The sequence below is a fragment of the Helicobacter fennelliae genome, from assembly GCF_900451005.1.
GTDB classification, from domain to species: Bacteria; Campylobacterota; Campylobacteria; order Campylobacterales; family Helicobacteraceae; genus Helicobacter_B; species Helicobacter_B fennelliae.
On the sequence record NZ_UGIB01000001.1, the window covers coordinates 1667339 to 1898024 of the forward strand.

Genomic DNA, 230686 nt, shown 5'->3' on the forward strand with positions numbered 1-230686 from the left:
TATGAAATCACGCCAAATCGACTTCAAAAAATCACAACCTTTTATACATCTGTGGGAATCAGCGGTGCGAGGCAGACTATCTTTTTTGTCTCTGTCAATAAAAACGACAAACACTCTCTTGGAGGCGGGATTGATGATGAAAAAATCGAAGTGCTCTATCTCAAAAAAGACAAAGCATTAGAATTTATAAATGATGAAACCTACCACAAAACACCAGCTTTAGGTTTTGCGATTAATTATTTTTTTTATCAATCTAATCAGAATCTAACAAATAGCACACTTACAACAGCACAAAAGGCAAATAAATGAAAAAATTTATAGTTGCAAGCTTGTGTATCGCCATGCATGCGCTAATGTATGCGGAGGCATTAAATAGTCCGATAAAAATCACTATCGACAAAATCGATACAAAATCTCAAACAATCCAATTTCTAGCCCCAGATCTCAAAGTCGGCGAAACAGGAATCATCAATCACCACTTTGGCGATAATTATCAAGGGATTATAGGTATCGCTCAAATCACACATATTGATTCTGCATATGCGAGTGCAAAAATCATTAATAATAAATTGCTTTCACAGCCCTACCTTCCAAATCCAACTATTGCAGTCTCAAAAGGCGATGAGATTGTGTTTCGGCTTCTTAATAATCAAGCCTTTATCATCGCACCAAATTTAGAGACATACGAAAAAGTGCGACTCGAAAACAAAGAGATTAATTTTTTAAATTCTGATCTGATGGTGGCATATCTTTTTGACAAAGGTGGGTTTGATCCTAAACCTTCATTTTTTAATGAAGTATGCCAAATGTATAGTGTCGGGCTTTTGTATGTCATCACCCAAAACACACTTCAGATTCTAGACTGCCAAAGCCTCATCGTCCTAGAATCTAAAGAGTTTGATACATCTGCAGTTACAGACACTATCGCGCCATTTTTTTCTAGAATCCAATACTCTTCAAGTGGCAGTTTAGACGCAAGCCTAAAATCCAAAAAATCCAAGCATTACTTTCAATATTATCAAGCCCTTGTCAAAGAAGGTATGGAATTTAAAACCATAAAAATAAAATCAAAATAATGAGGACAATATGCTAGAATCTACACATTTTAAAGCCCTGCAAAATATCGTGGGGCAGGAGAATTGCTACAATGACAAGGCGCATTTGATAGCCTACTGCTATGACGCCACAAGAGAGCGCTACGAGCCAGATGCGGTGGTGTATCCTAGAGATGAGCGCGATGTGAGCGAGATTTTAAAATATTGCAATACGCATAAAATCGCAGTGATCCCGCGCGGTGCGGGCAGTGGCTTTACCGGTGGCGCATTGCCACATAAAGGCGGGATAATCCTAGCGCTTGAGAAATATTTTAATAAAATTCTAGAAATTGATGAAAAAAATCTCATTGCGCGCGTGCAGCCCGGCGTAGTCAATAAGCACTTCCAAAATGCTGTCGAGCAAAAGGGGCTCTTTTACCCGCCAGATCCCGCAAGCCAAGAGTATAGCACGCTTGGGGGCAATGTGAGCGAAAACGCCGGCGGAATGCGCGCGGCAAAATATGGAATTACCAAAGACTATGTAATGGCGCTGCGCGCGGTGCTGCCAAATGGCGAGATAATCCGCGCAGGCAAAAAAACAATAAAAGATGTCGCAGGCTATAATATCGTAGGCACGCTGATAGCAAGCGAGGGGACGCTGGCGGTGATTACCGAGCTTACCCTAAAGCTCATCGCCAAGCCAAAGTATAAAAAGTCTGCCATGGGCGTGTTTGGTAGCATTGATGATGCGATGAATGCAGTCTATAAAAGCATGGCAAGCGGGATTACACCCGTGGCGATGGAGTTTTTGGATAATCTCAGCATTCGCGCAGTCGAGGAGCGCTTCCACAAAGGGCTACCCACAGAATCTGGCGCGATCCTCATCACCCAAGTAGATGGCGATCTTCCCCAAGTGATCGAGTATCAGCTAAGCGCGCTTGAGGCAAAATTTAAAGAAAACGGCTGCCAAGAGTTTAAAATCGCCCAAAGTGCACAGGAGGAGGAAGATCTGTGGTTTGCTAGACGCAATGCAAGCCAAAGTATCACAATCTATGGCAAAAAAAAGCTCAACGAAGACATCACCGTCCCGCGCGCGCGCCTGCCTGAGCTACTAGCTGGTATTGCCAAAGTGAGCGAGAAATACAGCTTTAAGATCCCCTGCTTTGGGCACACAGGCGATGGCAATGTACATACAAATGTGATGGTGGAGGACTTGAAGGATTTGGAGAAGGGGCATGAGGCGATAACTGAGATTTTTAAGCTCGCAGTCGATCTGGAGGGCACGCTTAGCGGCGAGCATGGCATAGGGCTCTCAAAAGCGCCATTTATGCACTTAGCCTTTAGTGAGGCAGAGATGAATCTCTTTAGGGCGCTGAAAAGGGCGTTTGATCCTAATAATATCCTAAACCCTGCCAAAATGGGGCTATAAAGTAATGCTTGGCTTTTTTGCGCACTTTTAGGCAATTCAGCTTTGCGCGATAAATCACCACGCATCGATTCTGCTTCATTGCGGCGCACGAGCAAGTACGCCTCATTCGCAGAATCTCTTTGTGGCAATTTCTCATCGCAAATCTTAGAATTGCTGTTGTCGCTTATTTTTCAGCCCTTATTCAAAGTAAAGAAGTTTTTTTGGGAAAACGCAACGCGCGGGTTTGTGAATAGGATTCTAAAATCTAAACCCGTTAAGATTCAAAATCTGCCCTGTCATTGCGAGCGAGTGAAACGAGCGTGGCAGTCTATTTGTAGAATCTTAGACAACACAGATTCTAAAATCCCCGCAGTTTAAGCCCCGTGCAATGCAAAAAATTATAAAATCCCCAAATCTCATTGGCGCGCATTATGATAAGCCAATGTATTTTATCCCACAATACAAGGAGAGTAAATGACAAAACAGCAAGTGCAAGAGATTCTTAAAAATCTTGCTTTTAGGATTCTCAAAAAAAGTATGAGTAACAAAGAACTAAACGCCGATCGGGCGCGCTATGAGCAGCTTAATACCGATACGCGCTTTAGCACAGGCAAGCAGCACGATTATATCTGCCGCTTTGATAAATACGCCCAAAATGGCGGGATAATCGATAATCAATACTTTATCCAAGACATTTGGGGTGCTAGAAAAGTCTATGAGCACGCGCCAAGTGTGCATTATGATGTGGGCTCTTCAGTGCAGGGCTTCATCGCGCACCTGCTTTCCCAAAAGCAAAAAATTGTGCTAATTGACATACGAAAAATGGATAATAACTTTGATACACAATTTTTAAGAGAGCCTAGAAATGTGCTAATGGGGGGGGGGCTAAGGCAAACTACCGCTTCCTTTCAAATCAAATCTCAAACAGAATCTAAATCAAAATCTAAATCAGAATCCAAACTTGATTCTGTGATTTTAGATTCTCATTCAAATTTCCATTCAAATTCTTGTGGCGGGATTGATTATATCTGCGCAGATGCGACAAATTTAGAAGGCATAGCAGATAATAGTGTCGAGTCGCTCTCTGCGCTCTGCTCGGTGGAGCATTTTGGCTTAGGGCGCTATGGCGATCCTATCGCGCCAAATGCGTGGGAGCAGGCACTACGTTCTTTTTCGCGTGTGCTAAAGCCCGGTGGCAGGCTGTATTTTAGCGTGCCTATTGGGCAGATAAGCAAAGTGTGCTTTAACGCGCACCGCGTGTTTCACCCGAGCCTGATTATAGAGACACTAGATTCTCTGCAGTTGCTTGAGTTTGGCTATATTGAGGGCTTTGATGTGATTAGAACGATGTGGCGCGAAAATGTGGATTGCGCGCTTATCACCGATGAGCGCGCGCTAGAGCGTATGCCAGAGATGCAAAATTGGGGCACAACGGGGCTTTTTGAGTTTATCAAGCCAGAATCTAAATAAGCTAAAAACTACAAATGACAGAATCTAGTTTCCAGAGAATCTAAATTCTAGCTTTTAAGCGATTTTACGGGAGATTTGTTTTTCGCTTCGTCGATAGGCGATTAGCCTTATCTCCTTGCTCAAAACTTCACAATCTATCAAACCCTTGCAAACCCTTGCAAACCCTTGCAAACCCTTGCAAACCCTTGCAAACCCTTGCAAACCCTTGCAAACTCATCTTAAAATCTAGAATTTTTTTATGCTTGTTTGTGTTTGCATAGATTCTAAAATCTAAAAACTCAAAAAATGGATTGCCACGCAAAAATAAACCTTGCTCGCAATTGAGGGGGCGGGTTTATCATTGCGAGGCTTCCGCTAGGAAGTCGTGGCAATCCATTTTACTAGATTGCTTCGTCCTGTCATCCTCGCAATGACACATTACCTCGTCATGTCTTAAGGCTTTACAAAAGCCAAAGAATCCAGAAAAAATCTAATACAAAATCTAAAATAGATTCTAGTTTGGATTTGGATTCTTTGCTTTCTATGAAAACTTAAGTAATGACGAGGTATTTTAGAAGCTAGATTTTAATTTGACGTGTAATGCGCAATAAATGCAAGAAATATTAAGAAACATAAATAAAAACAAATGGTGGCCACGATTGGACTTGAACCAACGACCACTACCATGTCAAGGTAGTGCTCTACCAACTGAGCTACGCGACCGCAAAATCTAAAATAAGCTTGAATTATAATTGTTTAATACTTAGTTTAAGCTTTTATAGTAGAAAATAAGCGCGGATTCTAGATCCTATGGAAATTAGAATCTAGCCTCAAAGCCTACTTTGCACTTATTTTGTAATGTTTCTTGGTTGTATTATTGCTCCACTGCGCCAAATCGCCTTTGACGCAAATAAAAATCGCTAATAATCTCTTGTAATTCCTTCGTATCAAAATCTGGCCAAAGCGTCTTGCTAAAATAAAACTCAGCATAGCTTGCCTGCCAAAGCAAAAAATTTGAGAGTCTCTGCTCGCCACCTGTGCGGACAAGCAAATCGACATTTGGCATATCGTGCGTATCAAGATTTTGCGCGATTAAAGATTCTATTTGTTTTGGGGTTTTTGTCTGCAAATCCGCCAAATCTACATTGCTCTTTATCACACGCAAAAATGCACGCGAAATCTCATCTTTAGAGCCATAGTTAAGTGCCAAAGTCTGCGTCATTTTGGTATAAGAGGAAGTGCTTGATTCCAAATCCAAAATCAAATGCTTTAATGGCTGATAAAAAAAGTCAATATCCCCTATCGCGCGGAATCTAATGTTGTTTTTGTGGTAGGTTTGAGATTCTTCTTTGAGGTATTTTTCCAAAAGCTTCATCAGCGCATCAATCTCTTTTTTGGGACGATTCCAATTCTCTGTCGAAAAAGCATAAAGTGTCAAAAATTGTATGCCATATTGCAAGCACCATTGCGTGATATTGCGGACATTTTTTGCTCCGACTTTATGCCCGCTTTGTCGCGATTTTTTTCTATTTTGCGCCCACCTGCCATTGCCGTCCATAATGATTGCTAGATGGTGAAGCAAGTTTTTAGATTCTATATTTGTGAATGCTTGTGTGGATTCTTGTTGCTGCATTATAATCCTTAGTTTTGCCTTATTTTACGCATTATACAAAAAGTTTTAAGAAAGTCTAATGTAAAATAAAGCCAAATCTTAAAGATTATGCGATGTGTAAGGCGCAAAAAGCACAAAAGGAGTGGCAATGGATTTTTCAGTCATTATATTAGCTGCAGGTGCAGGCACGCGAATGCGCTCTACGCAACCAAAGGTTTTGCACAAAATCTGCGGAAAATCTATGATTGATTTGATTTTAGATTCTGCTCTCAAAGCTAGTGATGATGTGCATGTCATTTTGTATCACCAAAAAGACATAATCCAACACCATATCACTGAAATTTTTGGCACTCGCCAAATCACCATACACACGCAAGATCACCAAAAATACCCCGGCACAGGTGGCGCGCTTTTGGATTCTAGTGGGACGATGATTGAGACAAAGCATCAAAGAGTTGTAATCCTCAATGGTGATATGCCCCTTATACAATCCCAAACTATACAAGCTATTGCTAATATAGACGCAAAGGCGGTTTTAAGTATCATACAAATGCCAAATCCTCAAGGCTATGGTCGCGTGATTTTTGCAGATTCTAATCAAGAATCTATCGCTAAAGTCATCGAGCAAAAAGACTGCTCTACCAAAGAGCTTCAAATCAATATAGTCAATGCCGGAATCTACGCATTTGATGTGGGAATTCTTGCCAAAAATCTTCCATTGCTTCAAAACAATAACGCCCAAAAAGAATTTTATCTTACAGATATTATTGGGCTTTGTGTTGAGAGTGGCATTCGTATCGCTCCATTTTATGGAGATAAAGATGAGTTTATAGGTGTAAATTCTAAAAATGAGCTTGCCCTTGCCCAAGACATCAAACTCAAACTTTTGCGCGACAAAGCTATGGCAAGCGGTGTGATTATGCATATTCCACAAAGTATTTATATCGAGGAAGATGTTGAGTTTGAAGGAGAGTGTGAGATCGAAAATGGAGTGAGAATCTGTGGCAAAAGCAAGATTGTAGATTCTGTGATTAAAGCTCATAGCGTGATTAAAGAGAGCGTAATCATATCAAGCGATATAGGTCCTATGGCGCATATCCGCCCAAAAAGCCATATCCAAAACACACATATTGGTAATTTTGTCGAGACAAAAGCTGCTACTCTTTCTGGCGTGAAAGCCGGGCATTTGAGCTATCTTGGGGATTGTGAGATCCAAAATGGAAGCAATGTCGGGGCTGGCGTTATCACTTGCAATTATGATGGCAAACAAAAACACAAAACATTCATTGGTGAAAATGTATTTATAGGAAGCGATACGCAGCTTGTAGCACCTGTGATAGTCCAATCAAATAGCATAATTGCCGCAGGCTCGACGATCACTTCAGATGTGCCAAGCGGAAGTTTGGCGATTTCTAGGACAAAGCAGCAGAATAAGGCTGGATTTTTTTCTAGGTTTTTTGCCAAAAACACTAAAAATCCTCAATAATTTTTTATTTTTAAGGTAACAAAGAATGCTTTTGCAATATAATGATTGTAAATGAGGTTTTAAATAGCGAGGAAATTGTGGTGTTACAGACATTTCGTGCAAAAATGATTTTTACTTTGAGTTTGTTTCTTGTGGTTGGCGTGTGTGGTTTGGTCGTGCTTTTGAAATATAATTTCACAAATCTTGCGATGACAGAAGCCAAGCAAACATCAGATATGTTGAGTCAATCAATTTTTTATACAATCCGAGAAGGTATGAATACAGGCTCAAGAGAAGCGATTGAAGAAAGTATCACCTCATCAAAAAGCATACCCGGTATAGAAGATATTGTCGTGTATCAATCTGAAAGTGTAAAAGAGCTTTTTGGACTTCAAGATTCTATTGTCCCGACAGAAATAGCACAAGAAGTATTCCAAACCAAACAAGCCAAAATACAAAATCTCGAACAAGATGGTAGCCATTTTGTGATATTGCATAAGCCACTCATCGCTCAAGAAAGCTGTCTGAATTGCCACGCAAACGCGCAAAAAGATGAAGTTTTGGGCGTGATGAAGCTTCACATTTCACTTGATGATTTGCACCATTCTATCGCTCAAAGTATGTATTGGGTTATTAGTTGCACGATTGTGGCGTACTTTTTGGCGATTTTGGGGTTATGGATATTTTTTGAAAAAGAGCTTATTCGTCCATTAGCAGTGCTTAAAAATATGGCAAAAGATCTCACAAGCACGAAAGAAGCGGATTTGACAAAGCGCATTTTTATCAAAACCAAAGATGAAGTCGGAAGCACTTCGCTATTTTTTAATCAATTTGTCGAAAATATCCAAAACACCATAAAAATCACCAAAAATGTATCTCTTGAGAGCGTGGATAGCATTTCTGGATTGCAGCAGATTTCACTCAAACTCTCTCAAAATTCAAACATTCAAGCCGAGCATATAGATTCTATTGATGTGCTTGCTAAAAATATATTTTCACAAACAGGATCAGTCAAAGACGAAATCCAAACTACCCTGCAAGATATAGAACACACTCAAAATGTCTTAGATGGATTTGTGCATAAGCTCCAAAATGTAGTCGATCAGATCCAAAGCACAAGCCAAAATCAAGAAGAAATTATGGAGCGATCGCATATACTTGCAGAAAATGTCCAGCAGACAAAACAAGTGCTTTCAGTGATTTCCAAAATCGCCGAACAAACCAATCTTTTAGCCCTTAATGCAGCCATTGAAGCAATGCGGGCGGGCGAGCATGGAAGAGGATTTGCAGTTGTGGCTGATAATGTCCGCGAGCTTGCGACATCAACACAAAAAGCCATCAATGAAATAGCCACAGCAATGAATATCATGGTGCAAAGCGTGGCTGAAGTCAATCAAGACATTAACCGATCAAGCGAAGAAACCAAACAAATCTCCATTCAAACAAGTGAAATGATAGAAGAAGCTAACAAGACAAAATCATTTTTGGCAAACACAAAAGAATCTTCACACAGAATCTATGAAAAAAATAATGAGGTCGTCCAAAACACAGCACAGCTTGAAACAAAAATGGAACAAATTACAGCGATTTCTATCCAAACCAAAGAATTTGGCACAAAAGTAGAATCTATCGTTAAAAGCGTCTTGCAAAAGACAAAAAGTCTTGATGAAGCGATTTCTAACTTTAAAACTTAAGCGATAAAGTGATGATGAGCGATATTCCTTCAATCATACCCGGAGCAGTATTTATTGCAGATTCTCACTTTATACCCACACACAAGAGTAACTCATTACAAGCAAACTTTGATGATTCTCATCATTTCACCCAAACAAAAATATGGCAAGGCGATTTGCTCTCTTTGCTTGCTTATCTTGAGCTAAACCCTCCACCTCAAGTATTTTTAATGGGCGATATAGCGCATTTATTTATAGGACATATACAAAGTAGCATCAAAAAACACCGACTTTTTATAGAATCTATCAATGCGCTTTCTTTAAAAACTCAAGTGTTTTATTTTGAAGGCAATCATGATTTTGGCATTGATATGTGCGTATTTCCACGAGTCAAAATATATCCGCGCAGTTTGCAGCCAGCGCACTTTATGTTTGAATCCTCTAACTTCCTCATCGCACATGGAGACTGCTTTATCAGCAAATCATACGAATGCTATATACATCTTATGAGTGCGTCTTTTGTGCTAAGTTGCTTTAAGATTCTTGATATACTCACTTGCGGATACCTCTATACATACATAGAGCGCAAAATCAATGCTCGCAGAATCAAAAATATGCCCCTTTGTGGCGAAAAATTAGAAAAGTTTGCCAAAGAAAGATTTGCCAAATATCAGCAATATGCCACAAATAAAGGTATCTCTTGCTTAAGTGGAGTGATTGAAGGGCATTTTCATATTGGAGAAATTTACAAAAACTACATATCTCTGCCATCATTTTATTGTTCAAAAAGAGTTTTTATTATAGAATCCAGCAAAAAAAATGGAGAAAGAAATGGCTGATACTCCCAATCAACAATTAAATATCTATAACGAAATCGCCTTGATTGACTTTAGAATCTTTGAAAAACGAGACAATGAAAGTTATGAGGGCGTGTATGGGGTAAATGTTGTTAAAGTGCGCGGTATTATGGATTGGTCAGATGAGCTATCAGAAGTGCCAGCAAGTCCGGATTATGTGCTTGGTTTGCTTGATTTAAGAGGCACGATTATACCTGTTGTTGATCTACCAAAATGGCTCAATATCGAGCCTGATGACAAACAGCACAGACGTAAAATCATCATATCAGAATTCAATAATGTCGAAATTGGTTTTGTTATCCATGAAGTGAAGAGAATTAGACATATTAATTGGAAAAATATTGAAGCTGCGAGATTTAGCTCCTCAAACATCATAGAAAGGGGAAAAATCACAGGAACAACGCGTATCGAAGACGGAAGGACATTGCTTATTTTGGATTTGGAGAGCATAATTGATGAGCTTGATTTCTATAAGCAAAAAGCAGATTCTATCGTCAATATTGTCGAAGGACAGCAAAAATTCAGTGGATTAGCCCTTGTGCTTGAAGATAGTAATGTCGCACGAAAAAGAATAATCAAAAATCTACACGCTATGGGATTTGAAGTTATCGAGGCGATAAATGGTGAGGAAGGAAAGCAAAAACTTGAAGAGTTGTATGACATATATGGCAAAGATCTTCAATCACACCTAAAAATCATCGTCTCTGATATAGAAATGCCAAAAATGGACGGATTCCACTTTGCAAGTGAAGTCAAAAAAGATCCCAGATTTGCCAAAATTCCTCTATTATTTAACTCTTCTATATGTGATGAAAATAGTATAGAAAAAAGCAAAAAAGTTGGAAGCGATGGCTATATTGTCAAATTTGATCCTGATCTTTTCTACAAAGAAATCAAAAAACTTTTAAGTTAGGCTTATTTTTTTTATTTTTTTGGTAGAATAACCCAAAAAAATAACTATCACGAGGTATGAGTATGGATGATATGCAAGAAATAATGGAAGATTTTTTAATCGAAGCATTTGAAATGGTAGAACAGCTCGATCAGGATTTGGTTGAACTAGAAAGCAACCCCGAAGACCTCGATCTTCTCAATCGTATCTTTAGAGTAGCTCACACAATCAAAGGTTCAAGCTCATTTTTGAATTTTGATATTTTGACAAGCCTCACTCATAATATGGAAGATGTCCTCAACAAAGCACGAAAAGGCGAACTCAAAATAACGCCAGACATTATGGATGTTGTGTTGGTTTCCGTAGATTTGATGAAAGCCTTGCTAAAAGTCATTCAAGAATCTGGAACAGACGCAAATAGCGGTATTGACATAACTGATGTGGTGAAAAAACTTCAAGCCATTTCTCAAGGCACAAATCAAGATACAAATAGTAGCTCTCAAGAATCACCCGCACCTCAAGCTTCAGAATCTAAAGCAGAATCCAAAGCGACAACTCAACCCAAACAAGAAGAATCACCCGCACCTGCTTCTTCAGACGATAATCCTTTGGCAGATGAGCCAGACAAAGACTACGCACACATGAGTGCCGAGCAAGTCGAAGCAGAGATAGATAGACTACTCAAAAAGCGACAAGAAGCTGATAAACAAAAACGAGCCGAAAAGAAAGCAAGCGAACAAGTAGCAGACACTCAAGCTCCAAAACCAGAACATCCAGCAAATAACGAAGCTCCAGCCCATGCTTCACCTAGACCAGCAGCCACAAAAGATGAGAGCAAAAATATAGCAACTGCTGTTGAGCAAACCGTGCGCGTTGATGTGCGAAGGCTTGATCATTTGATGAATCTTATCGGTGAGCTTGTGCTTGGCAAAAACCGACTTATCAGAATCTATAGCGAAGTCGAGGAACGTTATGATGGCGAGAAATTTTTAGAAGAGCTCAATCAAGTTGTCTCCTCTGTCTCAAGCGTTACAACAGATTTACAACTTGCTGTGATGAAAACTAGAATGCAGCCTGTTGGCAAAGTGTTTAATAAATTTCCACGAATGGTTCGGGATCTCTCAAGAGATTTAAAGAAAAATATAGATCTTGTAATTACAGGTGAAGAAACCGAGCTTGACAAATCTATCGTCGAAGAAATTGGCGATCCGCTTATCCACATTATCCGCAATTCATGCGATCACGGAATAGAAACTCCAGAAGAAAGACAAACTTTAGGCAAACCAGAAGTCGGCAGAGTCGATCTAAAAGCTTACAATGAAGGCAATCACATCGTGATAGAAATTACAGATGATGGGCATGGCTTAGATCCTGACTTCTTGAAGCAAAAAGCGATCGAAAAGGGGCTTATTTCAGAAAAAGAAGCAGATAATATGTCTGATAAAGAGGCTTTGGGGATTATCTTTAAACCCGGATTCTCTACATCAAAAACCATTACCAATGTATCAGGGCGTGGTGTCGGAATGGATGTCGTCAAAACAAATGTCGAAAAACTCAATGGAATCATCGAGATAGATTCTGAAAAGGGCGTTGGCACGACCTTTAAGCTTAAAATTCCATTGACACTAGCCATTATGCAAACACTCCTAGTTGGCACGCAAGAGGAATATTATGCGATTCCGCTTTCATCTGTTGTCGAGACGGTGCGTATAGGGCAAGATGAAATCTACACTGTCGATGGCAAATCAGTTTTGCGCCTTCGAGATGAAGTGCTATCTTTGGTGAGATTGGCAGATATTTTTGGTGTTAGTTCTGTGCTTGAGGCTACAAGCGAGGTTTATGTTGTAATCATCGCTCTAGCGGAGCAAAAGCTTGGAATTATTGTGGATTATCTTATCGGGCAAGAAGAAGCGGTTATCAAATCGCTTGGGTATTATCTCAAAAATACACGCGGAATCGCTGGAGCGACCGTTCGAGGAGATGGCAAAATCACGCTTATTGTCGATGTCGCAGCGATGATTGATATGGCAAAAGAGATAAAAGTCAGTATCAATAAAATGATGGAAGAAGCCCAAAATACAAAAGTCAAAAGTTCGCCAGCTGATTATGTGGTTTTGGCAATCGATGATAGCAATACCGATAGAGCGATCATGAAAAAATGCCTCAAAACACTTGGCGTTACAATCCTTGAAGCAAGCAATGGATTGGAAGGATTAGAAATTGTCAAAAACAGCGATAAACCTATTGATGCGGTTTTGGTTGATATTGAAATGCCTAAAATGGACGGCTATACCTTTGCTTCTGAAGTGCGAAAATACAATAAATTTAAAAGCCTTCCATTAATCGCAGTAACAAGTAGAACAAGCAAAACAGATAGAATGCGTGGCGTAGAATCTGGTATGACTGAATATATCACAAAGCCCTACACTCCTGAATATCTCATCAATGTCGTAAAAAGAAATATAAACCTTGTAACTGGAGAATAATATGAGTGATGATAAAATGAAAAATATCTTTGAGCAACAAAGACAGCAGCTTACTAGTACAAGCAGTGGGCAAGATGACGCAGATGAAGTGCTTCAAGTTATTGGTTTTGTGGTTGGCAATGAGGAATTCTCGGTGCCAATCCTCAATGTTATTGAGATTGTCAAGCCCATAGAATACACAAGGGTTCCCGGAACTCCTCCGTATGTGCTTGGGGTTTTTAATCTCCGCGGAAATGTATATCCGCTTATCAATCTTAGGCTTAATTTTGGAATGCAGGCAATCAAACAAGATAAAGATACGCGATACCTTGTTATCCGCCAAAATGATGATATTGCTGGATTTGTAATCGATAAGCTCACAGCAGCTATCACACTACCTCAATCTGTGATCGATCCTGTGCCAGAGACATTAGCTAGCAATCAAGCAGGCTTAATAAGTGGCGTCGGCAAACGAGAAGATCATCTTATCACAATCCTAAAAATAGATGCTTTACTTAAAAGAGATTTTTAGATTCTAGATTCTAGTTTAAATGGAATCTAAATCCTCTCTTTTTTGCTATGCAACTCTAGGGCTTTGCCCGAACGCTTTGCTTGAGAAGACATATTTCAGGGAGTTTGAAATTTTTAGCCTGCGATGAACGCTATTGTTACATTTTTTGTGTTTTTGCTTGCCTAAAAATTTTACACAACCCTGACTAAATCTGCCTAAAAATGGAGGATTTCTTTACGCCCCTTTGTGTTTGGCATGGCGTTTTTGTCGTCATTACTTAAGTTTTCATAGAAAGCGAAGAATCCAGAAAATAAAGTCTGCAAAAGCAAAACCCAGATTCTTCGCTAACGCTTAAGACATGTATGGAAACACAATGGCTCATTAAGAAATCCTAGATTTTAAGATGAGTTTGCGGGCTGTGCAGTTTTGAGCGAGGAAATAGAACTTGTAGTTCATTGACGAAGCGAAAAACAAATCTCGTAGCTCAAATCGCTTAAAGCTAGGATTTAGATTCTATGCAAACACAATCAAAAGCTTAATGCCATACTCAAAAACCACTCTCTCTCCTTTGAGACGACAAATTTTTGTCGCAAAAGCGTCTCACTCCAACCATCATTTGGACGCACAGCCACAAGAGTGCCACTTGCATTGACAGCCAGCCCATCAAACCTATACCACCGCTCAGATGCAATCTCATAAAAAGTATCTTTGAACCCAAAATTAATCCTCAAAAATTTTGTGATATAGGCTTGAACTCCATACCGCAAAAATCCGCCACTTCCCGCCGCAAAAAACGCATCATTGAGATTCTGCGCTTTTCCTTTGCCGGCGACTAGATTCTGCCATGAGCCTTGAGAAAACCGAGAAAACTCAACTCCTCCGCCCACAAAAACCCCAATCTTCAAAACCCCCAATCGCCTAAGAAACCAACCATCGCCAAAATTCAAATATTCTCTCAACCAATAATCAATAGGTACATTGACAAATCCATCAACCCCAATTCCAAAAGTCATCCATTTGCCACTATTTGGGGCGATTGTTTGAGGATCTGGCGTCTCTTGAAAACTGAAAGCCTCCTCTGTAACCGTAGTGCCGGGCTTGATAATTAAGATTCCATTCACGCCATCAACCCCGCAATTCACACTTCCTGTTTTTTCATTATTGCATCTTGCTTTCGCTCCTGCTAAATTATTAGAGCTTGTATCTCTTGCGCTTGATGTGAGATTGCCAAGCCCGCCACCAATGACACTTATCTCCCCAAACAGCCTCACCCCGCTAATCCCTAGCTTATCGATAAAATACTCCCCGCCAATTTCAGCATTAAAACCATTGCCTAGATTCCCTTGATATTCTCCGCGCGTGCTATCGCCGATACAAAGCAGTGAGCCATCAGCTTGCACGGGGCAAGTTGCGACTTCTTTACTCATACTTTGCTGATTTGAAGTGGCAGTTGCACCACCGCCAACTATCCCCATTTGCACATATGGACGCAGCTCTCCACCAATACAAAACCCCACAACACAACACGATACAACAACAAATCTCATACGCTTCTCTTATTTAATTCTACGATACAATCAAGATTCCACTTGATTTCTTCCTCACCGAAAAATTCCTCAATCCGCTTCCTCATCTCAGCAGAATCCACCAAGCTATTGACAATATTTCGAAACTCACTTGCATTTGTATGCCCCTTAGCATACGCATGGAGATTTTTACGAAACATCACAACTCCCCTTGTGCCATAAAATTCTACCATTTTATCAAAATGCTCGAGCACAAGCTCTTTTTTGATGATTGGTGGCAATTCATCAGTATTGTTTTTGATCTGCCAAAAAATCCACGGACTTGATAATGCTGCCCTACCTATCATCACCCCATCAGCCCCTGTGCGCGCTAATACACACTGCGCTTTTTTGGCAGAATCTATCTCGCCATTTGCAATCAATGGCTTCTGCAAGATATGTTTCATCTGCGCTATGGAATCATAATCAATCCGCTCTTTTTTGTATCCATCGCTTCGCGTCCTTCCATGCACGACGACAAAATCAATGGGCGCGTCATTGAGCGCATTTGCTATCTCAAGCGGAATCTTACGATCAAAGCCTAACCGCACTTTTACGCTTGTATATGGCTTATTTGTCGTATTTTTGATGATATGGAGCATTTTTACCAAATGTGGCAAATCTTTCAAAAGCCCGCTTCCATTGCCGTGATTTGCGACTTTTGGAGCCGGACAACCACAATTAAAATCTACAATATCAATGCCATTTTGGGTATTGAGAATCTCAATGGCTTTTTTAAGAATCTCTGGCTTTGATCCTGCCACTTGCACAGAATATGGATTCTCGTTTTGTGATTTTTCTATCATCTTTAGGGTTTTGGCACTTTGATAGGCAAGTGCGTGCGAGCTTATCATTTCACTCACGGTTATATCCACGCCAAATTTTTTCACCACACTTCGAAATGGCAAATCCGTATATCCAGCTAATGGCGCAAGAAACAAAACATTTTTAAAATCTTTTTTTAAATCCAAAGTCATAGAATCCAAAATCCTTTTGTTACTGTTGCTATTAATTTCCTAATGTATATAATGACTAAAACTTGTATAAAAAATCTCTCTCAATTCTGCAAGGCTTAGATCTATCTCATCGATACAGAGCCTATCACCGCCAATTTCCCCCAAAATCGCAAAAGGAATGCCTGCATCTTTTGCCATTGTTTTGAGGCTTTCGCAATTATCTTTGGCGACTTCTGCGACAATGCAGCTTTGAGATTGCGCAAAAATATATTCTTTAGATTCTGGGGTTTTAGATTCTAGATTTTTTTGGGTTTGAGATGGAGTTAATGGAGCTATGGCTACACGGAGATTTTTTGCGCGGATTCCTATATTGCCAAAAAGTGCCATTTTTGCAAGCGTGATAGCCAATCCACCATTGCCAACTTCTTTTGATGAGATAATGATATTTTTTTCAATGGCTTCTAAAGTGAGATTCCAAAGTCTAAGCTCAGCTTCTAAATCAATCGCAGGCACATTGCCTCCATTTATTCCATATAGCACTTTTTGTAGCACACTCCCATCAAGCCCATCATCAATCCGTCCTAGCAAAACAACACAATTTCCCGCCACTTTGAATGCAGAATCTATAATCTTTGTCGCATCATTATTAATCCCCACAGCTGCTATGGTTGGCGTCGGATAAATATCTATGCCTTCTGTTTGGTTATATAATGAGACATTACCACTCACCACAGGCATATCAAGTGCTTTTGAAGCTAGCTTTATACCCTCGCATACTTCTTTAAACTGCCACATCACTTCTGGATTCTCCGGACTGCCAAAATTTAGACAATCGCTAATTGCCAAAGGGCGCGCGCCTCGTGTGATACACTTCCTCCCAGCTGTCGCTACGGCGATTTTTGCGCCTTCTTGCGGATTGAGATAACAATAACGAATAGGCGAATAAATACTCATCGCAAGGGCTACACCATTTTCTTTTACTCGTATCGCACTTGCATCGCCCTGCCCGCTTTCAATGATTGTATTTGTCTGCACAGAGCTATCATATTGAGAATAAATCCATTCTTTATCGCAAATATCAATACTTCCTAGCAGTTTTTTAAACATTTCTTGCTGGCTTAATGGGCTTTGTGTGTAATGCTGCTTAGATACAGAATCTAAATACGCAGGCTTTTTGGTTGGGCGATTTAAAACAGGCGCGTTTGCAACAATCGGCTTAATAGGTATAAACCCTACTCGCTCCTCTTCCCAATATAGCTCCATTGCTCCACTATCGCTCACCTCGCCTATCACAGCGCAATTCAGCTCCCATTTATCAAAAATCTTTTTAATCTCCTCATAGGATTCTCTCTTTGCGCAGATAAGCATTCGCTCTTGTGATTCGCTAAGCATTAATTCATACGCATTCATTCCGCTTTCGCGCATAGGCACTTTATCAAGATAGAGCTTCATTCCACTTCCGCTTCTATCTGCCATTTCAAAGCTAGAGCTCGTAAGCCCAGCCGCGCCCATATCTTGAATGCCTACGATAAGATTCTGATGGAATAACTCCAAGCATGCTTCAAGCAAAAGCTTCTCGGTAAAAGGATCGCCCACTTGCACGGTCGGACGCAATGCTTTAGAATCTTGAGTAAAGCTATCAGAGCTCATCACTGCCCCACCTAAGCCATCTCTTCCGGTTTTACTTCCTACATAAATCACAAGATTGCCAACGCCATCAGCCCTGCCATAGAATATCTCATCACTTTTGGCTATGCCTAGACAAAACGCATTGACTAAAATATTGCCGTTATAGCATTGCTCAAAACTACTCTCACCCCCGATAGTTGGCACACCCATACAATTTCCATAACTCCCTATCCCCTCTACAACGCCACGAAGTAAGTATTTGTGTTTTTTGCCTATGGCATCATCGCGCCAAATCTCACCAAATCGAATAGAATCCAAACTCGCCACAGGGCGCGCACCCATAGTAAAAATATCTCGCATAATCCCACCAACTCCCGTAGCCGCTCCTGCGTGAGGCTCAATAAAGCTTGGGTGATTGTGAGATTCTACCTTAAATACTGCGGCATAACCGCCACTTATATCGATGACACCTGCGTTTTCGCCCGGACCTTGTATGACCCAAGGCGCACTCACAGGAAAGCCTTTGAGGTAGATTCTGCTTGATTTATAGCTACAATGCTCACTCCACATAGCTGAAAAAACCCCCAACTCAACCAAATTAGGCTCTCTGCCTAGAATCTTAAATATCTCATCATAATCTTGTGATGAGAGTTTGTGCTTTTTGAGGGCTTCATTCATATCTGTGATGACAAATGACATAACGATCCTTAGAATCTAAAATGACTATAAAAACGAAATTGTATCAAATTCATTTTTGCATTTCCTTAATCAAGTTTATAATTTTTAAGTTTATAGTTATGTTTTATAAATTACAATATACCGCTTTAGCTTACTTTAGCTCATAAGAGGAGAATGCATGAAATATATCAAGTTCTTTAAGGAACTCAACAATAAAGATGTCCCACTGGTGGGAGGAAAAAACGCTAGCATTGGAGAAATGTTTCAAGAGCTTGTTCCAGTAGGGATCAAAGTCCCAAATGGTTTTGCTATCACAAGTGAAGCATATTGGTATTTGCTAGATTCTGGTGGCATACGTCAAAAAATCCAAGACTTGCTTGAAGGAGTCGATGTAACAGAAATCGATGTGCTTAAAACTCGATCCAAAAAAATCCGTGAGCTTATTTTTGGCACGCCTTTTCCTGAGGATTTACGCAATGAAATCTTTCAAGCGTATAAGATTTTGAGTGAAGAGTATGGTATGAAAGAAGCTGATGTCGCGGTGCGTAGCTCTGCGACTGCCGAGGATTTGCCTGATGCAAGCTTTGCCGGACAGCAAGATACTTACCTTAGCGTCAAAGGACAAACAGAGCTTATCCACTATATCAAATCCTGTCTTGCTTCGCTTTTTACTGATAGAGCAGTGAGTTACCGCGCTTCAAGAGGGTTTGATCATTTCAAAGTCGCGCTGTCTGTGGGCGTGCAAAAAATGGTGCGTGCTGACAAAGGTAGTGCTGGAGTTATGTTTAGTATTGATACAGAAACAGGCTTTAAAGACGCGGTATTTATCACATCAAGCTGGGGGCTTGGAGAAAATGTCGTAGGTGGAATGGTAAATCCTGATGAGTTTTATGTATTTAAACCCACACTCAAAGAAGGCAAACGCCCCATTATCAAGCGACAACTCGGGCATAAACACCAAAAAATGGTCTATGCGCCAAAAGGAAGCGATCACCCAACCAAAAACATCAAAACCACACAAAAAGAAATGAAAACTTTCTCTATCACCGATGCAGACATTCTTACCCTTGCACGTTATGCGATCAAAATCGAGGAGCATTACACTAAAGAAGCAGGCGAATATCGCCCAATGGATATGGAATGGTCAAAAGATGGCGAAAGTGGAGAGATATTTATCGTGCAAGCGCGCCCTGAGACAGTCCAAAGCCAAAAAAACAAAAAAAATAGCTCGCAACGACTTGAAAAATTTAGCTTCACAGACAAAAACGCCGAAAGAGAGATTTTGCTTACCGGACGCGCAATAGGTGGCAAAATAGGATATGGCAAAGTAAGAATCATTAATGACATAGAGCATATGAATACCTTTAAAGAAGGTGAGATTCTCGTAACTGACAATACCGATCCTGATTGGGAGCCGGTGATGAAAAAAGCATCAGCAGTCATCACAAATCGCGGTGGGCGCACCTGCCATGCCGCGATTGTCGCGCGTGAGATTGGCGTGCCAGCTATCGTCGGGGCTATCGGCGCGACTGATAGGCTCTATACGGGCATGGAAGTTACCGTCTCTTGTGCTGAAGGCGAAGAAGGCTACATTTATGCGGGCATTCACCCATTTGAAGTTGAAGCAATCGAGCTTGATAATCTTGGCAAACCAAAAACCAAAATCTATATGAATATAGGCAACCCAGAAAAAGCGTTTGGATTCTCACAATTACCAAATGATGGCGTTGGGCTTGCGCGTATGGAGCATATTATCCTCAATCAAATCAAAGCCCACCCATTAGCCTTGCTTGATCTCCAAAACGGCAAAAAAGACATCAAAGATCGCTCTGAAATCGAAAAGCTCATCTCCGGATACGAAAGCCCAAAAGACTTTTTTATCAAAAAAATCGCCGAAGGTATGGGTATGATCTCAGCTGCTTTCTATCCAAAGCCGGTCATCGTGCGGACAAGCGATTTTAAATCAAACGAATATCGCGGTATGATCGGTGGCGTGAGCTATGAGCCATTAGAGGAAAACCCTATGCTTGGCTATCGTGGGGCAAGTAGGTATTATTCTGACTTGTATCGAGTGGCGTTTGAATGGGAATGTGAGGCATTAGCAATGGTGCGTGAAGAAATGGGGCTTACAAATATGAAAGTCATGGTGCCGTTTTTACGCACACCTGAAGAGGGCAAAAAAGTGCTAGAGATTATGCGTCGCAATGGATTGGAATCTGGCAAAAATGGGCTTGAGATTTATGTGATGTGTGAATTACCAGTGAATGTTATTTTGGCTGATGATTTCTTAAATATGTTTGATGGATTCTCGATTGGCTCAAACGATCTAACCCAGCTCACACTCGGAGTCGATAGAGATGGACAGCTTGTCAGCCATATATTTGATGAGCGAAATCCTGCAATGCTTGAGATGTTTAAGCACGCGATACAAGCATGTAAAAAGCACAACAAATACTGCGGAATCTGCGGGCAAGCACCAAGCGATTACCCAGAGATAGCAGAGTTTTTGGTCAAAGAAGGCATCACTTCTATTTCGCTCAATCCAGATTCTGTGGTTTCGACTTGGACGCGTATTGTCGCATTAGAAAAAACACTCAAACAATAACCGCAGCAAAGGATACACATTATGAAAAAAATTGCTTTATATGCTCTTGTGTTTGTGCTAGGGATAAGTGGCTGTGGTGGCGTCAAATATGTCGATAATGCAGATTCTAGAGAGTATTCTTCAATGGGTATTGATTATCATGATATTGAAAGTGCTGCGCAAAAAAATGTCCAATCTCTCCTTGAGAGTGGCTATGTCAGAAATTTAGCAACATTGAGCCAGCCAAAAGTGCTTGCTATCTCTGATGTAGTCAATGACACAATGCAGCATTTCTCCACAGAAGAGCTTACACGAAAAATCACGCGAGATATGCGCAATAGTGGTAAATTCATACTCACTATGGCATTTGCTGGAAGTGGCAATAGCGAGGATAAAATGATCGATAAAGTGCGTGAAGCACGAAATAATGATGAAGTCAATCAATATGGCGTGCCAGAAAAAGGCAATCTCATCGCGCCCGAGCTCTCGCTTTCAGGAAAAATTATCCAACGCAACACAAAAGTAAAATCTAAACAGCGCGTTGATTATTTTTTCTTGCTTACACTTACAGATCTCAAAACCGGCTTAGTTGTTTGGGATAATGAAGTCAATATCATCAAACTTGGTAGCAACAAAGCTGTCTCGTGGTGATTTTAGTTTAGATTTCGCAATGTTAATTTATGTTAATTTAAGGAGCAAATATGCCATTACTTGATAGTTTTAAAGTCGATCATACGATTATGCCAGCGCCTGCTGTGCGCCTTGCCAAAACAATGGAAACTCCAAAAGGAGACAAAATAAGCGTGTTTGATTTAAGATTCTGCGTTCCAAATCAAGAGATTTTGAGTGAAAAAGGTATCCATACGCTTGAGCATTTATTTGCCGGCTTTATGAGAGATTATCTCAACACTCATAATATCGAGATTATCGATATTTCACCAATGGGGTGCAGAACGGGGTTTTATATGAGTGTGATTGGCATACCAAGTGATGACAAAGTCAAAGAAGCATGGGAAGAGAGTATGAAAGATATTTGCAAAGTTAGCACCATACCCGAAGCAAACAAATTCCAGTGTGGCACTTTTGCTATGCACTCTCTTGATGAAGCAAAGCAAATCGCTTGCAATGTGCTTGATAGGGGTATTTCTATTATGGATACACAAAAAATACTTCTCAAAAATATTCCAAGCGCATAATTTGGGGCACACATTGAAATATCATATCGGCGTATTGCTTGTTTTGTTGTTTGGTGGCTGTGCAAATCACCCACCAAAGTGGTTTCTCAACCCTCAAACCTCAAATAATTTTTTCTATGGAAATGGCTCTAGCACAGATGTCGCACAAGCCAAAAATAATGCTATTAATGATTTAGCGCAAAATATCCAAACGCAAATTATGTCTGATACGCATCTTAACAATACCCAGCGCAACAATATTGACTCTTCAGAATTACATCAAAATATCTATCTTAATGTCGCTTCGCTTGAATTGCAGAATCTAAAAACAACCAAGCAAAGTTATGTGGGCGATACATTTTATATCCAAGTCCAAATCTCCAAACAAGATGTGCTCACCCCGCTCACCAATCGCTACAACCAGAATCTACAAAGCCTTCAAGCTATTGATCGCAGTTGTAAATCGCTCAACTTGCGAGATTTTGCTACACTTCAAACAAAGCTTTCTGATATGCGACAAATCACACAAATTATTAATCTCATCTCTCCGTCAAACACCATTAATAATAGCACATTGCAAACCTTTGAGAATCTCCTTGTATCAAATATGCCTGCACCAAAAATCAAAATCTCTTACAATAACATACCGCAAACAGAGCAAGACACACTCTCAAGTGAGATCGCTAAATTTTTTCGCATTACAGATGAAGCAGACATCGGCATAATGGAAAATACACTCTCCATACAAGAAAAAAACAATGCATTTGAAGCCACGCTTTTGACTGCGATTAGAGATTGTCATAATAATCTTTTATACCAAACCTCTATCAAAGAGACTCAACAAAGCAGAGAAAACGCGATAAAGCGGATCTCGATTGTCCTTTACAAAAAGTTATCTGAATATCAAAATAGTCAGACAAATACACCTATCCCAAAATTCTAAAAGGAGCATTTATGCTATTTTACTTACAACAATGTATAAAGCGATGTATTCCAAATACATTAAAGAATATAGTGCGACATAATAGATTCTATACAGAGTATATTTTGCCATGGCGTTTAAATTATCAACAAAAAAAAGTTGCAAAACTTGATGATGAAACATTTTTAACAATGAGACATAAGCATATATTTGGTTATATTCCTAATTTTAAGAATCCACAAACATTTAATGAAAAAATAGTGCATAGAATGCTTTATGATAGAAATCCAATATATAGTGCATTAGCTGATAAACTCAAAGCTAGAATCTATATTGCTACTTGTTTGCAAGAGCTTCAAAATACTGCAAATATATCTCATACATCAAACATATCTGCTACTATGTCTAATGCTACTATATCTATTAATACTATGGGGGGGGGGGCAGAGCAAAAGTAATGCTTTAGATTCTAAGCATTCAAATCTTTCAGATTCTGTTTCTTATTCAAATCATTTAGAATCTTTACATAAAGTAGATTCTGCAACTTTTAATTCTAATTCCTTAGATTCTTTAAATTCAAATTATTCAAATCTTTCTAATCATTTAAAATCTAAAAATTTAGATTTTAGTTTAGATTCTGCTACTCACAAGTTGGATTCTGTTAGTTTAGATTCTAAGCATTCTCAATCTCTTGATTCTGTTTCTTATTCTAATCATTTAGATTCTAAAAATTTAGATTCTGTTTCAAATCTTTCAGATTCTAATTCCTTAGATTCTATTAATTTGCATTCCATAGATTCTGCAACTCTTTCTTTACTCTTTATGCCTATTGATGATATACAAGACAAACTCTTTGAGACAAATACTTGTGAGTTTTTGCCAAAGATTTATGGAATCTATAAGAATGTAGAAGAGATTGATTTTACACATCTTCCACAAAGCTTTGTTTTAAAAACAAATCATGATTGTGGAGGAGTAGTCTTAGTGCAAGATAAAGATGAGTTTTTAAATAATAAAAAAGTATTTCAAGAATCTATGGATAAATTAAAAAAACATTTAAATACAAATTATTATACAAAGACTAGAGAGTGGCATTATGATAATATAGAGCCTAGAGTATTTGTGGAGGAGATGCTTTGTGAAGTGAAAGGTGGAAAAATAATCATTCCGAATGATTATAAGTTTCACTGCTTTGGCGATAAGATATTTTCAGAAACCATTATAGACAGAGGCATTGATACGCGTTGCACTTTTTTTGATGAAAATTGGAATCCTATCAAAGTAAAAATCACTTATGATTTTGCACAAAAACCCATAGAAAAGCCAAAAGTGTTGCCATTAATGCTTGAAATAAGCAGAAAATTTTCTAAAGATTTGGGGTATTTGCGTTGTGATTTTTATTTGCAAAACAATGAAATTTTACACATAGGGGAACTTACTTTTACTCCTGGTGGTGGCACTCTACCAATATCTCCGAGAGAATATGATAAAAAACTCGGTGATTTATGGAAGATTAAAGCCTAGATTTTAGGATTTGGATTCTTTAGCAAGCCTAAGGCATGACGAGGTATTTTAGATTCTAGATTCTGAAACCGCCTTATCTTATGGATTACCACGCAAGGTTAAATATTGCTTGCAATGACAAACCTGCCTCGTGCCTCGTCATTGCGAGGACGATAGGACGAAGCAATCTAGTAAAAAATGGATTGCCACAGCCCTAAAGGGCTTCGCAATGACAACAAAATGATAGATTCTATGCAAACTAAAATCTAGATTCTAGAATCTAAATCGTCATTGCAAGGACGGCAAGACGAAGCAAAAGAGAATCTAAACTCATCGTATGGATTGCCATGCAATCTCACGATTGCTCGCAATGACAATTTTTGCGTCATTCTGAGCTTTCACAGAAAGCGAAGAATCCAAAAAAGAAATAACAGAATCTAAAAGATTCTAATTTGGATTTGGATTCTTTCTGGGTTCTTCGGTCGTTTCACTCGCTTAAAAATGACGAGGTGTTTTTAGATTCTAGAATCTTACAATTTAGATTCTAAAAATCTAACTTCAGCCTAAAATCTAGCCCTGTGGCTCAAGCATTATCATCACAACTTCTGGCGGATTAAACACCCGAGGCAAAAATACATTCAAGCTCAATCCTCTTGAGACAACAAGCGTTTGATTGTCTTTGAGCGTATAAAGCCCGCCGACATACTGCGGAAAAATGCCCTGATTTGGCGCATAAAGTCCATTAAGGATAAATGGTATCCTCACTTGCCCGCCGTGTGTATGCCCGCTTACGATGAGATCAAAATCAAGCTGATTAAAAAGCTTAATGCATTCTGGACGATGAGAGAGTAGGATTTGTAATGTTTGCGGGTATGCGCTTTGTTTGGACGATATGGGCGATGTTGGTGATATTTGCGAGTCTAATATTTCTTGACGTGCGGTCAAATCAAGTGCTTCAAAAGTTTGCAACACTTGATTGCTCCATTGCCCTTGCCAATCTCCCCATTCTTGAGAGGTTTTTTGGATTCTGTGTCCATTATCATCATATTTCACCACATATGGATCATCAATCCCCGCGATTATTAGGGCATTGTCTTTGATAGATGTATGCACTGCTGCATGAGCGCGATCAAGCACGATTGTATGATGTGCTTGTATCATCTGCTTTATAGGTATGATAGCACCGCTCCAAAATTCGTGATTACCGCTGACATAATACTTTGGAATCTTATCGAATGGAGGCTGGTTTAGCCTTGCAAAAAACTCTATAGCCCCTTGTATATCTTCTTTGTCATCGACCATATCGCCTGCCATAAGGATCATATCTGGATTTTGGGTTGCAAGTGTGGCAAAGATTTGCTCTTGATAAAACCTCCCAGAATGCAAATCACTCAAAAGCGCGATTTTGATGTTTGAGTGTATTTTGGGTGATGTGAGCGTATAAAACCTCACTTGAAGTGGGGCATACAGCGCACAAATAATAATCCCCAAACAAACGCAAGCAAAAAAACCAACTTTTATAATACCTCTCAATTATAACCCCTTATTAGATTCTCACTTAATGCCCTTGCTAATCCTCATAAATCCCCTTGCAAATTCTATTATTAATCCCATTTAATCATTTTGCTAACTCTCATAATGAGACAACCTGAATGTTTTTATTATTAGCATTTAGAGCAAAAAATGGAGTAGATTCTCGCAAAATATCGCTTAAAAATTGATTTTGAAACTTTATCCAATACGCATAATCACACACGATGATAAGTCGTTTTTTGATTCTGCTTATAGCGACATTAAGGGCGTATGCGGCATTTAGATTCTGCGAATTAGTGAGGTGATGATGAAGTGCGACGGGTGAGAAAATCACACTATCAAATTCTTGCCCTTGCGAGCCATGAATAGTCCATAAAAATTTATATGGAATCCCACATTCATTCAGAAGCTTTTTTTGCTTGACAAAAGGCGTGATAATCGCTATATCCTCATTTTTGAGCTGCTGGTAGATTTTGGCGACCATTTGGGCTTCTTTGAGATTTGTTTTGTCAACTGGAGGGGTGCGCCCACAATCCACAAACAAAAGTTGTGTCTGGCTTTGATTACCGCATAAGCCATTGTGGTAGATGTGCTTATCTAAGATTTTGGCAAGATTATTGCCATAGCGATGTGTTTTGATGAGATTTGAGATTTTGGTGTGTTTGTGGATTGCTGGTGAGAATTGCGTCTTTGACAAAATTGCAGAATCTTTGGTGATTGGCTCTTCAAAAAGCTCTTCCAAAAAAAGCGATGAGAGGTTAAAGAGATTAGCATACGCTTTGTCGCCATGGATTTCTTTTTGGGGCATTTCACAAATCGGCATAAGCTGTTTGTGATCGCCCAAAAGCGTTAGTGGAATCCCTTGCGTGCAAAGAGTGGCTGTTTTGATAAGTGGCGTGAAAGCGCATTCATCTAAAAAAATATGCTTAAATTTTACATCAAGCGTTTTGAATCGGCGGATAAAGCCATCGATTGTCATGCCTATGACTAAAGCTTCATTGAGCCTACTTTTAAGATTTTGCGCGCCAAAGAGGCTTTGCTTTTGCTTTTTTTGGGTGATTTGCGGATCGCACACTTCGATATAGGATTCAAGGAAGGCATTTGTAGGCATTCCTAAGCGCAAAAGCTTTTCACGATTGAGCCCTAACTCATCAAATTTTCTAATCAACGCCCTTAGAATCTGCTCAAGGGCATTATTTGTCGGAGCAAGCACACATACAGGCTGATTGTGATTGATATAATATAACAAGCTCTCAAACAACACAACTTGTGTTTTGCCACTTCCTGGAGGTCCCCAAATATAAGTAAGCGGGTGGTTTAGAATATTTAAAATCGCTTCTTTTTGCTCATCTGAAATAGATTCTCGCAATGTATGTGATTTTTTGGCAGCAAGGCTTGGAAGCTGGAAAGAATGAGAATCCAGAAAAAAATTTTCAAGATTTTTGATGAGGAATTTTAGATCTGTAAAGATTTTGATTTGAGATTGGTTTTTTTGAAAATCTTTGTAGAGATTTGAGCTTGCAAAGCCTATGCGAAAGGTTTGAGATTTTTCATCATAATCAATCAGCTCAAGCCCATTTGCCTCGCTTATCTCAAGAAAAGTACCCTTAAAACATAGCACAAGAGAATCTGCATTGACAAATGTCGCTTTCACGCTTAAAAGCATCTCATAGTTCGCCTCGTTTGTCTTATCGTAAATAAACGCTACGGAGTTGATTTTGAGCTCTTCTAAGCCTAAATGATGAGAATCTAAATACTCATAATAGATTCTGCTTGCATTCAAAAGTACGCTTTTGAATGCTTGGGTTTGGCTCTCAGTCATTCAACCTCTAGCACTTGGTTGATTGAGTAGAGATTTGGAGCTTTATCACAAAGCCACAACGCGCAAGTAATTGCACCTTTGGCAAATACCTTTCGGCTTGTAGCATTATGAGTGAATTCTAAAAATTCGCCATCCATATAGAATCCTATCGTATGTCGCCCCGAGACATCGCCACCTCTTAAGCTCACTACGCCGATTTCATTGGGTTTGCGCTCATTTTTTCTCTCTGTTACCATAACTTCATTAAGAGCAAATCCCCTTGCCTTCGCGCAACTCTCTGCCAAAGTCAGCACAGTGCCACTTGGTGCGTCTTTTTTGAAGCGGTGGTGGATTTCGCTGATTTCTATATCTGCGTTTGGAAGGGCTTTGGCGATATTTGCGATGATTGTATTTAAAAGCGCGATACCTATTGACATATTTGTCGCGTATAAAAGAGGGGCTTTTTTAGAGACTTCTTGCATTAAGGATTTTTGAGAATCATCAAGCCCTGTCGTGCCTATCACGCAAGGCTTTGGCGTATGAAGCAAGGATTTAAGGAGCAACTGCGTCGCCGCAGGCGAGCTAAAATCAATAATCACATCACAACATCGGATAAATTCATCGATATTATTTGTTACAAAACTTCCTTCTGGAAGCGAAAAATCAAGCTCTTTTCTGACAAAAATAGCCCCGATTTCAAGTTTGTTTGGTACGGAAAGAATCTCATCAATAATCAACCGACCAATCCGCCCGCTCGCCCCAAAGATTCCGATTTTTAGCATAAACTATCCTTTATTTTTGTGCTTTTTTAATGTCTTTACTATCTTTTTTTTGGCACTTGTATTATTAGCTTTGGCGCGTTTAGTGTTTGAGAGAATCCAAATACGCAATGGCTTGAAGTGCGGCAGTCGCACCATCTCCAGCAGCACAGACAACTTGTTTGGGTGCATTGATTCTAATGTCTCCGGCAGCAAACAAGCCTTTGATATTTGTCCTCATCGACAAATCCACAACAACAGAGCCGGACTTATCACATTCACACAGCATAGAGCCATTTTCTTGCTGCAAAACCTGCGTATTGACATCATACCCGACAAATACAAAAACTCCGGGCACAGCAAGTTCTTTGATTTCATTAGTTTGGGTGTTTTGCAAAATAATGCCTGTAACGCCACTTGCATCGCCTTTGATTTCTTTTGGGCTAAATGGCGTGAGAAACTCGATTTTGTCGTTATTTTTGGCATGCTCAACTGTTATAGGCGCAGCTCTAAAGCTATCTCTTCTATGCACAAGATAGACTTTTTGACACATTTTAGTCAGATAGATCGCCTCCTCAAGCGCAGTATCTCCACCTCCGATGACGACAACTTCTTTGTTTTTGTAAAAAAACCCATCGCAAGTCGCGCAAGTGCTAACACCTCTTCCCCAAAATTCATTCTCACCCGCAATCCCAATCCTCTTTGGACGCCCGCCTGTCGCAAGTATCACGGCTTTAGATTCTGTGGTTTTGCCATCGGCATGGTGGATTACAAAATGATTGTCTTTTTTTGTGATTTGGCTTACTTCAATCATCTCATGGCGCAACCCAAAACGAAAGCATTGCTCCTGCCAAGGCTCCATAAAATCAAGCCCGCTTTTGATTTCTTTGACACCCGGATAATTTTCAATCTCACTACTTCCAGTAATTTGACCGCCGGGCATACCTTTTTCAAAAAGCACAACATCTTTGATACCACCTCTTGTCGCATACAACCCAGCCGATAGCCCAGCAGGACCTCCACCAATAATTGCTATATTTATCATGATAAACCTCCAAATTGTTTGTGTGAGAGAAATAAACTTCTTGCAAATGCCTCACAAGATGATTTGCAAGAAACAAGAAATTAAAGAAGAGCGTTGATTTTGTCCGCTAAGACATTTTTGCCTGTCGCACCAATGACTTGATCGACAACTTGTCCGTCTTTCATAAACAATATCGTAGGAATGCTGCGGATTCCATATTGCGCTGATAAGTCTTGTTGCTCATCGGTATTAACCTTGCAGATTGCTGCTTTGCCTTCAAACTCTGAAGCAAGCTCATCAATGACAGGTGCTAGCATTTTGCAAGGACCACACCAAGGCGCCCAAAAATCAACCACCGCTACACCTTTTTGTGTTGTTTGCTCAAAATTATCTTTTGTAAGTTCGATATATTTACCCATTTTGTCTCCTTTTATTAGATATTTAGGCTTACGATTATAGCAAAGATTGTAAATGTTTTTCTAACTTGTATTGCAATATTTTATCTCAAGCTCTAATTAGACTTCAGTTCATAGATTGTCTCTTTAATTCTTTAGCACAAACCAAAAACCAACCCCAAGAAAAACTCAAAATAGAGATTCTATAAAATAAAAGCATTACTAGAATCTAGATTCTCTTTTGCTTCGTCCTATTGTCCTCGCAATGACAAACCCACCCCCTCAATTGCGAGCAAAATTGAAAATTTTGCGTGGCAATCTACTTTTTGAGTTTTAGATTCTAGATTCTATGAAAACACAAAAAAGTGTAAAGAAATTCTAGATTTTTGGTAAATTTTGTGGTTTTTGGAGCTTGGCGAATGAGTCGCACTTTTCGTGCGTCGCAATGAGTCAAGCGAACAAATCCACAAAATTTACCAAAAATCTAGAATTTGGGTCTCATGGAAATTAGAATCTAAATCCCAAACAATGCCTTTTCTTCCTGTGTAATCTCTTGCTGTCCGCTCAAATAAAAATACTTCCGCAAAACTAAAAGACTCAGCGCATCTTCGACTTGCTTATCCATAAATTGTGCGCAAAACTGATGGGCATTGTGGATAATCTCTTTTGCTTTGTTTGGATTTGCGATATAAAACGCAAGCTTTTCTTTGAGATTAGAATAATCATCAGCAATGCAAATAAAGTGATAATCAGGCACAAGCTTTGACTCCATAAACCAGCTTTCATATTTTGGCATAGGCATCACACACGCAGAATTCGAGCTCAAAATCCATTTGAGATTGCTCGCGACATCATTGCCCTCCAAGCTCAACAAAAACTTATATTTCAAATGCTCCTTGATTGAAATTTTTGGCTTAAGCCATTGCTTATGGACCGAAGGATTGCCCGTATGCCCCAAATCACAAAGGCTATCATTGAAGTATTTTTGCAAAAAATCAACGCGATGATTTTGATATGCCGCCCCACGAAAAAATAGCACATCTTGCTTATCATCAAAATCTATATTATCTTTGAGAAAGCAAAAATGCCGATACTTTTCAAGCTTAAAAAGTATGGAGTTTTGGTTTGATTGTGCGTAGGCAGAATCTAGTTTGGAATCTAGTTTAGATTCTATTTGAGAATCTATTTTTAATTCTTTGCTAGATTCTGCTTTGGGGTTTATGTGAGATTTTACTTGAGAATCTATCGGGCGCGTTTTTGTGATGCTTGGCGCATCAAGATAATAATTCACATCGCCAAATTCATAGCACCATAAAAATTCATCATTAAAATATCGCGTCCATTCATACGAATCATAATAATACACGCTTGAGACGCCTTTTTGAAAGGGTTTGTTGTTTTTGAGCTTATCACAATGCGGCGTGAATGTGCCAAGTCGCTGTATTTTTTGCTCTGGATACCCTGCGTTATAGAGAGGCTCAAGCCTAAATGGCGTGTGGATTTGATGATAAAAATTTATACGCCACTTCAATGCCTCCAAATCAAGAGAATCTAATATTTTTTGGATTCTAGATTCTAGTGATTTTTGCGTAATCGCTCGAGGCACAATCGCTTGCATAATCCCCTTTGCGTTATACATCGCTCTTGAAAAAGACATCTTTTCTCCTTATTTCTTTATTACTATTTTGTTTAGGCTCTGTGATTGAGGCGGATATAATGATACAAAGCCACAATGACAAGCAATGCCAATGGCACAATAATGCCAATCTCTGGATACACAATCCCCGTTACTGAAAACTGCGCTGAAGCAAAAAATATCCCCCACACAATAAGTGCAAACACAATACACGCAAATCCCATAATGTAAAGATTCCCATAGCGCGCTAGAGAGGGCATATAATACGCCAAAATCATCGCCACAAATGGCACAAATAAAGGCACGACAATCAGCACATAAAGCAAAGCGCGGATTTTGTCGGTGTCGGCTTTTTGACTTCGCAGAATCTGTAAGGATTCTATCGCATCGACGATAGAAATCAATGGCTTTGATTGGTAGATTGAGTCAAGCACTTTTGGGCGGAATCCCTCAAGAATCGCCTCTTGTTCTTTGCTTTTGAGCTTTAGCCCTGCTTTGCCTAGATTCCACTCTTTTGGCAAGTCTTGAGAGATCACATTTTGGAGCACCCACGCATTATGGCTAAAATAAGCAAGTTTTGATTGCGTGAAATTAAGGAGCTTTTTTTCTATCACACCATTATTTTGCGAATGCTGAACCTGAAAGATTCTGACATCTTGAGCCTTGCCAACGATAGGATTAATCACGCCAAAATACACATAATGATCGTTAAACTTCACAAACAAATCCTTGCTTAATGTCGCAGTGTCTTTTTTGAATAATTTTTCGACATTTTCTTGCGCATACGCAAATGGCGTGGCATTAAGCCCGATATACACAAATGTAAAAAATAAGCTAATCCAAAGAATCGGGCGCAGAATGGATTTTTTGGAGAATCCAATCGACAAAAGCGCGGTGTATTGGTTGGATTTAACCAAAAAAAGATAGCATACAACCATCGCAAGAAGCAAAGAAATCGGAAGCATAAAATTGAGCGCATACATAAAATCATATGCCAAAAATAAAATAATAAGGTTTGCAGAATCTACGAAATCATCGAGGTATTGCAGGCTATCAATACTGACAAAAAAGAACTCAAGCGCGATAAGTATCACAAAAAAATAGCGCAAATAATACCGACCAACAAAGAAAAATAATGCCATTATGTATCCTTATTTGCGCCATTTGCGTGAGTATTTGTGGGGTTTGGCTGGTTTGGCTGTGTTTGCGTAGTTTTAGGGCTTTGCGCTGTTTGCGTGGCTTGTAGTGTTTGTGGATTTTGCAGAATCTGCCTTGCTTGTTGTGCTTGCTGTTTTAGCTTTGCTGATAAAGTTGGAGATAGTTGTGATTTGTGTGAGATTGGAGATGGTGGATTTTTTGTGTGAGATTGTGTCGCTAGATTCTGTGGTTTGGGGGCTTTGATTGTGAAGTTATTTTGGGTTTTTTGAAAATCACCACTTTTGAGATAAAACAGCACCGCTTCAACGCTTGTGTGTATAAGCTCACCTAGCCTCTCTTGCTCATCTTTGGTAAAATCCCCAAGCACATAGGAAATCACATCTTTGCCCTTCCCTACGCCAAATCGCACCCTCATATAATCACTTCTTCCCAAAGCCAAATCTATGGATTTTAGCCCATTATGCCCTCCACTGCTTCCACCAATCTTTAGCCGAATCGCGCCAAAGCCAATGTCGATTTCATCGTGGATTACGATAATGTTCTTGATTTTATAAAAATTCACAACAAGAGCCACAGCCTCGCCTGAATTATTCATAAAGGTTTGGGGTTTGAGCAAAAAGATTTTTTTGTATTGTGCGATTTGGGCTTTGAACTTAGGAGAATCCACAAACTCAAGCTGCAACACTCGCGCCAACTCATCAACAATGACAAACCCGATATTATGCCGATTATTGCGGTATTTTGCACCCGGATTACCAAGCCCTACAATCAAGCAATCATTAAGCAAGCAATCATTAAGACAACTATCAAAACAATCATCAAGCACAAGATGGCAAGAGAAAGAGGTAGGATTCTGAAGGCATTCTGATGACAAATCACTTTTTTGTGCCACAAAAGCCTCCATTATTTAGATTTGCTTTTTAGATTTATGGAGTTGCAAGCTATTTTGCTTTAATCACACCAACAACTGCCACAGAATCATTATCGATTATTTTTACACCTTCTGTTTGTGGAAGATCGCGCACCAAAATAGAATGCCCCACATCAAGCGCGCTGACATCAAGCTCATAGGCATTTGGAAGATTCTCTGGCTTCGCTTTGACCCTAATGCGTTTTTTGGATACAAGCAAAACACCTTTATTTTTGAGCCCAAGCGCGACACCTTTTGTTTTGACTGGAATCTTATATTTTGCTTCGACTCCTTTTTGTGCGACCATCAAATCCACATGCAAAATCGTCCCAAATACCGGATCTTTTTGGTATTCTTGGATCACGACATCAAAACTTTTGCCATCGACTTTCACCGGAAACACAAGCGTTGTCTTTGACTTAAGCGTGCGGATAAAATCATTAATCTTAAACGCACAATGCACATTATCTAAGCCTTTGCCATAGATATTTGCAATTAGATAACCATCATTCCTTAAAGCCTTTGCATTTGACTTTGAAATACTCTCTCTAATTTTTCCTTCTAACATAAAAATCCTTCTTTTAAGAAATAAAAATGAGGATTCTACTTTATCTTTGCTTCAAAACCGCTGAAATCTACAACTGCAAAATTTTTTGATCTTTTTGGACTTGTCTGGTTTATAGCGCGCTAGATTCTAGGCTTATCCTCGCAAGCTTAGATTATATTAAGCTCAAAGCTCGCATTAGCTCAAACTTGCTAACAGCTCTTGAAATGATGACTTAAAAGCACTCAATCCATTTTGCAAAAGCATATCATAGATAGAATCTAAACTTTTTCCACCTAAATTTATGTGTGCGATCTCATCTAGCGCGCGCTTTTTGTCAAGCCATTGTATGACTCTTTGGCTAGGATTCTGCCAAAATGCCTCAATGGTTGCTAATGGGGCTGTATTTATCGTGTGTGGAGCGATGAGATTTGTGATATAGAAATCCTTTGGAATATGTGGGCTTTTTGCACCTATGGAAGCAAATAGTGTTCTTATGTTTGGGTTATTAAATGCCTCAATCTCGCTATAACACACCATTGCATTTAAAATCCCAAGTCGAGGATACGCGCACACATTAGGATTCTCTAGTGTTGCGTTTGTTGCGTCTGTTGTATTGATCGCATTTGTCATATCTAATGTATCAAATCTTGAAACAAATACGCTAATCACGGCTCGCGCGGAAGTTTTTGCGCTGTCATTTAAGATTCTGGCGCATTCTTTGGCTTGTGCTGGCGAAAAAACCAATGTCGCATTGATGTGAATCCCGCTTGCATATAGCTCTTTCATCACCTCAAATCCCGCTTGTGTAGCTGGAACTTTAATCATCACATTTTCAAATCCTATCTCCTCATACAGCCTTCTGCCCTCCGCTATACTTGCTTTGACATCATCGCACAAACGCGGATCAATCTCTATGCTGATATATCCAGAATCTTGATTGGCGATATAAAATGCATTAAGCTTACTTGCTACAAGCTGTATATCTTTGATCGCCAAAGTCTCATAAATTTGCTTTGAGTTGTATTGCTTTGCTTTGAGTGCTTGGATCTCATCTTGATACGATGCAGAATGCAAAATCGCTTGCGCGAAAATGCTTGGATTGCTTGTTGCACCATTAAACTTCTGCTCGCTAATAAGCCTATCAAAATCCTTCTGCAAAAACCCACGTTCGATAAAATCACACCACAAACTAAAATCTTTGATAATCTTACCTTTCACTAGCCTCTCCTCTTTTTTGATATTCCTTACAAATTCATCAAAATTTTAACAAATTAAGCCCTTTAAAATACATTTTTTTTTATAATCGCACTTCAATTTTGTTTTATACTTTAATGATTTTAAATTTGTTTTTTAGATATAAAGCATTCTAAACCCAAAATGCACGAAAAAAATAATTTCAAAAAAGTAAAAAAAATATGACAAATAAAGGAAAATAAATGAGAAAAATGAAATTTCTAATTTTATTTTTAAGTTTTTGTATCGCTCACGCGCAAACCCCAAACACAACACAAAACATAGCGCAAGAGAATGCGCACGCAAAAAACTTTCTCTCAAATACCCCAAATCAAACGCAACCCTCATCGATTAGCTCATCAATTAGCCCTACACATAGCACAATGATTGACTCAAGTCAGCTTGATAGATATTCCTACTACACCTATCGCTACAACACACGATCTGATAAGCCAAATGATATACACCTTATCGCGCTTGGCGGGATCGCTGATAATAATGCGCTAAATGGATTTTATAGCGGATTTTTGTTTGATTATGATCATTTAATCGATCAATACCCGCTTGGCTTTACATTTGCCTATACATTTCAATCACATAATCAATCAAACCGCCAATCAAATCAATCCAATTCACAATCTCGCACAAACACAACAACAAACCTCCATAACGCCCAGCTTGCGCTCTATACTGATATTTTTATCGGCGCAAACCAAATCCAAGCAGAAATCTCTCAAGGTTTTAATTTTTCTGAAAATAGCGCGCTTGTTACAACTCTTACAAATGCGTATCTTAAATATGGCTATGTTTTTGCGCTCAATAGCCATGGAAGCTTTATCCAGCCTCTAGGCAGAGTGAATGTATATTTTTTATACAATATCAGCAAAGGTGGCTTTAATATTCCAGATCTAGCACTCAATACAAATCTTGATATAGGCTTTCAATACAAGCAGTTCATCTCACAGCAATTTTATTTTTATGTTACGCCATTGCTGCGACAAGATATTGCGGTTTTAGATTCTGATGTGCTTATGCGCCCGATTATCGATAAAAATGGCAGTATTGACTTCACACTTCCAGATAATAAATATCGCACTTATGGGGTATTGCAAGCGGGATTTTTGTGTAGTCTCTCGACACATACAACCCTATCACTTCATTTTAATGGCAAGCTCGCTTATCATATGATGCACTTAGGCGGGAATCTTACTTTAGATATATTGTTTTAGATTGTTTGAGGAGGCAAATTATGGAAAGTTTTGATTATTATGAAATCTTAGAAATAGAGCGCACAAGCAATAAAGATGAAGTCAAAAAAGCTTACAGAAAAATGGCTCTTAGATACCACCCCGACAGAAATCCTGATGACAAAGAAGCCGAAGAGATGTTTAAGCGCATCAATGAAGCCTATGAAGTGCTAAGCGATGATGACAAACGATTAGTATATGATCGCTATGGCAAGGAAGGACTACACAATCAAGGCTTTAGCTTTGGTGGGGCGGATTTTTCTGATATTTTTGGTGATATTTTTGGCTCTGCATTTGGCTTTGGAAGTAGCGCGCGTAGCAAAAAATCAAGCCAAAAATACGAGGCTGATTTTATGATTAGACTTGATTTGACTTTCAAAGAAGCTGTATTTGGCTGCACCAAAACAATCAAATCACAATACAAACAATACTGCAAAGACTGCAATGGCACAGGATCTGAAGATGGCAAAGTAAGCACCTGCAAAGAGTGCGATGGCAAAGGGCAAGTATTTTTACGACAAGGCTTTGTCGCATTTGGACAGACCTGCCCCAAATGCAATGGCACAGGCGAGACAATCACCAAAAAATGCAAAAAATGCAAAGGCGAAGGGTTTGTCATGGCAAGCGAAAGCTTTGAAGTGCCAATCCCGCAAGGTATCGATAATGAAATGCGCGTGCGCGTAAGCGGAAGGGGCAATGAATTCAAAAACGGCGTACGTGGCGATCTCTATCTTTTGGTGCGAGTGCAAGAAGATGAGCATTTCATACGACATAATAATGATTTATACATCGAGATTCCGGTATTTTTCACGCAGATTATCCTCGGTGCCAAAATCCAAATCCCCTCACTCAATGGCAAAACGCTTGAGCTCAATCTACCGGCAAATTCTAAAGACAAAGAGCAATTTGTATTTGCCAATGAGGGTGTCAAAGATGTGAATTATAATCGCAAAGGTCGCCTCATCGCACAAATACAAATCACCTATCCACAATCAATCAATGCCGAACAAAAAGAACTTCTCCAAAAGCTCCACCAAAGCTTTGGAATCCAAAGCGAACCTCATCAAAACATATTTAAAGACACATTTGAAAAAATCAAAAAGTGGTTTAGCGAGTAAAACAAAATAATCTATGAGAATTTACTTCGTCATTGCAAGACTTTGCAAAAAGTCGTGGCAATCTAGAATCTAGCTTATTATCATTGATGAAAACAAAGCTCAAAATAATCCAAAACAACTCGTCATTGCGAGCAAAATTGAAAATTTTGCGTGGCAATCCAAAAAATCCAAACCAGAATTCACCCCGTCATTCTAGCCCTAAGGAAGAATCCAGCCTTTACATTTGCAGAATCTACTTTTTTTCTGGATTCTTCAGCCATGCTATGCACGCCTTCAGAATGACGAATGATAGATTATGTGTTATGGATTGCTTCACTTCGTTCGCAATGACGCGTAATGTTGTCATTGCAACTTATTACTTCGTCATTACTTAAGCGACAGCCAAAAGCAAATCGTCATTCTAAGGCTTGCCAAAGAATCCAGAAAGCGAATTGTCATTGCGAGCAAAATTGAAAATTTTGCGTGGCAATCCAAAAAATCCAAACAAATAAATAAGAAATAACAATAAAGAAACCACAGAATCCAAAAATATCATTCTGAGTGAATAAAACAAACGAAGAATCCAAAAAAAAAAAAAAAAAAAATCAATGAAGTGCAAAATACATCGCTTGGATTACTCGATCTTGCTGGCTTTGGGTCAAAAACGCACTCAATGGAAGTGAAAAAATTTCTTGACTCACTTGATAAGATATAGGAAAATCTTGTTTCTTATAACCCAAAAACTGCATTGAAGGCTGCAAATGAAGGGGTTTTGGGTAGTGGATTGCAACGGGGATATGTGCTTTGGCAAGATAAGAGAGAATCTGCTCTCTTTGCCTGCTTCTTAGGCAAAACTGCGCGAAAGTATGCGTGCGATTTGGCAATGTTTTTGGCAGGATTAGATCGCGCCCTTTTTGCGCTTCTAAGCACTCAAACGCATCAATATAACGTTGTGCTAGATTCTGGCGCGCACAAAGTTCATCATCAAAATGCTTTAATTTCACACGCAATATAGCACATTGCAGAGAATCTAATCGCGCATTAAGCCCGATATAGCGGTGATTGTATTTGCCATCTTGTCCGTGATTGCGTAGCATTTTTAGCTTTGTAAATAGTCCTTCATCATCACAAAAAATCGCCCCTCCATCTCCGCACGCGCCTAGTGGCTTGCTCGGAAAAAAGCTTGTAATGCCAATATCGCCAAAAGTGCAAGCGCGTCTGCCCTCATACATCGCGCCAAAACTTTGCGCGCTATCTTCTATCACAAATAGCCCATGAGCCTTGGCGATCGCATTTACACGCGCGACATCATATATCTGCCCAAACAAACTCACAGGAATAATGGCTTTGGTTTTGTTTGTGATTTTAGATTCTAGCTGTGTGGGATCAAGCATATAAGAATCCTCGCAAATATCCACAAAAACAGGCTTTGCTCCGATAAATGCGATCATTTCAGCAGCAGCAATAAATGAAAAACAAGATGTAATCACCTCATCTCCGGGCTTAATGTCAAGCGCAAGCAACGCAAGCAATAATGCTGTGCTACCATTTGAGCAAGTAAGTGCAAATGGCGCGCGCGTATAAGCGACAAGATCTTGCTCAAATCGTACACACTCCTGCCCTAGCACAAAATCGCCAGAATCTAAAACCCCCAAAACTGCCCTATTAATTTCTGTTTTATACGCGTTGTATTGTGATTTTACATCAACAAAATCCATAACCAACCTTTTATCTATCTGTTTTATTTATTTTTGCTTATTTTGCCTAGCTTTTGACCTTGCTTGTGTAGATTTCGTATGGAATTTTGGTGCGGAATTTTTCGACCATAAAGACAGGATTATAGCTTTTCTTAGCCCTTTTTAAGCCCTCAATTCCCAAATCCTCCTCGCGATTGACATACACAAAATGGCTAAATTCATTGACAAGAAGTTGCTGATTAATGATTTGATATGCTCCGGGAATCTCATTTGTGGCTTTTTCGATATGGATCACCACCATTTCGTTATTGATTTGCTCACCAAAGCTAAATGCAATGATTTTGCCATCAATATGCACAAATCCGCCCGATAGATTGAGTTTGTCATATACTTTCAAGGCATTTTTTATCCCGATATGCTCAGAGATAAGCCCTTGCGTTGGGTTAGGGGTATTCTCAAACCACTGCGTTGCGACTTCAATAATATCTTTTGCATTCTGTTGTGTGATTTTTTCATACTGCCATTGCGGGTAGTTTAGCAAAAACTGATTGAGATGATTTTTTTTCTTGTGAAATTTCCTGCCACTTAGATTGATAAGCTCTTGCACCAAATACACATAATCAAAATGCTCAACTGCTGGTGTGATCTCAATCTCTCCAAATACGCTCTTTAGCCCTGCGATATTGCACTGTTGCACTGATTCAAAACAAAGCGGAATCTGCAAGCTCTGAGCATACAGCGCGATTTCTTTGAGGGCTTGGATTTTATCGCCTTTGCCTATCGGATAGAAAAAATAAGGCTCTTTGTGTGGGTAGGTTGTTTTGATGATTAATGTATCATGACACAGCGCATAAGTAATTTCTCGCGCATCTTTCCAGATAAAAAGATTTCCAAACACAATATCTGAAATCAAAAAATTCTCATCACGCAAAAATCCATCAATAGTTGTTTTAGATTCTAGTGTAAGTGGCAAAAACTCCATTTGTATTCCTTATTGTTCTTTATTGTCTTGTGCGAATTAAAGAGTAAAAGATGTGTATCTTATACGTCTGTTTTGGGGTAGCTTCCGAGCCATTTAAGCTGATTGGCGCGTTTGGCAAAAATCTGTGCGATCGCCTCATCTTTGATATGCCCATCAAAATCAATATAAAATCCATAGCTAAAATCCGACTTTGAGCGGATCGGACGAGAATCTATTTTTGTAAGGTTGATATTTGCGTCCTTAAAATCCTGCAATAACCCCAAAAGTGTGCCTGCTTCATTGAAACCATTTGGTGTAGCAAAAATCGAAGTCCTATCATTACCACTTGGCGCGTTTGTAAAATCACTCACCACGATGAAGCGCGTTTTGTTGTGATTGGAGTTTTGTATATTATCAAACATCACAGGAATGTGATAGAGCTTTGCAGCGATTTTGGAGCAAATAGCAGCACTTTCTTTGTCTTTGGCAGCAAGTTGTGCGGCTTTGGCGGTAGATTCTGTGGGAATTTGCTCGATAGAGAGGAGATTATGCGCCATCAAAAATGTATCGCACTGCCCAAATGCGATGTCTTTTGAGTAGATGCGCTTGATTTGGTGCAAATGCTCGCAATGCGAGACGAAGCTATGGTGGATTGGCAAAATAATTTCTGAGACGATTTTGAAGTGCGATTGCACGAGATTATCGATACATTCGCCAACCATACCATTGGTGTTATTCTCAATTGGCACAACTCCATACTTTGCCCTTTTAGATTCTAGGGTATTAAAAATCGCACTAATAGTATTGATCCCCAAATATTCGCTCATCGCGCCAAATCGCTCCTCTGCTGCTTGGTGTGTATAGCTTCCGATAGGTCCAAGATAAGCGACTTTTTCTGGAAGCTCAAGATTCCTAGAGATAGCAAAAATCTCTTGATATATGGCTTCTATGGCTTGAGTGTTGAGATGCTTTGAAGGGAGTTGGCTTAAGCGATTTATGATTTGCTTTTCTCGCTCTGGTCGATAGATACTTCCATTTGTCTTAAGCTTTGTTGCGCCGATTGCTACGACAATATCAAGCCTTGCATTCAAAAGCTCTAAAATCTGCTCATCGATATGATCGATTTTTGCACGCAAAGAATCTAATTCATCTATTTTTGGCATATTATTCCTTAGTTTTTGTGTTTTTTGTGTTTTCATCTCTATTTTGTGTAGCTTGATGAGAGTGTAAAATCTTTAGCTCCTCCGCGACAGAATCCTCAAAACTCTCTCTAGGCTTTAATAAACATTCACACTCGCACTCACCATCTACAAATACCCCAACTTCTGCTGGACGCATTCGCGCGTTATAATGGCTTGACATACTATAACCATACGCCCCAGCATTGCCAAATGAGAGAATATCTCCGCTTCTAAGTGGCGGAAGGACTATATCCTTGCCAAACACATCAGCACTCTCACACACAGGTCCTACAATATCTGCTTTTGTGGCTGATTGTGTAGGCTCATCTTGTGTGGATTTATTTTGTTGGGTTTGATTCTGTGCTTGATGCGCTTGTATTGTATGATATGCCCCATACAAAGCTGGACGCAAAAGATCATTCATTCCCGCATCAACGATTACAAATCGCTTGCTTGGGGTTGATTTTTCATATAGCACACTTGAGAGCAAATACCCTGCCTCACCGACAATCCTTCGTCCGGGCTCACAAATAATCGTCAAATCTAGCCCGTTTAAAGCTTTTAAAATACTTTGCGCGTAATCATAAAGTGCGATCACTTGCTCATTTTCATAGCAAATCCCAACGCCACCACCGACATCAAAAAACCTCAAATCCACACCCAAAGCGACAAGAGATCGTGCAAGCTCGGCTATTTTTTGGGTGCTTTGAGAGATTGGAGAGAGATCTGTAAGCTGCGATCCGATATGAAAATGAATGCCTATGGGCTCTAGGGTGCTTGATTTATACGCATACAGATACATTTGCTTTGCGAGATCCATATCGACACCAAATTTATTTTCGCTTAGTCCTGTTGAAATGTATGGGTGGGTTTTGGCATCAATGTTTGGATTTACGCGGATAGAAATACGCGCTACTTTTTGCAGTGAAGAAGCGATTTGCTCTATCATCATAAGCTCAGCTTGAGATTCTACATTGATAAATAAAATATCAAGCTCTAAGGCTTCTTTGATCTCGCTTGACTTCTTGCCGACACCAGAGAATATGATTTTGTATTTTGGGATTCCTGCAAGTAGTGCGCGCTTGACTTCATAAATCGATACGCAATCTGCTCCACTGCCACATTGCGCAAGTAGAGATAAAATACTCAAATTTGAATTTGCTTTCAACGCATAGCAAATTAAGGATTTTCGCCCAGCAAACGCCTGCTTAAAATCCAAAAAATTAGCCTTGATTTTCTCCATATCATACACATAAAGAGGCGTTCCATATTTTTGAGCCAACCCTAAAAAATCCATAAAACTTGCACCTCAAACAAAAATATTCATAAAAAAATAAGCTATAATTCTAGCCAAAAACTCCTTTAAAATATCAGTAAAAGTTGGAAAAATGTTTGATTTAATATTTTATTTGGCATTGTTTTTGGTTGTTATTATTGCGTGTGTGGTTATTGTTGCGAAATTTTCAAAACCCCCAAAGCCACAAATAAAAACACAAGATAATACAATTATAAGTTTTGAAACACTTATGGTCCCACTTGATTCTCCTGATAGCACTTATCAGGATTTGCAAAAAGCTGTTGGAGATTTATTTAGATTTTATGATATGCTTCATTTAAATATCGCACAAAAGCAACATTTTTTGTTTGCGCTCAGTAGGCATAAAAATGTCAAATCAGATCTTGTGCTTTCTACTCTTAATCAGCTTCAAGAGCTTAATCCCAGCCTCAAAAAGCAGCTTGAAGGAAGTGTGAAGCGAGGATTAGATAGACGATAATCCTTTAGAATCTAATCCTAAAATCTTATTTGATACCTAAACAAAGCTTAAAGAGGAATGTATGTTAGATTGGAATTTTATCATTGAGCATATCTTTTTCTTTAAAGATGCCATAATCCTTACATTCAAAATTTCTTTTTTTGGCATTGTGCTTGCCCTTATCATTGGCTTTGTGTGCGCTTTGCTGATTTCGTTTAAAAAGATTTTTTTCCTTAGCAAGATTATAGAATTCTATGTCGAATTTGCACGAAATACACCACTTTTGATTCAGCTATTTTTCTTGTATTTTGCATTACCCAAAATCGGAATCAAAATTAGCCCCGAGTCTTGCGCGATTATCGGGCTTGCTTTTTTAGGTGGTGGATATATGTGCGAGTCTTTTCGCTTAGGGCTTCAAAGCGTAGGCAAAGCCCAGATAGAATCCGCCCTTAGTATTGGGCTAAATCCCATTGGGCTGATTGTTTATGTTGTGATCCCTCAAGCCTTAAGTGTCGCGCTTCCATCTATCGGTGCAAATGTGATATTTTTGGTCAAAGAAACTTCTGTGGTTGGAATCCTAGCACTTGCTGATGTGCTGTATGTAAGCAAAGACATCATCAATGTATATGGCAAAACATACGAAGCACTTTTTATGCTTTTGCTTGCTTATCTTGTGATCTTGCTGCCATTATCGATTCTCTTTAGTGTTTTAGAAAAAAATATGCGTAAAAAACTCTAACAACCCAAAAGGAGCAAGTATGGAATCTATTTTTACTACGATAAACCTTATCCGCTTTGCTGATGGGCTTTTTGTTACATTTTATATCGCGATTATCTCGATTATGCTTTCTATACTTTTTGGCTCAATTGTTGGGCTGTGTATGCTTTCAAAGTTTTTTCCCATTCGCGCGCTGTGTAGATTCTACCTTGAATTTGTCCGTATAGTGCCTATCCTTGCGCTACTTTATGTATTTTATTTTGGACTGCCACAAGCTCTAGGGCTTGATATTAATAATCACCTTGTAGCAATTATTGTTTTTGTAATTTGGGGTAGTGCAGAGATCGGCGATTTGGTGCGATCAAGTCTAAATTCTATTGATAAGCACCAAAGAGAATCTGCTCTAAGTTTGGGGCTAAGCTGGCTTCAAACCCAACTTTTTATTATTTTTCCGCAAGCCAATAAGCGACTTTTACCCGCGTTTATCAATCTTTTTACTCGAATGATTAAAACTACAGCACTTGTTACATTTATCGGGGTTGTTGATGTGCTGCAAGTCGGCAGGCAGATTATCGAGGCAAATCGCGCGATTGATAATGCGCCATTTATCATTTATGGCTTGCTGTTGTTATTGTATTTTGCGATTTGTTATCCGCTTTCAAGATTTTCTAAAAAGCTTGAAAATAAATGGAATTAATGCAAGGAGGATTCTATGCTTAAGATTCAAAACCTACTCAAATCCTATAATCAGCACATCGTGCTTCAAGATATTAATCTCACGATACAAAAAGCAGAAGTTGTTACATTGCTTGGACCAAGTGGCTGTGGCAAAAGCACGCTTTTGCGATGTATCAATGGACTAGAGCCGACACAAGGTGGCGCAATCTACCTAGAATCTAAGCGCATTAATGAGCCAAAAACAAATTGGAGTCAAGTGCGCCAAGACATTGGTATGGTGTTTCAAAACTATGAGCTTTTCCCTCATTTGAGTGTCGAGGAAAATATCCTCTTAGGACCGCTCAAAGTCCAAAAACGACCCAAACAAGAAGTCAAAGATCAAGCCTATGCACTCCTAAAGCGCATAGGATTAGAATCTAAAGCCCTTGCTTATCCAAAAGTTTTAAGCGGTGGGCAAAAGCAACGCGTGGCTATCGTGCGGGCATTGTGTATGAATCCAAAAATTATGCTTTTTGATGAGATCACCGCTTCACTTGATCCTGAAATGGTGCATGAAGTGCTTGAGGTTGTCCTAGAGCTTGCTGATGATGGGGTTACGATGATGATTGTAACACATGAAATGGGCTTTGCAAAAGCTGTGAGCGATCGGATTGTGTTTTTAGATTCTGGGGTGATTATCGAAGAAGATACGCCACAAAATTTTTTCACAAACCCCAAAACAAAGCGAGCGCAAAACTTTCTGCAAACCTTTGACTTCAAACGCAAAAAAAGTCATTAATGCGAGACTCTAGGCAAATAAACAAATAAAGTTAATAGCATAAGTCCTGCGCTACTATTATAGTTGCTTTTGTGGTAGCTTATTTGGCAGTATAGCATAAGTCCTGCGCTACTATTATAGTTGCTTTTGTGGTAGCTTATTTGGCAGTGCGGAAGCCTACTAAAAGGCGCATTATCTAGAATCTATTTATGCTTTTTTGCTTTGCCTGCGATAATGAAGCGTAAGGCATTAAGCTTGATAAATCCTTGCGCGTCTTTTTGATCATATACGCTATCTTCTTCAAATGTGCTATATGCCGCATCAAAGAGTGAGTTTTTAGATTCTCGTCCAAGCACCATGATATTACCCTTATAAAGCTCCAAGCGCACAACGCCCTCAACCCTCTCTTGCGTCTTATTAATGAGTGCCTGCAACGCCTCGCGTTCGGGGCTAAACCAATACCCATTATAAATCAAGCTCGCGTATTTTGGCATAATCTCATCTTTGAGATGTGCCTCCTCTCTATCAAGCGTGATAGATTCTATCGCGCGATGTGCCTTGAGGTAGATACTGCCACCGGGCGTCTCATAGCAGCCACGCGATTTCATACCCACATAGCGATTTTCGACTAGATCAAGTCGTCCTATGCCATGCTTTGCGCCCAAATCATTAAGCTTTGACCAAAACACCTCAGGTGCTAGCTCTTCACCATTAATGCTTACCCCATCGCCGTTTTTGAACCCAATAGTAATAATTTCACTCTCATTTGGCGCGTCTTTTGGCGATACACTCCACCTCCACATACTCTCTTCAGGGGCGACATTTGGATCTTCGAGAATCTGCCCCTCATAGCTGATATGCAATAAATTTGCGTCCATAGAATATGGCGATTTGTTGGGTTTTTTGTCGATTTGGATTCCGGCATTTTGCGCGTAAGACAAAAGCTTTTCGCGACTATTGAGATCCCATTCTCTCCAAGGCGCGATGACTTTGATATTTGGATCAAGTCCATACGCTCCAATCTCAAAGCGCACTTGATCATTTCCTTTACCTGTCGCACCATGGGCTATCGCATCAGCATTTGTAGCATGCGCTATCTCGACTAAATGCTTTGCAATCAATGGGCGCGCAATGCTTGTGCCTAGCAAATATTCGCCCTCATAAATTGCATTTGCCCGAAACATAGGAAACACAAAATCACGCACAAATTCCCTTCGCAAATCTTTGATAAAAATATTTTCACTTTTTATGCCAAGCTTTTGGGCTTTGAGCCTCGCTGGCTCTAGCTCCTCGCCCTGCCCTATATCTGCTGTAAAGGTAATTACTTCGCAATTATACTTATCACCAAGCCATTTGAGTATCACGCTTGTATCAAGCCCGCCTGAATACGCCAACACAACTTTTTTGATTTTACTCATTGAATGCTCCTTAAAAATTTACTTTAATTATATTAGAATTAGCTAAAAAATGAGGTGTGAATTTGAATACAATCGAATGGTTTGGAATAGGAGTTGCACTTTTGTGCGTGATACTTCTCATCAAAAAATATAAAAAACGTGATTGTGGCTGTGGCTGTGGCTGTGGAAATGACTATCAAGGTAAAAAATGCAAAAAAATCAAATAGTAAAGATTTTGCTTCTTGTGCTTGTTTGTGGTTTTGGCGCGTGCAAGGATTCTGCTTCTAGCACAAAGACATTCAGTATCGCTTGTAGCGATGATGACAAACCACTAAGCTATCAAGAAAATGGCGAACTTAAGGGCTTTGGCATAGAGCTTGCCAAGCTTCTTAATGACACAAATAATAATCTGCAAACTGTTATAAACACTATCAATACACATCAAGAAAGCCTACTTCAAGGACTAGAATCTAAAAAATTTGATGTAATCATCACTCAAATCCCGCCCACAAAGCAACTTCAAGATCAATTCATCATCAGCGCGCATCCTTATTTGTTTTTGACTTTGCAGATCCTTGTGCCAGAATCTAGCCCAATTCACACACTTCAAGACCTCAACCAAAAATCAATCGCAACCCTCATAGCAACCCCACAATCTAAAGCCCTGCAAGAATGGAACGCAAAAGAGGGCAATATCATTGATATTCATTACTATCGCGACAATGCGACTCTTTTTGAGGCATTGCAAAATGGCGCGATTGATGGTGTGGTAGGCGATGCGGCGATGATTAGCGATTATATACAGAATCTAGCGTTGCGGAGTGTTGGTGAGAGTATTGCCAAAGAGCCATTGTATCTCATCTACAAAGACAAAGATGTGGCGTTGGTGGTTGATAAGGCATTAGAGGAGATTATAGATTCTGGGGCATTGCGCGATCTTTCACTTAGGGTTTTTGGCGTGGATAAAACCCAATAACAGCTACAATAAGACATAATTAAGACATGATAATGCAATCAAACCCATCAAATCATCAAATAAATCCCCAAGTAAATTACGCAAAAGAGATTTATCTAGCTGGCGGGTGCTTTTGGGGTGTAGAGGCGTATTTTTCACATTTGCAAGGAGTCAAATACACAAGCGTAGGCTATGCAAACACTAAGATTCCAAACCCAAGCTATGAGCTTGTCTGCACAGGAGCGACAAATGCGACTGAATGCGTGCGTGTTGTGTATGATGAGACTTGCATTGTATTAGAGCAGATTTTAGAGGAATTTTTTGGGATTATAGATCCGACTTTATACCATAGACAAGGCAATGACATCGGCTCACAATACCGCAGTGGCGTGTATTTCACAGACTTAAATGATGAGGCAATCATCACATCTTATCTCGCGCAAATCGCGCCAAACTACCGCGCCCCAATCCTCACAGAAATAGCACAGCTCACAAACTACTACCTCGCAGAATCCTACCACCAGCAATACCTCCAAAAAAATCCAAATGGGTATTGTCATATTGATTTATCAAGATTGAAAAGCTAAACTAAGATTCTTAGATTTAATTCAAAATAAAGAGGTGATCTTTGAGCGAGGAGACAAGGAGAGCGATTTTGCAAGCAGGATTAGAACATTTTGCGCTTATTGGGTTTGACGCTACTTCAACTCGCGCAATCGCCAAAAGTGCAAACGCTAATCTTTCGGCTATTTCCTATCATTTTGGTGGCAAAGAAGGCTTATATAAAGCGGTTTTGCAATCATGCTTCCAATCTCTTTTGACAATCTTAGATTCTGCGCCAACAGAGCCAAAAGCACGGCTTACATACTGCGCGACTCATCTTGCCAAACTCCACCAAGAAAAGCCTTTGATCCTCAAAATCGCTCTGCAAAATATGATCGAGCACAAAGATTTTATGCAAGAGGAATTGCACGCTAATCAACAAATTTTGATGAAGTTTTTTGCGCAAATCTTTGAGGCAGGCAAGCAAAGCGGACAATTTCGCCAAAATCTTGACACAAAAAGCGCAACTATCGCTTTTGCAGGTATAATCCATTTTTATTTCATCACGAATAAGCCAGATTCATTTGCATTAGAGCCGATGCACTATATCAAATACGCACTTGAGGTGTTTTTTCATGGTATTGAGGATAGATAGAACTAGATTCTAGATTCTAATTTCCATGTGATCTAAATCCTCTCTTTTTTGCTATGCAACTCTAGGACTTTGCCCGAACGCTTTGCTTGAGAAGACATATTTCAGGGAGTTTGAAATTTTTAGCCTGCGATGAACTCTATTGTTACATTTTTTGTGTTTTTGCTTGTCTAAAAATTTCTACACAACCCTGACTAAATCTGCCTAAAAATAGAGGATTTTTTTGCGCTCATTTTATTTCCATAGAATCCTAGAATCTAAAAGTAGATTCTATGGATTGCCACGACTTCCTAGCGGAAGCCTCGCAATGACGATTCTTTCTGGATTCTTCGTTCGTCTCACTCGCTCAAGTAATGACAAGTTTTAATTCTATGCAAACACAAGCAAGCATTAAAAAATTCTCTATTTTTAGCTTATTTTTGTAGTTTTGCAAGTTTAGCGAGTTAGTCGCTACTTTTCATGCGTCGCCAAAATAATACAAGATAAGCCCTAAACGAAGCAATCTGCAAAAAGAAGCAAAAAGAGAGGATTTGGATCACATGTAAATATGTAAATTAGATTCTAGAATCTAAATCTCTTATTTTCCGAGCTGGATTCCCAGCATAAATCCCAGAATCTACAATGTCTTTTGTTACTACGCTTCCTGCGCCAATAACAACATGATCGCAAATTCGCACCGGCAAAATTGTCGCATTGCTTCCAATGCTGACATAATCGCCAACATGCGCCCCCCTCCATTGATTAGGATCGCTATTTGGCGCGCCATGCTCAAATAAGTCATTGATAAACACCACCCCATGCCCGATGAAGCAATGGCTACCAATGCGCGTAAGAGCGCAGATAAAACTATGGCTTTGGATTCTGCAAAAATCCCCGATAGATACATTATTTTGGATTTCGACAAAAGGACCCACAAAGACTTGATTACCAAAAGTGCATTCATACAAATTCACAGGCTCAATCGCGCAAAAATTCTCTCCATGGCTTATATCGCGGATTTGCGAGACTTTGAGATTCAAGCTTACTCCTTGAGCTGCTCGATTTCTTGCTGCAATTCAAAGATTTTCTGGCGCATGATATTGAGTTTTTGCATCATAGATTCTGCGTTTTTTGCGTAATTCTGCGGAAGTGGCAAAGCCAAAAGACTTTGGATATTAATCGAGCTATCATGAGAATCTTGATAGATTTGCTTCAAGGCTTCTTCCCCCTGCTTTGAAAACAAATAACAATACAATCCAATGGCTGATTGTCTGTCTTTTGTGCGCAAGACGATAATGCCCGCATTGACGACACATATTTGATTTATCTCGCCAAGAATAGCCAGCTTTGGCACAACCCCTCGAAGCGAGAGCAAAATATCATAAGGCTTGATTTGGTATTTTTTGATTTTTGCGATATTGCCATAGTGCTTTGTGGATTGGACATCTTGTGTGAATCCACAAGGCGCAAAATCTGCAATCCCTATATCCACAAAATCAATCCGATCATCGCCACTCACGCGCTGTCCTCGAAAGATCTCAATCCCGATAGATTCTATGGTTTGTGATTGTGAGGTCGGGGTGATGAGCTTATTGACATAAGTATGCGCGCGCAAATCTTGCGTAGTGATAGTATCTATTGGTGTTAGCGTTGAGTATTCAGTCTGAAGCTTTTGATGATAGATCTGCAAAATCTCATTTACATTAATTATGCGATTGTATTTGCCATCTTTGCAGTAGAAATGCGGATTATTGACATTGATATGCAGAATCGTATCATTATCATAAGAAATCACAAGCAAAGAAAAATCATGGCTTTGGTGTGGAAAGATATTTTTGGGTAATTCAATAATCGCCTCAATCATTCGCTCTTCGCATAATCGCTCGCGCATTTTACCTTCAAGTGAAGATTTTAGCAGGGTTTGATTCCTCACAATAAAAACGCCCTTTGTCTTAAGATGTGCCAAAGAATGCGTAAGAAAGGCTAGCTCTGGGTAGGTTTTGACTAAGATTCCAACCTTGCTAAATCGCTCATCATCTTTTAGAAATTCCACGCCCATATACGCGTTTAATGGCGGATTACACAAAATCTTATCAAACAAGCGGTATGTGTTTTTGTCTTTAAACACAGGGTATGCGAGAATATCGCTCACATAAAGGTGTGTGCTTTGGATTTGGCTAAGCTTTGCAATCAGCTTTGCGATATGAGAAAGCTTAGAATCTAGCTCTTCGCCATAAAGTGCGATATTTGGTGTGATACTTGCTAAGCTTAAAAACACGCTTCCTATGCCATAGCATGGATTATAAATCTCATCATTGTCTTTGATGTCTAAAATCCCGACTAAAAGCTGATTGATCTCGCAAGGTGTGGAGTAAAAATATAATTTATTTGTGGTCTTTTTTTGGGTGATGATATGCAAAAACTGCTCGATTTTATCATTTGTAATCAACTCAGATTCAAGCATTTTGAGGATTTTTTGGGCGTTGATTTTGGAATTTGGGGCGATGTAGAGCTCTGGCTCAATGATTGTTTTTAGCTCATCACAAAGATTTGTATAGATTCTGTGTTTATCCAAAAGCAAAAGTTTAGACACACTCTCTGGCTTAAATACCTTCAACGCACACAACTCTATAATAATGCCAATGGTATCAAGCATATCATTATGATAAGGCTTGAGATATTCAAAGCATTTTAATAATTTATCCATTCACACTCCTTACTAGATTCCAAATCCAAACTCTATAATAATTTTTATTGATTTATGATGTTGTTTATCTCAAATTTATGCCGAAATTTTAGCAAAAATTACACAAAAGTGATAATCTTGCGATAAACAAATTTTATATAGATTCTGATAGATTCTATAAAGAGGTGAGCTATGGTAGAGATTTTTCCAGCTATTGATTTAAAAGATGGCAAGGCTGTGCGACTACTAAAAGGCGAAATGCAGAGCGCAAAAATTTATGGGGATTGCGTTGAATTTGCACAATACTTCGAATCAATCGGGGCAAAATGGATACATATTGTGGATTTAGACGGGGCATTCAAAGGATCAGCACAGAATCTAGAATCTATCAAAAAAATACGACAAGCAACAAATCTCAAAATACAGCTTGGAGGCGGAATCCGAAATGAAGACACGATAAAAATGTATCTGCATTTAGGCATTAATCGTATTATATTAGGCTCTATGGCATTGGAGAATCCAGAATTTGCAAAACAAATGGCGGAGAAATACCCCATTGCTATTGGCATTGACGCAAAAGATGGCAAAGTCGCCACACAAGGCTGGATAGAAGTCGGGCAAACTGATGCATTTGCTTTGGCGAAAGACTTTAGAGATTCTGGCATTCAGGCTATCATCTGCACTGATATTGTAAGAGATGGTGCGCTAAGTGGAATCAATGTGGATTTTACTTTAAAAATGGCAGAAGCAAGCCAATGTTTTGTGATTGCAAGTGGCGGATTTGCAAGCATTGATGAGATCAAAAATCTATCAAAAGCATTCACCCAAAAAGGAATACAAGGCGGGCTTATCATCGGTAAAGCATTCTATGAGGGCAAAATAAAACTTGAGGAAGTTTTTGAAATACTCAAATAACAATCAAAATATATATTATGTAATATTAAATTTTTATGCTAAAATTCTATTTTTAAGTTGCGATTTTATATTTGAATGCATATTTAAATTGACAAATTCATAAAGGAGATAGCTTGAAAATATTAGTTGTTGATGATAGCTCAACTATGCGCAGAATTATTAAAAACACTTTGCAACGACTAGGATACGAAGATATTTTAGAAGCTGAGCATGGCGTTCAAGCTTGGGAGATTTTAGATAGCACACAAAATGTTCAAGTTCTTATCACAGACTGGAATATGCCAGAAATGAATGGGCTGGAGCTTGTCAAAAAAGTCCGATCAGATGAGCGATACAAAGACATTCCTATTATTATGGTTACGACAGAAGGCGGAAAAGCAGAAGTCATCACCGCGCTTAAAGCCGGGGTCAATAACTATATCGTGAAGCCATTTACTCCTCAAGTCTTAAAAGAAAAGCTTGAAGTTGTTTTGGGCGTGAATGATTGATACGCACTTGCATTATTTAAAGATAATATAAAGAATAAATTTGGAAGATTATTTTGAAACCCTCATCATTCCAAATGCCCTATCTGACATATTTATAGATTTTATCATCGAGCAGACAAACCAAGCTATCGAAGAGATTTCTTCATCAAAACTATCGCAACACAATCAAGATTTTAGCTTTTATAATCTCTCATCTTTTCCGCAAAACTCCACTGCGATTATCCTCCGCCTAGAGCAGAATCCAAGCCCACTTATCAATACGCTAAAAGACTTTAGCGACACTCTTTCAATGAGGACTTCTCAACATATCGGATTTGCCTACTACACACAAACCAAACACAATATCGATTGGATTGAAGCATATCGCAAAAGCGTTACACCGATACAATGTGAAAACTTCTATATCCACCCATCATGGTATCCGCCCCAAAAAAACGCTATCAATATCACAATCGACCCTGCCCTTGCGTTTGGCTCTGGACATCATGCAAGCACTTTTATGTGTATTGAATTATTGCAAAATCTCAATCTCTCCGACAAAACCGCGCTAGATGTCGGCTGCGGAAGCGGAATCTTAAGTATTGTCATGGCAAAAAAGGGGGCAAACATTGATGCGTGCGATGTCGATGCACTTGCCATAGCAGAATCTCGCAAAAACTTCGCACTCAATGCAATCACAGCATATAACATTTGGGAAGGCTCGATAGAGTGCGCAACCCAACACTATGATGTGATTTGTGCAAATATTCTTGCTGATATAATTATCATTCTTCATAATGATTTTAAAAACGCCTTAAAAAAACAAGGGATTTTGATTCTCTCTGGCATCATAGAAAGCAAGATAAACCAAGTTATCGATGTTTTCAAAGATTTTGAAGTGCAAGAAAAACGACTCAAAGATGAATGGGCTAGCTTAAAGTTAGTTTTAAAGGAAGAAGATTAATCCAAATATACTATAATCGAGATTTTAGTTATATTTAAAACAAATAAGAAAATGAGGAAAAAATGACACCAAATGAAAATCCCAATGACAAAAAACCACCCATAAAACAGAATCCAATTTTACTTTTTATTGTATTTGCGATTGTTGCTATGCTTATTATCAAATTTACAAGCTCAGATTCTAGTGGAATGTTTAGTGGAGGCTTTAGCGGTGGCTCGACAAAAAACATTGAATATTATGAGCTCAAACAACTTATAGCAAGCAAACAAGTCAGTAGCGTAAGTATCGGACAAACAATAATCAAAGCAAATGGTATCGATATGAATGGTCGCGCAGTAACCTATATCGCAAGAAAAGTCGCTGATACATCGCTTGTTCCACTTTTGGAAGAAAATAAAATCACCTATGGTGGCTTTAGTGAATCAAACTTTTTTACAGATATGCTCGGTTGGCTCTTGCCTATTTTTGTGTTTTTGGGACTTTGGATGTTTTTGGCAAATCGTATGCAAAAAAATATGGGCGGCGGAATCTTTGGTATGGGAAGTAGCAAAAAACTTGTCAATGCCGAAAAACCAAAAGTGAAATTTGATGATATGGCTGGAAATGAAGAGGCAAAAGAAGAAGTTGTCGAAATCGTTGATTTTCTCAAATACCCCGATCGATACGCTGCTGTTGGCGCAAAAATACCAAAAGGTGTTTTGCTTGTAGGACCTCCGGGCACAGGAAAAACCCTGCTTGCCAAAGCTGTGGCAGGTGAAGCGAATGTGCCATTTTTTTCGATGAGTGGAAGTAGCTTTATTGAAATGTTTGTCGGACTTGGCGCAAGCAGAGTGAGGGATTTATTTGAAATGGCTAAAAAAGAAGCACCAAGCATTATTTTTATCGATGAAATTGATGCGATTGGTAAATCTCGCGCAGCAGGCGGAATGATTAGCGGTAATGATGAGCGAGAGCAAACCCTTAATCAACTTCTAGCAGAAATGGACGGATTTGGAAGCGAAAACGCGCCTGTGATCGTCTTAGCCGCCACAAATCGCCCTGAAGTGCTTGATCCTGCGCTTTTGCGTCCGGGTCGATTTGATCGGCAGGTTTTGGTGGATAAGCCAGATTTTAATGGGCGAGTTGAGATTCTCAAAGTCCATATCAAATCTGTCAAACTCGCTCGAGATGTGGATTTGGAAGAAATCGCAAAACTCACAGCTGGGCTTGCAGGAGCGGATTTGGCAAATATCATCAATGAAGCTGCTTTACTTGCAGGAAGAAGCAATCAAAAGCAAGTCTCACAAGCCAACCTCAAAGAAGCCGTAGAGCGAGGCATAGCTGGACTTGAGAAAAAAACCCGCAGAATCTCTCCAAAAGAGAAAAAATAGTCGCCTATCATGAAAGCGGACATGCTCTTATTGCTGAAATGACAAAAGGTGCATCAAAAGTCAATAAAGTCTCAATCATTCCTAGAGGAATGGCAGCTTTAGGATATACGCTCAATACCCCCGAAGAAAACAAATATCTTATGCAACGACACGAGCTTTTGGCAGAAGTTGATGTGCTTTTGGGCGGAAGGGCTGCAGAAGATGTGTTTTTGGGAGAGATTTCCACAGGTGCGAGCAATGACTTAGAGCGAGCGACAGATATTCTCAAAGCAATGATTAGCTATTATGGAATGACTGATGAAAATGGCTTAATGGTGCTAGAGAAGCAACGCAACGCGTTTTTAGGCGGTGGATTTGGTAATGCAAGAGAATTTAGCGAAAAAACTGCCGAAAATGTGGATAACTTTGTCAGACAAACGCTCAATTATCGCTTCAAAGCAGTAAAACAGATTCTGCAAGAATATGATGGAGCTATCCAAAAAATGGTCAAAGAGCTCTTTGAAAAAGAAGTGATCGACGGAGAAAAAGTCCGAGAGATTATACTTGCATTTGAAGAGGAGCATAATATACCCTCGCGCCTCATCAAAGAAGAAGAAACTGAGGAAGTATAGAAGCATAAACGCTAAAACTTATAAACCAACTAAAACCAATGGAGGAGGCATAATGAATGGAATACAAATCGTAGCCAAAGAATCTCTAAATGGCATTATTGCATTTTTTATCTGGATTCTATTTTGCTTTTTTGTTGATTTTTCATTTGGCTTGTTTTTGGGAGTTGTAGGGATTTTGTTGTGGTGCTGGGCGTTTAGAAATCCTGAGCGCATCGCCATGCAAAAAGATAACATCATCTTAGCACCCATTGATGGCGAAGTGATTGGCATAGAAAAAACCGAAAAATCTTGCCTTATCACAATCAAAGTCCGTTTTTTTGACGCGGGCTTTATCCGACTACCACTAGAATCTAAAACCATAAAAATCACACAAAAATCAGGGCTTTTGCTGTATTTTTCAGATTTATGGAAAAAGCTCAATCAGCAAATAAAAATCAAAGGCGCGCATTTTGAAATGCTTATCTTGCCAAAAGTTTTTGCGCCCTCTTCTATCAATGGCTCTAATGCTTTGCATGTCGCGATAGGACAAAGAGTGGGCTTTATGAAAGTTGGCGAACTTCAGCTTCACATCACAAAACCACAAGTTGATATATGTATCAATGTCGGAGATAAAATAATAAGCGGTCAAAGCATTATAGGATACCTCAAATGAATATCAATCCTCTTTATATTTTGCCAAATTTTTTTACAGCTGGAAGTATTTTTTTTGGAATCGTCAGCATTATGCTTGCCTCAAATGCGTCTTTTGAGTGGGCGGCTTGGTTGATTGTTGTATCTATGATTTTTGATGGGCTTGATGGGCGCGTGGCTCGGCTGACAAATACTTCAAGTAAATTTGGCATAGAATTTGACTCATTAGCAGATATTGTTGCGTTTGGCGTCGCACCAGCTATGCTTGTGTATTATTACATTCCAACCATTGGCGCAAATTATGGATTTGATGGCGCGTATGGATTGTATCGCATATTTACTTGCGCGCTTTTTGTGATTTTTGGTGCGATCCGACTTGCTCGCTTCAATATCACAACCATAAACGCAGAACCAAATACTTTCATAGGCTTGCCAATCCCAACAGCCGCAGTGATTATTGTGCTTTGGATTCTCGTTGATCTCCGCTACAATCTTTTTGTAAGCTCATTTAGCTATCTTTTGCTTGTTTTGACTTTTATCGTCAGCATACTTATGGTAAGCAATATCCGCTATCCAAGCTTCAAAAAAATCAAGTGGAATCTAAAAATTTTCACCACGCTTCTTATCGCCCTAGCATTAATCATTAGTTCAAAATTGTATGTTGAAATTTTTTGTGCGATTTTAAGCTCATATATACTCTATGGCATAGGAAGGTGGGTTATTATGATGTGTAAGGTCATAGTCAAAAAAAGAGCATAAAAGCCTTAATACCCCCACTTAAAATAGTCATAAGCCTAAATCCAAAGGAAAGCCATGCAAGAATATATAAAAATTTTTGATACAACATTACGAGACGGAGAGCAAAGCCCGGGTGCTTCGATGAATATCGAAGAAAAAATAAAAATTGCTTTACAATTAGAAAAACTCGGGGTTGATGTGATTGAGGCTGGATTTGCAGCCTCTAGCCCGGGAGATTTTGAAGCGATCAATCAAATAGCCCAAAGCCTCTCAAGTGCCTCAGTTTGCTCTCTTGCAAGGGCACTGGAATCAGACATTGATGTCGCAGCCAAAGCGATCGCGCCAGCACACCACAAAACCATTCATACCTTTATCGCCACAAGCCCCATTCATATGGAGTTCAAGCTCAAGCTCAAACCCGAAGAAGTCATCAAAAAAGCAGTCAATGCTGTCAAATACGCCAAATCTCTATGTCAAGATGTAGAATTTAGCTGTGAAGATGCTTTGCGGAGCGATATTGGATTTTTGAAAGAGATCTTGCCTGCTGTGATTGAAGCGGGGGCAAATACGCTCAATCTTCCCGATACCGTGGGCTATCGATTGCCACATGAAATCGGGACATTTATCAAAGAAATCCATAACTTTATAGGCGATAGAGCTATTTTATCCATACACTGCCATAATGACTTAGGGCTTGCTGTGGCAAACTCCATAGCAGCAATTCAAAATGGCGTCAGACAAGTTGAATGCACCATCAATGGACTTGGCGAGCGCGCAGGAAATACCGCATTAGAAGAAGTAGTCATGATCCTTAAAACCCGCAAAGATTTGTTTTTGACAAGCACAAATTCAGCCCTAGATACTCACATCAACACAAAAGAAATCTATCCGACAAGCAAACTTGTCGCTGATATTACTGGTATCCGCCCACAGCCAAATAAAGCAATCGTTGGCAAAAACGCATTTGCTCATGAAAGCGGAATCCACCAAGATGGAATGCTTAAACACCCGCAAACTTACGAGATTATGCGACCTTGCGATATAGGCATACCAGAATCTAATGGCTTGATTCTAGGCAAACATTCAGGCAAAGCCGCTTTCAAAGACAAAATCAAATCGCTAGGTTTTGAGGGCATAAGTGATGCTGAGCTTCTTGCTGCATTTGAGCGATTTAAAGTGCTTTGTGATAGCAAAAAAGAAATTTTTGATGATGATATACGAGCGATTTTAAGCGAAGAGACGCTTCATATTCCACAAATTTTCTCACTAGGAATCATTCAAGTGAGTGCCTGCTCTAGCGGTAAATATTGCGCGGCTATTAGCATTTATAAAGATGAAAATGAGGTGAGCGATTCCGCACTTGGCAATGGAGCGGTAGATTCTGTGCTTAAAAGCATCGATAGAATCAGCCAAATCCAAGGACATCTCCAAGACTACAAAGTAGAATCCATAACAAGCGGCAAAGATGCGCTTGCAAAAGTCGTCGTTAAAGTCGTGTTTGAAAATAAAAGTAGAGCCATTATCGGACATGGCATTGATATAGACACGATGAGCGCGACAGCTAAGGCTTATATCTCAGCACTCAATAGCTATCTCTCAATGAAAGATCTTATCTCAAATAACGCATAAGGAAAATGAATATTCATGGCAAAAGCTAAATTTTTTATCGAAGGAATGACTTGTTCGGCTTGCTCATCTGGAATCGAGCGATCACTTTTGCGTAAAGATTCTATTACAGAGGCAAAAATCAACCTCATCTCAAAAGTCGCCTCTATCAAATACGACAAAACCAAAATCAGTCTCAATGAAATTTTTGCACTCATCAAAAAACTCGGCTACACGCCAACTCTCCACGAAAATGATGATGTGAGAAACACACCCATTGCTACATTGCTAAAAACTCGGCAATTTGGCGCGCTTGATAAGCGGTTGTTTCCACCAAAAATACGGCTTTCTATAAGTTTGATTCTCACTTGCTTTGTGCTGTATCTCTCAATGCTACCGATGATGTTTTCACAGATTCTCATCGCGCCATTTGATATGCCTTCTATCAATCTCTTCTCTCAACTCTGCGCCTCGCTTATTGTTATGCATATGGGGCGAAATTTTTATATCAAAGGTTTTAAAGGGCTATTTTCCAAAACCCCAACAATGGATACGCTTATTGCCATAAGCACAAGTGCTGCGCTTATTTATAGTTTGTATTCGATGTGGGGGTATTTTATCGCGGGTATTCCAACGCATCATTTTTATTTTGAAAGCATTTGTGTGATCCTCTGCTTTGTCCTGCTTGGCAAAACAATCGAACACAAAGCCAAAAATAATGCTAATGAAGCAATCAAAGCCCTTTTAGCTCGCAACGAAAAGCAAGCCCTCATTATAGATTCTGATAATAATCAAAAATCTATCCCAATAGATCAAATCCAAGTTGATGATTGTATAAAGATTCTGCCACACAGCTATATTCCCGTAGATGGAGTGCTTATTAGTGGTGAGGGTGGGGTTGATGAATCCATGCTAAGTGGCGAAGTTTTGCCTGTGTTTAAAAAGCCAAATGACAAAGTCTTTGCTGGAAGTCTCAATACAAGCCAATCGTTTATCATCAAAGCCACCACAACAAGCGCGCATAGCACACTTAGCGCGATTATCGCACTTATCCAAGAAGCCACAAATTCCAAAACCCAAATCTCGCGTCTTGCTGATAGAGTCTCAGCAATTTTTGTCCCAAGCGTGATTGGTATCGCGCTTATAGCAGGAATTATATGGGGCATTTTTAAGGATTTTACATTTGGATTTGAGATTTTTATCAGTGTGCTTGTGATCTCTTGCCCTTGCGCTTTGGGACTTGCTACACCTATGGCGATTATGCTTGGCAATACTTTAGCCAACAAGCAAGGTATTTTTCTCAAAAAATCAAGCATTTTAGAAATCACGCGAAATGTAACAAGCATCGTATTTGACAAAACAGGCACACTCACAAAAGCAGAGCTTCATATCCAAAAAATCCAAAGTTTGAGTAATGTAAGCGAAAATGAGATTCTCTCGTTATGCGCGGGAATTGAGCAAGGAAGCGAGCATCTCATCGCTAAGGCGATTTTAAAACAAGCCAAAGATTCTCATATAGAGCCAAAAGTTTGCCAAAACTTCAAATCTCTCGTAGGCTATGGAATCCAAGCAACTTATAATGGTGAAGACTATGTAGTCGGAAGCAAAGAGCTTTTTTCGCAGAATCTAGAAGTTTTGCAAAATAATCAAGCTTTATTGCACATTTATGTAGCCAAAAAGCGCGGTGATTTGTATGAGATTCTAGGCGTTATATTTTTAGAAGATAGCATTAAAGATTCTGCATTTTCATTGATTCCAAAGCTAAAAAACAACCTCATCACACCATATATTTTAAGTGGAGACAATCAATTCAATACCGCTCGTATCGCGCAAGCATTAGGCATTGAACAATTTAGGGCAAATGCTAAGCCTAAAGATAAATTCCACTTTATCCAAGATCTCAAAGCCAAAGGCAATGTCGTGATGATGGTAGGCGATGGCATAAATGATGTGGGCGCATTAGAGGCTTCAGATGCGTCATTAAGCTTTTCTAATGCAAGCGATGTGAGCGAAAAAACAGCAGATATTGTGATTTTTAATCACGACCTCAATCGCATTGATTATATCTTGCGACTCTCAAAAGCAGTCGTTAAAAACATAAAAGAGAATCTATTTTGGGCTTTTTGTTATAATATCATCTGCATTCCATTAGCATGTGGAGCATTATATGGATTTGGGATTTTGCTTAACCCAATGGTCGCTGCTTTTGCGATGAGCTTAAGTAGCGTAAGTGTCGTGCTTAATGCGCAAAGATTGCGGAAATTTAAATAAATTCACATCAAAGGATAAAAATGAAAGAAACACTCAAAGTCAATGGAATGAATTGCGCGCATTGCGAAAACAAAATCAAAACTTTTGTCAATGAACTCAAAGGCGTGAAAAACACTGAAGTGTCTTTAAGCACAAAAGAAGTCAGCGTAGAGTTTGAAAGCCCTGCGACATTAGAGCAAATCAAAGAAGCGATTTTAGATTCTGGATTTGAAGTTTGCTAAGTGAGGTTTGAGCTTGAAAAGTTTTTATAAACGATTTTATCCATACATCAAAGATTATTATCTTTTTTTCTTTTTTGTCGTGCTTGCAAGCGGGCTTACTGCCGGCTGCACAGCGTATTCTGCATATCTTGTGAAGCCTGTTTTAGATGATATTTTTGTCAATAAAAACGACTTTATGCTTAAACTCCTGCCATTGCTTTTGGTCGGCGCATACTTTGGCAAAAGCTTAGGCACATACGCGCAAAACTATTTTGTCAATTATATTGGACTAGATATTGTTCGTCGCATTCGAGAAGATGTATTGTGTCACATGCTAAGCCTGGATTTAGAGTTTTTCAACAAAATGCGTAAAGGCGAGCTTATCGCAAGGATTACTAATGATATAGGCTTGGTGCGTGCGGCAGTGTCAAATTATTTTGCAGAATTTATACGAGAAGCTTTAACTGTGATCGCCCTGCTTTGTGTTGTTATCGTGCATAATCCAAGACTCGCGCTTTTTTCTCTTATTGTCGTGCCACTTGGCGTTGTGCCGATTGTAATGATTATCAAATACCTCAAAAAAATCTCTCATAAAACGCAAGCAAAAAATTCAGATATTACTGCCAAACTCTCTGAAATTTTTAATAACGCAGAAGTCATCAAAGCCAATAATGGCGAGAATCTTGAAATGCAGCATTACCAAAAAGAAAATATGTATTTCTTTAAGCTCGGTATGAAAGCCACTTTAGTTGGCGGGCTCAATGGTCCATTAATGGAGACTTTGGGAGCGATAGGACTAGGGCTTGTGATTTTTGTCGGTGGATCTGAAGTGATTAATGGTAATATGACAGCCGGCGATTTTGGCGCATTTACTACGGCTTTATTTATGCTTTATACGCCTATAAAGCGACTTATTGGCATTCTTACAAGCTTTCAAGACGCGCTTGTGGGAGGTGAGCGTATAGGTGAGATTTTGGATATGCGCCCAAAAATCATCGATGGCACACTCACGCTCTCCCAGCCAATCCAATCCATCACAATCAATGATATTCATCTGCATTATGATGATGTCGCAGCACTCAATGGTGTGAGCCTTCAAGTCCAAAAAGATGAAGTCATCGCGCTTGTAGGCAAAAGTGGTAGCGGAAAAAGCTCTCTTGTAAATATGATTCTACGGCTTTATGACGCAAGTAGCGGAGAAATCTTAATCAACAATACAAATATAAAAGACTTGCAGCAACACAATTTGCGAGATAATATCACTATCGTTACGCAAAGAATTTTTATTTTTCATGATAGTATCGCTGCAAATGTAGCCTATGGAAGTCAAATCGATGAGCAAAGAGTGATAGATAGCCTCAAAAAAGCTCAAATGTGGGATTTTGTAGAGAATCTAAAAGGCGGAATCCATTGCGTGCTTGATGAGTTTGGCACAAATTTAAGTGGCGGGCAAAGACAAAGAATTGCTATTGCAAGAGCGATTTACAAAAATAGTGATGTGCTGATTTTTGATGAAGCGACTTCAGCCCTTGATATTAAAACCGAAGAGGCGATTAGAATGACGATAGAATCTATCAAAAAAGACAAAATCATTATCCTTATCGCACACCGCCCAAGCACAATCTCTCTTGCTAAGCGCGTGTATTGCCTTGAAGAAGGAAAAATCACTCAAACAATCACGCCACAGGAGTTTTTCAAACAACATGAGCTTTAAAATCACTCTTGAGACATTTTTGATTTCAGATACGCACTTTGGACATAAAGCCGTCCTCAAAAAAGAGCCGATACGAAAAGTCGTCACCAAGCAATGTGGATTTAAAGTCTTTGATGATATGAGTGTATATAATTGGAATCAAGTTGTGGGCGATTCGGATTTGGTGCTTCATTTGGGGGATTTGTATTTTGATGATGGATACAAATACCTACCCAAGCTCAATGGATTTAAGCGACTTGTGGTGGGTAATAATGACATTGGCAAATTTAAATATGTCAAAAAAATGCATGATTGGAAAGTCTGCAACAAAATCTCGCTCAAAATCCAGCAAAAAGAAAGATTCCACGCAAAGCTTATCAAAAAATTTGGATCAGAGCTTAAAAATCCTTATATCAATGCTATCATTGCGGATTTTGGCAGTGAGCGCATAATGTTTAGCCATTTTCCTGTGATGAATCGCAAAAAAAACGATCGCTTCGAGCATGCGCGAGATATTTTAGATGAGATATACAAAATCCTAGATTGCAGTCTCAACATTCACGGACACACACATTCCAAAAAAACTTACAATAGATTCTGCATTAATGTAAGCTGCGAGGAGATAGATTTTACTCCAATTCGCTTAAGAGAGATTATCAAAATCCAATAATGTGATATAATCTTTTTTCATAGAATCTTTGAATCTAAAATATCTTGATGTTTTATAGAATCTAGATTTTGTATTGATTTGATTTTACGCTGAAATGAAAGCAAAAAGCGCGAAATTCACCCAAAAGCTAGAATAATTCTATACATAAATGAGATAACAAAAAAGGAGAAACCATGGAAGGTCAGCTTATGGCACTTGCTATCGAATCATACAAAATCACCCTTCTTATATCGCTTCCGATTTTGGCGACAGGGCTTGTGATCGGGCTTTTGATTAGTATTTTTCAAGCCACCACCCAAATCAATGAAATGACACTCTCATTTGTGCCTAAGATTCTAGGCGTTATTGCTGTGGTTATCTTTACAATGCCTTGGATGCTTAATATGCTTATCGATTACACGACAAATCTTATCGCACTCATTCCAAAATTCATCGACTAACTCCTCAATGCTCTCTAAAACGATTGATTTTGCTACATATTCCTCACTCAAAATCGGAGGAAAAAACGAAGTGATGATCCTTCAAACACACGATTTTAGCGCGCAGAATCTAGATTTGACATTAGATTCTATACATTCATTTAGCATTATCGGACATGCTTATAATCTCCTTGTCTCACCAAAAGCTAGCAATCTTGTAATGCTAGATAAAACATTTGATTATATATATGATTGTGAGGACTGCATTGAGATTGGTGCGATGACTCCAAGTGGCAAAATATATCGATTTTTTAAAGAAAATGATTTGTTTGGATTAGAGTTTTTAAAAGCCCTTCCCGGAAGTGCTGGCGGGCTTACCAAAATGAATACCGGTATGAAGCAATATGAAATCAAAGACATTATGCTAAGTGCGTGTGTCAATGGAAAATGGAGAGATGATATAAAGCTTAGCTATCGCAATAGCAATATACAAGGAATCATTAGCGCGATACGCGTGCGCAAAATCAAAGGCTTCCGCCACCATCTCATCGCAGAATTTAATGCTATGCGTCGCACCCACCCAAAGCTTCCGAGCTGTGGAAGTTGCTTCAAAAACCCGCCAAATCATTATGCTGGAAAATTGCTTGAAGAAGCTGGATTAAGAGGGTTTGTGTATGGTAATGTCGCTTTAAGCCAAGAGCATGCAAACTTCTTAGTCAATCTTGGTGATGGAAGCTTTGATGAAGCAGTGGAGCTTATCGCTTTGGCTCAGCAAAAAGTTTTCACGCTTTTTGGGATTTGGTTAGAGCCTGAAGTAAAGATTATCAAAGAAAAAATATGATAAAATCACGCACTTAAAATCAAAAATTTTGGAGTTACACAGATGAATACGCTTTTTGTTGTTATTGAAATTATTTTGGCAATTATGATTGTAGGGGTTGTGCTTTTGCAAAAATCCTCAAATATGGGGCTTGGCGTATATAGCGGAAGTAATGAGTCGTTATTTGGGGCGAAAGGTCCTGCTGGATTTTTGGCAAAAGCCACAATGATCTTAGGATTTTTATTTCTGGTAAATACAATATTTTTGGGCTATCAGTTTAATTCACAGCAGCAAAAAAGCGTATTTGATAACCAAACACTAAATGAATCAAACATGCTCAATCAATCTCTAAACCCGCAAACACCGCTTAATACAACACTCAAGCCAATGCAAAACCAAAACACACTTCAAAATACACAAAACACCACCCAGCAAAATACAGCTCCAATAGCAAAGGACAAAAAATGACACAAGAAATCCTACACAATACACGCACACACATGGATAAAAGTATAGAATCTTTGAAGCGAGATTTTAGCACTTTGCGAAGTGGCAAAGTCTCTGTAAATATTCTTGATAATATCCGCATTAGCTATTATGACTCGCCTACCCCGCTTAATCAAGTCGGCTCTGTGATCGCGCAAGATGCTACGACAATAGTCATCACTCCTTGGGAAAAATCTCTACTTAAAGACATAGAAAGAGCGATTGCTGAAGCAAACATCGGGGTAAATCCAAATTCAGACAGCGAATGCGTCAAACTATTTTTTCCGCCTATGACACAAGACCAGCGCAAAGAAATCGCCAAAGAAACAAAAGCCATGGGCGAAAAAGCCAAAGTTGCTATCCGCAATATCAGACAAGATTCTAATAACCACATCAAAAAGCTTGAAAAAGACAGAGAAATCACTGAAGATATAAGCAAAAAAGCTCAAGATGATATCCAAAAACTCACTGATGAATTTGTCAAAAAAATCGATGAAATGGTCAAAAACAAAGAAGATGAAGTGATGAAAGTATGACAAAGACACTTGATATTCAAAAAATCTATGAAGATTCTAGGGCGTTATTGCAAGGGCATTTTTTGCTTAGTAGTGGCAATCATTCAGACAGATACCTCCAATCCGCGCGCGTGCTTGAGAATCCAAAAAATGCAGAGATTCTCGCCAAAGCACTAGCTGAGCAAATTAAGGCTGCTAAGATTGAGGTTGAGTGTGTTTGCTCCCCTGCATTAGGCGGAATCTTAGCTGGATATGAGCTTGCGCGCGCGCTTGGTGTGCGATTTATATTTACTGAAAGAGTTGATAGCGAAATGCAATTACGAAGGGGATTTGAAGTCCAAAGCAATGAAAAAATCCTTGTATGCGAAGATATTATCACCACCGGCGGTTCAGCACTAGAATCTGCGCGATGTGTAGAGTTTTTGGGTGGCGTTGTGGTCGCGTATGCGGGGCTTGCAAATCGTGGGTATTGCAAAAGAGTTGGCTCAAATACCCACAAAAAGCCTGAATGTCGCTTGCCTGATGATATTCCATTATTTGCGCTGGAGGATTTTATATTTGCAATGTATCAGCCCAATGAATGCCCGATGTGTAAGCAAAACAACTCAAAAGCTATCAAGCCCGGCTCAAGAGGCAATTCATAATTATTCACATAAATCTCACAAAGTAATATGAAGCACACAAAAAACACGCGCTGGAGGAAAATCAAACAAGCCAAATCCTCATCTCTTCATTCTGCATCTCCTCGATCCGCTAGTCAAGATTCTAGGCAGACATTACAACGCATTTGCGCTCAAATCCATCTCACCCAAAGGCTTAAGGCATTTTTGACTGATTTGTTTATGATCTATACGCCTATACTCTACATCACCACTTATGTGATTTTAGATGGAGCGCAAAGCTTCAGAGACAATCAAGTTGCTATTTTTTTATGCTTTCTTGTATATGGAATCTTGTATGCGACTTTTATCGCACTTTTTACGCAAACGCCAGGACTCAAATATGTCAATCTCGCGCTCATTCAGACAAATGGCAAAAAAGTTGGATTTATCAGGGCATTTGTGAGGTTTGTTATATGGGCGATTGGCGCATGCTTTTTGGTAGGACTCATAAGCCCACTTTTTATGCCAAAGCATAGATTTTTGCATGATGTGCTAACAGGCACGACTTTGCAACACTGCTAGATTCTAGGGTTTAGTAGGGTTTAGTTGGCATAGAATCTAATCTTTAAGTATTACGCACGATGAGTGTTTCTGGCAATCCAAATGCCATAGCAATCTCTTGCTCTTTTGCCCTATGCTCGCCACTATCGCGCTCATGATCAAATCCTAGCAAATGCAAAAGCCCATGGATAAACAACAGCACGATTTCAGAATCCAAACTATGCCCTAGATTCTGGCTTACTTCCTGTGCTTTTTGCGTGTTTATGATAATGCTTCCTAGCGGAATCTCATTTGTGCCGAAAGATTCTAGCGGAAAGCTTAGCACATCAGTTGGATAATCCTTCCCCAAAAATTCAGCATTAATTTGCTGTATTTGAGTATCCTCGACAAACACAAGCTCAATGTCTTTTGGTGTTAGTTTTTTGGCGATTTTTTCTAACAAAGTAGAATCTATATCGCAATTTGTGTGATTTGTGATGTCTAGCATAATGTCTACTTTTAAGATTTTTTAAGAGAGTGTAGTATATAATTTTAAACTTAAAAAGGACAATCAAAATCAATTCAAGCAAAATCACAAAGGAATATAAATGACTCAGCACATCGCCACAAAATCAAAAATCATATACAAATCTATCAAGAATATCTGCCTAATAGGCGCGTTGCTTATCTGTGGTGCTTCATTGCAGAATCTATCAGCCCAAAGCACCCAAACCACAAAAGATACAAAACTCAAAACATCAGACCAAACAAGCCTCAAAGACGCACTTCAAAATTATTTTAATGCCCTTGTGCCAAAAGATGCAGATCCAAAAAACACGATTCAGTGCAAAGGAAACGATCTGTTTTTTACATGCAAAGCAGACAGTATACAATTCAAAGAAGTCTGGCTAAGGCATTTTGAACTCAATGTCAAAGCACTTAAAAATCACATACGAGCCAAAACTAAAGCAAAGATCAATTACAAACAAGAGTTTATAGATATGCTACCTACACAATGGCAAAACCTCCTACCGGAATCTATCCACTATGAGCAACAATACAAACAACACAAAGCAACAATTGCTACACAAGAAGAGCTTCAAATACAATCGCCTGATGACTCCAAACTTAAAATCGAATATGAGTTTGAGGCAAATAATATTGAGATTAAGGACAAAACACTAATCCAAAATATTAGCAATGTCCTTGCTCTACTTGTCGCAAATAAATATTTTGAAGAAGCCTTTCTTGAAGAAGCCCCTTATGACACAGATAACAAATATGATGAATATCATGAAGACTGCGATAGCAAGGATTGCGATGAGCTAGCATTACAATATTCCATAATTTCGCAATTTAGCCAACAGCTCTCTCAGACAAAATTCAAACTCAAAAAACTCCGCATCACACTAGAATCTAAAACCTTGCGTGATGTCTTGCTTCAGACATATTTAGAAGAGTGGCAACCATACAAAGAAAAAAACAAAAACAAATATGGCTTTAGTAGCGAGATTTTGGAAGGTATTTCATTTGTAAAGGCATTTCTCTCCCCAAAACTCACCAACAACAAACAAGCCCTAGAATCTGTGCTTGATGATGTGGCGCAATTTTTACTCACAGACAAAAACGACAAAATAGGCTTTGAGCTCAAAGCCACCAAAAACTCCAAAAGTATAACACTAGAAGAATTTAATCTCTTAGATGATGACAAACTTTTCTTGCTGCTTGATACTTATGAACTCAAAACGATCAAATAAAATAATGTAAGAATTCTAGTATGCAAACACCAAACACAAAAAACACAGCACTTATCACACTTGATAAGTGCAAAAAAAATCACCGCTACACAATCGCTTCTATCGCGATACCAAATGAATCATTGCGCGAGCGATTTATATCTATGGGAATCACAAAAGGCGCGGATTTTACACTCCTTTATACATCGCTTAAAAACCTCACCTACTCTATCCAAATTAATTGCTCACAAATCGCACTGCGCAAAAACGAAGCCAAACTCATCAATGTGGTAGAAAAACTATGCCCAAACACAATCAAAAGCAGCCACAAATAAAGCAACCACGAGTAAAACAACAGCTTAAAGCAAATCAAATCAAAGCGTTATTTTTGCAACACTATCATAATGCCAAAACTGAGCTCATTTATCACAATATATACGAGCTTCTTGTATGTGTGATACTTTCAGCCCAATGCACCGATAAAAGAGTCAATATCGTAACCCCTGCGCTTTTTGCAAAATACAAAAGCCCAAAAGAACTTGCCAAAGCCGATATAAACGATGTAAAAGAACTCATAAAAAGTGTGTCGTTTTTTAATAACAAAGCGCACAATCTTATTAAAATGGCACAGCAAGTGGTGAATGATTTTGGCGGTGAGATCCCCACAAATCGAGATGAGCTAAAAACTCTAGCAGGTGTTGGGCAAAAAACTGCTAATGTCGTGCTAATTGAATATTTTGAAGCAAATTTTATGGCGGTTGATACACATGTTTTCCGCGTCTCACATAGACTTGGGCTAAGTGTAGCAAAAAGCGCGCTTGAGACAGAAAAAGATCTAAGCGCACTTTTTAAAGACAATCTTTCAGTGCTTCATCAAGGATTTGTTTTGTTTGGACGCTATGTTTGCAAAGCTATCAAGCCTCAATGTCAAGAATGTTTTGTGAAAGATTTTTGCATAACTCGCTCAAATTTTAAACCAGCATAAAGAAAATAGGTTTATAATTAGATATTTACTTTATTTTAAGTCAAGGTTAATAACAATGGACATCATCAAAGAGAGTTTTTTTAAAGTGATTAAAGACTCCATAGGGCTAAATCCGCAAGATTCTATTATCCCGGTGAAGAGAGGATATTTGGTTTCTATTGAAATGATTGGTGAAAAAATCGTGTATTTAGTGTTTAATAAAAGTTTTCTAAGAATTATGTGTAAATATTTCTTATCTGATGAAAACCCCACAGAACCAGCACTTGAAGATATGGCAAAAGAGCTCTCAAACCTCACGGTCGGACATGCAAAAGTCATCGCCCAGCAAAAAAACAAAACTTTCAATATCTCTACGCCTAATTTTTTGGGTATCAAAAACATCACTGATTATGATGAGGGAATCCACTTTAGGCTACAAAGCAAAGGGCATTGTAGTATTTTTATGAGAAACTATAAGGCATAAATATGGCTGACAACGAAAATCCTATCCTTGATAAGCAAAAAGCTCACACAGCACATGAAATTGAGCTAGCGACATATCTTGAAGATATGATGAAAAATTATGGTGGATTGCTTGATATGGGCGTTATTTTTACAGCAGAGCTTGGCTCTACAAAGATTCCGCTTATTGAGATACTCAAATTTGAAAAAGGCTCGATTATTGATTTGCAAAAGCCCGCGGGCGAAAGCATTGATGTGTTTGTCAATGACAGAATTATAGGCAAAGGCGAGGTTATGGTTTATGAGCGATCACTTGCGATTCGGCTTAATGAAATTTTAGATTCTAATGCTATTGTGTATTGCATCGCTCGGACAAATTCATATGACTAGAGTGCGGTATGTTTATATTTAAGCCTTTTTGTATAGTCGCGATTTTTGTTTGTAACGTTTTTGGCACTGCTATAAAAGACATAAAGATTAATTACTTCTCTAGCCAAAGGCTTGATCTGCTTTTGATGCTAGATTCTGAGTTTAAGGGCGAAATCGGCACTGCAAGTATCCAAAACAAAAAACTCACCATGATTTCAAATCTTACGATTTCAAAAATATGGAATACCAAATTTCAAGAATCCTCACCCATTCTTGCGATTCAAATTATCCCTAAAAATAACAATATCTATCTTGAAATCACTCCCAAAAAGCATTATTATCTCAAGCCTAGTATTTCCAAAGATAAAAACACGATTCGTTTGAGTTTTTTTGCAGCAGATGAGCAGCTTAACACCCTCCTTAAATCATCAACAACCCTCAAACCAACGCCAATTCAAGATGTTTTTTCACCAGAAGAGCAAGCCCGCCAAAATAAATCCACTCCTAGCATTTCAACCCCCACATCTTCCACTTCCACAGCCTCCACAACTTCTACCTCCATAGATTCTGCAGCCTTAGATTCTGCCACAGAATCCACTTCAGATTCTCTTTTTTCAAACCAAAGCCTCCAAACACTTTTAGACAAAAACTTCATATATTACGTTGCAATTGGCATTGGCGTGATTATTGTTTTGCTTTTTGTACGCTATTGGCTCAAAAAATCCACCCACCTCAATGGCACGATAAAAATAGCTTCCCAAAGTCAAGTTGATTCCAAAAACAAAATCGTGATTTTTGAAACGCGTGATTTTTTTTATATGGTTTTGATTGGCGAAAAAAACAATATGCTGATTGACAAAATCCCTAGAGAAAAAGCTTTCAATGCTAAAGGTAAGAAAGATTCTCAAAGCTCCCAAACAATCGGCGATGAGAATACCTTTAATGATGACTTTTGGAACTCGCTTACTAAAAATTCCACAAAAAAATAGAATCTAGCCCATGAGCGCATATCTAAAGAGAGATACATACTCAAACAAACGTTTTTTGCTCTCTCTTCTTCTTTCGCTTATTTTGCATAGTATCGTGTTTTTTGGGCTGTATTTTTTGTATGACTACATCAAGCACAAAACCCCAAAACTCCACAAAATCAATGCAGAGAATCTGCTTGTCCTCAAAAGAGGACGAAGTCTTGATCCATCTGCTAACACACCCGGAGCCAAAAAACCCTCTCTTGCCAAGCCAAACACTTCTCAAACCATACCAACCCCACCTCTAGCGACACAATCTCAACCAAAAGAGAATCCACCAACAAAGCCCACTCCACAAAGCAGTGGTAAAACCCCTTTGCCAAGCCAATCTCTTCCAAATACATCGCAAAACACACAAATCGATCATAAAAATCTTAAATTTTTTACACCAAACAATCAGCAATACGCCCAAGCTCAAAATATCCAAAAAGACAAAGGTATGGATCCTCAAACAATCCGCGATATAGATGAACTATATGGCGATGAATGGGGCGATTTGGGTGATGCGCAAAAAGACTTTGTTGCATCAAATCTAAGAGAAATCGCTAGAATCACACAAAGCTACTTAGAATACCCACAAACAGCAGGCTACCTAAGGCAATCTGGCGAGAATGCTATTGAATTTTATCTGCTACCAAATGGCGATATTGAGGATTTGAAGCTTATCAAAAATTCTGGATTTGTCCTGCTTGACAAAAATTCACTCAAAACTATTGAAATCGCTTTTAAGGATTATCCACGACCACATCAAAAAACTTTGATAAGATTTCATATCACATACAGACTCATTTATCGCTAAGGAGCTCCAATGCAAATCACACTCACAAATCCGCTTGATATGCATATCCATTTTCGAGATCATGCAATGCTTGAAGTTGTAGCACCATACACGACAAAAAGCTTTGTAGCTGGCGTGGTTATGCCAAATCTCAATCCGCCAATCACTTCAGTAGCTTTGGCAAAATCCTATATGCGTCGCATTCAAAGCATAGATGATTGCTTTTTTCCGATTTGTCCTTTGTATTTTCATGAAGATCTTAGCTTTGCAGAGCTTCAGCAATGCGTAGATTCTGGATTGAGAATCCTCAAGCTCTACCCAAAAGGCGCGACAACAGGAAGTGAAAAAGGTGTAAGCCAAATCCTCTCCAAAAAAACCCTAGAAATCTGCTCTATCGCGCAAGATTTAGGAATGATCCTCTCCATACATGGCGAGAGCAATGGCTTTATGCTTGATCGCGAGTATGAATTTGGAGAGATATTTGCCTCTTTAGCGCATGCTTTTCCACATCTCAAAATCATCATCGAGCATATGAGCGATCATCGCTCAATCCCGCTTTTGAGAGAATTTAAAAATATCTACGCCACGCTCACACTTCATCACATCACGCTTGATCTTGATAGTGTCGTAGGGGGCAAGCTTGAGCCTCATCATTTCTGCAAGCCAACCCTAAAAACCCCAACAGACAAACAAAAACTCCTTGAGCTAGCACTAAGTGCTGATCCAAAAGTAAGCTTTGGGTCGGATTCTGCGCCACACACACTAGAATCTAAACGCAATGGAGCTGCAGGAATCTTTAGCGCGCCTTGCTTGCTTGAGCAGCTTACAGAACTCTTTGAGACGCATAATGCACTTTCAAATCTCCAAGCCTTTGTAAGCGATAATGCCATGCGTAATTACTGCCTTTCACAATGGCTTCCACCGCTTCGACAAAAGCAAATCACCCTCACCAAATCTCCCCAAACAATCCCAGAATCTATCGATAGTAAAGATAGTAAAGAAGACGTAATTATTCCATTTCATGCAGGCAAAACTATCAAATGGAGCATAAAGCAAATTTGCGAAGTGTAAATTACAAGCTAAAAAATTGTAGATTTAGGCTACAAAAAGCAAAATTAGATTCTGCTATAATTTTTGCGAATATTTTTGAGAAACAAAAGGAGTATATAATGAATGAAATTTTAACACGATTTCCAAAAACGCGAAAACCCCTACCTAGCGCATATCAAGCGATCTATGAGGAGCATTACAAAAGCAATAGAAATGGCGAAGGTGCTGCAAGCGGACTTGCTCAAAAGCTAGAATCTTGGCTGCACAAAAAAGTCGCCGACGACACATTAGGGCTAAGTGGGCATAAAACGCTAGAAATCGGTGCAGGCACGCTAAACCAGATTCCCTACGAGCGCGATTTGAACCATTATGATATCATCGAGCCATTTTCCGCGCTCTATGCAAACTCCCCACACCTCAAATCAGTGCATACTATTTATAACGATATAGCTGAAATAGCTTGTAATGGGGGGGGGGATACAATAGATAATGCGCTAGATGATGCGCTATTATATGATAGAATCATCTCCTGTGCGGCATTAGAGCATATCACTGATTTGCCAAAGGTCGTTGCACACGCCTGTTTGCTATTAAAAGATGATGGAATCTTCTCTGTTTCTATCCCAAGTCAAGGGCGACTTCTTTGGACGCTAGCTTATAAACTCACAACCGGCATTGAATTTAGACTGAAATACAAACTCAATTATGATGTCATTATGAATTACGAGCATGTCAATACACAGCAAGAAATTATCGAGGTGTGCGAGCACTTTTTTGGCTCGGTAAAAAAGTCGCTCTTTGGGCTAAGTAATGAGCTTTCAATCTACACGCACCTTTCATGCAGAGCCCCAGATCGCGCCAAAGCGAGAGAATACCTAGCACAAATCGCAAAATAATACACAAAAGGGGCAAATCCAAAAATCAAAAAACTAAAATCACAAATGACAAAATCCATACAAAATATAAAAAGTGGATTTATTTTTGCTTCATTTGTGAAAACTTGGAGCCTTATTTTGCGTATAGATTCTACCTTTTCACAGCCATCGATTCATCAGCCATTGGGGAATGACAAGCAGAGTCAAACCCCAAAGCAAACGCCCAAAGACACGACAAAACTAACCCCCACGCATAACGCACAACGCATCAAAGACAAGGAGGAAAAGGAGGACTCTACCCAAACCCAAAAAACACAAAATGACAACGATAAGCCAAAAAACCGCCAAACCTATGGGTTGATGATTTTGGAGATGATGAGTGATACGGAGTATGCGACATTTCAGAGGGCGACTGCTGGAATGAGTGAGGGCGAGAAAATCATGGCAGCACAATCGCTATATTCGCTCACAGAATTTTATCAAGGACAGCATGACAAAAAGCCCAAAAATCCATACACAAAAACCAACAAAGCCTTTGGCAGACATCAAAACTTCATCGAGCAATACAAAGCCATATATAATGGCGCGAAAGAAGTCAATCTTTTGAGCTAGGTTGTATTGACTTTTAATGTTTTTTGGCTTATAATTATCGCTTTTTAAGGGTCAGGGTAGCTCAGCTGGTTTAGAGCGCTGGTCTCATAAGCCGGAGGTCGGGAGTTCAAGTCTCCCCCTTGACACCATAATTTTATATTGTTTTTACACTTTGCTTCTGAAAGACCTCTTGGGAATCTAGATTCCAAAACTTCAAACATAAAAGAGAATACACAAAACCAAAAAATATATCTTAGATACAAAAAAAATGCTTTCGGGTATTATATTAATTTCTTTTGCAGCTATAAAAGCAAAACCTACATTTACACATATTTATGCCACACACTCTTTGCCTTTTATACATTAAAGCAAAGAATGGAAAGTAAAATTTGTTTTAAATTTAAATATTTAGCGGATAAATTGCAATGCTATACTTACCACAGATAGCACAAGTGCGCTAATAGAGATGTATATACTAACTTATTTGAGCCTTTTGTTTTTTGAAGCTCTGCTATATCTTGAGTATTTTTTTGAATCTGTTCTTCCTGCTTGGAATCTACCTCTCTTTTTCTCTCCAAAGCTTCCTGAATACTATCAAGTCTTTGCTCTTGTCTTTCATCTATATTGCTTTTATCATCAAGCACTGAAAAAATCTTGTTAAGTTTCTCTGTATTTTCTTCAATAAGAAATCTGTTTTCTTCTATATCTTTTTCTTGATTTTTTTGCCTTTCCTCATAGATTGTCTCTTTTTGAATGTAATCTTGCGCTTGTTGTATAAGTATCTGTGTAACTTCTTTTGCATGTTCGCTTAGTCTTATTATGTGTCCATCTTTATCTTCAAAGCCTTTGGTAAGTATTCCTGCCATAGTTGTTGCCATAAGTCTTGCGTATTCTATTTGGCCGCAGATAAACACAACAAGCCTTTGGATAAGCTTGTTTGTTTCTGCTACTGCTTCGTTTGTAGCTACAAGCCCCTTGCCCATAAGGATTGCTCTTTCTTTTTCTATGTTTATCCCTAAAATACCACCTGGAACTCTTTGTTTTAACCAATTAACCCAAGTATCTTTTTGTGAGATATTATTTGCTTCTTGCGCAAAACTTTGGGCTTTTTCTATCCTTCTTGTCTGCTGCTCTATCATGCTAAAAATCTCAACTATATGCGATTTTACCGCCTTTTGAAGCGCTTGCGGATCTCCTGCTACCATAGACATTTCCTTAGTCATTCTTTCTATCTGCTCGTCTAGGCTGCAATTGCCAGTTGATATGCTTTTTGCTGAGACTATATGATCTAGGTTTGTTTTTGTGTTTTCCATTGATTACTCCTTATTTTTTATTTGGTAACAATGCTCTAAGGCTTTGCGTAGCCATCTAAATCATTAAGAGAATCTTCTGCTTTTTGATTGCTAAGGTTGATTCTTTCTTGCGTTTTTTGAATCACTCGCATACTATCTTCTATTGCAAAACTTAAGAATCTAAAACCATCAAGCACACTAAAATAGCTTCGTGCCACTTGGTATTCCACTACAACGCCACTTTGTGCCACCATTTGCACTTGCATATTTGCTATTTTGCCCTGATTGCGTAGCTTATCCATATAATAAAGCGCTATCGTGCTAAGCACAGCTCCACCAGCTGCACTTATACAAAGCGACAAAGCTTCTGCTATGCTTTCTCCTGTAAAAGGTATAGGCAAACTTAGCACAGCATTTAATCCCGGGATTGCAAGCAACCAAGTCTTTATGGTTTCACTTGCTAGCATACTCACAGATGCAATCATGCCTGTTACAAAAATTTGAGCTGCAGCATAAACCCTATCTTCTTTTGGAGTGTCTTTATCACACAAAGCTTTAACCGCACTCCATAATGAAGTAAAACCAGCACGGATAATTTGCACAAGTTTTTTTAGTGTGGTAAAAATAGTGTTGATGATAAAGACAACCAAATTTGAGAAAAAGGCTTGTAGCCCGGCCTCTATGGAGCCCGAAAAAATATCTTTCCACTTAGCCTTTATATCCTCCCATACTGCTACAAGCCTATCTTTGAATCGAGTAAAAATTTCCTTTAGGCTTTCATTGCCAAATTCTTTGTAGGTAATTTTTAGCTCCTGCATCATCGCTGTAATAAAATCTTTAAGCACTACCCCAAAAGCAGAATAAACTGCCATTTTTACTGAATCTTTTGCACCTGTAAGCAAAACTTCTTTATAAGGCTTTGTGCTTATATAATAAGCCTTATCTATTTCCTTGTCTATCCTTTTCTTTTCTTTTTCATAGGTTTTTACGAAATCATCATCTAAGATTTCCATTTGCTTATCAAGCTTTTTTTGCTCATTTAGCTCACTTTCTGTGAGATAACCTCTTTTAGCTAAATTTCTCTCTAGCTCCTTTTGTCTGTTGTCTCTATACCCTAAAAATTCAATAGCACTTTTATCTTGTTTCATAGAATTTAGTCTTCTATCTGTCATTTTTAAATTTGATTCTGTATTAACAAGCTTTGCACCATCAGCTTCAGCTAGAACCCTGCCTCTATCATCATGTACAGTTTTAGCAGCAACTATATGATCTAAAGCTGTTTCTTCATTTGGACTAATCTTTTTTCCTGTCATATAATCTGTAAGCTCGCCTTTTTTCTTAAGCTCACTTTGTTGCTTATTTACTTTTTTATAAGATGTTTCCCCGTGATATAACCTTGAATCATATTTTTCTCTATTTTCATAAGCATTTCTTTCTTTATCGCTTGCGTATATACCAGCTCTTGCATTATGTGTGGTATTGACATTTCCCCCATCCTGAGAGCCAAGCACCACAGCAGCAAAACCAAAATGCCCAGTTACAGCATCCATTGCGCTTTTGGTGCATTGTTCAAATAGTCCTTGTGTCTGCTCTTGTGGAATCTTATCTTTTAGATTCTGCAAATCTTGCAATGCGATTTCTAACCCCTCGTTGATTTCTATCCTCAAAACCTGCTCTTTTGAGAGAATCTCTAGCTCATTTTCTAAACTCTCAAAATCTTCATTCAAATAAAAATTTTCTTGTTCTTTTTGCATATTTTCTCCTTTTTAAATCCCACATTCTAGAAAAAAAAAAAAAAAAATCAATAAAACAAGAAAAATATCAAAACAACGACAGAATCCACAATGAGCCCTGTATCACAAGCGCATTTATCAAATCCAAGAAAAATGCCCCAACCAAAGGCACGATAATAAAAGCCGTATGGCTCAATCCATAATGCGAAGTTACTGCCTGCATATTAACCATAGCCGTAGGAGTCGCCCCTAAGCCAAACCCACAATGCCCAGCAGCCAAAACCGCCGCATCATAATCCTTCCCACAGAATCTAAAAGTGATACATATCGCATACACCACCATAACTACCACTTGCGCGCCCAAAATCATAACAATAGGCAATGCCAATGCCACAAGCTCCCATAGATTAAGCGTCATCATCGCAAACGCAAGGAATAGCGAGAGTGAGACATTACCTAACACAGACATTTCCCTATCAAACACCTGATGAATCCGAAGGGCTGATAGCACATTACGCAAAAGCACCCCCACAAAAAGACAATACACAAAAGTAGGCAGATTAAACGTCGGTAACATTAACTTCGCCCAATCACTCAAAAGATTACCAAACAGCAGACATAGCGCAATCAACGCCAAAGATTCTACAAAGCTTATAGGCGTGATAAGTCGCTCTTTTGCTGGCATTTCAAACATCTCGCCCGTAGTGCTATCTTGCTTTATACCCGGGGTTTTGAGCTTATAATGCTTAATGAGAAATCGCGCCACAGGTCCGCCGATAATCCCGCCCATAATCAATCCAAAAGTCGCGCACGCCATAGCCACTTCCAATGTAGCATTAAGATGATATTTGTTTCTAAATGCCTCCGCCCATGCTGCACCTGTGCCATGCCCGCCACTCATCGTGATAGAGCCTCCAAGCATACCGATGAGTGGATTAACGCCCATAGCCGATGCTACGCTTACCCCGATGATATTTTGCAATGCAAGCAAACCCACCACCGCGACCAAAAACACACAAAACATTTTGCCACCCTTACGCAACGAGGCAAAATCCGCACTTAACCCAATCGATGAAAAAAACGCAAGCATAAGCGGATCGCGCAATGATGAGTCAAATTTAAATTCTATATGCCCAAACTGATAAATACACAAAATCAGCACTGCGACAACAATCCCGCCAATCACTGGCTCAGGAATGTTATAATCGCGCAAAAATCGACTCTTTGAGATGATGTATCGCCCGACTATAAGCACTCCGACCATACACATAAATGTGATATAAAAATCAAGATTAACCACACTAAGTATGGCATTTTGCTTGTAGATATAGCCAAATAATGGCGCGCTACCTTGCATCTGGGCTTTGATATACAAAAACTCCCCATTCTCTGCTAGCGCCTCAATGCGATCGCCTTGTGCTAATGTGATGACACCTTGCTTGAGATTATAAGATGTGCTAGAATCTAGCTTGCAGCGCTCATCTAGCGCACTATACAAAATCGCTTCAGAAGTGAGCTTGTAGCCATTGCGCCAAGCGGGTATTTTTTGCATTTGGGTTGTAGATTCTTTGCATTCTTGAGTTTGATTTGCGCGTATTGTATGGCTCTCTAAGGACTGCGCAAAAGTCTGTGTCAAAGGCTTTGTATCAGCATAAACGCTACTCACACTCCATATCATCACACCAAATGCAAACAAAATAGAGCGAGGAATGCTTTTTGAGATTTGCGCGAGGATTTTGTATCGTGAGATTTTACGCTGTGATGTTGTGTGTGCTTTTTTCAATCAATTTCCTTTAAATGTCTTATTACAGATTTTGGCTTTTGTAATGAGATTGTATCAAAAATTACTGCTAAAGTCTTAAGATGGGTTTTGTTGCAAGATTTTCTTATCAATCCGCTTTGTCATTCTTTTGTCATTCTAAGGCTTGCCATAGAATCTAGAAAATAGATTCTATAATTTAGCTATATTTTAGATTCTTGTTTGCAAAATCTTTGGATAAATACATTCATAGAATCTAGCGCAGAATCCAAATAAAGCCAAAAATAAACAACCCAAAACAAAACTCCAAAATCGCTGTAATCCTTACACAAATGAAGCGATCACAATTGCGATTGCAAATCCGCCATCATGACTAATACTTAATGCAAGATTATTGATATGGAATTTTTCAAGCTTATGCTGTGTGAGTGTGATAAGTGGGGCTTTTTTGGGAGTGTATGAGATGATGATGTCTAGAAAGCTTAGATCTTTTCCTATACCGACACCTAAGGCTTTTGAGCACGCTTCTTTCGCAGCCCAAAATCCAGCCATACTCGCGACATTGAGATTTTTAGATTCTAGAATCTTGATTTCTTGTGCGCTTAAAAAATGCTCCAAAAAATCCATTCCATATTGTCTAAATATCCGATCAATTCGCTCGATACTTGTGATGTCTATCCCAACCAAGTTTAGCCTTGTTGGATTATGACATTTGAGTAAATCACTTGCGTTACATTACCATCGACTAAAAATTCATTGATTCTGTCGCGTATTTCATCAACTGCTTTGTTTCGTCCTTTGGGAGTTTTCATATCCTCTGGAGTTTTGGTGGAAAACACATCAATAATGACATTTCTGATAATATCGAGTTTTTTCTCAATTTCTGGCTGAAGCTTCTCGCTATCAAGTGCTAGGCTGATTGAAATCTGCATATAATAATCTCGCCCTTGACTTGCTAGATTGATGATAAATGGCTCGGCAAGAGGATAAATAGGACCGACATTCATCAAAGAAACCGCATCACTGCTAAGAGGAGCTTTTTTGTTCGTCGCACTTTGTGTGCCATGATCTTTTGGGCTTTCTTCCTCACTTCCTCCGCCTAAAAGCATAATCACAACTACACCGATAATGATTAATGCAACCACAACGCCAATAATGATAAATAATAAACTTTTATTGCCTTTTTTAGATTCTTGCTGCTCGTCTTTTTCTTCTTCAGCCATGTTGTTCTCCTTGTGTAAAATAACTTAAACTACTCTTTCCAAATTTTCTGGTTTTTGTCTGCAAAAACATTCCAATCTGTGTCGAAAAATGATAAGAGCTATAATGCTCTATGATAATCTCTCGCACAAATGGAGTATCTATTGTGCGTATAAGGTTAGCACAATTTTCATAAATATCGGCATAATTTTGGCGGATTGAAAATGGCGGGTCAAGATACAGCAGGCTTGGATTTTGGAGTGTGCGTAAGAATTTTGGAAGCTCTATGAAGCTATTGCCGACAAAAATTTCTGCATACATTTCTGTCATTTCTGTATGACTATATTTTGACAATAGCTCTAGATTCTGCTTCAAAAGCTCTATGGCTCTTTTGTCTTTTTCAAAAAACACTGCCCTTTTTGCCCCGCGACTAATTGCTTCTATGCCGACACTTCCGCTTCCGCTAAACCCTTCGATAAAATAGCAGTCTATAACCGCACTTCCAAGCGTATTAAAAAGTGATTCTTTGAGTATGGATTTTGTGGGGCGCGTTTGGGATTTGGTGAGATATGCAGAATGACACAATGAAGAGTGTGCTAAAGAGTGCGATGAAGCAGACACAAAGCTTGAGGCAGAATCTAAATTAGATTCCAAGTTAGAATCCAGATTTGATTTTGTGTTGGATTTTAGGCTAGATTCCAAACTAGATTCTGTGTGAGATTCTATGTTTTCAAGGGGCGCAAAAAGCTTGAGTCCCCTAAACTTTCCGCCGATAACACGCAGATGTTTTGGCATATTTATCACAGGAATGTGGCGCGATTTTTGTGATTTTCTTGATGAATGCGATTGAGATTTTTGCAAAATCTGTGATGAGCGCGATTGATTTGATTTTTGCGATTTTTGGTGTTTTTTTGTAATTTTTTTCAAAGCAGAGTGCTTTTTGTGATTAGAGCGTGTATTGTGCAGGGTTGTTTTAGGGGTTGTTTTGTGTGTATTATGCGTCATTTTGTATGTTGTTTTTGAGCTTGAGGATTTCATAGAGTTTTTGGTTAAATTCATTGAACGTGCATTCTACAAGCGCGCTTATTTGCTGATATACAAAAATATCTTGCTTGGAGAGTCCTTGTAGCTTTGAATCTGATGTGAGAAAAAATGTCTCATAAAAATCGTAAATATCTTTGAGTAGGCTAAGTTGCGTAAATGGCTTTTTGATATGCGCATTTTGCCCATTTCCAACTAGGCAGAGTGGCTTTAGATCAGATGCATTATAATCCGAAATCACAAAATCACAATCACTCAATGATGAGAGGTATTCTTTGAGATATATCTCTAGACTTTTTTGGAGTAGCTCAGACTCGCACACGATAGCAATTTTCATTTTTTCTCGATTTTTTATTTTGGTTTTGTGAGATTTAAACACATTTTTGATAAAGATTTGATAAAAGCCAATTTTAAGTGCCCAAAAGATATAATGCTCTCGCTCCTTTTTAGACCTATGCAAAGTTATTTTTGGATAATGCTTCAGGGTGGGAACACAGCAGAGCCTCTGATTGTAGCTTGTGCCGTAGGTATCTGGAAAGGGGTTTTAAAGTTTGGATTATTTTAAGCTTTTTGCACAGAATCTATATCAATCATCGTCTTAAACCCTAGTGATTCCAAGTCTAATTAGTTTATCTCATCATTTTGAAATCAAAATCTATTTATTGTTTTTATTGTCCGCAAAAATCAAACATTACAATTTGAGATTCTATGTCATCTCTCATTCTAGCGATAGCTTTGCAATCCAGAGAATCAAACCAGAATCTATTTTAGATTCCAGAATCTAAAATCCAAGCTTGACCATAACAACCAAACCACTTTCATAAAGTTTATTTTTTAAGCGCAATTGCTTCTTTGACAAGATCATCGCCTGTGCTAAATGCTTTTGCATTCATCGAGTAGCCTCTTTGAAAGAGGATAAGATTTGTCAGCGCATTACCGACATCAACATTACTTGTCTCTAAATACTTATGCTTGATTTGCCCAAATTTGAGATTCCCCTCTTCATTCCAGCCTAGAATCGGATTTCCACTTAGAATCCTATCTTGCCCATTGAGATTGCTTGTCTGCATCGAATACACATTATCACCATTTTTTTTGAGTCCTTGATCATTGACAAATGCAACAACCCCTATCCGCCCCATAGGCTCGCTTACGCCATTGCTAAATGCAAGAAATATAATGCCATTTTCATCAATTCGTATATCTTGCAAATCCCCTTCAGCCTTGCCATCTTGGCTCATCTCTAAAAGCTTAGAATCCTCATAAGGAAGATTTCTTGAGGCATATTTATCACTCTTTGCTATTGAATAAGAGATTTTTCCTTCTTTGAAGTCGATTTCAATAGGCTGTGCGATTGGATTCCCATTTTCATCAAATTCAAGCGTGTGATCTACAAGTGATTTGCTCACCATAAACGCGCCGCTATAATCATATATTCCACTTTGCACGATCCATTTTTGATTGATTGGCGGAGTAGCTCTTGGATCACCAGAATCTACAAGATAATATTCACTCTTAAGTAAAAACTTTTTGCCATCTTCATCATAAATATCCACTGCGCTTGAATATGTAGCGATTTTGAGATCTTTGGATTGGATTTGCTCTTGTGGGGCGAGTGGCACTTCTGAAGTATTGATCCCCATTCGACTTGAGAGAGAGCCACCTATGGTTACTTTTAACTCATCTGATGTTTGATTGCTGATGCCTAATGCAAGATTCCCGCGCGCGCCAAAAGTCGGATTTACAGACAAGCCACTTTGTTGGAATAACCCCATCAAATCCCCCATAGTGCGAAATTCATTGGCACTTGCGCCACCATTGCCATAGCTAAAGCGATAGGTTTGCTCTTGCTCGCCTTTTTTGATCGTGATGATAATATCTCGAAATGCTCGTGGATCAAACGCATTGCCATCATCATCTGAAAAAGAAGCGACATCTTGCGCAGACATACGAGCAGAATCTATCTGCCCATTTGGAGCGAGAAATTCTTGAGCCATTTTGAAGTTTGATTTTGCATTGAGATTGAGCGCGAGATTGACATTTGTAGTCAAAACAGGGTGAAACTTCAACTCTTGTGGAATCTGCAATGGCTGCATAGATCCGCTTGGCAAAAGCGATAAATCAGATTCTTCATTTGCAGAATTAAATATGCCATTTTTGATTTTATTGAGATTGACACCATAGACATAATATCCACCCGAAGTTACCAAATACCCGTCTGCATCTCGATTGAAACCGCCATTGCGTGTGAAAAAAGTTTGCTGATTTTCAGTATAGCCATCTTCATTGATTGTGAAATTCCCATCTTGCTTTGGTCCTACAATAAACCAACCTTTTCCCATATAAGCGACATCAAAGTTACCATCACTTGGGTGATAATTTCCATTTTTTGTCGAAATCGCATTGCTTGCCGCAGTCGCACCATAGGAGCGATCGTTGTTTGTGATTGAGTTTGAATTTATATGATCAAGCTGGGCTGAAAAAAGATTTTTAAATTCTGGAATGTTCTCTTTGAAGCCATTTGTATTGACATTGGCGATGTTGTTTGCCACAGAATCTAACCCAAATTGATGAGTTTTGATACCGCTATAAGAATTTAAAATCGTATCATTCATTGTTTGACCTTAATTATCATTGATTGCATTTGATTGCATTCATTTGTGCCTTAATTTACATGATGCGGGGCAGAATCTTTGGATTCTTTCTCATAAAATTCCAAAGCCGCTGAAAGAGGCAAAATCAACTCTCCCATACGAATCATTGGCTTGCCTTTATCAAAAAGCACACTTTGGATCTCACCTCTTCCTACGCGAGTTGTGAGATATTGATTTGTCGCTGGGTCAAGATTATATTCTGCCATGACAGAATACGATCCACTTGGCATTTGCTCTCCACGCTCATCTTTTCCGTCCCACGAAAAATCCAAATATCCTGATTGATTTGCCTTATCTTTGAGCGAGAGTGTCCTAATGAGCTGCTTATCAGAATCAAAAATCTGCACCACAGCATTGCCCTTGCTTACATCAATAGGTCTGTCAAAATACAGCGCAAAAGTCGCTCTGCCCTCGCCTGCATAATTAATCCCGCTCACATCAGTTTCAGCGATTTTGCCTACCATAGAGATACTTTGAAAAGCCGAAGATTGCGACATTTGCTCTGTGGCTTGTGTGCTAAAATCAATCCCTTCTGTGAGCTTATCCATAGTCTCTTTGAGATTGGTTTGAAAGTTTTTGAATTCCTCATTGCTTTCTTGCATCACCTTCATAGAATCTACCATTTCTTTCATCGCTTTTTTGTTTTCTTCTTGCATTTCAACTTGCGTGAGCTGAGCTGTTTGCGTGATGATTTTGTCTGTTTCCATTGGTGCGGTTGGATCTTGGTTTTTTAACTGCTCCAAAAAAAGCTTCATAAACGCATCTTTATCCATTCCATTGGCTATTTTTGGTGCGGCTTCTTTTTGTTTTTTGGCTTCTGCTGCCTTATCCGCTCCGGTAACTTTCGCTAAATCAAGTGCCATTTTTTATCCTTTTATCCTTTTATCCTTTTATCCTTTTATGCGTATTATGCGTATTATGCGTATTATGCGTATTGTGGAATTGTAATTTCCATTGCACTATATGTTGGCGCATTGTGTGCCTCTTCGTATTCATTGAGTGGGTTTTGGCTTGATTCTTGGTGTTGCCCTCTGCCTTTTCCGCCACTATTTCCGCCATTTCCACCCGCATTTGATGAAAAGCTTAGATTCACTCCCTCAAATCCCGCATTAATAAGCCCTTGTCTAAGATCGACTTGATTATTAGCAAACAAATTGAGAGCTTGCGGATTTGAGATGACATTAATATGGATATTTTTGCCTTGTTGAGTAATTGTAAGCTCGATATTGCCTATTTCTTTTGGTGAAAGCTCAAGAGAAATGCGACTCATTGGCGGTTTGAATTTTTTGACTTCTTGCTCAAATTGACTCACAAATGAATGTATCGTCTCTTTTGGATTGAGAGAAGCTCTTGAGTCGTTTTTTGCCATTGTCGCATTTGTGGTATGTGAGGCAGTGGCTTGGGGCTTTTCTTGAGATTTAGATTCTGCTTTTGCTTCGATTTCTTTTGGCATTTTGGCTTTCTCTAAGATAAATTCATTTTCAAGATTCTGCGCTAATTCTGATTGTGAGGATTGCGCTGCTTGCTCTTTGGGTGCTTGGGGCGTTTGAGAAGCAGGCGATGCAGAATCTATGCTTGACTCTTTTGGAGTTTGGCTATTTTGCTGTGTTGCTTTAAGCGGAATCTTTTGTGATTTTTTATCTTTTTGCCTTTTGTTTGGATCTTTATCTTGCTGTTGGGGCATTGCTTTTGTGGCATAAAGTGCTTGAGTGAGCGATTCTGAAGCAAGAGTTGCGCCAAGTGGCTTTGCTTGCTGTGAAGCGATTTTTAGGGTGGGCTGCGAGGCAGAATCTAGATTCTGGGCAGATTCTAGATCTTTTTGGATTTGCTCAAGATCAAGCGATTTGCCGGCTAAAAGATCTTTTTGGATTTGCTCAAATACCCTATCTTGCTTATTGTTTTTGAGTTGAGAATCCACGATATTTTTTGGTAACTCCCTTCCTCTATGGATAATCGCAATGCGCTCGCTTTTTCCCTCAATGGCGTATTCTATTTTGTTTTGGTTGTTTGTTTTGCGACGATTTGCAGCAAGCTTGGCATTCATACCCTCAAGCATATAAAATAACGGGCGCAAAGTCTGCTCATCTTGCTTGTCAAAAAAATGCTTCACATCACTTTGCTCACCTTGCGGTGTCCTTGCTAAGTGATTTGCTCGATTTTGAATGGAGTTTTTGAACTCATCATCGCCCGCTTCTTTGTCAAATTTTATATTGCTTGGATTGAGATTTAAATCATTAGCTTTTTTGGCGACATCATTGAGTGTATAACTTTGTGGATTTGATGTATCAAGCGGTGTTTTGAGACTTGCAGTAGTTTTTGCTTGTGATGGAGTGGAATGATTTGCCAAATTATTGGCAAGATTTGCGGTGCTACCCAAAGTGTGAGGCTCGCTAGATTCTGCAAATGCTTGAGATGCCTGATGAGAATCTTTAGCAGAAGCCACATTAAGTGGATTGAGTGGCGAGGCAATGGCATTTGCAGAATCTAGCGCGTTTGGTTGCAAGCTTTGAGAATCTTTTGCGTGGCTTTTGTCATCAACATTTGATTCTTTTGAATTTAATGCTTGAGGTTGGGTAGTTTTGCCTTGTGCGATTGCAAGCGATGAGGGTTTGGGCTGTACTTTTGCCATTTCATTGAGATCTCGTTTTTGAGAATCTTGTTTTTGGAGAGATTTTGACAAGTCCATATCGCCTGTGCCTATATCGCCTGCACCGCTATTTAAATCCAAATCTGCGCTACGTTGGCTTTGCTGTGGTTGGTTTTGCAATGCAATACTTGCGGCATTACTAAGTGTATTTTTTTGGTGCGTGCTATTTGGAGCTAGATTCTGCTTGGGCGCGGAATTTAGCGCAGAAGATAAGGCTTTATCTTCTAGTGTTTTGGCTGTGTGATTGGTGCTATTTGAAGAGAGTGTTTGCCCTAAATCTGTGATATTTTTAGGATTTAGTGTTTTTTGGGATTGCAATGGATTATTTTTAGATTCTGCTTTTGTTTTTGATTTGGGCAGAGCGTTTGGATTTGGTGCCTGTTTATTGTCGCTATTAAGAGAGTTTGCAAGGATTGTCTGAAAATCTGGCACATCTTTTTTGGTGTTTTGGCTAGATTTTTGAGGGGCTTGATTTGTGTTTAATGCCACCGATGGAGTGGAAATATTTAAGGCTTGTTCTAACACTTCTTATCCTTGATTGATAATTTTTATAAGAACAAAGCAAAAATAATTCCATTTTTGGATTACATTCAATCACCATCACATCACAACATAACAAATCCAAAGGCAAGCTGGAATATCGCGCAATTCATCGATCACTTTTTGTGGCACATCATCATCGATAAGCACCAAAGCCAACGCCTCGCCACGATTATTTCTAGCAAGTCGAAAATCTGAAATATTGATACTATGTTTGCCTAGAATCTGCCCTACATTTCCAATCACACCCGGAACATCGGTGTTTTTGAAAAGAATCATTCTGCCTTTAGGCTCAACAAGCACTTCAAACTCATCAAATTGACTCAATCGGATAATATTATCATCAAATACCGTTCCTGCGACACTCAAACTTCCCTCGTTTGTATTAAACGTGATACTGACAAGGTTTTTGTATGAATTTGATGAATCTTGCGTATTTGTGTGGATTTGTATGCCTCTTTCTTGCGCGATAAATGGTGCATTGATATAGTTGATTTTATTATCCAAAGAAGGCTTAAGCACACCAACAATCGCAAAAATCTTAAGTAAATCTACATATTTGCTAATCTCGCCTTCTGTATGGATTTTTATCGAAGTTATCGCACTTTTATCGACTTTTGAGCAAAAATATCCAAGCTTTTGTATAAGCTCTGTATAAGGCTGCACGAAGTCAGGAGTATTTGCCTGTGTAGCCGGAAGATTAAGCGCATTTGGATACGCTATTCCTCGTGCAGCTTCCATTGCTGCTTGTGTCGCTTCTTTGGCGATTTGTTCTTGAGATTCTAGAGTATTTGCACCAATGTGAGGCGTAACATAAATATTTGGCAAATCCAAAAGCTTATTTGAAGTTCCGGGCTCTTTGTCAAAGACATCTATACCTGCCCAACGAATTTTTTTGCTCTTCAGCCCCTCATATAAATCATCTTCATTATAAAGCCCGCCTCTTGCGCAGTTGATAAGGATAACGCCATCTTTCATCTGCGCTATTTCTTTTTTGGTGATCATATTTTTTGTTTCTGTGCTTTTGGGCGTATGAATGGTAATAATATCACAAGCAAGAATATCGCTAAAATTTTTGACATAAGTGATCCCTAGATTTGTAGCTTTTGAAGGCTGGATATAAGGATCATACGCCAAGACTTCCATTTCAAAAGCCTTGCATCTGATACCAACCCTTGAGCCGATATTTCCAAACCCAATAACACCAAGCTTTTTGCCTTTTAATTCTGTGCCATACCAATCCTCGCGCTTCCATTTGCGCTCATCTTTGAGTTGAGTATTTGCACCCGGAAAATTGCGAATAGCACTCAAAATATGTGTCATTGTAAGCTCAACTGCAGCGATTGTGTTTGCTGTTGGGACATTCATCACAACAATGCCTTGTTTAGAACACCCATCAATATCGACATTATCGACCCCAACACCCGCACGCACAACAGCCTTCAGATTCTGCACAGATTGCAAAAACTTCTGATCGACACTTGTCGAACTACGCGTAATAGCCACATCGACATCTTTGAGTCGCGCAAATAACTCATCTTTTGGCAAATCCGAAAAATCAAACATTTCAATATCGTTTTGAGAAGAAAGCATATCCAAGCCTTTTTGGTGGATATGATCGCACACAGCTATTTTATACATACATTACTCCTTTTTGTGATTTATTGATAAGCAAAGTCTATATCATAATAATTAAGATTATGAATAAGGCTTTTTGATTGTGCGTATTCTTTTGGTAAATAGATGATAATATCAACGCTATTGTGGTTTTTGCTATACGCAAAATTGATATTTTGTGATTTTAAAAATTCATTAATACACGCAAATTTATATTTATCAATCGCTGATATAAGGAGCTTTTCTGGAATATGCTTTGTATTTGGATCGATAAAATCTATCATGACATCAAATTCTTTGGATGGGTAAGTGTATGATGTATTAAAAGTTGTGATTCTATCAAACCAATTTTTTTGCGACTCCTTAGGGCTAGAAGCAATGGGAGCTTCAATGATATGTTTGATTGTGAATTTTTGCTGGGTGAATGTTTTGTAAAAATACAAAAAAAGCCCCAAAGAGCAACCAACAAAAAATAGAGCTATAAAAGCCCATAGAATTAATTTTGTTTTCATCTATTACTCTAAATTCAGAATCTAAAATTTATCTTTGAGAATATCTCCCAATGTCATCTTGTCGTTTGAATTAAACGCTTTGATTTCATCTTTTTGTTTTTGTTTTTCAAGCTTTTTGACTGATACTCGGACGCGGTTATTTGCTTTGTCTATATGGCTGATGACGCCTTGTATCTCATCGCCGACTTTAATTTCTTCTTTTTTGACTGGATATAAATCCTCATTTCTGATTAGCGCGTCCATTTCATCGGTATTGATAAACACACCAAAATCTTTAATATCCACGACTTTTCCGACTACAACATCATCTATTTTGTGTGTTTTACCAAAAATTTCTGCTGGCGATTCGTTGAATGCTTTTTGGCTCAATGAAATGCGTTGATTCTGCACATCAATTTTGATAATTTTGACTTCTACTTCATCACCGACTTTGAATTTATCTTTGCATTTTTCGTTTTTGTTCCAAAATGCATCTTCATTATGAAGCAATCCATCAACCTTACCAAATGTTACAAATGCCCCAAAATCAGTCAAAGTCGCGATTTTTCCTTTGATTATATCTCCGATTTTATGAGCTTTGGCAAATTCATCAAATGGCTTTTGCTGAAGATTTTTGAGAGAAACCCTCAACCTGCGATTTTCTGTATCAATCTCAATCACTTCCACATCAATTTCATCACCGACTTTGAGATAATCACTAGGGTGCTTGATATCTTTATTCCACGATATTTCTGAAATATGCAAAAAGCCCTCAATATCATTGCCAATATCCACAAAAGCACCATAAGGTTCGATATTATTGACAACAACCTTAATCGTATAGCCTTTTTTGAGCTCTTTTTGGATCTCTTTCCATGGATCCTCACAAATTGCCTTTATAGAAAATGAAAGTCGCTTTTTCTCTTCATCATAGCCCACGACTTTGAGTGCTACGCTATCACCTTCTTTGTATAGTTTGGCTGGATTGACTGGTCCTCTGTGGCTGATTTCAGTATAATGTACCAACCCTTTGATATTATCGACTTCAACAAACATTCCAAAACTCGTAATACTTTTGACTATACCATTGTAGATTTTGTTTTCTTCAAGGAGCTTTTGGATTCCTTCGGATTGTTTTTGGTCATTGATTTCAAAAAATCTTTTTCTTGAGATAATGATAGAATTTTCCTCTGGATGCACATCGATAATGCACGCTTTTATGTGTTTGTTTAAGCTTTTGTTAGGATCTTTGAGTGCGGCGGCAAATTTTGGCATAAAATAATCCACGCCATCAGATTCTACGACATATCCGCCTTTATTTTTGCGGATAATTTTACCCTCGATAATAATGTCTTTGAAATCATTAGCAAGAGATTGTATTTTTTCTCGGATTTTTGCGGTTTTTATCGCTTTTTTGTAAGATACATTCGGACGCTCGCCCCTTCCGCTTGATACAAACACATCTATTTCATCACCGATTTTAAAAATAACATTGCCATTCTCATCGACAATCTCACTTAAACCCAAAAACCCCTCTAGCTTCTCGCCGACATCTACTAATGCGCCATTTTCTTGGATTGAAATTATTTTTCCGCTTTTTATTTGTCCATCATCTTCTCTTTTGACACTTTCTGCAAATAATCTAGCAAATTCATCATTATCTTCAAAATCATCTAAAACAACTCTCATCGAAACCCTTTATAAAAATATTGAAGCAATTTTAATCAAAATTGGCTTTAATAAGCTTTAACTTTCATTTACAATTATATATTTTCAATATGCTCTTTGACTTTCTGCACAATCCAATCAGGAGTCGAAGCCCCAGCGGTAATGCCACATATTTTTTTACCATAAAACCATTCTTTTTGTATTTCTTTCTCATCTTCGACAAGGTAGCTATCTTTGCAATTTTCTTTGGCAATCATAAAAAGCTGTTTTGTGTTTGAAGAAGTTTTGCCACCGACAATCACCATAACATCTACTTCTAGGCTTAATTCTCGCGCTGATTGTTGATTATCAAAAGTTGCATTGCAAATTGTATTAAAAATACGCACTTCATGACATTTGGTAATCAAATAGCTTGCAATCTCATTAAATTTTTCAATTTGTTTGGTTGTTTGCGAGATAAGTGCGACTTTTTGGTATATTTTTTGTTGTTTAAGCGCTTGCAAATCCGAAATCACAATCGTATTGTCTTGGTTTTTGGCATAGCTCATCACGCCTTTAATCTCAGGGTGCGTAATGTCGCCAAAAATAATGATTTGATAGCCCTCTTGACTTATTTTTTCCACGATTTGTTGTGGTTTTGTTACAAATGGACAAGTCGCATCAACGACATGAAATTGCTTGGCTTTAATCTTTTCTAAATCACCCTTAGGAATCCCATGCGTGCGGATTATAAGCGTTGAGCCTTCTTTGATTTGCGTATAATCTTCTTCTAATCCGACATTGAAATTTTGCTGAAGGCGGTTGATTTCTTGATAATTATGTATAAGCGGTCCTAATGTAAAGCTATTTTTGTTTTTTTCAGCGATTTTTATCGCGCGCTTCACACCAAAGCAGAATCCATGCTTCTTGGCAAGTCTGACTTCCATAAGTATTCCTTAAACGATATATTTAACAGATTGGATTCTACACAAAATAGCATCAAAATTTGGAAATGAAATACTAATACATGCATAATCAGAAATCTCCACAGCACTCACAAGCCCTGCTATCGCAAAACTCATAGCGATTCTATGATCTCCAAAACTCTGTATGCTTGCAGGCTTTGCAGATGTTTTTAATGTGCCACCATAAATCACATATCCATCTTCTCTCTCCTCGCATTCCACACCCAAAGCGCGCAGATTCACCAAAAGCGCGTGGATTCTATCAGTCTCTTTTACACGCAATTCTTTAGCGTTTTTGACTTCGCTTTTGCCATTTGCTACCGCCATAGCGATCCCTAATGCCGGAAGCTCATCAATAAGCCAAGAAATATGGCTATCAATAGTAATGCCATGCAAAGGCGCGTAGGCTACATAAATATCGCCGACTTCCTCATAAGGCGAGCTTGTTTTAGTGAAAGTTACTTTTGCGCCCATTTGTTTGAGTATTTCAAAGGCTTGGATTCTAGTTTTATTAAGCACGACATTTTTGAGCAAAATCTCACTCCCCGGCACAATAGCTGCTGCAAGCGCGAAAAAAAACGCACTCGATGGATCAGCAGGAATAGCAAAATCCACAGATTCTAGGGGTTTTGTAAGCGGTGAGATATGGATTGTGTTTTCATGCTTTTTGATCTCTGCACCCATACCGATAAGCATTTTTTCTGTGTGATCTCTGCTTGACTCGTTTTCAATGTATGTGCTTTTGTCTTTTGCGTGTAATGCCGCTAAAATCATGGCTGATTTGACTTGCGCTGATGATATAGGGCTTTGATAATTAAATCCATCAAGCTGCGAGCCAATGATTGCCATTGGAGCAAATCCGCCTGCGCGAGAGTGGATTCTCGCACCGATACTTTGAAGTGGCTGTATGATGCGATTCATCGGTCGCGCGCAAAGATACTTATCGCCACTTAACACAAAAAACCCCTCTACCCCAGATAATAATCCCGCATAAAGTCGCATTCCTGTTCCAGCATTTCCGCAATCAAGAATGCAATTTGGCTCTTTTATTTTTTTGGGCGGGGTGAAGCGCATTGTGTGAGAATCTATCTCTTCAACCTCAAGCCCCAAAGTTTTGGCGATTTCTAGCGTATGAAGCGTATCTTCTGCTAAAAGATAATTTTTAATCACGCTTGGTTTATCAGTAAGCAGACTAAACATCGCACAACGATGCGAGATAGATTTATCAGCAGCAATATCATCTACTTCAAGACTAAAGCTTTGTGCGGGGCTAATACAAAGAAGTTTGCCTATAAGCATGGGAGACCTTTAGATTTTAAGTTTTGCGTTAAATTCAGATTCTAGGATATGGAGTATTTGCTCCATAAAGCCTGCGATTTGCTCTTCTGTCAAGCTTATATCTTGTGGCTGAAATACTGCTCTAAGCGTAAGCGCAAAATCCTTATCCTCATACACATCAAGCGGATAAATCGCCTTAAGATACAGCGGAGCAGAATCTAAAATGCGCGATTTAATCTGATGAAATGGAATATCTTTATCAATCACAATTGTCAAATCTCTTTGATTTGAATGAAGCTTAGAATATGGCTTCATAGATTGCAAAATCTTGAAATTAAACGTGTCAATCTGCGCAAAAAACGCTCCTTGTATATCAAGCGTTTGGGCAAATTTGGGGTGGAGTCTGCCGATAAATCCAATCCGCACAGAACCTAAAATAATATCTGCGTATTGATATGGGTGCGCAAATGTCGGAATCTCCTTAGGTGCGCTAAGCTCAAAGTCCCCGATGATATGTGAGATTGTTTGCGCAAATGAATAAAAATCCCATTTTTCGCCCTTAGGATACGGATATGACTCTTGTGTTTTGAATCCACTCACAACAAAGCTCATATGCTGAGATTCCTCTCGTTTGCGATTATATACACTTCCAATCTCAAACATTTTGATACTTTTGTAGCCAAAATTTTGATTCCGCACAACAGAATCAAAAAGCCCCGGAATCAAGCTCGTTCTTAATGTATTGAGCTCATTTGTGATAGGGTTTTTGAGATCAAGCCCTTCTTCTAGCACTTCAAATCCCCATTCTACAAGCTTTGATCGCTGATAAAACACATAATGTATCGTCTCAAAAAATCCTTGTGCTATCGCTCTTGTAGCCAAATCGCGTTTGTTTTGATATGCAAGCAGAGTTTTATTTATGCCTCGTTTTTGTATGCTAGAATAAGGCGTTGAAGGAATGTTTTTGATCCCATAAATACGCAAAAACTCCTCGGCGACATCTTGCGGAGAATAAATATCATGCCTATAAGGAGGTGGCGTAATCCTAAAAAATACCCCATCACCATCAGCATCGATTTTGAAATTTAATTGCTTGAGAATCAAGGCTATTTTTTCTTTTTCAACTTCTTTGCCGATGATTTGTGAGATCATATTAAAAGTCATATTGACATAATGCCTTTGGCTCTCTTGTGTCATCTCGACTTCTTGATACCCCGAATAAATCGAGCATTGTGTATATGTATTTAAAATAGAGCAAAAAAGATTCATACCGATAAGAAGCTCTGGATTACTTCCTCGTGTCGAGCGATAAGTGATGTCTTTATCATGTGGTATGTGCTTATGAAACAATGCTTTTGAGATAATCTCTGGCTCTGCATAACTTGCCTCAACAATCAAAAGTGCTGGAAATGCTACAATCTTGCTTTCATCAACATAGCTTTTTATGCCAATCTCTGAAAGCTTATGTCCCGCGCTATCATAGACAGATTCTAGTTCGTTTTCATCTTTTTTGATTTTGAGTGTGATTGGCGTTTGTGTATCGTTTGAGATTGGATAGATATTAAACAAAACACCGCTTAGATAAGTGATGAAGTTTTTATAATTTTGGATTGGGTTTGACTTTAGGATTCCATTATATGCGAGGATAAGCTGTATATGCAATGCCATAGAAATCTCTTGAACCTCAATGGCTTTATAGAGCAAATACGACTTCAAGCACCCTTCAACCGATAGATTCAACGCCCGCCCAATACCAAAAACCAAACCATATTCTTCCTCGCTTGGCAGGGTTATTGAGAGATTATACACACAAGCAAGCTCTCTTGCAATCCCCAAAATACACAAACAATCCCCACGATTTGGCGTTAAAGAAACTTCTATGAGATATTGATTAAAAAACTCATATTCACATAATGGCTTGCCAAGCTCTAGCTCGCCGATACTAGAATCTAAAACCATAATGCCATCATTGATTTTTTCAAGTCCTAATTCACTTGAAGAGCAAATCATTCCGCAACTTTCAACGCCCCTTAGAGTCGTTTTTTTGATCGTGAGTGTATGTGCTAAAGGGCTGTCTTTTTTATCTTTTGTTTTTTTATCTTGCGTTTTTTGCTCTTGGGTTTTGTTATCTTGTTTGTTATTTTGCACTGGAAGCTCTGCGCCCTCAAGTGCCAAAGCGACATATTGATCTTTTTGCACATTTTGCGCGCCACAGACGATCTGAAAAGTCTGATTCCCAACATCAACTTGACAAATATTAAGCTTATCGGCGTTTGGGTGAGGATTCTTAGAGACAACGCGCCCTACAACGACTTTTTGTGGAATCTGAATCTGTCGCATAGATTCTACTTCAATCCCAATGCTATTTAGCTTTTCGCACATATCCTCAATCTGAATATGTGAAATATCAATAAAATACGATAAATTCGATGTAGAAATAACCATTAAAACTGCTCCAATAGTCTCAAATCTGTCTCAAAAAAACTTCGCAAATCATTAATCCCAAGGCTTAACATCGTAATGCGCTCAATCCCTAGCCCAAACGCATAACCGCTGACATTCTCATAGCCCACTGCCTTAAATACATTATCATCAACAATCCCACAGCCCAAAACCTCAAGCCAACCAGTATGCGAGCATACTCTGCAACCTTTTTGGTGGCAAAACACACAAGAAATATCCACTTCTGCGCTTGGCTCCGTGAAAGGGAAAAAAGACGATCGGAATCTCACTTTGACATCACCAAACATATAATTTAAAAAATCCTCCAAAATATATTTGAGATGCGAAAAGCTAACCTTGCCCTCCTCATCGACAACCAACCCCTCAATCTGATGAAACATAGGCGAGTGCGTTACATCATAATCCCGCCTAAATGTCTCGCCTGGGCAGATCATTTTGATAGGCGGTTTTTGCGAAAGCATAGTGCGGATTTGCACAGGTGAAGTGTGTGTGCGCAAAAGTTTTAAATCGTTAAAATAAAAAGTATCTTGCATATCTCTTGCTGGGTGGTATTCAGGAAGGTTGAGTGCTTGAAAATTATGAAAATCATCTTCGATAAGCGGACCCTCGCAAAGCTCATATCCCATACTCACAAAATATTGGATAATTTTATCTTTGATGTAATGGATAGGGTGTCCTATGCTTCGTTTTGCATTCAGACTAAAAAGACTCACATCTATTTTTTCATTTTGCAATTCTTGTGCGAGTCGCTTACCTTCTAAGCTTTGCTTTTTGTGATTATAAGTGGATTCAAACTTTTCTCTCATTATATTAAGATTCTGGGCTAAATGCTTTTTTTCCTCGCCTGTGAGGGTTTTTAGCTGCACAAACTGCTCGGTGATAATGCCCTTTTTGCCTAATGCTTTAATGCGGATAGATTCTAATGCCTCTAATGTCTGCGCACCTTGCAACTCTTGTAATAGATTCTCCATAACAATCCTAATCTCTAAAATAAGCAGAGATTGTAACCAATATTTGATAAAAATAAGTTTATTTTAATGTGAGATTCTGCTTTGGCTTTGATTCTTTGGGATTGCTTTATAAAATAGCAAAAGCCAAATCTACTTAATCTCGCGTGAGAGTGTGGCGCATTCGTTTTTTGACATATCGATATTAAGGCTTTTGAGATATTGGCTAATCTCGATTTTTTCCACGCGATTTAGCACCTTTAGCTCGATAAAATTACTAATCCCAAAATATTTATCAATTTCTGCATTGCTATTTTTATCTTTGATACAATAAGGTTTTTTTCCTTCTTGATACAAGATATAGTGCGAGCCTTTGAGGCTTTCAAGTGGCAGAAGGTATTTGTGATTGAAATCGATAAATGCGTAATCCCCATTATAAATGCTTGGCTTTATGCTGATGTCATATTGCTTCAAATGTGCTTCATCAAGCTCTTTGTGGCTCATAATGTGATAAAACTCCTCATCATCAAGGCTATTTCTAAGCTCTAGAATCTGATCTTGCGTATAAAGCGTAGAAATCTCGCATTTAGCGCATTCAAGATAAAGTGTATCGACAAAGTCTGCCTGCTTTGGCTCTGATATGCCAAATTCATTGACAAACTCAAAAAGCCTAGAATCTTTTTTGATAAAGTCTTTGATCTCATCAAACCCAAACTTCAGCCTCACCTCACCACACGAATATGGCGCAAGCACATAAGGAGCATACATAAAATACACGCCATCATACCCAAAAGCCACGCTTGCATTCGTATAGTCAAAATCCTGCTTAGCATCAATTTTGCATTCTTGATGTGTCTCAAGAAACGCGGTATGTTTGGATTGGAGTTTGTGAAGCAATCCATCTGCTTTGGTATCAAAAACATCTTTATGCAGATTGATTCTATGTCCTTCATAATCAAACATCATATATTCAGAGCTCCACACACCATGCGCACCACCCATATCCACAAACTTTGTGCGATGCAACTGCAAAAACCTATCATCAAAAAAATCAACACTATAATCCATATATTCTAGCTCGTAGCTATTTTTTAAGCCATTATTTTTCATACTTATACTTCGAGTTTGTAGATTCTGCTTAATAAATGCGTCAAATTGCGCTTGCGATACATCACAATTTGTCGGGCTATCGATATTGTAGGCTTGAAAATTTTTTGCTTGGATTTGATTGATTGCATGCTGGATTTTGCTTGTATCAGAGCACAAAAAATCAATACGCAACGCAGAATCTTGAAGCATTTGCTGTGAAGTGTGCTTATATAGCGCAAATTCCCTCACACTCTCAAGGGCTACATCATAATCTTTAGAGACAGAAGAGATATTGCTGATTTCTTTTTGATTATGGAGAATCTCGCTGATTTTACTTATCGTGATTTTTGGCTGGATAATCTTGCCTTGCTGGATCTGGGCTATAAACTGCTTTTGACAATCAATCTGCCCGTTTAACACTCCATTTTCCAAACTTTTGAGTGTATTTTTGAGCGCGCATTTGAGATTCTGGTGGTTTCTTCTAAATACCGCGCTTAAGATGCCTTTTTGATTCTGTGAGACAAAAAGCCACATAGTATCTTTACTTGCTTTATTGGATTTATCAGACTTGCTGGAATCTTTTGATTCTTTTGATTGATTAGATTCTTCAAGCTGATGTGATAACTCTTGCAAAAGAATCTGACTTGGCACAATCTGATAGATGATATATTCTTGCTTTTTCTCATAATCTGGATTTATAGATTCTAGCTCTTGAGAAAGTCTAGAGTCAGAATCCACAGAAGTTTGGGCAGTTTGGGCTGTGTTTTGTTCATTTTTGCAACCCGCACTAATGAATGCAATCAACAAAAAAGCACAACCCACACAGATTCTAAGATTTTGAAGAATCTTAAAGGCTTGAAAAGCCCTAAAGCTAAAATTTACTATCGCTACACTCCGCAATCAAACTACCCCTTGATCGATCATAGAGTCAGCCACTTTTCTAAAGCCCGCAATATTTGCTCCCATCACAAGATTTGTAGGATCTCCAAAATCTTTTGCTGTGCTTGAGGCGTTTTGGTAGATGTTTTTCATAATGCCAAGTAGCTTTTGATCGACTTCTTCAAAGCTCCATGGGTGCATACTTGCATTTTGTGCCATTTCTAATCCACTCACAGCCACGCCTCCTGCGTTTGCAGCCTTGCCCGGACCATAGCAAATCTTTGCATTCAAAAAGAGTTCGATCGCCTCATTTGTCGAAGGCATATTTGCTCCCTCACTTACGCATTTGCAACCATTTTGAAGCAAGATTTTGGCGTCTTTTGCGCTGAGTTCATTTTGTGTCGCGCTTGGAAATGCCGCAAAGCACGGAATGCTCCAAACCCCATTACACCCGCTCTCATAATCGCTTGCTTTAGTGTATTTGGCACTTGGTTTGGCTTTGGCGTATTCTTCTAAAGACGCGCGCCTTACTTCTTTGATTTCTTTAAGTAGCGCTACATCAATGCCTTCTTTGTCATAAATCATTCCTTTTGAATCGCTCGCAGTTACCGGAATAGCCCCGATTTGATGAAGTTTTTCAATCGTATAAATTGCTACATTGCCCGCACCTGAAACAAGGCAGATTTTACCCTCCAAGCTTTCATTGCGATCTTTAAGCATTTCTTGCGCGAAATACACACAACCATATCCCGTGGCTTCAGGTCGCACCAAACTTCCACCCCAATTTAGCCCCTTGCCTGTAAGCACACCATCAAATCGATTGGTTAGTTTTTTGTATTGCCCAAACAAATACCCAATCTCTCTACCACCCACGCCAATATCTCCAGCGGGCACATCTGTATGCGCGCCTATATGCCTATATAGCTCATTCATAAATGACTGACAAAAGCGCATAACTTCCATTTCGCTTTTGCCTTTTGGATCAAAATCGCTTCCGCCTTTGCCACCGCCCATAGAAAGAGTTGTAAGAGAGTTTTTAAGCACTTGCTCAAATCCCAAAAACTTAATCACGCCCACATTGACATTCGGGTGGAATCTAAGCCCGCCTTTATAAGGACCAATGGCAGAATTAAACTCGATTCTATAACCATAATTTACCTGAATCTTACCCTTATCATCTACCCAAGTCACGCGAAAGATAATCTGTCGCTCTGGCACGACCATTCGCTCCAAAATCGCAGAATCTTGGTATTTTTTCTCTCTGCTTAAAAGTGGCTCAAGCGAAGTTAAAACCTCTTCTACTGCTTGATGAAACTCGTTTTGTGATGGATTTTTATCTTTGAGAATCTGGATAATTTGACTTGCATATGACATGATAGACTCCTTGACCTTTGATTTATGCTGTATTATATCTAGCACACATAAAAAAATCTTGAAATGCTTTATAAATATTTGTCTTTATCTTTTGACAAACTTCATAAACTCACCATTTTTTCAAAGATTATTACATTTTTCTTCAAGCTCAAAATACCGCTCATATTTAGATTCTAGCATCTCTTTTGCCTGCTCTAATTGTGTCGCAATAGTTGCTATGCCTTTTTGTAAATACACCGCACTATCGCTAAGCTCAGATTCTAGTGATTTGATTTGAGATTCTAGAATCTGAATTTCTTTGGGAAGTTGTTGCAATTCTAGATTCTCCTTGTAGCTAAGTTTTTTGGGCTTTTTGGATTCTGTGGTTGTGTTATGTTGATTTGTCGTAGAATCTTTTTGGTTTTTTGTTTTATCTTCCATTTTAGATTCTATTTTGGATTCTTGCTCAAGGCTTTCTTGAAGGCTTTTGTATTCTCTTAGCTCTTTTTGCATATCCAAATATTCACTATATAGCATATAACTTTCTGTGATGTGGGTTTGTACGTGGTTTGTGATAGGTTCAAAAATCAGCAATTTTTTGGCAAGTTTATCGACAAAATACCGATCATGACTTACAAAAATAAGCGCGCCATCAAAGCTTGCAAGATATTCTTCCAAAATATTAATTGTTGCGATGTCTAAGTCATTTGTAGGCTCATCAAGTATCAAGCAGTCATAATGCTTTGTAAAAAGCAGTGCAAGCGCGACTCGGTTTTTTTCTCCGCCACTAAGAGCTGCTATTTTTTTGTCAAGCATTTCTTTTGGAAACAAAAAATTTTTCAGATACCCAAACACATGTATATTTTTACCGCGCACTTCGATGTGATCTCCGCCATTTGGGCAAAATGTCTCAATTAAGCTTTTTGAATCATCAAGCATTTCTCTATGCTGATCAAAATACCCAATGTGTAGCTCACCTCTTTTGATTGTGCCACTATCTGGTGTGATTTTGCCAAGCAGAATCTTTAAAAGTGTAGATTTTCCACTGCCATTTTTACCGACAATCGCGATTCTATCATGCTGCAAAATCCGCAAAGAAAAATTTTGGATTAACGCCTTATCATAGAATCTAAGATTAATATTTTCACATTCAAAGATCATTTTTTGGGCGTTTTTACCCTCTTGACGATAAAAGTGTTTAGATTCTCGCTCAAGCTCTAAGCGCATTTTATTAATGAGTGCTGGATTGTGTTTTGCACTTTTTCTAAGCTCCATAAGTCGCTCTTTGCGCCCTTCATTTCTTTTTCGGCGCGCTTGCACGCCTTTTGCTAGCCATTCTTCTTCAGCCTTTAAAAGCTTAAGTAAATGCGTATGCTCTTTTGTGAGATTAGCTAGAATCTGGGCTTTTTGCTCGAGGTATTGCGTGTATCCACCGCTAAAATTCAAAATCTTTGCATTATCCACCTCGACAATGCGCTGCGCGATTCTATCGACAAAATACCGATCGTGGCTTATAAATACAACGCTTGCTTTGAGCGAGAGGATTTTTTCTTCCAAAAACTCCACTGCTTGCACATCGAGGTGATTTGTAGGCTCATCTAAAATATACACATCAGCCCTTTGAAGCAGAATCTGCGCGAGTGCGAGTCGTTTTTGCTCGCCACCTGAAAGCGTGCAGGCGATTCTGTTTTCAAACTCTTTGAGCGAGAAATGCTCCAACACATCTTCGACTTTTTGCTCAAGATTCCAGCCATCGGTGTTATCAAGGATATTGCTTAGCTTTCCAAGCTCATCTAAAAGCGCGCGATAAGTTGGCTCATAATTATTATGATTATTTTGAGAATCTAAATGTTTTGATTCTTTTGCAAGAGTTATATTAATGTGCTGGATTCTGTGATGGATTTGCAATAGTTCTTCTAAACTCTCCAAACACACTTCGCGCACACTTTTTCCGGGCGTGAAATTTGAATTTTGCGCTAGAGAGAGAATCTGCAAGCCTGTTTTAAACGCTCGCTCTCCACTATCAGCTTGAATCTCACCATTGAGAATCTTTAAAAGTGTAGATTTTCCACTGCCATTTTTACCGACAATCGCAACTCTTTCATTTTCATTGAACGTGAAGCTCACTTCATCTAAGATTTTTTTGTAATCAAATTGCTTTGAGATTTGTATCAAACTGATTAATGCCATTTTATGTAATCCATATCTTTATTCATGCCATTTCAAAAAACAAAATAAAATTTGTATAATTATACAAAAATTTACTATCCAAACCACAAGGCAATCTTATGAAATTTGGCAAAATCCAATACCTCAATCTCGTGCCATTTGATATGTTTATCAAATCCTATCCTCTCCCTACACAATTCAAACAAGCTCTATTTTTCCGTCGCTCATACCCCTCCAAACTCAATCAATCATTTTTGTTTCGGCGCATTGATGCTGGATTTATCTCATCAATCGCTGGCTACAAATCCGCCCTACTCCACAAAGCCACAATGAGCGGAATCATCTCTAAAGGTGCGGTATGGAGTGTGATCGTGCTTCCAAATGATGACAAAATAGACTACCAATCCCAAACATCAAATGCTTTGTGTAAGATTCTAGGACTCAAAGGCGAAGTGCTTATAGGCGATAGAGCACTCAAAGCCCAATATAATGGCGCAAAATATATCGATATGGGCGAGGAATGGTTCAAAAAACATCGCCTTCCTTTTGTTTTTGGACGATTATGCTTTAATAAATATGCAAATTTTTATACTCACATATCCGCTCGCTTCAATGCCAAAAAAACAAAAATTCCATTTTATATCCTCTCATCGCACGCCAAAACCACAGGCATTGATATGGCATATATCAAAGAATACCTCACACATATTTATTACAAAATCTCACACAAAGAGCACTCTGGGCTCAAGCGATTTTATCGGGCTTTGCGCTTAGAGCAAATTCCATTTCCACACAGAATCTACCCGCAAGACATCACAAAAAACATCACAAAAAAGCGTGATAAATCAAAGAAATAAAAACACAAATAAGGACAAAAAGTGAAACGATACGAGCTTGATACTTATCTCACCAAACACAAGCCAAAAGGGGCTTTGCTGTATGGAGAGAGTTCTTTTTTGATTGAGTTGTATTCCAAAAAAATTGCCCGCGCAATTAGCGATGATACCTCAAATCATCACACTTTTTATTATTCAGAATATGCCCTTCCAGCAGTGCTAGAGATTTTGTCCCAAAATAGCCTTTTTGGCGATAGTTCAGTGGTAATTCTTAAACTTGGCAAAAAACTTGGCAAAAAAGACATTACTGCAATCTCACAAATCCTCGCTCAAAACCCGACAAACGGCATTATTATTGAATTTTATCAAGCCGAAAACAAAAGCCCGATAGAGTATTCAAGAGATTTTAAAGACTTTGCGACAAACTTCAAAGCCGCAGGTTCGGCTGATTTTGTCGAAGTGCGGTTTTTTGAGCCAAATACCAATGAAGCACTTGATTTTATGCGGCAAACCGCCCAAAAACTCCAAATCAAAATCAGCAATCAAAATCTCTTACTTCTGCTTTCTATGCAAAACAACGATATAGCCCTAGCACAAAGCGAGCTTCAAAAATTTGCTATTTTAGATTCTGAAGTGCAGCTAACTGATATTGAGCGGTTGTGTTATGGGCTTTGCAGTGTTGATGTTGATGAATTGCTTGATTGTCTTTTTGCCAAAAAAGAGGTGTTTTTGGTGTTTGAAAAAATGCTCGAAGAAGGCGTGCAAGATCTTGATATTGTCAAAGAAATGGAGGAATATTTTTATCGCTTGTTTTTATTTTTTGCGCATGCGCGATTTGAGGGCAAAATTGAGGCGCCTAAGATTCTAGGATTTGCGCCACCTACGCATATTGTCAATGCATATACCACGCGCGCTCAAAGCATCAAAAATCAAAATGTATTTTTGCATATTTTCAAAATTTTTGGAGAATGGCGAAATAAAATTAAGTATGACAAAACTATTTCTTTGCAAAGTTTAATCAAAATTCAAGCTTTGATTCGCTAGTATTCTTTGCTTTTAAGCCTTGCTCTTTGCTCTATTAAGCCAAAGGGCTATAACCAAAAGGAGTTTTTATGAAACATTACGAAACGATGTTTATCATCAAACCTACACTTGTAGAAGAAGAAATCAAGCAAAAAATCGAAAGCTACAAAGAGATCATCACCAAAAATGGCGGTCAAATCGAAACTTGTCTTGATATGGGTATGAGAAATCTCGCATATGAAATCAAGAAAAACAAACGCGGGTATTATTTTGTGATCTATTTTAGATCTGAGCCTAGCTTTATTGCGGAGCTTGAGCGATTGTATAGGATCAATGAAGATATTTTGCGCTTCATCGTGATCAAATATGAAAGCAAAAAAGAGCAAAAAGCGTGGCAAACTCTTGTAGATAAGGCAAACAAAAAGCCTGAACCAAAAGCCAAAAAAGAAGTTGAAGCAAAAGAGATTCAAGAAAACTCTAAAGATTCTCGAATAGAGGAATCATAAATAATCGAGGATAGCTATGTTTAACAAAATCATTATCATCGGAAACCTCACACGTGATGTTGAGCTAAGGTATTTTCCATCTGGTGGTGCAATCGCTACGATTGGGCTTGCAAGCAATAGACGTTACACAAAGCAAGACGGCTCAAAAGGCGATGAGACTTGCTTTGTCGATGTGAAGCTTTTTGGGCGCACTGCCGAAGTAGCCAACCAATACCTCCACAAAGGAAGTAAAATCCTCATAGAAGGCAGACTTGGCTTTGAGAGCTGGAATGACCAAAGCGGACAAAAACGTTCAAAACATGTCATTATCGCAGAAAGTATGCAAATGCTTGACTCCAAATCGCAATCAAGCGAATCAAGCCAAAACTATGCGAGCCAAAACTCAAACCAAACATATGGCAACTATGATAATAGCGGTTACAATCAAGCTCCAAGCAATGACTATCCACAGAATCCAAACTACACTACACACAAACAGCCAAGTGGGAATGCACACTCACAAGAAAACATTCCTAGTTATGATGTCGATGACGAAATACCATTTTAAATAAGGAGAATCCAATGGAAAGAAAAAAATACTCAAAACGATACTGCAAATACACAGAAGCAAAGATTGACTTTATTGATTATAAAGACATCGAAATGCTTAAACACTCTCTATCTGAACGATACAAAATTATGCCAAGACGACTCACTGGCAACACAAAAAAATGGCAAGAGCGCGTAGAAGTTGCGATTAAGAGAGCAAGACACATGGCACTTATCCCCTATGTGATCGATCATAAAAAAGTCGTAGAAAATCCATTCAAAATCTAAATTTATGATTTGACTGCAAAAACAGCTAGGCGCAATTCTACACTCTAAATCTCCAATTAATCTAAGCTAGAATCTAGCTTAGATTCCACCCACAATAACACTATTTACATACATTCATCATTCAATACAGAATCTAAATCTATTATGCCTACATTATGCGCCTATATTATACTAACCTCGCCTATTCTTAAGTGTGAGCCAAACAAGTCTCATAAACAAGTCTCATTGCGATGTATTTTTGGCTTATTTTTTGTCATTCTAAGCATCAGCGAAGAATCCATAAAAAACAAAAAAATAAAATCTGCTTAAAAAGAAAAAGTAGAATCTAGATATTGCAGAATCTAACAAACAACTTGTCATTGCGAGACTTTGTAAAAAGTCGTGGCAATCCAGAATCTAGTTTTTTCGTTATTGCGAGCAGTTGCAAAACTGCGTGGCAAAAAAAAGAATTGTCATTGTGGCTTATTGTTTCGCAATTCTAGATTGCTTCACTTCATTCGCAATGGCGCATAATTTTGTCATTGCAAAGCTCTTTAGAGCTGTGGCAATCCATAGAATCTATGGTATTTCTTTTCTTGATTTTTTTAATTTTTATTTATGGATTCTTCGGCTTTTACAAAGCCTAAGACATGACAAGGTGATTTGGAATAATAAAATAAGGATACTTTGTGGATTCTGTGGATTGCTTCGCAGTTTTGCAACTGCTCGCAATGACAAAATAATTTAGAATAATGAAATAAAAATTGCAATGACAATATAAGCTTCATTCGCGCGGTGTTCTATGATTGGTATTTATTGGTATTTATTAGTATTCTATGGCTTGTAGAATCTAGATTCTAGCTTGCCACGCACCCTCATGTTTCATTACAATGCCACACAACTTTAGTATGCCAAAAATCTAAAGCATACTAGATTCTACAAAACACTTGCTTGCAATGATTTATCAGAGGCATCAAATACAACTTTATTGCCACTTTTAAGCTTGTCTTCTAAAATCAATTCCGCGAGCCTATCTTCCACCTCTTCGTATAATGCCCTTTTTAGTGGTCTTGCGCCAAATACAGGGTCAAACCCAACTTGTGCGACAAACTGCTTTGCCTTTGGTGTAAGCTCAATCTCAATACCCCTCTCTTCGAGCTTTTTCCTAATGCCATCAAGCAAAATATCAACAATTTTAGAAATCTCATCAATCCCCAATGGATTGAAAATCACAATATCATCAAGCCGATTCAAAAACTCAGGCTTAAAAAACGATTTAAGTGCATCTCTGACGGCTTGTTCGCGCTCATTTTTATCGGCAATCTCTATGATTTTATCACTTCCTATATTACTTGTCAAAATGATAATTGTATTTTTAAAATCAACGGTTACACCTTTATTGTCCGTCAATCGCCCATCATCAAGCACTTGAAGCAAGAGATTAAAAACATCAGGGTGCGCTTTTTCGATCTCATCAAAAAGCACCACGCTATATGGCTTTCTCCTCACTGCTTCTGTAAGCTGCCCACCTTCCTCATAGCCGACATATCCCGGAGCTGCCCCGATAAGCCTACTTACTTCGTGCTTTTGCATATATTCGCTCATATCAAAGCGGATTAAATTTTTATCAGAATCAAACAAAAACTTCGCTAATGCCTTTGCAGATTGGGTTTTCCCAACTCCTGTAGGTCCCAAAAACAAAAAACTTCCAATGGGTCGTTGGGTATCGCTTAAGCCTGCTTTATTGCGCTTGATTGCCCTTGAAATTGCTTTTATCGCCTCATCTTGCCCGACAACACTTTGGCGAAGTTCATTTTCTATCCCCAAAATCTTGTCTTTTTCACCTTGTAGCATTTTTTTGATCGGAATCTGCGTCCAGCGGCTTACGATTCCAGCGATACTCTCTTCTGTTACAGCATTTTTAAGCAATGTGCCATTTTCTTGCATTTTTTCCCATTTTTCATTGAGATCTTGCTCTTTTTTGATCGCTTGAGGCAAAAGCCCATAATCAATCTCAGCGGCTTTTTGGAGCTTGCCATCTCTTTTTGCAAGCTCTGATTGATTTTTGAGAGAATCTATCTCATTTTTGCTTTGAGCGATTTCTTGAAATACACTTTTTTCGTTTTCAAACTGCGCCTCAAGCCGTATTTTTTCTTCATTTGCACAGCTAAGCTCTTTTTTGATTTCTTCTAAGCGCACTTTATTGGAATCTTTTTTCTCCATTTTCAAGGCTTCTTTTTCGACTTCAAGCGTTTGGATTTGTCGCTTTATCGTGCTTAATTCATTTGGTTCAGATTCTATCTGCATTTTAAGCTCCGCTGCCGCTTCATCGATCAAATCAATCGCTTTATCAGGCAAAAATCTATCTGTAATATAACGCGATGAAAGCTTTGTAGCCGCCACAAGTGCAGAATCTATGATATTGACTTTGTGATGTGCTTCAAGTCGTTCCTTGATCCCACGCAAAATCTGCAACGCCTCATTGATTGTCGGCTCATTAATCGCAATAGGCTGAAATCTCCGCGTAAGCGCGGCGTCTTTTTCAAAATATTTGCGGTATTCTTTCAATGTTGTCGCGCCGATTGTATGCAACTCTCCGCGCGCTAAAGCAGGCTTTAGGATATTTGCAGCGTCCATGCTTCCCTCGCTAGCTCCAGCCCCTACAATCGTATGAATCTCATCGATAAACAAAATAATATTTCCAGCCTGCTTGACTTCATCAACAACAGCCTTAAGTCGCTCCTCAAACTCCCCACGATATTTTGCACCAGCCACAAGAGCACTCATATCAAGCGCGATAACTCGTTTATTTTGCAAACTCAAAGGCACATCTTTTTTGATGATTCTTTGAGCTAGCCCTTCTACCACCGCAGTTTTGCCCACACCCGGCTCGCCGAGTAAGATAGGATTGTTTTTTGTTTTGCGGATAAGGATTTGCATCATACGCAAAATCTCCTCATCTCTGCCGATGACAGGATCAAGGGCATTTTGGCTTGCTTTTTGCGTGAGATCAATCCCAAATTTTTCTAATGATTCGAGATTTGAATCATCATTTTGATTTTGGATTTTGGCTCCGCCTCGTATCGCTTCAAGCGTCTTTTTTAGCTCATTCAAATCGACATATTTTCCTAGAATCTGCTTAAACGCCTCTTCTTTGATATTTGCGATAATAAAGCTATCAAGCGCGATATATGAGTCGCCATTTTGGACGCTATAACCTTGCGCGCGCTCGATTGCTTGGGCGAATTCTCTTGAGAGTGTGAGATTTTCTTTGCTTAGGCTTGAGGATTTAGGAGCGCGCTCGACGATGCTTTTTGCCTCAAGCACGATCGCGTCATTTGCGACATTCATTTTATTGAGTGCTTGATTGAGGATACTTTGCGAATTTGTCAGCATTGCCCATATCATATGGGATAGAGTGATTTCTTGATTCTGCGAATGAAGTGTCAAAGACGCGGCAGAATCTAAAGTTTCTTTTAATTGGTTTGTCATTTTTTCAAAATTCATCAGAGGACTCCTTTTTGGATTAAGTTTATATGGTTGGCATTATAATACTTTAGTCTAAATGTATAAACTTTTTTTATTTACTCCTATCAAAATTTTTTAAAAGTTTTCTTTTTGCCTTGTTTTTTTTGATTTTCTTTGGAGAATTTCTTTGGATTTTATCTAGGATTTGAACAATTTTAGGTAGAATCCTTGTTTCACATCAAAGCAAACAAACAAAACAATTCAAATCATTAAGGAATTTTATGAGTAGAAATTTTGTATTTGGGATATGTGTTGGAATAGTGTGGGTATTCCTCACAATGGGCAATCTTGAGGCACTCTCACAGCAAAATGCAAGTCTCCAAGTAGATTCTAAAAAGCAAAGAGCGCAAGCTTATGAACGTCTCACAAAAACGGTTGCAACGATAGAGGCGTATTATGTAGAAGATATGAATATCAATGAAATCATCGACAAAGCCATTGATGGGCTGCTTGCAAATCTTGATGCGCATTCTGCTTATCTCAATGACAAAAAATACAAAGAGCTCAAAACACAAACCGATGGCGAATTTGGCGGACTTGGAATCACCGTTGGTATGAAAGATGGCGCGCTTACTGTTATCGCTCCGCTTGAAGATACCCCAGCACAAAAAGCGGGCTTAAAAAGCGGAGATGTGATCCTCAAAATCAACGAACAAAGCACGATTGGAATGAGTATTGATGATGCGGTAAATCTCATGCGTGGCAAGCCAAAAACCACCATAAACCTTATGGTCGTGCGCAAGGGTGAGGGCAAACCTTTGGAGTTTAAAATCACAAGAGACATCATCAAAGTCAGATCTGTTTATGCCAAAACAATCGAGAATCTACCATATCTGTATCTTAGGATCAATTCTTTTGACAAAAATGTAACAGATTCTGTAAAGCAAATCTTAAAAGATAACCCCAAAATCGAAGGGCTTGTGCTAGATCTAAGAAATAATCCGGGCGGATTGCTCGAACAAGCAGTCGATCTCTCTAAGCTTTTTATCTCAAATGGCGTGATCGTCTCTCAAAAAGGCAAGGTTCAAGAAGAAAATATCGTCTATGATGCATCAGGCAAAGCTCCATATCCTGATCTGCCTATCGTTGTGCTTGTCAATGCCGGTACAGCAAGCGCGAGTGAAATCGTCTCTGGTGCCTTGCAAGATCACAAAAGAGGGCTTATCGTGGGTGAGGATACTTTTGGAAAAGGAAGCGTGCAGGTTGTCATACCTATCAACAATTCTGATGCAATCAAGCTCACAACAGCAAAATACTATCTTCCAAGTGGGCGCACAATCCAAGCTGTGGGGATCAAGCCTGATATTCTCGTCTATCCGGGCGCAGTGCCACAAAATAATGGCGGATTTGAGCTTAAAGAAGCGGATTTGAGAAATCATCTCCAAAATGAACTTCAAAAAATCGACAAAGATAGCACAACCAAAAAAGACGAAAAATCCGATGAAAAAGAGACGCAAAAAACAACTCAAAACATCACTATGGCTGATATAGCTAATGATATTCAGCTCAAATCTGGTATCGATGTCCTCAAAGCGTGGGCGATTCTCAAAGCTCCACACTCTACAATCAAAAAGGAAGCAAAATGAATAGCCCGACACACACAACAAATGCGATAGAAAAAGGCGCAATGCTCTATGAAGGAAAGGGTAAAAAACTCTTTGCCACAAACAAAGAAAATCAGCTTATCGCAGAATTTAAAGACGATCTCACCGCATTTAACGCGCTCAAAAAAAGTCAAGAATCTGGCAAAGGTGCGCTAAATTGCGCGATCAGTTCGGCAATTTTTGATCTCTTGCAAAAAGCTGGAATCAAAACCCATTTTATTAAGCAGTTAGATTCTACGCATATCCTCTGCAAAAAAGTAAAGATTATACCGATTGAAGTGGTTGTCAGAAATGTCGCCACAGGATCGCTAAGCAAACGACTTGGGATAAAAGATGGGCTTATTTTGCCTTTTACTTTGGTTGAGTTTTATTACAAAAATGATGACTTAGGAGATCCTATCATTAATGATGAGCATTGTCAGATTCTAGGCATTATTGATGATATAAAAGAGCTTGATATTTTGAGACAAGAAGCAAAGCGCATTAATGAGATTTTGAGAGAATTTTTTGACAAAAAAGGGCTAAAGCTTATTGATTTTAAGCTTGAGTTTGGAAAAGATGAGCATGGAAATATTATCCTTGCTGATGAGATTTCTCCTGATAGTTGTCGTTTTTGGGATAAGCAAACAAACGAAAAACTTGATAAAGATAGATTCCGACAAGATCTAGGAGACATCAAAGAAGCCTATCAAGAAGTTTTAAAACGTATAGAAAATCGCTAAATCCAATCACTTAAGGATCTTTTATGTATGCCCAAATCACAATCAAACTCAAAAATGGGGTTTTAGACCCGCAAGCAAAAGCTATCCACAATGCCATTTCATCGCTTGGTTTTAATGATGTCAATGATGTGATTATGCAAAAGCAAATCCTCTTGCAATTCACAGACAATAACGCACAACATGTCCTCCAGCAAGCCACAAATATCGCTAAAGATTTGCTCTCTAATCCTGTTATTGAGGATTATGAAATCGCGCTTATCTCAAAGGATTAGACTTGACACAGAATCCAAACATTACAACAAGCAAAGATTCTAGATTTTGCGAAATATTTATAAGCAAAAATTTTGTGCCAAAAGATTGTAGATTTGAGAAGGGATTTAAAGTAGTAAAGGATTTAGATTGGTAGGCATTTTACGCTTTTTGGGCACAAATTGTGAATTTGATATGCAGTATGTGTATCAGCATATATTGAAGATTCCAACGACAATAATTTGGCATAAGCACACTTCCATACCAAAAGAAGTCAAGCTTATTGTGATTCCGGGTGGATTTAGCTATGGAGATTATTTGCGCAGTGGAGCTATTGCGAGATTTGCACCTATCATGAATGCAGTGCAAGATTTTGCTTTCAATGGCGGAAGGGTGCTTGGCATTTGCAATGGATTTCAGATTCTCACAGAAGCAAAGCTACTTCCGGGGGCTTTAAAGCGAAATAAAAACCTGCATTTCATCTCCAAACATCAAACCCTCACAATAGAAAACACAGACAACGCAATGCTCTCTTGCTATCAAAAAGCCCAAACAATCACCCTTCCAATCGCACATGCTGATGGCAACTACTACATCGATAAGCAGGGATTGCAAGAGCTAGAATCTAATCATCAGATTCTGCTTAAATACACCGATGATATTAATGGCTCAATCGCAAATATTGCTGGCATTTGCAATGCAGAAAAAAATGTGTTTGGACTTATGCCTCACCCAGAGCGCGCCATAGAGCCTCTCTTAAAAAACACAATCGGCTTGCAAATGCTTCGATCAATCTATGAATCCACACATTAAGGCTAGCTATTGAAAATTTTTCATATTCTTTTTTTGTTTTTTGCACTACTTAGTTTTGGCGCAAGCGAAGTAAGCACAAGCCCAAATCAAGAAAATCAAAGCAGAGCGCAGAGCCAAAGCCTTCCAAACGAGCGCATTGTATATGCCAAAAACGCCACTCCTGATGAGATTTTAGAAAAGCCAATTTATGTCGGGCAAACTATTCCAATCACTTATAGCGCGTTGCTTATGAATAACGCAATTCTGCAACAAAGCCTCTTTACAGAAAAACTCTCAAGCGACAAACTCACTCTCAAAACTCCAAACGCCCAATGGAAAGGGGCTGAAGATAATAGCGTGCAGATTACATATTATTTCAAAATCAAATCTCCAAATGCTATGATTCCGGAGTTTGAAGTGATCGCCAAATCAAAAGATAACTCCTATACCGACTCATCTATCGTGCCTTCCATACATCTTAATGTTATTGATTTGTATCAAAACAAAAAATATGTCGGTGTCGTGGCTGATAGCCTCAAAGTTGGAATCTATAAAGCCAAAAATTATGATGCAGATTATAATTTGCTTGCATTTGAACTTATCGCTACAAACGCAAATCTCGAGGATTTTAAGATTCCGGATTTTCAAAAACAAGGCATAGAACGTTCTAATTTCAGCGCGCAAGAATCAAGCGGTATTTTTTATTGCGTCGTTCCTAGAAATATCCAAAACATAAGTTTTGAGTATTTTTCGCTTCCAAACAATCGCTTTGAGACAATTCAGATTCCGGTTATCCCTGCTGCTGATATAGTCAGCACGCAAGAAAGCCTCAAGCCCAAAAACACTTATTTGCTGTATTATTCACTTTTTATCGGGGCGATTATTGTTACACTTCTTATTCTTTCATTCTTTTTTAAAAAAATACGAAAGATTTTGTGGATTTTGAGTTTTGGGGTTTTTGTATATCTTTTGTTTTATCTTTTTTATACAAAAAGTGGCACACTAGAATCTGGCAAGCATATATGGGTATTGCCTACGCATAATTCTACGATTTTGGAGACTACAAAAACCTCAATGAAAGTCAAAGTCATCGGCGAGCATGACAAATACTACAAAATCATCACGCCTGATGATAAAGTCGGCTGGATAAGGAAAGAAGATGCGGAATAAAATCAAAGGCATATACGAGGCGTTACTCATTAGCATTGGGCTTGCTGTGATTGTTGTGTTGATTTATTTTAATAAACGCAAGCAAAACGCAAGAAAACCACGAATGGGCTGTCGGCTGTTTTTTACATTTGCGGGTATAGAGCTTCAGAAAGTGGGCGAGTTTGATACAAGCGCGACTTTGATTGTGCTTAACCACCAAAGTGTCGCTGATATTTTATGTTTAGAGGGTTTTCACCCCCAAAACATCTGCTGGATAGCCAAAAAAGAGCTTGGCGAGATTCCATTTTATGGCTACGCACTCAAAGGTCCAGAAATGATCCTTATCGATAGAGAGGATAAACGAGGGCTTACATTTCTCCTCAAATCCGCCAAAGAAAAATTAGCCCAAAATCGCCCTCTTGTGATATTTCCAGAAGGCACACGAAGCAAGGGTGGCGAAAAATTTTTGACATTTAAGCCGGGCGCAAAAATACTTGCAGAAAAATTCCAACTCAAAGTCCAACCAATCGTGCTTATCAATACAAGAAAAGTGTATAATACCTCTCCTTTAGAATCCACTTCAAATAAAGCGCGTATGGTGATTATGGATTCATTTTATCCGCAGGATTTGGGCGAGGGCTGGCAAGAGAGATGGTATGAAAAATTAAAAGAGGATATGCACAAAACATATTTGCAACACTATCACGAACTCAATCCATAAATTTAGCTTTTTAGAAGATTGATTGTGGTAGAATCAGTCTTTTAGATTCTAACTTATAGAGAATCTAAATCCTCTCTTTTTGCCATATTTCAGGGAGTTTGAAATTTTTAGCCTGCGATGAACGCTTAATGTTCATTTTGTGTTTTTGCTTGTCTAAAAATTTCTACACAACCCTGACTAAATCTGCCTAAAAATAGAGGATTTCGTGATGTGCTATTGTGTCTATATTAGATTCTAGAATCTATGGGGTGTTAGCTCAGCTGGGAGAGCGCGACGCTGGCAGCGTCGAGGTCAGGGGTTCGATCCCCCTACACTCCACCACGATTATTTCTCTTGGTTTTTTATTGCCTCTTTTTTGCAGTATCTTCATATAAGCATATATTTTCCTTTATATTTGACATGTATTTTGGATTTCGTCATATTAAAGAAAATAAAGAAAATAAATTTTTATAATCTATGCAATGTTTTTTAATTTAAGCAACTTTTAAGTGGGGTGGGGGGCAGAATAACAGCTATTTTACTTTTAAGGAGAAAAAATAGCAACTTATACTTGTAAATATTGTGGACAACAACAAAGTAATAGTTTTGCGCTAGCGGGACAGCTATGTTCTAGAAGTCCTAACGGCAAACACGAGCTTCTTGGCTAAGGTAAGCTATCAAGCCTTCATGGCTGATATGTTTTGATAAGGGCTTTTGCAAGCTTTTTTCAAAGCCTAAATATAACAATCCTACAAATCAAGCAAATCAAGGAGATAAAATGCCAACCACCACTGAATACAAAATTATGCGTGAAGCCTATGAAAAGGAGCTTGATAGACTTTGGCAGCGCTCTATTTTCCTCGCTACTTTTATGACTTTAGCATGGGGCGGATATAGTGCTTTTATTGTTAATTTCTTAAAAGAAAAAATAACTTAGATGCAAATTTATACCACCTCATTGCTATGGGGTTGTGCTTTGCTATTATGATTCTTTCTATGCTTTGGGTGGCTATGGCTAAGGGCTCTAAATTTGTCCAAGAAGCCCACGAGGAGCATATTAAAAAATTTGATATAAATATTTATCTGCCTTATAATGAAGACATCAAGGAAGAAGAGAAAATAAACTTGTTTTGTGATTTAAGCAAGTATGAGGATTCTATCAAAAAAGAAAATGGTTGCTATTTAACCTGTGCGCTCAAATCAGCCCGCTACTCACCAAGCAAAATCAATATCGCTTTGGGGTATGTGAGTTGGTTTGTTGCTTGTTTGGCACTTAGCGTTCATATTGGATTTTGTGAGTCTTTTGCTGTTTTGCAAACATTTTTACAAGAGAAAGCCTGTATTTTTTTAACTATCTTAACTTTATCTTGGATTTTGTATTTTTTAGTGGGTTTTGTATTAAGGGGAAGCCAAAAAAAGCTAAAACTATAAACAAATAAAGGCTTAATATAACCAAAAGCAATCAAAATAATATTCAAGATTCTAAAATTTAAATTACTAAAAGCTAGCAAAAATCTTAGCAATTTCTTGCTTGTTGTTTGTGTATCCTAAAACAAGCGAGAGTAAGATTCTGCTTTTTTGGGGGTTGAAGTCATATGAGGCGATAGTCGCACATTCCTCATCAATACTATCTGGTAGAACAAGCCCACTGCAAACCCGCGAACTTCGAACCACAATAAGCTTATATGCCAAAATCTTATCTTTTAGAATCTGCCTCTGTGCTTTTGGGATATTTCCTGCACCGCCTCCTGCGATTACGATGCCCCTTATGCCACTTTCAATCAAAGCCTGCAAAACCGCCTCAAAATATGGCGCATTTGTAGCATACACAATCTCCACGCAAGGTTGTGGCTGCAAATGCCAAATCATAAGTGGCGTTTGCGTAGTGTGTGGCATTGTGCTTGCAGCTCGAAAATAAGGCACGCCATCAATGATACTTCCAAAGATTCCAGAATTTGGCGCAGCAAAGGCATCAAGATTAAGCGTTTGGGTTTTAGTCATATCTCTAGCCCCAAAGATTTTGTCATTCATCACCACCATAACGCCTCTATCACGCGAGCTTGTATCAGCACACAGGCAAAGAGCATTATAGAGATTTTGCAATCCATCAGCACTTACAGAATCCGAAGGACGCATAGCAGCGACAAGCACGATAGGTTTAGAGCTTTTTATGACGAGATTAAGAAAAAACGCACTCTCTTCAAGCGTATCACTTCCATGTGTAATCACCACGCCATCAATGTTACTTGAATCTAGATTCTGCTGGGCTTCTTGGGCTAATTGTATGAGATTCTCATAACTCACATCAATGCTGTCTATATTGGCTATGGCTTGTATTTTTGCGATGTGGATTTGGGGTTTTGTATGCAATGGAATCTTATCAAGTAAAGATTGGATACAAAGATTTCCGATGTGATAATTTGTCGTGCTATTTTCTTGCGAAGTGCCACTGATTGTCCCGCCCATTGTCAAAATGCAAATATTAACGCTCAATACACCACCCCGATTTCCAAAAGTCGCTCACGCAAGATTCTCATTTGGATATTTTTATCAAAGCACCATTTTGGCGCGATCAGGCTTTGATGATGTGCGCCTGAGCTTATACGTTGTATCACTACATCTGGTGGAATCCTCTGTATAGATTCTACGATAAGCTCCACATAAGAATCCAAATCAATAGGTTCATATTTTTTCGCCTCATACATGCGCGCAAGCTGGGTTTGCTCAACGACATATAATGGGTGGATTTTTATACCATCAATCCCCCACCTAAGCACGCAATCAAGAGAATGTAGCATCATATCAGCAGTTTCATTTGGTAGCCCATACATCAAATGCGCGCAAACTTTGATGCCTCTTTGTCGCGTTTTTGCAAACAATTCTTGCGCGCCTTGAATGCTATGTGCGCGATTAATGAGGGCTAATGTTTTGTCAAAAACCGATTGGATTCCATATTCAAGCCAAATTTCTTTGCCATCTTTTACATATCCTTCAAGCAAATCCAAAATCTCATCACTCACACAATCTATCCGCGTGCCTATACTCATTCCAACCACATTCTCAAAGCCTAAAGCCTTGTCATACAGGGCTTTAAGGGTTGAGAGCGGCGCGTAAGTGTTGGTATAGGATTGAAAATACATCATATATTTTTTGACTTCAAATTTGTCTTTGTGAAAGTTTGCATGCCAATAAAACTGCTCTTCAAGCTGCGAGAGTTGATTACTAAGGATTGGATTTGATTTGAGTGAAAAATTCATCGTAATGCTTGGTTTGTATTGCTCGATTTTTATAAAGCTTGGCGAAAAGCTCTCATTTCTACAATAAATACACCCACCCTTTGCCAAACTTCCATCGATATTTGGACAAGTAAAGCCTTGCAAAGAAATGGGAATCTTACGCACTCTTTGCCCAAATTTAGACTGAAAATAGCGACCTATTGTAAGAAGTTGCCTCATTGAGTGCCATATACTCCATCGATGTATTTGCCATCAAAGCAGGCTTGACAATACTCTTCCTTGCCTACTCCTTTTTTGAGTCCTTCAAGCGATAAAAACCCCAAATAATCAGCTCCGATATAATCCCTCACTTCATCTAAAGAATGATTAGCGCAAATAAGCTGGCTAGATTCTGGTGTATCCACGCCATAATAACACGCCGAGATTGTCGGTGGCGATGAGATAAGCAGATAAATATTTCGCGCGCCCGCATTGCGTAAGATTTTGATAATCTGCTTGCTTGTTGTGCCACGAACTACAGAATCATCAATCACAATAATATCCTTATCTTTAATCAGATTCTCAACAGGATTAAGCTTTAGCCTTACTTTGAGCTCTCGTGCTTGCTGTGTAGGCTCGATAAATGTCCGCCCGACATAATGGTTTCGTATAAGCCCTAGCTCAAAGCTAATGCCACTCTCTTTTGAATACCCAATCGCAGCTGCCACACCAGAATCTGGCACAGGAATCACCATATCTGCTTTGAGCTTATGCTCTTTGGCTAATTGTATGCCAAGATTTTTGCGCACTTCATAGACATTTGAGCCAAATACCACACTATCAGGACGCGCAAAATAAATAAACTCAAACACGCAAGGCTTTGGCTTTGGCATAGCAAACATATAAGATTTAAATGTCGCATTTGTGGTTGCATTAATAGAGGTTTTTTCAAAAATAAGCATTTCACCCGGCTCCACATCGCGGATATATTGCGCTCCTATGAGATCAAACGCGCTTGTCTCACTCGCGACAACATAGCCTTGCGTGCCATCATCATTTTCTATTTTGCCTAAACTCAATGGACGAAGCCCATAAGGATCGCGGATTGCAAACATTTTTGTCCGCGATAAAATCACAAGCGCGTATGCGCCATCGATTTGACAAATAGATTCTCTAATGCGCTCATATAAATGCGGATAATGGCTTTTGGCAATCAAATGGATAAGCACCTCTGTATCGAGATGACTTTGAAAAATCGAACCTTCTTTGGTGAGATTATCGCGGATAGAATCTGCATTTGTCAAATTTCCATTATGCGCTATGGCAATCGCACCTAATGAATAGCGCGCAAAAATAGGCTGGCATTCATTTGCGCTCTCTTTTCCTGCTGTGGAGTAGCGATTATGCCCGATAGCCGCGTATCCTTCAAGCTCTGCGAGAATCTCAGGAGTAAAAACATCTGTAACAAGACCATTTTTTTTATACACTGCAATTTTTTCAGAATCACTCACTGCAATCCCGCTTGCTTCTTGCCCTCTATGCTGCATAGCAAATAAGCTATAATACGCAAGCACAGAAGCATTATGTGCATTATAGATTCCCACAACTGCGCATTTTTCTTTCCATTTTGAAATATCTAAATCCATTTTTACTCCTTTGTTGTGTTGCCTAATGGTAGCAAACACGAACTCTCAACGATGCAATTTTCAATCACAAAATAATTAGTTTCGTTTCGATGTGAATACAAAATATTAAAGCCCTGCGCATCAAGCGTGTTTTTGATGATATACATTCCCAAACCAAAGCCTTGAGAATTTGGCTTGATAGAATCTTTGAAATAAGGCTTGAAATATTCCTCAATATCCATTTTAAGAGGATTCCCACAATTTGAGATAATGAGATTTTTGCCATCAGAATCTATCACCACCTTGCCATCATAGCTATATTTAATCGCATTGTCTATGAGATTTTTAACAGACATAGCAAACAATTCAAAATCCGCTTTTATCAAATCATGAGACGTTTTGGTTGTGATTGGATCTTGTTCTATGGTATTGATAAGAAGCATTTTTTTGACATAATCAATCAGCTCTTCGACCAAAAATTCCCTTTTGGTGATATTGTAGCATTTTGAGGAGAGCTGCTCGATTTTGGCAAATTCATCAATAAGCGTATTAAGCCGATAAAATACCGAAGTAAGCCGTTCTTTTTGGGTTTTGTTATCAAGCATTTCAGCAGCGATTCTGCCCTTTGTGATAGGCGTTTTGAGCTCATGCATAATGGAGCGCAAAAAAAGTGTGCGCGATTTATTGAGCGCATCAATCCGCTTTATCGCCTTGTCAAATTCATTTGCAAGCTCGCCGATTTCATCTTTTTGTGGAAGTTTGCATTCTATTTGCAGATCTCCTTTGGCAAATTTGCGAATCTGCCTACGCAAATAAATCATCGGAAGCAAACTTCGCATAACTAGCACAAACAAAAACACAAGAATCAACGAGCCAATCAAAATAATAAAATAATAATCCACATAAAAAGTTTTCAGAGAATCTTTATACAAAAATACTTCATGATAGCTTGCAAGCAAGATAAATACATCATTATTAATCTCAATAGGCTTTAAGAAAATGCCATCAACATTGAGGTTTAGATTGCTTTTTTCTAAAAGCAATTTTGTGAGCCTTTCGTCATTGACTTGGATAAAGCCCATTTCTTTGAGGTATGTTTGTATAGTCTCAAGCGTGCTATCTTGAGAGATGATTTTATTAAAAATCACGCTTATCTTTTCGTATTTTTGCTCTTCGTTGATATTAGAATACCGCTCGCCTTGAAACTTCAAAAAATAAAACGAAAAAGCAAAAAAGCTTCCCATAGCAAACAAAAAAAGTATAGTAATTTTAAAAAATATTGAATGCTTCATTTAAAATTCTAACTTATATCCAACGCCTCGAACAGAAATGATATGTTTTGGTTTTTTGGGATCGTCTTCGATTTTGGCTCGTAATCTTCCTATGATGACATCTATACTTTTATTCGAACTCTCGGGGTTGATAGATTCTGATTCTATGGCAATCGCCTCTCTTGAAAACACATTACCTTTTTTGCTGATAAGCAAAGTCAAAATCTCATATTCTGCACGCGTGAGATCAAGCTTTTTGTCATGATAAAAAACCTCTCGACTATTTTTATCGATTCTAAAGATTGGATTGGCTTCTTTTTGCTCATCTTTAGGGCTTTTTTTATTATATCTTCTAAGGAGTGATTGGATTCTAGCGAGCAATTCTTTTGGATCATAGGGCTTTGGTAGATAATCATCTGCGCCGTTTTCAAGTGCTTTGACTTTATCATCTACATCACTTCTTGCAGATGAGATGATGATTGGAATATTTTTTTGTTTTGCTACCCTTTTGCACACTTCTAATCCATCTAAATTTGGCAATGTCAAATCAAGAAGCAATAAATCAAAATGCTTGGCATTGATAGCACTCATACCTGTATATGGCTCATCATAGCTTGTAACATGAATATCGTGCTGTTGCAGATACTCACTCAAGATTTCAGCAAGCTCAACATCATCTTCAATCATTAACACTTCTAACATAAGATTTCCTTTATCTTGTTTGTCTCATTCTAGTTTTACCCATTCACTCCACAATTCACCACAACACAATGCCCCTGTGTTTTGGGATATTTTAGGATAAAAGTTTGGAATAAAAATTGAAAAATCCTATCACAAATAACTTAAGAGTAAAATTAAAGAAGATTTATTTGAGGGGCTACCACTAGAGGGGAAGTGATAACCCAACAATAGCTAGCATGGAGGGGGAAAACTAGCCATTGTTGCCTAACGGCTTTGGAATTGTAGCAAAATTTTACAAATTATTAATAAAAACCTTTAGTTGCTGTTTTTCTTTTCTAAAAACTCATCAAGCAAGCACAATTCGTATTGCAAAAAATTCACCACAAGACTAACCTTTTTTTCAAGATCTTTTATCTCTGCGACTTGCAAGCCTTCAAAAAGAATAAGGAGTTTCTCTCTTAGATTCTCCACAAACTCCACATTATCTGGATCAAACACGATTTTTTTGGAAGGTGTAAGCACTTTGCCTGTTTTGATTGGGGAGGATTCTATCTTTTTGGTGAGGCTCAAAAGCTTGGTGTTTGTATCATGTGATATATTTGGGTATGCAGCTACTTCTGCGTGTGATTTGATGTTTATTTCTTGAAGTTCTTTAGATTCTGGGGTTTTTTGAATAACTTGTGATTCTTCGACAACAATTTCTTGAATACCCTCTTGGATAACCTGATCTTGCCCTAGATTCTGCCTTTGCTCCTCTTTTTGCTCCTGCTCTTGATCGTCTTTGATGACCTCATCAAGCGTTTCTAAAATCAAATTTTTTAGTTCCATTGGGTGAGCCACTCCTCAAATTGAAGATAATCCTCATCGCTTTGCGCATTGACAAAGAGCAAAAATTTCTCTTTATTGAGCCCTGTAAATTTGCATTGATCGGTCTTGAGACGCACGATTGATGAGCGTGCTTGTTTGTCGTTTGGATTCTTGCGCAAAATCTCCTCATAAATCACAATAGCTTCTTGCTTATGCCCTTGTATCTCATAGATATGAGCAAGCGTTGAAGTTTTGACAGACATTTTTGCTCCTTTATTTTCTCTTGAGATTGTGTTAGATTCTGCTAGATTCTAGCGCGTTGTGGATTCTATTGTTTTAGATTCTATCGCTTGGGCTATGAGATCTCCCATTTCTTGGGTATTACAAAGCTTTTTGCACCCAAATTGCGCTATATCTTTTGTCCTATTGCCATTTTTGAGTGTCATCGCGACAGCCGCTCTAATGGCTCTAGCCGCCTCTACTTGCTGCAATGAAATCTCTAACATCATCGCCAAACTCAAAATCGTAGCAATCGGATTTGCTATGTTTTGACCTGCAATATCTGGCGCAGATCCGTGGATTGGCTCATAAAGGGCGATTTTCTCTCCCACACTCGCACTTGGTAAAAGCCCTATTGAGCCTGTGATTTGGCTTGCTTCATCGCTCAAAATATCACCAAAAAGATTGCTTGTCAAAACGACATCAAACTGCCTTGGATCGCGAATAATCTGCATGCTCGCATTATCAACATACTGATGAGAGAGCATAACCTCAGGATACAATGCGCCAACCTCTTCTACGACTTCGCGCCACAATTCACTCACCTCAAGCACATTTGCCTTATCCACAGAGCACACTTTTTTATTGCGCTTCATAGCAAGCCTAAATGCCACATGAGCGATGCGTCTAATTTCATCTCTTGTATAAATCATCGTGTTATAGGCTTTGTCTGCTTGTTTAGCTCGTGGCTCGCCAAAATAGATTCCGCCTATAAGCTCACGCACAATAACCAAATCAACGCCCCTAATCACTTCAGATTTTAGTGTGCTTGCATCAAGCAATTCATCAAAAACAAGAGCTGGGCGCAAATTTGCAAATACGCCCAAAGTTTTACGCAATCGCAATAACCCGCTCTCCGGACGCTTTTCTTTGGGTAGATTCTCCCATTTGCTTCCGCCAATAGCCCCAAACAAAACCGCTTGAGACTTGAGACAACCATCAATGCTTTCTTGTGGCAGTGGATCGCCACACTCATCATACGCGCACCCACCCATCAAAAACTCATCATAATGTATATCAAAATCAAACACGCGTGCTACAACTTTTAATACTTTTAACGCTTCATTAATGACTTCTACGCCGATTCCATCGCCTTTAATCACGGCTATTTTGTATGATTGTTTCATGATATGCCTTTTTGGTGAAGGGTTGTGTGATGAAGTTGTGTTTTGGCATATTCGATAAGCCCGCCACTTTGCAAAAGCTTAAACATAAAATCCGGAATCTTTCTAAATGTATAGCTTTGATTTTGTGTGAGATTTTTTATCACGCCTTCTGTCATATCAATACGCAATGTATCGCCCTCATTGATATTTTCAATCTCATCACATTCCAGAATCAAAAGCCCCATATTAAATGCGTTGCGATAAAAAATGCGAGCAAAACTAGGCGCAATCACGCACGCTATCCCGGCAGCTTTGAGTGCCAAAGGTGCGTGCTCTCTGCTTGATCCACAGCCGAAATTCTCATCAGCAACGATAAAATCCCCTTTGTGTATCATATCTGCAAACCCAGCTCGCGCATCTTCCATAATGTGCCTAGCCAAAATATTCTCATCACTTGTATTAAGATAACGCGCTGCAATAATCACATCTGTATCGATATTTTTCCCAAATTTCCACACTTGACCTTCAAGACTTTGCATACAATCTCCAAAATATTTTTAAGCCACCATTTTAGCAAAATTGACCCAAAATTCATCTATTTTTCATCAAATTCAACAACAAGCCTTTTATTATCCTTAAATACCTTTCCATACCCCAAAGCCACACCGACAAAAAGATTTGTCCCTGCTTGCTCTATATATCTTCCTTTTAATAGATACAAACTCACAAATGGCGCAATTGTAAGGTTTTTTAAAATCACTGTATCAAGTCGCATATTGAGTTCAAGCTCAAATTCGGGGTTTCGCTCATTTGAGTAATTATTGACAATATAGTGCCGATAATTAATATACCCGCTCAAATCCACACCTTCTCTAATCTTTTTTTTGATATTGATTGTCGTCTCTGCACCCATACTCTCAGCGAGTCTTTTTATATCGCTAAAATCCTCCTCTCCAAATACACCAGCGCTAAGATTTTGGATATACACTCCATCAAACAAGCGGAATCCAGCCTGAAAACGCAGAATCTTACGCCGATAAGGCAATGGCATTGTAGGTGTGAATTGCGTTTGAAAATTAAGCTGTGCAAAAGGTCCTAGCTCCAAATTCCCAAATTTCTCGATTTTCCAGATTCTCTGTGTGTATCCTGTCGAAAGCAAAATCCTATCAAGCGTTTTGTTATTAACCCTTATGTTGTTTTTTGGATAGACAACCGTTTGTCCGTATTCGCCCAAAAAAGAATTAAAAAATACAAACCTCCTCGCATAATAATCCACCATTAGATTCCCATATCCTTGCACGATGAGCTGTGAATTTCCAGTGATTTTATTATTTGAAAAAGAAGCGTATAGCTCTTGATTATCAATCTGTGTCGCCGAAAAATTAAGCGAGATTCTCTGAAGCTCAATCCTCCAGCCCTCGCGATCAGAATCTATATCAAGATTCCCCCAATGCATCGACTGCGCGCGCAAATAATGCGATGACAATGACAAAATAACAAGCCAGACGACACAAACAACACGAAGCATTATTGAATTTGCGATGCGTCAATTTTCCCTTTTAGATCGCTTGGAATGTGTTTAAGAAGATTCTCTAAATTAAAATCTACGCCCTGATCTATGGCTTCTTTGGCAAGTGAAATCGCCTCATTGACATTATATGCACTTCCGCCCTCATGAGGCTCAAAAATGCGATTTGTAATCGCAAGCGCGTAAGAATTTTTTTTGACATCAGCAGGCGCGGCATGCGGACTTGTAACATATACGACGGTTTGGATAAGGCTATCATCAAACTTCCACAAATCAAAGCAATACGCCAAAAACGAGATATGATCAACCCCGAAAAATTCCTGCTCCACAAGAGCGATATTTTCATAATGGTTCGCTTCAATAGCTTTTCTAAATTGTTTATCTTGCTTTGTTTTTATAAGTGCGCTTGAAAACAAAATCATTCCCAATCGCAAAAGTATCACACAAGGAATAAGCATTTGAGTAAGCTGCTTATCCTCCTCAGATAGCCAATCCGAGACAAATCCCACTTCCCGCGAACAATTCCCCAAAAAACTATCCGTATCTAATCCATAAGGAGAGACATTGATTTTGAGTGCTGAGCGCAAAAAATCTGCCATTAAAATATTTTTGACATTTTCAATCCCAAGCAACGCCACAACTTGATTAATCGTTGAAATCTTTGATGAGAATCCATAATACGGCGTATTTGCGACTTTGAGCAAACTTGCTGTGGCAAGCGGATCTTTTGAGATGATCTTTACAACGCCCCCGACTTCGATTTTTTCTTCTTTGCGATTGATATAATCTCGTAATTCAATTACGGTATTTGGCAATGGTGGAAGATTTTGCTCAATAAGCGATAGGAGAGTTGCATTCATTGTAAATCCCTTAATAAAATTAAAATTTTAAATTTGAGTGCGCTTATTCTATCTAAAAAAAGCATTTTTTCTTGCAAAATATCACAAAAACAAAAAATCAATAAAAGCAAAAAATACTACAAGCAAGACTTCTATATCCAAAATAAATATATTCATAAAATAATTACAAAACCGCAAAACTATCGGATATTCTAGATTTTTTGCTTGATATTTAAAAATGACAAAATAAGGAGGCTTTGTAGATTCTGTGGATTCTTAGGCTTTTTGTCAAAAGCTTTAAGAATATATTAATATTAAATTTAGAATCTAGATTCTTCTAAAAACTCAAAAAATGGATTGCCACGCAAGGATAAACCTTGCTCGCAATGACAAGCTTGCTCCATCATTGCGAGGACGACAGGACGAAGCAATCTAAAAAAATGGATTGCCACGACTTCCTAGCGGAAGCCTCGCAATGAAGAAAATGGCATAGAATCTAGATTCTATGAAAACACAAAAAGAGCGTAAAGAAATCCTCTATTTTTAGCTTATTTTTGTGGTTTTGCAAGTTTAGCGAGTGAGTCGCACTATATCGTGCGTCGCAATGAGCTAAACGAAGCAATCTGCAAAAAGAAGCAAAAAGAGAGGATTTAGATCACATGGAAATGAGAATCTAGATTCTATTTAAAGTGGGCGGATCATATTTGCAGGAACTACAAATTTATCATAATCAGCCTCACTTACAAGCCCAAGCTCCATAGCCGAAGCCTTTAAGGAAATACCTTTTTTATGGGCGTTTTTGGCGATTTTGGCGGCATTTTCATAGCCAATGTGTGGATTAAGAGCCGTTACAAGCATTAAGGAATTGTGCAAGTAGTAATCTATTTTTTCTTTATTAGCGCTAATGCCTACCGCACAATGCTTCTCAAAGCTTAGCATAGAATCCGCTAGCAAATCAAGGCTTTGGATAAAGTTATAGATAATAACAGGCTTAAAGACATTAAGCTCGAAATTGCCTTGCGAAGCGGCTATGCCTATAGCACTGTCATTGCCCATCACCTGCACAGCAACCATTGTTACAGCCTCGCACTGGGTAGGATTAACTTTGCCCGGCATTATAGAGCTGCCCGGCTCATTTTCAGGGATATTAAGCTCTCCAAGCCCACATCTTGGACCACTTGCAAGCCATCTTATGTCATTAGCGATTTTCATCAAATTTGCTGCCAAGCCTTTCATCGCCCCATGCGTAAAAACTATGGCATCATGGCTTGTGAGGGCGTGAAATTTATTTGGGCTTGCCTTTAGCTCAACGCCAACAAGCTTGCTAAGTTCTTTGCTTACCTCTTCGCTAAAATTTTTTGGCGCATTAAGCCCCGTGCCAACGGCTGTGCCGCCTATGGCAAGCTCTCTTAAAGTAGGCAAAGAAGCGATAATCTGCTCTTTGGAATGCTCAAGCATAGAGACATAACCGCTAAATTCTTGCCCCAAGGTTAAAGGCGTGGCATCTTGCAGGTGGGTGCGTCCGCTTTTGATAATGTCTTTAAATTCATCAACTTTTTTGGCTAGAGTTTTCTTAAGCGTCTCAATGGCTGGCAAGAGCTTTTTTTCTACTTGCTCCACCGCGGCTATACTCATAGCTGTTGGAAAGGTGTCATTTGAGCTTTGTCCGCGATTTACATGATCGTTTGGGTGTATGAATTTTTCTTTTCGAAAATCCTTGCCAAGTATCTCAGTTGCGCGGTTTGCGATGACTTCATTGACATTCATATTGCTTTGTGTGCCTGAGCCTGTTTGCCAAATAGCTAAGGGGAAATTATCATCAAATTTACCCTCTATCACCTCATCGCAAGCCTTGACTATGGCGTCCTTGCGCTCATCATCAAGCCCGTTTTTAAGTCGGTTATTTACGATAGCAGCTGCTTTTTTGAGATTTGCAAAGGCATAAATTAAAACCTTTGGCATTTTTTCACTGCCTATGCGGAAATTTTCTAGGCTTCTTTCAGTTTGCGCGCCCCAATATTTCTCATCAGGCACTTTAACCTCACCCATAGTGTCTTTTTCTACGCGGTAATTCATCTTTTCTCCTTTTGTTTAAAGTGCAAATACTTTAGCATAAATACAAAATTTTGCCTTTAAAAGATGTTTAAAAATTGCTGTGAATTGTCAAAATCGCCACTTTTGCATGCAAACTATGAGATTTTTCAATTTTTTTTGCGTTCTTGATGTTTGCAGAATCTAGATTCTGTGATTGTATTTTACAAATGCGCGTGCTCGCGTGTGATCGCGTCCAAAATTTTAAATCACTCCCTATCGCTTCGTAACGCCCAAAATCCAAGCATAGCAGTGCCAATCGCACAAACACACACCACCACACTTGTAGCAAAAAATATATCCTCGCCTAGCCCAGTAAGTGGTGAGACAATCCCACCAAAAACAAAAAAGCTAAACCCCAAAACAGCCGAAGCATTGCCTGCGTTTTGACGCTCCATACTCATAGCAAGGCTTGTTGATGAGGGCAGTATAAATCCCAAAAACACAAGCATAATCGCAAATCCTAGAATCACGATAAGAAAATGTGTAGAGCTATTGAGTATAAAACAAGCCAAAATCCCAAGCAAAAGCACCCCGCAAATCCCGACTTTGAAGGCTAATTTTTCGCTTTTAAAAAGCGGGGTCATACTTGCACCTAATGTAATCCCAAATGCCGCAGCCGCAAAGCAAAATGAATATTCAAGATTACTCAAGCCAAAGTGGTTTTGAAAAATAAAAGAGCTTGAAGCAATAAAGCTAAACATAATCCCCATAGCGCAAGTTTGAGTAAGCGAATAGAGCACAAATTGCTTGTTTTTCAAAATACGCAAAAACGAAAAACTCTCCCAGAATCTACCTTTGAGCCTTTTTTCCACGCTTAAGGTTTCTTTGAAAAACACTATCGATACGCACAGCACTAATCCAATACCAAGCAAAATGCTAAAGATTCCATGCCAATCTGTGAATTTCAGCACAAATCCCCCAAATATCGGCGCACAAATAGGTGCAAGCCCTTGTATCGCGCCAAGCATTGCAAAAAATCGCGCCAACTCTTGCCCCTTAAACAAATCCGCCACGATAGATTTTGAAATCACTATGCCTCCAGAGCCAGCGATCCCTTGTATCAGACGAAATCCGATAAATGAATAAATATCCCACGAAAAAAGACACGCAATGGTTGATAATACAAACAAAACAAGCGAGATTTGCAAGATTTTTTTGCGCCCATACATATCGCTTAATGGTCCCATCAAAAGCTGTCCAAATGCCAATCCCACAAGCGAACAAGTAATTGAGAGCTGCACCAAAGAAGTTGTCGTCTCAAATACATTTTCAATATTTGGCAACGCAGGCAGATAAAAATCCGTAACAAATGGTCCAAAAGCCGCTAAAGCAGCCATATTTAAAAGCAAATAAAACTTTGAATTGCGCTGTGGCAGCTGTGGCAAATGTGCGGATTTTTGGGTAGGTTGTTGGGTAGATTGGTGAGTGGATTGTCGGGTTGGTTGCGTTTGAGAATCTAGATTCTGATTTTTTTGTGTATTGTGCTGCATACACTCTCCTTTATGCTAAAAATATCAAAAAGGATTATAAATGATAAAACACAAACTAAATCTGTGTAAAAACTTAAATTTTCAAACCTAAACATAAGCATTTCTTTGCTATTATTTGGATTCCAAACAAAAAGGTGTATCCAAGGTATGAATAAGGTATGAATGCTGTTAAATTACTCAAAAAACATAATATAGCCATTACTGATTTACGACTTGAAATGATTGATTTACTTGCGCAAGCCAAGCAGCCCTTAAGCTTTGAAAACTTCAATCTCAATGCCAATAAAACAACATTTTATCGCAATATGGAACTCTTTACACAAAACAATATCGTGATAAAATCCGAGATGAATCGCAAATTTTTCTACGAGCTTGCCAACCACGCAAAAGCACACTTTGTCTGCGATGTATGCCACCAAATCAGCGATATTGAAATCCCAAAAATCAAAGGCAAAATCAAAAGTGTCGTCATCAAAGGAATCTGTCAGGATTGCAACAAATAATGAATACTCAAATCATCACCCAAAATGGCGAAATCACCACAAAAGAAGATCTCATCAAAGAAATTGAAAATATCCTCAATCGCTTTGATTTAAACGCGCATTCTAAACCCTATCACTCAAGCATTGATCCACACATTATCCAAGCACTCCCAATAGATGCCCTCATCTCTATCCGCAACAATCTCTTGCACTCTGATGAAAAAGCATTGCAAGATTTTAAGCATTCACTCACAAAGAAAGAATCCTCAAAAACTCCACAAAGCTAAGATTCTGCGCCAAAATATAGCGATAAAACACTCCGCGCAATCGAGGCGGAATCTTATGCTGCCTCATAAGATCTTTGAAGTCATTTGGTAGTTTTGGGCTTGATTGTGCTTGCAAGTTTGATTGCAAACTTGATTGATTAGGATTGTGTTGATTTGGCTTACACTGGTGATTTTGCTTTGCGATGATGAGCTTATCATTACATTTGGCGATAATAAAGCCTTTTTTATTTGATTTACCACCTCCTATTTCGCAATCAAAATGCCTCTTTAGAATCTCTTTGCGCTGTTTTGATGAAATCATATAGCCCATTTTTTTGCAATACACATCAATGCAATCTAACGCCTGAATCTCATTTGTCGGCGCATAAACGATAAAAGCCCCATAATCCTTGTTCTCACACGCAAAAAACAACTCTTTTTCTTCTTGCAAAATCTCAAAACTCCGCACAAGCCCAGCAGAAAATCTCTGCACAAAAGCATCTGAAAAATGCGCCCTGATAAAATTACGCGCTATGCGCTCATCAGTATTGCTCTCATCAATAAAAAACTTCAAATCACATTCTTTGCAGAATCTTAAAATCTCACTTTTTGTAATCCAAAGCATAGGTCGGATAATCTCATATCCCTCGCGCTTTTCAATCCCATTAAATCCAAGAAGATTGCGCATACCAACGCCCCTTGAGAGCTGCATCAAAAACCACTCAAAGCGATCATTAAAATGATGAGCAAGAATGAGGTGTGTATAATGATGTGTGTGGATAAGATTCTCAAAAAATTCATACCGAAAATTGCGCGCCAAACACTCAAAATTAGACTCAAAACTCGGCGCAAGCGAGACAAAACATTTTTTATTATGCGCTTTGGCTAATTGCTTGGCGTAAGAGACTTCACTTTTGCTCTGCGCGCGCACACCATAATCCACAATAGCAATATCAAATGCCACGTCTTGTGCGACAAGCGCATAAAAAAGCGCGACAGAATCGCTTCCTCCAGAGAATCCAAGCAGATTAGATCCATTGCGTAATTTCTCAATGTATTTAAAATTATTGATACATTTAGATTCTAGGATATCCAAACTATCGCCTTAATTAGAATCTAAAATAGATTTTTTGCCCTTGATTTTGCGTAATCGCTCCACTTCTTTAAACACCTGCACAACCGCCTCAAAGAGCATTCCGGGAATCTCTTGATTCAAATCCACTTCCTTATATAAGCTTCTTGCAAGCTTTGGGCTCTCAATAATTTCAATATCATTTTGGCGCGCAATGTCTTTAATCCGAATAGCTAAATGATCAATTCCCTTAGCCACAACCATCGGTGCTTCATGCTTGCCACGTTCAAATGCCAATGCAACCGCATAATGCGTGGGGTTTGTAACAACAACTTGCGCGCTAGGAATCGCACTCATCATTCTACTCATAGCATTTTTACGCATAATTTGGCGCATTTTTGCTTTGACTTCTGGATTTCCTTCATGCTGGATTAGCTCGTCTTTGACTTCTTGCTTACTCATACGAAGTGATTTGATGTATTGTCGTCTTTTTAGCAGGTAGTCTGCAAATGCCATAACGCTAAACACACCTATCATCGCTCCGATGAGAATCAGACATTTATTGCGCCACCATAAAATCTGATTCATCATGCTTAAATGCGCCACGCCCTCAATCTCATGCAAAAACCCGATAATAATAATCCCGCCGACAATCAAAGCAATAAGCACTTTAAGCGTAATCATTCCGCCATCGATGAGTTTTTTGATAGAAAATACATTTTTTATACCACTAATTGGATTGATTTTACTTAATTTTGGCTTGATAGCCTTGATAGTAAGCAAAAACCCAAACTGCATTGTATTGCCGATTATCCCTGCAAATAGCAAAAACCCAAACACAGGCAAAATCATGATCCCCGCCACACTAATCAAACTCCAAAAAATACTCACCACATCGCTTATGGTTATATCTTGCTTTGGAAAAGTAATCATATAAATATAAATGCCACGAATGCTTTTTACCCAAAATGGAAAAATCACAAACAATGCCATAAGCCCAACAAGCATTAAAATAACCCCGCTTACTTCAGGGCTTTTTGCGACATTGCCTTCTTGTCGTGCTTTTTGGATTTTGTGCTGCGAGGGGGCTTCTGTTTTTTCTTGTTCGTCTGCCATATATTATTCACACACTCTAAGCTCATTATAAAGACTATCACGCTCAACTGCGATAAATCCGGCATTTTTGATTTGAGCGACAATCTCATCAAAAGACGCTCCATTTTTGGATTTTGAACCACCGGCAGATTGGATACTTTCATTTTCTATCGTTCCGTCCATATCATCTGCGCCAAATTCTTGCGCTACTAATGCCAAATTCATTCCCAAAGTCGCCCAATACGCTTTAATATGTGGAATGTTTTTAAGCACAATGCGCGCGATAGAAATCGTTTTTAAAATTTCTTGTCCGCTTGGAAACTGCTTGATATTTAAGAAATTATTTTCTCGCTGATACAAAAGTGGAATAAATGCATTAAATCCGCCATGTTTAGATTCTACGATTTGAGAATCACACTGCGTGCGCGCAAGACGCAACATATGATCGATTCTGTGCTCTCTATTTTCGATATGTCCAAATAGCATCGTCGCATTACTCATTTTGCCGATTGAATGCCAATACGAATGGATCTCTAGCCACCTTGTAGAATCCACCTTACCCTTGCAGATACGACGACGCACTTCCTCATCAAAGATTTCAGCCCCACCTCCAGGCATAGAATCCACCCCTGCAAGCACCATATCTTCAAGCACTTTTTGGTAGCTTTTTGCAAATTTTTTGGAGAGATAATGCACTTCAGCAGCTGTCATTGCTTTGAGATGGATATTTGGGACAGCTTTTTTGACTTCGCTAAAACAGCTCAAATACCACTCATAACTATAATTTGGGCTATGGGCTGATACGATATGCACTTCTTTTGCCCCGCGCCTGTATGAGGCAAGGGTTTGAGAGATGATCTCATCAATTGTCATTTCGTATGGATTTGGATTTTTTCTACTCGCAGAAAACGCACAGAATTTACACACATCAGTGCAAATATTTGTCGGATTAATGTGGCGATTCATATTAAAAAATACTTTTTTATCGTATTTGCTTGCGCGGATTTGATTTGCTGCTTCACCTAGAGTAAAAATATCATAATCATAAAGAGCACTCAAAGTTTTTGCATCAAATTCCTTGCCCTCTAGCACTTGAGCTAAAATATCCATTTTCTCTCCTTTTTAAAGCTTGCATACGATTATATGCGCTTTACAAGATTCTGCTACCAGATTTTCACTTCAGTTTTTGTTGTTTTATACAAACTCTCTGCCGAGCCATCGATTTCATATTCAATGCCAAATCCATATTTAATCGTTGCGATTCCAGTTTTTTTGACTGAGACATTTTGATATGCGTCTTTTGTGATTGGCAGTGATCCTACATTTGCCCTTGATTTTGGCGGAATCTTTTTTTGTAGATTCTGCTCAGATACTAAATCACCATCCATATATAGCGCACCATAAGTAATAGTGATAAAACTATCTGTAAGATTTGTAATCGTTAGACTCACACTTCCAGATCCTACCTTAAACGCACTGCTTGTGATTTGAATATCGCGGTTTTGGGTTGTCATTCCGGGCACATTGACATTGCCTAAAATATATCGCGCAGGCGTATCTCCGGTATTATTGGCTATATCCATATCTCCGCCATAGCTCATAAGCAAAGCGATCATTGCAGGGTTACGCGAAGTTACAGCATAATGAAGAGCGGTATTGCCACGAATAGAATCTTGTATATTTGGGTTAGCATCATATTTTAGCAAGGCTTGCGCGAATTTGTAATTATTAAATTGCACGACTTTATGTAAGGCTGTCTCACCATGAGAGATCGCATTGACATCTGCGCCTCTTTTGAGTAAAAGATACAAAATATCCATATTGTTTTTGCGTGAAGCATCATATAATGGCGTGCTTCCTCGAAGTCTTGCATTGACATCTGCGCCTAGATCGACACCTTTTCTCACATCAGTGTAATTATTGCTAAACAACAAATAATCATAGCGATTTGCCATACCCAAAACAACAACACATATCCATAAGCAAAAAATCCTTACTCCTACTTTCATGCATTACTCCTCAAATGTTTGTGGGCTAAGGTTTTGATTTTTTGGTAAATCACCTTAAAATCAACCCCATAAGTCCGACACTGACTGATAGTTGTAAAAAAATTTGTATCTCCTTCATATCGAGGCACCAAATGTATATGCAAATGCTGCGGTATTCCAGCACCTGCTACTTTTTTGATATTTATACCATAATTCACCCCTAAACTACCAAACTCTTCTAAAAGTGCGATACATTTTTGTGCTATATCATTTAAATGCCCCCACACTGCGCGATCAAGAGATGTAGGCGAATCAATATGATCATGAGGAATAATCAAAAAATGCCCGGGCGTATAAGGATAGCGATTCATCACACAAAAACAAATCTCATCTCTATAAAATACGAAATTCTCCTCATCTTCTTTGGGATTTAGTGAAATCTCGCAAAACACACAACCCTTAAGCTCCTCTTCAAAATACTTTGCCCGCCAAGGTGAATATATATGCTCCATAATCACTCCTAAATATAACTTGGTGCATCATTAGCAAAATACACTAAACTTCCGCTTGTAATCATACCTTTGAGCACATTTTCAAGCTGACTCTTATCGCGCGAAATCACTTTTTGGATATGCAAATGCGAAGATAGTAAGTTTGAATTCCTATCGCCTGTAATAATAGCCAAATCAAACACTTTATTAATCGCTTCAGCAAGCTTGATATTTGATTCATCATCGCTTTCGATAAGTCCGGGCGTAACGATAAATTTCCTACCCTCAAACAGCCCACAAAGCCGAATGCCTTCAAGCATTCCATTAAGATTACCATTGAATCCATCATCAATGATTGTTTTGCCATTTGAGAGAGAAAGATTAAAGCGATGAGGAATGGGGGTGAGCTTTTTGACTGCTTTTTGGATATTTGAGAGTTTGATCCCAAAATATTTCGCAAGCATAATCGCCACAGCGATATTTTCGACATTAAACCGCCCCAAAATATAAGTCTCAAACAATTCCCATTTGCCATCTATCTCCATTTCAAAGCTCGTCTGCTCCAAAGTCGCATTGATATTGCGTAATTTCAAAGGATATGGCTCTATGAGTGCTTTTTTTGCTTCGCTTAAATCTTGCGGAATTGGATTTTTGGCATAGACAAATGCTTTTTTGAGATTGTGAGATTCTAGTAGTTCAAATTTTGTTTTTACAATCTTTTCAATCGTTTTAAAATACTCAATATGCGCCTTGCCGATCTCACCAATAACTGCTACTTGCGGATTGACTAATGTAGCGATTTCTGAAATATCGCCCTCTTGCCTCGCACCCGCTTCGATGATATACATATCTGTGCCAAAGTTTAAGTTATTATTAATGTCTGCAACAATGCCTTTTAGGGTATTGATACTTCGCGCTGTGGTGTGGATATTATAATACCCCTCAAAAATCTGTGCGACAAAATTTTTGATACTTGTTTTGCCAAAGCTTGCTGTAATGGCGATGATTTTAAGCTCAGGCATAAGTGCGAGCTTGTCTTTGACTAGAGCGATAAAATTCCTCATCAAAATATCCTCAAAAATCTTTCCAAACACAAGCGCAAAGACAAAAGACAACAAACAAAGATAATACAAACTCTCAACTTGAAAAATAAAAAATATCAGCTCATTAATCAGCATAAATACCAAAAGAATCACAAAAAACCGACACACTCGTTTTGTGAAAACCACGCGTTTATCAAGCTTTGCTGCCCAATATATCAGCATAGGAATATACACCAAATACAAATAAATATAAAAAACAATTCTCACATCAAACCAAAAACACACAAAAAACATAACAACAGGACAAACAAAATATATCAAATGCCACGAATATTTGTGGTGCTTTGTTATCACGCGCCAAATATCGTAGTTATACCATTGCAATAGTGTGATTGAATAATACGAAATAGCAAACACAAACACAAAAAGCGATACGATGTCTAAAATCGATAAATAATTCATTATTGCTCCTATTGCAAGATGATAAATTCTGTAAATGGGCGTTTAGATTCTGATTCTGTGTGGCTGATGTGGCTCACTTCTGCGCGCTCTGGTCCTTGTGCTAAATGCTTTAAAAACTGCTTCATATCAGATTCTTCACCTTGCGCAAAAATCTCCACACTTCCGTCTCTAAGATTTTCTGTTGTGCCGGTGATATTGCATTCTATTGCTTTAGCTTTTGCAAATTTCCGATACCCAACCCCTTGCACCTTGCCAAATACCAGAATCTGCAAATGCAAAAAAGGCTTTGTGCTTTGGTTATAGATTTGATTATACATGGCTTGAATCATATCTCCTTGCTTAATGAAAAAATAATGATCCCCCTCCAACACAAAAAAATAACTTCCCTTAATCAGCCTAGCGATTTGCTCCCCGCAAGATAAAGGCGTAGCCCTATCTTGCCTCCCCCAAAAAATGCTGACTTTTTTTGTCGTTGTCGCAAACACTTCACTAAAATCCTCATTCACGACATTTTTAAATATCTCATACATTATCGGACTTAGATTGTGCGCATCTTTGCTTCTTAAAAATGGAAGTTGCACCCTAAAAAACTTCGCTATTTTAGCAAGATAAATCTTAATTTTCACACTCAAATGTTTTGGCATAAGAATCCCCGCTGAACTTAGTAAAACAACTTCTTTAGCTTTACTTAGCATAGCGACTTTGCCTCCAAAGCTATGCCCAAACACAAGCACAGAATCTAAATGCAAAGATTCCATAAAAATATTTATAATCTCTGCATAATCTTTTGTGCTTAAAAACACTTCATTTGGACTCTCTCCAAATCCGGGCAGATCGATATAGTAATGATTAAAATCACAAAACACCCTCTCAAATGCAATACTCATCACTTCTTTATTGCTTCCCCAGCCATGCAAAAACACGATATTTTTTTCTGCATTGTTATTGATTTTGCGATATGCGATCTCAAAACAATGCCCATTATAAGTGATTTTACGCAATGCCATGATGATATTCCATAATGATTTATCCTCTTCAGATTCTATGTTTGTTTTTGTGCGCTTTAGCTTTTATTTGCCTTTGGCGTGCTGGATTTGTAGCACATATTTATAATCCACCTTAATGGGTCGCTTTCGCGGAAGGCTTTGTTGCAAATCCTGTATCACTTGCATAAAATCCTCAAACAAATAATGCGCGAAACTTCCGGGTATCGGATTGATTTCATTTAAATACACACAATCATCAATCACAAAAAAATCACACCGAATCAGCGCACCACAAAACACATCGCCATAAATTTTCTTAAATGCCTCTTGTATTTTAGATTCTAGCTCAGGGCTGATATTTGCCCTTACTACCTGCTCTGTGCGCGAAAAGTCAAGATATTTATCCTCAAAGCCTAGCAAATCTTTTTTTTGTGGCTCTTCAATAAGTGAGAATCTAAATTCCCCATTTGACATTTTGTATCCTGCGAGATTGTATTCTAAAACCCCCTTATAAAAAGGCTCGATGAGAATCTCATCATCATAGCCAAACGCAGAATCTAGCGCGTATTCCATTTCGCTTTGCTGAGAGACGACACTCACACCAATAGAGCTTCCAAGTCGCGCGGGCTTGATTATAAATGGATAAGGCAGGCTTGGCTCTACATCATCTTTGCTTGTGAAACGCTCATATTCTAGGCATTTGATTCCATTTTGTTTGGCATATATTTTTGTCAAGATTTTATTAAAGCTTATCGCGCAAGCCTCTATCCTTGGACCGATATAAGCGATTTTATAAAAATCAAGTAGCGCGCTTATGCTTCCATCTTCGCCATCTGCGCCATGGATTAAATTTATAATCACGCCCGCATCGCTCAAAACCACCTCTTTACCCAAAAATCCCTCACTATAAAAATACCCCACTTTAAGATGCAGCTTTTTGTGCTTTTTATACGCGCCCGTCGCAAAAGTACTGGATTTCATCTCTTGTGTAGGAATGAGATAAAACTGATGTGTAGAATCTAAAAAAATAAAATATTTTACTTTATCTTTTAGAATCTTTTTGAGGCTTACTGCGCTAACAATGCTTATCTCATGCTCAAAACTCAACCCCCCAAACAAAACACTTACACTCAAAATCTACTCCTTATATGTTATTTTTCTTACAATCCCAAATAAAAACTACATTAAATCTCAAATCAAAAATCCCAAAACCAAAAATCTAAAGTATATCCAAAAATCAAGTGTTTTTTTCACTTTCGACTTTGATTTTGGGTTTCCAAAAAGTCCAAAGAAGTTTGATGGCTATGCTAAATACAATCCCTTCAATCATCGCTGCTAAGATAAATGAATAATACACATCTTTGGTGATTGCACTCCAATCATAAGCGATTTTGGCAGTGGCTACCAAAAATGTCAGTGGCATAGAATCACTCAACGCAAAAAGCGTTACATCTTTGGTATGCTGAAAATATTTTCTAAACGCAATATGCGCCGCACACAAGCGGATAACAATCATTCCAAACGCGATATATAATCCATAGAGCGCAAATCGTGGATTCTGAAGTATGAGCGCAAAATCAAGCGTGCTTCCGACATAAATAAAAAATAATGGCACAAAAAACCCAAACCCAACATCATTGAGTTTATGCACCAATTCATGCTTATATGAAAAAAATATCGCTACAATCATTCCTGCCAAAAACGCCCCAAGTGCCGCCTCCAAATCCAAAAACAACACCACAGAAATCAGCAAAATAAACAACATCATCACAAAGCGAATGTCTTGATTGCTTATATCATCATAAGGCATGATAAAAAGTTTGAGCTGTGGAAACCACCAAAACAAAATCTTAAACACCCAAAAAATCCCAATAATCCCCATAATAAAAATAAACAAAATCAATAGATTCTGATAGAGTTGCAATGAATTACCATAATGATAAAATCCGCTAATAAGCGTCAAAACCGCAATACTAACAATCTCGCCGACCACGCCCACGCGCAATGCAAGCTCAAGCCATTGCTTGTCTTTGCCATAATCTTTGATAAGCGTCATAATCATACCAAGACTCATCACAGGAAATGCGGCGATGAAAATTTTGTCAAGATGAAGCACAAGCACCACACTAATAGAAATCCCATACAGCACGACAAGATAAATAATCACATTTTTGATAAATTTTCTACCAAGGCGCACAAATCCGCGCAAATCCACTTCCATTCCACACAAAAACATCAAAAACAAAAAGCCAATTTTTGCCATTACACTTAGCACTTCACTTTGACTAAACCAGCCAAAATAAATCCCAAAACACCCCAAACACATCTCAACGACGACAATAGGAATCCTGCTTGCCTTGCTGATAAGCGGCGCAAGCGCGATAAAAATCGCAATCACACTAAAATTTAAAAATGTCTGAAGCAATACCTCTTCCATTATGTCAATCCTCCTAACTCAAATCCTTATAAATCATATCTTGTATTGTATTTTTGCTTATTTAGCTTTGCTTATGATTTATGCTTTTGTTTTATCGCCAAGTCCATTACCACGCGCCAAATCCTCCAATACACGCAATAATGCCTGTGGATAAATCTGATATTCTAATGTATGGATTCTATGCTCAAAATCTTGCAAACTCTCGCCTGCGATTTTTGGAATTTTCTCTTGCAAAACCATCTCTCCAGAATCTAGATTCTCATCGACAAAATGCACGCTCACCCCGCCAAAATCCTCACTTCCCAAAAAGCTATCTCTAATGGCATGCGCGCCTTTGTATAAAGGCAAAAACGACGGGTGGATATTCATAATTGTAAATTGCTTTGTGATTTCTGCCCCTAGAATCCGCATAAATCCAGCCAAAACAACCAAATCAATGCGCGCTTTTTGTAGCACCTCACTTATCGCCTCATCAAATGCTTCTCGCGTGTGATAGTCTTTGTGAGAGATGATTTGAGTTGGGATACCTAGATTCTCGCACCGCTTAAGCCCATAGGCGTTTGGATTATTACACAGCCCAAGTGTAATCGCCACTTTTAGCCCAATAGATTCTAGCTTATCTTTGGTAGAATCAAGCCTTAAAAATTGCGCGATATTTTCTAAATTACTGCCATTGCCACTAAATAAAATCGCGATATTGATGTGTTTCATAATAACTCTTTTTGTTTTTTAGGTTGTCATATTTTCATTCTAAATCTTGCCAAAAACCTAATAAATCTAGAATCTAGGACAAAAACTTTGCCACCATCGTCATATCTTAAGGCTTACTAAAGAATCTAGGCTTTACTTTTGTAGAATTTGTTTTTCTGGATTCTTCAGTCGTGCATACGCACTCCCTCAGAATGACGAAGCATTTTAGAATCTAGATTCCAAAATGTGCTATTATACCAATTTTTTTACGAGTTTTTTGAGGTGATATTATGCTAGCTTTTATCATTATCGCTATTGCGGTGATTATTTTTATCCTCTGGGGTGCGAGCTTAGGCTTTTTGACACAAAGTCGGCTTCAATCCATGCAATCACAAATCGCGGAACTTAAATCTCAAATCAAAGCCTTACAAGACGCAGAAAAAACGCAATCCTCGTAATCCTTACAACCTACGCAAACCACAGAATCTATCACAACTATACCTTCGCAAAATCTAGATTCTCACCAAACCAAAGAATCAAATCTAGCGCAAAATCTTAATCCTACACAAAGCCAAACCACAACAAAAGAATCCGCCCAAAACACAAGCACAAAATCCACACAAAGTGCCTTATCCAAAAAGTCAAGCCCCAAATCAAGCCTCAATTCAAACCTTTTATCGCCATTTTCTTTTGAGCAGATTTTCACCCAAAAAGCTATGGTTTTTATCGCCGGAGTTTTTTATCCTTGCAGCATTTTCCTTATCCGCTACTCACTTGAAAACAACCTCCTCACGCCATTTGCTAGAATTATTCTTGGAATTGTGTTTGGCTTTATTCTTGTGATAAGCGGAATCCTTATACAAACCCAATCAACCCAAAACAACGCTCGCACCTCGCGCATGAAAATAAAGATAACAACACTTGCTACTTACATTCAAATCTCACGCTTTAAGGCTTTATTTTCACGCACCAACCCCTCACAAACTAAAAGTCTGCAAGACTCCAAAGCTACATTTTCCAAAATCTTACCAACCTCACTTGCCACAATCTCTCAAACCCTCATTGGATCTGGCGTTGTCATGCTGTATTTTGCATTTTATGGTGGATACAAAATCTATGATTTTTTCGGCTATTTAGGCTATTTTGGTGCATTGAGTTTAATAAGTCTTATGGCGTTGGCTCTTTGCCTATATCGCGGGATTATTGTCGGTATATCTGGCATTATTGGTGGATTTTTGACGCCGTTTTTATTGCAAGGCAATGAGCCAAACTTGCTATTTTTATTTGGGTATTTGAGCGTATTTTATCTCTTAGGTTTGTTTTTAGCCCTAAAGCAAATCCTCTACACTCATAATTCTGGCAAGCTGCTTTATGCTACTATACACATTTTTATGCCTACATTCTATGCCACTTAACACGCAAAATTTCATCATCGTGTTTTTCGCACTTTGCGCTGTATTTCTCTCAACTACTCTAAGTGCGCCATTTTTTGCGCCACATTTCAATCATCACAAATCTATCACACAGATTGTTTTATTTGCCTTGATCGCTCTAAGCATCATTGAAGTGGGCTTTCTCTCAAGCAAGATCCATTACATACAAATAGATGATGAAATGACTGCACTTGAGCTGTGCTTTTTGGCGATTTTAAGCCTAATTGCACTTCTTTTGCCTAGAATCCAATGTTTTTTAGATTCTGCTAGCACGCATTTTGCTAATTTTACCAACGTTACAAATCACACTACAAGCGATACTTCATATTATTCACACACTACGCAAAATCCACAAAATAGCTCTCAACATAGCCTAAATGCCTACTTTTCGATTCTGCCAATACCTTTTGTGTTTATGATGAATATCTGCGTATTGTTTGTCATGCGCTCATTTTGGCTCATCTCGCATTGGTTTATTATGTGTGCGTTTATCGGTGGATTTACACTTGGCGTGTGTATATATTTACACAAATCCCCTACAAATACCCAAAAAATATGGTATTTATGGATACTTTTTATTATTGGGCTTGGATTTTTGATACTTGATATGAGCTTTGGTGATTTCCTAAGTAGCGCACAATACTCCATAGCTCCGATATTTTTTATCCTTCTTGCTGTGTATATGTATTATTTCATAGCTTTTCAAATCGCCAAAATTATGCCATTTACCACTTCTGCATTTGCACGATTTACACAATTTACCAAAATAACTTCACCAACGCCCGCTTCATCTGCATTTATGCCATATGATTCTGATACATACATATTGCCAAAATCTCTCAAATCCCTTGATTTCTTGCTTTTACCAAGCATAGCGATAGGATTTTTCTCACTTACCCAAATCCAAATCCTCCCACATTTCCTAGAATGGCACAACATCGGAGCGTATTTTGGATTCTGCTTGTGCGCATTGGCACTTGCCAAAATGGGTAAAAGTGCATTCCTTCCGTTGCGAGTAAGATATTTTGAGTGGATTTTTATCGCGCTTTTTGTGATTGTATTTTGGGAGTATTATTGCTATAACGATATAGATTCTATTATCCAAATATGTGAAGCTTTTTAACTATCAATACCACGCAAGCCCTCACATTATCTACGCTACCCACACTATCATTGGCAGAATCTATATTATTTTTATCGCCCTAAGCTTTGCGCTCTATATCCTCAAAAACGATTTCAAATCAAGCTTGCTCACATCAAATCACAAATCAAGTGATTTTGGGCACAAACGCCTCATTATTTTATGCTTCTTATCAGCACTCTTGTGCTTTTTGTAGTCGTGGTGAAGCTTGCGACTTTGAAGCTTTTTGCGATATGTGAGATTGGATTTATCCCATCAGAGATTGCTGATACATTTATTTTTGGCTTGAGTACTCTTGGAATTACAAAGCTCTTTACTAACCCACAAATCGCGCACTACACAATCTCTCAATCCACCCAAAAAGCTCTTTATGTAAGCTTTATTGTGCTTATGACAAAATGCCTCTATAATCTCATATCTTTACGCTCATCGCCCAAAACCCGCTTATAACGCCAATCTACACAGAATCTAGCGCGCAACTTTATGTGTATATGTATGTGATTGTGTGTGGTTTTGCGCTTGAAAGTGCTATCATCTGGAATCTAAAAAGTGCGTTTTTCACTCTCTCCATCTCATTTGACACAAAACGACATCAAGTATATCAAACGCAACAAGCCCAACAAGCACAAAATCCTGCCCAAAACCAGCTTATACAAAATCCACAGAATCCACAACGCCCGCAAACACAACATTTACAATATCCACAAACCCCGCTCAAATGGATTTTTGTCGCATTTGATGTGCTGATTTTTGTCATGGGATTATGCGCGATTATTTTGAGCGTGCATTTAGCCTTTGGGCTTTCAAATGACATTATTATCAATTTTGATAACACCACAATCAACCCTCAAATGTTTGAGAATCTAGATTCTGCATTTAATGCTATATTGGCGATTGATTTTAATGCGATCTCCTCTGGAGAGCTTTATGCTTATTCGGTGGTATTTGTGCTGTGTGGCGCGATATTGCTTGGAATCTATCTTTTAGAACCTATGCTGAAACCCAAGCATACTCAAAGTGTCAATACCAAAAGCATTGATGTATGTAGATTCTATTCATTAGCCCTTTTTATCATCGCCGCATTTAAGGTATTTTTCATCGATACAAGCTCTTTTGGCTCGCTATCCAAAATCGGACTTTTTGTCTTCATTGGGATCGGATTTTTGGGTATTTCGTATGTGTATTCTCGATTTGTATTCAAAAAATCATAGATTCTAGTTTCCATGAGATCCAAATCCTCTCTTTTTGCTTCTTTTTGCAGATTGCTTCGTTTGGCTTATCTTGTTTTATTTTGGCGACGCACAATATAGTGCGACTCACTTGGTTTTATCTTGCGCCAAAGCTTTCAAAACTACAAAAATAAGCTAAAAATAGAGAATTTCTTTACGCGCCATTGTGTTTGCATAGATTCTAGATTCTATGATTAATTTCACAAGGCAAATTTATTTTACCCACTAAAATCTAAAGTTTTTTGCTACAATTACAAGTTTGATTCTAGCTGAAGGAGACTTACAAATGATTATTGATGAGAAGCTTTTAGACAAACTACAAAGGCTTACAATGATCCAAATATCACCACAAGAAAGAGAGAAAGTAGCGCAGAATCTCAATGATATTTTGGGCTTTGTCGAGAATCTAGGAAGTATCAATACCGATAATATCACGCTTACAACCGACAAAAAAACGCCGATGAGAGAAGATATTATCCATGATGCCAATATCGCCAAAGATGTGCTAGATCACGCGCCAAGCGCGCAAAATGGATTTTTCTTAGTGCCAAAAATCATAGAGTAAGAATGCAAGATACAATTAAGATTATCGGTGCTAGAGAGCATAATCTCAAAAACATTCATCTTGAGATCCCCAAAAACAAACTTGTCGTATTTACCGGGCTAAGCGGAAGCGGTAAATCAACGCTAGCTTTTGACACGCTCTATGCTGAAGGGCAAAGACGTTATATAGAATCTCTCTCAAGCTATGCAAGGCAATTTTTGGATCGAGTTGGCAAGCCTGATATTGACAAAATAGAAGGGCTCACGCCAGCTATCGCAATCGATCAAAAAACAACCTCCAAAAATCCACGTTCAACGGTTGGAACGATCACAGAAATTTATGATTATTTGCGACTTTTGTATGCGCGCGTAGGAATCCAGCATTGTCATCTTTGTGGCAAACCCATCTCTCAAATGTCCTCAACAGATATTATCACGCAAGTGCTAGCCCTTGAAAATGGCGCAAAAATGATGATTTTGGCACCTATTATCCGCGAGAAAAAAGGAAGCTTTGCTGATAAAATCGAACAATTACGTCAAAAAGGATATGTGCGTGCGTATATTGATGGTGTGATGGTGCGACTTGATGAGGAAATAGAGCTCTCCAAAACCAAAAAACACACGATAAAAATCATCATCGATCGTGTGATAAATACGCAAGAAAACCACACAAGAATCGCTCAAGCTGTCGAAAAAGCTTTAAGTGAGACATTTGGCGAAGTGGAAATAGAATACACACTTGAAGACAAAACGCAAGTTGTGCATTATTCAGAGCATTTTGCGTGCTTTGATTGTAAGGTAAGCTTTGAGCCATTAGAGCCTTTGAGCTTTTCTTTTAACTCTCCAAAAGGCGCGTGCGAGAGCTGTTTAGGGCTTGGAAGCACATATAGTATTGATACCAAAAAAATCCTCAATACCTCTCTTCCATTGCGCGAAGGCGGAATCAAAGTTATCTTTGGATTTAATCGCAATTATTACGCAGAGCTTTTTAATGGATTTTGCGCGCTTGCTAAGATCGATACCAAAAAAAGCTTTGATGAACTGACAAAAACCCAACAATCACAGCTTTTATATGGAACAGCGCAAAATGTAGAATTTCAATGGCATGGAAGCTCAATTTCGCGCCCATGGAAAGGGATTTTGCAAATCGCGTATGATATGTTTAAAGATGAGCGCGATTTGGGGGATTATATGAGTGAAAAGCCCTGCACAAGCTGCAATGGCAATCGTCTCAAACCAGAATCTCTAAGTGTCAAAGTCGCAAAAAAAGGCATAGGCGAGATTATTAATATGCCTATTGAGGAATGCTATGAATTTTTTGCAAATGATAAAAACTTCGCTTATCTAAGCCAGCAGCAGCAATTCATAGCTATGCCTATTCTCAAAGAAATCAAAGAGCGGTTGTTTTTTCTTTTTGATGTGGGGCTTGGGTATTTGACACTTGGTCGAGATGCGCGCACTATTAGCGGTGGCGAGAGTCAGCGCATACGAATCGCAAGCCAAATTGGCAGCGGGCTTACAGGCGTTATGTATGTGCTTGATGAGCCGAGTATCGGGCTTCATGAGCGAGATACACTGCGACTCATAAAGACATTGCGTAATCTTCAAGAAAAAGGCAATAGTGTGATTGTCGTAGAGCACGATCGAGAAACAATCCAAAATGCGGATTTTATCGTAGATATTGGTCCGGGTGCGGGCAAAAATGGCGGGGAAGTCATTTATAGCGGAGATTTAGCAGGTATGCTTAAATCCAAAACCTTGACGGCTGATTTTATCAATCGCAAAAAAGATATTTTTTACCCTCAAAACCGCCCCCAAAAACAATGGCTCACAATCAATAATGTAACAATCCACAACATCAAAAATCTAAGCCTTAAGATTCCGCTTCAAAATTTTGTGTGCGTTACAGGAGTGAGCGGAAGTGGCAAAAGCTCGCTTATCTTGCAAACGCTTCTGCCTGTGGCTCAAGAGCTACTTAATAACGCCAAAAAAGTTAAAAAATGCGATGGTGTTACGATTTTGGGCTTGGAGCATTTAGATAAAGTGATCTATCTTGATCAAACCCCCATAGGACGCACACCGCGTAGCAATCCAGCTACATACACAGGAGCAATGGACGAGATACGCACGATTTTTGCGCAAACCAAAGAAGCCAAAATGCTTGGCTACACAATCGGGCGATTTAGCTTCAATGTCAAAGGCGGAAGATGCGAAAAATGTCAGGGCGAGGGTGAAATCCGCATAGAAATGCACTTTTTGCCCGATGTCATGGTGAAATGCGATGTCTGCAAAGGCGCAAAATACAACCCCCAAACACTTGAAGTCAAATACAAAGGCAAATCCATAGCCGATGTGCTTGAGATGAGCGTTGATGTGGCGTGTGAATTTTTTGCCAAAATTCCCAAAATCTACCAAAAACTAAAAACACTTCAAGATGTCGGGCTTGGCTATATCACGCTCGGGCAAAATGCCGTTACATTAAGCGGGGGCGAAGCACAACGTATCAAGCTTGCCAAAGAACTCAGCAGAAAAGATACCGGACGCACGCTTTATGTGCTTGATGAGCCGACAACAGGGCTTCACTTTGGCGATGTAGATCGGCTTACAAAAGTGCTTCATCATCTTGTTGGACTTGGCAATAGCGTGATTGTTGTCGAGCATAATTTGGATTTGATAAAAAATGCAGATTATATCATCGATATGGGTCCTGAAGGAGGCGATAAAGGCGGCAAAGTGGTTGATTGCGGAAGTGTAGAGGAGCTTATCAAACGACACAGGCAAACAAACAGCTACACAGCAAAGTTTCTCGCCAAAGAGTTTGAATTTATCAAAAAACAAAAGCATTAGATTTTGGATTGTGAAAGTTAAAGATTTATGATATAAATTTTGACTCAAAGCAAAATCTAAAAACAAAAAAGGAATCAAATAAGAAAAAATGATAAAAGTTGGGATTTTAGGCGCGAGTGGCTATACAGCAAATGAGCTTGTGCGATTACTACTAGGACATAAGCAAGCCAAAATTATCTGGCTAGGCTCACAAAGCTTCGCGCAAAAGCCGTATTTTTTGGCGTATCAAAATTTCTTTACATGTTTGGATTTAGACTGCATAGATACGCAGAATCTAGAACATTTGTGCGATGAAATTGATGTGCTTTTCACCGCAACTCCGCATAATTTTTGCGCCAAAATCCTAACTCAAAATATCATTAATAAAGTGCGCGTGATTGATTTAAGTGCGGATTTTCGCCTCAAAGACAAAGATAAATACGCCTCATGGTATCACACCCCACATGCAAGTCCTGCGCTTCTTAGCCAAGCAGTTTATGGGCTTTGTGAGCTTTATAAAGACAAAATCCAAAACGCTAGACTCATCGCTAATCCGGGCTGTTACCCAACCTGCAGTATTTTATGCCTTGCGCCACTTTTGCAATCAGGACTTATTGACACAAAAAGTATTATCATCGATGCCAAATCCGGCGTATCAGGTGCGGGCAGAAGTGCGAAAGTAGATTCTCTGTTTTGCGAAGTCAATGAAAATTTCAAAGCCTATGGAATCACCACACATCGCCACACACCAGAAATCGAGCAAACAGCCTCTGAGCTTGCAAATGAGTCTATAACGCTTAATTTCACACCTCATCTCATTCCCATTAATCGCGGAATCTTAGCAACTATTTACGCACAGCTCAATGCGCAAATCACACAAAACACACTTGAAGAGCTCTATCAACTCTATCACACAGCATACAAAAACAAACCATTTATCAGAATCTTACCCAATCATCTAAGCGCGCAAACTCGCTGGGTTGAGGGAAGTAACTTTGTGGATATAGCCTTGCATGTAGATTCTCGCACAAATCGTGTAATTATCATCGGTGCTATGGATAATCTCATCAAAGGTGCGGCAGGACAGGCTATCCAAAATATGAATATTCTCTTTGGGCTTGATGAGCAAATGGGCTTAGAGCAGATTCCGATATTTCCATAAATGAGTCGTGCAAATGGTGCAAAATAAATCAAATCAACAAAAGTCAAACATAATAGGATAAAAAGCGATGACAAAACCAAACATACACATTCGAGCAATGCGTAGTGATGATTATGACAAAGTGCAGGATTTGTGGCAGCATATTGAAGGGTTTTATATCCGCAGTGTTGATGACTCAAGAGAGGGTATTGAGCGATTTTTAGCACGTAATCCAAATATGAGCGTTGTCGCACTCACCGATGAAGGCGATAAAAACGATGAAAAAATCATAGGAAGCGTGCTGTGTGGACATGATGGACGATATGGAAGCCTTTATCATGTGTGCGTGCATGAGGATTTTCGCAAAAATGGTATCGGGCGCGCAATGGTAGAATTTGCACTCAATGCGCTTAAAAGAGAATCTATCTCGACTATTTCACTCATCGCCTTTAGCACAAATAAAGAAGGTAATGCGTTTTGGAAGGGGCTTGGCTGGGATATAAGACAAAATGTCAATCGATATGAACTTAGCCAAAATCCTGCTAATATATCTACAAAAATAACTCCAAACAAATCAAACTTCAAATAAGGAAAGCCGATGAAACAAATTAAAGAATTTAAGATTCTACAAAGCGGATTAAGCAGTGTCAAGGGATTTGAGAGTGCGGGCGTGAGTGCGCAGATAAAATACCAAAATCGCTTAGATATGGCTCTTATTTTTAGCCAAAGCCCTTGTGTTGGAGCAGGGGTATTTACCACAAACAAAATCCAAGCCGCATGTATCAAGCACAACAAAAATAACATCAATAATTCCATATCCGCTGTGATTATTAATTCTGGTATCGCAAATGCTTGCACGGGCGAAGAAGGCATAAAAGCATGCCAAAAAAGCGCAAAATACGCAAGCAAAGTACTTCATATCAATCAAAACAATGTGCTTTTGGCTTCGACAGGCGTTATCGGCAAACAGCTTCCAATGGATAGAATCCAAAAAGGCATAGAACTTTTAGCAGCGCAAAAAAACTCCTCCAAGCAAAACGCACAAAACGTAGCACAAGCGATTATGACAACTGATACAAAGCCAAAACATATCGCCATTGAAGTGGTGATTGGCAATACTCCTGTGCGTATCGGCGGAATCGCAAAAGGAAGCGGAATGATCCACCCAAATATGGCGACAATGCTAGGCTTTATCATCACTGATGCAAATATTTCTCAAAAACTCCTCCAAAAAGCCCTCAAAAAAGATGTCGCCTCAACATACAATATGATTTGGGTTGATGGTGATACTTCCACAAATGATATGGTTTTGGCTCTTGCAAACGCGCAAGCAGGCAACAAAAAAATCACAGATTCTAAGCATAAAGATTACAAAACATTCAAAAAAGCTCTGCATTTTGTCAATATGTATCTTGCAAAAGAGATCGCACGAGATGGCGAGGGTGCGAGCAAGCTTATCTGCTCTATTGTCAAAGGTGCGCAAAAAAGCTCCACAGCTAAGATTCTAGCAAAATCTATAATCGCCTCAAATCTCGTCAAATGCGCGATGTTTGGAAATGATGCAAATTGGGGAAGAATTATTTGTGCTATGGGATATAGCGGAGCGAAATTTGATGAGGGTAAAGTTAATTTGTTTTTCAAAAGCAAGGCTGGAGAGATTCAGATTCTCAAAAATGGTTGCGCGCTAGATTTTAGCGAAGAAAATGCAAGCAAAATCCTCAAACAAAACGAAATAGAAGTGATTTTGGATTTGCAAAGTGGCGACAAACAGGCAACAGCGTTTGGTTGTGATTTGAGTTATGATTACATCAAAATCAATGCTGATTATCGCTCATAAGGGAAAATTATGAATATGCAAAATCTACAAAACAAAGCCCAGATTCTCATCGAAGCCCTGCCCTATATCCAACGTTTTAGCGGAAAAATCATCGTCATCAAATATGGCGGAAGTGCAATGGAAGATGAGACACTCAAAAAAAGCGTGATTAGAGATATTGCGTTGCTTAAAAGTATCGGATTTAAGCCTATTATCGTGCATGGTGGCGGAAAAGAAATCAATAAATGGCTTGAGCTCTCTGGCGAAAAACCAGAATTTATACAAGGATTCCGCAAAACAAGCACAAATACTCTGCAAATTGCAGAAATGGTCTTAAACCAAATCAATAAATCGCTTGTGGGCTATATGTCAAGCTTTGGGGTTTTGGCAGTGGGTATGAGCGGTAAAGATGGCAATACTCTTCTTGTCGAAAAAAAATACATCAATGGCGAGGATATAGGCTTTGTCGGAAATGTCGCCAAAGTCAATACAAAGCTTATTTTGAGTTTGCTTGAGGGCGGGTTTTTGCCTGTGATTTGTCCAATCAGCATAGACAAAAACGCACAAAGCTACAATGTCAATGCTGATGATGCAGCCTATGCGATAGCCCAAGCACTCAAAGCCGAAAAGCTTGTGTTTTTGAGCGATACTGAAGGTGTGTATAGAGATTTTGAGGACAAATCAAGCCTCATTACAATGCTTACTATCGCCAAAGCCAAAGAGCTTATACATTCCCAAAGTATCAGTGGTGGTATGCTTCCCAAAATCCAAAATTGTATCGAAGCAGTCGAAAATGGTGTCTCAAGCGTGCATATCATCGATGGGCGCATTAAGCATTGTTTGCTACTTGAATTTTTTACAGATAGTGGCATTGGCACTGCGATCTTGAAAGAAGAATAAGGAAAAATAGAGGAGAATAAAGGAGAATAAATGAATACGACTACTGATTTTATAGCTAGCGCTTCAGAATCCATACTCAAAACCTACAACCGCCAGCCCATAAATTTTGACTACGGCAAGGGCGTGTATTTATTTGATACACATGGCAAAAAATATTTAGATTTTGGCTCAGGGGTTGGCGTAAATGCGCTTGGCTATGGCAATAAAGCCTTTAATGACGCGCTCAAAGCTCAAATTGACAAAGTGCTTCACATCTCAAATCTCTACTACAATACCCCAGCTATCGAAGCCGCACAAAAACTTCGCCGAGCTTGCGGGCTTGATAAGGTGTTTTTCACAAATAGTGGCACAGAATCTATCGAGGGCGCACTCAAAGTCGCCAAAAAATACGCCTTTCAAAAAGGGCTTAAAAACCCTCAAATCATCGCTATGAATAATTCCTTTCATGGACGCACTTTAGGCGCGCTCTCTGTTACCGGAAATACAAGCTATCAAAAGCCATTTTTGCCTCTTATTCCGGACGTTGTGTTTGCGGATTTTAATAACTTTGAAAGTGTAGAAAAATTCATTAATGACAATACTTGCGCGATTATCTTAGAAAGCGTGCAGGGCGAGAGTGGCGTAACGCCAGCTACCAAAGAATTTCTCTCTCAAATCCGCAGAATCTGTGATGAAAAAGACATCGTGCTAATTTTAGATGAGATCCAATGCGGAATGGGACGAAGTGGTAAAATGTTTGCCTATCAGCATTATGGTATCAAGCCTGATGTGCTGACTTCAGCTAAGGCTTTGGGCTGCGGCGTGCCTGTGGGGGCATTTGTAGTGAGCGAAAAAATTGCCAAGCATTCTTTGCAGCCCGGCGATCATGGTAGCACTTATGGCGGGAATCCTTTTGTGTGCGCTGCTGTAAGCAAGGTTTTTGATTTGTTTGAGGAATTATCTCTTATACAAAATGTCCAAAATATGACCACTATCTTAGAATCTAAAATCAATGCACTTTGCAAGAAATATAATTTTCTCATTGATCATCGAGGTTTGGGGCTTTTGCGCGGGATTGAGCTTGAGGAGCGCATCCATTCAAAAGACATTATCGTGCGCGCGCAAGAAAAGGGGCTTATCATTCTGCCCGCCGGTCATAACACCCTGCGTATCGCGCCACCGCTTGTTATAGATTCTAGCCATATTGATGAGATGATAGAGATTTTAGATTCTATCTTGCGCGAGATATAATAGATAATCAACCAATCGCCCAAAGGAAAATCATGCAACTTAATTCCAAAGAGCAACAACAATTAGAAGAACTTTGCGCGCTAAGCTTTGATTTTGCAAGGCAAAACGATACGCAGAATCTAAAGATTTTGCTAGATTCTGGGCTTAATGCTAATCTTGCCAACCACAAAGGCGATACGCTCCTTATGCTTGCAGCCTATCACAATAGCCTTGAGGCTGCCAAAATGCTTATAGAATACAGCGCGCAAGTGGATAAGCCAAACGACAAAAACCACACACCTTTGGCTGGAGTTTGCTTCAAGGGGTATTATGAAATGGCAAAGCTTTTGCTAGAATCTGGCGCAAATCCTGATGGCAAAGGCGCGCTTTCACCGATGAATTGTGCGATTATGTTTAGACGCAAAGAGATTTTAGATTTATTGCTACAATACACAAAAGCAAAGCCGAGTGTATTACAGAGGATTTGGTTGTGGTGGAGGTCAAAAAACACAGAATCTATCGCTACACAACAAAAAAATGCTAGAGATGTGGAGGTGGATTTAGATTCTAGAAATTAAATACACAAACACAAAATAGCATAAAATTATCGCGTGCTACAATCCAAACGCTAACACATTGCGACATTATGACATCGCAGTATCGCGGATAAGATTGCAAAATTGTAAAATTGCAAAAATATAAGATTGCAAAACTACAAAAAAAGAAAAGAGAGAGCAAGAGAAAATTTACCCCTCAAATTTTGATATTTTTTGATATTTCATAAAGGAGACAATATGGCATTAAGCTTTTCAGACATACTACTCAAACTTCAAGAGTTTTGGAAGCAGCAAGGTTGCATTATTCTTCAGCCTTATGATATTCCCGCAGGTGCTGGCACATTTCACCCTGCGACATTGCTAAGAAGTCTAGATTCTACGCCATGGAGTGTGGCGTATGTCGCGCCTTCGCGTCGTCCAACTGATGGGCGATATGGCGAGAATCCAAACCGCCTAGGAAGCTACTATCAATTTCAAGTCTTAATCAAGCCGAGCGTGCCAAATATTCAAGAGCTGTATTTACAATCGCTCCAAATGCTAGGGCTAGATTCTAGTAAGCATGATGTGCGCTTTATCGAGGATAATTGGGAGTCGCCAACGCTTGGTGCTTGGGGGCTTGGCTGGGAAGTGTGGCTTGATGGTATGGAAGTTACACAATTTACTTATTTTCAGCAAGTCGGCGGAATCGCGTGCGATCCTGTGGCAGTTGAGATTACTTATGGGGTTGAGCGATTGGCGATGTATATTCAAGGCGTAGAATCTGTGTTTGATATTTGCTGGAATGATGATGGCAAACATATCGTCAAATACGCTGATGTGCATTTGGAGAGTGAGTATGAGTTCTCAAAATATCACTTTGAGATAGCTGATACAACTATGCTTTTTGAAGCCTTTGCTATGGCACAAAAAGAAGCGGTGCGATGTTTAGATTCTGGTGTTGTTTTGCCCGCGTATGATTGGGTTATGCTTTCATCTCATTATTTTAATATCCTTGATGCGCGCAAGGCAATCTCCGTAACAGAGCGTCAAAACTATATCCTAAAGATTCGAGAGCAAGCAAGGGGTTGTGCTATGCTGTATAAAGAGCAAGAAAATGAGCGCGCAGAGCGACTCCAAGCCCAAAAACAAACCACGTACAAACCACACAAATAAAAAGCGCGCAAAATAAAGGACAAATATATGAAACTCTCTGAAATTTATGAAGTGCTAGATTCTATAAGTCCATTTGCCTTGCAAGAAAAATGGGATAATTCAGGGCTTAATATCGGTGATTTACATCAAGAGATTGAGGGCATTTATCTTGCATTAGAGGCTGATTTGCAAATTGTCAAATCCTTGCCTAAAAACGCACTTCTTATCACACATCACCCGCTTATCTTCACCCCTCTAAAATCCTTGCAAACCGCGCAATACCCAAGCAATCTAGCCCAGATTCTCCTTAGCAACAATAACGCCCTTATCGCCATGCATACAAACTTTGACAAAACACATCTCAACGCGCACTTTGCAAAAAACATCTTAGGCTTCACAGAGGCTCAAGAATGTAATATGGCGCAATATTGCAAGATTCAAGAAAGCACGATTGCAAATTTAGCATTACATCTCAAACAAACATTAGGGCTTGAGACTATCCGCTTCACGCCGCTAGAATCTAAAATATCAGATCTATATATCGTATGCGGAAGTGGTGCTAGCTTTCTCAAAGAAATACCACACAAGCCAAGCTGCCTTATCACCGGAGATATAAAATACCATGACGCGATGAGCGCACTTTCTATGAATATAGGTTGCATTGATGTCGAGCATTACGCAAGCGAGAGAGATTTTCCAAAAATCTTAAAAAGTATTTTGCAAATTAAGAGCCTTAAAGGTATAATACTACACAATTTTTCCCCATTTTCTTATATATGAAGGATATTCAATGAATAAACATTTAAAACAACTCATCGAAATTGCTCAAATCGACAAAGAATCTGATGCGTTTGAGCCGATGATAAAAGAAAAAACAAAAACCCTCAATGCACTTTTGGCTTCACAAGATCAGCAAAAAAGCGCAATCACAGCCATAGCAGAATCTAAAGACGAACTAAAATTAGCAATTGTGCGCAATGAGCTTTCAATCCAAGAAAATTCCCAAAAAATCGAGGAGATCGCCCAAAAAACAAAAGAAGTGCGATCTGATAGAGAAGCGCGCGCACTTGCTATCGAAGAAGATCTTGCGCGAGAGCAGATAAAACACGCAAATAGCGAGATAGAGCGACTCAATAAAGAGCTAGAATCTAAAGAGCAAGAGCAAGCCCAAAAGCAAGCCAAGCAAGATGAGCTTCAAGCTCAAATACAAGAGCTTCAAGTAGCAACAGACGCAGAGGTGAAACGTATTAGAGAGCAGCAACATGAAATTTTCCTCAAAAAAGAAAAAGCCATTGCCTCTATCGATCAAAAAGTGATTATTTTTTATGAAAAAATCCGCAAATGGGCGAAAAATACAAGTGTCGTGCCGGTTAAAAAACAAGCTTGTGGCGGGTGCTTTATCCGCATAAATAACAAACTCTACACAGAGATTTTGCAAAGTAATGACATCATCACTTGCCCTCATTGTGGCAGAATCCTCTACATCGAAGAAAATGTTTAATTATTTCTATCTCTTTTTGTGCGCTCTTGTATATGGCATAAGTTTGCCATTTCTTATCATCACAAGCTTTCGCACAAAGCACAGACGCTCAATTCCTGCGCGTTTTTTCTTGGATCAAAGATTTTGTGCTGATTTTAAGCCTGCCTTGTGGTTTCATGCTTGCTCGTTTGGTGAGATAAAATCCATAGAGCCAATCATCACTTCCCTTTTGTCTCACACACAATCCAATCAAACCCCCTATCAAATCCTCATCACCACAATCACCCAAACAGGCTATAATCTCGCACAAAAAACCTACCACAATCACAGCAACATTCGCATTCATTATTTGCCATTTGAGATATTTTTGCCCTTATATAAACACCGCTTAAAGTCATTGCAAACACTCATCGTTACAGAAGCAGAGCTATGGTTTGAGCTTTTTTATCTTGCCAAAAGCCTAAAGGCAAAGACTTTGCTTATCAATGCTAGAATCTCAAATGCGTCCTACCCAAAGTATAAAAAGCTTGCGTTTTTGTATCGCAAAATCTTCTCATATATCGATAAAATCCTAGCCCAAACACAAAACGATATGAATCATTTTCTCACTCTTGGGGCAAATGAAGTCTGTGTATTTGGCAATCTCAAGCTCCTTGCAACCCCGACGATTACACACACCTACCCTAAGCCTGATAAACTCTGCATTATCGGTGCTTCGACACATCACACAGAAGAAGAGATGATTTTAGAATCTTTCCTTGCACTCAAAGCCACACATCATAATGCAATTTTATTTCTTGCGCCTCGCCACCCGGAGAGATTTATACTCGTAGAGGAATTACTCCAAAAAAATCTACTGCGCTATGCAAAGCTAAGTGATGGATTCCGCGATGATGTTGATGTGCTACTTATTGATAAATTAATGGAGCTTAATAATTTTTATGCTATTGGCGATGTTGTGATTTTAGGCGGGGCATTTATCAAAGCAGGCGGACATAATCCAATCGAGCCAGCGTATTTTCACAATAAAATCATTAGTGGCACACATATTTTCAATCAGCACGCATTATTTGAGTGCATACAAGGTTATACGCTCACCCAGAATCTCACCCAAACGCTTCTATCATTTGAGACTATCCCTAAATCTCAAATCCTCTCGATAGATTCTAAGCTTCCAGAGCTTTGCAAAGAAATCACGAAAGGAATACACAATGCAAAAAGCATATAAACTTCTAAGCACACAGCTTGGCACTTCACACAAAAAAGCCAAAACACTCATCGATCAAGGACGCGTAAGCTTCAAAGGCAAAAAAATCACTCTCGCTCGCGCAGAATTTCCAGATCAAAGCATATTTGATGTGATCGCCTACACAAAGCCGACAATCCTTTTTGAAGATTCTGATATTATGTGTATAGACAAACCGCCATTTATCGAAAGCTATAATCTTGTAGATGATCTTATAGATATTTTTGGAGAGGAATTCAAAGAATGGAGCTTGCTTCATCGGCTCGACAAAGAGACAAGTGGGGTTATTTTGCTTGTCAAAACTGAGAGTGAATTTGCAAAAAAAGCCAGAGAAGAATTCAAACACAAACGCGTAATAAAGCATTATAACACTTTAGTAGATGGCATTATAAGCGAGGAGCAAGTGATTGATTTGCCTATTTTGACCCAAAGAGGCAAAATCGCAAAAAGTAAAATCTCAAAGAAAGGTTTGCCAGCTATAAGTATCATCAAGCCACAGGCAATTATTGGCAAAAAAACTCTCCTTGATGTCGAGATAAAAACCGGTCGCACACATCAAATCAGAATCCACCTTAAAGCTATCGGGTATCCAATTGTTGGCGATAGTCTGTATGGTGGGATTCCAGCCAAACGACTTATGCTTCATGCTCGATATATAAAGATTTTTGATTATGAATTCCACGCACCATTACCAAAAGAGTTTCAAGTTTAGAGTAAATTTCTATGCACTAGAATCATGTATAGATTCTCTACTTCTATCCGCAAAAACACAACATAAAGATTCTTTGTATGCAATGTTGTGGGAATTAGGAAGTAATATACTAGAGATGGCGTATGTGCGACAAACAAAAATGGCGATACATTAAGGCAAGCTTAAATCAAATGCGATGTATTGGTGTATGCAGACACAATGCAAGTGCGGTTTTTGTATAGGATTCCACCGACAAAACCTAGAATCCAAACCCGCATAAAACATCACAAAACCGCCTATAAAGCACAGCAAACAAATGGATTTGGGCATATCATTATTGCGTTTTTTGCACGAAAATTTTGCTATGATATGCCAAAAATTTTTGTCATATCAAAAACACAACGGCTACTTTGCATTCAGCTAAAGAGGAGATATTTTGAGTATAACGACATTACAACGCGATAACCAAATGATTATCCGCTGGGAAGGCAAAATAAAAACACAAGAAGATTTTGCAGATTTTAGCACGCAGTTTAGAGCTACAATCGCCCAGCATATCGATACGCTCAAATCGCAAAAATGGAAACTTTTTCTCATTAATGCTTTTCCTTTCAATACCTACGCACTAGGCTATCTACTCAAGCTCAAGCAACGAGATGGCTTTGATTTTAGCATCTCCACAGATCATTACAAAATATATAGCATTTTTGAGCAAGTCGAATTCAATGAACTTTTTGACATTGCAATCGAGCAAGATCCGCTAGAAGTGAGGTGAGAGATGGGAGGTGATATGAGTTTTTGGAATGATATTTATCAAAAATTTGACCCTATTGCTTTTAGCGTGTTTGGCTTTCCTATGCATTGGTATGGGATCGCGTATGTGTGCGCGCTTTTGTTTGCTTTTTTTGTCGCAAAAATCATCATCTCGCGTGCGCCAAATCGCTTTCCTATCAGCTCACATATGCTTGATAGTTATTTTATTTGGGCAGAAATTGGCGTGATTTTGGGTGCGCGCATTGGCTATATCATCATTTATGATCCTATGCGGTTTTGGTATCTTGCGCATCCATGGCAAATCTTTAATATCTTTGATACAGCGGGTAATTTCGTAGGCATTCGTGGAATGAGCTATCATGGAGCGATTATTGGATTTTTGCTTGCTTCGTGGATTTTTGCAAGACTCAAAAAACAATCATTTTTGCTATATATGGATCTAGCAGCCCTTAGCATACCTTTGGCGTATGTATTTGGGCGCATTGGGAATTTTCTCAATCAAGAACTCTATGGGCGCGTGGTTTTAGATTCTGATACATTCGGGCAAATGATTGGGATTATAGTTGATGGCACACTTCGCTATCCTAGCCAGCTTTTGGAGGCGTTTTTGGAGGGCGTGGTGGTGTTTATCATCGTGCTTGTGAGTGCGCGCCTTGTCCGCACAAAAGGAATGCTTATTGCTATTTATGCGATAAGCTATGGTGTCATGCGCTTTATTGCGGAGTATTGGCGAGAGCCAGATTCTCAAATGGGATTGTTTTTTGGGTTGAGTATGGGGCAGATTCTGTGCTGCTGTATGATTCTATGCGGAAGTGCGCTTATGCTGTATCTTAGAGCTCACCCAAAACAAATAAAAACAAAGGCAAATACAAGAAAGGATAAATAATGCGCGTAGCGAAAAATCCATTATTATGGGCGTGGATGTGTCTGATTATTGCGATTTTGACAGAAGTTATAGGCTCAAGCTTTTTAAAGGTGGGCTATGTGCATGATTTTCATATCATTATATTTTCTCATCGCATTGATTGTAGCTTTTTTGTCACTGCTATTTTTATTTGCATTTCTTATTATTTCATCGGGCTTGCGATAAAAAAAATCAGCGTCAGCATAGCATACGCAATGTGGGAAGTTTTGGGGGTGATTTGCATTGTGTTAGTGAGTATTTTTTATTTTGATGAAAAGCTCTCAACTATGCAAATGTGTGGTATTGCACTTGGGATTTGTGGGATTATTTTAATCAATCTTGGCGAAGAAAAAAGCTCAAAAAGTAGCTAACAGAAAGGAGGCAAAGTGGAATCTCTCTCATCTCTTTCATCAGCAAATTTTATGGGTTTTGTCCTTGTGGCATTAGCTGCGCTCATTGATGTGATCGCAAATCTTTTACTCAAGCAATCAAATGGCTTTCAAAAAAAGCTCTATGGGATAAGCGCGATATTTTTGGTGCTTTTGGCGTTTTATTTGCTTCGCCTTGCGCTTAAGCATATGCCTTTAGCAGTGGCGTATTCAAGCTGGGGAGCGATTGGGATTATTGGGACGCTTATTGGCGGGCGGATATTATTTGGAGAAAGGCTTAATGCCATCGGCTACATTGGTGTGGTATGTGTGCTATGCGCGGTGGTGCTACTCAAAATGGGCGAGATAGATGGGTGAGAATAGGCAAGATGGGCAATGAGATTAGGCAAGATGTAATCTCACAATTATTTGAGCCTATCTCTTAGCCAAAGCAATATATCTTGAATGACTTGTTGCTTAATGTGTGGCTCATTAAGAATCTCATGTCGCGCATCTTGATAAAGGATAATCTCAACATCTTTGTATCCTTGCGTTTGCAAATGGATTCTAGCTTTTTGCACGCCCTCGCCAAAATCACCGCACGCATCATCATATCCACTGACAAACAAAACAGGCAAAAGCGGATTTTTGGGTTCAGGGTAATTAGGGCTATATACTTCTTGTGTGCCATGAAAAAGATTGAGAAAACTTTGCAATGAAAAAATAAAATCACACTTTGGATCTGTGATGTATTCTTGCACGACTTGATTATCTGAGCAAAGCCAACGCATGTTATTTGCTTTTGCGCTATCAAGGCTTGGGGTTTGTTTGCGCTTCATTTTATTGTGTTTGAGAAGTTTTTTGTTAAATCCACCAAAGCTAAGCCGATTTAGCACTTTTGCGCCTAGATTTTTCACAATCGCCAAATCAAAAAAACCAAATGCCCTACCTAGCCAAATGCCAAGTGGTAGCAATGGATTATACGCAGGCGTGCCACTTAAGATAAGCGCACATATAGAATCCCCATACAGCAGCAAATACCGCCTTGCAAGCAAAGAGCCCATAGAATGTCCGAGCAAAATAATCTCCGCCTTAGGATAAAGCTCTTTGAGCGTGCAATTTAGCTTATACAAATCATATGCAGCTTTTTGGAATCCATCTTCGCCCATTTCACCCAAAGTGATTTTAGATTCTGCATTGACACTCTCGCCATGCCCTCGATGATCGCTTATGGCAACGATATAGCCATTTTTAGCAAGCTCGTGCGCGACCCAGCAATACCTTCCTTTGTGCTCGACCATTCCATGAGCGATTTGGATAATCCTCACAGGCAATGCCACATCTAGCGCAGGCTCATACAAATCATAAGCGACTTTGCCAAAATCCGACTGAAAAGTCCTTTGAGAGTGTTTTATCGAAGTTGTCATATTTTACCTTGAGTCTTTGGATTTTATGTTTGATTATTTGTAAGTTATTGTAAAGATATATTGCTAAAAATATCCTTTATCATATTGATTTTGGGATTTGCTTCTTTGCGCGCAAAAATACTAAAAGGAATATTGAAAAAACACAAACAATGCTTCATTGAGAATCCACAAACAAAAAACCTCACGCAAACAAAACCTCATTTTGTTTTGGATTCTATGACTTTAGATTCTACGCTTTGTGCTGATATTTTTTAGCTTGCGATATGGATTCTAGATTCTACCAATCCTTCAGTGAGAGCCTCTTAAACCCTCTTGTCATCATAAAGCTTTGCTCATAAAATATCGACAAAACAATCAAAACCCCCGCAACCAACGCCAATGAGACAGAAACCATAATCATAAAATGATCAAAAAACGCAAGCAAATACTCAAGCCTGCCCTTATCATCGTTTTGCTGTATAAAGAGCAAAAGTGAGATAATGCTTTTGTATCCATAGCTTCCCGGAAACATAGGCAAAAGCGCAGGAAACACAACAACTTCAATCGGGCTTGTCAGCTTTTTGGCGATGATTGTAGCCAAAAGCCCGATACAAAGGCTCGCACAAAAGCTCGCTCCCGCAAAGCCAAAAAACGAAGTCTCCATAAGCAAAAACCGCACATTATAGCCAATCGCTGCAAAAACCGCGCTCAAAATCAATGTGCGCTTGAGCGGATTAAGCGCACACGCAAAGCCAAATCCAGCGATAAATGCAAAAATCGTATTTGATATACATTCCTGCCAAAGCGAATTATGCAAAAATGGCGAATGTAATAATGTCGCTAATTGTGGAAAATTTTGCGTAATGTCAAACATTTAAAATACTCACTTTTGTAATCTCCAAAGTCATATACACCCCGCCTGCAAGACATAGCATAACCACAATCATATTTATCGTCCTGCTAACCCCCATAAGCGTGTTTTCTTGGATAATATCTACAAGGGCATTAATGATAAGCACGCCCGGAATCAAATACAAAATACTTCCACCAATAGCAATCTCAGGCGTATGCGTAAGACCTAGCCAAACGCCGATATACGCCACAAACGATGACAAAAAAGAAGTAAATAAAAATTGCGCGCGCATATCAAGCTTGATTTTTTGGCAGAAAAACCGCAACCAAAATCCCACAAAAGTCCCCATAAAAATACACACCAACGCCCCAAAATCCCCGTCAAAAAGCTTGCAAAATGTAGCATTTGCAAAGCTGACAAAAAATGCCGTAGGAATAGGAGCAAGGCGCGCTTTATGCATCATATCCTCAAATCCTATCTTTGCTTCCTTAAGGCTTAAGTGCTCATCATAAATCTGCCAGCTTAGTGCGCTTAAATGCGTAATTAGCGCGAGATTGACATTTGGTTGGGTATTGTTGATGACTTGAGTGTAGCGATTGTCGTAATTTTGCTTGTCGATGACATTAAGGATAATGTATTTTAAAAATATATTTAAATGCACATCATAGCCAAAAGATTCTGCTATCCGCTCAGTGCAGCGCGCGACCCTTGAAGTGTATGCACCATTTGAAAGCAAAGCACTTGCGTATTTTGCGACAAAATCACTTACTTCCATAATATGTGCTTTTTGAATGTGCGCTTTTTGGATATATGCTTGGTGTGCTTTTTGCATTCTGCCTCGCCTGATTTGATGGGATTCTAGTCATTCAATAGTGCAAATTCTAGCACATTTTTAAGATAAACTTACTCACTCTTTTTGATTTTGGTTACAATGCAAACTTTATAAATGATTTGATAAAGGACAAAAATGCTACTTGGTTCTAGCTTTGTATTTGTGTGCGATAGCGATTTTAGTGTGATTAAAAATGGCGGGGTTGTGTATGAAAATGGCGAGATTATAGAAGTTGGCATATTTGAGGAATTGAGGGCAAAATACCAGAATCTAGATTCTAGATTCTATGAAGATAGCGTGCTTTTGCCGGCTTTTATCAATGCTCATATTCATTTTGAGTTTGGAGCAAATCACTTTCATTTTGATTATGGTGGATTCCCGCAATGGCTCTCTAGCGTTATGAAAAATCGCGATGATGTGCTTGATAAAATAGATTCTATTATTTGTGATGAGATTAGCTCGCAGCTTGAATGTGGAGTCGGAAGTGTGGGTGCTATCTCAAGCTATGGGCTTGATATGCAAGCACTTACTCAAAGCCCGCTTAAAGTTGTGTATTTCAATGAAGCCATTGGCTCAAATCCCGCAGCCATTGATATGCTTTTTTCGGATTTCAAAGCTCGATTTGAGCGATCGCTTGCCCTTTCTTCAAGCACATTTTTTCCAGCCATAGCCATTCACTCGCCATATTCTGTGCATAATGTGCTTGCGCGCCATATCATAAACATCGCCAAAGCCAATCAATCCCTGCTCTCCACACACTTCCTAGAATCTAAAGCCGAGCGCGAATGGCTCTCACATGGCAAGGGGTGGTTTTTGGATTTTTATACCAATGTGCTTAAAATCCCAAATCCTAAGCCTTTTTATACGATAGATGAATTTTTTGAGCTTTTTAGTGGATTGCGGGCAGTGTTTGTGCATATGACAAACGCCACGCAATCTGAGCTAAGAGCCACGCTAGATTCTCATCATTCTATCATCACTTGCCCAAGAAGCAATAAACTTCTTGATGGCAAGATTTTTAATCTCAATGCGCTTAGATCTGCCACCAAATCCACTCAATGTAAGGCTTTTGATGTGGATTCTTTAGATTCTGCTAATTTAGATTCTGCGCGCATAGCTTTAGCTTCAAATTCCCCCACTTCAAGCACCATAGCTACACATCATCACACCACAAATCACCTTGCCATAGGCACTGATGGTATGAGCTCAAATTTCAATCTCAATCTCCTTGATGAGCTAAGAGCAGGACTTTTGTGTATGGATACAAATATCGAGAATCTCGCCAAAGAGCTTTTATTAATGGCAACCCACAATGGCGCAAAAGCACTCAATCTCAATAATGGTATTTTGCAAAAAGGCAGGCTTGCGGATTTTGCGATTTTTCATATCCCACATATCACCAATTCCACGCAGCCTCATTTGCATTTCATCATGTCAGCACAAAAAGTCTCTACGCTCATTCTTAGTGGAAAAGTTATTCTCTAATCTCAAAGCACATATCGAAGCTGCGCATAGTAGCTCGCTCCAGCGACGATGTAGTAATCATAATATCGATTGTTTGTCATATTTAAAGCCTGAAAGCTCACTTCTATGCCATTGTTAAACATATAGCCGATTTTGGCATTGAGCGTGAATTGCGCCTCATGATGCCCGAAAGTATTGCTTAAAACAGGGGTATTAAGCACATCATCATAAAATGACGAAGTCAAATATGTCCAAAGCGAGCCAAAAAAGCCTCGTGGCTGATTATAATGCAAAGCGATATTGCCTATATGCTCGGGCACTTCTTGAAGTTGTTTGCCAACTACGCGCGGATCTGCGTCATTTTTGATGACTTTTGCAGAAGTGAGCGTATAGCTTCCCTCAAGGCTTAATGCCCCATATATCGGAATCTCCGCGCTCAATTCTATGCCATTGATTCTGCCATATCCTGCATTGCTATAATGTCTTGGATTTTCCGCAGTTCCATTACCCACGCGATAGATCATATTTGAAAGCTCTGTCTGAAAATAATACAAACTTGTTTTGATATATTTGCTTAAAAACTCCGTGCCAACTTCAAAGCTCAAACCCCTCTCTGGCTTTAGATTTTGAGATGCGATCCAAATCCCATGCGACATGGGCGGATATGCTTCGCGCAAAGTTGGCATTCTAAATCCGCTTCCAATGCTTGCTTTTGTAATCCAATTTGGCAAGATTTTGTAATTTATCGAAGCTTTAGGGCTGAATTCAGAGGCTTGAAGCGGATTTGAAGCTGCGAGCGCACCTATTGTGTAGCCATCAAAATTCCGCCAATAATCATAACGCACGCCAAGACTTGTAGAGAGCGACTCAAGCCAAGCTGCGTCCCAAGAAATATAAGTCGATCCCACAAATGCCTTAGAACCATAGGCTCGATATGGCGCGCCTGATCGTTCCTTGACTTCACGCCAATTTGCTACATTATAATTACTCTGATCCAGATCAAGATAGCGGAATTGCACCGCGCTTACAAGCCTGTGTTTATCGCTCAAATCGACATGATAAATCATATCAAGATAATTATTTGAAGTCGTAATATCTTGCGTATAGCCAGCCCCGCCAAAGCGATTTCCGCCATTACTTATATCTGCATCTTGCCACCAGCTTATCAAGTTTGCGCTTGAGAAGGCGATTTTTAGCATTGATCGCTCAAAATCCTGCGTGAAGCTAAGTGCGCCTACTAGATTTGTGTAGCTTCCATATCCTCCATATCCAGAGCCGACAAAATAATCCTTCCCACCAACATCATAGACCACATCACCACTTGCATTTCGCAAATAGCTCTTAAAATCATGAAAATCATAATTATGGTTTGAAGCACTAAACATCGCTGAAATCGTGCTAGATTCTGTAAGATCAAATTCTGCTTTGGCGCGTATATCCCAAGTGTTGTATTTTCTTTTGCCACCATCGCCGATTATCTGACGCCCTTGCGCATCAGTATACCAGCCACTAAGATTGCTCAAAACGCTGGGTGTGTATTCACCCGCAGAATTTGGATAAGTCGGAAAGCTAGGATAGCCTTGCGTGGAAGTAAATCCACCTGAGATTTTAAGTCGCAATCGCTTATCAAAAAACGCATCGCCCACGCTTCCATAAAAACGATAGAGATTTTTATCTGCGGTATCGCTTACAAATTCACTCCCATACCCAGCCAAAGCCTGCACTTCAAGCTTTGTAGGCATAGAAGTGATGAAATTCACCACACCTCCAATCGCATTTGTCCCATACAAGCTCGAAAACGCCCCGCGCGCCACCTCCACGCGCGTAACATCATACAGCGAGATTTGATTTAAGATTCTATTCTCACCCTCCAAATCATTTAAAATCACGCCATCAAGCATAACCAATGTGCCATAATTAATCCCACGAATCTTAATCGCAGGGCGCGGATTAAACCCGACATCGCGATACATCATAACGCCCGCGAGCTTCTTGATTGTATCTGTGATTTTTTGATTTGGAAGATGAGAGATATGCGCAGAATCCACAACGCTAATATTGCCCGGAATCTTTGCAATATCTGTCGCCATAGCCGAGCCTGTAACGACAGAATTTTGCAACATATATGTATCCTCCGCACACAAAACACCGCTTGCTAATATCACCAATAAATGTAATTTATGTATTTTAAACATTATATTCTCCATTTGCTAAGTTGGAATTCGGATTGTATTATAATGCAACTTAGTTGCTTCTTAAGATAAAAGTTGCATTTATGATGAATTTAATACTGAAAAATCAAAAAAGAAAAAAGAAAGAAAAAATCTAGAATCTATTTTGTCATTGCAAGTGGCAAGCCTTGTGTGGCAATTTAGTAAAGCCCTGTCATTACTTAAGCTTTCGTAGAAAGCGAAGAATCCAGTCATACACAATCACATAAGACATCGCGTTTTCTTTTATCCATTTTTTGACTAGATTGCTTCGTCCTGTCGTCCTCGCAATGACAAGCCTACCCCCTCAATTGCGAGCAAGGTTTATCCTTGGTGGCAATCCAAGAATCCATAAACAGAATCTAGATTCTGTGAAAACATAATGGCACTTAAGAAATCCTCTATTTTTAGGCAGATTTAATCAGGGTTGTGTAGAAATTTTTAGGCAAGCAAAAACGCAAAAAGGTGTAACATAAGCATTTATTGCAGATTTGCAGGCTAAAAATTTCAAACTCCCTGAAATATGACTTCTCAAGCAAAGCCCTAGAGTTGCATAGCAAAAAAAGAGAATTTAGATTCTATATAAATTAAAATCTAGATTCTCTTAGAGCAAATGCCCTAGTTTTGCCTTTTTTGTCGCGAGGTATTTTTCGTTGTATTGATTGCTTTGGATTATGATACTATCGCGCACAACCTGTATATACTGCTCTAATGCCTTAATTTTGCGTGGATTGTTTGTTAAAAGGTGGGCTTTTTTGATCTGATAAAAATCCAAAATCTTGCCTACAATCTCATAATCGCGCTGATCGCTTGCAAAACCGAGTGCTTCATTTGCCTCAACCGTATCATAGCCTTTGTCTTGTAGTACATACGCATTGACTTTATTAAAAAGCCCTATCCCGCGCCCTTCTTGACGCAGATAAATCAGCATTCCGCCCTGCCCGCTTGCCTCTGAAGCAGCGATTTTTTCCATTGCCAAAGCAAGCTCTCCGCCACAATCGCACTTATGCGAGCCAAACACATCACCCGTCAAGCATTCAGAATGCACGCGCAATAATGGCGCATCACTTAGTGTTGATGTCATCACGACCAAATGCTCTAGCGCACAATCGCACTCACCTTTTTTCCCCATTTCGCGAAATGATTGTATGATAAAATTCCCAAAACGCGTAGGCAATTTAGCTTGATTTGAAACCTCAAAAGTATTATTCATAATTTATCCTTATCTATAAAGTCAAAAACGCAATGCAAGTCCTATCCCCATAGGTGAAGCAAATGAAACAAAGCGTTTGGAATCATTCATATTATCAATCCCCATAAATTGAGCTAACCCTAAATCCCGCATAATCACGCCGATTGGATCCATTAATGCTACCACAATATACCCCAAAATGCGCGAACCAAAAAGCTTATAATCGGTATTTTGGATATATTTTGTAGTCTGATAAAAAATCTCCCCAAAAATCGAGCCAATGGCTGGCGTATAGATGAGATCCTGCCAACTTGGAATCTCAACAAAAGCCTCGATTCCGTATTCCCAAAAAATCGTCGAGACGATAAATGAAAACAATGTAGATTCTGCCCAAGAATACCCAGCAATGCGTGGCTGCATATAATACACAGCACCAAAATATGGGTGCGAGATACCATTGAGGATAAAATTATCACGATCAAGCACAGGACCAACTTGCACATCTTGAGCCCACGCACCAAACCCAAACCGCGATCTATCCCAATTTGTAACGCTTTCAGGCATCAAATACAGCCCGATAATACTCACTAAAAGCCCTCCACTTAGCAAACCTATTGTCGTGCCAAGATACCCACTACTTGAAGAGGGTTGATAATATTTTAGTTGGTGGTTTGGCTGTGATGATTGATAATATTTTGGCGGATTTTGCAAATAATCATCTTGCAGCACAGAAGGTCCCAAAGTCTTTGGAGATTCTAAAGATTCTAGTGTGTAGATACTCACAAGAAGTGCAAAAATATATTTTTTCATCTTAATTCTTTATCTTAAATCTATCGCGTATTATTTACATCATCGTGGCTAACTTAGATTTTTGCGTGCCTTTTGCAGACAAAAAGCACAATACAAATCCCAAACAATGCCGGAAGCAAAAACATATTTTTACCAAAAATTAATAAACACACTACACTCACAATCATACCGACAAATGCTGCAGTGTGGTTTTTGTTTTGTCTCCATTGATCGATAAAAATCACCACAAAAATAGCACTCATCACAAATTCCACCCCGCTCACATCAAATGCCACAAAACCTCCAAGCAAAGAGCCCAAAACACAGCCCATCACCCAATAGATTTGATTTAAAAATGAAATAAAAAACATAAACCAACCAGAATCTACGCCATTTTTTGGGGTTTTGGAATGCAAAAGCGCAAATGTCTCATCAGTGAGCGAAAAAATAAGATAGAATCTTTTTTTACCCATACAACCAAAAACCCCAAGCATTGAAATCGCATAAAAAATCTGCCTTGAATTAATCATAAGTGCTAGCACAAACGAATCAAAAAGTCCAGCCCCGCTAGCAAGTAGCCCAACACACATAAACTGCATAGCTCCAGCATACAGAAAAATACTCATAAACAACGCCCATTCAACGCCAAAGCCTGCTTTTTGGAGCAAAATCCCAAATGTCGCGCCCATCAAAACATACCCAGCCAAAATAGGCAATGTATGCGGAAATGCGTCTTTGAATGCGCAAGATATGATGTGTATTGTGTCTTTATTTTTTTGCATATTGTTCCTTTTTTGCGCCATTATTTTATGCTTGATTCTACTTGATTTTGCGTGTTGTATGTTTGATTATGTGTTTGTTGCTTTTCTCTCTTTTTGCTATTTTTTCTTTTATTGCTCAAAATCCAAACACTCGCGCAAAAACAAAACACAAAAATCGCAAGCAACGCCAAAAAATGAGGCATAATACTTGAAAAATCCGCACCCATTTGATTAAGCGAAATAAACCCACGCACACCATGATATGCCGGAATCAAAAAACTAAGCTGTCGCAAAAACTCCGGAAGCAAATCACTAGGCCAAATAAATCCCATAATAAACACAAGTGGCATTGATGAGACAAACACAATCTGTGTAGGCAAACTCTCATCATCACAGCATACCCCAAGCATTATGCCCGCTGCTGCACTACTAAAAATAAACATTAACGCAAAGCACCAAAAATCCACAATATGCGCGTGGATATGCACGCCAAATGACGCAAAAAGCACGCCAAAATACACCAAAAACCACACACAATAAATGCCCGAAAAAACTAAGATTCTAGCCAAAAGAAGCGTTATGATTGGAATCTTGTTAAAATAATCTTTTTGGTTCTTGTGAGAGATTCTGTTTTGATACGCGCACAAAATCCCAATCCCGCCAATAAGCGTCTGATGCAAAATAAACACAAGCACCGCTGCCAAAGCATAATTGACATATCCTAGATTCTCGTTATACAAGGCAATGGGCTGATATGAGATGATATTTGTCTGCAATATATCTGGCTGCAATGATTTACGCAACTGATCGCTTAGCTCATCAATTGCATTATGCACGCCCTCAACAATCGCGCCATAAATCAAAAAATACGATGCATTTCCCATATATGACACAACGCTTCCTATACCCATTTTTGCATTTGCTTCAAATCCTTTGGGTATAAACAAAATCCCGCCCGCTTGAGAATCCTCAATCTCTTTTCGCGCAGAATCTAAAGAATCCACCTCTTCTAAAAGCTCGATTTGAGGAGTCGCGCCGACAAGAAAAATCAACTGCTTTGAAAGCGCGCTTTTATCCTCATCAACAATCACAAGCTTTTGCCCTGTAACTACATCTGTAATATAAGGCGTAGGATACAAAAGCCCATACACACAAGTGCCGATAAAAACAACAAGCACGACAACTTTATTTGTGATTATGGCTTTGAGCTCACACAAAACAACTGCTAAAAAACTCATTTTTTTGTCCTTAGCCTATAGATTCCAGCACCAAGCACAAAAAAGAGCAAGAAAAACACCATTCCACCCATAATACTAAAAGCTTCACTCATCGCACCGCCATAATTTGCCTGCTGAATATACAGCTCCATATAATGCGAAATCGGCAAAAAATTGCTCCAAAAATACGCAAAAAAATTCATAGAATTTTGAGGATAAGTAATCCCCGCAAATGCAAGTGAGGGCGCAGTATAAACAGCAATGACACCTATTGTTTTTTTCATATCTTGTAATACAGAATTCACAAATACAACAACGCCATTTACCCCAAATATAAGTAGCACCACACCCAAAATAATCAATCCCAAATCGCCTCGATTCTCATAGCCTAGAATCTTAAGAAAAACAATCATACAAAGTCCCCAAAACAAAAACACAAGCGAATTAAAAATATATTTCATCAAAAGATCCATCGTGCTTTTTGGCGTGGATTTAAGAAGGTGGATCATCGCAAGCGCACTTAGAATCTGAAGCATACAAGGAAGTAGCAATGTAAGCAAAAATTGCGCGTAATTATTGCTTGGATTATAAAGCGGAATAATTTGTGAAAATATCGGCATAGACTTGCTTTTGGCAAGGGTTAGATTCTGGTCTTTGATGAGATTTTTTGCTGCCCATTCTTTTGCATTTAATGTGCCGATAACTTCTGCAAACGCGCTGTTTAAGGATTTGCCAACAAGCACAAACTGCGCATTATAATAAAACGCTATGGTCGCACTTGCTGTTTTTATGTCTCGCTGATAATGCGCTGGAATCACAATAAGCGCATAGATTTTGTTTATCGCAAGATCTTGCTTGGCTTTGGTGATTGAGTCATAATGCTGTGTGATTTGCATTGTCGGCAGTGCATTGATGTTAAATATAGCCTCATAACTTGCTTGCGAATGATCCAAATCCACAATCCCCACAGGAAGATCTCTAGGCAATGACGCCATAAAAACCGCATAAATAAACCAACCAATAAACAATGGCAACACACAATAAATCAAAAATAGCACTTTATGCTTTGCGATAAATATGGAGATATTTTTGAAAATGCGTGCGTTTTTTTTCATTTTTAAAATCTAGTGCTATTTTTGCGATGTCATCGATGATGTTAGTGTAACTATCGCGCTCATACCGATTTTGAAGTCATTGTTGGATTCTAGTGGAATGGCTTCGACTTCAAAACTTCGCAAATCATAACCCTTCGAGCTTGAAGTCGCCCGCCAAGTCGCAAAATCTCCCATTACAGAGACATAGCGCACTTTAAATTGTATGTCTTTATTGAGTGCTGGAAGAAAAGCACTAAATTGTGAGCCGACTTTAAAATCCTGTAAATATTCTTCAGACACGCTAAGCCTTAGCCACACATCAGCATTATCTACAAGCATAACAACCGGAAATCCCGATGGACTTAGCTCGCCTTCTTGTAATAAAATATTTGAAACTTCTCCATTTGAAGGTGCATAAGCTTGAATATCTTTGATATAAGCTTCAACCTCACTTAGTTGCCCAGCAGCAGCGATTTCTTTTTGTTTGGCAGCTTCTTTTGTCTCTTTTGTCGCGCCATCAAGAGCAATTTTGTATTGCTGATAGGCGGTGTTTTCATTGTATTTTGCATTCTGAAACGCTGTGTAAGCCTCATCTCTGCGCTGCAAACTTGCTACGCCATTTTTATACAAATCCTCAATGCGATTGTAGGTTTTTTCAGTAAGCTCTCGCATCGCTTTAGCACTATTATAAATATCCCTAGCAGAAGTGATTGTCTCAAGTCTTGCGCCCTTGTGGGTTTCTTGCGATATAGCTTTTGCGGCTTCATATCCGGCTTTTGCTTGCATAAGCTTTGCTTCCACTTCAGGAGAATCTATCGTAAAAATCAAATCACCTTTTTTGACTATATCGCCCTTTTTGACTAAGATAGAGCCAACTCTTCCAGCAAGCTTTGAGCTTACATTATATTCTCGTGCTTGTATTTGTCCTTGGACTTGCTGTGGTTTGGGCGCGTATGCCCGATAAAAACTTATCACAAGCCATATTAGCAATATCCCACTAATAACCGCCACAAAAGCAATTTCAAATGTTTTTTTCATCATTATCCTTATGTCTTTAATCTTTTAATGTTGGAATTCATAAAAACTCTCAATATCATCGCTCAAAGCAAGCAATTTTGCTAATGCTACAATGGCTTTATAGCAGATTGTTTTTTGCTCTATTAATGCGCTTTGAAGTGTGTTTTGAGCATCAATTACTTGCGCGCTTGTGGCTAATCCTTGCTTAAAGGCTTGCTGCTGGAGCTTAAGATTCTCTCTTGCAAGTGCTATGGAGGATTGCAAGCTATGATATTCATCGCGCGCATACACGGCTTGTTTGTAGGTTTTGCGCACTAAGAGGGTGAGATCTTTTTTGGCTTGCGCTTTGAGGCTTTCTAGCTCTAATTGTGTGATTTTTGCAGCTTGGTATTTTTGGATTCTCGCACTTGAAGTAAGGATTGAAACATTTGCCATAACCCCAACATACCAAGTCGGAATATTCTGTGTGAGGAGAGATTTTTGACTATCAGTAAAAAAATAACTTCCCATACCAACAACTTGTGGCAAAAATGGCGCGATTGCAAGCTTTTTGGCTTGTTTGGCAGAATCAATCTTAAGCTCCAAAGAGCGCAAGGCTGGATACGCCTCTAATGCGCGCGCGACATAATATTCCTCTGATTCAAAGCTTTTATCTGAAATAGCCAAAGCCGAAACAGATGTGATATTGTCTTTTGAGAGTGCTGTTTGCAAGGCTAAAGACGCGATGTCTAGGGCATTTTTAGATTCTTTGAGCTTGCTTTGTGCTTTGTCATCAGCAACTTGCGCGCCCAAAACCTCAATATGCGCGATCTGTCCGCTTTTTTCTAAATCAAGCGCATTGTGATAATGCAAAGCCGTGCCGTCTTTGATTTGTGCCAACACTTCAGCGACTTCTTTTGCCAATACCTCCGCATAATAAATCCCAACAAGCTCTTCAAAAGTCGCTAATGTCTTAAGCCGATAGGCTTCTTTAGCATCTTTTTTGGCAATATCAGCAATCTTTATCGCTCTATATCGCGCCCCGCCAACATACAGCGGATAAATGATATTGAGCGCGCCAATCATGACATTTTGATTGACAAGGTGAATGGGCGCACCAAGAGATGAGAGAAGTGGTAGCATCTGAGGGGGCAAAGTAGCAAGGCTAGATTTTGGAATGTTTGTTTGCGTGAGCGAAGCCTCGATTGGTTTATCAAGATGCAAATACGCGATCTTGGCATTAATTTCAGGTAAAAAGCTAAGCTTTGATCCGAGTGAGAGTTTTTCAGCTCGTTTGGTATTAAGCTCTTGTGCTTTGAGCGCATCGCTTGTGTCTAAAACCATGTGCCATGCTGTTTTTATATCGATAGATTCTGTGGATTCTATGGGTTGCGTGGATTTTGTAGAATCTGCAGAATCGAAAATATCTCTAAAATCCATAGAATCTGTGCTAGATTCTGCGCTCAAAACCCCACACAACACAATAAACAAAACTCTAATATATCGCATTCTCTCGCCTGTATTTTTGTATATTTATCAGCATTTTTATGCAAATACTGAAATTATAAAAAATCACAACTTATATTTAGCTTTTTTAGACGTTTTATTTGGTGTTTGGTGGTTTGGAGATTTGGCTTTAGTATTTTTAACGTGGTAATTTTAGCCATTTTGGCTCATGGTATTTGTAAAGTTTCATCAAAAGCTCACACCAAGCATAATAGAGCCATAGGTCAAAAAGCCATCTTGCGTGGAGAATTCTTTTGAGCGATGAATGACGCTATAACCGATATGAAAGCATTTATAATCCAACGCCACGCCCCATATAAACTCGCCAATAACGCGCTCCACATCAAAACTAGAATTTAGGGCAGAATCTAATGTCAGATCTGATGTGCGATATGTGCGATGTTTGGCAAAGCTATTGCCCTCTAAGAAAATATTGCGTCCGACAACCCTACCTCCAACGCCCACAAAGCCATAAATGCTTATATGTGGCGTATAGGCAATAGGCGCGCTTGCAAATCCTGAATTTTGATTGAGCGAAAGCGTATGTGGTGAGAGATTGTAGCCAAATCGCGTAATCAAAGAGAGTTGAGCAAATATTTTGGCATTGCCAAGCGCAAAACTTGCTTGTGGCATCATATCCAAATAACGCGCCAAAGACTCGCTGAAGGCATAACGATAAGAGATTCTACAAAATAGATTAAAGATAAATTCATTTTTGAGCTGTGTATCCCAGCCTGCTAAGAGTTTGTTATTTGTGAGTTTGTGGATAAGATTCTGTGTTTGCTGTGCTAAAGAGGCTTTGCCAACCATTCCCAAACTCAACTCAAACTGCTCTAAAAACCGAGAGCTTTTATTAATCGCGCCAAATTGCGCATACAAAAACCCGCCATAAGGGTGATCGTTTGCAGGTGGAATGGGCGAGAATCTATCTTTTGGCGCATAGATTTCTTGACTGAGATTTACACTAAATGAAGAGAGATTCTCATCTTTGTGAAACAAAGAAAAAATCCCAAAATACCGCAGAATCTGATTTGCTCTAGAATCTAGCCCAAATGTTTTTGAATAATATGCTAGCCTCGATCCTGCTGTGTAATATTTATCAACGCGACTATCAAAATTTGAGTCATTTTCATAAATAAGATAGAGCGAATGCTTGGAGTGCGTGTTAGTGGCGCGCGTGTCGTATGTGTTGGAGTGCGTTTGATTTGGCTCTATTACTTTATCTACTTCATCGCCATAGCACACGCAAGCCACGCTACACAGCATAATCCCGCATATAAAAACCCTCACAAAAACTCTCGTGAGCTTTTTTGCAATATTTCTTAATTGTTTGAATGTATTTTTGCACTGCGCCATAAATATTATAGAAACTTCCTCACTCAAAATAAAGTGGATTTATAGCATATTTGTTTGTTATTTGAGATAGATTCTGCTTAAACTATATGACAAACCCCGCCAAAAGCAGAATCTATAACAAAACCTATAAAGTCAAAGTGTATTCTATCGGGATCTTAAGTCGCACTTGCTTTGGTGGAAGTGGAAAGTTTTTGTAGGCTTCTTGGATTGTTTTGAGGGCTTGCTGGTTTAAAATATCACCGGTATTTGAGTGAAAAACCTTAAGCGCATGAATGCTTCCATCGGTATTGAGTATAAACTCAACCGTTACAATACCCTGAATCTCGCGAATCCTCGCAAGTCTTGGGTAATGGTGTTTCTTTTTGATCGCCTCTTGGATTTTACCCAAAAACTCATCACTCACGCCCTCATTATATGCTAAAGATTCTTGCGTAGAGCCTTCTGAAGTCTGACTAGATGGTGCGCTTTGCGTGTCTTGCTCTATTGGTGAGGGTGGCGTGTCTTTTTGAGTTACTACTTCTTCTTGTGGAGTTGTATCTTGCTTTGTTTCTTCTTGCTCTTCTTGGATTGGGATAGGATTTTTGGGCTTATGTTTTTTGGGTATTTTTTCTTTTTTGTGTTTGTGCTTTGGCTTTGGCGGTTTGGACTTGGTGGGGGTTGAATATTTTTTTTGATTACTATTTGTATTGAAGCTAGCAAGGCTCATTGTAATTGTATTTGCGCCAACTTGTGCGATTTTGTCTTCTGAAGTAAATATGCCAAAAATACTTGCCAAAATGCCTAAATGCACGATACTTGAGCAAATAAATCCTATGAATACAGGATTTTTAATTTGACTGCGCAGAAATTGAAAAATTTTCATGCCCCTTATCCTTAATAATGCCAATAATCTTTACAAAGCTTTCAAACTTCGCATCTTTGTCGCTTTTGACTTCAATGGGTTGTCTGTCATCAATCCTATTTATCGCCTCTTTGACCTCATCGATTGATTTTTCAACATCATCGATATAGATTTTATTATCCGCACTGATGAGAATCACCATTTTTTTCTCGTCCATTTTCTGCTCGACATTGTCAGCTTGCGGGAGATTGATAGGGATTTTGCCTTGCGCGATAAAAGTCGATACGCTCAAAACAATAGCCAGCAAAACAAGCATAACATCAATCAAAGGAATAATATTAAGCCCTTCAGTGCGTTTGATTTTCAATGTGTATCCTTTATGGTTTGTGTAGCTTGTGTAGTCGCTAAATGCGTGTGTTTATATCGATTTAATATCACATCAATTCTACGCAACAAAAAATTATACACAACTAATGTCGGAATAGCGACAAGCAAACCAAAAGCAGTGGCTTTGAGTGCCAAAGAAAGCCCAACCATAATGGTTTTGGCGTCCATTCCACCGCTCATACCCATATCATAAAAAGTAATCATAATGCCAACAACCGTTCCAAGTAGCCCCACATACGGCGCATTAGAATAAATCACATACAATATAGTGAGATTTTTTGTCAAAGATTCTTCCAAATCATCAATATTCTGAAAAACATCAATATTTATTTTTACAAAATAAATAAACCGCTCAATACTAAACCATACCGCCAAAAAGCTCATAAATCCCAACACACAAAATATAATCAAATCAATATGAACGCGCAAAAATTCCATACCAAAATCCTTACAATTCTAATTTTTTACAAAATTTTATATCACACTATTAACACTCCAAATTACAATCAACAACAAAATACTTCATCTTCAACTGCTGATACAATCATAATCTAGGAATAATTATTAATATCGTGCAATTATATGTTAGCTTTTATAAAAATATTATTAAATATCAATTTATTTTTTGTATAATTGCACTTTACATTATTATAAGTCCATAAATCACAAAACCACTGATCCAAACTTTAGAGAGAATATAGGGAGAAAATTTGGCTAACCACATCAAAATACCGCACGATACCTATGTCAAAGATAAGCTCAAAAAAAATCTCTATGCGTTTATCAATCACGAATCATTCAGTGGAATCCTCATTTTCTTTTGTGTAATTTTTGCCATGCTGATTGCTAATTCTCAATTCTCACACACATATTTTGAGTTTCAAGAGCTAAAAATCGGTGTATTTTGGGGAGAGAGTCAATATGGAATGACAATCTTGCATGCCATAAATGATGTAGCGATGAGCTTGTTTTTTTTGATGATTGGGCTAGAGACTAAACGTGAGATTTTGTATGGCGAGCTTGTAGGGTTCAAAAAAATAGCCTTTCCTGTTTTGGGTGCGATTGGCGGGATTATCATGCCTATTGTGATTTATTTAGCGTTCAATCACGACACTCCTTCAGCGGGCGGATTTGGCGTGGCGATGAGCACAGATACAGCCTTTGCTTTGGGGGCGATTTTGCTACTTGGCAAAAGAGTGCCTTTGAGCCTCAAAATCTTTCTTGTTACATTAGCAGTGATTGATGATTTAGGCGCGATTTTGGTGATTGTGTTTTTTTATACTTCTTCGCTCAATGCCTTTTGGCTCGTAATAGCGGGCATTATCATTGCGATTTTGCTGTATTATAATTATCAAGACAAACACAGACTTGCAGCATATTTAATCCTTGGGATTTTTTTGTGGATTGCTATCTATAATAGCGGAATCCACGCGACCATAGCAGCAGTTATCGTGGCATTTAGCATACCGGGTCGCTCAAATGTCTCTGATCACTACCTTACCAATCTCAAAAACGAGCTCAATAAAATTGATATTTTAATTAAAAATGGAAGCAATTTTTTTGAAACCCATATCCAAAAACAGCAAAAAAACATATTCAAAGAATGGATTTATGATTTGGGGAATTTCTTTAAATCCGATCAGAATCTCACCAAAAAATTCAACATCAAAGAGCAAAGCAAGCGCGCACAGATTCTGGATTCTATCTCCAAATACTCCGCTTACGCGCAAAATCCGCTCATTCAAGTGCAGACATTTTTGCACCCTGTGTGCTCGTATTTTGTGATTCCTGTTTTTGCGTTTGTCAATGCGGGCGTGAAGCTTGATTCTAACATCGATTTTTCTTTGGATCATATCTTTTTAGGCACGGTTTTGGGGCTTGTGCTTGGCAAACCTATTGGGATTTTGCTTTTTGTATTGATCGGCGAAAAGTGCAAAATCGCCACAAAGCCTAAAGATCTAACTTATGCGCATATTTTTGCCACCTCTTGCCTCGCTGGAATTGGCTTTACGATGTCTATTTTTGTCGCAAATCTTGCTTATAACAATCAAAATGCTATCAATCTTGCCAAAATCTCTATTTTGTATGCTTCATCTATCGCGCTTATTGTTGGGATTTCTGCACTTTATCTCTCGACAAAGCCCACAAAAAATCAAGACACACAAGAGCTAGCAGAATCTACCCCTCAAAAACCTTAATCTCATTTGTGATTCGCGCATTGAGCTTTGCGCAAAGCCGACTGACTTTGACAGAGAGATTGAGCGTGTGTGGTGCTTTTTATTTAGCATCGAGTAGATTCTAAAGACCAAAAACGCATTATGCTTCTCCTTGAGCGCGAGAATGATTTTTTGCTTTTTCTCAAGCTTATCGATAAATCTATCGCACTCCTTGCGAAAATCATCGCTATGCAAAATCTTAGAGCTGATTTTATAAAAGCTATGTGGAAGTTCTTTATTTGGGAGCTCTTTATTTGATAAAAGCTCCTTATTTATGGGATTGAGTGGTGCTTCATTATATGCGATATTTGTGGTTTGCGTTGTTTGTGTTATTTGTGTGTTTTGTTGTGATGTTGTATGAGATATTGCATGATGAGAATCTAAAACGCTAGAATCCAAAAAAGTAGAATCTAACGAGCTAGAATCTAGCCCATAAGTTTGCGCACTTGATTGTGCTTTGTTTTGTATTTTGGGTGCTAAAGAGTGGCAAGCTGTGGATTTTTCGTAATCCTCCAAAGCCTGACGCCAATTTTATACTCAAGCATAATTGCAGCATGTTCGCCGATTTTGCATTCGCAAGGTCGGATTCCAAGGGATTCGTAGATTTCAAAGGGTTTGAGATGCTGCATATCAAATTCTAAACTCAGCACAAAAAATGAACATTTTTCCATTGATTTCCTTATAAAATCAAGAAATAGAGTTTAGATTTTACACTAAATTTCTAAAATCTAAAAACATTAAATTAAAAGCCAATCGCTTTGAATATGTCAAAAATATTTTCAAAAATGTTTAGAATCTACTCATTTTATAATTCAAATTACTCCAATTTTTTGCTTTAAGAAAATTTAATGATTGAATATGGTAAAACTAAATTTTACAATTTTAAGTAAAAAATAACATAAAAATAACAAAGGAAGAAAAATGAAAAAGTCTGTCTTAATACTCTCAATGGCTGCTGTGTTAGCCTTTGGGGACACTATGAGTGCGGAGGAGAAGCAATCAGCGTTAGATAAACTCGCTGAAAGCAAGCTTATCAAGGCATTAGCAAATTCCACAATTAGCGGTTTTGCATTTGGAAGATACAGATTTAATGGTGGTCGGGATTCTGAGGGGAATGTCTATCATTGGCGAACTATCGCAAACTTAGAAACAGGAAGATACTCAGGCTGGGCTTTGGGAACAGGCGCTATCTTTACGATAGGCGCAATCGCAGCAGATAATAGATCTTCTGCTGATTGGGGCGGCGTATTTGGCTCAAGAGCTTCGCGAAATGGTAAATCTGGGAATGACATTTTTGGTATCAATTCACTCTACATCAGCAAAGAAATGGGAAGTGCTGATAAGGTGTATTTCAAGACTGATGCAGGTATGCTTCGTATGAATACAACTTTTGCTGATAATAACCTTGACCGCGCTATCGGTGCGGAATTTAAGCTCAAAGCACAAGGCGTGCAATACTCTTTTGGTGCGTATGATAGCTTCATAACTGATAGCCTCGCACTCTCAATGGCTGGAAGAGGACAAAGTATCCAAAATCAAATTGTAGGTGCTGGATTTAGCAATCATCTCTTCTTGCTTGAAGCAAAAAACGACTCAAGCAAATTCGCAGGATTTGGCTTTAATCTCGGCTATGGCTACGGCACACAGCTTTTTGATTATCTTGTATTTGCAGAGCTAAGCTATGGAATCGCTGGCTTTGGTATCAAAGCACAAACCGCAGCAGCTGGGCTTAATAGCAGCGCGAAATTACAATTTCCTAGAACTATCGGTGCTGGAAACAATACAATCTCAATAGGATCTGTCCCTATGGATTTCAATCTTGAAGCACAACATCGCGGTGTCTATAATGTCGTCCTTTCATACAACACAACAATCGATAAACACGGCTTTAAGAGCAAAGTGGGGTATCTTGGAAGCTATGGCGATGGCTATGGTGTAGGGCTTAAAACAAATGCAGGGCTTGATTTTGGTGGGAAATCATGGTTTAATGGTCTCACTACGACAAAAGAAGGGTTTTCATTCCTTGGCGTCGGAAGTATCAAAGGCTCTAATATTTCAAGTGCTTACCTCGCACTCGCGTATGAATACGATAAAAAATATGGCGTAGGGCTTGACATCGCGTATGTCGGGGGCAATAACTATATGCCTATACTATCCAAATCTACACTCACATCATCAACTACTACCTTATCAGGAGGCAAGAACTTTGGCAAAGTAAAAAGCCAAGATTTACTTGAAATCTCACCAAGCGTAAGCTACAAGCCAATCAGTCATTTCACTATCAGTGCATTTATTTCGTTTTTTGCACTTGATGCAAGCTGGCAATACTACGCACTTGAGGCAAATTATAAATTCTAAATCTATGCAAGCAGAATCTAGAATCTAGATTCTGCTTGTTGGCAAATTTTGCGTGCGTCTGCTCACTTGCGACGCACACACAAGTGCGCCCTATTCACTTTCATTCACTTTCATTTATTTTTATTCACCTTGCAAACCTTAGATTTTATTTAAATTCTAGAATTTCTTATATCTCTTTTTTAGATTCTATCAGAATCTAAAATCTAATTTTATCGTCATTGCGAAGCCCCTTAGGGCTGTGGCAATCCATTTTTTCTAGATTGCTTCGTCCTATCGTCCTTACAATGACGATTCTTTCTGGATTCTTCGTTCGTCTCACTCGCTCAAGTAATGACAAGTTTTAATTCTATGCAAACACAAGCAAGCATTAAAAAATCCTCTATTTTTAGCTTATTTTTGTAGCTTTGCAAGTTTAGCAGTGAGTCGCACTTTTCGTGCGTCGCCAAAATAATACAAGATAAGCCCTAAACGAAGCAATCTGCAAAAAGAAGCAAAAAGAGAGGATTTAGATTCTCTGCAAACTAGAATCTAGCATTCTCTCCAAATCCTCTTCACTAATAATTTCCACCCCTAACTCCAAGGCTTTTTGTCTTTTGCTTCCTGCATCTTCTCCGCATAGCACATAATTTGTTTTTTTACTCACACTTGAATTGATTTTTGCACCAAGCAACTCAAGGCGTGCTTTCATCGTTTCTCGCGGAATGCTTAATGTCCCAGTAATCACAAAACTCAAGTTTTTTAATGGTTGCGCTAGATTAGATTTTGGCGTAAGCGTTGGCTCAATGAGCGCGAAGAGTTTGTGGATTGTCTCTTTATTGACAAATGCAAACTCCAAAAATGCCCGCACCATCTCCTCACCAAACCCATCAAGCGCGATGAGATCCTCAAAGCTCGCCTCAAAGCAAGAAAGCCCAAAAGCAGATTCTAGCTTTTTGCTCGCGCCTTCTCCGATATGCTCTATCCCCAAAGCATTTATAAGCCTCCAAAGCTCGATGTGCTTTGTGTTTTGGATTGCTTGTATGAGATTTGAAGCTTTTTTCTCCTTCCAGCCCTCAAGTGGCAAAAGATCATCTTGCGTGAGCGTGTATAAATCCAGAATCGAAGCGATTTTGTTACACTCAAAAAGTTGATAGACGATTTTTTCGCCAAGCCCATCGATATTGAGGGCTTTTTTGCTTGCAAAATGCACTATGGATTCTTTGATTCGTGCTTCACATTCCAGATTACAACAACGGATAAAAATCTCTTCTACTAATAACTCTTTGTGGCAAATAGGGCAAAATTTAGGCGGTATGATTGGTATTTGTGCCCCGTCTCTGCGCTCAATGATAGGCTTGATAATCTTTGGAATCACATCGCCACTGCGGATTATCACCACAAAATCATTGATTTGAATATCTTTTCGTGCGATTTCGCTGTAATTATGCAAAGTCGCCCTAGAAATAGTCGCGCCCTCAATCTCGATTGGCTCAAGTTCTGCCACAGGCGTTATGACGCCACTTCTGCCGACTTGATTTGTGATGGCATGAATTTTTGTGATTTTCTCAATTGCTGGAAATTTATACGCACACGCAAAACGCGGAGATTTAATCGTCCAACCAAGCTCATTTTGCACCCCAAAATCATCAACCATAACAACCATTCCATCAAGCATGATTTTTAGCGCATCTCTTTGGAGGCGGATTTGCTCGTAGTAAGCATGGATCTCCTCAACTCCTTGACATCGCTTTATCATCGGGGTTGCAAAAAATCCAAGTGCTTTGATATGCTGCATTGTCGCAAAAAAACTAGAATCTACATCGCCCACACCAATGCCCCAAGGAATAAAAAGAAGCTTTCTTTTTGCAGTGATTGTGCTATCAAGCTGTCGCAAAGATCCTGCGGCGGCGTTTCGTGGGTTTGCAAACAAGGTTTGATTATTTTTTATCCTCTCTTCATTGATTTTCAAAAAATCATCTTTGGCAATCAGCACTTCTCCGCGTATTTCTATGGTTTGAGACTCATCGATATGCATGGGGATTGAAGTGATTGTTTTGGCATTTGCAAGCACTTCTTCACCAATCAGTCCATCGCCCCTTGTCGCCGCACTCACAAGAGATCCATTTTGATACAAAAGATTGAGCGAGACACCATCAAATTTTGGCGAACAAGTAAAATACACATCGGGGTAATTTTTCTTGATACGCGCGACCCATTCCTCAAGCTCTTGGATATTAAACACATCATCTAAGCTCCACATTCTTTGGATATGCTTGCTTTTTTTAAACCCTTCAAGAATCTCACCACCAACTCTTTGTGTAGGAGAATCTGGAAGGATTTGAGCTGGATTTTTAGCTTCATACTCTTTGACTTGGTGGTAGAGTATGTCGTATTCCTCATCGCTTATTGTTGGGTTATCAAGCACATAATACGAGTAAGCAAATGCTTTGAGTTGGGCGATAGCATTTTTGTATTCTGCAAAATCTCTCACTTATTTTCCTTAGATTTCCTTGATTTTCATTAGATTTTACTAGCAAAGTAAGGGTTTTTTAAAAAAAATTGAGTAGAATTATACAATTTTTAAATCCAATCATCAAGCACAAAATACAAACCCTTTAAGGAGACGAGTTGTGATTAAAGAAATTGACAAAACTACCAGTCTTCACTTAAATAACGAAGCACAATTTTTGTGCTTTACTTTAGAAGATGACACCAAAACAAAAGATTCTCGCAATCCAGAAACGCAGCTCTATGCGATTAATGTTTTTAAAGTGCGCGAGATTATTTATTATGATGGAGATTTGACCGAAACTGCAGGCGAAAATAACGGCTTAGTGCTTGGCTTTCTGACCGTTCGCGGAGAGTCCATACCTCTTATTGATATGCGCCGATGGTTGTATTATAACCCCAAAAATCCACGAAAAGATTTGCGAGCATTTTCGGTAGAATCTAGCAAAAGTCTTGTTGTAATTTGTAATTTTTCAAATCAAGATGTAGGCTTAAAAATCTTAGGAGTCAAGCATATCATTCACAAAAGCTGGGGAGAGATTAATGTCGGAAGTGAATTTGGGTTTGATGGCGATAGCAAAGTAACAGCCACGACAAAATACGAAGACGGCTCGGTGATACAGATTCTTGATGTTGAGCGAATGATTGTTGATGCATTTCCGGGCATTAGCAATGACAAAATGCTAGAGATTAGCAATCTCCATGAAATCCATTCAGACAAAATGGTTTTAATCGCTGAGGATTCTAAATCAGCATCAAAAGCCCTAGAGGTGATTTTAGAAAAGCTTGGTGTGAAATATATGGCGTTTGGAAATGGTCGCGCACTGCTTGATTATCTGGGAAGAGATGGAGTTGCAGATACGATTGGCGTGATTATTACCGATTTGGAAATGCCTATGGTTTCTGGGTTTGAGATATTGCGACAAGTCAAAAATAATCCCCTTACAAAAAATATTCCTATTATTGTCAATTCTTCAATGAGTAGTGATTCAAATATCGAATTAGCACAATCTTTGCATGCAGACGGATTTATCACAAAATCTGATCCAAAGAAAATAGAATCATATTTGAGACAATTTTTGACACAATCATAAGCAATATCAAAGGAGAATTGAATGCTAAGGACGCATGTATGCACGCAAGTAACACAAGAACTAATAGGAGAAAAAGTTGTTGTTTGTGGTTGGTGCAATACTTACAGAGATCATGGGGGAGTTATTTTTATTGATTTAAGGGATTATAGCGGTATCGTGCAGCTTGTCTGTGATCCAACATCACAAGCCTATCAAGACGTCTCAAAAGTCAGAGATGAGTTTGTATTGATAGCAAGCGGAAAAGTTCGGGCTAGAGGCGCGGGATTAGAAAACCCAAAGCTAAAAACCGGAAATATTGAAATTGTGCTTGATTCACTCATCATAGAAAACAAATCTCAAACCCCGCCTATCGCGATAAATGATCAAAGTATCAGCGAGGATTTGAAGCTCAAATATCGCTATCTTGATTTGCGCTCTGCTCAATCCTATGAGACTTTCAAAAAACGAAGCGACATCAGTATAGCTGCGCGCAATAGTTTGCATAAAATGGGCTTTTTGGAGGTCGAAACCCCAATTCTTACTAAACAAACCCCAGAAGGTGCAAGAGATTATCTTGTGCCAAGCAGAATTCACGATGGGCATTTTTTCGCACTTCCTCAAAGCCCGCAGATTTTCAAGCAACTTTTAATGATCGGTGGATTTGATCGGTATTTTCAGATCGCGCGATGTTTTCGCGATGAGGATTTGCGCGCTGATAGACAGCCAGAATTTACACAAATTGATGTGGAGATGAGCTTTTGTGATGAAAATGATGTGATGAATGCGTGCGAGATTTTACTCAAAGATATTTTTAAGGCAGCAGATATTGCGATTCAAACGCCATTTGAGCGAATGCCTTATAGTGTGGCTATGGAAACTTATGGGAGTGATAAGCCAGATTTGCGATTTGATTTACCGCTTATTGAGGTGGCAGATTTGTTTGCAGAATCTAGCAATGAGATCTTTGCGCACATTGCAAAAGATAGCAAAAATAACCGCATAAAAGCACTCTGTGTCAAAGGTGGCGATAGATTCTATACAAGAAAAACGCTCAACGAGCTTGAAGAATTTGTCAGAAAATTTGGAGCCAAAGGATTAGCCTATATCCAAATCAAAAGCGAGTCACAAGGAATAGAGCCAAAAGGACCAATGGTAAAATTTTTGAGCAAAGGACATCTTGATGAGCTTATAAGACGCGTCGGCGCAGAAGAAGGGGATATTATATTTTTTGGTGCGGGCGATAAAAAAACCATTTGGGATTATATGGGAAGATTGCGCTTGAAAGTAGGCAAAGATATGGGGCTTATTGATGAGAATCTCTATCGGTTTTTGTGGGTGGTTGATTTTCCGATGTTTGAAACAAACGAAGATGGAAGTCTCTCTGCCCTACATCACCCTTTCACAATGCCTAAAAATCTAGATTCTAGCGATAAAGAAGAGATATGCTCCATAGCCTATGATGTCGTGCTTAATGGCGTGGAGCTTGGGGGTGGAAGTATCAGAATCCACAAAAATGAAATCCAGCAAAAAGTCTTTGAGATTCTAGGGATTAGCAAGCAAGAAGCCCAAGAGGAGTTTGGATTCTTGCTTGAGGCTTTGAGCTTTGGCGCACCGCCTCATGGTGGCTTTGCTATCGGGCTTGATCGCCTTGTAATGCTGATTACAAAAGCATCAAGCATTAGAGATGTGATCGCCTTTCCAAAAACCCAAAAAGCAATCTGCCCGCTGACAGAAGCACCAAGTAGCGTTGATGAGTCTTTGCTTAGAGAATTACACATTCGCCTAAGAAACCCAAAGTAATGAAAAACCAAAAGTAGTGAGAAACCAAAAACAAAGGAGAGAAAATGAAAAAATTGTTTTTAATCATCGGCGCACCCGGAAGTGGCAAAACAACAGACGCGCAACTTATCGCACAAAAAAATGCCGAGATTATCGTGCATTATTCCACAGGTGATTTGCTACGCGAGGAAGTGGCAAAAGGCTCATCAGAAGGCAAGATTATCGCTGATATTATCGCAAAAGGCAATCTTGTGCCATTAGAAATTGTTGTTAATACGATTATTTCAGCGATTAAATCCGCACCACGCGATAATATCATCATCGATGGCTATCCACGCAGTATCGAGCAAATGCAAGAGCTTGATAAAAAATTAAACCTGCAAAATGATGTGAAACTAGCCAAAGTTATAGAGGTTGAAGTGAGCGAGCAAACCGCTAGAGATAGGGTTTTGGGTAGAGCGAGGGGTGCTGATGATAATGTCGAGGTGTTTAATAATCGTATGCGCGTGTATCTTGAGCCACTCAAAGAGATTCAAGAATTCTATGGCTCTCAGAATCTTTTGCATCGTATTAATGGTGAGCGCACAATCGATGAGATTGTCGATGAAATGAACACCTTTATCATATCTCAAATCTAAGGAGCAAAAATGAATATAGCAAAAATTTCAGTCGGTGAGATTCCAGAAAAAGTCAATGCAGTTATCGAGATCCCTTATGGATCAAATGTCAAATACGAAGTCGATAAAGAAAGTGGCGCGGTTGTGGTTGATCGCGTAATGTATAGCGCGATGTTTTATCCGGCAAATTATGGATTTGTGCCAAATACTTTGGCTGATGATGATGATCCTATGGATATACTTGTTTTGAATGAATACCCATTGCAAGCAGGAAGTGTGATTAAATGTCGTCTTATCGGCGTGCTTATCATGGAAGATGAAAGCGGGATGGACGAAAAACTCATCGCTGTGCCAATAAGCAAAATCGATCCGCGATATGACAAAATCCAATCACTTCAAGATTTGCCAAAAATCACGCTTGATAGAATCAAAAACTTTTTTGAGACTTACAAAATGCTTGAGCCAAACAAATGGGTAAAAGTTAAAGATTATAAAGACAAAGACGAAGCAGCAAAAATCCTCCAAAAAGCCGTGCAAAACTATAAATAAGTATTTTTGGAGGATCGTTTGACTCATTACAAAAATTCTTTGGGATATTTTACTTCTTTGGTGGAATCCTTAGAGCAGATTCCAACCATTGGCAAAAAATCAGCCCAAAAAATAGCCTATACGCTCGCGATAGAAAATAAACATCTCGCCTTAAAACTTGCATATTGCATAGAAAATACCATTCATTATATTGCGACTTGTAAAAATTGTGGTGCGATTTGTGAGGGGGAAATCTGTGAAATCTGCCTTGATGACAAGCGCGATAATGGACAATTATGTGTCGTGCTTCACCCAAAAGATATTTTTACAATCGAAAATATCGGGGATTTTGGTGGTAAATATTGGGTTGTCCAAAATGCTATGGATAAGACTACGGATAAGGCTATGGATAAGATAGATTTTACTTTTTTGCGCGCACGCATTGTAAAAAACCATATCAATGAGATTATTTTTGCATTTTCTCCAAGCCTTGCAAACGAGACGATTATGATATTTATAGAAGATAAACTTCAAGACCTCAATCTCACATTTAGCAAAATCGCGCAAGGAGTGCCAACAGGCATAGGACTTGAAAACATCGATCAGCTTTCTCTCTCGCGAGCGATGAGTGCGAGGGTGAAGCTTTAGAGACTTTGATTTATTTAGAAATGATTAAAAATAAAAGGTAAAAAATGGGGTTTGAAATATTTGGAATAAAGGTTTTTGATTTAAGTAAGCCATTTGGTAATTTTGAAGCCTTTAGTACAATTATTCTTGTATGTTTGATTGCATTTTTAGGCTTTTTAATTTTATCAAAGAACAAAACAAACAAATAACACACATAAAAGAGATCATGATATGAAAAAAATAAATATCATACCGCTTGTTATGGGGTTTTGTCTCTGTATCAATATCGCCCTCTCTAGCGACAAACCACAATGGGCGCAAAGTGGCGTGTGTCAAGAGCCTGATTGTGCTGTGGGTGAAGCAAGCCTCAAAGAAGGCGAGATGAGTGCATTAGCGCGGGCTTTGAAAGAACTGCGTCTTTCGCTTGGCGTAAATATACAAGCAGAATACAATGAAAATACCGATAATAACGGAGAAACAAAAGCAGATTCTCATCTCAAACTCTACACTTCAATGCAGAATCTAGGCTACAAGATTCTTGACAAATACCAAGATAATTCTAGAATCTATATCAAAATCCAATACGACCCTAACAAAAAAGTAATCCAAAACGAAGTGATTCCAGAATTTGACACGATAAAAAGCCTTGAAAAACTCTGCAAAGACAATCAGCTTGATGGATATTATTGCGTGAGTTTGGGGAGGAAATACCAAAATGGCGAGAATGGACTAGCCAAAAATATAGATTTTGCGCTCAAATACTTTGACAAAGGGTGCAAAATGGGGACTTTGGAGGGGTGTTTGTTTGCAGGGAAGATCTCAGATTCTGCTCGCAAATCCAAAGAATACTTCACAAAAGCCTGCGATGGCGGACTTGGATCAGCCTGCTTTGAGCAAAGCCTCCTTGAAGATGAAATCACAGATAAAAGAGATTTACTCATCAAAGGCTGCAGTGGCAAAGACGCCTTGTCGTGCGCGTTTGCAGGGGAGATTTATCAAAAAGGTTTAGCACATGTCCAAACAAATACAAGTCTAGCAAATACTTACTACTCAAAATCTTGTCTGCTTGACAAAAACGGCGATGGCTGTGTTTTGCTATGGCAGAGTCAGCAAGATTGGCAAGAGATACAAAAACTCTGCGATACAAATAACGCCAAAGCTTGCGCTATCACAGGTGATGAAAACAACAATATCGATTTGCTCGAAAAATCAGCAATGCTAGATTCTGCGTTGGGGTATTATTTTTTGGCGCGGGCGAAAGATTCTACACAAAAAATGATGCTACTAGAGAAATCTTGCGCGCTTGGACTCAATGGCGACTTCACAAAAGGGTGTGAGGAGCTAGGCGATATGTATCAAACAGATGATGTGCAAAAGGTGCAATACTACTCAAAGGCGTGCAATACGCTTTTTTATGAAGAAAGCGCGTGCGAAAAACTCTATGAAATCGATCCGAGCCAATGCCAAAACGAAGAAATCTGCCTTAAGATAAAAAAGCAAAAAGAATTGCAACAAGCACAAGCAAACGAGCAAGCCAAGAGAGAGCAAGAAGAGCTAAGAAGTTACAAAGTAAAAACCGAATCTCACTCACAGCTTTCAAAAATCGGGGCGTTTATAGAAATGGGTATGCCTGTGCTACGTCCAAATCTGCCACAACTTATGAAGGAGTCTTCATCTAAGGTTGGATTTAATCTTAAAGTCGGGTTTGAAATACGTGGCAAAAACCCCAAATTCTCGCCATTTGTCGCGCCATATATGGGATACACGCGCATCACCTTAATGGACGATGATGAGCTTGAAGAACTTGATGCTCCGTATTATTACAATGGCGATGGTATGAATGTAGGTATGTTTAATGTCGGAAGCTATATTGGCGTAAGAATGGGAACACTAAGGGCTTATGGGATTATTGATTATTTAGTCCCAGTCTCAAGCTTAAGCATCGACAATCCTATTGATAATATGCTCGGCTATGGCTTTGGTGTAATGCTTGATATTGGTTTGCGCATAGGATTCCAATACATATCCTATGATGTTAGCTATTATGGAGGTAGGGTTAGAAGAGAGTGGTATGGAGATGGGGGATTTGAGCTTGATCGCTCACAAACCTACAAAAGCAAAAACAACGCATTTATGGTATTTATAGGCATTGGAATCTAGAATCTAATTTACATATTTACATGTGATCCAAATCCTCTATTTTTGCTTCTTTTTGCAGATTCTAGCCTTATGAATGCGGACACTCAAGAACTATACTAAATACCTAGATTCCACACAAAGCAGAATCTACTTCACAATCGAGCAGATTCCGCCACCATTGACTACAATCTCAAGCAAATTTCCTTTTTTAAACATATTGCACACGACAATAGGCAGGCGGTTGTCTTTGGCAAGGGCGATCGCTGTATCGTCCATAACCTTGATATTTTCAGCTAATGCGCTATCGTAGCTTATCACATCAAGCTTTTTAGCGTCTTGAAATTTGTTGGGATCTTTGTCAAACACTCCATCGACTTTGGTTGCTTTAATCACATAGTCTGCGCCTATCTCTACTGCGCGAAGTGTCGCTGTCGTATCGGTGGTAAAAAATGGATTCCCAGTGCCAGCAGCAAAAATCACCACGCGCCCTTTTTCAAGATGCCTAATCGCGCGCCGATAGATATAACTCTCGCAAATCTCCTTAATCTCGATAGCGCTTTGCACGCGCACATCAAGCCCGATATGCTCTAACGCCTCTTGCATAGCCACAGCATTGATGACTGTTGCGAGCATTCCCATATAATCCCCGCTTGTCCTGCGGATAATCCCCCCTTCTGACGCGCTCACTCCGCGTATGATATTTCCACCGCCAATCACGATCCCGACCTCAACATCAGCCTTTAGCAAACTCTCAATCTCTCTAGCAATATAGCTTAGCACTGAAGGCTCGATACCAAAGCCATTCTCACCAGCCAACGCCTCTCCTGAAAACTTCACCAATATTCTTTTTTTCTTTGCCATTGTGTCCTCCTTAGGATTTGAGAAATTATAGTGAGTTTGAAGTAAGAAAACTATAAAATATGTTTTTTTGCAGAATCTAAAATGGTGATTAGATTTGCAAAGTTTGAGCTTTAGAGTTGTGGGTTTAACGCGAGTTGTAATATTTTGGCTCTTGGTTTTGCTTGGTTTGCGCGGTATTTTAGATTCTAGTTTTTCTTATCTCGTTGCTCTTTTTGTCTCGTTGCTCTTTTTGGATTTTTTTGAGTTCTTTTTCAAATTTCTTTCTGCGCAAAAGTGGAAGCTTATCGATAAATAAGATCCCCTCCAAATGATCCATTTCATGCTGTATCGCGATAGCCAAAAGCTCTGTGGCTTGGAGGATTTTTTCTTGACCATGGCGATCTTGATACGCGATACTAACCTCCTCAAATCGCTCTATATCCTCATAAAATCCCGGCACAGACAAGCAACCTTCTCGGTATGTTGTCAGCCCTTTTGTTTTTAAAATTACAGGATTGATGATCTCTAATGTATCCTCTTTGTATTGCTCGCCATCTTCGCGGTGAAGGTTAATAATAAGCGCGCGCAATGGAATCCCCACTTGTATCGCTGCAAGCCCTATGCCATTTGTCTGTGTCATTATCTGATACATTTCATCAAGCATTTGTGCTAGATTCTCATCAAATACCTCCACGGGTGAAGACTTTTGCTTGAGTCTAGAATCTGGGTATTTGATGATTGTCATTGAGGTGCGCTTACTTCATCTTGTTGGTAGATTTTGCATCGTTGTTTTTCTTCAAGTGCGATTCGCAAAGTCGAAAGACAAGCACTCATTGTCTCTTCAATCGATCGATCAGGCAAGATTTTGGTGATACTTGTGATAATATCAAGCTGGAGATTAATATCAGCGACAAAAATATCTGTTGTTTGCGAAGCTTGATAGAGCGAGATACAGAGTTCTTGCGCTTCCAAAACATCAGAATATTTAAGCAAAACCCCAAATATACCATTTCCCATATACGCGACAGCATCGCTAGATCGTATGTGTTTTTGGAGAAATTTCGCCATAGTCTTCAAAAGAAGCAAAAATGTCGGAGAATCCTGCCCCACGCTTGAAGCAATCGATCGTGAAAGGCTAACATAAATCAAAATCGAAGAATGATTAAATTCTTTGCAAAGCTCTTGCTCTTTTTGCAAAAACGAAGTGAAATAATTTTTGTTATACACATCAAGCGTGAGATCATAGACAGAGTTTTGGCTGATTGATTTGAGATTTCTATTGATTTTGGTGTAGAGATTTTGGATTTGCCCAAGCTGCTTGGAAGTTATATTTGTTACTTTATTAATGTCGCGCATAAAAAAATCCATGACATTTTTGAATACAAGCTTATTATCAGCTTGTGCCATATCTTTGGAATATCGTTTGACGACATTTTGAGAGATGATGAAGTTTTGATATACCACAGACATACAATTTAGCACCTGCTTAATGATTTTGAGGCTTTCGCCGACGGATTTTTCAAACACAAGCGCGCGGTTTTGAATGTCTGATTGGAGGTTCATAATTTTTCGCACTTTTTCTTTTGTGCTTGGTGGCTCTTTTTCGAGAAACTTACCAAAATACAATTCATAATTTGCCGGCAAACAAGGCAAGGATTCTTGCTCCATAGCCTGAATGACACTTTGAGAAATTTGCTGGATTTTTTGAAAAAACTCATCGCGCGTTGGCTCTATATCGGTATTAGAATCCGGGACTTCTGGGTCTATGCCCGATAAAAAAGGATTTGTTTTGATATTTGAAGCTTTTTCTTGTAATTTATCTATCATAATTTTTATCCTTATTTTTGTGCATTATTTTGGTATTTGTTATTTTATACTCTTTGTAAGGATTTTGTCGATTAAGCCATACTCTTGTGCTTCTTTTGCATTCATAAAAAAATCTCTCTCTGTATCTTGAGCGATTCTTTTAAGCGTTTGATTTGTGTTTTTTGCCATAATTTCATTCAAAATAGACTTCAGCCTCAAAATCTCTTTTGCTTGGATTTCGATGTCTGTGGCTTGTCCTTGCGCGCCACCTAAGGGCTGATGGATCATAATGCGAGAATTTGGCAGTGAAAACCGCTTACCTTTTGTGCCACAACTAAGCAAAAATGCCCCAGCACTCGCTGCCTGTCCGATACAAATCGTGCAAACATCAGCTTGGATATAATTCATCGTATCATAAATGCTTAATGCACTTGTAATCACTCCGCCCGGAGAGTTGATATAAAGATTTATATCTTTTTGGGGATCTTCGGCTTCTAAGAAAAGCAGTTGCGCTACAATCGATGAAGCGACCATATCATTTATCTCGCCACTAAGGAGGATCACACGATCTTTGAGAAGTCGTGAGTAAATATCATAACTTCTCTCGCCTCGCCCTGTTTTTTCTATCACATAGGGGATATAATTCATTCTTTTGCCTTTTTAGGTTTTTTAGATTCTGCTATTTTAGATTCTGTGGATTCTGCCTTGCTTGCAGAATCTGCTTTTACTTTTGCGCCCTTAGTGTCTTTGGTGTCTTTAAGATTTGCTTTTTCATCAAGAAGTCTTGTAAGCACGCGGTTTTCTATCATCGACATTTTGATTGCTGGAAGAAAATTATTCTCTTTATAATACACAATAACTTGTTGTGGATCTTGCCCGCTCATCATAGATTCATAATAAATCGCAGACATCACTTCATTATCTGTTACATCAATGTTATTTTTCTTTGCCAATGCATCGATGATAAATGTAACTTTCACACTTTTGTGCGCCTCATCTCTAAATGTCTCGCGCTTTTCTTGTGCTTTTTTGGGGTCTTTTTGATAGACTGCAAGCTCATCTTTTGTGATTTGAGAGAGAGAGTTTCTAAATAGCATATCCATTTCTTGCTCGACAATCAAATCCGGCACATCAAAGCTAAAAGCTTTATTAAGCGCTTCAAGGCTTTTTTCTCTCATTTCTTCGCTGTAATATTTATTTTTGAGATCAAGATCAAGCTGTTTTTGTATATCTTGCTTAAGTTCATCAAGGCTTGCGTCTTCTTTATGGAGCACTTTTTTGGCAAATTCATCATTGAGTTCGATTTTTTCACGATCTTTGATTGCGTTGATTTTGACTTTAAAGGTTGCTTTTTTGCCTGCAAGATTAGCAGAGTGATAATCTTGTGGAAAATCCACTTGGATTTCTTTTTCTTCGCCGACTTTTGCGCCTACAAGCGCATCTTCAAATCCGGGTATAAACTGATTGCTTCCTATATCAAGATCAAAGCCTTGAGCCTTTCCACCCTCAAAGGCTACATTATCGACAAATCCTTCAAAGTCAATGTTGGCTATATGCCCTTTTTTGACTACTTTGCTTGTAGAATCCACAATCGGTGCTTGCGATCGAGCAAGCATATCAAGTCGTTCTTGGATTTGCTTTGGTGAGGCTGTGGGGATTTTTGGCTCAGGGATAGATTTGAGCGCATCAGAGACATCAAATTCAGGCAAAATAGAGATTTTGATCTCTACATCGATATTTTTCTCACCTTTTTCAAACTTCGTAATTATCGGATCACCAATAAGTTGCTTTGCATCGATTTTTAAATCTTTGAGTGCGGTATTTAGCATATCTTGCACCATTTCTCTTTGGGCGTCTTGCTCGATAGAATCCTTATATCGAGTTTTGACGATGCTTACAGGCACTTTTCCTTGTCTAAAGCCAGCCATTTTTATTGTTTTGCTTACTTTTTGTGCTATTTGGTTGAGTTTCTGCTCTAAGTCTTCAATCGCGATTAAGCCTTTTGCAAGAGCATTGGCAGTATTGATTCGTGTGGTTTGAATGTTCATAACACTCCTTTGCAAATTTTAGTGAATTCTTTTATTTTAACTAAAAATACCAAAAAACATTATAAAATTCTGGAAATATTCTTAAGGGGCTGTGTATCGCAATGTCATTAGAAGTGCTCAAAAGTAAGCTTAAACTTCGTCCAAATTTATCTCCACAATATGGCATCGTCTATAAAATAACACCAACAATCATTTATGCAAAAGGCATTATTCCCTCCGTTGGTGATATTATAAAAATTATCCATAGAGATGAGAGTCAATCGCTAGGCATTGTTATATTAAGCGAGGAGAATTCATTTGGATTTAGCCCGTTTTCTTTTGTCGAGCATTTTTCTATCAATGATATTGTATTTATCGAAAAAAACGAGCTTAGCTTTCCTGTGTGCGAGGAAATGCTAGGAAGAGTTTTTGATCCATTAGGACAGCCAATTGATGACAAGCCAGCATTGCTAACCTCCACTTATGCGCCAATCATCGCCCCGCCTATCCGCGCGCTCAAACGAGGAATCATTGATGAAGTGTTTGATGTAGGGGTGCGATCGATTAATGGTCTGCTAACTTGTGGCAAAGGGCAAAAAATGGGGATATTTGCCGGCTCTGGCGTGGGTAAATCCACACTTATGGGAATGATTGTACGTGGTTGTAATGCGCCGATTAAAGTTATCGCACTTATCGGTGAGCGCGGTAGAGAAGTGCCTGAATTTATCCATAAATCACTCAATGGAAATCTTGAAAACACTATTTTGATTGTCGCGACAAGCGATGATTCTGCATTGATGAGAAAGTATGGCGCGTTTTCTGCTATGGCAGTTGCTGAATATTTTAAATCACAAGGCAGAGATGTGCTGTTTATTATGGATTCTGTTACGCGCTTTGCGATGGCGCAACGCGAAATAGGACTCGCACTAGGCGAGCCACCCACAAGCAAAGGCTATCCACCTTCAGTGCTTACACTTATGCCACAACTTATGGAACGTGCAGGCAAAGAAGAAGGCAAAGGCTCTATCACGGCATTTTTTACGATTTTGGTCGAGGGCGATGACTTAAATGATCCCATAGCCGATCAGGCACGAAGTATTTTGGATGGGCATATTATCCTTGATCGAGGACTTACAGATGTCGGAATCTACCCACCTATCAATCTCCTCTCATCAGCTTCGCGCGTGAGTAATGACATCATCACCAAAGAGCATAAATTATTGATTCAAAATTTTCGCCGCTATTACGCGCTTTTGAAAGAAAATGAGATTCTCATACGCATAGGCTCATACCAAAAAGGCTCTGATGCAGAGCTTGATTATGCTATGGAGATAAAGCCACTTATGGAAAATTTCTTAAAACAAAACGAAGATGAGATTGTGGATTTTGAGCATTCTATCCAAATGCTTAAAGAAATCTTTGCAAGCAAGCTACAACAAACCTAAATCACACAAAAACAATAAATGATACGCAACATCTCAATAATCCAGAATCTAAAAACTCAAACACAATCAACACCAAATAAACACAGGACAAATATGAAAAAACAAAATACAAACCACACCATCTCTCAAATATTTTTAATAATGGCATTCATACTTCCACAAAACGTCTATCCACAAGCATTCCACCAAGCATTGCATAATGAAAGCTTGCAAGCAACACACCATAATCAGCAAAATCTAGATTCTGAATCATTGCAAATGCCTGCAAAACAAGCAAAGCAGAATCTAGATTCTATGCCATTTTTCGTCATTGCGAGGCGCGAAGCAATCCAGAATCCAGAATCCAGAATCCAGAATCCAGAATCCAGAATCCAGAATCCAGAATCCAGAATCCAGAATCCAGAATCCAGAATCCAGAATCCAGAATCTAAAACTCAAAATCTAGATTCTACGCAGAATCTAGCGACACAAGAGCCCACTTTGACTACTTTAGCCACACAGCCACAAACGCAATCAAACACAACCCAACCTCAACCACAGCCATATTTGCAACCACGGCTACCACAATCCGCAGAATCGCCACTTTATTTGCGATACAACTTAGGATTTGACTTTTTTCTTGACAATACCGAAGGAAGCGATCCGTATTGGGCTACGCGCACATTGTATGCCATTCGTATCGCACCTGAGATTGGTATGGGTATCGGGCAGAATCACTCCATAATGTTTGGAGGATTTGCAATCCAAAATATGGGCGCAAGCACAATTCCGACAAAAGCCAACATATCGGCGTATTATCGTTATGAGGGGGAAATTTTTCGGGCGTATTTTGGGATTTTTGGCAGGAGATATTGGAGGGGTGAGTATCCATTAAGCTTTTTTCGTCAAGATTTTTTGTTTTTCAATCCAAACACAAATGGCGTACTTTTGCAATACATCTCACATCAAGATTCTGCGATAAATGGCTATGCTGAATTTGTCTTTGATTGGTTTGGCGGGAATCTTGCGAAGCGATTTGATGAGTTTTTCGTCCTTGCAAGTGGCAAGGTACGTTTTTTGAATAATTATGGCTTTGTAGGCGGGAGCGCTTTGCTCTATCATTTCAAAAACGATGAAGTGCTTTCACAAGATGGCGCATTTACGCCAAGCGGACTGCCTGATACACAGCTTATGGATAAAATCTATTACAACGCATATATCGGGGTTGATTTTGTGCCATTATTGCGCGCTATGCAAACAGCCCAAATCCAATTTGGCGCACTCTCATCAATCGAGCGCAAAAGGCGTCTAAGCGGACTGGGCGCATTTCATCATGCTATGGGCTATGAGGGCGGATTCAAGCTCCAATACAAAGGATTTGGGCTTGAGGAGAGTTATTATTTTGGTGATGGGCAAATGTACTATTATAGCGAGTATGGCGAGAATTTTTATGATGGCTTGCCTTTTTATCGCGCAGATCGCTTTAATCGCGTAAATGTGTTTTATGAATACCGCAATAATTGGCTCAAGGCAAATTTAAGCTTTATGTTTTTTTCATTGCCACAAACTTTCGCCTTGCAACAAATGCTTACTTTGAGCATAGACACGCACCGCCTTTTTGGTAAATAATATTTGGCATATAAATTGCTTAGATTCTGCAATACTCTGTAAGGACACAAAGATGATTAATGGCTATTATTCCACAACCGGCGGTATGATCACGCAATTTAATAGGCTTGATGTTATCTCCAATAACCTTGCCAATCTCAACACAAACGGATTCAAGCGAGATGATGTCGTGGTGGGAGATTTTTTGAGGTTGTATAAACAGACTCAAGACACACTTCCTATCAAAGACCACACGCGCGCTGCCGCACAATACCAAAACCGCAATCTTAACCGCGTGCCAAATATTTCTGAAGAATACACAGAGTTTGAAACAGGCGCGATAGCACAAACCGACAACCCATTAGATTTTGCGTTGCAAAAGCCAAATGCGTATTTTGCGATACAAACCCCAGATGGAATCCGCTACACTAAAGATGGAAGCTTCACTATCGATAATGATGGTTTTCTTAGCACAAAGCAAGGTTATCGCGTGCTTTCTCGCGCTGGGATTGAGAGCGAAGGGGGGATTTTGATCGCTCAAGGCTTGCAAGTTGAAGCAGACAAAAATGGCAATCTTTATTTTCGTAATCCCGGTAATGAAGAAATCAACGCTCCGATTGCAGGTGGAAGCCTAGCGATTGTGAGCTTTGATAATCCAAAATACCTCCAAAAAGTTGGCGATAATCTTTTCAAATACCCCGATGAAAGACTTGATGACAGAATCATCGCCATAGATAATGGCTCTTTGGTGCAAGGATTTGTCGAAAAAAGCAATGTCAATGCAGTCAAAGAAATGAGCGCACTTATCGAGACAAACAGGCTTGTAGATATGTATTCTCGTGCAATGCGCACTTATATGGACGACTTTGCGCCAGAGGCAATTAGCAAACTCGCCGTCCGCGCGTAATAAAATTTATCTTGTATTTATCTTGTGGCTTTATAAGTATTTTGTCATTGCAAATCTTAATCAAAGCCAGAATCTAACTTAATCATTGCAAGTGGTTATAAGGCTATGTAAGTGATTGTGGATTTTGGAGGGCAAGCTAGATTCTTATTTGTGATTTTAATGTAGCTTTTACAAAAACTCAGTAGAATCTAGCTTTTGAATTACAGCAAAATGGAGTGATCGTGCATATTTATATCATTAATCTCAAAAACCAAACCGCACGGAGAGCCAAAATGGAGCAAGAGATCCAAAATCTCTGCCAAAATGCCACAGACAATCAAGCTATAAATGACACTAACACTATTTATTGGCATTTTTTTCAAGCAATAGAGTCAAGCGATGAAGTATTTGCCTCATACAAAACGCAGTATTTCAGCCCTTATAAATGCTATATGCTTCATGGCAGAATCCTAAGTGATAATGAGATCGCATGCTATGCTTCGCATTATGAAATGTGGAAAGAATGCGTAAAAAGAGATGAGCCAATCATCGTGCTAGAAGATGATGTGGGGTTTGAGCCGTGCTTTTTGGAGACAATCCAAACAATAGCAGAATCTAACTTTGCATTTGTGCGATTGTATTATATGGATAAAAAACGCGATAAATATGTCTATCAAATTGCAGATTCTAGATTCTACTATTCGCTCAAAAACACAAATGGCACGCAGGGGTATTATCTCACCCCAAAGGCTGCAAGGGCTTTTTTGAAGTGGAAAACTTGGGATAGCCCAGTGGATATACAAATGGAATTTGTCTCACGCAATAAAATAGATAATATCATCTACAAACCATTTTGTATTTTTGAAAACCAATACTCTAAACACTCAACTATTAATCGCTATTGCCCCCCCCTCAAAGGAATTTAGAGGATAAAAATCTAAAATATTCAAAGAATCTAAAAAAACTATTGATTCCATATAAAAATTTCTCATATAAAATCATCAAGCCTTTTTATCGCACAGCAATCCAACTTAGGCGAGCTTTATTTAAAATAACCTATTCTCCACCAAAATTTCCGCCTGCTTCATCGACTTAATTATTAACTTTTGCATAGATTTTACGCAAGGATTAAGTAGATTTTGGCTTGATGTGGGCTTTTGATGCCACATAAAACTCTATGCCTACGCTTTTTTGGATTATAATCTTTCCGCACTCAATAAGACTTTGGAGGGATTGTAAAGATTCTTGGCTTAGCAAAAATGTGGCTTCATTAAGCGCAATAGGACGCGTGGCGATGAGTTTATAAAGCTCATCTGCGGTGTAGGTTTTTGGCTTGAGCGGTTTTGCCGTGCTTGATTGTGATGATTCTTTGGATTCTTTAGGTGTTTGCGGATTTGTCGATCGTGTAGGGATATTTACATGCAGCCCTTCAAAAATTCTTGCAAAAGATTCTAGCCTCTCATGGCTGACACTTTTGACTTGATATGCGCTTGGTCTATCGATACTTCCTATATCGATTCGACTGACTTGGATCTCTCTTAGAAATGAAGCGATTTTGGCTAGATTTTCTTCATTATCATTAAATCCAGCCACAAGAAGCACCTCTGCCACAAGCTCACCTTGATATTTGCTCGCAAATTCTCTAATGCCCTCAAAAATATTCTCAAGATGTAAATTTTTGCTAGGACGATCTGTTTTTTTGTAGTCTTGCTCTCTTGCGCCATCGATAGAAAATTTCACAATATCAAAGAGCAAAAGTGCTTTTTGCTGCTCGTGAAATTTTGAGCCATTACTCAAAATCAAAGTCTTTATATGAGGTGGCAAAAAGCCCTTCACCGCACTTATCACTTCATATAGATATGGATAAAGTGTGGGCTCACCATTTGCGCTAAAAGTCAAAACATCAATCTCATCAGAATCTATACTCATCACAGCATCTCTTATCGCCTCAATCACCATTTCTTTTGGTATCACATCATTCATCATATCCACAGGCTTTGCTTTTTGCAATTCGCAATACACACAATCAAAATTGCATTGCTTTTTGTTTGGCGAGAGATCTACACCAAGTGATCGCCCAAATCGCCTTGAGCGCACAGGACCAAAAACAATATTTGATCTAGGCATTGCTTTTGGCTTTTTTGGTTGCTTTAGATTTGGTGGGTTTGGATTCTATGGGTTGGAGTGTTTGGACGTTGAGCTTGTGTTTGCATTTGAGGCATTCAAGCACTTCGCCACTTTTGAGCGTTTTTTTACCCATGATGTAGCCACATTCTGGGCATTTTGTAGAGGTTGGAAGGATTGAGGAGACAAAGGTGCATTTTGGATAATTTTTGCACCCATAAAATCCGCCCCTGCGCCCAAATCGCTCAACTATTTCACTACCACATTCTGGGCATGGGACTTGGATAATGTTTTGTGCTTGTTTATCGCCTTGGAGAGATTTTGTGTTTTTGCATTCAGGATAGCCACTGCATGCCAAAAATTCACCCCTGCGCCCAAATTTTTTCACCATTGGTTTTCCGCATTTCTCGCACACTTCATCACTTAGATTCTGCGAGTCTTGGGTTTGATCTTTTTTGATGTATTTACATTTAGGATAGCCACTGCAAGCGGTAAATTCGCCATAGCGACTTTTCCTTATGATAAGCTCTTTGCCACATTGCGGGCATATCTCACCTGTTGGAATCGCGACTTTTTGGCTGGCGATATTACTTTTGCCGGAAGTGATTTTCTCCATAAATGGCTCATAAAAATCCCATAAAACTTGCTGCCATGAGAGTTTATTAAGTGCGATAAAATCAAGCTTTTCTTCCATTTGTGCGCTAAAATGAGAATCTACAATTTCATTAAAATAATCCTCAAGCATTTTAATGACATTAAACGCGCTTTGTGTGGCTTTGATCTGACGCTTTTCTATTGTGATATATTCGCGATTGACAAGCAAGGCAATCGTTGGCGCATATGTGCTTGGTCTGCCTATCCCTAAAGATTCTAAAGTCTTAATCAAGCTTGCTTCAGAATAGCGAGCTGGTGGCTCTGTGCTATGCTGTTGATAGGCAATCTGACTTGGAGTGATTGGGGCAAGCTCTGTAAAATCTGGCAAAAGCTTGTCTTTGTCATCATTACCCAAAATCCTATAATACCCATCAAACACAAGCTTTCTGCCTGTGGCTTTGAATTCGCCCTCACTTGAGGCAAAAATCACGCTTTGAGATTCAAACACTGCATCTTGGCTTTGTGAAGCTAAAAAGCGATTATAAATTAATGTATAGAGCTTGAGCTCATCGGGTTTGAGATAGGATTTGGCAATTGCTGGCGTAAAGTCAATATTTGTCGGGCGGATCGCCTCATGTGCTTCCTGCGCGCTTTTGTTTTTGGTCGCGTAGATTTTGGGAGTTTTTGGGACATACTTTTCGCCAAAGTCTCTAAGGAGTTTTTCTCTTGCGACTTGTGAGGCTTCTTTGGCGATATTAAGGCTATCTGTCCTCATGTAAGTGATGATACCCATAATGCCATTATCTGTTTGCACGCCCTCATAGAGTTTTTGGGCGATTGACATGGTTTTTGTCGGAGAATATCCAAGAAGCGAAGATGCACTCTGCTGAAGTGTAGAAGTCATAAATGGCGGAGGAGTTGGAGATTTTTTGTCTTTGCGTGTGATTTCGCTGACTTTAAACTTTGATTTTGAAAGCACATCAAGCATTTCTTGCGCTTTTGAGAGCGAATCAATATCAAGCTTTTTAAGCTTTTTGCCCTGAAAGCTTACAAGTTCAGATTCTACTCCATTAAAGATTCCACTTATAAGATAATATTCTTGAGGTTTAAAATCTAAAATCTCTTTTTCTCTATCGACTACAAGCTTAAGCGCAGCACTTTGCACCCTTCCTGCTGAAAGTCCTTTTGATATTTTGCTCGCTAGAAGTTGGCTTAGCTTAAATCCTACAATCCTATCAAGTAGCCTCCTTGCTTGTTGGGCATTGACTTTATCCATATCGATTGTGCGAGGATTTTTAAGCGCGCTTTGGATAGCGTTTTTGGTGATCTCATGAAAGACTATGCGTGGAAACTCTGTGGTAGCTTTTTTGCTATCAAGAGCTTGCGTGATATGGTAGCCAATGGCTTCTCCTTCTCTGTCCTCATCGGTTGCAATATAGATTTTTTTGGAATTTTTGGCAAGCTTTTTGATTTGCTCGACTATATCTTTATGATCAGAATCTATTTGGTATTCTGGATAAAAATGTTTGTCTTCCACTTTGATTCCAAATGAATATTTTGGAAGATCTCTTATATGCCCTTTTGATGCGATCACCTCAAATGTATCACCCAAAAAATTTTTGATTGTTTTGGCTTTTGCTGGTGATTCTACGATGATTAAATCTTTCATTTGCCCTCTTTGATGTTTGATAAAGTTGTGGAAGGCATTGTAGCAAAAAACAATAATGTTTTATTTTATTTGGTGCTTGAATGTGGCAATGCGTCAAAATCATCTCAGAATCTATCATAATTATCACAAGCCATTATTTTGCAGACATTTTATAGATCCTACAAAAATCACAAAATCAGTCCATATCGACTATTTTATATTTACTTTTAATTTTTGGAACATCTATTGCTTTTAGATTCTGTGAAATTAATTGCAAAGGATGCAAATGGCTTTTCAAATCAATACAAATATTGCAGCTTTAACAGCGCATACAACTGGTGTTCAGACAAATAGGGAGATAGCATCATCATTAGAGAAATTAAGCTCTGGGCTTCGGATCAATAAAGCCGCAGATGATGCGTCTGGTATGGCGATAGCTGATAGTTTAAGAAGTCAAAGTGAGAGCTTAGGACAAGCTGTGCGAAATGCTAATGATGCGATTGGTATGATTCAAGTTGCTGATAAAGCAATGGATGAGCAAATTAAGATTCTTGATACAATCAAAACAAAAGCAATTCAAGCCGCACAAGATGGACAAACACTAGAATCTAGGCGCGCATTACAAAGCGATATTCAGCGACTTTTAGAAGAGCTTGATAATATCGCAAATACGACAAGCTTCAATGGTCAGCAAATGCTTTCTGGATCGTTTTCAAATAAAGAATTCCAAATCGGTGCGTATTCAAACACAACCGTAAAAGCCTCTATCGGTCCTACAAACTCTAATAAAATCGGACATGTGCGTATGGAATCTTCTTCGATTCTAGGAGATGGAATGCTCGCTTCTGGTGCGGTCAAAAACCTCACTGAAGTGGCACTGAATTTCCGTCAAGTCGATGGGCTCAATAGTTTTCAGCTCGAAGCTGCCAAAATCTCAACTTCAGCAGGGACTGGTGTGGGAGCATTAAGCGAGGTGATTAATAAATTCTCCGATACGCTTGGAATCCGCGCTTCTTATAATGTTATGGCGACAAGCACATTGCCTGTTATGTCTGGAACGGTAAGGGATTTGGTTATCAATGGCACTTCAATTGGAACTGTTAATGATGTGCGTAAAAACGACTCTGATGGACGACTCATCAACGCTATCAATAGCGTAAAAGAGCGCACAGGCGTGTATGCGTATCTTGACATTACAGGACGACTCAATCTCACCTCTTCAGACGGAAGGGCAATTTCCGTGCATGCTGAAGGCGAAGCTGCGCAAGTATTTGGTGGCGGGGATTTTAATGGAATCTCTGGATACAATCACGCTATCATCGGGCGACTCACACTTATCCGCACAGACGCACGAGATGTGCTTGTGAGCGGGGTAAATTATAGCCATATAGGATTCCACTCTTCACAAGGGATCGCTGAATACACCGCAAATTTGCGTGAATTACGCGGGATATTTGACGCAAATATCGCAAGCGCGTATGGTGCAAATGCAAATGTCGCACAAGCCGAACTTAACTGGAAGGGAATTGGCGCTGGGGTTACGAGTTTGCGAGGGGCTATGCTTGTTATGGATATGGCGGATTCTGCACGTACACAGCTTGATAAAGTGCGCGCTGACATCGGATCTGTGCAACAACAGCTTGTCGCTACAATCAACAATGTCTCTGTAACGCAAGTCAACGTCAAAGCAGCTGAGAGCCAAATTCGCGAAGTGGATTTTGCCACAGAATCTGCGAATTTCTCAAAATTCAATATCCTCGCACAAAGCGGGAGCTTCGCTATGGCGCAAGCAAATGCCGTGCAACAAAATGTATTGAGACTATTACAATAGCCAAACTAGAATCTATAATTTAGAATCTAGATTCTACGCAAACACAAGAGAGCGTAAAGAAAATCTAGATTTTTAAATAAATTTTATGGCTTTGCAAGGCGAACGAATGAGTCGCACTATATCGTGCGTCGCTAATTAAGAGAGCTGAAGCAATCCGCAAAATTTACCAAAAAGCTAGGATTTGAAATCTAGATTTTACTTGGAAGTGGGGATTTCTTTGACAAAATCTTGCATTTTGGATTTTGGGATAGATTTTGTTTGTGGAATCGCTAGGACTTCATATTGTTTTTGGTATTCGAGGAATTGCAATGTAATCACATCACCCACTTTTACAAGTCGGCTTGATTTGGCTATTTGGTTATTGATACTCACGACTTTATTTTCGCACATATCTTGCGCTATTGAGCGTCTTTTGACTATGTTTGTAGCATTCATAAAAGCATCGATTCTCATTTTCTAATCCTTATATATTTTGTTTTATTGAGCTTAAAAATAGCTGAACTTCTGCATTCACAAAACCCCCTAGAATCAAGCACAACAATATCACATTGCTCCACTGCCCATGCAAGATCAAAGCTTTTTTTGCTTATATTTGCAGAGGTGGAGTAGAGTTTTTTAAAAACCCTCAAAAACTTCAAATGCTCCTCATCTTGCACCACGCGGAAAGAGTGGCGATTTGGCAGGATAAAGCTTGTGCGCTTGGCATGGCGGATAAAGTGCCTATGGATTCTAGGGGTGCGATAGGTGGATTTGAGCGTGGCAAAGTCGCTCATCGTGAGGATTACGCTTTGGTGCAATGGGCGATTTTTTATGCGATTAAGGAGTGTGGGATCGCTTGAGAGAAGTCCTGCGGTCGTATCTGTCTGCGCCAAAAAAACAATATCTGTTTGCGTATTATAGAATGCTTTAGAATCCATATAAAGCACTTCTCTCCTCAACAATCCTTAAATCCTCCCATTTAAAACCTCATTTAACCTCTCATTTAACCCCTTGGCACCTTACAAATACTCTTGCAGTGGTTTTGGTATATGAATATCATTGCTCTTTATCTCAAGTATTGATTGTGCGGCGACTTCAGCACCTGCTATGGTCGTAAAGTAAGGGATCGCACTTTTGAGCACTTGATGACGAATCATACTAGAATCACTCTTAGTCTGATGTCTATCATCGCTTGTATTTATCGCCATTGCGATTTCTTGATTCATCATCAAATCCTTGATATTTGGACGCCCTTCAGAGATTTTAAGCACGAGTTGTGAGGGTATGGATTGTTTTGCTAGGATTTCGTGCGTGCCTTTTGTGGCGCATATCTCAAAGCCCAAATCTATAAACGATCGTGCAAGACTTTGCGCATGCTCTTTGTCGCAATCAGCGAGCGATAAAAATATCTTGCCACTTGTTGGAAGGGTGTTTGTAGCGGCTTTTTGCGCTTTTGCAAAGCTCACACCAAAGCTTTGTGAGATTCCCATAACTTCGCCTGTGCTTTTCATCTCAGGTCCAAGGCTTAGATCCGCACCACTAAGCTTGCTAAATGGAAAGACAGATTCTTTGATCGAGATATGATGCGATATTTTTGGCTCCATAGGTGTAGTAGAAAAATCAACATGAGAAAAAGCATCATAAAACCTCAACGCCTCGCGCAAATTGCCCTGCCACATTACGCGCGTAGCGACTTTGGCAAGCGGAATACCTGTGGCTTTGCTGACAAATGGCACAGTGCGTGAGGCACGAGGATTGACTTCGATTAAGTAAAGCTCATTGTGATAGATAGCGTATTGGATATTGATAAGCCCGATTATTCCAAGCTCTATGGCGATTTTTGTCGTGGTTTCTTTGATCTGTGCGAGCATAGATTCTGGAACGTTTATCGTCGGAAGCACGCTTGTAGAATCCCCCGAATGCACTCCCGCCTCTTCGATATGCTGCATAATCCCGCCGATATACACTTCTGTACTATCGCAAATCGCATCAACATCAAGCTCGATTGCATGATCTAAAAATTTATCAATTAGCACAGGAGAGTTTTCGCTCACTTGCACCGCTTCGTCCATATACAAACGCAATTCCTCGTCATTTTGCACGATCCGCATCGCACGCCCGCCAAGCACATAGCTTGGGCGCACAAGCACAGGGTAGCCTATCGTATTTGCGATACTAAATGCCTCTTCTTTGCTGATAGCACTTCCATTTTGGGGCTGATTGAGTCCTAATTTTTGCGCAAAAAGAGCGAATTTCTTCCTATCTTCGGCTATATCGATGACTTTGGCTTGTGTGCCGATGATTTTTGCATTGATTGTTGTGAGGTATTTTGAGAGTTTGAGCGGGGTTTGTCCGCCAAAATGCACGATGATACCATTTGGATTCTCGCGCAATACAAGCGAATGGATATGCTCAAAATCTATCGGCTCAAAATAAAGCGTATCGCTTGTATCATAATCTGTGCTGACTGTTTCAGGATTGCAATTATACATAATGCTTTGCACGCCCAAATCTTTGAGCGCAAAGCTAGCATGCACGCAACAATAATCAAACTCAATACCCTGTCCTATGCGATTTGGACCACCACCGATGATTAAGACTTTGGCAAGTTTAGGGGCTTTTGGTGATAAATCAAATCCATCGCATTGCATATCTAAAGGCGAATTTATACTTAAAGCTAAGGGTGGAAAAGTCGAATAAAGATACGGCGTCAATGCCTCAAACTCCGCAGCACAAGTATCTACTTCTTGATATGTAGCCATAACACCTAACTTTTGGCGAATAGAAAAAATATCGCTCTCACTCAATTCTAGATTCTCGTTTGCTTGCAATAAAGTCGCGATCATCTTATCGCTAAAGCCTTGAGATTTTGCCTCATTCATAAGCTCTCTGCTATGCAAAATATCGCTTGTAATCGTGCGCTCCATAGCGACTAAATCGCTGATTTGCAATAAAAACCATTTGTCAATATGGCATAAATTATACACTTCATCAATACTCAAGCCCAATCGAAAACAATCCGCGACATAAAGCAATCGCTTTGCATTTGGGCGACGCGCTTCAAGCTTAGCAAGCTCTTTGTCTTGCGTGATAGGATTCAGCCCATAATAGCCAAGTTCTAAGCTACACAATGCCTTTTGCAAAGATTCTTTAAAAGTTCCACCAATTGCCATAACTTCGCCGATAGACTTCATCGAGGTTGTAAGCGTGGAATCCGCGCTTGGGAATTTCTCAAAAGTAAAGCGCGGAATCTTGGTAACGATGTAATCAATGCTAGGCTCAAAGCTAGCGGGCGTGCCAGTGATGTCGTTAGTAATCTCATCAAGGCTAAAGCCAACCGCTAGAAGCGTGGCAACTTTGGCAATCGGATAGCCCGTGGCTTTGCTAGCAAGGGCTGAAGAGCGCGAGACGCGTGGATTCATCTCAATGACTGTCATTCTGCCATTGCTAGGATTTATCGCAAACTGCACATTAGAGCCGCCCGTATCCACGCCAATTTCGCGCAGAATCTTAAAACTTGCATCGCGCATGCGTTGGTATTCTTTATCCGTCAGCGTGAGGGCTGGGGCAATCGTGATAGAATCGCCTGTATGCACGCCCATTGGGTCAAGATTCTCAATGCTACACACGATAATGCAGTTATCATTCTTATCGCGGATAACCTCCATTTCAAATTCTTTCCAACCAAGCAGCGACTCTTCGATGAGAATCTCATTTATCGGGCTTGCATCAAGCCCATTTTTTGCCAAAGCCTTAAACTCCTCGATATTATACGCCACGCCGCTACCGCCACCTGCGAGCGTGTAGCTAGCGCGGATAATGAGAGGGAATCCAATCTCTTGGGCTGCTTTATAAGCCTCTTCTTCCGTGTAGGCATAGCGCGATTTTGGCAAATCCATACCAATTTTTAGCATAGCCTCTTTGAAAGCCTGCCTGTCTTCGCCCTTTTTTATTGCCTCTGGATTTGCGCCCAAAAACTTTATGCCACTAAGCATGCCCCGCTCATACATTTTCATCGCCACATTGAGTGCTGTCTGCCCGCCCATTGTCGGTAGTATCGCATCGACGCTCTCTTGCTTTATGATATTTGCGATAATCTCTTCTGTGATGGGCTCAATGTAAGTCCTATCCGCAAAGTCGGGGTCTGTCATAATGGTCGCGGGGTTTGAGTTTATCAGCACGACTTTATAGCCAAGGCTTTTAAGCGTTTTAGCCGCTTGCGTGCCTGAATAATCAAACTCGCAAGCCTGCCCGATTACAATGGGTCCAGAGCCGATAAGCAAAATAGTGGAGATGTCTTCTCGTTTGGGCATGCACGATCCTTAACGCTAGAAATAGATTCCACAATTATAGAAAATCTGCAATAAAACAAAGATAAAATCACAGCCCAAAAACTAAATTAACTTGCTATATGAAAAGTCAAATATGGCGAGATAAATTCCACCCAAGGAATGCCCACAATGCAGTAAATCACCATATAAATCGCCGCAAAAATCGCGCCAAGCTTAAAAAACTCGCCGCTTTTAATGTAATGGCTTCCATACCATAGAGGAGAGCAGCCCGTGCCATAAGGGGTGATAATCCCCATAAAGCCCATAGGCAAAAGCAAAATAAGCATAGCCTGCGCGGTATCTAGCCCATTCACAGACTGCACGAGCGTGGCATAAATAGCAATCATCGCCGTTACATACGCTGTGCCTGAGGCAAAAAGATAGCGAAACACACTAAAAGTAAGTAGCAAAATAAGTAGCGCCCAAAATGATGTAATGTCTTTAAGCCACACGCCTAGCAAGCCTCCAGCCCAATCAAGATACCCTACATTTTTCAGTCCGCTTGCCATCGCCACAAGTGTGGCAAACCACACAAGCGTATTCCACGCAGGCTTGTTGCTCAAAAAATCCTGCCAAGTGATGACTTTGCACGCGCACATAAGCACGATGAGCAAAAGCGCGGTAGTGGTAGAATCTATCTTAAACGCGCTTGAGCCAATCCAAAGCACAAGCCCAAGCAAGCAAATACCAATCATATAAATTTGTGGCTTTGTAATCTTGCCAAGCTTTGCGTATTCATCACTCGCCCATTGTGCGATCTCTTTTGAGCCCTTAATCTCAGGCGGATAGATAAAATACACCAAAAGCGGGGTGAGCAAAAACAAAATAAGCCCCACAGGCGCAAACGCAATAAACCACCCAAGCCAATCCACACTCTCAATCCCCTGCTTACCAAGGAGTGAAAGCGCAAGAGGGTTTGGAGCCTGCCCTGTGAGGAAAATCGAGCTTGAGACGCAGCAAGTCGCAAGCCCCGTCCATATAAGATATGAGCCAATTTTTTTGGGATCTTTTTCTGGCGTGCTTTGGAACATATTTGCGATTGAGGTTACCACCGGATACAATGTCCCGCCACTACGCGCGGCATTACTTGGGATAAATGGTGCTAAGATTCCATCAGCAAAGGCGATGGCATAGCCTATGCCAAGCGTTGATTTACCAAGCTTTTTGACAAGATACAGAGCAATCCTCTGCCCCAAGCCTGTTTTTGAGAATCCAAGCCCTATGCTAAAAGCCGCAAAAATAAGCCACACGACATTATTAGAGAATCCACTTAAGCCCCATTTAATCGCCTCGCTCGCTTTTATGGTATGCTCGACATTGCCACTGCCTGCGGGTCCTACCTTACACAGCACAGCGATAGTGATCGCCACCACGCCAATGAGTGCTGGGGGCACAGGCTCTAAGATAAGCGCAATGATAAGCGCGACAAAAATGCTCGCATACAGCCATGCATTCACGCTTAAGCCCTCAGGTGTTGGCAGCGCAAACATCACCAAGCCTATCACAATAGGCACAAAAAGCTTGATATAAAAAGTGATATTTTTTTTATCCATAATTCTTGCCTCCAAATACTTTATAAAATGAAATGCAAGAAGCCATTATACACAACAATTTTTGAAAATAGCTCAAAAATTGTTTTTTTATAAAATAAAAATTCATAAAAACTTGATATTTTAGCTTTGAGTGATAATACACAGGATCTAGAATCTACCGAAATCTAGTTGTGGAGCAAATCTAGATTCTCTTTTGCTTCGGCTTCACGCCTCTCAATGAAGACAAAATAGCATAGAATCTAGAATCTATTGTCAGGTATTGTAAGCGTGAATAAAGCAAAAAACAAAACAGATTCTATCTTTACGATTTTCATCAACTTTCTCTTGACAAACACTTGGTGTAATACTTTATAATTGTGATTTTATTTTGAGGCTCTGCCTTAAAATCTATATTACTTAAAAATCTACAAAGGAATTATATGTATGTGATTAAGTTTTTTTGTGCTATGCTACTTGGGCTTGTGCTATTTGGCGCGTGCGATACCACACACACTTCAAGTGAGACTAAAGAGCCATTGCAAGTCTCAAGCATAGCCATTTCACCTAGCACAATTGATCTTAGCTTTGAATACCCCGCTAGACTCAAAAGTATCCAAAGTGTCAATATTTATGCTCGTGTCGAGGGTGAATTGCTCGAACAAAAAGTCAAAGAAGGCACAATCGTCAAAAAGGGCGATGTGCTTTTTGTCATCGATCCTGCGCGCTACAAAAACCGCGTAGAAACAGCGCAAGGACAATATGAAAGCGCACTTGCAAACCTAAATCGCACAAGCAGAGATTGGGCGCGGATACAAGCACTTCACAAGCAAGGAATCTTTACAATCGATCAATACGACACTTCGCTATACAACTACAATGTTGCAAAAGCAAGCCTGCAAAGCGCAAAAGCCACTTTAGAGGACGCCAAGCTTGATTTAAGCTATACGCGCGTCATAGCCAATGCTGATGGCATAATGGGTATGAGAAATTATGATGTTGGCAATATTATCGGCAGAGGCGGACAAGATATTTTGACGACAATCACGCAGTTAAGCCCAATTTATGCGGAGTTTGCTATACCAAATGAGGATTATGCGGTGATGAAAAATTTGCAGGGCAATATCAAGGTGTTTGTGCTTCAAAGTAATGGCAAGACATATCATGAGATTGGCAAAATCGATTTTGTAGATTCTGTGCTCGATACGCAGACAACCTCTATCAAGGCGCGCGCGATTATCCAAAACACAGATTATGCGCTTATGCCAAATGATTTTGTGCGCGTGAGGCTTGAAGGATTTGATCTCTCAGATATGATTTGTATCCCGCAAAGTGCGCTTATGCAGGATTCTCGCGGAAGTTTTGTGTATATAGCACAAGAAAATACCGCGCAAATCCGCTATGTAACGCCCGGCAGGATTCTATCAAATAAGCAAACGCCTCAAAAGCAAATACTTATACTATCAGGATTAAAAAGTGGCGATAGACTCATCACTTCACATATCGCACAGCTCAAAAATGGCGCACCTATCGCGCTCATAAAAGAATCTATTCCCAACAATCAAAAATAATAAAAATAATTATGAAGGAATTGTATGTTTTCAAAGTTTTTCATTAATCGCCCTGCGTTTTCAGCGGTGCTCTCAATCGTGGTTGTGATAGCAGGGCTACTTTGTATGTTTAATCTACCAATTGAGCAATATCCAAAGCTCGTTCCTACGCAGATTCTCGTGCGTGCGACATATCCGGGCGCAAATGCCAAGACATTATCAACGAGCGTGGCAAGTGTGCTTGAAAATAGCATTAATGGCGTTGAAGATATGCTCTATATCCAATCAAGTGCGAGTTCTAGCGGGCAGCTTGATATAAGCGTGTTTTTTAGCAATGAGGCAAACCCGGATATGGCGTTAGTCAATGTCAATAACCGCGTGCAAGCCGTGATTTCTCAACTGCCCGCAGAAGTGCAACGCAATGGTGTGAATGTCAGCAAGCAAAGCAGTGCAGTTATCGGGCTTTATCATCTTTATTCTGATAATCCCGCGCATAATCAGCTTTTTATCGCGAATTACGCGATTTTAAATGTCATCGATGAGCTAAAGCGCATTAAGGGTATCGGTGATGTGCAGCTGTGGAGCTTGCAAAATTACGCGATGAGAATCTGGCTTGAGCCTGATAGGATTGCGTATTTTAATCTCTCACCTCTTGAAGTCGTATCTGCGATAGAATCCCAAAATGCGCAGTTTGCGCCTGGGCAGTTCGGCAAAGAACCCATAAGCGCGCAAGCTTTTATGCATACAATCACCACAAAAGGACTTTTCACAAGCAAAGAGGAGTTTGAAAATATCATTATCCGCGCAAATCCTGATGGCTCGACTTTGCGGCTTAAAGACATCGCGCGCGTGGAGCTTGGCGCACAAGATTATCTCACGGATAATTATTACAACAACATTCCCTCTGTGCCTTTGCGTATCACATTACAGCCGGGCGCAAATATGCTAGAAGTGGCAGATTCTGTGCAAAAGACTATGCAATCTTTGGCGCAAAAATTCCCCGAGGGTATGCGCTATTCAAACCCCTTTCGCCCGACAGAATTTGTAACCGCATCAATTCATGAAGTGCTTAAAACCTTCATTGAGGCTATCGTGCTTGTCGTGCTTGTGATTTATCTCTTTCTTGGCTCACTTCGTGCGACTATTATTCCAGTTATTGCTATTCCTGTGTCTATCATCGGCACTTTTGCAGGACTTTATGCGTTTGGATTCTCTATCAATCTCCTCACGCTCTTTGGGCTGATTCTAGCCATTGGCATTGTCGTAGATGATGCGATTATTGTGATTGAAAATGTCGAGCGCATTATGCACCAAAAGCATTTGCGCGCCAAAGAAGCCACAATAGAATCTATGAAAGAAATCACAAGCCCTGTGATTGCTATTGTGCTAGTGCTTTCGGCTGTGTTTTTGCCTGTGTGTTTTATGGGTGGCTTTAGCGGGGAGATGTATAAGCAGTTTGCAGTTACGATTGTCATATCTGTGGTGATTTCTGGCTGTGTTGCGCTTACTCTTACGCCCGCACTTTGTGCGATGTTTTTGCGTCGCAACGAGAGTGCGCCGATTTTGCCAATCGCTAAATTTAACGCGTTTTTTGAAAAGCTCACTTTTAGATTCTCGCGCACCTTAGCGCGTGCGCTAAAGCATAGCTTACTTATGCTTTCTCTTTTTGTGATTCTCATTCTCTCCACTTGGCAGCTATTTCGTATCACACCAACTTCGCTTGTGCCAAGTGAGGATATGGGCTTTGTCATCGTGCATACGCTCTTGCCTGAAGGAAGTGCATTAAGTCGCACGATTGCTGTAAATCAAGACTTGATACAAGATATGAGCCAAAATCCACTCATCGCCGAACAGACAACAATAAGCGGGTATAGCTTCTTAGCGGGAAATTTTAAGAGTAATGGCGGGGTCGCTTTTGAGCGGCTTATTGATTGGGGTGAGCGCAAGGGTGCTGGGCAAAGCGATAGAGAGATTATCGCCAAGCTTACCCAAAAATACGCCAACTATCCAAACGCTACTTTTATCTTCGGGCAGGCACCAACTATCATAGGGCTAGATTCTAGCGGGGTGAATGCACAATTGCAGAGCAAAGGTGGTGGCAGTATGGAAGAATTAAAGCATTACGCGGATTTATTATTAGAGCATGCCCGTGCGCGCCCTGAATTTAGCAGAATCGTAACAAGCCTAGCTGTGGATACGCCACAATACGAAATTGAGCTCAACCGCGAAGCCACAAGTGCGCTAGATGTAAATATCAGCGATGTGTTCCGCACGATGCAGCTTACTTTTGGTAGCTATTATGTGAATAATTTTGAGCTCTACGATCGCACATTTCGCGTGATAGTCCAAAGCGCGCAGGATTTTCGTATCTCGCCTGAAAATCTAAGTGAAGTCTTTGTAAAATCAAGAAGCGGGAATCTTGTGCCTTTGAGCGCGCTACTTATATATAGGCGCATTGTGGGCGCGGAGATTATCAATCGCTTTAATCTCTTTCCTGCCGCGCAAATCACAGGCTATCTTAATATGGGGTATTCAAGTGGTGAGGCAATGGCAGCACTAGAATCTGTGGCTCGCGAGGTTTTGTCGCCAGATTATGAGCTAGCCTATGCGGGAGCTAGCTTTCAAGAGAGGGCAAGTGGTGGAAGTGGTAGCATTGCTTTTATATTTGGGCTTTTGTTTGTGTTTTTGATTCTTGTTGCGCAGTATGAGCGGTGGCTTATGCCCTTAGCAGTGCTAACTGCTGTGCCTTTTGGTGTATTTGGCGCGATTGCTGCTACTTATCTTCGCGGGCTAGATAATGATATATATTTTCAAGTAGGGCTTTTGCTCCTTATTGCTTTGAGTGCAAAAAACGCGATTTTAATTGTGGAGTTTGCCTCGCATTTGCGCGAGAAAAAGGGTTTGAGCATTTTTGATTCTGCTATTCAAGCAGCAAAGCTTAGATTTCGCCCGATTGTGATGACTTCGCTTGCTTTTAGTCTTGGTGTATTACCACTAGCATTAAGTAGTGGCGCGGGTGCGCTTAGTCGGCATGCCATCGGCACGGGTGTGCTTGGCGGAATGCTTGCTGCGACATTTTTAGCGATATTTTTTATCCCACTCTTTTTCCTTTACCTCGCCAAACTCGGGGAATGGATAGGAGAAAAAAAGCTAAAATTATCAAAATAAACTTTGGAATCTACATTAGATTCTGTGTTTTTTGCTTATTTTTGATTACAACGCTAATGTTTAAATAATGGACGAAAATTGGTGGATTACTTTGTTTCACTCTTTAGAATAATGATAAAGACGACATGGAATCTATAAAATCTAAGCAGGATAAATTTTTAAACTCACAATCTCACTTGGTGCTAGGAAGCGGATTGTCGGTCCCCAGAATCCTGCTCCGCTGCTGACATAAAGTTGCGTTTTTTGACTTAAGCGGTAGAGCCCATGAATGTATTTTTGATCAAGCCAAACAAAAATAGAAAGCGGAAACACTTGCCCTGCGTGCGTATGCCCGCACAATACCAAATCAAAATCGCTCACATCATAAAACTTCAAAAACTTTGGCTGATGTGTAAGCAAAATGCTTGGTTTGCTTGAGTTTAAGCCTTTGCGCACGAGATTGAGATTAGGCTCGTATTTTTTGAAGCGCAAACCCGCCAAATCATCAACGCCTGCGAGATTAAATCCCTCAAGCTCTATATTTTGATTATGTAAAATCTTAAGATTAAGATTCTCAAGAAAATCCAAAATAGAATCTATGCCATGATAGTATTCGTGATTCCCGCTCACATAAAACACACCCTCTTTGCTCTGAATCTCATTAAGCACCATTAAATCCTGCTTAACAAAATCAATCGCCTCATCAACCAAATCCCCGACAATAACGACAATATCAGCATTAAGCGCGTTAATTTTTTTAACAATGCCTCTTAAAAACGACTCTCCTAACACCTTGCCGATATGCACATCTGAAATCATAGCGATAGTTTTTGGCGATTTTAGTCCTTGTAAGCGTATGCGCACTTCTCTGATAGGTGGCACATTGCAAGCGTTTTTGTAGCTTTTGAAAGTAAAAACAAAAAACAAAACTACGATTCCTAAATCAAGCAGAATCTTAAAAAACTCTCTCCTGCCTTGATTGATTTGATTTGTATTTGGGCTTGATGATTGTGATGATTGCAAAATTTTTGTGCGTTTTGTGATTTTTGTGCTAAAGATTCTTGCCACACTGCGTGCAATATCGCCTATCACGCAAGCAGCAAATAAGCAATACCCAATCACTATAAAAGTCCCAAGCACTCTGTATGTCAAATGATTGAAATTTTGCTCTTTGGCAAGGATAAAAAACCCAATCTCGCCCAAAAATACCACCCCAAGCAGTGCAATTAAAAGTTTTTTGTGATGTGTAAATAGCACACTATCGCGCAAAAATCGCTTGTAAGCATATACTTTGGAGAGCACAAAAGCACTCAATATAAACCCAACCAAAAGCCATATTTTCATCATAATCCTTGAAAGCACATTTTAAAAACAAGATTGTAGCAAATAAAATTTGATAGTTTTAGATTCTAGATTCTATGCAAACACAAAAAGAGCGTGTAAAAAATTCTCTATTTTTAGCTTATTTTTGTAGTTTTGCGAGTTTAGCGAGTGAGTCGCATTATATTGTGCGTCGCCAAAATAACACAAGATAAGCCAAACGAAGCAATCTGCAAAAAGAAGCAAAAAGAGAGGAGTTAGATCACATGGAAAATAGAATCTAGAGTCTAGATTCTATGGAGAGATAAAAAGGGCGTTAGGTTCATCGCAGGCTAAAAATTTCAAACCCATTGAAATATACAAAAAAAGAGGATTTGGTGCAATCAAGCATAATTTAGCTACAATACCGCAAATGCCACTTTCAAAGTAGAATCTATGCCAAAAAATTTTTTGTATGATGATATATACGCACTTGATTTTTGCCTTATGGATACGCGAGATGTGCGCTCTGTGTGGGAGATGAGAAATGATGCTTTAGTGAGCCATTGGATGTATTCACAGCATATAAGCTTTGAGTCGCATATAGAGTTTATACAAAGCCTCAATCACGATCCAAAAAGAATATATTGGCTTTTTAAGCAGGGGGTGCATTTACTAGGAGTTGGATCGCTAAGTCGTATTGACATTATCCACAAGCACGCCTACATCGGAATCTACAAAAACCCAAAAGACAGCCTTATCCACAATAAAGGCACTTTAATACTTCAGACATTAGAAAAAATAGCCCATCAAGAATTCGGGCTTCATTCACTGCATTTGGAAGTTTTAGATTCTAATGCGCGCGCGATAAGATTCTACAAGCGCAATGGATACTGCAAAGAAGGGGTTTTAAAAGACTTCATCAAAAAAGACAATGCCTTTGTCGATACTCTTATCTATGGAAAGATTTTGGAATAAATTTTAAAATAACGCAGGCATAATTTGTGATTTAGGATTCTATCACATCAAAGACACTCAAAAAATCAAAGGATATATATGAATCACCACACAGACAAAACCTCAACACATCACACCACAATACACGCTACAATGCACACCACAACAGCGCGCGCCCCAAAACCACTCATCATCGCTGAGCTTTCAGGTAATCACAACCAAAATCTCAATCTCGCACTCCAAAGCATACAAGCAGCCAAAGAATGCGGGGCTGACTTTGTCAAGCTCCAAACCTACACACCTGATTGTCTCACTATCAATGCAAAGACGCGTTATTTTCAAATAGATTCTCGCACAATTTGGGACGGGCAGAATCTCTATGAGCTTTACAAGCAGGCTTGCACGCCATTTGAGTGGCACAAAGAATTATTTGCATTTGCAAAATCTATCGATATTGGCATTTTTAGCTCGCCTTTTTCAAAGCGCGCCCTTGAATTACTCGAATCTCTCAACTGCCCGATGTATAAAATCGCAAGCTTTGAAATCACCGATCTTGAGCTTATCGCGCTTGTAGCAAGCACAAAAAAGCCAATCATAATCTCCACAGGCATAGCCACACATAATGAAATTATCGACGCAATCGAGGTATGCAAAAACGCAGGAAATGATAACATCACTTTACTTTTATGCACGAGCTCTTATCCTGCGCCCATTGCAGATGCAAATATCGCGTATATGCCAAAGCTCGCACAATATGGCACAAAATATGGTCTAAGCGATCATACTTTGGGTGATGTGTGCGCGATTGCAGCGACTGCATTAGGGGCAAATATGATAGAGAAGCATTTTATCCTTGATCGCTCATTAGGCGGGGTTGATAGCGCATTTAGTATGGATAAGCAAGAGTTTGCACTTATGGTAGAGCGCGTCAATAACGCATATCTCGCGCTTGGTGATGGCACACTGCATCGCGATGAGCGCGCACTCCAATCACAGCGCAAATTTGCCCGTAGCCTGTTTGTCTGCCAAGATATTCAAAAAAATGAGATTCTCAATTCAGAAAATATCCGATCAATCCGACCCGGATTTGGGCTTCCTCCAAAGCTTTTACCGATGATTTTAGGCAAAAAAGCGACCAAAAATTTACATAGAGGAGAGCCATTGTGTGAGGGTGATTTTGAATAGAATCTATTTTGCATAGAATCTAGGATTCTAAAAGTGGGTTCTTATAGATTGCCACGCAAGGATAAACCTTGCTCGCAATGACAAGCCTGCCCAATCAATTGCGAGGACGATAGGACGAAGCAATCTAGTCAAAATAGATTGCCACAGCCCTAAAGGGCTTCGCAATGACAAAAAAAATGATAGATTCTAGATTCTAGAGTTTTGGCAGATTTTGCGGATTACTTCGGCTCACTTTCTATTGCGATAGAACGAATCATTAAAATTAGGCTCATTTAATTCTTAGCCTTTACCTTATCATTTTTCTTATCATCAAGTGCCACTTTGATAGCCATTGCAGGAACAAACAATAAACCAAAAGCAATAATGCCAAGTGCAAGATTTTCAATCATTCTAAGCCCTCTAAGATATAGCCTTAACAGTGTAAAGAGCCAAAGCACAAAAAGCCACTATTGCAAAGGTTGCTATGATTAACCCAATCATTCTAAATCCTCCAATTCATCAAACTTTTGAATGAGATAGCGTATTAAAAAATAAAAGAAAAATACTATTACAGCGATTCCAATCACAGAAGCCACTGCTTGAAATTTATTGAGTGTGTCAATACGAATTACCACAAATGCAAAGATTCCAAACAATGCTGTTAAAAAAGCAAATATTAAGCCCTTAACAATGTCAAGTGTAAATTTAATACGCTCTTTTTTGCCCATAGCCTGATTATAGTAAAAAACATATCCAAAAGAATATAAAGATATATAATTTACTCAAAATCCTAGAATTTCTTTACGCTCTCTTGCGTTTGCATAGAGTCCTAGATTCTATGTCGCCCTTGTTGTCATCACTTAAGCTTTCACAGAAAGTGAAGAATCCAGAAAAATAAAGTCTGGATTGCTTCGGCTTCATGTCTCGCAATGACAAGCCTGCCCAATCAATTGCGAGGACGATAGGACGAAGCAATCTAGTCAAATTGGGTTGCCACAGCCCTAATGGGCTTTGTGATGACGACAAACACGACAGATTCTACTAGATTCTATACAAACACAATGTGGCACATAAACTCAAGAATCCAAATACCGCTCATCGCAAAAACTATTAATATGAATATTTTTAAACGCGTTTTGAAGCGATTTGAAAAACAATGGATTCTGCGATTCTAATGTGGCGAGAATCTCTTTTGTATTTGCCCGAGCCTTTGGACGCTTATCATCTGGAAGCCAATTAATAGGGCAATTACAATCAGGTGCTATATAGATGTTATTGCTTGATATAAAATCTATAATCTGCCTCTCGCGCACAAAAATTAATGGACGAATCACATACAAGCCATTTTGGGCTTTGTAAATCGGCGGCATTGAGCGCAAAGAGCCATTATAAGTGAGATTCATAAAAAAACTTTCAGTCGCATCGTCTAAATGATGAGCAAGCGCGAGTTTATTAAACCCGCCTTCTAACGCCTGTGAATACAGCGTCCCGCGCCTCATTCGCGAGCAAAAACTACAATAAATCGTGCCATCACGCTTGTTTTCTTCTAGAATCTTATAAATATCTGTCCGCAATAATTCATACGGAATGTCGTTTTTTTGGCAATATTCAATGATGTATTCATACTCGCCTCCGCGACCATAATCAACCGTGAGTGCTTTGAATTCAAAATCAAATGGCGCATGCTTTTTCATATACGCAAAAATCGTCGCAAGCATCATAGAATCTTTTCCGCCACTAAGCCCCAAAAGCACTCTATCGCCCTCTTTGATGAGATTGTATTTTGCGTTGGTTCTGCCAACGATATTTAGGATTTTTTTGCTGATTGTGATATGTTGCATTGTGCTAACCTAAATGTGTGGATTTTGAGTGTGGATTTTAGATGGAGAGATTTTGATCGTCTCGACAAGCTTAATGGCTTCATCAGTTTTAAGCAAATCACTATCGTATTTAAAAATAATAACGCCCTCCGTGTGATTGATATAGCATTCAATCACACCTTGCTGGTTTTGGATTTGGGCAAGTTTGTTTGTATCGTATTGTGCGATTGAGAGGTAGAGATTTTTTTGCTTTGTGGGGTTGTTTAAAGCCCAAATACACAAAAGCCACAATACACAGACAAAACACACGCTCAACGCAATATAAAAAATATCAACTCTGCCATACGCGATCCCTCCAAGCACACCGCCTACAAACGATCCCAAATACGAATATGTCGTAAAAATACTTAAAGCCGAACCTCTAAGGTTGATTTTGGCGTATTTGCTTGTCAGAGACTGCATAATAGGCTCAAGCGTGGCAAATCCGATAAAAAACAAAATAATCCCTGCTACAAAAATATATAAATGGCTTTTCGCGCCAAAGCCTATCAGCCCAAATGCACCGATAAATAGCACAATCCCATAACTCATCACAAATCTTGCTTTGCTGTATTTTTCAGCCAAAATACTTGCAGGTGCGAGGGCTAAAATCCCCAAAAATGCGCCCGGAATGTAGATTTTCCATAAATCATCTTCTTTGAGTCCCAAATCATTGACAAACAAAAGCGGAATCAGCACAAAAATAAAAGTCATAAATGTTTTTTCCAAAAACGAGCTAAGATTCATAATCACAAGATTTTTATTTTTCAAAACCTCTCTCCATGCCTGCTGTTGTGTGGATTCTTCAAAAGAATACGAGATTTTAGGTGTGCTTGGCACTTTCACCCACAAAAGAACGATAGAAAATAAGCTCAAAAACGCCGTAATAGCAAACAACCAATCCACACCAAAATGCACGCCGACAATAGGACCTAGTAGCATACCTATCGTAAAAGAAGCAAAAATCCCGCCGCCCATTATCGCCATAGCTTTTGTGCGCTTTTCTTCACGCACAAAATCCGAAATCTGCGCACTTACAATCCCGCCAATAGCACCTGCTCCTTGTATCAATCGCCCGATAATAAGCGTGATAATATCATGTGCCATAGCGCAAATAGTCGAACCAATCATAAAAACAAATAGCCCAAAAATCACGACTTTTTTGCGATCGATTTTATCACTTAGGATTCCAAGTGGTGTTTGGAATATAATTTGCGTAAGATATGCCCCACCTACTGCAAGCCCAAGCAAAAAAGTAGATGAATGAAAACTCTGTGCATACAGAGAAATCACAGGAAGAACACAAAAAAGTCCCAAAAACCTTAAACTCATCACAAGTGTGAGAGGCAAAACTGCTTTTAACATTCATATTCCTTTATTTTATGGGTTTAGAATGTGTTATTATATACAAAAAAATACACAATAAATCGGAGCGTTTGAGAATGTTAAAAATTCTTATTGCAAGCAATAATGAAGGCAAAATCAAAGAAATTCGAGAGATTTTTAAAGAAATCGCGCAAATCCAAAGCCAAAAAGAAGCGGGCATTGATATAGAGCCAAAAGAAACTGGCAAAAGCTTTCAAGAAAATGCCCTCATCAAAGCTTACGCTGTATTTGAAAAACTACAAGATAAGGCACTCAAAAATGAGTGGCTAAAAGATTGTGATGAGATTTTGGTATTGGCTGATGATAGCGGAATCTGTGTGGATATACTTCATGGAGAGCCGGGCATAAAAAGTGCGCGCTATGCAAATACAAGTGATAATGATACAAATTCAAGTGATGAGCAAAATCGCTTAAAACTCATAAGCGAACTACAAAAGCACAAAGTGCGAGAATCTAGCGCGAGATTTGTCGCTTGCGTGGCGATCATAGGCAAAATAATAGGCAAAGTAAAAGTCGGGGCAAAAAGCCATGTAAAGAGCAATGCAAAAAGCCACGATAAAGATAAAAGTAGCGAAAGCAAAATGATTGAGTTTTGCGGGTTTGGAGAATGTGAGGGCAAAGTCATCACGCAGCAAAGGGGCGATAATGGGTTTGGCTATGATTGTATGTTTGTGCCAGATGGGTTTGACAAAACTCTAGCAGAGCTTGAGCCTCAAGTCAAAAACACAATCTCTCATCGCAAAAAAGCCCTAGAACAAGTAAGAGAATATATATCTGAGCATAAAAAGTCATAAAAGGAGCAAAAATGATAAAAACAATATGGCAGCATTCTACATTGCGATATGCGCTTGTCGGAGCGATAAATACGCTTGTGTCGTGGTGTGTGATGTTTGGACTAATGTTTATTGGCGTGATGCCTGAGATTGCTAATTTTGCGGGCTGGGTTGTTGGGTTTTTGAACTCTTATATCTTGAATAAAAAATTCACCTTTCAATCAAAAAATTCACACACAAAAGATATGGTGCGATTTGGCGTGGCTATGGGGATCGCCTATGGTGTAAATCTACTTACACTTATCATCAGCCACAGAATGCTTGGAATCAATGAATACATTGCTCAAATCATCGCTGCTGTGTCTTATACGATCACAGGCTATATCGTGAGTAAATTCTGGGCTTTCAAACAAGATCCCAAGTAAGATTCTAAGTCGTTAGATTCATAAGAATCTTATGCCCTCACAGACGCAACTTCCCAAAGCTACATACAAATCCCAAAAGGCGCACGAGATTTTGCCATCTAAAGGCATACAGAAGCGAGAGTGCTGTCGCCTTCAAATAAGGCGCGATATCACAATTTTTCTCAAAGCCAAACTCTCGCAAAAATAGCATTGAGTGATAGACCTCACAAAGTGTGTATTGCCTACTTTCAATCATCAATGTCGAAGCGACTTTGCGCTGATAGGCTGAGATAAGCGCAGAATGCGCAGGATATAGAGTTTTTAGATTCTGTGTGATTTGCAAAAGATATGTGATTTGCTGCTGGATTCTATGGAAATTTGCAAGGCTTTTGTCTTTGGTGATAGAGCTTGGATTATCACAATAAAAATATATACATTGCTTGCTGCCGACATAGCTTTGGGCGTGCAGACTTGCTACAAGCACCAAAAGCCCATCTTCTAGCATTAAAAGCCTCTGATTGATAAAGCTTAGATTCTCTAGTGCCTCGCGCAAAATCGATGTTTTGATGATTTTATCACAAAGACCCTGAGTATTATTTCCTGCGCTAAGAAAATAGCGCATTTTATCATGGCTTAAAATGCCTTTATGCACGATTGGCTTAATGCGTTTGAAGCTTTTTGGCATATAGTCAATGCCAAATTGCGCCATATCGGTTTTGTGGTACGTGATGAGAACGTAAGCACTCTGGCATGCATCAAGCGCGAAATAATCATCAGGATCGGCAAACATACAAAACTCCGCTTTTGCTTGGAGTATGCCTGCTTTCCTTGCGCCAAAAGTGCCGAGATTTTTTGGATTTTGGATAATTTTTATTCTTTTGTCTTTGCTCGCGTAATCTTTGGCGATTTGTATAGAATCATCACTTCCACAATCATCAATAATGAGAATCTCAATATCGCGTAATGTTTGATTAATGCACGACTCTAAACATCGCGCGATGTAAGATTCTACATTAAAAGTCGGAATGATGATGGAGATAAGAGGCATTAGGCTGCCTCTTTTAGCATAGGATTAGATATATAAGGATTTTGTGTTTGATTTTTTTGGTAAGTGTGATAGAGGAAAAGCTTAACTATGAGGTAATATTTTGCCCCCCCCCCCCCCGCAAAGATATGCTCTAAAATGATTTGTGTGATTTTTTCGCTTGCTTTACCATCTCCATAAGGATTTTGTGCGCTTGCCATTTTGTTATACGCTTCTTTGTTTTCAAGTAAAAATTTTGTTTGGGTGTAGATGTCATTTGCATTTGTGCCAATGAGTTTTAATGTGCCAGATTCTACGCCCTCTGTTCGCTCGGTTTTTTCTCGTAGCACAAGCACGGGCTTATTGAGGCTTGGTGCTTCTTCTTGTATGCCACCACTATCAGTGAGGATCAAAGTGGCGTGGTTTAGGAGATTATGAAAAGTAAAAACATCAAGCGGAGGGATAACCTTAAGCCTTGTAGAATCTTTTAAGCATTCTTTGATTGTCGTTTGTATAAAAGGATTTGGGTGGATTGGATAGATGACCTTAATATTAGGGACAGAATCTAAAAGCATGGCTATGGCTTTAAAAATATTTTTAAGATTCTCGCCTAGATTCTCTCTTCTATGTGCTGTAAGCACGATAAGCTTATCATTTCCTACCCATTCAAGCAAAGGAGAAGAAAAATCTTTTGAGATCATCGTATGAAGTGCATCTATGGCGGTATTACCCACGACAAAAATAGAATCTGGATTTTTATTTTCTTTTATGAGATTTGCTTTGGCTTGCGCGGTAGGAGCAAAATGTAGTGCTACGCTTAAGGCTATGGCTTGGCGATTGTATTCTTCGGGGAATGGAGCTTGGAGATTATAAGTGCGTAACCCCGCCTCAACATGCGTAAGCGGAATATGATGATAAAAACAGCTAAGAGATGTGGCAAATGCTGATTGGGTATCACCATGGACGCATACCATATTTGGACGCAAAATCTCTAAATATGGCTTTAGGGCAGTAAGAATTGCGATATTGATATATTCAAGGCTCTGGGCTGGCTTTGCGATGTTTAGATTTATGTCGGCTTTGAGACCAAAACGCTCCAAAATTGGTAATGGCATATCTTTATGCTGTCCGCTCAATACGATGAGCGTGTAGATATTTGTGTGTTTTTTGAGCTCTTTTGCAAGCGGAGACATTTTTATGGCTTCTGGTCGCGTGCCAAAGATAAGCATGATAAGCGGTTTGCGTTTGATTTTTGGGCAAAGATTTACATAAAGTTGAGTAAGTTTATCGCCCATAATTTCCCAACCATAACGTTCCATATAAAGTTGCAATCGCTTTTGTTGTTTTTGTTTAGAATCGCCCTCATAGGCTTTATATATGGCTTGAGAGAGATTACTTTGAGAAAATTCAATCACTTCCCCTATATTGTTAGATTCTACAATTTCGCTCATGCCTGTGTTTTTTATCATAATCACTGGCTTTTGAAGCATAAGAGATTCATAAAATTTATTTGGTGCGGCAAAAAAGTGGTTTCTATTTTCTGGCGCATACAATGCCGTCATCACATCACATTGAGCTTCAAGCTCTAAGGTTTGCTCGTATGGAATCTTTCCATAAAAATAAATATTTGGATATTTTGAAGCAAAAGATTGCACTAGCGATTCTAAGATTCCATAACCACCGATATGAAGCTCTAGATTTGTATCATTTGCTACGATTTCTAGCAAATCCTCCAAATACCGCTCTTTTGCAAGCACACCAACATAAGCAATCTTGATAATTTTTGAATGCTTTAAAAGACTTCTGGATTCTGCATTTTGCAAGGTAAAATCGTAGTGTGGCTTAAAAAAATATGGAGCATTGTGGATAACTTCAAGAGTTTTTGGCTTGGCTGGGGCGATTTGGTGAATGCGCTCATCTGAGCAAATAATACACGCATCACTCTTTTCTATCATGAGCGTATCAAGCTTTTTGATAAAGGGCTTTAGCAATCGTGGGACATTATATGAATCCACATAATAATCAAAAATATCATAAATAAGCGTTTTGTTAAAGCATTTAGCAATCAAAAACGCAGGCAAAATCGTATCAAAATCGCAAGCATGGATACAATCAATCTGCTTTCTGTGTCTTAGCAAAAAACACAATGATTGTATTTGGAATCTCAAAAGCGGAAAGAGATTTTTAAGTCCTACGCTGTATTGAGCCTTAATCCCCAATCTATAAATAGTAACAGCATGACTTTTTATGCGTGTGATTTGGGTTGTATTATGGGTATTGTCTCTATCCCAAGCCAAAATTGAAATCTTTGTATGCAACGAGCTAAGAGAAGCGACTTCTTTTTGCACTCGTATGTCAGGATTACATGGATTAGAGCGGATAAAAAGAATACGCAATGGTGTAAGATTTTTTAGATTCTCATTCTCCCAAATGTGATGAGATAGGCTAGAATCCTCACATAAGTTTGCCATTTGCGATGATATTTTAAAGAATCTAGACAAGCGCGTAAATACGAAGGAGCATATTTTAAGCATCTAAATTTGCCCCCCCCCCCCGACACTATCGGCATTATAAGCATTCATATCATCATAGCGATATTCCAAAGCACATACACTTTTAAGAATATTGATTGTTTGCGTTTGGGCGGGTTTGAAATACGCATTAGAGCGTACTTGTGACACAGAATCTAACCTTTGCAATTCAGCAATAATATGCTTTATATCACTTACTTTTTTATCTCGAGTGATCGGATCAGTTTTGCGCGTGATAGAAGAGGCAGAATGACAATACACATACAGCTTATCTTTTATGCCTATACTACTTTTTGCTAAGGCACAAATATAAAAACAATGCAACACATCTTCTGCCATTTTTAAGTGCGTATCTTCGCCCATATGTGCCACGATAATTTCTCGTGCGCTTTTAATGCGCGAAGCTTTATAAAGCTTCGCGCATATGTGCCACGGCGGGGTGGCACAATGGGCGAAAACTCTATGCAACACTTCATCTCCGCGCAAAGTTTGAGTAATCACAGGAGGGCTTACGCGTATAAATGTAGATGGATAAAAACGCATACCAAAATGAACAATATCTACATCATTTTCACGATCATTGTTTGTATTATTTTGACGATATGCTAATACTTGTTGATAAGATTTCTCACAAGCTCTTAAATCCAAATAATCATCAGCATCTAAAAACAATACATATTCTCCATTTGCATACCTAATCCCTTCCATACGCGTCCAAAAAGTGCCGAGATTTTTTGGATTCTGGATAATTTTTATTCTTTTGTCTTTGCTCGCGTAATTTTTGGCGATTTGTATAGAATCATCACTTCCACAATCATCAATAATGAGAATCTCAATATCGCGTAATGTTTGATTAATGCACGACTCTAAACATCGCGCGATGTAAGATTCTGCATTGAAAGTCGGAATGATGATGGAGATAAGCGGTGCGTGCATAAATCCTTAGCCTTGTATTTATTGAGTTGATTTATTGTGAAAGTTAGATTCTACTTTTTAAATACTTTAAAAACACTAAATTGCGTTTGATTTGGCTTTGTATCGACTCTGAATCGCTAAGGATAATTTTTTTGGCAAAATCCGCTTGATAGTGTATTTTATAAACATTATGCAGTATTTAATCCCAAATGAAATGAAGTAAAATCGATTATATTTTTGCCCGATTGCAAGCTCTTCTTTGAAAAATCTCCAACTTGGTGTAGATGAGATCCCATAAGCATTATAAATGCTTATCACAAGCCCACAATCCCAGAATCTCGCGCCATCATTATAAATCTTGGTGAAAAAGTCATTATCCGCGCAGATACGAAAGCGCGTATCAAATTTGTGCTTTTTGAGTAGCTCTGTGCGCACAAATACGCTTTGATGACAAAAAGGCATACGATATTTTGGGTTGGTTTTTGTATCTGGAATCTTAAAATGCGTCTCATCAAGCCAAAATATCGTATTTCCATAAATTGCAGCAATATTTTGCATATTTACCCCCTAAAAATCTAAAAATGCAAGTATAGCACAACTTCATCTATCGCTTCTCATCACTTGCGCTTAATCCAAATGCTTCCACCTGTATTTTTGAGACTCAATGGCAATGCTTTTTGCATTTCTTTAGGATATAAAAAATGCAAACAGGTATTAAAAAACACAATTTCAAATGCAGTATTAAACTCTAAAAATGCTCGCAACATATAAGCTTCATTCCATGATCTTTTTTCTTTTAACCATTCTGCAGGATAGCTAAATGGATAGAAAATATCATGAAAATGTATATGAACTCCACTTTTAAGGCGAGGTAAAATTTCAAAAAATATCTTATTGACATCAGAATTGATTTTGCTAACATGTGTAGAATCTACAAATACAATATCATTAGATTCTAGATTTTCAAACAAACCAAGATCAATTTCTTGCAGACGTTTTTCATAAAGATCAATGCGAGTCAAATCATCAGCATAAAGTAAAGATCGAAGAAGTTTAGGATATGGCTCTATATGTGTGATTGCAATGAGGTTAGATTTGCCCCCCCCCCCCCGCCAAAGAACAAATCATTTACATCATGCATCAAACAAGAGCTAAATCCACTTCCAATTTCAATAATTCGTTTTGGACGAAGATAGCGAATCATAGAATACAAACATATCCCATCACTATGACAATATGATTGGTTATTGAAGTAATAGCGCAAGTCTGATTGCTTTTCTTCACTAAATGGAAGTTCTTTGTAAAAACGCTCAAATATTTGCAGCATTTCAAGTTGCGTATGAAGATTAAGATTAATACCAAGCAAATCGTTTGGATTTGTTTTAAGATTTGCGATGCCCTCATTAATCTCAAAATCATTAGCTATAGGCGAATAAAAATGCCCACTTGGCACAAAATCAATCTGCCCTGCAATTTGTTGAAATTTACGATACAAAGGACGTAGCTTATCTTTTATGTGTGTTTTTATTGTTTTCATTGTAGCTCCTTTAGGTAGTTTTTGCGCCAAAAATCACTCGCGCGCGATTGCGGAATGACTTGGGAATAGCATTGCGGATACACACACGAGGAATGACCCAAAAAATATATTTCAACGCATAAAAAAACGGAAAAAATTTATTGTATTTGTAGCCGATTTTGCAATCCTCTTTAAACATGAGAAATGAAAGATTTGAAGAGATTCCCTCGACATTAAAGCTCGCTATGATGATCTCAAAATGCTTAAATATCGCGCCATTATTGTAAGCTTTGGCAAAAAAATCCGTATCTCCGGCGATTTTAAAGCTTGTGTCGTATTTGTGATGCTTCATCAAAGCAGAATCTATAAAAGCACTTTGATGTATAAAATGATGTCGGTATTTGTGTGATGTCGTCGTGGAGCGCAGAATCTTGAAATGCTTAGGGCTATAAACAATAAAACTATCGCCATAAATAATACTAGCTGCCCCCCCCCCACTAATATAAGCATTATAAGCACTAAAAAGCTGTGATATAGAATCATTTGCATAGAATCTATCGCCACTATTCATAAAGTTGCACCACTCCCCGCTTGCAAGATCTATACCCTTATTCATAGCATCATAGATTCCGCTATCTTTTTGGCTCAAAAACTTAAAGGTGATTGTTTTTTGGGGCTCTTGCGTGTGAGATGCTTTAGCGATGGAGGGTGCTTGCGAAGAAGTTTGCAAAGAAAATGTTTGTTGATGAAGTATTTGT

General features: G+C 39.1%; 227 protein-coding genes, 3 tRNA genes, 1 other RNA gene and 2 pseudogenes (2 of these 233 cut by a window edge). 121 read left to right on the forward strand and 112 right to left on the reverse strand.

Going from position 1 to position 230686, the window contains the following annotated elements:
• The 5 genes from DY109_RS08270 to DY109_RS08285 all read left to right on the forward strand — a co-directional run.
• Window positions 1-309: the final stretch of an NUDIX domain-containing protein gene (locus DY109_RS08270; protein ID WP_023947026.1), read on the forward strand. Its footprint begins 336 nt before the window's first position; only the last 309 of its 645 coding nucleotides appear in the window; the start codon falls outside the window, past its left edge; its stop codon occupies window positions 307-309.
• Window positions 306-1076, forward strand: a complete 771-nt coding sequence (locus tag DY109_RS08275; RefSeq protein WP_023947024.1) for a plasminogen-binding N-terminal domain-containing protein — start codon at window positions 306-308, stop codon at window positions 1074-1076. Before DY109_RS08270 ends, DY109_RS08275 begins: the two co-directional genes overlap by 4 nt.
• A gap of 10 nt (window positions 1077-1086) precedes the next feature.
• Window positions 1087-2463 carry an FAD-linked oxidase C-terminal domain-containing protein gene (locus tag DY109_RS08280; RefSeq protein WP_023947022.1) on the forward strand — a complete coding sequence of 459 codons (1377 nt, stop codon included), beginning with the start codon at window positions 1087-1089 and terminating at the stop codon, window positions 2461-2463.
• Between the two features lie 42 nt (window positions 2464-2505).
• Entirely contained in the window at window positions 2506-2820 is a 315-nt protein-coding gene (locus DY109_RS11175; RefSeq protein ID WP_146739937.1) for a hypothetical protein, read from the forward strand.
• Window positions 2821-2916: 96 nt separating this feature from the next.
• Window positions 2917-3912 carry a DUF268 domain-containing protein gene (locus DY109_RS08285; protein ID WP_023947016.1) on the forward strand — a complete coding sequence of 332 codons (996 nt, stop codon included), beginning with the start codon at window positions 2917-2919 and terminating at the stop codon, window positions 3910-3912.
• A gap of 127 nt (window positions 3913-4039) precedes the next feature.
• Here DY109_RS08285 and DY109_RS11550 read toward each other — a convergent pair whose 3' ends face one another.
• From DY109_RS11550 to DY109_RS08295, 3 genes are all read right to left on the reverse strand, one after another.
• Window positions 4040-4213 carry a hypothetical protein gene (locus DY109_RS11550; RefSeq protein WP_181894625.1) on the reverse strand — a complete coding sequence of 58 codons (174 nt, stop codon included), beginning with the start codon at window positions 4211-4213 and terminating at the stop codon, window positions 4040-4042.
• Window positions 4214-4538: 325 nt separating this feature from the next.
• A tRNA-Val gene (locus tag DY109_RS08290) sits at window positions 4539-4614 on the reverse strand.
• 151 nt (window positions 4615-4765) lie between these two features.
• Window positions 4766-5524, reverse strand: coding sequence for a di-trans,poly-cis-decaprenylcistransferase (locus DY109_RS08295; protein WP_023947014.1), 759 nt, complete (start codon window positions 5522-5524; stop codon window positions 4766-4768).
• 127 nt (window positions 5525-5651) lie between these two features.
• On the opposite strand from DY109_RS08295, the gene glmU reads away from it, so the two are divergent.
• The 6 genes from glmU (at window position 5652) to DY109_RS08325 (ending at window position 13387) form a co-directional block, all read left to right on the forward strand.
• Complete coding sequence (gene glmU, locus DY109_RS08300) at window positions 5652-6989, forward strand: bifunctional UDP-N-acetylglucosamine diphosphorylase/glucosamine-1-phosphate N-acetyltransferase GlmU (RefSeq protein WP_023947012.1); 1338 nt, start codon at window positions 5652-5654, stop codon at window positions 6987-6989.
• 80 nt (window positions 6990-7069) lie between these two features.
• Window positions 7070-8662 (forward strand): methyl-accepting chemotaxis protein, encoded by a 1593-nt coding sequence (locus DY109_RS12380; protein WP_034549349.1) that lies wholly within the window; start codon window positions 7070-7072, stop codon window positions 8660-8662.
• A gap of 11 nt (window positions 8663-8673) precedes the next feature.
• Complete coding sequence (locus DY109_RS08310) at window positions 8674-9480, forward strand: metallophosphoesterase family protein (protein ID WP_023947010.1); 807 nt, start codon at window positions 8674-8676, stop codon at window positions 9478-9480.
• Window positions 9473-10411 carry a chemotaxis protein CheV gene (locus tag DY109_RS08315; protein WP_023947009.1) on the forward strand — a complete coding sequence of 313 codons (939 nt, stop codon included), beginning with the start codon at window positions 9473-9475 and terminating at the stop codon, window positions 10409-10411. The genes DY109_RS08310 and DY109_RS08315 overlap by 8 nt, the downstream gene beginning before the upstream one ends.
• Before the next feature lie 62 nt (window positions 10412-10473).
• Window positions 10474-12876, forward strand: coding sequence for a hybrid sensor histidine kinase/response regulator (locus tag DY109_RS08320; RefSeq protein WP_023947008.1), 2403 nt, complete (start codon window positions 10474-10476; stop codon window positions 12874-12876).
• A 1-nt stretch (window position 12877) separates the two neighbouring features.
• Window positions 12878-13387: a chemotaxis protein CheW gene (locus DY109_RS08325; RefSeq protein ID WP_023947007.1), complete on the forward strand. Its 510-nt coding sequence runs from the start codon at window positions 12878-12880 to the stop codon at window positions 13385-13387.
• A gap of 506 nt (window positions 13388-13893) precedes the next feature.
• On the opposite strand, the gene DY109_RS08330 is transcribed toward DY109_RS08325, so the two are convergent.
• From DY109_RS08330 to purL, 3 genes are read right to left on the reverse strand one after another with little or no spacing between them, the layout of a single operon-like run.
• Window positions 13894-14913 carry a hypothetical protein gene (locus tag DY109_RS08330; protein WP_023947005.1) on the reverse strand — a complete coding sequence of 340 codons (1020 nt, stop codon included), beginning with the start codon at window positions 14911-14913 and terminating at the stop codon, window positions 13894-13896.
• On the reverse strand, window positions 14910-15908 hold the full coding sequence (locus tag DY109_RS08335; RefSeq protein WP_023947004.1) for a tRNA dihydrouridine synthase: 999 nt from the start codon (window positions 15906-15908) through the stop codon (window positions 14910-14912). The genes DY109_RS08330 and DY109_RS08335 overlap by 4 nt, the downstream gene beginning before the upstream one ends.
• Before the next feature lie 39 nt (window positions 15909-15947).
• Window positions 15948-18215: a phosphoribosylformylglycinamidine synthase subunit PurL gene (gene purL / locus DY109_RS08340; protein ID WP_023947003.1), complete on the reverse strand. Its 2268-nt coding sequence runs from the start codon at window positions 18213-18215 to the stop codon at window positions 15948-15950.
• A gap of 157 nt (window positions 18216-18372) precedes the next feature.
• Between purL and ppsA the strand changes: the two genes are divergently transcribed.
• Genes ppsA through DY109_RS12110 form a run of 6 tightly spaced genes read left to right on the forward strand, consistent with a single transcriptional unit; the run spans window position 18373 to window position 24399 of the window.
• Window positions 18373-20799: a pyruvate, water dikinase gene (gene ppsA / locus DY109_RS08345; protein ID WP_023947001.1), complete on the forward strand. Its 2427-nt coding sequence runs from the start codon at window positions 18373-18375 to the stop codon at window positions 20797-20799.
• Window positions 20800-20820: 21 nt separating this feature from the next.
• On the forward strand, window positions 20821-21429 hold the full coding sequence (gene lpoB / locus DY109_RS08350) for a penicillin-binding protein activator LpoB (RefSeq protein WP_023946999.1): 609 nt from the start codon (window positions 20821-20823) through the stop codon (window positions 21427-21429).
• A gap of 50 nt (window positions 21430-21479) precedes the next feature.
• A complete protein-coding gene (gene luxS, locus DY109_RS08355; protein ID WP_023946997.1) occupies window positions 21480-21974 on the forward strand; it encodes an S-ribosylhomocysteine lyase in 495 nt (164 codons plus the stop codon).
• Between the two features lie 13 nt (window positions 21975-21987).
• Window positions 21988-22896 carry an LPP20 family lipoprotein gene (locus tag DY109_RS08360; protein WP_023946996.1) on the forward strand — a complete coding sequence of 303 codons (909 nt, stop codon included), beginning with the start codon at window positions 21988-21990 and terminating at the stop codon, window positions 22894-22896.
• Window positions 22897-22907: 11 nt separating this feature from the next.
• A complete protein-coding gene (locus tag DY109_RS08365) occupies window positions 22908-23333 on the forward strand; it encodes a hypothetical protein (protein ID WP_244916664.1) in 426 nt (141 codons plus the stop codon).
• Entirely contained in the window at window positions 23284-24399 is a 1116-nt protein-coding gene (locus tag DY109_RS12110) for an ATP-grasp fold amidoligase family protein (protein ID WP_244916665.1), read from the forward strand. The genes DY109_RS08365 and DY109_RS12110 overlap by 50 nt, the downstream gene beginning before the upstream one ends.
• A 245-nt stretch (window positions 24400-24644) precedes the next feature.
• Here DY109_RS12110 and DY109_RS12385 read toward each other — a convergent pair whose 3' ends face one another.
• The 11 genes from DY109_RS12385 to DY109_RS08420 form a co-directional block, all read right to left on the reverse strand.
• Complete coding sequence (locus DY109_RS12385) at window positions 24645-24767, reverse strand: hypothetical protein (RefSeq protein WP_258399852.1); 123 nt, start codon at window positions 24765-24767, stop codon at window positions 24645-24647.
• A gap of 181 nt (window positions 24768-24948) precedes the next feature.
• On the reverse strand, window positions 24949-25911 hold the full coding sequence (locus tag DY109_RS08375) for a metallophosphoesterase (protein WP_023948311.1): 963 nt from the start codon (window positions 25909-25911) through the stop codon (window positions 24949-24951).
• A 100-nt stretch (window positions 25912-26011) separates the two neighbouring features.
• A complete protein-coding gene (locus DY109_RS08380) occupies window positions 26012-27733 on the reverse strand; it encodes an AAA domain-containing protein (RefSeq protein WP_023948312.1) in 1722 nt (573 codons plus the stop codon).
• Window positions 27730-28494, reverse strand: coding sequence for a 4-hydroxy-tetrahydrodipicolinate reductase (dapB, locus tag DY109_RS08385; RefSeq protein ID WP_023948313.1), 765 nt, complete (start codon window positions 28492-28494; stop codon window positions 27730-27732). Before dapB ends, DY109_RS08380 begins: the two co-directional genes overlap by 4 nt.
• A 79-nt stretch (window positions 28495-28573) precedes the next feature.
• Window positions 28574-29515, reverse strand: a complete 942-nt coding sequence (trxB, locus tag DY109_RS08390) for a thioredoxin-disulfide reductase (protein WP_023948314.1) — start codon at window positions 29513-29515, stop codon at window positions 28574-28576.
• An 80-nt stretch (window positions 29516-29595) separates the two neighbouring features.
• Entirely contained in the window at window positions 29596-29913 is a 318-nt protein-coding gene (gene trxA / locus DY109_RS08395) for a thioredoxin (protein ID WP_023948315.1), read from the reverse strand.
• 490 nt (window positions 29914-30403) lie between these two features.
• Complete coding sequence (locus DY109_RS08400; protein ID WP_023948322.1) at window positions 30404-31546, reverse strand: glycosyl transferase family 90; 1143 nt, start codon at window positions 31544-31546, stop codon at window positions 30404-30406.
• A 32-nt stretch (window positions 31547-31578) separates the two neighbouring features.
• Window positions 31579-32667, reverse strand: a complete 1089-nt coding sequence (locus tag DY109_RS08405; protein ID WP_023948324.1) for an LptF/LptG family permease — start codon at window positions 32665-32667, stop codon at window positions 31579-31581.
• The gene (pth, locus tag DY109_RS08410; protein ID WP_235148575.1) at window positions 32667-33575 is read right to left on the reverse strand and encodes an aminoacyl-tRNA hydrolase; all 909 of its coding nucleotides are present in this window, start codon (window positions 33573-33575) and stop codon (window positions 32667-32669) included. Before pth ends, DY109_RS08405 begins: the two co-directional genes overlap by 1 nt.
• A gap of 49 nt (window positions 33576-33624) precedes the next feature.
• Window positions 33625-34161, reverse strand: a complete 537-nt coding sequence (locus DY109_RS08415) for a 50S ribosomal protein L25/general stress protein Ctc (RefSeq protein WP_023948327.1) — start codon at window positions 34159-34161, stop codon at window positions 33625-33627.
• A gap of 174 nt (window positions 34162-34335) precedes the next feature.
• The gene (locus DY109_RS08420) at window positions 34336-35358 is read right to left on the reverse strand and encodes a transaldolase (protein WP_023948329.1); all 1023 of its coding nucleotides are present in this window, start codon (window positions 35356-35358) and stop codon (window positions 34336-34338) included.
• Between the two features lie 227 nt (window positions 35359-35585).
• Between DY109_RS08420 and DY109_RS08425 the strand changes: the two genes are divergently transcribed.
• From DY109_RS08425 to DY109_RS11180, 3 genes are read left to right on the forward strand one after another with little or no spacing between them, the layout of a single operon-like run.
• Complete coding sequence (locus DY109_RS08425; RefSeq protein WP_147291180.1) at window positions 35586-36602, forward strand: hypothetical protein; 1017 nt, start codon at window positions 35586-35588, stop codon at window positions 36600-36602.
• A 20-nt stretch (window positions 36603-36622) separates the two neighbouring features.
• Entirely contained in the window at window positions 36623-37738 is a 1116-nt protein-coding gene (gene dnaJ, locus DY109_RS08430; RefSeq protein ID WP_023948331.1) for a molecular chaperone DnaJ, read from the forward strand.
• A 32-nt stretch (window positions 37739-37770) separates the two neighbouring features.
• Entirely contained in the window at window positions 37771-38112 is a 342-nt protein-coding gene (locus DY109_RS11180; RefSeq protein WP_147291181.1) for a hypothetical protein, read from the forward strand.
• A 210-nt stretch (window positions 38113-38322) separates the two neighbouring features.
• Here DY109_RS11180 and DY109_RS08440 read toward each other — a convergent pair whose 3' ends face one another.
• Genes DY109_RS08440 through lysA form a run of 4 tightly spaced genes read right to left on the reverse strand, consistent with a single transcriptional unit; the run spans window position 38323 to window position 42853 of the window.
• On the reverse strand, window positions 38323-39435 hold the full coding sequence (locus DY109_RS08440; protein ID WP_023948337.1) for a DegT/DnrJ/EryC1/StrS family aminotransferase: 1113 nt from the start codon (window positions 39433-39435) through the stop codon (window positions 38323-38325).
• 46 nt (window positions 39436-39481) lie between these two features.
• Window positions 39482-40396 (reverse strand): DUF2156 domain-containing protein, encoded by a 915-nt coding sequence (locus DY109_RS08445; protein WP_023948339.1) that lies wholly within the window; start codon window positions 40394-40396, stop codon window positions 39482-39484.
• A gap of 59 nt (window positions 40397-40455) precedes the next feature.
• Complete coding sequence (gene pheA, locus DY109_RS08450) at window positions 40456-41538, reverse strand: prephenate dehydratase (RefSeq protein WP_023948340.1); 1083 nt, start codon at window positions 41536-41538, stop codon at window positions 40456-40458.
• Window position 41539: 1 nt separating this feature from the next.
• Window positions 41540-42853, reverse strand: coding sequence for a diaminopimelate decarboxylase (lysA, locus tag DY109_RS08455; RefSeq protein WP_023948341.1), 1314 nt, complete (start codon window positions 42851-42853; stop codon window positions 41540-41542).
• Window positions 42854-42944: 91 nt separating this feature from the next.
• Between lysA and DY109_RS08460 the strand changes: the two genes are divergently transcribed.
• The 4 genes from DY109_RS08460 (at window position 42945) to DY109_RS08475 (ending at window position 45484) form a co-directional block, all read left to right on the forward strand.
• Window positions 42945-43331 (forward strand): hypothetical protein, encoded by a 387-nt coding sequence (locus DY109_RS08460; RefSeq protein WP_023948342.1) that lies wholly within the window; start codon window positions 42945-42947, stop codon window positions 43329-43331.
• 61 nt (window positions 43332-43392) lie between these two features.
• A complete protein-coding gene (locus DY109_RS08465; RefSeq protein WP_023948343.1) occupies window positions 43393-44049 on the forward strand; it encodes an amino acid ABC transporter permease in 657 nt (218 codons plus the stop codon).
• 19 nt (window positions 44050-44068) lie between these two features.
• Window positions 44069-44725 (forward strand): amino acid ABC transporter permease, encoded by a 657-nt coding sequence (locus DY109_RS08470; RefSeq protein ID WP_023948344.1) that lies wholly within the window; start codon window positions 44069-44071, stop codon window positions 44723-44725.
• Between the two features lie 15 nt (window positions 44726-44740).
• A complete protein-coding gene (locus tag DY109_RS08475) occupies window positions 44741-45484 on the forward strand; it encodes an amino acid ABC transporter ATP-binding protein (RefSeq protein ID WP_023948345.1) in 744 nt (247 codons plus the stop codon).
• Between the two features lie 182 nt (window positions 45485-45666).
• On the opposite strand, the gene DY109_RS08480 is transcribed toward DY109_RS08475, so the two are convergent.
• Entirely contained in the window at window positions 45667-46881 is a 1215-nt protein-coding gene (locus DY109_RS08480) for an argininosuccinate synthase (RefSeq protein ID WP_023948346.1), read from the reverse strand.
• A 62-nt stretch (window positions 46882-46943) separates the two neighbouring features.
• Between DY109_RS08480 and DY109_RS11555 the strand changes: the two genes are divergently transcribed.
• The 5 genes from DY109_RS11555 to DY109_RS11560 all read left to right on the forward strand — a co-directional run bounded on the left by DY109_RS11555 (window position 46944) and on the right by DY109_RS11560 (window position 49377).
• Complete coding sequence (locus DY109_RS11555; protein ID WP_023948347.1) at window positions 46944-47087, forward strand: hypothetical protein; 144 nt, start codon at window positions 46944-46946, stop codon at window positions 47085-47087.
• On the forward strand, window positions 47069-47836 hold the full coding sequence (locus DY109_RS08485) for a substrate-binding periplasmic protein (RefSeq protein WP_023948348.1): 768 nt from the start codon (window positions 47069-47071) through the stop codon (window positions 47834-47836). The genes DY109_RS11555 and DY109_RS08485 overlap by 19 nt, the downstream gene beginning before the upstream one ends.
• A 32-nt stretch (window positions 47837-47868) precedes the next feature.
• On the forward strand, window positions 47869-48402 hold the full coding sequence (gene msrA, locus DY109_RS08490; protein ID WP_023948349.1) for a peptide-methionine (S)-S-oxide reductase MsrA: 534 nt from the start codon (window positions 47869-47871) through the stop codon (window positions 48400-48402).
• 41 nt (window positions 48403-48443) lie between these two features.
• Window positions 48444-49013 carry a TetR/AcrR family transcriptional regulator gene (locus DY109_RS08495; protein ID WP_023948350.1) on the forward strand — a complete coding sequence of 190 codons (570 nt, stop codon included), beginning with the start codon at window positions 48444-48446 and terminating at the stop codon, window positions 49011-49013.
• A gap of 220 nt (window positions 49014-49233) precedes the next feature.
• Complete coding sequence (locus tag DY109_RS11560; protein WP_023948351.1) at window positions 49234-49377, forward strand: hypothetical protein; 144 nt, start codon at window positions 49234-49236, stop codon at window positions 49375-49377.
• Between the two features lie 187 nt (window positions 49378-49564).
• Here DY109_RS11560 and DY109_RS08500 read toward each other — a convergent pair whose 3' ends face one another.
• Both DY109_RS08500 and DY109_RS08505 read right to left on the reverse strand, forming a co-directional pair.
• Window positions 49565-50029 carry an acyltransferase gene (locus DY109_RS08500; protein ID WP_023948352.1) on the reverse strand — a complete coding sequence of 155 codons (465 nt, stop codon included), beginning with the start codon at window positions 50027-50029 and terminating at the stop codon, window positions 49565-49567.
• 2 nt (window positions 50030-50031) lie between these two features.
• Window positions 50032-51696, reverse strand: a complete 1665-nt coding sequence (locus tag DY109_RS08505; protein WP_023948353.1) for an N-6 DNA methylase — start codon at window positions 51694-51696, stop codon at window positions 50032-50034.
• 171 nt (window positions 51697-51867) lie between these two features.
• Between DY109_RS08505 and hisA the strand changes: the two genes are divergently transcribed.
• The 17 genes and pseudogenes from hisA (at window position 51868) to DY109_RS08590 (ending at window position 67233) form a co-directional block, all read left to right on the forward strand.
• Window positions 51868-52590, forward strand: a complete 723-nt coding sequence (hisA, locus tag DY109_RS08510; protein WP_023948354.1) for a 1-(5-phosphoribosyl)-5-[(5-phosphoribosylamino)methylideneamino]imidazole-4-carboxamide isomerase — start codon at window positions 51868-51870, stop codon at window positions 52588-52590.
• A 113-nt stretch (window positions 52591-52703) separates the two neighbouring features.
• The gene (locus DY109_RS08515) at window positions 52704-53078 is read left to right on the forward strand and encodes a chemotaxis response regulator CheY (protein WP_023948355.1); all 375 of its coding nucleotides are present in this window, start codon (window positions 52704-52706) and stop codon (window positions 53076-53078) included.
• A gap of 40 nt (window positions 53079-53118) precedes the next feature.
• The gene (locus tag DY109_RS08520; RefSeq protein WP_023948356.1) at window positions 53119-54021 is read left to right on the forward strand and encodes a 50S ribosomal protein L11 methyltransferase; all 903 of its coding nucleotides are present in this window, start codon (window positions 53119-53121) and stop codon (window positions 54019-54021) included.
• A gap of 62 nt (window positions 54022-54083) precedes the next feature.
• A pseudogene (gene ftsH, locus DY109_RS08525) lies at window positions 54084-56002 on the forward strand (ATP-dependent zinc metalloprotease FtsH).
• Between the two features lie 52 nt (window positions 56003-56054).
• On the forward strand, window positions 56055-56654 hold the full coding sequence (locus tag DY109_RS08530; protein ID WP_023948358.1) for a phosphatidylserine decarboxylase: 600 nt from the start codon (window positions 56055-56057) through the stop codon (window positions 56652-56654).
• A complete protein-coding gene (gene pssA, locus DY109_RS08535) occupies window positions 56651-57391 on the forward strand; it encodes a CDP-diacylglycerol--serine O-phosphatidyltransferase (protein WP_023948359.1) in 741 nt (246 codons plus the stop codon). Before DY109_RS08530 ends, pssA begins: the two co-directional genes overlap by 4 nt.
• 54 nt (window positions 57392-57445) lie before the next feature.
• Complete coding sequence (locus DY109_RS08540; RefSeq protein WP_023948360.1) at window positions 57446-58999, forward strand: 2-isopropylmalate synthase; 1554 nt, start codon at window positions 57446-57448, stop codon at window positions 58997-58999.
• A 15-nt stretch (window positions 59000-59014) separates the two neighbouring features.
• A complete protein-coding gene (locus DY109_RS08545; protein ID WP_115737836.1) occupies window positions 59015-61246 on the forward strand; it encodes a heavy metal translocating P-type ATPase in 2232 nt (743 codons plus the stop codon).
• Window positions 61247-61266: 20 nt separating this feature from the next.
• The gene (locus DY109_RS08550) at window positions 61267-61467 is read left to right on the forward strand and encodes a copper ion binding protein (RefSeq protein ID WP_023948362.1); all 201 of its coding nucleotides are present in this window, start codon (window positions 61267-61269) and stop codon (window positions 61465-61467) included.
• A gap of 13 nt (window positions 61468-61480) precedes the next feature.
• Window positions 61481-63160 (forward strand): ABC transporter ATP-binding protein, encoded by a 1680-nt coding sequence (locus DY109_RS08555; protein ID WP_023948363.1) that lies wholly within the window; start codon window positions 61481-61483, stop codon window positions 63158-63160.
• Window positions 63150-63809, forward strand: a complete 660-nt coding sequence (locus DY109_RS08560) for a metallophosphoesterase (RefSeq protein ID WP_023948364.1) — start codon at window positions 63150-63152, stop codon at window positions 63807-63809. Before DY109_RS08555 ends, DY109_RS08560 begins: the two co-directional genes overlap by 11 nt.
• A 173-nt stretch (window positions 63810-63982) precedes the next feature.
• A complete protein-coding gene (gene fliQ, locus DY109_RS08565; protein WP_023948365.1) occupies window positions 63983-64249 on the forward strand; it encodes a flagellar biosynthesis protein FliQ in 267 nt (88 codons plus the stop codon).
• Window positions 64250-64256: 7 nt separating this feature from the next.
• Window positions 64257-65069, forward strand: a complete 813-nt coding sequence (locus DY109_RS08570; RefSeq protein ID WP_023948366.1) for a UDP-N-acetylmuramate dehydrogenase — start codon at window positions 64257-64259, stop codon at window positions 65067-65069.
• Window positions 65070-65111: 42 nt separating this feature from the next.
• Window positions 65112-65516 (forward strand): preprotein translocase subunit SecG, encoded by a 405-nt coding sequence (secG, locus tag DY109_RS08575; RefSeq protein ID WP_023948367.1) that lies wholly within the window; start codon window positions 65112-65114, stop codon window positions 65514-65516.
• Window positions 65513-66070: a ribosome recycling factor gene (gene frr / locus DY109_RS08580; protein WP_023948368.1), complete on the forward strand. Its 558-nt coding sequence runs from the start codon at window positions 65513-65515 to the stop codon at window positions 66068-66070. The genes secG and frr overlap by 4 nt, the downstream gene beginning before the upstream one ends.
• Entirely contained in the window at window positions 66067-66693 is a 627-nt protein-coding gene (gene pyrE / locus DY109_RS08585) for an orotate phosphoribosyltransferase (protein WP_023948370.1), read from the forward strand. Before frr ends, pyrE begins: the two co-directional genes overlap by 4 nt.
• Before the next feature lie 27 nt (window positions 66694-66720).
• Complete coding sequence (locus DY109_RS08590; protein WP_023948372.1) at window positions 66721-67233, forward strand: RDD family protein; 513 nt, start codon at window positions 66721-66723, stop codon at window positions 67231-67233.
• Between the two features lie 43 nt (window positions 67234-67276).
• On the opposite strand, the gene ybeY is transcribed toward DY109_RS08590, so the two are convergent.
• Window positions 67277-67699 carry an rRNA maturation RNase YbeY gene (gene ybeY, locus DY109_RS08595; RefSeq protein ID WP_023948373.1) on the reverse strand — a complete coding sequence of 141 codons (423 nt, stop codon included), beginning with the start codon at window positions 67697-67699 and terminating at the stop codon, window positions 67277-67279.
• Between the two features lie 100 nt (window positions 67700-67799).
• Between ybeY and DY109_RS08600 the strand changes: the two genes are divergently transcribed.
• The 11 genes from DY109_RS08600 to DY109_RS08655 all read left to right on the forward strand — a co-directional run bounded on the left by DY109_RS08600 (window position 67800) and on the right by DY109_RS08655 (window position 75193).
• Window positions 67800-68948 (forward strand): hypothetical protein, encoded by a 1149-nt coding sequence (locus tag DY109_RS08600; RefSeq protein WP_023948374.1) that lies wholly within the window; start codon window positions 67800-67802, stop codon window positions 68946-68948.
• A 20-nt stretch (window positions 68949-68968) separates the two neighbouring features.
• Window positions 68969-69262 carry a FeoA family protein gene (locus DY109_RS08605; RefSeq protein WP_023948375.1) on the forward strand — a complete coding sequence of 98 codons (294 nt, stop codon included), beginning with the start codon at window positions 68969-68971 and terminating at the stop codon, window positions 69260-69262.
• Window positions 69229-69912 carry an endonuclease III gene (gene nth / locus DY109_RS08610; RefSeq protein ID WP_023948376.1) on the forward strand — a complete coding sequence of 228 codons (684 nt, stop codon included), beginning with the start codon at window positions 69229-69231 and terminating at the stop codon, window positions 69910-69912. The genes DY109_RS08605 and nth overlap by 34 nt, the downstream gene beginning before the upstream one ends.
• Window positions 69913-69967: 55 nt before the next feature.
• A complete protein-coding gene (locus DY109_RS08615; RefSeq protein WP_023948377.1) occupies window positions 69968-70375 on the forward strand; it encodes a chemotaxis protein CheX in 408 nt (135 codons plus the stop codon).
• A gap of 2 nt (window positions 70376-70377) precedes the next feature.
• The gene (fliN, locus tag DY109_RS08620; RefSeq protein WP_023948379.1) at window positions 70378-70743 is read left to right on the forward strand and encodes a flagellar motor switch protein FliN; all 366 of its coding nucleotides are present in this window, start codon (window positions 70378-70380) and stop codon (window positions 70741-70743) included.
• 8 nt (window positions 70744-70751) lie between these two features.
• Window positions 70752-71711, forward strand: coding sequence for a hypothetical protein (locus tag DY109_RS08625; protein ID WP_023948381.1), 960 nt, complete (start codon window positions 70752-70754; stop codon window positions 71709-71711).
• Window positions 71712-71721: 10 nt separating this feature from the next.
• A complete protein-coding gene (locus DY109_RS08630; RefSeq protein ID WP_023948383.1) occupies window positions 71722-72549 on the forward strand; it encodes an energy transducer TonB in 828 nt (275 codons plus the stop codon).
• A 9-nt stretch (window positions 72550-72558) separates the two neighbouring features.
• Window positions 72559-73599 (forward strand): dihydroorotase, encoded by a 1041-nt coding sequence (gene pyrC, locus DY109_RS08635; RefSeq protein WP_023948385.1) that lies wholly within the window; start codon window positions 72559-72561, stop codon window positions 73597-73599.
• Window positions 73600-73697: 98 nt separating this feature from the next.
• Window positions 73698-74474, forward strand: coding sequence for a class I SAM-dependent methyltransferase (locus DY109_RS12115; protein ID WP_023948387.1), 777 nt, complete (start codon window positions 73698-73700; stop codon window positions 74472-74474).
• Window positions 74475-74519: 45 nt separating this feature from the next.
• Window positions 74520-75065 (forward strand): HP1233 family protein, encoded by a 546-nt coding sequence (locus DY109_RS08650; protein WP_023948389.1) that lies wholly within the window; start codon window positions 74520-74522, stop codon window positions 75063-75065.
• 50 nt (window positions 75066-75115) lie between these two features.
• Window positions 75116-75193: transfer RNA gene (locus DY109_RS08655), tRNA-Met, on the forward strand.
• Window positions 75194-75478: 285 nt separating this feature from the next.
• Here the strand turns inward: DY109_RS08655 and DY109_RS08660 are convergent.
• The 7 genes from DY109_RS08660 to DY109_RS11185 form a co-directional block, all read right to left on the reverse strand.
• Window positions 75479-76357, reverse strand: a complete 879-nt coding sequence (locus tag DY109_RS08660) for a hypothetical protein (protein WP_034549808.1) — start codon at window positions 76355-76357, stop codon at window positions 75479-75481.
• A 35-nt stretch (window positions 76358-76392) separates the two neighbouring features.
• The gene (locus DY109_RS12120; RefSeq protein ID WP_023948393.1) at window positions 76393-78090 is read right to left on the reverse strand and encodes a hypothetical protein; all 1698 of its coding nucleotides are present in this window, start codon (window positions 78088-78090) and stop codon (window positions 76393-76395) included.
• A gap of 67 nt (window positions 78091-78157) precedes the next feature.
• Window positions 78158-79396, reverse strand: a complete 1239-nt coding sequence (gene gltS / locus DY109_RS08670) for a sodium/glutamate symporter (RefSeq protein WP_235148585.1) — start codon at window positions 79394-79396, stop codon at window positions 78158-78160.
• A gap of 756 nt (window positions 79397-80152) precedes the next feature.
• Window positions 80153-80515, reverse strand: coding sequence for a holo-ACP synthase (gene acpS, locus DY109_RS08675; protein WP_023948398.1), 363 nt, complete (start codon window positions 80513-80515; stop codon window positions 80153-80155).
• Between the two features lie 2 nt (window positions 80516-80517).
• Window positions 80518-81051 (reverse strand): flagellar basal body-associated FliL family protein, encoded by a 534-nt coding sequence (locus tag DY109_RS08680; protein ID WP_023948400.1) that lies wholly within the window; start codon window positions 81049-81051, stop codon window positions 80518-80520.
• Window positions 81044-82087, reverse strand: coding sequence for an RsmD family RNA methyltransferase (locus DY109_RS08685; RefSeq protein ID WP_081714904.1), 1044 nt, complete (start codon window positions 82085-82087; stop codon window positions 81044-81046). The genes DY109_RS08680 and DY109_RS08685 overlap by 8 nt, the downstream gene beginning before the upstream one ends.
• Window positions 82023-82406 (reverse strand): hypothetical protein, encoded by a 384-nt coding sequence (locus tag DY109_RS11185; RefSeq protein ID WP_146739941.1) that lies wholly within the window; start codon window positions 82404-82406, stop codon window positions 82023-82025. Before DY109_RS11185 ends, DY109_RS08685 begins: the two co-directional genes overlap by 65 nt.
• A 106-nt stretch (window positions 82407-82512) precedes the next feature.
• Between DY109_RS11185 and ffs the strand changes: the two genes are divergently transcribed.
• Window positions 82513-82610, forward strand: an RNA gene (gene ffs, locus DY109_RS08690) — signal recognition particle sRNA small type.
• A gap of 286 nt (window positions 82611-82896) precedes the next feature.
• Here the strand turns inward: ffs and DY109_RS08695 are convergent.
• The 13 genes from DY109_RS08695 to abc-f form a co-directional block, all read right to left on the reverse strand.
• Entirely contained in the window at window positions 82897-84684 is a 1788-nt protein-coding gene (locus DY109_RS08695) for a flagellar hook-basal body complex protein (protein WP_023948407.1), read from the reverse strand.
• 50 nt (window positions 84685-84734) lie between these two features.
• Window positions 84735-85586, reverse strand: a complete 852-nt coding sequence (flgD, locus tag DY109_RS08700) for a flagellar hook assembly protein FlgD (RefSeq protein ID WP_112058774.1) — start codon at window positions 85584-85586, stop codon at window positions 84735-84737.
• 62 nt (window positions 85587-85648) lie between these two features.
• Window positions 85649-87895 carry a flagellar hook-length control protein FliK gene (gene fliK, locus DY109_RS08705; protein ID WP_023948410.1) on the reverse strand — a complete coding sequence of 749 codons (2247 nt, stop codon included), beginning with the start codon at window positions 87893-87895 and terminating at the stop codon, window positions 85649-85651.
• A 75-nt stretch (window positions 87896-87970) separates the two neighbouring features.
• Complete coding sequence (gene serA / locus DY109_RS08710) at window positions 87971-89551, reverse strand: phosphoglycerate dehydrogenase (RefSeq protein WP_023948413.1); 1581 nt, start codon at window positions 89549-89551, stop codon at window positions 87971-87973.
• A 20-nt stretch (window positions 89552-89571) separates the two neighbouring features.
• Window positions 89572-90039 carry a hypothetical protein gene (locus DY109_RS08715; RefSeq protein ID WP_023948414.1) on the reverse strand — a complete coding sequence of 156 codons (468 nt, stop codon included), beginning with the start codon at window positions 90037-90039 and terminating at the stop codon, window positions 89572-89574.
• Between the two features lie 21 nt (window positions 90040-90060).
• Window positions 90061-91707 carry a 30S ribosomal protein S1 gene (locus DY109_RS08720; RefSeq protein WP_023948416.1) on the reverse strand — a complete coding sequence of 549 codons (1647 nt, stop codon included), beginning with the start codon at window positions 91705-91707 and terminating at the stop codon, window positions 90061-90063.
• Window positions 91708-91781: 74 nt separating this feature from the next.
• Window positions 91782-92612 carry a 4-hydroxy-3-methylbut-2-enyl diphosphate reductase gene (locus DY109_RS08725; RefSeq protein WP_023948417.1) on the reverse strand — a complete coding sequence of 277 codons (831 nt, stop codon included), beginning with the start codon at window positions 92610-92612 and terminating at the stop codon, window positions 91782-91784.
• Window positions 92613-92621: 9 nt separating this feature from the next.
• Window positions 92622-93929 carry a 3-phosphoshikimate 1-carboxyvinyltransferase gene (gene aroA, locus DY109_RS08730; protein WP_023948418.1) on the reverse strand — a complete coding sequence of 436 codons (1308 nt, stop codon included), beginning with the start codon at window positions 93927-93929 and terminating at the stop codon, window positions 92622-92624.
• 9 nt (window positions 93930-93938) lie between these two features.
• Window positions 93939-96248, reverse strand: a complete 2310-nt coding sequence (gene pheT, locus DY109_RS08735) for a phenylalanine--tRNA ligase subunit beta (protein WP_479686703.1) — start codon at window positions 96246-96248, stop codon at window positions 93939-93941.
• A 104-nt stretch (window positions 96249-96352) separates the two neighbouring features.
• On the reverse strand, window positions 96353-97342 hold the full coding sequence (pheS, locus tag DY109_RS08740; protein WP_023948420.1) for a phenylalanine--tRNA ligase subunit alpha: 990 nt from the start codon (window positions 97340-97342) through the stop codon (window positions 96353-96355).
• Between the two features lie 129 nt (window positions 97343-97471).
• A complete protein-coding gene (locus tag DY109_RS08745; protein WP_023948421.1) occupies window positions 97472-99307 on the reverse strand; it encodes a DUF3298 domain-containing protein in 1836 nt (611 codons plus the stop codon).
• The gene (gene gdhA / locus DY109_RS08750; RefSeq protein ID WP_023948423.1) at window positions 99308-100660 is read right to left on the reverse strand and encodes an NADP-specific glutamate dehydrogenase; all 1353 of its coding nucleotides are present in this window, start codon (window positions 100658-100660) and stop codon (window positions 99308-99310) included.
• 120 nt (window positions 100661-100780) lie between these two features.
• Complete coding sequence (abc-f, locus tag DY109_RS08755) at window positions 100781-102829, reverse strand: ribosomal protection-like ABC-F family protein (RefSeq protein WP_023948426.1); 2049 nt, start codon at window positions 102827-102829, stop codon at window positions 100781-100783.
• Between the two features lie 98 nt (window positions 102830-102927).
• On the opposite strand from abc-f, the gene DY109_RS08760 reads away from it, so the two are divergent.
• The 5 genes from DY109_RS08760 (at window position 102928) to rpsR (ending at window position 105989) form a co-directional block, all read left to right on the forward strand.
• Window positions 102928-103665 (forward strand): MqnA/MqnD/SBP family protein, encoded by a 738-nt coding sequence (locus DY109_RS08760; protein WP_023948428.1) that lies wholly within the window; start codon window positions 102928-102930, stop codon window positions 103663-103665.
• A gap of 21 nt (window positions 103666-103686) precedes the next feature.
• A complete protein-coding gene (gene holA, locus DY109_RS08765) occupies window positions 103687-104688 on the forward strand; it encodes a DNA polymerase III subunit delta (RefSeq protein ID WP_023948430.1) in 1002 nt (333 codons plus the stop codon).
• Window positions 104689-104756: 68 nt separating this feature from the next.
• Window positions 104757-105173 carry a 30S ribosomal protein S6 gene (gene rpsF / locus DY109_RS08770; protein WP_023948432.1) on the forward strand — a complete coding sequence of 139 codons (417 nt, stop codon included), beginning with the start codon at window positions 104757-104759 and terminating at the stop codon, window positions 105171-105173.
• A gap of 16 nt (window positions 105174-105189) precedes the next feature.
• Window positions 105190-105720 carry a single-stranded DNA-binding protein gene (locus tag DY109_RS08775; RefSeq protein ID WP_023948433.1) on the forward strand — a complete coding sequence of 177 codons (531 nt, stop codon included), beginning with the start codon at window positions 105190-105192 and terminating at the stop codon, window positions 105718-105720.
• Between the two features lie 14 nt (window positions 105721-105734).
• Window positions 105735-105989, forward strand: a complete 255-nt coding sequence (rpsR, locus tag DY109_RS08780) for a 30S ribosomal protein S18 (RefSeq protein ID WP_023948434.1) — start codon at window positions 105735-105737, stop codon at window positions 105987-105989.
• A 584-nt stretch (window positions 105990-106573) separates the two neighbouring features.
• On the opposite strand, the gene DY109_RS11565 is transcribed toward rpsR, so the two are convergent.
• Both DY109_RS11565 and DY109_RS08790 read right to left on the reverse strand, forming a co-directional pair.
• Window positions 106574-106744 carry a hypothetical protein gene (locus DY109_RS11565; RefSeq protein WP_181894626.1) on the reverse strand — a complete coding sequence of 57 codons (171 nt, stop codon included), beginning with the start codon at window positions 106742-106744 and terminating at the stop codon, window positions 106574-106576.
• Window positions 106745-106904: 160 nt separating this feature from the next.
• Window positions 106905-109475 (reverse strand): ATP-dependent Clp protease ATP-binding subunit, encoded by a 2571-nt coding sequence (locus DY109_RS08790; protein WP_023948439.1) that lies wholly within the window; start codon window positions 109473-109475, stop codon window positions 106905-106907.
• 299 nt (window positions 109476-109774) lie between these two features.
• Between DY109_RS08790 and DY109_RS08795 the strand changes: the two genes are divergently transcribed.
• The 9 genes from DY109_RS08795 (at window position 109775) to DY109_RS08830 (ending at window position 116143) form a co-directional block, all read left to right on the forward strand.
• The gene (locus tag DY109_RS08795; protein ID WP_235148586.1) at window positions 109775-111082 is read left to right on the forward strand and encodes a S41 family peptidase; all 1308 of its coding nucleotides are present in this window, start codon (window positions 109775-109777) and stop codon (window positions 111080-111082) included.
• Window positions 111083-111108: 26 nt separating this feature from the next.
• Window positions 111109-111822, forward strand: coding sequence for a phosphoribosylaminoimidazolesuccinocarboxamide synthase (purC, locus tag DY109_RS08800; RefSeq protein ID WP_034549906.1), 714 nt, complete (start codon window positions 111109-111111; stop codon window positions 111820-111822).
• 23 nt (window positions 111823-111845) lie between these two features.
• Window positions 111846-112094: a phosphoribosylformylglycinamidine synthase subunit PurS gene (purS, locus tag DY109_RS08805; protein WP_023948442.1), complete on the forward strand. Its 249-nt coding sequence runs from the start codon at window positions 111846-111848 to the stop codon at window positions 112092-112094.
• Window positions 112095-112221: 127 nt separating this feature from the next.
• Window positions 112222-112884: a phosphoribosylformylglycinamidine synthase subunit PurQ gene (gene purQ / locus DY109_RS08810; protein WP_023948445.1), complete on the forward strand. Its 663-nt coding sequence runs from the start codon at window positions 112222-112224 to the stop codon at window positions 112882-112884.
• A gap of 9 nt (window positions 112885-112893) precedes the next feature.
• Window positions 112894-114033, forward strand: a complete 1140-nt coding sequence (locus DY109_RS08815) for an SH3 domain-containing protein (protein ID WP_112058789.1) — start codon at window positions 112894-112896, stop codon at window positions 114031-114033.
• A complete protein-coding gene (locus tag DY109_RS08820; protein ID WP_023948449.1) occupies window positions 114023-114733 on the forward strand; it encodes a 1-acylglycerol-3-phosphate O-acyltransferase in 711 nt (236 codons plus the stop codon). Before DY109_RS08815 ends, DY109_RS08820 begins: the two co-directional genes overlap by 11 nt.
• Window positions 114734-114978: 245 nt before the next feature.
• Window positions 114979-115054: transfer RNA gene (locus tag DY109_RS08825), tRNA-Ala, on the forward strand.
• 436 nt (window positions 115055-115490) lie between these two features.
• Complete coding sequence (locus DY109_RS11570; protein ID WP_181461839.1) at window positions 115491-115649, forward strand: hypothetical protein; 159 nt, start codon at window positions 115491-115493, stop codon at window positions 115647-115649.
• A gap of 20 nt (window positions 115650-115669) precedes the next feature.
• Window positions 115670-116143 carry a RipA family octameric membrane protein gene (locus tag DY109_RS08830; protein WP_446718765.1) on the forward strand — a complete coding sequence of 158 codons (474 nt, stop codon included), beginning with the start codon at window positions 115670-115672 and terminating at the stop codon, window positions 116141-116143.
• 66 nt (window positions 116144-116209) lie between these two features.
• Here DY109_RS08830 and DY109_RS08835 read toward each other — a convergent pair whose 3' ends face one another.
• The 13 genes from DY109_RS08835 to DY109_RS08900 all read right to left on the reverse strand — a co-directional run bounded on the left by DY109_RS08835 (window position 116210) and on the right by DY109_RS08900 (window position 129647).
• The gene (locus DY109_RS08835; RefSeq protein ID WP_034549822.1) at window positions 116210-117205 is read right to left on the reverse strand and encodes an asparaginase; all 996 of its coding nucleotides are present in this window, start codon (window positions 117203-117205) and stop codon (window positions 116210-116212) included.
• Window positions 117202-118167 carry a tRNA modification radical SAM protein MnmL/YtqA gene (gene mnmL, locus DY109_RS08840; protein WP_023948458.1) on the reverse strand — a complete coding sequence of 322 codons (966 nt, stop codon included), beginning with the start codon at window positions 118165-118167 and terminating at the stop codon, window positions 117202-117204. The genes DY109_RS08835 and mnmL overlap by 4 nt, the downstream gene beginning before the upstream one ends.
• The gene (gene purF / locus DY109_RS08845) at window positions 118164-119573 is read right to left on the reverse strand and encodes an amidophosphoribosyltransferase (protein ID WP_023948459.1); all 1410 of its coding nucleotides are present in this window, start codon (window positions 119571-119573) and stop codon (window positions 118164-118166) included. Before purF ends, mnmL begins: the two co-directional genes overlap by 4 nt.
• Window positions 119574-119575: 2 nt before the next feature.
• Window positions 119576-120844 carry an ArsS family sensor histidine kinase gene (locus DY109_RS08850; protein WP_115737838.1) on the reverse strand — a complete coding sequence of 423 codons (1269 nt, stop codon included), beginning with the start codon at window positions 120842-120844 and terminating at the stop codon, window positions 119576-119578.
• Entirely contained in the window at window positions 120845-121525 is a 681-nt protein-coding gene (gene arsR / locus DY109_RS08855; protein WP_023948461.1) for an acid response regulator transcription factor ArsR, read from the reverse strand. It lies immediately after the preceding gene.
• 294 nt (window positions 121526-121819) lie between these two features.
• The gene (locus DY109_RS08860; protein ID WP_023948462.1) at window positions 121820-122332 is read right to left on the reverse strand and encodes a CiaD-like domain-containing protein; all 513 of its coding nucleotides are present in this window, start codon (window positions 122330-122332) and stop codon (window positions 121820-121822) included.
• Window positions 122323-122574, reverse strand: a complete 252-nt coding sequence (locus tag DY109_RS08865; protein ID WP_023948463.1) for a tetratricopeptide repeat protein — start codon at window positions 122572-122574, stop codon at window positions 122323-122325. The genes DY109_RS08860 and DY109_RS08865 overlap by 10 nt, the downstream gene beginning before the upstream one ends.
• A gap of 48 nt (window positions 122575-122622) precedes the next feature.
• Window positions 122623-123717 (reverse strand): 3-isopropylmalate dehydrogenase, encoded by a 1095-nt coding sequence (gene leuB / locus DY109_RS08870; protein WP_023948465.1) that lies wholly within the window; start codon window positions 123715-123717, stop codon window positions 122623-122625.
• Entirely contained in the window at window positions 123714-124235 is a 522-nt protein-coding gene (locus DY109_RS08875) for a 3-isopropylmalate dehydratase small subunit (protein ID WP_023948467.1), read from the reverse strand. The genes leuB and DY109_RS08875 overlap by 4 nt, the downstream gene beginning before the upstream one ends.
• Window positions 124236-124291: 56 nt before the next feature.
• Window positions 124292-125224 carry a hypothetical protein gene (locus DY109_RS08880; protein WP_034549825.1) on the reverse strand — a complete coding sequence of 311 codons (933 nt, stop codon included), beginning with the start codon at window positions 125222-125224 and terminating at the stop codon, window positions 124292-124294.
• Window positions 125224-126084: a cheVAW transcriptional regulator CheP gene (gene cheP, locus DY109_RS08885; RefSeq protein ID WP_115737839.1), complete on the reverse strand. Its 861-nt coding sequence runs from the start codon at window positions 126082-126084 to the stop codon at window positions 125224-125226. The genes DY109_RS08880 and cheP overlap by 1 nt, the downstream gene beginning before the upstream one ends.
• A 663-nt stretch (window positions 126085-126747) precedes the next feature.
• Entirely contained in the window at window positions 126748-128139 is a 1392-nt protein-coding gene (gene fumC, locus DY109_RS08890; RefSeq protein ID WP_023948477.1) for a class II fumarate hydratase, read from the reverse strand.
• A 224-nt stretch (window positions 128140-128363) separates the two neighbouring features.
• Window positions 128364-129647, reverse strand: coding sequence for a multidrug effflux MFS transporter (locus DY109_RS08900; protein WP_023948479.1), 1284 nt, complete (start codon window positions 129645-129647; stop codon window positions 128364-128366).
• A 158-nt stretch (window positions 129648-129805) separates the two neighbouring features.
• Between DY109_RS08900 and DY109_RS08905 the strand changes: the two genes are divergently transcribed.
• On the forward strand, window positions 129806-130150 hold the full coding sequence (locus DY109_RS08905) for a Fur family transcriptional regulator (RefSeq protein ID WP_023948480.1): 345 nt from the start codon (window positions 129806-129808) through the stop codon (window positions 130148-130150).
• Window positions 130150-130416, forward strand: coding sequence for a hypothetical protein (locus DY109_RS08910; protein ID WP_023948481.1), 267 nt, complete (start codon window positions 130150-130152; stop codon window positions 130414-130416). The genes DY109_RS08905 and DY109_RS08910 overlap by 1 nt, the downstream gene beginning before the upstream one ends.
• Here the strand turns inward: DY109_RS08910 and tilS are convergent.
• From tilS to purN, 11 genes and pseudogenes are all read right to left on the reverse strand, one after another.
• Window positions 130379-131491 carry a tRNA lysidine(34) synthetase TilS gene (gene tilS, locus DY109_RS08915; protein ID WP_023948482.1) on the reverse strand — a complete coding sequence of 371 codons (1113 nt, stop codon included), beginning with the start codon at window positions 131489-131491 and terminating at the stop codon, window positions 130379-130381. The two genes, DY109_RS08910 and tilS, sit on opposite strands and share 38 nt — an antisense overlap.
• Before the next feature lie 9 nt (window positions 131492-131500).
• Window positions 131501-132583, reverse strand: a complete 1083-nt coding sequence (gene flhB / locus DY109_RS08920) for a flagellar biosynthesis protein FlhB (RefSeq protein WP_023948484.1) — start codon at window positions 132581-132583, stop codon at window positions 131501-131503.
• A gap of 3 nt (window positions 132584-132586) precedes the next feature.
• Window positions 132587-133672 (reverse strand): aminofutalosine synthase MqnE, encoded by a 1086-nt coding sequence (gene mqnE, locus DY109_RS08925; RefSeq protein ID WP_023948486.1) that lies wholly within the window; start codon window positions 133670-133672, stop codon window positions 132587-132589.
• Window positions 133673-133725: 53 nt separating this feature from the next.
• Window positions 133726-134571, reverse strand: coding sequence for an ankyrin repeat domain-containing protein (locus tag DY109_RS08930; RefSeq protein WP_023948488.1), 846 nt, complete (start codon window positions 134569-134571; stop codon window positions 133726-133728).
• On the reverse strand, window positions 134568-135062 hold the full coding sequence (locus DY109_RS08935) for an HIT family protein (protein WP_023948490.1): 495 nt from the start codon (window positions 135060-135062) through the stop codon (window positions 134568-134570). Before DY109_RS08935 ends, DY109_RS08930 begins: the two co-directional genes overlap by 4 nt.
• Window positions 135063-135070: 8 nt before the next feature.
• Complete coding sequence (locus tag DY109_RS08940) at window positions 135071-136546, reverse strand: Mur ligase family protein (protein ID WP_023948492.1); 1476 nt, start codon at window positions 136544-136546, stop codon at window positions 135071-135073.
• Window positions 136547-136554: 8 nt separating this feature from the next.
• Window positions 136555-136863: an acylphosphatase gene (locus DY109_RS11720; protein WP_200864630.1), complete on the reverse strand. Its 309-nt coding sequence runs from the start codon at window positions 136861-136863 to the stop codon at window positions 136555-136557.
• Window positions 136843-137553, reverse strand: a pseudogene (locus DY109_RS08945) (alpha/beta fold hydrolase); the annotation flags it as partial. The gene DY109_RS11720 and the pseudogene DY109_RS08945, both read right to left, overlap by 21 nt.
• A 63-nt stretch (window positions 137554-137616) precedes the next feature.
• Window positions 137617-138666, reverse strand: coding sequence for a D-alanine--D-alanine ligase (locus tag DY109_RS08950; RefSeq protein WP_023948494.1), 1050 nt, complete (start codon window positions 138664-138666; stop codon window positions 137617-137619).
• A 103-nt stretch (window positions 138667-138769) separates the two neighbouring features.
• On the reverse strand, window positions 138770-139969 hold the full coding sequence (locus DY109_RS08955; RefSeq protein WP_023948495.1) for a cation:proton antiporter: 1200 nt from the start codon (window positions 139967-139969) through the stop codon (window positions 138770-138772).
• Between the two features lie 78 nt (window positions 139970-140047).
• Window positions 140048-140680 (reverse strand): phosphoribosylglycinamide formyltransferase, encoded by a 633-nt coding sequence (purN, locus tag DY109_RS08960; RefSeq protein ID WP_023948496.1) that lies wholly within the window; start codon window positions 140678-140680, stop codon window positions 140048-140050.
• Between the two features lie 269 nt (window positions 140681-140949).
• On the opposite strand from purN, the gene DY109_RS11575 reads away from it, so the two are divergent.
• Window positions 140950-141117: a hypothetical protein gene (locus tag DY109_RS11575; protein WP_023948497.1), complete on the forward strand. Its 168-nt coding sequence runs from the start codon at window positions 140950-140952 to the stop codon at window positions 141115-141117.
• Window positions 141118-141179: 62 nt separating this feature from the next.
• Here the strand turns inward: DY109_RS11575 and DY109_RS08965 are convergent, their stop codons facing one another.
• The gene (locus tag DY109_RS08965; RefSeq protein WP_023948498.1) at window positions 141180-141365 is read right to left on the reverse strand and encodes a hypothetical protein; all 186 of its coding nucleotides are present in this window, start codon (window positions 141363-141365) and stop codon (window positions 141180-141182) included.
• A gap of 10 nt (window positions 141366-141375) precedes the next feature.
• On the opposite strand from DY109_RS08965, the gene DY109_RS08970 reads away from it, so the two are divergent.
• The 24 genes from DY109_RS08970 to DY109_RS09080 all read left to right on the forward strand — a co-directional run bounded on the left by DY109_RS08970 (window position 141376) and on the right by DY109_RS09080 (window position 160426).
• The gene (locus DY109_RS08970) at window positions 141376-142074 is read left to right on the forward strand and encodes a DUF2339 domain-containing protein (protein ID WP_023948500.1); all 699 of its coding nucleotides are present in this window, start codon (window positions 141376-141378) and stop codon (window positions 142072-142074) included.
• Window positions 142031-143215: a hypothetical protein gene (locus DY109_RS08975; protein ID WP_147291184.1), complete on the forward strand. Its 1185-nt coding sequence runs from the start codon at window positions 142031-142033 to the stop codon at window positions 143213-143215. Before DY109_RS08970 ends, DY109_RS08975 begins: the two co-directional genes overlap by 44 nt.
• On the forward strand, window positions 143202-143429 hold the full coding sequence (locus tag DY109_RS08980) for a hypothetical protein (protein ID WP_023948504.1): 228 nt from the start codon (window positions 143202-143204) through the stop codon (window positions 143427-143429). The genes DY109_RS08975 and DY109_RS08980 overlap by 14 nt, the downstream gene beginning before the upstream one ends.
• Window positions 143396-143683, forward strand: coding sequence for a hypothetical protein (locus tag DY109_RS08985; RefSeq protein WP_023948505.1), 288 nt, complete (start codon window positions 143396-143398; stop codon window positions 143681-143683). Before DY109_RS08980 ends, DY109_RS08985 begins: the two co-directional genes overlap by 34 nt.
• Before the next feature lie 41 nt (window positions 143684-143724).
• On the forward strand, window positions 143725-144444 hold the full coding sequence (locus tag DY109_RS08990; protein WP_115737840.1) for a DUF2339 domain-containing protein: 720 nt from the start codon (window positions 143725-143727) through the stop codon (window positions 144442-144444).
• 304 nt (window positions 144445-144748) lie between these two features.
• A complete protein-coding gene (gatC, locus tag DY109_RS08995; protein ID WP_023948508.1) occupies window positions 144749-145027 on the forward strand; it encodes an Asp-tRNA(Asn)/Glu-tRNA(Gln) amidotransferase subunit GatC in 279 nt (92 codons plus the stop codon).
• Window positions 145028-145029: 2 nt separating this feature from the next.
• Window positions 145030-147852 (forward strand): excinuclease ABC subunit UvrA, encoded by a 2823-nt coding sequence (gene uvrA / locus DY109_RS09000; RefSeq protein ID WP_115737841.1) that lies wholly within the window; start codon window positions 145030-145032, stop codon window positions 147850-147852.
• 88 nt (window positions 147853-147940) lie between these two features.
• Window positions 147941-148993, forward strand: a complete 1053-nt coding sequence (argC, locus tag DY109_RS09005) for an N-acetyl-gamma-glutamyl-phosphate reductase (protein WP_023948511.1) — start codon at window positions 147941-147943, stop codon at window positions 148991-148993.
• A gap of 82 nt (window positions 148994-149075) precedes the next feature.
• Window positions 149076-149561, forward strand: coding sequence for a GNAT family N-acetyltransferase (locus DY109_RS09010; protein WP_200864631.1), 486 nt, complete (start codon window positions 149076-149078; stop codon window positions 149559-149561).
• A gap of 9 nt (window positions 149562-149570) precedes the next feature.
• A complete protein-coding gene (gene argJ, locus DY109_RS09015) occupies window positions 149571-150809 on the forward strand; it encodes a bifunctional glutamate N-acetyltransferase/amino-acid acetyltransferase ArgJ (protein WP_023948514.1) in 1239 nt (412 codons plus the stop codon).
• Between the two features lie 15 nt (window positions 150810-150824).
• Window positions 150825-151688 (forward strand): acetylglutamate kinase, encoded by an 864-nt coding sequence (gene argB, locus DY109_RS09020; protein WP_235148588.1) that lies wholly within the window; start codon window positions 150825-150827, stop codon window positions 151686-151688.
• Window positions 151689-151718: 30 nt separating this feature from the next.
• Entirely contained in the window at window positions 151719-152918 is a 1200-nt protein-coding gene (locus DY109_RS09025) for an aspartate aminotransferase family protein (RefSeq protein WP_023948517.1), read from the forward strand.
• A 29-nt stretch (window positions 152919-152947) separates the two neighbouring features.
• Window positions 152948-153475: an ankyrin repeat domain-containing protein gene (locus tag DY109_RS09030; protein WP_147291186.1), complete on the forward strand. Its 528-nt coding sequence runs from the start codon at window positions 152948-152950 to the stop codon at window positions 153473-153475.
• Window positions 153476-153691: 216 nt separating this feature from the next.
• Window positions 153692-154606 carry a glycine--tRNA ligase subunit alpha gene (gene glyQ / locus DY109_RS09035; protein ID WP_023948519.1) on the forward strand — a complete coding sequence of 305 codons (915 nt, stop codon included), beginning with the start codon at window positions 153692-153694 and terminating at the stop codon, window positions 154604-154606.
• A gap of 27 nt (window positions 154607-154633) precedes the next feature.
• Window positions 154634-155365 carry a Nif3-like dinuclear metal center hexameric protein gene (locus DY109_RS09040; protein ID WP_023948520.1) on the forward strand — a complete coding sequence of 244 codons (732 nt, stop codon included), beginning with the start codon at window positions 154634-154636 and terminating at the stop codon, window positions 155363-155365.
• A gap of 10 nt (window positions 155366-155375) precedes the next feature.
• On the forward strand, window positions 155376-156086 hold the full coding sequence (locus tag DY109_RS09045; RefSeq protein WP_023948521.1) for a zinc ribbon domain-containing protein: 711 nt from the start codon (window positions 155376-155378) through the stop codon (window positions 156084-156086).
• Window positions 156079-157293: a lipid IV(A) 3-deoxy-D-manno-octulosonic acid transferase gene (gene waaA, locus DY109_RS09050; RefSeq protein ID WP_023948523.1), complete on the forward strand. Its 1215-nt coding sequence runs from the start codon at window positions 156079-156081 to the stop codon at window positions 157291-157293. Before DY109_RS09045 ends, waaA begins: the two co-directional genes overlap by 8 nt.
• Complete coding sequence (locus DY109_RS09055) at window positions 157277-158023, forward strand: RluA family pseudouridine synthase (protein WP_023948525.1); 747 nt, start codon at window positions 157277-157279, stop codon at window positions 158021-158023. Before waaA ends, DY109_RS09055 begins: the two co-directional genes overlap by 17 nt.
• Window positions 157983-158177, forward strand: a complete 195-nt coding sequence (locus DY109_RS11190) for a hypothetical protein (RefSeq protein ID WP_023948527.1) — start codon at window positions 157983-157985, stop codon at window positions 158175-158177. Before DY109_RS09055 ends, DY109_RS11190 begins: the two co-directional genes overlap by 41 nt.
• A gap of 44 nt (window positions 158178-158221) precedes the next feature.
• Window positions 158222-158467 carry a hypothetical protein gene (locus DY109_RS09060; protein ID WP_115737842.1) on the forward strand — a complete coding sequence of 82 codons (246 nt, stop codon included), beginning with the start codon at window positions 158222-158224 and terminating at the stop codon, window positions 158465-158467.
• Complete coding sequence (locus tag DY109_RS09065) at window positions 158439-158777, forward strand: hypothetical protein (RefSeq protein WP_034549827.1); 339 nt, start codon at window positions 158439-158441, stop codon at window positions 158775-158777. The genes DY109_RS09060 and DY109_RS09065 overlap by 29 nt, the downstream gene beginning before the upstream one ends.
• 15 nt (window positions 158778-158792) lie before the next feature.
• Window positions 158793-159662, forward strand: a complete 870-nt coding sequence (lgt, locus tag DY109_RS09070; protein WP_034549923.1) for a prolipoprotein diacylglyceryl transferase — start codon at window positions 158793-158795, stop codon at window positions 159660-159662.
• Window positions 159662-160051 (forward strand): DMT family transporter, encoded by a 390-nt coding sequence (locus tag DY109_RS09075; protein WP_023948532.1) that lies wholly within the window; start codon window positions 159662-159664, stop codon window positions 160049-160051. Before lgt ends, DY109_RS09075 begins: the two co-directional genes overlap by 1 nt.
• 51 nt (window positions 160052-160102) lie before the next feature.
• The gene (locus DY109_RS09080; protein ID WP_034549926.1) at window positions 160103-160426 is read left to right on the forward strand and encodes an SMR family transporter; all 324 of its coding nucleotides are present in this window, start codon (window positions 160103-160105) and stop codon (window positions 160424-160426) included.
• A gap of 47 nt (window positions 160427-160473) precedes the next feature.
• Here DY109_RS09080 and DY109_RS09085 read toward each other — a convergent pair whose 3' ends face one another.
• Complete coding sequence (locus DY109_RS09085; RefSeq protein WP_023948534.1) at window positions 160474-161475, reverse strand: alpha/beta fold hydrolase; 1002 nt, start codon at window positions 161473-161475, stop codon at window positions 160474-160476.
• Window positions 161476-161607: 132 nt separating this feature from the next.
• On the opposite strand from DY109_RS09085, the gene DY109_RS12390 reads away from it, so the two are divergent.
• A complete protein-coding gene (locus DY109_RS12390; protein ID WP_023948537.1) occupies window positions 161608-161730 on the forward strand; it encodes a hypothetical protein in 123 nt (40 codons plus the stop codon).
• 22 nt (window positions 161731-161752) lie between these two features.
• Here the strand turns inward: DY109_RS12390 and DY109_RS09095 are convergent, their stop codons facing one another.
• A complete protein-coding gene (locus tag DY109_RS09095) occupies window positions 161753-162328 on the reverse strand; it encodes a threonine/serine exporter family protein (protein WP_023948538.1) in 576 nt (191 codons plus the stop codon).
• A complete protein-coding gene (locus tag DY109_RS09100) occupies window positions 162321-163139 on the reverse strand; it encodes a threonine/serine exporter family protein (RefSeq protein WP_023948539.1) in 819 nt (272 codons plus the stop codon). The genes DY109_RS09095 and DY109_RS09100 overlap by 8 nt, the downstream gene beginning before the upstream one ends.
• 135 nt (window positions 163140-163274) lie before the next feature.
• Between DY109_RS09100 and mqnF the strand changes: the two genes are divergently transcribed.
• On the forward strand, window positions 163275-164624 hold the full coding sequence (gene mqnF / locus DY109_RS09105) for an aminofutalosine deaminase family hydrolase (RefSeq protein ID WP_023948540.1): 1350 nt from the start codon (window positions 163275-163277) through the stop codon (window positions 164622-164624).
• Between the two features lie 2 nt (window positions 164625-164626).
• Here the strand turns inward: mqnF and DY109_RS09110 are convergent, their stop codons facing one another.
• The 12 genes from DY109_RS09110 to exbB form a co-directional block, all read right to left on the reverse strand.
• Window positions 164627-166798 (reverse strand): TonB-dependent receptor, encoded by a 2172-nt coding sequence (locus DY109_RS09110; RefSeq protein ID WP_023948542.1) that lies wholly within the window; start codon window positions 166796-166798, stop codon window positions 164627-164629.
• Between the two features lie 619 nt (window positions 166799-167417).
• Entirely contained in the window at window positions 167418-168026 is a 609-nt protein-coding gene (gene ribA / locus DY109_RS09115; RefSeq protein ID WP_023948545.1) for a GTP cyclohydrolase II, read from the reverse strand.
• Window positions 168027-168047: 21 nt separating this feature from the next.
• Window positions 168048-168815: a DUF3943 domain-containing protein gene (locus DY109_RS09120; RefSeq protein WP_023948546.1), complete on the reverse strand. Its 768-nt coding sequence runs from the start codon at window positions 168813-168815 to the stop codon at window positions 168048-168050.
• Between the two features lie 53 nt (window positions 168816-168868).
• Entirely contained in the window at window positions 168869-169576 is a 708-nt protein-coding gene (locus DY109_RS09125) for an AzlC family ABC transporter permease (RefSeq protein WP_023948547.1), read from the reverse strand.
• Window positions 169577-169596: 20 nt separating this feature from the next.
• A complete protein-coding gene (locus DY109_RS09130) occupies window positions 169597-170793 on the reverse strand; it encodes an ABC transporter permease (protein WP_023948548.1) in 1197 nt (398 codons plus the stop codon).
• Entirely contained in the window at window positions 170790-171887 is a 1098-nt protein-coding gene (locus tag DY109_RS09135) for an ABC transporter permease (RefSeq protein ID WP_023948549.1), read from the reverse strand. The genes DY109_RS09130 and DY109_RS09135 overlap by 4 nt, the downstream gene beginning before the upstream one ends.
• A 15-nt stretch (window positions 171888-171902) precedes the next feature.
• Window positions 171903-172904 (reverse strand): HlyD family secretion protein, encoded by a 1002-nt coding sequence (locus DY109_RS09140; protein WP_023948550.1) that lies wholly within the window; start codon window positions 172902-172904, stop codon window positions 171903-171905.
• A gap of 24 nt (window positions 172905-172928) precedes the next feature.
• Window positions 172929-174371, reverse strand: a complete 1443-nt coding sequence (locus DY109_RS09145; RefSeq protein ID WP_023948551.1) for a TolC family protein — start codon at window positions 174369-174371, stop codon at window positions 172929-172931.
• Window positions 174372-174557: 186 nt separating this feature from the next.
• On the reverse strand, window positions 174558-175658 hold the full coding sequence (locus tag DY109_RS09150; RefSeq protein ID WP_158413023.1) for a lipid A deacylase LpxR family protein: 1101 nt from the start codon (window positions 175656-175658) through the stop codon (window positions 174558-174560).
• Window positions 175659-175848: 190 nt separating this feature from the next.
• Window positions 175849-176586 (reverse strand): energy transducer TonB, encoded by a 738-nt coding sequence (locus DY109_RS09155; RefSeq protein ID WP_023948553.1) that lies wholly within the window; start codon window positions 176584-176586, stop codon window positions 175849-175851.
• Window positions 176552-176932 (reverse strand): TonB system transport protein ExbD, encoded by a 381-nt coding sequence (gene exbD / locus DY109_RS09160; protein WP_023948554.1) that lies wholly within the window; start codon window positions 176930-176932, stop codon window positions 176552-176554. The genes DY109_RS09155 and exbD overlap by 35 nt, the downstream gene beginning before the upstream one ends.
• Window positions 176929-177390, reverse strand: a complete 462-nt coding sequence (exbB, locus tag DY109_RS09165) for a TonB-system energizer ExbB (RefSeq protein WP_023948555.1) — start codon at window positions 177388-177390, stop codon at window positions 176929-176931. The genes exbD and exbB overlap by 4 nt, the downstream gene beginning before the upstream one ends.
• 272 nt (window positions 177391-177662) lie before the next feature.
• Between exbB and nhaA the strand changes: the two genes are divergently transcribed.
• Window positions 177663-179150, forward strand: coding sequence for a Na+/H+ antiporter NhaA (gene nhaA / locus DY109_RS09170; RefSeq protein ID WP_023948556.1), 1488 nt, complete (start codon window positions 177663-177665; stop codon window positions 179148-179150).
• Here nhaA and DY109_RS09175 read toward each other — a convergent pair.
• On the reverse strand, window positions 179121-179684 hold the full coding sequence (locus tag DY109_RS09175; RefSeq protein ID WP_023948557.1) for a DUF4279 domain-containing protein: 564 nt from the start codon (window positions 179682-179684) through the stop codon (window positions 179121-179123). The genes nhaA and DY109_RS09175 overlap by 30 nt on opposite strands.
• Window positions 179645-179839 carry a hypothetical protein gene (locus tag DY109_RS09180; RefSeq protein WP_023948558.1) on the reverse strand — a complete coding sequence of 65 codons (195 nt, stop codon included), beginning with the start codon at window positions 179837-179839 and terminating at the stop codon, window positions 179645-179647. The genes DY109_RS09175 and DY109_RS09180 overlap by 40 nt, the downstream gene beginning before the upstream one ends.
• Before the next feature lie 250 nt (window positions 179840-180089).
• On the opposite strand from DY109_RS09180, the gene DY109_RS09185 reads away from it, so the two are divergent.
• A complete protein-coding gene (locus tag DY109_RS09185; protein WP_023948560.1) occupies window positions 180090-181526 on the forward strand; it encodes a hypothetical protein in 1437 nt (478 codons plus the stop codon).
• A 505-nt stretch (window positions 181527-182031) separates the two neighbouring features.
• Here DY109_RS09185 and ligA read toward each other — a convergent pair.
• On the reverse strand, window positions 182032-183996 hold the full coding sequence (gene ligA / locus DY109_RS09190; RefSeq protein WP_023948563.1) for an NAD-dependent DNA ligase LigA: 1965 nt from the start codon (window positions 183994-183996) through the stop codon (window positions 182032-182034).
• A gap of 139 nt (window positions 183997-184135) precedes the next feature.
• Between ligA and DY109_RS09195 the strand changes: the two genes are divergently transcribed.
• From DY109_RS09195 to DY109_RS09220, 7 genes are read left to right on the forward strand one after another with little or no spacing between them, the layout of a single operon-like run.
• The gene (locus DY109_RS09195) at window positions 184136-185107 is read left to right on the forward strand and encodes a chemotaxis protein CheW (RefSeq protein ID WP_023948565.1); all 972 of its coding nucleotides are present in this window, start codon (window positions 184136-184138) and stop codon (window positions 185105-185107) included.
• 21 nt (window positions 185108-185128) lie between these two features.
• Window positions 185129-186886, forward strand: coding sequence for an aspartate--tRNA ligase (aspS, locus tag DY109_RS09200; protein WP_023948567.1), 1758 nt, complete (start codon window positions 185129-185131; stop codon window positions 186884-186886).
• A gap of 44 nt (window positions 186887-186930) precedes the next feature.
• Complete coding sequence (locus DY109_RS09205; protein ID WP_023948568.1) at window positions 186931-187503, forward strand: adenylate kinase; 573 nt, start codon at window positions 186931-186933, stop codon at window positions 187501-187503.
• 9 nt (window positions 187504-187512) lie between these two features.
• Window positions 187513-188031, forward strand: coding sequence for an inorganic diphosphatase (ppa, locus tag DY109_RS09210; RefSeq protein ID WP_023948569.1), 519 nt, complete (start codon window positions 187513-187515; stop codon window positions 188029-188031).
• Window positions 188032-188049: 18 nt separating this feature from the next.
• Entirely contained in the window at window positions 188050-188658 is a 609-nt protein-coding gene (gene recR, locus DY109_RS09215; RefSeq protein ID WP_023948570.1) for a recombination mediator RecR, read from the forward strand.
• 44 nt (window positions 188659-188702) lie between these two features.
• Complete coding sequence (locus tag DY109_RS11580; RefSeq protein ID WP_162832656.1) at window positions 188703-188846, forward strand: hypothetical protein; 144 nt, start codon at window positions 188703-188705, stop codon at window positions 188844-188846.
• A gap of 22 nt (window positions 188847-188868) precedes the next feature.
• The gene (locus DY109_RS09220; RefSeq protein ID WP_023948571.1) at window positions 188869-190797 is read left to right on the forward strand and encodes an SEL1-like repeat protein; all 1929 of its coding nucleotides are present in this window, start codon (window positions 188869-188871) and stop codon (window positions 190795-190797) included.
• A 126-nt stretch (window positions 190798-190923) separates the two neighbouring features.
• Here DY109_RS09220 and pyrH read toward each other — a convergent pair whose 3' ends face one another.
• The 5 genes from pyrH to tig all read right to left on the reverse strand — a co-directional run bounded on the left by pyrH (window position 190924) and on the right by tig (window position 195470).
• Window positions 190924-191637: a UMP kinase gene (gene pyrH / locus DY109_RS09225; RefSeq protein ID WP_023948572.1), complete on the reverse strand. Its 714-nt coding sequence runs from the start codon at window positions 191635-191637 to the stop codon at window positions 190924-190926.
• A gap of 178 nt (window positions 191638-191815) precedes the next feature.
• The gene (gene def, locus DY109_RS09230; protein WP_023948573.1) at window positions 191816-192361 is read right to left on the reverse strand and encodes a peptide deformylase; all 546 of its coding nucleotides are present in this window, start codon (window positions 192359-192361) and stop codon (window positions 191816-191818) included.
• The gene (locus DY109_RS09235) at window positions 192358-193443 is read right to left on the reverse strand and encodes a GGDEF domain-containing protein (RefSeq protein WP_023948574.1); all 1086 of its coding nucleotides are present in this window, start codon (window positions 193441-193443) and stop codon (window positions 192358-192360) included. The genes def and DY109_RS09235 overlap by 4 nt, the downstream gene beginning before the upstream one ends.
• 39 nt (window positions 193444-193482) lie before the next feature.
• Entirely contained in the window at window positions 193483-194070 is a 588-nt protein-coding gene (gene clpP / locus DY109_RS09240) for an ATP-dependent Clp endopeptidase proteolytic subunit ClpP (RefSeq protein ID WP_023948575.1), read from the reverse strand.
• Window positions 194067-195470: a trigger factor gene (gene tig, locus DY109_RS09245; protein WP_023948576.1), complete on the reverse strand. Its 1404-nt coding sequence runs from the start codon at window positions 195468-195470 to the stop codon at window positions 194067-194069. Before tig ends, clpP begins: the two co-directional genes overlap by 4 nt.
• A 101-nt stretch (window positions 195471-195571) precedes the next feature.
• Between tig and fliI the strand changes: the two genes are divergently transcribed.
• The 4 genes from fliI (at window position 195572) to DY109_RS09265 (ending at window position 200293) form a co-directional block, all read left to right on the forward strand.
• Window positions 195572-196894: a flagellar protein export ATPase FliI gene (fliI, locus tag DY109_RS09250; RefSeq protein WP_023948577.1), complete on the forward strand. Its 1323-nt coding sequence runs from the start codon at window positions 195572-195574 to the stop codon at window positions 196892-196894.
• Window positions 196895-196912: 18 nt separating this feature from the next.
• Window positions 196913-198502: a hypothetical protein gene (locus DY109_RS09255; RefSeq protein ID WP_181894627.1), complete on the forward strand. Its 1590-nt coding sequence runs from the start codon at window positions 196913-196915 to the stop codon at window positions 198500-198502.
• A 52-nt stretch (window positions 198503-198554) separates the two neighbouring features.
• Window positions 198555-199388, forward strand: a complete 834-nt coding sequence (locus tag DY109_RS09260) for a flagellar hook-basal body protein (protein WP_023948579.1) — start codon at window positions 198555-198557, stop codon at window positions 199386-199388.
• Window positions 199389-199609: 221 nt separating this feature from the next.
• Window positions 199610-200293 (forward strand): glycosyltransferase family 25 protein, encoded by a 684-nt coding sequence (locus DY109_RS09265; protein ID WP_181894628.1) that lies wholly within the window; start codon window positions 199610-199612, stop codon window positions 200291-200293.
• Between the two features lie 202 nt (window positions 200294-200495).
• Here DY109_RS09265 and DY109_RS09270 read toward each other — a convergent pair whose 3' ends face one another.
• Entirely contained in the window at window positions 200496-201494 is a 999-nt protein-coding gene (locus DY109_RS09270) for a radical SAM protein (RefSeq protein ID WP_023948584.1), read from the reverse strand.
• Entirely contained in the window at window positions 201487-203754 is a 2268-nt protein-coding gene (gene topA, locus DY109_RS09275) for a type I DNA topoisomerase (RefSeq protein ID WP_023948585.1), read from the reverse strand. The genes DY109_RS09270 and topA overlap by 8 nt, the downstream gene beginning before the upstream one ends.
• 265 nt (window positions 203755-204019) lie before the next feature.
• Between topA and DY109_RS09280 the strand changes: the two genes are divergently transcribed.
• On the forward strand, window positions 204020-205564 hold the full coding sequence (locus DY109_RS09280) for a flagellin B (protein ID WP_023948588.1): 1545 nt from the start codon (window positions 204020-204022) through the stop codon (window positions 205562-205564).
• Window positions 205565-205759: 195 nt separating this feature from the next.
• On the opposite strand, the gene DY109_RS09285 is transcribed toward DY109_RS09280, so the two are convergent.
• The 4 genes from DY109_RS09285 to DY109_RS09300 all read right to left on the reverse strand — a co-directional run bounded on the left by DY109_RS09285 (window position 205760) and on the right by DY109_RS09300 (window position 211427).
• Window positions 205760-206017, reverse strand: a complete 258-nt coding sequence (locus DY109_RS09285; protein WP_023948589.1) for an RNA-binding S4 domain-containing protein — start codon at window positions 206015-206017, stop codon at window positions 205760-205762.
• A complete protein-coding gene (locus tag DY109_RS09290) occupies window positions 206014-206481 on the reverse strand; it encodes a hypothetical protein (RefSeq protein ID WP_034549949.1) in 468 nt (155 codons plus the stop codon). The genes DY109_RS09285 and DY109_RS09290 overlap by 4 nt, the downstream gene beginning before the upstream one ends.
• An 81-nt stretch (window positions 206482-206562) precedes the next feature.
• The gene (carB, locus tag DY109_RS09295; RefSeq protein WP_023948591.1) at window positions 206563-209856 is read right to left on the reverse strand and encodes a carbamoyl-phosphate synthase large subunit; all 3294 of its coding nucleotides are present in this window, start codon (window positions 209854-209856) and stop codon (window positions 206563-206565) included.
• Between the two features lie 86 nt (window positions 209857-209942).
• The gene (locus tag DY109_RS09300) at window positions 209943-211427 is read right to left on the reverse strand and encodes a DASS family sodium-coupled anion symporter (RefSeq protein WP_023948592.1); all 1485 of its coding nucleotides are present in this window, start codon (window positions 211425-211427) and stop codon (window positions 209943-209945) included.
• A gap of 419 nt (window positions 211428-211846) precedes the next feature.
• On the opposite strand from DY109_RS09300, the gene DY109_RS09305 reads away from it, so the two are divergent.
• Both DY109_RS09305 and DY109_RS09310 read left to right on the forward strand, forming a co-directional pair.
• Window positions 211847-212974, forward strand: a complete 1128-nt coding sequence (locus tag DY109_RS09305; RefSeq protein ID WP_023948594.1) for an efflux RND transporter periplasmic adaptor subunit — start codon at window positions 211847-211849, stop codon at window positions 212972-212974.
• A gap of 24 nt (window positions 212975-212998) precedes the next feature.
• Window positions 212999-216121, forward strand: coding sequence for an efflux RND transporter permease subunit (locus DY109_RS09310; protein ID WP_023948595.1), 3123 nt, complete (start codon window positions 212999-213001; stop codon window positions 216119-216121).
• A gap of 141 nt (window positions 216122-216262) precedes the next feature.
• On the opposite strand, the gene DY109_RS09315 is transcribed toward DY109_RS09310, so the two are convergent.
• Window positions 216263-217444 carry a metallophosphoesterase gene (locus DY109_RS09315; protein WP_244916666.1) on the reverse strand — a complete coding sequence of 394 codons (1182 nt, stop codon included), beginning with the start codon at window positions 217442-217444 and terminating at the stop codon, window positions 216263-216265.
• A gap of 411 nt (window positions 217445-217855) precedes the next feature.
• On the opposite strand from DY109_RS09315, the gene pseH reads away from it, so the two are divergent.
• Window positions 217856-218377: a UDP-4-amino-4,6-dideoxy-N-acetyl-beta-L-altrosamine N-acetyltransferase gene (gene pseH / locus DY109_RS09320; RefSeq protein ID WP_023948599.1), complete on the forward strand. Its 522-nt coding sequence runs from the start codon at window positions 217856-217858 to the stop codon at window positions 218375-218377.
• Between the two features lie 132 nt (window positions 218378-218509).
• Window positions 218510-219541, forward strand: a complete 1032-nt coding sequence (gene pseI, locus DY109_RS09325) for a pseudaminic acid synthase (protein ID WP_034549951.1) — start codon at window positions 218510-218512, stop codon at window positions 219539-219541.
• Window positions 219542-220017: 476 nt separating this feature from the next.
• Here pseI and DY109_RS09330 read toward each other — a convergent pair whose 3' ends face one another.
• From DY109_RS09330 to DY109_RS09340, 3 genes are all read right to left on the reverse strand, one after another.
• Window positions 220018-220248 carry a hypothetical protein gene (locus DY109_RS09330; protein ID WP_023948602.1) on the reverse strand — a complete coding sequence of 77 codons (231 nt, stop codon included), beginning with the start codon at window positions 220246-220248 and terminating at the stop codon, window positions 220018-220020.
• A 348-nt stretch (window positions 220249-220596) separates the two neighbouring features.
• Window positions 220597-221361, reverse strand: coding sequence for a tRNA 2-thiocytidine biosynthesis TtcA family protein (locus DY109_RS09335; RefSeq protein ID WP_023948603.1), 765 nt, complete (start codon window positions 221359-221361; stop codon window positions 220597-220599).
• Between the two features lie 9 nt (window positions 221362-221370).
• Complete coding sequence (locus tag DY109_RS09340; protein ID WP_115737846.1) at window positions 221371-222744, reverse strand: MFS transporter; 1374 nt, start codon at window positions 222742-222744, stop codon at window positions 221371-221373.
• Between the two features lie 77 nt (window positions 222745-222821).
• Here DY109_RS09340 and DY109_RS09345 point away from each other — a divergent pair, with 77 nt between their 5' ends.
• Both DY109_RS09345 and DY109_RS09350 read left to right on the forward strand, forming a co-directional pair.
• Window positions 222822-223559: a non-canonical purine NTP pyrophosphatase gene (locus DY109_RS09345; RefSeq protein ID WP_023948605.1), complete on the forward strand. Its 738-nt coding sequence runs from the start codon at window positions 222822-222824 to the stop codon at window positions 223557-223559.
• Window positions 223560-223570: 11 nt separating this feature from the next.
• On the forward strand, window positions 223571-223963 hold the full coding sequence (locus tag DY109_RS09350; RefSeq protein ID WP_023948606.1) for a GtrA family protein: 393 nt from the start codon (window positions 223571-223573) through the stop codon (window positions 223961-223963).
• A 37-nt stretch (window positions 223964-224000) separates the two neighbouring features.
• On the opposite strand, the gene DY109_RS09355 is transcribed toward DY109_RS09350, so the two are convergent.
• From DY109_RS09355 to DY109_RS09385, 7 genes are all read right to left on the reverse strand, one after another.
• Window positions 224001-224990, reverse strand: coding sequence for a glycosyltransferase family 2 protein (locus DY109_RS09355; RefSeq protein ID WP_023948607.1), 990 nt, complete (start codon window positions 224988-224990; stop codon window positions 224001-224003).
• Entirely contained in the window at window positions 224990-227437 is a 2448-nt protein-coding gene (wecB, locus tag DY109_RS09360; protein ID WP_181894629.1) for a non-hydrolyzing UDP-N-acetylglucosamine 2-epimerase, read from the reverse strand. The genes DY109_RS09355 and wecB overlap by 1 nt, the downstream gene beginning before the upstream one ends.
• Before the next feature lie 63 nt (window positions 227438-227500).
• Entirely contained in the window at window positions 227501-228433 is a 933-nt protein-coding gene (locus tag DY109_RS12395) for a glycosyltransferase family 2 protein (RefSeq protein WP_115737848.1), read from the reverse strand.
• A 75-nt stretch (window positions 228434-228508) separates the two neighbouring features.
• Window positions 228509-228970: a glycosyltransferase family protein gene (locus DY109_RS09370; RefSeq protein WP_023948610.1), complete on the reverse strand. Its 462-nt coding sequence runs from the start codon at window positions 228968-228970 to the stop codon at window positions 228509-228511.
• A 59-nt stretch (window positions 228971-229029) separates the two neighbouring features.
• The gene (locus DY109_RS09375; protein WP_244916667.1) at window positions 229030-229434 is read right to left on the reverse strand and encodes a class I SAM-dependent methyltransferase; all 405 of its coding nucleotides are present in this window, start codon (window positions 229432-229434) and stop codon (window positions 229030-229032) included.
• A 44-nt stretch (window positions 229435-229478) separates the two neighbouring features.
• Window positions 229479-229949, reverse strand: coding sequence for a hypothetical protein (locus tag DY109_RS09380; protein WP_112058849.1), 471 nt, complete (start codon window positions 229947-229949; stop codon window positions 229479-229481).
• Window positions 229950-229959: 10 nt separating this feature from the next.
• On the reverse strand, window positions 229960-230686 hold the 3' portion of the coding sequence (locus DY109_RS09385; protein WP_115737849.1) for a glycosyltransferase. Its footprint extends 260 nt past the window's final position; only the last 727 of its 987 coding nucleotides appear in the window; its start codon lies beyond the right edge, outside the window; the stop codon is at window positions 229960-229962.

What these genes read in the sequence shown, in the direction of transcription:
- mnmL (WP_023948458.1), bottom strand. Translation starts at nt 118,167, where the DNA reads ATGAGGCAACTTCTTACAATAGGTCGCTATTTTCAGTCTAAATTTGGG.
- DY109_RS08465 (WP_023948343.1), top strand. Translation starts at nt 43,393, where the DNA reads ATGTTAGATTGGAATTTTATCATTGAGCATATCTTTTTCTTTAAAGAT.
- DY109_RS09345 (WP_023948605.1), top strand. Translation starts at nt 222,822, where the DNA reads ATGTTAAAAATTCTTATTGCAAGCAATAATGAAGGCAAAATCAAAGAA.
- DY109_RS08415 (WP_023948327.1), bottom strand. Translation starts at nt 34,161, where the DNA reads ATGTTAGAAGGAAAAATTAGAGAGAGTATTTCAAAGTCAAATGCAAAG.
- DY109_RS09125 (WP_023948547.1), bottom strand. Translation starts at nt 169,576, where the DNA reads ATGCAAAAAAATAAAGACACAATACACATCATATCTTGCGCATTCAAA.
- DY109_RS08530 (WP_023948358.1), top strand. Translation starts at nt 56,055, where the DNA reads ATGAATGGAATACAAATCGTAGCCAAAGAATCTCTAAATGGCATTATT.
- DY109_RS08875 (WP_023948467.1), bottom strand. Translation starts at nt 124,235, where the DNA reads ATGCAAAGTCTTGAAGGTCAAGTGTGGAAATTTGGGAAAAATATCGAT.
- DY109_RS09100 (WP_023948539.1), bottom strand. Translation starts at nt 163,139, where the DNA reads ATGCAAAAAGCACACCAAGCATATATCCAAAAAGCGCACATTCAAAAA.
- fumC (WP_023948477.1), bottom strand. Translation starts at nt 128,139, where the DNA reads ATGAATTACCGCGTAGAAAAAGACACTATGGGTGAGGTTAAAGTGCCT.
- glyQ (WP_023948519.1), top strand. Translation starts at nt 153,692, where the DNA reads ATGGCATTAAGCTTTTCAGACATACTACTCAAACTTCAAGAGTTTTGG.
- secG (WP_023948367.1), top strand. Translation starts at nt 65,112, where the DNA reads ATGAATACGCTTTTTGTTGTTATTGAAATTATTTTGGCAATTATGATT.
- DY109_RS08970 (WP_023948500.1), top strand. Translation starts at nt 141,376, where the DNA reads ATGGTTTTTATCGCCGGAGTTTTTTATCCTTGCAGCATTTTCCTTATC.
- luxS (WP_023946997.1), top strand. Translation starts at nt 21,480, where the DNA reads ATGCCATTACTTGATAGTTTTAAAGTCGATCATACGATTATGCCAGCG.
- DY109_RS09270 (WP_023948584.1), bottom strand. Translation starts at nt 201,494, where the DNA reads ATGCCTAGATCAAATATTGTTTTTGGTCCTGTGCGCTCAAGGCGATTT.
- DY109_RS08630 (WP_023948383.1), top strand. Translation starts at nt 71,722, where the DNA reads ATGAGCGCATATCTAAAGAGAGATACATACTCAAACAAACGTTTTTTG.
- pssA (WP_023948359.1), top strand. Translation starts at nt 56,651, where the DNA reads ATGAATATCAATCCTCTTTATATTTTGCCAAATTTTTTTACAGCTGGA.
- clpP (WP_023948575.1), bottom strand. Translation starts at nt 194,070, where the DNA reads ATGAATTATATCCCCTATGTGATAGAAAAAACAGGGCGAGGCGAGAGA.
- DY109_RS09205 (WP_023948568.1), top strand. Translation starts at nt 186,931, where the DNA reads ATGAAAAAATTGTTTTTAATCATCGGCGCACCCGGAAGTGGCAAAACA.
- rpsR (WP_023948434.1), top strand. Translation starts at nt 105,735, where the DNA reads ATGGAAAGAAAAAAATACTCAAAACGATACTGCAAATACACAGAAGCA.
- gatC (WP_023948508.1), top strand. Translation starts at nt 144,749, where the DNA reads ATGATTATTGATGAGAAGCTTTTAGACAAACTACAAAGGCTTACAATG.
- DY109_RS08425 (WP_147291180.1), top strand. Translation starts at nt 35,586, where the DNA reads ATGAAATTTCTAATTTTATTTTTAAGTTTTTGTATCGCTCACGCGCAA.
- DY109_RS08545 (WP_115737836.1), top strand. Translation starts at nt 59,015, where the DNA reads ATGGCAAAAGCTAAATTTTTTATCGAAGGAATGACTTGTTCGGCTTGC.
- DY109_RS08280 (WP_023947022.1), top strand. Translation starts at nt 1,087, where the DNA reads ATGCTAGAATCTACACATTTTAAAGCCCTGCAAAATATCGTGGGGCAG.
- msrA (WP_023948349.1), top strand. Translation starts at nt 47,869, where the DNA reads ATGCAATCAAACCCATCAAATCATCAAATAAATCCCCAAGTAAATTAC.
- fliI (WP_023948577.1), top strand. Translation starts at nt 195,572, where the DNA reads ATGTCATTAGAAGTGCTCAAAAGTAAGCTTAAACTTCGTCCAAATTTA.
- DY109_RS08590 (WP_023948372.1), top strand. Translation starts at nt 66,721, where the DNA reads ATGAAGCACACAAAAAACACGCGCTGGAGGAAAATCAAACAAGCCAAA.
- DY109_RS09290 (WP_034549949.1), bottom strand. Translation starts at nt 206,481, where the DNA reads ATGGATTCTAAAGCATTCTATAATACGCAAACAGATATTGTTTTTTTG.
- DY109_RS08295 (WP_023947014.1), bottom strand. Translation starts at nt 5,524, where the DNA reads ATGCAGCAACAAGAATCCACACAAGCATTCACAAATATAGAATCTAAA.
- DY109_RS09310 (WP_023948595.1), top strand. Translation starts at nt 212,999, where the DNA reads ATGTTTTCAAAGTTTTTCATTAATCGCCCTGCGTTTTCAGCGGTGCTC.
- DY109_RS08865 (WP_023948463.1), bottom strand. Translation starts at nt 122,574, where the DNA reads ATGTCTGTCAAAACTTCAACGCTTGCTCATATCTATGAGATACAAGGG.
- flhB (WP_023948484.1), bottom strand. Translation starts at nt 132,583, where the DNA reads ATGGCAGACGAACAAGAAAAAACAGAAGCCCCCTCGCAGCACAAAATC.
- DY109_RS08380 (WP_023948312.1), bottom strand. Translation starts at nt 27,733, where the DNA reads ATGACTGAGAGCCAAACCCAAGCATTCAAAAGCGTACTTTTGAATGCA.
- DY109_RS09040 (WP_023948520.1), top strand. Translation starts at nt 154,634, where the DNA reads ATGAAACTCTCTGAAATTTATGAAGTGCTAGATTCTATAAGTCCATTT.
- fliN (WP_023948379.1), top strand. Translation starts at nt 70,378, where the DNA reads ATGGCTGACAACGAAAATCCTATCCTTGATAAGCAAAAAGCTCACACA.
- DY109_RS09080 (WP_034549926.1), top strand. Translation starts at nt 160,103, where the DNA reads ATGGGTTTTGTCCTTGTGGCATTAGCTGCGCTCATTGATGTGATCGCA.
- DY109_RS09130 (WP_023948548.1), bottom strand. Translation starts at nt 170,793, where the DNA reads ATGAGTTTTTTAGCAGTTGTTTTGTGTGAGCTCAAAGCCATAATCACA.
- DY109_RS09060 (WP_115737842.1), top strand. Translation starts at nt 158,222, where the DNA reads ATGCAAGTGCGGTTTTTGTATAGGATTCCACCGACAAAACCTAGAATC.
- DY109_RS08685 (WP_081714904.1), bottom strand. Translation starts at nt 82,087, where the DNA reads ATGAATTTAACCAAAAACTCTATGAAATCCTCAAGCTCAAAAACAACA.
- DY109_RS11720 (WP_200864630.1), bottom strand. Translation starts at nt 136,863, where the DNA reads ATGTATAATCAAATCTATAACCAAAGCACAAAGCCTTTTTTGCATTTG.
- pheT (WP_479686703.1), bottom strand. Translation starts at nt 96,248, where the DNA reads ATGCGACAGATTCAGATTCCACAAAAAGTCGTTGTAGGGCGCGTTGTC.
- DY109_RS09335 (WP_023948603.1), bottom strand. Translation starts at nt 221,361, where the DNA reads ATGCAACATATCACAATCAGCAAAAAAATCCTAAATATCGTTGGCAGA.
- DY109_RS08540 (WP_023948360.1), top strand. Translation starts at nt 57,446, where the DNA reads ATGCAAGAATATATAAAAATTTTTGATACAACATTACGAGACGGAGAG.
- DY109_RS08760 (WP_023948428.1), top strand. Translation starts at nt 102,928, where the DNA reads ATGAAATTTGGCAAAATCCAATACCTCAATCTCGTGCCATTTGATATG.
- DY109_RS09280 (WP_023948588.1), top strand. Translation starts at nt 204,020, where the DNA reads ATGGCTTTTCAAATCAATACAAATATTGCAGCTTTAACAGCGCATACA.
- DY109_RS08550 (WP_023948362.1), top strand. Translation starts at nt 61,267, where the DNA reads ATGAAAGAAACACTCAAAGTCAATGGAATGAATTGCGCGCATTGCGAA.
- DY109_RS08405 (WP_023948324.1), bottom strand. Translation starts at nt 32,667, where the DNA reads ATGGCATTATTTTTCTTTGTTGGTCGGTATTATTTGCGCTATTTTTTT.
- DY109_RS08445 (WP_023948339.1), bottom strand. Translation starts at nt 40,396, where the DNA reads ATGGAGTTTTTGCCACTTACACTAGAATCTAAAACAACTATTGATGGA.
- ppsA (WP_023947001.1), top strand. Translation starts at nt 18,373, where the DNA reads ATGAAATATATCAAGTTCTTTAAGGAACTCAACAATAAAGATGTCCCA.
- DY109_RS08935 (WP_023948490.1), bottom strand. Translation starts at nt 135,062, where the DNA reads ATGGAGCATATATATTCACCTTGGCGGGCAAAGTATTTTGAAGAGGAG.
- DY109_RS09110 (WP_023948542.1), bottom strand. Translation starts at nt 166,798, where the DNA reads ATGTTTAAAATACATAAATTACATTTATTGGTGATATTAGCAAGCGGT.
- pseH (WP_023948599.1), top strand. Translation starts at nt 217,856, where the DNA reads ATGCCAAAAAATTTTTTGTATGATGATATATACGCACTTGATTTTTGC.
- ppa (WP_023948569.1), top strand. Translation starts at nt 187,513, where the DNA reads ATGAATATAGCAAAAATTTCAGTCGGTGAGATTCCAGAAAAAGTCAAT.
- DY109_RS09260 (WP_023948579.1), top strand. Translation starts at nt 198,555, where the DNA reads ATGATTAATGGCTATTATTCCACAACCGGCGGTATGATCACGCAATTT.
- DY109_RS08600 (WP_023948374.1), top strand. Translation starts at nt 67,800, where the DNA reads ATGACTCAGCACATCGCCACAAAATCAAAAATCATATACAAATCTATC.
- purL (WP_023947003.1), bottom strand. Translation starts at nt 18,215, where the DNA reads ATGTCATTTGTCATCACAGATATGAATGAAGCCCTCAAAAAGCACAAA.
- wecB (WP_181894629.1), bottom strand. Translation starts at nt 227,437, where the DNA reads ATGGCAAACTTATGTGAGGATTCTAGCCTATCTCATCACATTTGGGAG.
- DY109_RS09370 (WP_023948610.1), bottom strand. Translation starts at nt 228,970, where the DNA reads ATGCAAAATATTGCTGCAATTTATGGAAATACGATATTTTGGCTTGAT.
- lpoB (WP_023946999.1), top strand. Translation starts at nt 20,821, where the DNA reads ATGAAAAAAATTGCTTTATATGCTCTTGTGTTTGTGCTAGGGATAAGT.
- argJ (WP_023948514.1), top strand. Translation starts at nt 149,571, where the DNA reads ATGAAACAAATTAAAGAATTTAAGATTCTACAAAGCGGATTAAGCAGT.
- leuB (WP_023948465.1), bottom strand. Translation starts at nt 123,717, where the DNA reads ATGAAACAATCATACAAAATAGCCGTGATTAAAGGCGATGGAATCGGC.
- DY109_RS08475 (WP_023948345.1), top strand. Translation starts at nt 44,741, where the DNA reads ATGCTTAAGATTCAAAACCTACTCAAATCCTATAATCAGCACATCGTG.
- purN (WP_023948496.1), bottom strand. Translation starts at nt 140,680, where the DNA reads ATGAAACACATCAATATCGCGATTTTATTTAGTGGCAATGGCAGTAAT.
- DY109_RS08320 (WP_023947008.1), top strand. Translation starts at nt 10,474, where the DNA reads ATGGATGATATGCAAGAAATAATGGAAGATTTTTTAATCGAAGCATTT.
- aroA (WP_023948418.1), bottom strand. Translation starts at nt 93,929, where the DNA reads ATGCTTATAGGCAAACTTCTTTGTATTAGCCCCGCACAAAGCTTTAGT.
- DY109_RS08790 (WP_023948439.1), bottom strand. Translation starts at nt 109,475, where the DNA reads ATGAATTTTGAAAAAATGACAAACCAATTAAAAGAAACTTTAGATTCT.
- purF (WP_023948459.1), bottom strand. Translation starts at nt 119,573, where the DNA reads ATGGATTTAGATATTTCAAAATGGAAAGAAAAATGCGCAGTTGTGGGA.
- dapB (WP_023948313.1), bottom strand. Translation starts at nt 28,494, where the DNA reads ATGCTAAAAATCGGAATCTTTGGGGCGAGCGGGCGGATTGGTCGGTTG.
- DY109_RS08460 (WP_023948342.1), top strand. Translation starts at nt 42,945, where the DNA reads ATGTTTGATTTAATATTTTATTTGGCATTGTTTTTGGTTGTTATTATT.
- DY109_RS09055 (WP_023948525.1), top strand. Translation starts at nt 157,277, where the DNA reads ATGCAAAAAGCATATAAACTTCTAAGCACACAGCTTGGCACTTCACAC.
- nth (WP_023948376.1), top strand. Translation starts at nt 69,229, where the DNA reads ATGCCCAAACACAATCAAAAGCAGCCACAAATAAAGCAACCACGAGTA.
- mqnE (WP_023948486.1), bottom strand. Translation starts at nt 133,672, where the DNA reads ATGGATATTTTAGCTCAAGTGCTAGAGGGCAAGGAATTTGATGCAAAA.
- mqnF (WP_023948540.1), top strand. Translation starts at nt 163,275, where the DNA reads ATGCTACTTGGTTCTAGCTTTGTATTTGTGTGCGATAGCGATTTTAGT.
- trxA (WP_023948315.1), bottom strand. Translation starts at nt 29,913, where the DNA reads ATGGGTAAATATATCGAACTTACAAAAGATAATTTTGAGCAAACAACA.
- DY109_RS09315 (WP_244916666.1), bottom strand. Translation starts at nt 217,444, where the DNA reads ATGAAAATATGGCTTTTGGTTGGGTTTATATTGAGTGCTTTTGTGCTC.
- trxB (WP_023948314.1), bottom strand. Translation starts at nt 29,515, where the DNA reads ATGATAAATATAGCAATTATTGGTGGAGGTCCTGCTGGGCTATCGGCT.
- DY109_RS08850 (WP_115737838.1), bottom strand. Translation starts at nt 120,844, where the DNA reads ATGAAGCATTCAATATTTTTTAAAATTACTATACTTTTTTTGTTTGCT.
- pyrH (WP_023948572.1), bottom strand. Translation starts at nt 191,637, where the DNA reads ATGGCAAAGAAAAAAAGAATATTGGTGAAGTTTTCAGGAGAGGCGTTG.
- DY109_RS12395 (WP_115737848.1), bottom strand. Translation starts at nt 228,433, where the DNA reads ATGCACGCACCGCTTATCTCCATCATCATTCCGACTTTCAATGCAGAA.
- frr (WP_023948368.1), top strand. Translation starts at nt 65,513, where the DNA reads ATGACACAAGAAATCCTACACAATACACGCACACACATGGATAAAAGT.
- flgD (WP_112058774.1), bottom strand. Translation starts at nt 85,586, where the DNA reads ATGGCACTTGATTTAGCGAAAGTTACCGGAGCGGATAAGGCAGCAGAA.
- gdhA (WP_023948423.1), bottom strand. Translation starts at nt 100,660, where the DNA reads ATGTCATATGCAAGTCAAATTATCCAGATTCTCAAAGATAAAAATCCA.
- DY109_RS08505 (WP_023948353.1), bottom strand. Translation starts at nt 51,696, where the DNA reads ATGGATAAATTATTAAAATGCTTTGAATATCTCAAGCCTTATCATAAT.
- uvrA (WP_115737841.1), top strand. Translation starts at nt 145,030, where the DNA reads ATGCAAGATACAATTAAGATTATCGGTGCTAGAGAGCATAATCTCAAA.
- DY109_RS12385 (WP_258399852.1), bottom strand. Translation starts at nt 24,767, where the DNA reads ATGACGCAAAAATTGTCATTGCGAGCAATCGTGAGATTGCATGGCAAT.
- hisA (WP_023948354.1), top strand. Translation starts at nt 51,868, where the DNA reads ATGGTAGAGATTTTTCCAGCTATTGATTTAAAAGATGGCAAGGCTGTG.
- cheP (WP_115737839.1), bottom strand. Translation starts at nt 126,084, where the DNA reads ATGAATGCAACTCTCCTATCGCTTATTGAGCAAAATCTTCCACCATTG.
- DY109_RS11190 (WP_023948527.1), top strand. Translation starts at nt 157,983, where the DNA reads ATGAATTCCACGCACCATTACCAAAAGAGTTTCAAGTTTAGAGTAAAT.
- DY109_RS08940 (WP_023948492.1), bottom strand. Translation starts at nt 136,546, where the DNA reads ATGAATTATTTATCGATTTTAGACATCGTATCGCTTTTTGTGTTTGTG.
- aspS (WP_023948567.1), top strand. Translation starts at nt 185,129, where the DNA reads ATGCTAAGGACGCATGTATGCACGCAAGTAACACAAGAACTAATAGGA.
- DY109_RS09330 (WP_023948602.1), bottom strand. Translation starts at nt 220,248, where the DNA reads ATGGGCAAAAAAGAGCGTATTAAATTTACACTTGACATTGTTAAGGGC.
- DY109_RS08820 (WP_023948449.1), top strand. Translation starts at nt 114,023, where the DNA reads ATGCGGAATAAAATCAAAGGCATATACGAGGCGTTACTCATTAGCATT.
- abc-f (WP_023948426.1), bottom strand. Translation starts at nt 102,829, where the DNA reads ATGGCATTAATCAGTTTGATACAAATCTCAAAGCAATTTGATTACAAA.
- DY109_RS09305 (WP_023948594.1), top strand. Translation starts at nt 211,847, where the DNA reads ATGTATGTGATTAAGTTTTTTTGTGCTATGCTACTTGGGCTTGTGCTA.
- fliQ (WP_023948365.1), top strand. Translation starts at nt 63,983, where the DNA reads ATGGAAGGTCAGCTTATGGCACTTGCTATCGAATCATACAAAATCACC.
- DY109_RS08860 (WP_023948462.1), bottom strand. Translation starts at nt 122,332, where the DNA reads ATGGAACTAAAAAATTTGATTTTAGAAACGCTTGATGAGGTCATCAAA.
- DY109_RS08930 (WP_023948488.1), bottom strand. Translation starts at nt 134,571, where the DNA reads ATGAAAGTAGGAGTAAGGATTTTTTGCTTATGGATATGTGTTGTTGTT.
- DY109_RS09340 (WP_115737846.1), bottom strand. Translation starts at nt 222,744, where the DNA reads ATGTTAAAAGCAGTTTTGCCTCTCACACTTGTGATGAGTTTAAGGTTT.
- DY109_RS08695 (WP_023948407.1), bottom strand. Translation starts at nt 84,684, where the DNA reads ATGAATGATACGATTTTAAATTCTTATAGCGGTATCAAAACTCATCAA.
- DY109_RS08330 (WP_023947005.1), bottom strand. Translation starts at nt 14,913, where the DNA reads ATGAGATTTGTTGTTGTATCGTGTTGTGTTGTGGGGTTTTGTATTGGT.
- pyrE (WP_023948370.1), top strand. Translation starts at nt 66,067, where the DNA reads ATGACAAAGACACTTGATATTCAAAAAATCTATGAAGATTCTAGGGCG.
- DY109_RS08900 (WP_023948479.1), bottom strand. Translation starts at nt 129,647, where the DNA reads ATGCAGCACAATACACAAAAAAATCAGAATCTAGATTCTCAAACGCAA.
- glmU (WP_023947012.1), top strand. Translation starts at nt 5,652, where the DNA reads ATGGATTTTTCAGTCATTATATTAGCTGCAGGTGCAGGCACGCGAATG.
- DY109_RS08400 (WP_023948322.1), bottom strand. Translation starts at nt 31,546, where the DNA reads ATGTCTTTTTCAAGAGCGATGTATAACGCAAAGGGGATTATGCAAGCG.
- ybeY (WP_023948373.1), bottom strand. Translation starts at nt 67,699, where the DNA reads ATGCTAGACATCACAAATCACACAAATTGCGATATAGATTCTACTTTG.
- lysA (WP_023948341.1), bottom strand. Translation starts at nt 42,853, where the DNA reads ATGGATTTTTTAGGGTTGGCTCAAAAATATGGAACGCCTCTTTATGTG.
- DY109_RS08990 (WP_115737840.1), top strand. Translation starts at nt 143,725, where the DNA reads ATGTATGTGATTGTGTGTGGTTTTGCGCTTGAAAGTGCTATCATCTGG.
- DY109_RS12110 (WP_244916665.1), top strand. Translation starts at nt 23,284, where the DNA reads ATGCTACTATATCTATTAATACTATGGGGGGGGGGGCAGAGCAAAAGT.
- DY109_RS11580 (WP_162832656.1), top strand. Translation starts at nt 188,703, where the DNA reads ATGGGGTTTGAAATATTTGGAATAAAGGTTTTTGATTTAAGTAAGCCA.
- DY109_RS08480 (WP_023948346.1), bottom strand. Translation starts at nt 46,881, where the DNA reads ATGAGTAAAATCAAAAAAGTTGTGTTGGCGTATTCAGGCGGGCTTGAT.
- DY109_RS09045 (WP_023948521.1), top strand. Translation starts at nt 155,376, where the DNA reads ATGAATAAACATTTAAAACAACTCATCGAAATTGCTCAAATCGACAAA.
- DY109_RS09075 (WP_023948532.1), top strand. Translation starts at nt 159,662, where the DNA reads ATGCGCGTAGCGAAAAATCCATTATTATGGGCGTGGATGTGTCTGATT.
- topA (WP_023948585.1), bottom strand. Translation starts at nt 203,754, where the DNA reads ATGAAAGATTTAATCATCGTAGAATCACCAGCAAAAGCCAAAACAATC.
- pyrC (WP_023948385.1), top strand. Translation starts at nt 72,559, where the DNA reads ATGCAAATCACACTCACAAATCCGCTTGATATGCATATCCATTTTCGA.
- DY109_RS09350 (WP_023948606.1), top strand. Translation starts at nt 223,571, where the DNA reads ATGATAAAAACAATATGGCAGCATTCTACATTGCGATATGCGCTTGTC.
- serA (WP_023948413.1), bottom strand. Translation starts at nt 89,551, where the DNA reads ATGTATAAAATAGCTGTGTGCGATCATATCCACCAAAAAGGCTTGGAT.
- DY109_RS08325 (WP_023947007.1), top strand. Translation starts at nt 12,878, where the DNA reads ATGAGTGATGATAAAATGAAAAATATCTTTGAGCAACAAAGACAGCAG.
- DY109_RS08605 (WP_023948375.1), top strand. Translation starts at nt 68,969, where the DNA reads ATGCAAACACCAAACACAAAAAACACAGCACTTATCACACTTGATAAG.
- DY109_RS08570 (WP_023948366.1), top strand. Translation starts at nt 64,257, where the DNA reads ATGCTCTCTAAAACGATTGATTTTGCTACATATTCCTCACTCAAAATC.
- purS (WP_023948442.1), top strand. Translation starts at nt 111,846, where the DNA reads ATGTATGCCCAAATCACAATCAAACTCAAAAATGGGGTTTTAGACCCG.
- DY109_RS08560 (WP_023948364.1), top strand. Translation starts at nt 63,150, where the DNA reads ATGAGCTTTAAAATCACTCTTGAGACATTTTTGATTTCAGATACGCAC.
- DY109_RS11570 (WP_181461839.1), top strand. Translation starts at nt 115,491, where the DNA reads ATGCCAACCACCACTGAATACAAAATTATGCGTGAAGCCTATGAAAAG.
- DY109_RS08310 (WP_023947010.1), top strand. Translation starts at nt 8,674, where the DNA reads ATGATGAGCGATATTCCTTCAATCATACCCGGAGCAGTATTTATTGCA.
- DY109_RS08975 (WP_147291184.1), top strand. Translation starts at nt 142,031, where the DNA reads ATGCTACTATACACATTTTTATGCCTACATTCTATGCCACTTAACACG.
- DY109_RS08680 (WP_023948400.1), bottom strand. Translation starts at nt 81,051, where the DNA reads ATGGCTGAAGAAGAAAAAGACGAGCAGCAAGAATCTAAAAAAGGCAAT.
- DY109_RS08615 (WP_023948377.1), top strand. Translation starts at nt 69,968, where the DNA reads ATGGACATCATCAAAGAGAGTTTTTTTAAAGTGATTAAAGACTCCATA.
- DY109_RS09180 (WP_023948558.1), bottom strand. Translation starts at nt 179,839, where the DNA reads ATGGAAAAATGTTCATTTTTTGTGCTGAGTTTAGAATTTGATATGCAG.
- DY109_RS08315 (WP_023947009.1), top strand. Translation starts at nt 9,473, where the DNA reads ATGGCTGATACTCCCAATCAACAATTAAATATCTATAACGAAATCGCC.
- DY109_RS08880 (WP_034549825.1), bottom strand. Translation starts at nt 125,224, where the DNA reads ATGCTTCGTGTTGTTTGTGTCGTCTGGCTTGTTATTTTGTCATTGTCA.
- DY109_RS08470 (WP_023948344.1), top strand. Translation starts at nt 44,069, where the DNA reads ATGGAATCTATTTTTACTACGATAAACCTTATCCGCTTTGCTGATGGG.
- waaA (WP_023948523.1), top strand. Translation starts at nt 156,079, where the DNA reads ATGTTTAATTATTTCTATCTCTTTTTGTGCGCTCTTGTATATGGCATA.
- DY109_RS09085 (WP_023948534.1), bottom strand. Translation starts at nt 161,475, where the DNA reads ATGACAACTTCGATAAAACACTCTCAAAGGACTTTTCAGTCGGATTTT.
- argC (WP_023948511.1), top strand. Translation starts at nt 147,941, where the DNA reads ATGATAAAAGTTGGGATTTTAGGCGCGAGTGGCTATACAGCAAATGAG.
- DY109_RS08905 (WP_023948480.1), top strand. Translation starts at nt 129,806, where the DNA reads ATGAATGCTGTTAAATTACTCAAAAAACATAATATAGCCATTACTGAT.
- pheS (WP_023948420.1), bottom strand. Translation starts at nt 97,342, where the DNA reads ATGGAGAATCTATTACAAGAGTTGCAAGGTGCGCAGACATTAGAGGCA.
- DY109_RS09220 (WP_023948571.1), top strand. Translation starts at nt 188,869, where the DNA reads ATGAAAAAAATAAATATCATACCGCTTGTTATGGGGTTTTGTCTCTGT.
- DY109_RS08955 (WP_023948495.1), bottom strand. Translation starts at nt 139,969, where the DNA reads ATGGAAGAGGTATTGCTTCAGACATTTTTAAATTTTAGTGTGATTGCG.
- DY109_RS08440 (WP_023948337.1), bottom strand. Translation starts at nt 39,435, where the DNA reads ATGGATTTTGTTGATGTAAAATCACAATACAACGCGTATAAAACAGAA.
- DY109_RS08720 (WP_023948416.1), bottom strand. Translation starts at nt 91,707, where the DNA reads ATGAGAGTTGTTTTAGATGATTTTGAAGATAATGATGAATTTGCTAGA.
- DY109_RS09285 (WP_023948589.1), bottom strand. Translation starts at nt 206,017, where the DNA reads ATGAGAATCGATGCTTTTATGAATGCTACAAACATAGTCAAAAGACGC.
- DY109_RS08715 (WP_023948414.1), bottom strand. Translation starts at nt 90,039, where the DNA reads ATGAAAACAAAATTAATTCTATGGGCTTTTATAGCTCTATTTTTTGTT.
- DY109_RS09135 (WP_023948549.1), bottom strand. Translation starts at nt 171,887, where the DNA reads ATGAAAAAAAACGCACGCATTTTCAAAAATATCTCCATATTTATCGCA.
- def (WP_023948573.1), bottom strand. Translation starts at nt 192,361, where the DNA reads ATGACAATCATCAAATACCCAGATTCTAGACTCAAGCAAAAGTCTTCA.
- DY109_RS09380 (WP_112058849.1), bottom strand. Translation starts at nt 229,949, where the DNA reads ATGAAAACAATAAAAACACACATAAAAGATAAGCTACGTCCTTTGTAT.
- rpsF (WP_023948432.1), top strand. Translation starts at nt 104,757, where the DNA reads ATGAAACATTACGAAACGATGTTTATCATCAAACCTACACTTGTAGAA.
- DY109_RS08275 (WP_023947024.1), top strand. Translation starts at nt 306, where the DNA reads ATGAAAAAATTTATAGTTGCAAGCTTGTGTATCGCCATGCATGCGCTA.
- exbB (WP_023948555.1), bottom strand. Translation starts at nt 177,390, where the DNA reads ATGGAATTTTTGCGCGTTCATATTGATTTGATTATATTTTGTGTGTTG.
- DY109_RS08650 (WP_023948389.1), top strand. Translation starts at nt 74,520, where the DNA reads ATGACAAAATCCATACAAAATATAAAAAGTGGATTTATTTTTGCTTCA.
- DY109_RS08485 (WP_023948348.1), top strand. Translation starts at nt 47,069, where the DNA reads ATGCAAAAAAATCAAATAGTAAAGATTTTGCTTCTTGTGCTTGTTTGT.
- DY109_RS08335 (WP_023947004.1), bottom strand. Translation starts at nt 15,908, where the DNA reads ATGACTTTGGATTTAAAAAAAGATTTTAAAAATGTTTTGTTTCTTGCG.
- carB (WP_023948591.1), bottom strand. Translation starts at nt 209,856, where the DNA reads ATGCCCAAACGAGAAGACATCTCCACTATTTTGCTTATCGGCTCTGGA.
- DY109_RS08795 (WP_235148586.1), top strand. Translation starts at nt 109,775, where the DNA reads ATGGGCAATCTTGAGGCACTCTCACAGCAAAATGCAAGTCTCCAAGTA.
- lgt (WP_034549923.1), top strand. Translation starts at nt 158,793, where the DNA reads ATGAGTTTTTGGAATGATATTTATCAAAAATTTGACCCTATTGCTTTT.
- DY109_RS08625 (WP_023948381.1), top strand. Translation starts at nt 70,752, where the DNA reads ATGTTTATATTTAAGCCTTTTTGTATAGTCGCGATTTTTGTTTGTAAC.
- DY109_RS08660 (WP_034549808.1), bottom strand. Translation starts at nt 76,357, where the DNA reads ATGGAAAACACAAAAACAAACCTAGATCATATAGTCTCAGCAAAAAGC.
- argB (WP_235148588.1), top strand. Translation starts at nt 150,825, where the DNA reads ATGCAAAATCTACAAAACAAAGCCCAGATTCTCATCGAAGCCCTGCCC.
- DY109_RS09255 (WP_181894627.1), top strand. Translation starts at nt 196,913, where the DNA reads ATGATACGCAACATCTCAATAATCCAGAATCTAAAAACTCAAACACAA.
- DY109_RS08910 (WP_023948481.1), top strand. Translation starts at nt 130,150, where the DNA reads ATGAATACTCAAATCATCACCCAAAATGGCGAAATCACCACAAAAGAA.
- DY109_RS08285 (WP_023947016.1), top strand. Translation starts at nt 2,917, where the DNA reads ATGACAAAACAGCAAGTGCAAGAGATTCTTAAAAATCTTGCTTTTAGG.
- DY109_RS09155 (WP_023948553.1), bottom strand. Translation starts at nt 176,586, where the DNA reads ATGAAAATTTTTCAATTTCTGCGCAGTCAAATTAAAAATCCTGTATTC.
- DY109_RS08365 (WP_244916664.1), top strand. Translation starts at nt 22,908, where the DNA reads ATGCTATTTTACTTACAACAATGTATAAAGCGATGTATTCCAAATACA.
- DY109_RS09025 (WP_023948517.1), top strand. Translation starts at nt 151,719, where the DNA reads ATGAATACGACTACTGATTTTATAGCTAGCGCTTCAGAATCCATACTC.
- DY109_RS09120 (WP_023948546.1), bottom strand. Translation starts at nt 168,815, where the DNA reads ATGAAAAAATATATTTTTGCACTTCTTGTGAGTATCTACACACTAGAA.
- tig (WP_023948576.1), bottom strand. Translation starts at nt 195,470, where the DNA reads ATGAACATTCAAACCACACGAATCAATACTGCCAATGCTCTTGCAAAA.
- DY109_RS09185 (WP_023948560.1), top strand. Translation starts at nt 180,090, where the DNA reads ATGAAAAAGTCTGTCTTAATACTCTCAATGGCTGCTGTGTTAGCCTTT.
- DY109_RS08725 (WP_023948417.1), bottom strand. Translation starts at nt 92,612, where the DNA reads ATGGAAGTCAGACTTGCCAAGAAGCATGGATTCTGCTTTGGTGTGAAG.
- ribA (WP_023948545.1), bottom strand. Translation starts at nt 168,026, where the DNA reads ATGAATAATACTTTTGAGGTTTCAAATCAAGCTAAATTGCCTACGCGT.
- DY109_RS08775 (WP_023948433.1), top strand. Translation starts at nt 105,190, where the DNA reads ATGTTTAACAAAATCATTATCATCGGAAACCTCACACGTGATGTTGAG.
- arsR (WP_023948461.1), bottom strand. Translation starts at nt 121,525, where the DNA reads ATGTTAGAAGTGTTAATGATTGAAGATGATGTTGAGCTTGCTGAAATC.
- DY109_RS11575 (WP_023948497.1), top strand. Translation starts at nt 140,950, where the DNA reads ATGCTAGCTTTTATCATTATCGCTATTGCGGTGATTATTTTTATCCTC.
- DY109_RS12120 (WP_023948393.1), bottom strand. Translation starts at nt 78,090, where the DNA reads ATGCAAAAAGAACAAGAAAATTTTTATTTGAATGAAGATTTTGAGAGT.
- DY109_RS08985 (WP_023948505.1), top strand. Translation starts at nt 143,396, where the DNA reads ATGCTTCTTATCAGCACTCTTGTGCTTTTTGTAGTCGTGGTGAAGCTT.
- dnaJ (WP_023948331.1), top strand. Translation starts at nt 36,623, where the DNA reads ATGGAAAGTTTTGATTATTATGAAATCTTAGAAATAGAGCGCACAAGC.
- DY109_RS09300 (WP_023948592.1), bottom strand. Translation starts at nt 211,427, where the DNA reads ATGGATAAAAAAAATATCACTTTTTATATCAAGCTTTTTGTGCCTATT.
- pseI (WP_034549951.1), top strand. Translation starts at nt 218,510, where the DNA reads ATGCACACCACAACAGCGCGCGCCCCAAAACCACTCATCATCGCTGAG.
- pheA (WP_023948340.1), bottom strand. Translation starts at nt 41,538, where the DNA reads ATGCCAAAAATAGATGAATTAGATTCTTTGCGTGCAAAAATCGATCAT.
- DY109_RS09235 (WP_023948574.1), bottom strand. Translation starts at nt 193,443, where the DNA reads ATGATAGATAAATTACAAGAAAAAGCTTCAAATATCAAAACAAATCCT.
- DY109_RS09095 (WP_023948538.1), bottom strand. Translation starts at nt 162,328, where the DNA reads ATGTTTGACATTACGCAAAATTTTCCACAATTAGCGACATTATTACAT.
- DY109_RS11185 (WP_146739941.1), bottom strand. Translation starts at nt 82,406, where the DNA reads ATGAAAATTGCTATCGTGTGCGAGTCTGAGCTACTCCAAAAAAGTCTA.
- DY109_RS09140 (WP_023948550.1), bottom strand. Translation starts at nt 172,904, where the DNA reads ATGAAAAAAACATTTGAAATTGCTTTTGTGGCGGTTATTAGTGGGATA.
- DY109_RS09355 (WP_023948607.1), bottom strand. Translation starts at nt 224,990, where the DNA reads ATGCCTCTTATCTCCATCATCATTCCGACTTTTAATGTAGAATCTTAC.
- DY109_RS09145 (WP_023948551.1), bottom strand. Translation starts at nt 174,371, where the DNA reads ATGCGATATATTAGAGTTTTGTTTATTGTGTTGTGTGGGGTTTTGAGC.
- DY109_RS12115 (WP_023948387.1), top strand. Translation starts at nt 73,698, where the DNA reads ATGAATGAAATTTTAACACGATTTCCAAAAACGCGAAAACCCCTACCT.